General features: G+C 68.2%; 187 protein-coding genes, 5 tRNA genes and 5 pseudogenes (2 of these 197 cut by a window edge). 109 read left to right on the top strand and 88 right to left on the bottom strand.

The genetic code is table 11. From position 1 onward, the window contains the following. The 3 genes from O9271_RS09520 to O9271_RS09510 form a co-directional block, all read right to left on the bottom strand. Positions 1–1,085 carry the 5' portion of a GGDEF domain-containing protein gene (locus O9271_RS09520; RefSeq protein WP_298268717.1) on the bottom strand. It extends 220 nt beyond the left edge of the window, so the window shows 1,085 of its 1,305 coding nt (coding positions 1–1,085); its start codon is at positions 1,083–1,085; the stop codon falls past the left edge of the window. 344 nt (positions 1,086–1,429) lie between these two features. Then, positions 1,430–2,992: a sodium/solute symporter gene (locus tag O9271_RS09515; protein WP_298269314.1), complete on the bottom strand. Its 1,563-nt coding sequence runs from the start codon at positions 2,990–2,992 to the stop codon at positions 1,430–1,432. After that, entirely contained in the window at positions 2,992–3,351 is a 360-nt protein-coding gene (locus tag O9271_RS09510; protein WP_298268715.1) for a DUF485 domain-containing protein, read from the bottom strand. Before O9271_RS09510 ends, O9271_RS09515 begins: the two co-directional genes overlap by 1 nt. Positions 3,352–3,459: 108 nt before the next feature. Here O9271_RS09510 and O9271_RS09505 point away from each other — a divergent pair, with 108 nt between their 5' ends. Next, positions 3,460–3,903, top strand: coding sequence for a vitamin K epoxide reductase family protein (locus tag O9271_RS09505; protein ID WP_298268713.1), 444 nt, complete (start codon positions 3,460–3,462; stop codon positions 3,901–3,903). Here O9271_RS09505 and O9271_RS09500 read toward each other — a convergent pair. Further along, a complete protein-coding gene (locus O9271_RS09500) occupies positions 3,875–4,402 on the bottom strand; it encodes a hypothetical protein (protein ID WP_298268711.1) in 528 nt (175 codons plus the stop codon). The two genes, O9271_RS09505 and O9271_RS09500, sit on opposite strands and share 29 nt — an antisense overlap. 35 nt (positions 4,403–4,437) lie before the next feature. Here O9271_RS09500 and O9271_RS09495 point away from each other — a divergent pair, with 35 nt between their 5' ends. Next, positions 4,438–5,229: a ubiquinone/menaquinone biosynthesis methyltransferase gene (locus tag O9271_RS09495; RefSeq protein WP_298268709.1), complete on the top strand. Its 792-nt coding sequence runs from the start codon at positions 4,438–4,440 to the stop codon at positions 5,227–5,229. A 37-nt stretch (positions 5,230–5,266) separates the two neighbouring features. Here O9271_RS09495 and O9271_RS09490 read toward each other — a convergent pair whose 3' ends face one another. After that, a complete protein-coding gene (locus tag O9271_RS09490) occupies positions 5,267–5,986 on the bottom strand; it encodes a 4'-phosphopantetheinyl transferase superfamily protein (protein WP_298268707.1) in 720 nt (239 codons plus the stop codon). A 56-nt stretch (positions 5,987–6,042) separates the two neighbouring features. Between O9271_RS09490 and O9271_RS09485 the strand changes: the two genes are divergently transcribed. After that, positions 6,043–7,452: an MFS transporter gene (locus tag O9271_RS09485; protein WP_298268704.1), complete on the top strand. Its 1,410-nt coding sequence runs from the start codon at positions 6,043–6,045 to the stop codon at positions 7,450–7,452. A gap of 108 nt (positions 7,453–7,560) precedes the next feature. Here O9271_RS09485 and O9271_RS09480 read toward each other — a convergent pair whose 3' ends face one another. Continuing rightward, on the bottom strand, positions 7,561–8,829 hold the full coding sequence (locus O9271_RS09480; RefSeq protein WP_298268703.1) for a threonine/serine exporter family protein: 1,269 nt from the start codon (positions 8,827–8,829) through the stop codon (positions 7,561–7,563). Positions 8,830–9,036: 207 nt separating this feature from the next. On the opposite strand from O9271_RS09480, the gene O9271_RS09475 reads away from it, so the two are divergent. From O9271_RS09475 to O9271_RS09380, 20 genes are all read left to right on the top strand, one after another. Beyond that, complete coding sequence (locus O9271_RS09475; RefSeq protein ID WP_291262605.1) at positions 9,037–9,528, top strand: FKBP-type peptidyl-prolyl cis-trans isomerase; 492 nt, start codon at positions 9,037–9,039, stop codon at positions 9,526–9,528. Further along, positions 9,525–11,123: a D-aminoacylase gene (locus O9271_RS09470; RefSeq protein ID WP_298268700.1), complete on the top strand. Its 1,599-nt coding sequence runs from the start codon at positions 9,525–9,527 to the stop codon at positions 11,121–11,123. Before O9271_RS09475 ends, O9271_RS09470 begins: the two co-directional genes overlap by 4 nt. A gap of 29 nt (positions 11,124–11,152) precedes the next feature. Beyond that, positions 11,153–13,213 carry a S9 family peptidase gene (locus O9271_RS09465; RefSeq protein ID WP_298268697.1) on the top strand — a complete coding sequence of 687 codons (2,061 nt, stop codon included), beginning with the start codon at positions 11,153–11,155 and terminating at the stop codon, positions 13,211–13,213. Positions 13,214–13,410: 197 nt separating this feature from the next. Next, on the top strand, positions 13,411–15,051 hold the full coding sequence (locus O9271_RS09460) for a YifB family Mg chelatase-like AAA ATPase (RefSeq protein ID WP_298268694.1): 1,641 nt from the start codon (positions 13,411–13,413) through the stop codon (positions 15,049–15,051). Between the two features lie 424 nt (positions 15,052–15,475). Continuing rightward, complete coding sequence (locus tag O9271_RS09455) at positions 15,476–16,102, top strand: hypothetical protein (protein ID WP_298268692.1); 627 nt, start codon at positions 15,476–15,478, stop codon at positions 16,100–16,102. A 228-nt stretch (positions 16,103–16,330) separates the two neighbouring features. Continuing rightward, positions 16,331–17,152, top strand: a complete 822-nt coding sequence (locus O9271_RS09450; protein ID WP_298268690.1) for a hypothetical protein — start codon at positions 16,331–16,333, stop codon at positions 17,150–17,152. Between the two features lie 7 nt (positions 17,153–17,159). After that, positions 17,160–18,530 carry a sigma-54 dependent transcriptional regulator gene (locus O9271_RS09445; protein WP_298268688.1) on the top strand — a complete coding sequence of 457 codons (1,371 nt, stop codon included), beginning with the start codon at positions 17,160–17,162 and terminating at the stop codon, positions 18,528–18,530. Positions 18,531–18,551: 21 nt separating this feature from the next. Continuing rightward, on the top strand, positions 18,552–19,172 hold the full coding sequence (locus tag O9271_RS09440; RefSeq protein ID WP_298268686.1) for a hypothetical protein: 621 nt from the start codon (positions 18,552–18,554) through the stop codon (positions 19,170–19,172). Positions 19,173–19,199: 27 nt separating this feature from the next. Further along, positions 19,200–20,687 carry an aldehyde dehydrogenase family protein gene (locus tag O9271_RS09435; protein WP_298268684.1) on the top strand — a complete coding sequence of 496 codons (1,488 nt, stop codon included), beginning with the start codon at positions 19,200–19,202 and terminating at the stop codon, positions 20,685–20,687. Positions 20,688–20,760: 73 nt separating this feature from the next. Next, positions 20,761–21,561 (top strand): signal peptidase I, encoded by an 801-nt coding sequence (lepB, locus tag O9271_RS09430; protein WP_298268682.1) that lies wholly within the window; start codon positions 20,761–20,763, stop codon positions 21,559–21,561. A gap of 180 nt (positions 21,562–21,741) precedes the next feature. Beyond that, positions 21,742–22,602 (top strand): RNA polymerase sigma factor RpoD/SigA, encoded by an 861-nt coding sequence (locus O9271_RS09425; protein ID WP_298268681.1) that lies wholly within the window; start codon positions 21,742–21,744, stop codon positions 22,600–22,602. A gap of 7 nt (positions 22,603–22,609) precedes the next feature. Further along, the gene (locus O9271_RS09420) at positions 22,610–23,110 is read left to right on the top strand and encodes a YajQ family cyclic di-GMP-binding protein (protein ID WP_298268679.1); all 501 of its coding nucleotides are present in this window, start codon (positions 22,610–22,612) and stop codon (positions 23,108–23,110) included. Positions 23,111–23,450: 340 nt separating this feature from the next. Next, entirely contained in the window at positions 23,451–24,878 is a 1,428-nt protein-coding gene (gene rimO, locus O9271_RS09415; protein WP_298268678.1) for a 30S ribosomal protein S12 methylthiotransferase RimO, read from the top strand. Next, on the top strand, positions 24,875–26,188 hold the full coding sequence (hemL, locus tag O9271_RS09410) for a glutamate-1-semialdehyde 2,1-aminomutase (RefSeq protein WP_298268676.1): 1,314 nt from the start codon (positions 24,875–24,877) through the stop codon (positions 26,186–26,188). Before rimO ends, hemL begins: the two co-directional genes overlap by 4 nt. Before the next feature lie 18 nt (positions 26,189–26,206). Then, the gene (locus tag O9271_RS09405) at positions 26,207–27,550 is read left to right on the top strand and encodes a SpoIID/LytB domain-containing protein (RefSeq protein ID WP_298268674.1); all 1,344 of its coding nucleotides are present in this window, start codon (positions 26,207–26,209) and stop codon (positions 27,548–27,550) included. 23 nt (positions 27,551–27,573) lie between these two features. After that, positions 27,574–28,578: a Gfo/Idh/MocA family oxidoreductase gene (locus O9271_RS09400; protein WP_298268671.1), complete on the top strand. Its 1,005-nt coding sequence runs from the start codon at positions 27,574–27,576 to the stop codon at positions 28,576–28,578. A gap of 11 nt (positions 28,579–28,589) precedes the next feature. Continuing rightward, complete coding sequence (locus O9271_RS09395; protein ID WP_298269312.1) at positions 28,590–29,903, top strand: DUF4105 domain-containing protein; 1,314 nt, start codon at positions 28,590–28,592, stop codon at positions 29,901–29,903. Then, on the top strand, positions 29,900–31,861 hold the full coding sequence (locus tag O9271_RS09390) for a hydantoinase/oxoprolinase family protein (protein ID WP_298268668.1): 1,962 nt from the start codon (positions 29,900–29,902) through the stop codon (positions 31,859–31,861). Before O9271_RS09395 ends, O9271_RS09390 begins: the two co-directional genes overlap by 4 nt. 31 nt (positions 31,862–31,892) lie before the next feature. After that, the gene (locus tag O9271_RS09385) at positions 31,893–32,555 is read left to right on the top strand and encodes a uracil-DNA glycosylase family protein (RefSeq protein ID WP_298268665.1); all 663 of its coding nucleotides are present in this window, start codon (positions 31,893–31,895) and stop codon (positions 32,553–32,555) included. Continuing rightward, complete coding sequence (locus O9271_RS09380) at positions 32,552–34,141, top strand: hydantoinase B/oxoprolinase family protein (RefSeq protein ID WP_298268662.1); 1,590 nt, start codon at positions 32,552–32,554, stop codon at positions 34,139–34,141. Before O9271_RS09385 ends, O9271_RS09380 begins: the two co-directional genes overlap by 4 nt. Here the strand turns inward: O9271_RS09380 and O9271_RS09375 are convergent. Continuing rightward, a complete protein-coding gene (locus tag O9271_RS09375) occupies positions 34,130–35,008 on the bottom strand; it encodes an MBL fold metallo-hydrolase (RefSeq protein WP_298268659.1) in 879 nt (292 codons plus the stop codon). The two genes, O9271_RS09380 and O9271_RS09375, sit on opposite strands and share 12 nt — an antisense overlap. Before the next feature lie 21 nt (positions 35,009–35,029). Continuing rightward, positions 35,030–35,764, bottom strand: coding sequence for a Crp/Fnr family transcriptional regulator (locus O9271_RS09370; protein WP_298268656.1), 735 nt, complete (start codon positions 35,762–35,764; stop codon positions 35,030–35,032). Between the two features lie 112 nt (positions 35,765–35,876). Here O9271_RS09370 and prfA point away from each other — a divergent pair, with 112 nt between their 5' ends. The 5 genes from prfA (at position 35,877) to O9271_RS09345 (ending at position 40,616) form a co-directional block, all read left to right on the top strand. Next, the gene (gene prfA / locus O9271_RS09365) at positions 35,877–36,947 is read left to right on the top strand and encodes a peptide chain release factor 1 (RefSeq protein WP_298268653.1); all 1,071 of its coding nucleotides are present in this window, start codon (positions 35,877–35,879) and stop codon (positions 36,945–36,947) included. Continuing rightward, positions 36,944–37,825: a peptide chain release factor N(5)-glutamine methyltransferase gene (gene prmC, locus O9271_RS09360; protein WP_298268651.1), complete on the top strand. Its 882-nt coding sequence runs from the start codon at positions 36,944–36,946 to the stop codon at positions 37,823–37,825. Before prfA ends, prmC begins: the two co-directional genes overlap by 4 nt. A gap of 63 nt (positions 37,826–37,888) precedes the next feature. Continuing rightward, a complete protein-coding gene (locus tag O9271_RS09355) occupies positions 37,889–38,239 on the top strand; it encodes a YlbF family regulator (protein WP_298268649.1) in 351 nt (116 codons plus the stop codon). A gap of 7 nt (positions 38,240–38,246) precedes the next feature. Continuing rightward, complete coding sequence (gene tmk / locus O9271_RS09350; protein WP_298268646.1) at positions 38,247–38,957, top strand: dTMP kinase; 711 nt, start codon at positions 38,247–38,249, stop codon at positions 38,955–38,957. Between the two features lie 15 nt (positions 38,958–38,972). Beyond that, a complete protein-coding gene (locus O9271_RS09345; RefSeq protein WP_298268644.1) occupies positions 38,973–40,616 on the top strand; it encodes a S41 family peptidase in 1,644 nt (547 codons plus the stop codon). 8 nt (positions 40,617–40,624) lie between these two features. Here the strand turns inward: O9271_RS09345 and O9271_RS09340 are convergent, their stop codons facing one another. The 16 genes from O9271_RS09340 to ychF form a co-directional block, all read right to left on the bottom strand. After that, a complete protein-coding gene (locus tag O9271_RS09340; RefSeq protein WP_298268642.1) occupies positions 40,625–41,299 on the bottom strand; it encodes an outer membrane lipoprotein carrier protein LolA in 675 nt (224 codons plus the stop codon). Between the two features lie 149 nt (positions 41,300–41,448). Continuing rightward, positions 41,449–42,477 carry a 3-deoxy-7-phosphoheptulonate synthase gene (gene aroF, locus O9271_RS09335; RefSeq protein ID WP_298268638.1) on the bottom strand — a complete coding sequence of 343 codons (1,029 nt, stop codon included), beginning with the start codon at positions 42,475–42,477 and terminating at the stop codon, positions 41,449–41,451. A 21-nt stretch (positions 42,478–42,498) separates the two neighbouring features. Further along, entirely contained in the window at positions 42,499–43,257 is a 759-nt protein-coding gene (locus tag O9271_RS09330; RefSeq protein WP_298268636.1) for a ribonuclease Z, read from the bottom strand. An 11-nt stretch (positions 43,258–43,268) separates the two neighbouring features. Next, positions 43,269–44,315, bottom strand: coding sequence for a hypothetical protein (locus tag O9271_RS09325; protein ID WP_298268634.1), 1,047 nt, complete (start codon positions 44,313–44,315; stop codon positions 43,269–43,271). Continuing rightward, positions 44,312–47,872: a chromosome segregation protein SMC gene (gene smc, locus O9271_RS09320; RefSeq protein ID WP_298268632.1), complete on the bottom strand. Its 3,561-nt coding sequence runs from the start codon at positions 47,870–47,872 to the stop codon at positions 44,312–44,314. Before smc ends, O9271_RS09325 begins: the two co-directional genes overlap by 4 nt. After that, positions 47,872–49,269 (bottom strand): SPOR domain-containing protein, encoded by a 1,398-nt coding sequence (locus O9271_RS09315; protein ID WP_298268630.1) that lies wholly within the window; start codon positions 49,267–49,269, stop codon positions 47,872–47,874. The genes smc and O9271_RS09315 overlap by 1 nt, the downstream gene beginning before the upstream one ends. Further along, positions 49,266–50,756, bottom strand: a complete 1,491-nt coding sequence (locus tag O9271_RS09310; protein WP_298268628.1) for an SPOR domain-containing protein — start codon at positions 50,754–50,756, stop codon at positions 49,266–49,268. Before O9271_RS09310 ends, O9271_RS09315 begins: the two co-directional genes overlap by 4 nt. Before the next feature lie 68 nt (positions 50,757–50,824). Continuing rightward, complete coding sequence (locus O9271_RS09305) at positions 50,825–54,094, bottom strand: hypothetical protein (RefSeq protein WP_298268626.1); 3,270 nt, start codon at positions 54,092–54,094, stop codon at positions 50,825–50,827. Positions 54,095–54,099: 5 nt separating this feature from the next. Beyond that, positions 54,100–54,480 (bottom strand): ribosome silencing factor, encoded by a 381-nt coding sequence (rsfS, locus tag O9271_RS09300; protein WP_298268623.1) that lies wholly within the window; start codon positions 54,478–54,480, stop codon positions 54,100–54,102. 212 nt (positions 54,481–54,692) lie between these two features. Beyond that, positions 54,693–55,136: a 50S ribosomal protein L9 gene (gene rplI, locus O9271_RS09295; RefSeq protein WP_291261889.1), complete on the bottom strand. Its 444-nt coding sequence runs from the start codon at positions 55,134–55,136 to the stop codon at positions 54,693–54,695. Positions 55,137–55,194: 58 nt separating this feature from the next. Then, entirely contained in the window at positions 55,195–56,358 is a 1,164-nt protein-coding gene (locus O9271_RS09290) for a DUF2232 domain-containing protein (protein ID WP_298268620.1), read from the bottom strand. 2 nt (positions 56,359–56,360) lie between these two features. Then, positions 56,361–56,582 carry a 30S ribosomal protein S18 gene (gene rpsR, locus O9271_RS09285; protein ID WP_026850389.1) on the bottom strand — a complete coding sequence of 74 codons (222 nt, stop codon included), beginning with the start codon at positions 56,580–56,582 and terminating at the stop codon, positions 56,361–56,363. Positions 56,583–56,585: 3 nt separating this feature from the next. Next, the gene (gene rpsF / locus O9271_RS09280) at positions 56,586–56,978 is read right to left on the bottom strand and encodes a 30S ribosomal protein S6 (RefSeq protein ID WP_298268618.1); all 393 of its coding nucleotides are present in this window, start codon (positions 56,976–56,978) and stop codon (positions 56,586–56,588) included. Positions 56,979–57,090: 112 nt separating this feature from the next. Beyond that, positions 57,091–57,762 carry an SOS response-associated peptidase gene (locus O9271_RS09275; RefSeq protein ID WP_298268616.1) on the bottom strand — a complete coding sequence of 224 codons (672 nt, stop codon included), beginning with the start codon at positions 57,760–57,762 and terminating at the stop codon, positions 57,091–57,093. Between the two features lie 143 nt (positions 57,763–57,905). After that, positions 57,906–58,691 carry a DUF3108 domain-containing protein gene (locus O9271_RS09270; protein ID WP_298268613.1) on the bottom strand — a complete coding sequence of 262 codons (786 nt, stop codon included), beginning with the start codon at positions 58,689–58,691 and terminating at the stop codon, positions 57,906–57,908. 55 nt (positions 58,692–58,746) lie between these two features. Next, on the bottom strand, positions 58,747–59,847 hold the full coding sequence (gene ychF / locus O9271_RS09265) for a redox-regulated ATPase YchF (protein ID WP_343213882.1): 1,101 nt from the start codon (positions 59,845–59,847) through the stop codon (positions 58,747–58,749). Between the two features lie 120 nt (positions 59,848–59,967). On the opposite strand from ychF, the gene O9271_RS09260 reads away from it, so the two are divergent. Further along, on the top strand, positions 59,968–60,330 hold the full coding sequence (locus O9271_RS09260; RefSeq protein ID WP_298268610.1) for a four helix bundle protein: 363 nt from the start codon (positions 59,968–59,970) through the stop codon (positions 60,328–60,330). A 146-nt stretch (positions 60,331–60,476) separates the two neighbouring features. Here the strand turns inward: O9271_RS09260 and O9271_RS09255 are convergent, their stop codons facing one another. Together O9271_RS09255 and O9271_RS09250 are read right to left on the bottom strand one after the other, a co-directional pair. Continuing rightward, a complete protein-coding gene (locus O9271_RS09255; RefSeq protein ID WP_298268607.1) occupies positions 60,477–62,219 on the bottom strand; it encodes a M28 family peptidase in 1,743 nt (580 codons plus the stop codon). Then, on the bottom strand, positions 62,216–63,493 hold the full coding sequence (locus O9271_RS09250) for a sialidase family protein (protein ID WP_298268604.1): 1,278 nt from the start codon (positions 63,491–63,493) through the stop codon (positions 62,216–62,218). Before O9271_RS09250 ends, O9271_RS09255 begins: the two co-directional genes overlap by 4 nt. 44 nt (positions 63,494–63,537) lie before the next feature. On the opposite strand from O9271_RS09250, the gene O9271_RS09245 reads away from it, so the two are divergent. After that, positions 63,538–65,169 (top strand): M20/M25/M40 family metallo-hydrolase, encoded by a 1,632-nt coding sequence (locus O9271_RS09245; protein WP_298268601.1) that lies wholly within the window; start codon positions 63,538–63,540, stop codon positions 65,167–65,169. A 17-nt stretch (positions 65,170–65,186) separates the two neighbouring features. On the opposite strand, the gene pth is transcribed toward O9271_RS09245, so the two are convergent. The 3 genes from pth to O9271_RS09230 form a co-directional block, all read right to left on the bottom strand. Further along, entirely contained in the window at positions 65,187–65,759 is a 573-nt protein-coding gene (gene pth / locus O9271_RS09240) for an aminoacyl-tRNA hydrolase (RefSeq protein WP_298268598.1), read from the bottom strand. A 93-nt stretch (positions 65,760–65,852) separates the two neighbouring features. Further along, on the bottom strand, positions 65,853–66,482 hold the full coding sequence (locus O9271_RS09235) for a 50S ribosomal protein L25/general stress protein Ctc (protein WP_298268595.1): 630 nt from the start codon (positions 66,480–66,482) through the stop codon (positions 65,853–65,855). Between the two features lie 233 nt (positions 66,483–66,715). Further along, the gene (locus O9271_RS09230) at positions 66,716–67,684 is read right to left on the bottom strand and encodes a ribose-phosphate pyrophosphokinase (RefSeq protein ID WP_298268594.1); all 969 of its coding nucleotides are present in this window, start codon (positions 67,682–67,684) and stop codon (positions 66,716–66,718) included. A 320-nt stretch (positions 67,685–68,004) separates the two neighbouring features. Here O9271_RS09230 and O9271_RS09225 point away from each other — a divergent pair, with 320 nt between their 5' ends. Together O9271_RS09225 and O9271_RS09220 are read left to right on the top strand one after the other, a co-directional pair. Beyond that, the gene (locus O9271_RS09225) at positions 68,005–71,208 is read left to right on the top strand and encodes a carboxypeptidase regulatory-like domain-containing protein (RefSeq protein WP_298268592.1); all 3,204 of its coding nucleotides are present in this window, start codon (positions 68,005–68,007) and stop codon (positions 71,206–71,208) included. Between the two features lie 133 nt (positions 71,209–71,341). Then, positions 71,342–71,412, top strand: a tRNA-Gln gene (locus tag O9271_RS09220). Between the two features lie 185 nt (positions 71,413–71,597). Here the strand turns inward: O9271_RS09220 and O9271_RS09215 are convergent. Then, positions 71,598–72,545 (bottom strand): ROK family protein, encoded by a 948-nt coding sequence (locus tag O9271_RS09215; RefSeq protein ID WP_298268589.1) that lies wholly within the window; start codon positions 72,543–72,545, stop codon positions 71,598–71,600. A 126-nt stretch (positions 72,546–72,671) separates the two neighbouring features. On the opposite strand from O9271_RS09215, the gene O9271_RS09210 reads away from it, so the two are divergent. Both O9271_RS09210 and O9271_RS09205 read left to right on the top strand, forming a co-directional pair. Then, positions 72,672–74,114, top strand: a complete 1,443-nt coding sequence (locus O9271_RS09210) for an NADP-dependent isocitrate dehydrogenase (RefSeq protein ID WP_298268586.1) — start codon at positions 72,672–72,674, stop codon at positions 74,112–74,114. After that, on the top strand, positions 74,111–75,646 hold the full coding sequence (locus tag O9271_RS09205) for a family 10 glycosylhydrolase (protein ID WP_298268584.1): 1,536 nt from the start codon (positions 74,111–74,113) through the stop codon (positions 75,644–75,646). The genes O9271_RS09210 and O9271_RS09205 overlap by 4 nt, the downstream gene beginning before the upstream one ends. Before the next feature lie 203 nt (positions 75,647–75,849). Here O9271_RS09205 and O9271_RS09200 read toward each other — a convergent pair whose 3' ends face one another. Then, the gene (locus O9271_RS09200) at positions 75,850–77,142 is read right to left on the bottom strand and encodes an MFS transporter (RefSeq protein WP_298268581.1); all 1,293 of its coding nucleotides are present in this window, start codon (positions 77,140–77,142) and stop codon (positions 75,850–75,852) included. After that, on the bottom strand, positions 77,139–78,035 hold the full coding sequence (locus O9271_RS09195) for an ATPase (RefSeq protein WP_298268578.1): 897 nt from the start codon (positions 78,033–78,035) through the stop codon (positions 77,139–77,141). The genes O9271_RS09200 and O9271_RS09195 overlap by 4 nt, the downstream gene beginning before the upstream one ends. A 66-nt stretch (positions 78,036–78,101) precedes the next feature. On the opposite strand from O9271_RS09195, the gene O9271_RS09190 reads away from it, so the two are divergent. Then, entirely contained in the window at positions 78,102–78,530 is a 429-nt protein-coding gene (locus O9271_RS09190) for a thioesterase family protein (RefSeq protein ID WP_298268575.1), read from the top strand. A gap of 96 nt (positions 78,531–78,626) precedes the next feature. Here O9271_RS09190 and O9271_RS09185 read toward each other — a convergent pair whose 3' ends face one another. The 8 genes from O9271_RS09185 to O9271_RS09150 all read right to left on the bottom strand — a co-directional run bounded on the left by O9271_RS09185 (position 78,627) and on the right by O9271_RS09150 (position 91,323). Beyond that, positions 78,627–79,979, bottom strand: coding sequence for an ankyrin repeat domain-containing protein (locus tag O9271_RS09185; protein ID WP_298268572.1), 1,353 nt, complete (start codon positions 79,977–79,979; stop codon positions 78,627–78,629). Positions 79,980–80,007: 28 nt separating this feature from the next. Beyond that, positions 80,008–81,420, bottom strand: a complete 1,413-nt coding sequence (locus tag O9271_RS09180) for a serine hydrolase domain-containing protein (protein ID WP_298268568.1) — start codon at positions 81,418–81,420, stop codon at positions 80,008–80,010. A 38-nt stretch (positions 81,421–81,458) separates the two neighbouring features. Continuing rightward, positions 81,459–83,444 (bottom strand): TonB-dependent receptor, encoded by a 1,986-nt coding sequence (locus O9271_RS09175; RefSeq protein ID WP_298268565.1) that lies wholly within the window; start codon positions 83,442–83,444, stop codon positions 81,459–81,461. A gap of 234 nt (positions 83,445–83,678) precedes the next feature. Further along, on the bottom strand, positions 83,679–84,950 hold the full coding sequence (locus O9271_RS09170; protein WP_298268562.1) for a pyridoxal phosphate-dependent aminotransferase: 1,272 nt from the start codon (positions 84,948–84,950) through the stop codon (positions 83,679–83,681). A 158-nt stretch (positions 84,951–85,108) separates the two neighbouring features. Beyond that, positions 85,109–85,708 carry a YdeI/OmpD-associated family protein gene (locus tag O9271_RS09165; protein ID WP_298268560.1) on the bottom strand — a complete coding sequence of 200 codons (600 nt, stop codon included), beginning with the start codon at positions 85,706–85,708 and terminating at the stop codon, positions 85,109–85,111. A gap of 142 nt (positions 85,709–85,850) precedes the next feature. Next, positions 85,851–88,511, bottom strand: a complete 2,661-nt coding sequence (locus tag O9271_RS09160; RefSeq protein WP_298268558.1) for a prolyl oligopeptidase family serine peptidase — start codon at positions 88,509–88,511, stop codon at positions 85,851–85,853. Between the two features lie 358 nt (positions 88,512–88,869). Then, on the bottom strand, positions 88,870–89,901 hold the full coding sequence (locus tag O9271_RS09155) for a hypothetical protein (protein ID WP_298268556.1): 1,032 nt from the start codon (positions 89,899–89,901) through the stop codon (positions 88,870–88,872). A gap of 909 nt (positions 89,902–90,810) precedes the next feature. After that, the gene (locus tag O9271_RS09150) at positions 90,811–91,323 is read right to left on the bottom strand and encodes a hypothetical protein (protein ID WP_298268553.1); all 513 of its coding nucleotides are present in this window, start codon (positions 91,321–91,323) and stop codon (positions 90,811–90,813) included. 184 nt (positions 91,324–91,507) lie between these two features. Between O9271_RS09150 and O9271_RS09145 the strand changes: the two are divergent. The 3 genes and pseudogenes from O9271_RS09145 to O9271_RS09135 all read left to right on the top strand — a co-directional run. After that, positions 91,508–92,101, top strand: a pseudogene (locus tag O9271_RS09145) (transposase); the annotation flags it as partial. 253 nt (positions 92,102–92,354) lie between these two features. Then, positions 92,355–92,699: a hypothetical protein gene (locus tag O9271_RS09140; RefSeq protein WP_298268550.1), complete on the top strand. Its 345-nt coding sequence runs from the start codon at positions 92,355–92,357 to the stop codon at positions 92,697–92,699. A gap of 47 nt (positions 92,700–92,746) precedes the next feature. Then, a complete protein-coding gene (locus tag O9271_RS09135) occupies positions 92,747–93,589 on the top strand; it encodes a sugar phosphate isomerase/epimerase (RefSeq protein ID WP_298268548.1) in 843 nt (280 codons plus the stop codon). 550 nt (positions 93,590–94,139) lie between these two features. Here O9271_RS09135 and O9271_RS09130 read toward each other — a convergent pair. Then, on the bottom strand, positions 94,140–95,204 hold the full coding sequence (locus O9271_RS09130) for a hypothetical protein (protein WP_298268546.1): 1,065 nt from the start codon (positions 95,202–95,204) through the stop codon (positions 94,140–94,142). A 122-nt stretch (positions 95,205–95,326) separates the two neighbouring features. Then, positions 95,327–95,950 (bottom strand): annotated as a pseudogene (locus O9271_RS09125) (integrase core domain-containing protein). 631 nt (positions 95,951–96,581) lie between these two features. Here O9271_RS09125 and O9271_RS09120 point away from each other — a divergent pair. The 8 genes and pseudogenes from O9271_RS09120 (at position 96,582) to O9271_RS09085 (ending at position 108,567) form a co-directional block, all read left to right on the top strand. Next, complete coding sequence (locus tag O9271_RS09120) at positions 96,582–96,797, top strand: hypothetical protein (protein WP_298268544.1); 216 nt, start codon at positions 96,582–96,584, stop codon at positions 96,795–96,797. 54 nt (positions 96,798–96,851) lie between these two features. Next, on the top strand, positions 96,852–97,949 hold the full coding sequence (locus O9271_RS09115) for a hypothetical protein (RefSeq protein ID WP_298268542.1): 1,098 nt from the start codon (positions 96,852–96,854) through the stop codon (positions 97,947–97,949). Between the two features lie 1,070 nt (positions 97,950–99,019). Beyond that, positions 99,020–99,256: pseudogene (locus tag O9271_RS09110) on the top strand (transposase); the annotation flags it as partial. After that, positions 99,257–99,451, top strand: a pseudogene (locus O9271_RS09105) (transposase); the annotation flags it as partial. A gap of 739 nt (positions 99,452–100,190) precedes the next feature. After that, entirely contained in the window at positions 100,191–101,033 is an 843-nt protein-coding gene (locus tag O9271_RS09100; RefSeq protein ID WP_298268541.1) for a hypothetical protein, read from the top strand. A 306-nt stretch (positions 101,034–101,339) separates the two neighbouring features. After that, on the top strand, positions 101,340–102,374 hold the full coding sequence (locus O9271_RS09095; RefSeq protein WP_298268539.1) for an efflux RND transporter periplasmic adaptor subunit: 1,035 nt from the start codon (positions 101,340–101,342) through the stop codon (positions 102,372–102,374). Continuing rightward, positions 102,371–105,511 carry an efflux RND transporter permease subunit gene (locus tag O9271_RS09090; protein WP_298268537.1) on the top strand — a complete coding sequence of 1,047 codons (3,141 nt, stop codon included), beginning with the start codon at positions 102,371–102,373 and terminating at the stop codon, positions 105,509–105,511. The genes O9271_RS09095 and O9271_RS09090 overlap by 4 nt, the downstream gene beginning before the upstream one ends. Next, positions 105,508–108,567, top strand: a complete 3,060-nt coding sequence (locus O9271_RS09085; protein WP_298268535.1) for an efflux RND transporter permease subunit — start codon at positions 105,508–105,510, stop codon at positions 108,565–108,567. Before O9271_RS09090 ends, O9271_RS09085 begins: the two co-directional genes overlap by 4 nt. Here O9271_RS09085 and O9271_RS09080 read toward each other — a convergent pair. Together O9271_RS09080 and O9271_RS09075 are read right to left on the bottom strand one after the other, a co-directional pair. Beyond that, entirely contained in the window at positions 108,539–108,934 is a 396-nt protein-coding gene (locus tag O9271_RS09080) for a hypothetical protein (protein WP_298268533.1), read from the bottom strand. The two genes, O9271_RS09085 and O9271_RS09080, sit on opposite strands and share 29 nt — an antisense overlap. Positions 108,935–109,108: 174 nt before the next feature. After that, on the bottom strand, positions 109,109–110,716 hold the full coding sequence (locus tag O9271_RS09075; protein WP_298268531.1) for an SDR family NAD(P)-dependent oxidoreductase: 1,608 nt from the start codon (positions 110,714–110,716) through the stop codon (positions 109,109–109,111). Positions 110,717–110,824: 108 nt separating this feature from the next. Between O9271_RS09075 and O9271_RS09070 the strand changes: the two genes are divergently transcribed. The 5 genes and pseudogenes from O9271_RS09070 (at position 110,825) to O9271_RS09055 (ending at position 113,377) form a co-directional block, all read left to right on the top strand. Continuing rightward, positions 110,825–111,016 carry a hypothetical protein gene (locus tag O9271_RS09070; RefSeq protein ID WP_298268529.1) on the top strand — a complete coding sequence of 64 codons (192 nt, stop codon included), beginning with the start codon at positions 110,825–110,827 and terminating at the stop codon, positions 111,014–111,016. Positions 111,017–111,311: 295 nt separating this feature from the next. After that, on the top strand, positions 111,312–111,464 hold the full coding sequence (locus tag O9271_RS09065; protein WP_298268525.1) for a hypothetical protein: 153 nt from the start codon (positions 111,312–111,314) through the stop codon (positions 111,462–111,464). Positions 111,465–111,642: 178 nt separating this feature from the next. Continuing rightward, a pseudogene (locus O9271_RS18455) lies at positions 111,643–111,944 on the top strand (type II toxin-antitoxin system RelE/ParE family toxin). Further along, entirely contained in the window at positions 111,941–112,234 is a 294-nt protein-coding gene (locus tag O9271_RS09060) for an addiction module antidote protein (protein ID WP_298268523.1), read from the top strand. Before O9271_RS18455 ends, O9271_RS09060 begins: the two are co-directional and overlap by 4 nt. 24 nt (positions 112,235–112,258) lie before the next feature. After that, positions 112,259–113,377, top strand: coding sequence for a hypothetical protein (locus O9271_RS09055; protein ID WP_298268521.1), 1,119 nt, complete (start codon positions 112,259–112,261; stop codon positions 113,375–113,377). A 3-nt stretch (positions 113,378–113,380) separates the two neighbouring features. Here the strand turns inward: O9271_RS09055 and O9271_RS09050 are convergent, their stop codons facing one another. Together O9271_RS09050 and O9271_RS09045 are read right to left on the bottom strand one after the other, a co-directional pair. After that, the gene (locus O9271_RS09050) at positions 113,381–113,695 is read right to left on the bottom strand and encodes a hypothetical protein (RefSeq protein ID WP_298268520.1); all 315 of its coding nucleotides are present in this window, start codon (positions 113,693–113,695) and stop codon (positions 113,381–113,383) included. Positions 113,696–113,736: 41 nt separating this feature from the next. After that, positions 113,737–114,204 carry a hypothetical protein gene (locus tag O9271_RS09045; RefSeq protein WP_298268517.1) on the bottom strand — a complete coding sequence of 156 codons (468 nt, stop codon included), beginning with the start codon at positions 114,202–114,204 and terminating at the stop codon, positions 113,737–113,739. 16 nt (positions 114,205–114,220) lie between these two features. Here O9271_RS09045 and O9271_RS09040 point away from each other — a divergent pair, with 16 nt between their 5' ends. Further along, positions 114,221–115,078, top strand: a complete 858-nt coding sequence (locus tag O9271_RS09040) for an acyl-CoA thioesterase II (RefSeq protein ID WP_298268514.1) — start codon at positions 114,221–114,223, stop codon at positions 115,076–115,078. Positions 115,079–115,099: 21 nt separating this feature from the next. Here the strand turns inward: O9271_RS09040 and O9271_RS09035 are convergent, their stop codons facing one another. The 7 genes from O9271_RS09035 to O9271_RS09005 all read right to left on the bottom strand — a co-directional run bounded on the left by O9271_RS09035 (position 115,100) and on the right by O9271_RS09005 (position 125,485). After that, positions 115,100–116,098, bottom strand: a complete 999-nt coding sequence (locus tag O9271_RS09035) for an alpha/beta fold hydrolase (protein ID WP_298268510.1) — start codon at positions 116,096–116,098, stop codon at positions 115,100–115,102. A 9-nt stretch (positions 116,099–116,107) separates the two neighbouring features. Further along, positions 116,108–118,192 carry a redoxin domain-containing protein gene (locus O9271_RS09030; RefSeq protein ID WP_298268507.1) on the bottom strand — a complete coding sequence of 695 codons (2,085 nt, stop codon included), beginning with the start codon at positions 118,190–118,192 and terminating at the stop codon, positions 116,108–116,110. Between the two features lies 1 nt (position 118,193). Further along, complete coding sequence (locus O9271_RS09025) at positions 118,194–120,512, bottom strand: TonB-dependent receptor (RefSeq protein ID WP_298268504.1); 2,319 nt, start codon at positions 120,510–120,512, stop codon at positions 118,194–118,196. A 128-nt stretch (positions 120,513–120,640) separates the two neighbouring features. Then, positions 120,641–121,105 (bottom strand): hypothetical protein, encoded by a 465-nt coding sequence (locus O9271_RS09020; RefSeq protein ID WP_298268502.1) that lies wholly within the window; start codon positions 121,103–121,105, stop codon positions 120,641–120,643. A gap of 17 nt (positions 121,106–121,122) precedes the next feature. Further along, positions 121,123–122,523 (bottom strand): TldD/PmbA family protein, encoded by a 1,401-nt coding sequence (locus O9271_RS09015; protein ID WP_298268499.1) that lies wholly within the window; start codon positions 122,521–122,523, stop codon positions 121,123–121,125. After that, positions 122,520–124,151 (bottom strand): TldD/PmbA family protein, encoded by a 1,632-nt coding sequence (locus O9271_RS09010; protein ID WP_298268495.1) that lies wholly within the window; start codon positions 124,149–124,151, stop codon positions 122,520–122,522. Before O9271_RS09010 ends, O9271_RS09015 begins: the two co-directional genes overlap by 4 nt. A gap of 347 nt (positions 124,152–124,498) precedes the next feature. Then, positions 124,499–125,485: a threonine/serine dehydratase gene (locus O9271_RS09005; RefSeq protein ID WP_298268492.1), complete on the bottom strand. Its 987-nt coding sequence runs from the start codon at positions 125,483–125,485 to the stop codon at positions 124,499–124,501. A 96-nt stretch (positions 125,486–125,581) separates the two neighbouring features. Here O9271_RS09005 and O9271_RS09000 point away from each other — a divergent pair, with 96 nt between their 5' ends. The 3 genes from O9271_RS09000 (at position 125,582) to O9271_RS08990 (ending at position 129,515) form a co-directional block, all read left to right on the top strand. Next, on the top strand, positions 125,582–127,780 hold the full coding sequence (locus O9271_RS09000) for a DUF5916 domain-containing protein (protein ID WP_298268489.1): 2,199 nt from the start codon (positions 125,582–125,584) through the stop codon (positions 127,778–127,780). A gap of 304 nt (positions 127,781–128,084) precedes the next feature. Continuing rightward, positions 128,085–128,528: an Hsp20/alpha crystallin family protein gene (locus O9271_RS08995; RefSeq protein WP_298268486.1), complete on the top strand. Its 444-nt coding sequence runs from the start codon at positions 128,085–128,087 to the stop codon at positions 128,526–128,528. 54 nt (positions 128,529–128,582) lie between these two features. Beyond that, positions 128,583–129,515, top strand: coding sequence for a cyanophycinase (locus tag O9271_RS08990; RefSeq protein ID WP_298268484.1), 933 nt, complete (start codon positions 128,583–128,585; stop codon positions 129,513–129,515). Between the two features lie 72 nt (positions 129,516–129,587). Here O9271_RS08990 and O9271_RS08985 read toward each other — a convergent pair whose 3' ends face one another. The 6 genes from O9271_RS08985 to O9271_RS08960 form a co-directional block, all read right to left on the bottom strand. Then, positions 129,588–131,990: a molybdopterin cofactor-binding domain-containing protein gene (locus tag O9271_RS08985; protein ID WP_298268482.1), complete on the bottom strand. Its 2,403-nt coding sequence runs from the start codon at positions 131,988–131,990 to the stop codon at positions 129,588–129,590. Continuing rightward, the gene (locus O9271_RS08980) at positions 131,987–132,454 is read right to left on the bottom strand and encodes a (2Fe-2S)-binding protein (RefSeq protein ID WP_298268479.1); all 468 of its coding nucleotides are present in this window, start codon (positions 132,452–132,454) and stop codon (positions 131,987–131,989) included. Before O9271_RS08980 ends, O9271_RS08985 begins: the two co-directional genes overlap by 4 nt. Before the next feature lie 174 nt (positions 132,455–132,628). Then, on the bottom strand, positions 132,629–133,558 hold the full coding sequence (ispE, locus tag O9271_RS08975) for a 4-(cytidine 5'-diphospho)-2-C-methyl-D-erythritol kinase (protein ID WP_298268477.1): 930 nt from the start codon (positions 133,556–133,558) through the stop codon (positions 132,629–132,631). A gap of 10 nt (positions 133,559–133,568) precedes the next feature. Next, positions 133,569–134,573, bottom strand: coding sequence for a lysylphosphatidylglycerol synthase transmembrane domain-containing protein (locus O9271_RS08970; protein ID WP_298268475.1), 1,005 nt, complete (start codon positions 134,571–134,573; stop codon positions 133,569–133,571). A 13-nt stretch (positions 134,574–134,586) separates the two neighbouring features. Next, positions 134,587–135,594 carry an Hpt domain-containing protein gene (locus O9271_RS08965; RefSeq protein ID WP_298268473.1) on the bottom strand — a complete coding sequence of 336 codons (1,008 nt, stop codon included), beginning with the start codon at positions 135,592–135,594 and terminating at the stop codon, positions 134,587–134,589. A gap of 64 nt (positions 135,595–135,658) precedes the next feature. Continuing rightward, a complete protein-coding gene (locus O9271_RS08960; protein ID WP_298268470.1) occupies positions 135,659–136,399 on the bottom strand; it encodes a pyridoxine 5'-phosphate synthase in 741 nt (246 codons plus the stop codon). A gap of 49 nt (positions 136,400–136,448) precedes the next feature. Between O9271_RS08960 and O9271_RS08955 the strand changes: the two genes are divergently transcribed. After that, complete coding sequence (locus O9271_RS08955; protein ID WP_298268467.1) at positions 136,449–136,976, top strand: hypothetical protein; 528 nt, start codon at positions 136,449–136,451, stop codon at positions 136,974–136,976. 36 nt (positions 136,977–137,012) lie between these two features. Here O9271_RS08955 and mce read toward each other — a convergent pair whose 3' ends face one another. Next, the gene (gene mce / locus O9271_RS08950) at positions 137,013–137,423 is read right to left on the bottom strand and encodes a methylmalonyl-CoA epimerase (RefSeq protein ID WP_298268464.1); all 411 of its coding nucleotides are present in this window, start codon (positions 137,421–137,423) and stop codon (positions 137,013–137,015) included. Positions 137,424–137,521: 98 nt separating this feature from the next. Here mce and trxA point away from each other — a divergent pair, with 98 nt between their 5' ends. The 9 genes from trxA to O9271_RS08905 all read left to right on the top strand — a co-directional run bounded on the left by trxA (position 137,522) and on the right by O9271_RS08905 (position 150,647). Beyond that, positions 137,522–137,845, top strand: a complete 324-nt coding sequence (gene trxA / locus O9271_RS08945; protein WP_298268461.1) for a thioredoxin — start codon at positions 137,522–137,524, stop codon at positions 137,843–137,845. A gap of 5 nt (positions 137,846–137,850) precedes the next feature. Beyond that, entirely contained in the window at positions 137,851–138,780 is a 930-nt protein-coding gene (gene rsmI / locus O9271_RS08940; protein WP_298268459.1) for a 16S rRNA (cytidine(1402)-2'-O)-methyltransferase, read from the top strand. 10 nt (positions 138,781–138,790) lie between these two features. Then, complete coding sequence (locus O9271_RS08935; protein ID WP_298268457.1) at positions 138,791–139,519, top strand: DUF4159 domain-containing protein; 729 nt, start codon at positions 138,791–138,793, stop codon at positions 139,517–139,519. A gap of 7 nt (positions 139,520–139,526) precedes the next feature. Continuing rightward, a complete protein-coding gene (locus tag O9271_RS08930; protein ID WP_298268455.1) occupies positions 139,527–143,117 on the top strand; it encodes a DUF4175 family protein in 3,591 nt (1,196 codons plus the stop codon). A 43-nt stretch (positions 143,118–143,160) separates the two neighbouring features. Continuing rightward, a complete protein-coding gene (locus tag O9271_RS08925; protein ID WP_298268453.1) occupies positions 143,161–144,885 on the top strand; it encodes a hypothetical protein in 1,725 nt (574 codons plus the stop codon). Between the two features lie 51 nt (positions 144,886–144,936). Continuing rightward, positions 144,937–146,226 (top strand): hypothetical protein, encoded by a 1,290-nt coding sequence (locus O9271_RS08920; RefSeq protein ID WP_298268451.1) that lies wholly within the window; start codon positions 144,937–144,939, stop codon positions 146,224–146,226. A 10-nt stretch (positions 146,227–146,236) separates the two neighbouring features. Next, the gene (locus O9271_RS08915) at positions 146,237–148,786 is read left to right on the top strand and encodes a helicase C-terminal domain-containing protein (protein ID WP_298268449.1); all 2,550 of its coding nucleotides are present in this window, start codon (positions 146,237–146,239) and stop codon (positions 148,784–148,786) included. A 136-nt stretch (positions 148,787–148,922) separates the two neighbouring features. Then, positions 148,923–149,540 carry a fumarylacetoacetate hydrolase family protein gene (locus O9271_RS08910; protein ID WP_298268447.1) on the top strand — a complete coding sequence of 206 codons (618 nt, stop codon included), beginning with the start codon at positions 148,923–148,925 and terminating at the stop codon, positions 149,538–149,540. A 45-nt stretch (positions 149,541–149,585) separates the two neighbouring features. Then, the gene (locus O9271_RS08905) at positions 149,586–150,647 is read left to right on the top strand and encodes a hypothetical protein (protein WP_298268444.1); all 1,062 of its coding nucleotides are present in this window, start codon (positions 149,586–149,588) and stop codon (positions 150,645–150,647) included. A 7-nt stretch (positions 150,648–150,654) separates the two neighbouring features. Here the strand turns inward: O9271_RS08905 and gltX are convergent, their stop codons facing one another. The 5 genes from gltX to O9271_RS08880 form a co-directional block, all read right to left on the bottom strand. Further along, positions 150,655–152,112 (bottom strand): glutamate--tRNA ligase, encoded by a 1,458-nt coding sequence (gene gltX / locus O9271_RS08900; protein ID WP_298268441.1) that lies wholly within the window; start codon positions 152,110–152,112, stop codon positions 150,655–150,657. Positions 152,113–152,202: 90 nt separating this feature from the next. After that, positions 152,203–152,292, bottom strand: a tRNA-Ser gene (locus O9271_RS08895). A 192-nt stretch (positions 152,293–152,484) separates the two neighbouring features. Next, complete coding sequence (locus O9271_RS08890) at positions 152,485–153,531, bottom strand: hypothetical protein (RefSeq protein ID WP_298268438.1); 1,047 nt, start codon at positions 153,529–153,531, stop codon at positions 152,485–152,487. A gap of 2 nt (positions 153,532–153,533) precedes the next feature. Beyond that, positions 153,534–153,620: transfer RNA gene (locus tag O9271_RS08885), tRNA-Ser, on the bottom strand. Positions 153,621–153,671: 51 nt separating this feature from the next. Continuing rightward, positions 153,672–154,640, bottom strand: coding sequence for an aldo/keto reductase (locus O9271_RS08880; protein ID WP_298268435.1), 969 nt, complete (start codon positions 154,638–154,640; stop codon positions 153,672–153,674). Between the two features lie 63 nt (positions 154,641–154,703). Between O9271_RS08880 and O9271_RS08875 the strand changes: the two genes are divergently transcribed. The 3 genes from O9271_RS08875 to O9271_RS08865 all read left to right on the top strand — a co-directional run bounded on the left by O9271_RS08875 (position 154,704) and on the right by O9271_RS08865 (position 156,549). Further along, positions 154,704–155,711, top strand: a complete 1,008-nt coding sequence (locus O9271_RS08875) for a DUF1611 domain-containing protein (RefSeq protein WP_298268431.1) — start codon at positions 154,704–154,706, stop codon at positions 155,709–155,711. 88 nt (positions 155,712–155,799) lie between these two features. Next, a complete protein-coding gene (locus O9271_RS08870; RefSeq protein WP_298268428.1) occupies positions 155,800–155,955 on the top strand; it encodes a hypothetical protein in 156 nt (51 codons plus the stop codon). A 30-nt stretch (positions 155,956–155,985) separates the two neighbouring features. Continuing rightward, positions 155,986–156,549, top strand: coding sequence for a Bax inhibitor-1/YccA family protein (locus O9271_RS08865; RefSeq protein ID WP_298268425.1), 564 nt, complete (start codon positions 155,986–155,988; stop codon positions 156,547–156,549). 45 nt (positions 156,550–156,594) lie between these two features. Here the strand turns inward: O9271_RS08865 and O9271_RS08860 are convergent, their stop codons facing one another. From O9271_RS08860 to O9271_RS08835, 6 genes are all read right to left on the bottom strand, one after another. Continuing rightward, complete coding sequence (locus O9271_RS08860; RefSeq protein WP_298268422.1) at positions 156,595–157,155, bottom strand: OmpH family outer membrane protein; 561 nt, start codon at positions 157,153–157,155, stop codon at positions 156,595–156,597. 62 nt (positions 157,156–157,217) lie between these two features. Then, the gene (locus O9271_RS08855; RefSeq protein WP_298268419.1) at positions 157,218–157,688 is read right to left on the bottom strand and encodes a hypothetical protein; all 471 of its coding nucleotides are present in this window, start codon (positions 157,686–157,688) and stop codon (positions 157,218–157,220) included. 304 nt (positions 157,689–157,992) lie between these two features. Then, on the bottom strand, positions 157,993–159,198 hold the full coding sequence (locus O9271_RS08850) for an amidohydrolase family protein (protein WP_298268417.1): 1,206 nt from the start codon (positions 159,196–159,198) through the stop codon (positions 157,993–157,995). A gap of 95 nt (positions 159,199–159,293) precedes the next feature. Continuing rightward, complete coding sequence (locus O9271_RS08845) at positions 159,294–160,481, bottom strand: DUF4249 family protein (protein WP_298268414.1); 1,188 nt, start codon at positions 160,479–160,481, stop codon at positions 159,294–159,296. Beyond that, positions 160,481–162,778, bottom strand: coding sequence for a TonB-dependent receptor (locus tag O9271_RS08840; RefSeq protein ID WP_298268412.1), 2,298 nt, complete (start codon positions 162,776–162,778; stop codon positions 160,481–160,483). Before O9271_RS08840 ends, O9271_RS08845 begins: the two co-directional genes overlap by 1 nt. Before the next feature lie 52 nt (positions 162,779–162,830). Then, positions 162,831–165,161: a DUF2723 domain-containing protein gene (locus O9271_RS08835; RefSeq protein ID WP_298268410.1), complete on the bottom strand. Its 2,331-nt coding sequence runs from the start codon at positions 165,159–165,161 to the stop codon at positions 162,831–162,833. Positions 165,162–165,389: 228 nt separating this feature from the next. Here O9271_RS08835 and O9271_RS08830 point away from each other — a divergent pair, with 228 nt between their 5' ends. Both O9271_RS08830 and O9271_RS08825 read left to right on the top strand, forming a co-directional pair. Then, positions 165,390–166,637: an aminotransferase class V-fold PLP-dependent enzyme gene (locus tag O9271_RS08830; RefSeq protein ID WP_298268409.1), complete on the top strand. Its 1,248-nt coding sequence runs from the start codon at positions 165,390–165,392 to the stop codon at positions 166,635–166,637. 14 nt (positions 166,638–166,651) lie between these two features. Beyond that, positions 166,652–166,900 (top strand): hypothetical protein, encoded by a 249-nt coding sequence (locus O9271_RS08825; protein WP_298268407.1) that lies wholly within the window; start codon positions 166,652–166,654, stop codon positions 166,898–166,900. Positions 166,901–167,000: 100 nt separating this feature from the next. On the opposite strand, the gene purH is transcribed toward O9271_RS08825, so the two are convergent. The 6 genes from purH to O9271_RS08795 form a co-directional block, all read right to left on the bottom strand. Further along, positions 167,001–168,530, bottom strand: a complete 1,530-nt coding sequence (gene purH, locus O9271_RS08820; RefSeq protein ID WP_298268405.1) for a bifunctional phosphoribosylaminoimidazolecarboxamide formyltransferase/IMP cyclohydrolase — start codon at positions 168,528–168,530, stop codon at positions 167,001–167,003. A gap of 50 nt (positions 168,531–168,580) precedes the next feature. After that, positions 168,581–169,336 carry a phosphoribosylglycinamide formyltransferase gene (purN, locus tag O9271_RS08815; RefSeq protein WP_298268402.1) on the bottom strand — a complete coding sequence of 252 codons (756 nt, stop codon included), beginning with the start codon at positions 169,334–169,336 and terminating at the stop codon, positions 168,581–168,583. A 31-nt stretch (positions 169,337–169,367) separates the two neighbouring features. Beyond that, positions 169,368–169,955 (bottom strand): HAD-IIIA family hydrolase, encoded by a 588-nt coding sequence (locus O9271_RS08810; RefSeq protein ID WP_298268400.1) that lies wholly within the window; start codon positions 169,953–169,955, stop codon positions 169,368–169,370. 4 nt (positions 169,956–169,959) lie between these two features. After that, entirely contained in the window at positions 169,960–171,345 is a 1,386-nt protein-coding gene (locus tag O9271_RS08805) for an Ig-like domain-containing protein (protein WP_298268398.1), read from the bottom strand. Then, positions 171,342–174,089: a valine--tRNA ligase gene (locus O9271_RS08800; protein ID WP_298268396.1), complete on the bottom strand. Its 2,748-nt coding sequence runs from the start codon at positions 174,087–174,089 to the stop codon at positions 171,342–171,344. Before O9271_RS08800 ends, O9271_RS08805 begins: the two co-directional genes overlap by 4 nt. 79 nt (positions 174,090–174,168) lie before the next feature. Then, positions 174,169–174,687, bottom strand: coding sequence for a BON domain-containing protein (locus tag O9271_RS08795; protein WP_298268394.1), 519 nt, complete (start codon positions 174,685–174,687; stop codon positions 174,169–174,171). 232 nt (positions 174,688–174,919) lie between these two features. Between O9271_RS08795 and thrS the strand changes: the two genes are divergently transcribed. Continuing rightward, positions 174,920–176,881 carry a threonine--tRNA ligase gene (gene thrS / locus O9271_RS08790; protein WP_298268392.1) on the top strand — a complete coding sequence of 654 codons (1,962 nt, stop codon included), beginning with the start codon at positions 174,920–174,922 and terminating at the stop codon, positions 176,879–176,881. Beyond that, positions 176,878–178,125, top strand: coding sequence for a diguanylate cyclase (locus tag O9271_RS08785; protein WP_298268390.1), 1,248 nt, complete (start codon positions 176,878–176,880; stop codon positions 178,123–178,125). The genes thrS and O9271_RS08785 overlap by 4 nt, the downstream gene beginning before the upstream one ends. 109 nt (positions 178,126–178,234) lie before the next feature. On the opposite strand, the gene O9271_RS08780 is transcribed toward O9271_RS08785, so the two are convergent. The 3 genes from O9271_RS08780 to O9271_RS08770 form a co-directional block, all read right to left on the bottom strand. Continuing rightward, positions 178,235–178,399, bottom strand: a complete 165-nt coding sequence (locus tag O9271_RS08780; RefSeq protein ID WP_298268388.1) for a hypothetical protein — start codon at positions 178,397–178,399, stop codon at positions 178,235–178,237. 101 nt (positions 178,400–178,500) lie between these two features. Then, positions 178,501–180,009, bottom strand: a complete 1,509-nt coding sequence (locus O9271_RS08775; RefSeq protein WP_298268386.1) for a carboxypeptidase regulatory-like domain-containing protein — start codon at positions 180,007–180,009, stop codon at positions 178,501–178,503. A gap of 23 nt (positions 180,010–180,032) precedes the next feature. Next, positions 180,033–180,494 (bottom strand): TerB family tellurite resistance protein, encoded by a 462-nt coding sequence (locus O9271_RS08770; protein WP_298268384.1) that lies wholly within the window; start codon positions 180,492–180,494, stop codon positions 180,033–180,035. A gap of 200 nt (positions 180,495–180,694) precedes the next feature. Between O9271_RS08770 and O9271_RS08765 the strand changes: the two genes are divergently transcribed. The 24 genes from O9271_RS08765 (at position 180,695) to O9271_RS08650 (ending at position 205,147) form a co-directional block, all read left to right on the top strand. After that, entirely contained in the window at positions 180,695–181,903 is a 1,209-nt protein-coding gene (locus O9271_RS08765) for an acetyl-CoA C-acetyltransferase (protein WP_298268382.1), read from the top strand. Positions 181,904–181,944: 41 nt separating this feature from the next. Continuing rightward, positions 181,945–182,748, top strand: coding sequence for a CPBP family intramembrane glutamic endopeptidase (locus O9271_RS08760; RefSeq protein ID WP_298268379.1), 804 nt, complete (start codon positions 181,945–181,947; stop codon positions 182,746–182,748). A gap of 6 nt (positions 182,749–182,754) precedes the next feature. Further along, positions 182,755–183,618 (top strand): 3-hydroxybutyryl-CoA dehydrogenase, encoded by an 864-nt coding sequence (locus O9271_RS08755; protein WP_298268376.1) that lies wholly within the window; start codon positions 182,755–182,757, stop codon positions 183,616–183,618. A 6-nt stretch (positions 183,619–183,624) separates the two neighbouring features. Next, positions 183,625–184,809 (top strand): acyl-CoA dehydrogenase family protein, encoded by a 1,185-nt coding sequence (locus tag O9271_RS08750; RefSeq protein WP_298268373.1) that lies wholly within the window; start codon positions 183,625–183,627, stop codon positions 184,807–184,809. A 10-nt stretch (positions 184,810–184,819) separates the two neighbouring features. Continuing rightward, positions 184,820–185,896 (top strand): Glu/Leu/Phe/Val dehydrogenase dimerization domain-containing protein, encoded by a 1,077-nt coding sequence (locus tag O9271_RS08745; RefSeq protein ID WP_298268371.1) that lies wholly within the window; start codon positions 184,820–184,822, stop codon positions 185,894–185,896. Further along, complete coding sequence (rpiB, locus tag O9271_RS08740; RefSeq protein WP_298268369.1) at positions 185,896–186,375, top strand: ribose 5-phosphate isomerase B; 480 nt, start codon at positions 185,896–185,898, stop codon at positions 186,373–186,375. Before O9271_RS08745 ends, rpiB begins: the two co-directional genes overlap by 1 nt. Further along, complete coding sequence (gene glyA / locus O9271_RS08735; protein ID WP_298268367.1) at positions 186,372–187,670, top strand: serine hydroxymethyltransferase; 1,299 nt, start codon at positions 186,372–186,374, stop codon at positions 187,668–187,670. The genes rpiB and glyA overlap by 4 nt, the downstream gene beginning before the upstream one ends. A gap of 192 nt (positions 187,671–187,862) precedes the next feature. Beyond that, on the top strand, positions 187,863–188,246 hold the full coding sequence (locus O9271_RS08730) for a Minf_1886 family protein (RefSeq protein ID WP_298268365.1): 384 nt from the start codon (positions 187,863–187,865) through the stop codon (positions 188,244–188,246). Continuing rightward, positions 188,225–189,865 carry an NAD(P)H-hydrate dehydratase gene (locus tag O9271_RS08725; RefSeq protein ID WP_298268363.1) on the top strand — a complete coding sequence of 547 codons (1,641 nt, stop codon included), beginning with the start codon at positions 188,225–188,227 and terminating at the stop codon, positions 189,863–189,865. Before O9271_RS08730 ends, O9271_RS08725 begins: the two co-directional genes overlap by 22 nt. Before the next feature lie 10 nt (positions 189,866–189,875). Then, positions 189,876–191,687: a hypothetical protein gene (locus O9271_RS08720; protein WP_298268362.1), complete on the top strand. Its 1,812-nt coding sequence runs from the start codon at positions 189,876–189,878 to the stop codon at positions 191,685–191,687. 67 nt (positions 191,688–191,754) lie between these two features. Then, the gene (gene thiL / locus O9271_RS08715) at positions 191,755–192,723 is read left to right on the top strand and encodes a thiamine-phosphate kinase (protein ID WP_298268361.1); all 969 of its coding nucleotides are present in this window, start codon (positions 191,755–191,757) and stop codon (positions 192,721–192,723) included. Positions 192,724–192,777: 54 nt separating this feature from the next. After that, positions 192,778–193,563, top strand: coding sequence for a lysophospholipid acyltransferase family protein (locus tag O9271_RS08710; protein WP_298268359.1), 786 nt, complete (start codon positions 192,778–192,780; stop codon positions 193,561–193,563). A gap of 220 nt (positions 193,564–193,783) precedes the next feature. Then, positions 193,784–195,064 (top strand): phosphopyruvate hydratase, encoded by a 1,281-nt coding sequence (gene eno, locus O9271_RS08705; protein ID WP_298268357.1) that lies wholly within the window; start codon positions 193,784–193,786, stop codon positions 195,062–195,064. 10 nt (positions 195,065–195,074) lie between these two features. Then, on the top strand, positions 195,075–195,482 hold the full coding sequence (locus O9271_RS08700; protein ID WP_298268355.1) for a septum formation initiator family protein: 408 nt from the start codon (positions 195,075–195,077) through the stop codon (positions 195,480–195,482). A 22-nt stretch (positions 195,483–195,504) separates the two neighbouring features. Then, positions 195,505–195,578 (top strand) — tRNA-Met (locus tag O9271_RS08695). Positions 195,579–195,660: 82 nt separating this feature from the next. Beyond that, positions 195,661–195,734: transfer RNA gene (locus O9271_RS08690), tRNA-Met, on the top strand. Between the two features lie 204 nt (positions 195,735–195,938). Further along, positions 195,939–197,723, top strand: a complete 1,785-nt coding sequence (locus tag O9271_RS08685) for a class I SAM-dependent DNA methyltransferase (protein ID WP_343213890.1) — start codon at positions 195,939–195,941, stop codon at positions 197,721–197,723. A 20-nt stretch (positions 197,724–197,743) separates the two neighbouring features. Next, the gene (locus O9271_RS08680; RefSeq protein ID WP_298268351.1) at positions 197,744–198,784 is read left to right on the top strand and encodes a virulence RhuM family protein; all 1,041 of its coding nucleotides are present in this window, start codon (positions 197,744–197,746) and stop codon (positions 198,782–198,784) included. Further along, the gene (locus tag O9271_RS08675) at positions 198,781–200,109 is read left to right on the top strand and encodes a restriction endonuclease subunit S (RefSeq protein WP_298268349.1); all 1,329 of its coding nucleotides are present in this window, start codon (positions 198,781–198,783) and stop codon (positions 200,107–200,109) included. Before O9271_RS08680 ends, O9271_RS08675 begins: the two co-directional genes overlap by 4 nt. A gap of 84 nt (positions 200,110–200,193) precedes the next feature. Next, positions 200,194–201,033: a GIY-YIG nuclease family protein gene (locus tag O9271_RS08670; protein ID WP_298268347.1), complete on the top strand. Its 840-nt coding sequence runs from the start codon at positions 200,194–200,196 to the stop codon at positions 201,031–201,033. Continuing rightward, positions 201,009–201,353 (top strand): DUF6883 domain-containing protein, encoded by a 345-nt coding sequence (locus O9271_RS08665; RefSeq protein WP_298268345.1) that lies wholly within the window; start codon positions 201,009–201,011, stop codon positions 201,351–201,353. The genes O9271_RS08670 and O9271_RS08665 overlap by 25 nt, the downstream gene beginning before the upstream one ends. Next, the gene (locus O9271_RS08660) at positions 201,350–201,607 is read left to right on the top strand and encodes a DUF4926 domain-containing protein (protein ID WP_298268344.1); all 258 of its coding nucleotides are present in this window, start codon (positions 201,350–201,352) and stop codon (positions 201,605–201,607) included. Before O9271_RS08665 ends, O9271_RS08660 begins: the two co-directional genes overlap by 4 nt. Positions 201,608–201,691: 84 nt before the next feature. Continuing rightward, positions 201,692–204,799, top strand: a complete 3,108-nt coding sequence (locus O9271_RS08655; protein ID WP_298268342.1) for a type I restriction endonuclease — start codon at positions 201,692–201,694, stop codon at positions 204,797–204,799. Positions 204,800–204,880: 81 nt separating this feature from the next. Continuing rightward, positions 204,881–205,147 (top strand): hypothetical protein, encoded by a 267-nt coding sequence (locus tag O9271_RS08650; protein ID WP_298268340.1) that lies wholly within the window; start codon positions 204,881–204,883, stop codon positions 205,145–205,147. A gap of 106 nt (positions 205,148–205,253) precedes the next feature. Here the strand turns inward: O9271_RS08650 and O9271_RS08645 are convergent, their stop codons facing one another. The 3 genes from O9271_RS08645 to O9271_RS08635 form a co-directional block, all read right to left on the bottom strand. Continuing rightward, on the bottom strand, positions 205,254–206,651 hold the full coding sequence (locus O9271_RS08645; protein WP_298268338.1) for an NYN domain-containing protein: 1,398 nt from the start codon (positions 206,649–206,651) through the stop codon (positions 205,254–205,256). A gap of 211 nt (positions 206,652–206,862) precedes the next feature. After that, entirely contained in the window at positions 206,863–207,456 is a 594-nt protein-coding gene (locus O9271_RS08640) for a DUF2911 domain-containing protein (protein WP_298268336.1), read from the bottom strand. Between the two features lie 99 nt (positions 207,457–207,555). Beyond that, positions 207,556–209,220, bottom strand: coding sequence for a S8 family serine peptidase (locus O9271_RS08635; protein WP_298268333.1), 1,665 nt, complete (start codon positions 209,218–209,220; stop codon positions 207,556–207,558). Between the two features lie 216 nt (positions 209,221–209,436). Between O9271_RS08635 and O9271_RS08630 the strand changes: the two genes are divergently transcribed. From O9271_RS08630 to ilvD, 4 genes are all read left to right on the top strand, one after another. Then, complete coding sequence (locus O9271_RS08630; protein WP_298268331.1) at positions 209,437–210,312, top strand: energy transducer TonB; 876 nt, start codon at positions 209,437–209,439, stop codon at positions 210,310–210,312. Beyond that, a complete protein-coding gene (locus O9271_RS08625; protein WP_298268329.1) occupies positions 210,264–212,111 on the top strand; it encodes an amidase in 1,848 nt (615 codons plus the stop codon). The genes O9271_RS08630 and O9271_RS08625 overlap by 49 nt, the downstream gene beginning before the upstream one ends. Positions 212,112–212,202: 91 nt before the next feature. Continuing rightward, entirely contained in the window at positions 212,203–212,850 is a 648-nt protein-coding gene (locus tag O9271_RS08620; protein ID WP_298268327.1) for a DUF1707 domain-containing protein, read from the top strand. Between the two features lie 35 nt (positions 212,851–212,885). Continuing rightward, positions 212,886–214,595, top strand: coding sequence for a dihydroxy-acid dehydratase (gene ilvD, locus O9271_RS08615; RefSeq protein ID WP_298268325.1), 1,710 nt, complete (start codon positions 212,886–212,888; stop codon positions 214,593–214,595). 124 nt (positions 214,596–214,719) lie between these two features. On the opposite strand, the gene O9271_RS08610 is transcribed toward ilvD, so the two are convergent. Then, positions 214,720–214,905, bottom strand: coding sequence for a hypothetical protein (locus O9271_RS08610; protein WP_298268323.1), 186 nt, complete (start codon positions 214,903–214,905; stop codon positions 214,720–214,722). Between the two features lie 106 nt (positions 214,906–215,011). On the opposite strand from O9271_RS08610, the gene ilvB reads away from it, so the two are divergent. The 3 genes from ilvB to ilvC are packed head-to-tail and all read left to right on the top strand — an operon-like array spanning position 215,012 to position 218,554. After that, complete coding sequence (gene ilvB, locus O9271_RS08605) at positions 215,012–216,892, top strand: biosynthetic-type acetolactate synthase large subunit (RefSeq protein ID WP_298268321.1); 1,881 nt, start codon at positions 215,012–215,014, stop codon at positions 216,890–216,892. Further along, positions 216,889–217,440, top strand: a complete 552-nt coding sequence (gene ilvN / locus O9271_RS08600; RefSeq protein ID WP_298268319.1) for an acetolactate synthase small subunit — start codon at positions 216,889–216,891, stop codon at positions 217,438–217,440. Before ilvB ends, ilvN begins: the two co-directional genes overlap by 4 nt. Positions 217,441–217,474: 34 nt before the next feature. Beyond that, positions 217,475–218,554, top strand: coding sequence for a ketol-acid reductoisomerase (gene ilvC, locus O9271_RS08595; RefSeq protein WP_343213889.1), 1,080 nt, complete (start codon positions 217,475–217,477; stop codon positions 218,552–218,554). On the opposite strand, the gene O9271_RS08590 is transcribed toward ilvC, so the two are convergent. Continuing rightward, positions 218,514–218,723: a hypothetical protein gene (locus tag O9271_RS08590; protein ID WP_298268315.1), complete on the bottom strand. Its 210-nt coding sequence runs from the start codon at positions 218,721–218,723 to the stop codon at positions 218,514–218,516. The genes ilvC and O9271_RS08590 overlap by 41 nt on opposite strands. 22 nt (positions 218,724–218,745) lie before the next feature. Continuing rightward, positions 218,746–222,057 (bottom strand): glycosyl hydrolase, encoded by a 3,312-nt coding sequence (locus tag O9271_RS08585; RefSeq protein WP_298268314.1) that lies wholly within the window; start codon positions 222,055–222,057, stop codon positions 218,746–218,748. Between the two features lie 77 nt (positions 222,058–222,134). Between O9271_RS08585 and O9271_RS08580 the strand changes: the two genes are divergently transcribed. Next, positions 222,135–224,447 carry a S9 family peptidase gene (locus tag O9271_RS08580; RefSeq protein WP_298268312.1) on the top strand — a complete coding sequence of 771 codons (2,313 nt, stop codon included), beginning with the start codon at positions 222,135–222,137 and terminating at the stop codon, positions 224,445–224,447. A 225-nt stretch (positions 224,448–224,672) separates the two neighbouring features. Here the strand turns inward: O9271_RS08580 and O9271_RS08575 are convergent, their stop codons facing one another. Further along, a complete protein-coding gene (locus O9271_RS08575; RefSeq protein WP_298268310.1) occupies positions 224,673–225,077 on the bottom strand; it encodes a hypothetical protein in 405 nt (134 codons plus the stop codon). A gap of 298 nt (positions 225,078–225,375) precedes the next feature. Here O9271_RS08575 and O9271_RS08570 point away from each other — a divergent pair, with 298 nt between their 5' ends. Beyond that, positions 225,376–226,317 carry a hypothetical protein gene (locus O9271_RS08570; RefSeq protein WP_298268308.1) on the top strand — a complete coding sequence of 314 codons (942 nt, stop codon included), beginning with the start codon at positions 225,376–225,378 and terminating at the stop codon, positions 226,315–226,317. Here the strand turns inward: O9271_RS08570 and O9271_RS08565 are convergent. Next, positions 226,268–226,543 carry a hypothetical protein gene (locus O9271_RS08565; RefSeq protein ID WP_298268306.1) on the bottom strand — a complete coding sequence of 92 codons (276 nt, stop codon included), beginning with the start codon at positions 226,541–226,543 and terminating at the stop codon, positions 226,268–226,270. The two genes, O9271_RS08570 and O9271_RS08565, sit on opposite strands and share 50 nt — an antisense overlap. Before the next feature lie 618 nt (positions 226,544–227,161). Between O9271_RS08565 and O9271_RS08560 the strand changes: the two genes are divergently transcribed. The 4 genes in view from O9271_RS08560 to O9271_RS08545 are tightly spaced (at most 2 nt apart) and all read left to right on the top strand, a layout consistent with a single transcriptional unit that may run on beyond the window. Then, entirely contained in the window at positions 227,162–228,211 is a 1,050-nt protein-coding gene (locus O9271_RS08560; RefSeq protein ID WP_298268304.1) for a hypothetical protein, read from the top strand. A 2-nt stretch (positions 228,212–228,213) separates the two neighbouring features. Further along, positions 228,214–229,587, top strand: coding sequence for a hypothetical protein (locus tag O9271_RS08555; protein WP_298268302.1), 1,374 nt, complete (start codon positions 228,214–228,216; stop codon positions 229,585–229,587). Beyond that, positions 229,587–230,408, top strand: coding sequence for a gamma-glutamyl-gamma-aminobutyrate hydrolase family protein (locus tag O9271_RS08550; protein WP_298268300.1), 822 nt, complete (start codon positions 229,587–229,589; stop codon positions 230,406–230,408). The genes O9271_RS08555 and O9271_RS08550 overlap by 1 nt, the downstream gene beginning before the upstream one ends. Beyond that, positions 230,405–230,686 carry the 5' portion of a carboxylate-amine ligase gene (locus O9271_RS08545; protein ID WP_298268298.1) on the top strand. The gene runs 936 nt beyond the window's last position, so 282 of the gene's 1,218 nt are visible here — the first part of the coding sequence; the start codon lies at positions 230,405–230,407; the stop codon falls past the right edge of the window. The genes O9271_RS08550 and O9271_RS08545 overlap by 4 nt, the downstream gene beginning before the upstream one ends.

The following is a 230,686-nucleotide window of genomic DNA, read 5'->3' as shown; positions in this document are numbered from 1 at the left end:
GCGGCAGCGAGCGCGCGACGACGCTTGCGGGCGTACAGCAACTGGTCGGCACGCGCGAGCAGCTCGCCAATGTTCGCCGGGTCGGTTGAGCGCACGCGCGTGCAGCCGATGGTCAGGGCGAGCGGGGTGGGAAGCAGGCGGCGCGCATTGAGCGACGCCAGCTGGTCCTCGATGCGCTTCTGCATGACACGCGCGCCGTGGCCGTCGGCATCGAGCGCGAGGACGGTGAACTCATCGCCACCAAGGCGTGCGACCACATCGCAGTCGCGTACGGTGCGGCGCAGCAGGCGCGCCACTTCCACCAGGGCGCGATCGCCCACCGCGTGACCGAACGTGTCGTTGAGATCCTTGAAGCCGTTCATATCCACGTACAGCACCACCGAGTCCTTGGCATGACGGCGCGCGAGCCGCAGCTGCTGCTCGGCCAGCGCCATGAAGCCGCGGCGATTGTGCAGGCCCGTGAGGTCGTCGGTGAGCGACGCCTTGCGCAGGCGCAGCTCCTCCCGCTTCTGCCGCGAGATGTCCTGCAGGGTGACAGCGAGGCCATCGCTGGTGGGGGAGGCCTGATGCCGCACCCAGCTGGCGTTCAGGTGGCGCCTGTGCACCCGCGACTCTTCGGCCACCGCCGTGCGGAAGGTGACGGCCTCGAGATACTGTTGGAACAGCGCGCGTCCCAGCCCATCCAGGTCCCGGCGCAACCGCACGCCTGTCACCTGGGTGGGCAGCCGATAGAGCATCGCCGCACCGCGCGCGTTGGCGTCGGTGATCTCGAAATCGCGAATCTCCCCGCTGCTGTCGCGCACCGTGCGCAGCAGGAACATGCCATCCACGCTGGCCTGCATGGCGTCCTGCAGCCGGCGCATGCGCGGTTCCAGCACGGCATCCTGCTGCATGCGACGCAGCAGCTCGCGGTGCAGCAGGCGCCACCCCGTCACGGCGACGAGTAGCGACAGCGCCGACAGGTATGGCGCGACAGCGACGAAACTGGGTCGTGTGAGCCACCCGGCCGACGCGAGGACGGTGAGGGCCGACGAGAGGGCGAGCAGCGCCCAGAAGAGGCTGCGCAGAGCGATTCGGTCGAACATGGAGGGGTCCACGGGGTCCGGCGGGAGTCGCAGCCATCGTTGGCCTGGACCCCGCGCCTCACCAGCCTCAGCCGGCGCGGCGCGTCCGTGTGAAGCATAGACCGTGCCAGATCCGGAACCGGCAGGGCGCGCGCGCCAGTTCTGACCCGTCAAGCTCAGTGTAAGACATTTTTCAATAAAGACTTGCCGGATTGCTCCGGCGGTCCGTACGGACCCGAACTTCAGACAAGAAATGTGAGGCGGTCATTTCTGCCGAGGGGGTGGCGCGGGTGCGTTTTGCCGCGTGCGTCTCGGATCATGCTCGGACGAATCTGCCGCGTGAGGTCGTCGCCGAGGGGTGGCGGTCAGTCTTCACCCAACAGGAGCCGCTGTTCGAGGGCGGTATAGCGGGTATCGCCGTTGGCATCCGGAGCCAGCAGCGACACGAGTATGCCCGTGAGGAAGGACAGCGGAATGGTGACCAGCGCCGGGTTCTTGAGCGGGAACATGGCGCTGCTCTTGTGCAGCAGATCCATCTGGACGGCGGGCGACAGCGCAATGAGCGTCAGCGTGGCGGTGGTACCCACCACCATGCTGGCGGCGGCGCCGGCCGTGCTGGTGCGGCGCCAGAACACGCTCAGCACGAGCGCCGGGAAGTTGGCGCTCGCGGCGATGGCGAACGCCAGCCCCACCATGAAGGCCACGTTCTGCCCCTTGAAGGCCACGCCGAGCGCCATGGCCACGAGCGCAAGGCCGATGGTGGCCAGGCGGGCCACCTTGAGCTCCTCGCCAGGCTTCGGGTGTCCCTTACGCACCACGCTCGACCAGAGGTCATGGGAAATGGCGGCGGCACCCGACAGCGCCAGTCCGGCCACCACGGCGAGAATGGTGGCAAAGGCCACGGCGGCGATGAAGCCCAAGAACGGGCGTCCGCCGAGCAGCTCGGCCAGCATCGGTGCCGCCATGTTGCCGCCGGCGTCGATGCTCTTGATGGCAGTGGGACCCACCAACACCATGGCGCCGAAGCCGAGGATGAACGTCATGAGGTAGAACAGCCCAATGAGCCCCGTGGCGATGAACACCGACCTGCGGGCGGCGACGGCATCGGGCACGGTGTAGAAGCGCATGAGGATGTGCGGCAGCCCCGCCGTGCCGAACATGAGCGCGAGCCCGAGGGAGATGGCATCGAGCGGGTTGGAGACCAGCTTGCCGGGAGCCAGCACGCCCGCGCCCTGTTGCGCGGCGGCGGCCGCGAAGAGGGCCCGCGGGTCGAAGCCGAAGCGCGACAGCACCAGCAGGGCGAGCAGGGCGGCACCGCCCAGCAGCAGCACCGCCTTCACGATCTGCACCCACGTGGTGGCGAGCATGCCGCCGAAGAGCACGTACCCCATCATCGCCACGCCCACGATGAGCACCGCCGACTCGTACGGGATGCCGAAGAGCAGGCGGATGAGGCTCCCCGCCCCCACCATCTGCGCAATGAGATAGAACGCGATGGTAGCCAGCGTGCCATACGCCGCGCTGATGCGCACCGGCACCGGATTCAGCCGTGCTGCCACCACATCGGCGAAGGTGTAGCGCCCCAGGTTGCGCAGCGGTTCGGCGATGAGAAAGAGCACCACCGGCCACCCCACGAGCCATCCCGTGGAATAGATGAGGCCATCGAAGCCGCTGGTGGAGACGAGCCCCGCGATCCCCAGGAACGAGGCGGCGCTCATGTAGTCGCCGGCGAGGGCAAAGCCGTTCTGCCCGGCGGTCACCGAGCGACCAGCCGCATAGAAATGCTCGGCCGTTTGCGTACGTCGCGCCGCCCACCACGTGATGCCCAGGGTGACGCAGATGAAGACGGCGAAAAAGCCGATGGCCACCGGGTCGGGGGTGCCGAACGTGGTGGCGGGGGCGGCCGCGGCGGCTGCGGTGGTCTGCATCACGACGTGGGCTCCGTGGCGGCCGAATCGGCGCGGCCATGGTTGGCCTTGAGCGCCGCCAGCGCCGGGTCGTACACGCGATTCGCCCACGTGACGTACAGCCACGTGAGCAGCCACGCCGACACGATGACGCAGGCGCCCAGCACGATGCCCACCGACAACCCGTCGCTCACGAGCGCGCCGAGCCGGGCGGGCTGAAAGGCCACGAGGGCGATGAACCCGAAGTACACGAGGACCATGCCCGCGGTGAGGAGCGCCGCGACACGCCAGCGCTGGGCCGCCACGGCCCGGGTGGCAATCAGTGCCGCCTGGCGCGGCGACGACGAGGCAACGGGCGGTGGGGCGGGGGCGGGCGTCATGGCGCGCGAAGCTACAGCGCGGTGCTCTTATCCGAAAGCGTACGGGTATCTAGGATTCACGGGAGCCGGGTCGCATCCGGCCGCCATTTCCTCCGCACCGAGTCCACCGTGAGTCTTCGCAAGTTCATCGCCATCGTGGCGCTGATCAACGCCCTCGTGGCCACCTATCTGCACCTGTGGAAAATCGGACTCGCCGGGTCGCTGGCCTGCGGGGGGACCGGGGGGTGCGAGTACATCCAGGGGAGTCGGTATGGCTGGTTCCTGGGTGTCGATGTCGCGCTCATTGGTGCGGTGGGCTACACGCTCATCTTCGTGGTGGCCACCGTGGGCTCGCTCACGCAGTTCGAAGACGAGGCGTGGCCGGCGCGCGCGCTGCAGCTGCTGGTGTTTCCCGCGTTTCTCTTCACGCTGCGGCTCAAGTACGCCGAGTTCATCATTCTCAAGGGCTTCTGCCCGTGGTGCGCCGTGTCCGCCGTGTCCATCACGGTGCTCACGGCGCTGATGTTCGTGGAGTGGAAGCGGGTTACGGCAGCTCCGTCTCCCGCACCATGACCGCGAACAGGCGGGCCAGCTCCGGCCGAATGGGATAGCCGGGAATCGTGTGCACCACACGGCCGTTGCGGTCGAACGCGATGAAGGTGGGGGTGCCGGGATAGCGGAACAGCCGCTCGGCCTCTTCGCGCGAGCCGGCGGGCCCCACGAGCCGCGCCCCGCGCAGCCCTTCCTTCTCCAGCATGGGGCCGCCGTCGGCCGCCCCCTCCAGCGTGAACAGCGTGAGCCCCGGCACGGGCTGGCCCTCGGCCATCTGCCCGAAGTCCGCCAGCGCTTTTTTGCACCAGGAGCACGTGCGCGAACTCACCATGACCACGGTGGGTTGGCTTTTGGGCACCAGCGCCACGCGCTGGCCCGTGGCGTCGCGCACGATGGCGGTGGCGAGCTTGTCCTGCGCCGTGCGCGCGTACACGCGCTGGCCCACGAGCGCGGCACAGGCGAAGGCCACGACGAGCAGCACCACGGTACTGACACGGACGGTTCCGGAGCGGTGACGCATCGCATGCGGGTGATCAGGGTGTACACTTCCTGACGATGACGGAATATACCCCGCCCCCGGAGGCCGTGCTCCGGTCACTCGACGTCGAGGAGCACTTGAGCGACCCGACGCTCAAGCAGGCGTTCGTGACCCCCATGTTCGACATCATCGCGCCGCGCTACGACCAGTTCACGCGCTGGTTCTCCTTCGGCATGGACGGCGGGTGGAAGCGCGAAGCGCTCGACGCCGCGCGCGAGTCGGCGCGTCGTATTCGGCCGGTGCGGGAGGCGCTCGACCTTGCCACCGGCACAGGTGACCTCGCCGTGGCGCTGGCGCGGCTCTGGCCTGGCGTACAGGTGGACGCGCTCGACGCCTCGCCCCGCATGATCGACGAGGCGCAGCGACGCCTCGCGCAGCGCGACCCCGATGTGCTGGCTGCCGTGACCCCCATGGTAGGGGACATGATGGCACTACCGCAGGCCGATGCGTCCGTGGACGTGGTCACCGCGAGCTACGCCGTGCGCAATGTGCCCGATGCCCGCGGGGCGGTGCGCGAAATGGCCCGCGTGCTGCGCCCCGGTGGCGTGCTCGTGACGCTCGATTTCTACCGCCCCGACTTTGCGCCGTGGCGCGCGCTTTTCTTGGGGTACCTGCAGGTGGCCGGCGACCTGGTGGGCTACCTGTGGCATCGTGACCCGGTGGTGTACGGTTACATCGCGCGCAGCATTGCGCATTTCATGAGCGATCGCGCGTTCAGCGCGCTGCTGCACGACGAGGGCTTCGACGTGGTGAGCGTGCGGCGGTACCTGTTTGGCGGGGTGGCGCGGCACGTGGCGCGGCGGAGGTAGGACGAGGTAGGCGGGGGGACAGGGGGAGCAGCGGCCGTTACACGCGCCGTTCCCGATGACTCTCCGCCCACGCCACAATCCACTCGCCGTCCAGCTGCCAGCCCGCCTCGACCCGCACGTCGGCCACCGAGCCCTCCGGGAGCAGCAGGGTCACCTCCGGCCGACCATCGCCGGCCATCTCGAGCTCCACTTCGGTGAAACGCACGTAGCGCTCGACGAACGGGTCGATGGCCTTGTAGACGGCTTCCTTGAGCGCGAAGTGCACCAGCACGTGCTCGCGCCCCACCAGCGTGTCGTCGCCCCACTGCTGCACGTATTCGAATTCACGCCCGGTGAGGATCTTGCGGGCGATGGACGGGCGCCGCAGGTCGTCCGCCTGCGGGCGCCGCTCGAGGTCGAGCCCGATGTGCTGCAGGGTGCCGCCGCGCGGGGCCACCGCCGCCATGGCGAGCGTGCGCTTGTGCGACACCGAGCCTGTCACAACCGACGGGAGGGCGGGAGCCCCGCGATGCGTGCGCAGAATGGGCGCGTCGAGTGTCGCGCCGACCACGGGCGCCACGGTGCTCAGCGCATCGCGCAGGGCCTGCCGGCCGGCCACGAAGGTGGCACGTCGTGGGGCAGGCAAGCCGCGCGCGAACGACGCCTCCAGGGGATGCAGCGAGCCTGAGCCAACGGCGCGGTCGAGCAGATCGTCCCACCCCTCGTCCGGCACGTCGGGCACGACGGCGCGGGTCACCACGGTGTTCTCACGGATCATGCGGAAAGGTACGATCCCCGGGTGCAATTGTGTGAGCCGCCCATCAGCTTTGACAGGTGACCGCGCCGCCGCCTCCCGCATCGTCTACCACCGCCCCCGCCACCGCCCCGGCGGCGCCCAGCCTCGCGCGTGCCTGGTATGCGGTGGCCGTGCTCACGCTGGCCAACGTCTCGGGGTTCGTGGACCGGCAGATCCTGTCGCTGCTGGTGGAGCCGATCAAGCGTGATCTGCACATCACCGATACGCAGGTCAGCCTACTCGCCGGGCTCGGCTTCGTGCTCTTCTACTCGGTGCTCGGACTCCCCATTGGCCGCTGGGTCGATCGCGGCATGCGGCCGCGCATCGTGGCGCTGGGCGTGGCAGTGTGGAGTCTCATGACGGCGGCCACCGGCATGGCGCGCACCTTCGGGCAACTCTTCGTGGCGCGCGTGGGCGTGGGGGTAGGGGAAGCCACGCTCGGGCCGGCGGCGGTCTCCATCATTGCCGACCAGTTTCCGCGCAAGCTGCTGGGCACCGCCATGAGCACGTACATGGTGGGCACCTTTGCCGGATCAGGGGTGGCGTACGCGCTGGGCGCGTATGTGGTGGGGCGCGTGGACGCCCCGGGGTTCATGACCCTGCCGCTCGTGGGGGCCATTCATCCGTGGCAGACGGTGTTCTTCTGGGTGGGGCTGCCGGGGCTGCTCATTGCGCTGCTGGCGCTCACCATTCGCGAACCGCGCGCCGAAGCGGCCGCCCAGGCAGTTGCTGACCGCTCCGCCTCGGCTGTGGACGCGCGCGCGGCCGCGGAGCCGGTGGCCTCCTTCGGAGAGGTCATGCGCTACGTGCGGGCCAACGCCCGCACCGTTGGCGCCCTCTCGTTTGGTTTTGCGGCGTCGGCGAGCGTGAACTACGCCATCGGGTTCTGGCTGGCCACTTTCCTCATTCGCACGCACGGCTGGACGGTGCAGCAGGCGGGGACGCTGCAGGGCGTTCTCACCTTCACGATCGGCCCCATCGGTGTCATGCTGGGCGGCCGGCTCAACGATGCGTGGGCGCGGCAGGGGCACCTCGACGCGCCATTGCGCGTGGGGCTCCTGGGGGCGTTGGCCATGCTGCTGTGTGCCGGACTCTACCCCGTGGTGCCCAGTGCCACGCTGGTGGCCGTGCTCCTGGTGCCGGTCAACGTGTTCGCCGCCATGCCGTGGGGCGCGGCCAATGCTGCCATCGCCGAAGCCATGCCGCCGCGCATGCGCGGGCAGGGGAGCGCGATCTATCAGCTGGTGGTGAATCTCGTGAGCGGCGCGCTCGGCCCCACCGCCGTGGCGCTGCTCACCGATCGGGTCTTCGGCGACCCGCAAGCCCTGCGCTGGAGCCTCGCCATTACCACCGTCGCCGGCATGAGCATCGCCCTGGCGCTGCTGGCGTGGGCGCGGCCGGCGTTCGTGACTACGGTTGGCGCGCTGCGGGCCACGGTCACCGACTAAGCACTGTCGACCACAACTACGAACTTCAGACTCCCCGCCACAACGAGATCTCGTTCAGGCAGGGAGTTGCTGGTTCCTGGTGACAGTTCTCGGTTCTCAGTCCGAACCCTACGGCCGAATCCGATTCGCCGCCCGCGTCACCACATTGCCGGCCAGAATGCCGGCCGCCAGCGAAATGCCCACGATGGCCACGCGGAAGGCGGTCTGTATGCCCGTCTCCACCTCCTGGCCCAGCAGCGAGGTCATGCTGCGAAAGCCGATGCTGCCCGGCACGAGGATGAGCAGCCCCGGCACCTGCGTGACCATGGCCACGCGACGCCGCACGCGCGCCAGAATGTTGCTGCCGGCACTTACCACGAAGGCCCCCAGAAACGCGCCCAGCTCTTCACCCACCGCCGCGCCAGCCAGCTTGCTCGTCACATAGGCGGCGGCGCAGGCCACCACGATGAGCGGCGCATCCTGCCGTCGCGCGCTCAGGAGCACGGTAAATGCGAGTGGGGCCACCAGCAGCCCGGCCCACTCCGTCCACCAGGGAAGCGGCGCCCGCGGCAGCGCCCCCCCCATGACCGGGAGCAGGTCGCGCAGCAGCGCCCCGGCCGCCCCCCCTGCCTTGGCCCCCAGCGCCAGCCCGAACCCGAGCCCCAAGAAGGTGACGATGGCGCCGCTCAGGCGTGCCGTGCCCGATGCCAGGTGCCGGGTGGACAGCTCGGTGAGGGCCACGGTGAAGGTGAGGCCGGGCAGCAGGATCGCGAGGCCGGCCAGACTGGTGGCGTACCCCGTGCGCGTGCCCAGCAGGCCATCTACGGTGAATGCCAGCGTGGTCACGATGAACGCCGTGAGCGGTTCGGTCACGTGACGCGTGCTCTCCCACCGGCTGGCGGTGATTACCGTGACCGCTGTGACGAGCCCCAGGGCCGCCGCCACCGCCACATCGCCCACCCGCAGCTTGAGGAAACAGGCGATGGCCGTGGACGCCAGCACGAACGCGACCATCACCAGCCACGTGGGATACGCCGGCGGCTCGGCATCCATGACCTCGATGCGCCGCAGCCCCTCGGCGGGGGTGATCTCGCCGTCCATGACCTGACGCACGATCTCGCCCAGCCGCGACAGATGCCCCAGGTTGGGCTCCCCGGGATTCACGCGCAGCAGATGCACGCGCTGCTGTTCGAGGGTGCCGATGCCCACCATGATGCTGGTGGGGGTGGAGAAGAACTCCGCCTGCACCCCCAGTCGGCGCGCCAGCACCGACAGCGTCACCTCGAGCCGATGCGCCGGGGTGCCGTGCTGGTGCAGCTGCCGCGCGAGCTGCAGGATGAAGCGCCGGGCCGCGGCAAACTCCGGGGCGTCGACCGATGCGGCGGCCGCTGCGGGCACGTCGAGGGCACCTCCGGGAGCGGGAGGCGTATCGAGGGAGACGAGGTCGTCACCTCCCGCCGCGGGCGTCCGGCGCAGCGCACACATCGTGGTGTGAGCGTAAGCGGGCCCGGATGTCCCGCGCAACCGCATGTCTCCATATCTTTACGGGGTTCGTGGCGCGTGTCGCGCCCCGCCCGCTTCTCCAGCCGCAGGATGCATCCGCTCATGTCGCTTTCCTCGTCGCTCCGCTCGTTTGCCCGACTCACGCTGGCCGCCGGCGCCGCCGGCCTTTTCGCTGCCTGCGGCGGCACGGAGAGCACGTCGCCCGATATCCCGTCCAATCCGGCCGTCGAGACGTACGCCACCTCCACCGGCGTCGTCATTGCCCAGATGACCCGACTCAACGACAACCTGTTCGTTCGCGACAACCCGGTCGGCACCGGGGCCACGGCGGTCACTGGCGACTCCATCTTCGTGACCTACCGCGGCATGCTCACCAACGGGCAGGTGTTCGATCAGGGCGCCTTCTCCTACCGGCTGGGGCGCAACGGCGTCATTCCCGGGTGGGAGCAGGGGCTCCCCGGCATGCGGGTGGGGGGGCAGCGCAAGCTCGTGATTGGCTCGCTGCTCGCTTACCGCAACGAGCGAGCGGGATCGATTCCGCCCAACTCCACGCTCGTGTTCGATGTGACGCTCGACCGCATCGTCGGCAAATGATCGCCCGGTGGCGCGTCCTCATTCCCGTCGGCCTTCTGGCCGGCGGGTTTTTCTTTGCCCGGAGCAGCGCGGCCGCCCGCTCGCAGGGCGTGGACCTGCTCATCGTGAACGGCCTGGTGGTGGACGGCACCAACAGTGCGCCGCGCCGGGCCGATGTGGCCATTCGCGGTGATCGCATCGTGGCCGTGGGCACCACCCTCTCGCGCGCCGGCGCCGCCCGCGTCATCGATGCCACGGGGCGCATGGTGTCGCCCGGGTTCATCGACCTGCACGCGCATCTCGAACCCCTGCTCGAGCTGCCGCTCATGGAGAGCGCACTGCGGCAGGGCGTCACGTTCGCGCTGGGCGGCCCCGATGGCGGCTCCCCGCTGCCGCTGGGCCCCTATCTCGACAGCGTGCGCACCGCGAAGCCCGGCATCAACGTGGGCTACCTCGTGGGGCACAACGATGTGCGCCGTGCGGTCCTGGGCATGGCGGCGCGCGCCCCGAACGCGGCCGAGCTGGCGCGCATGCAGCAGCTGGTGGCCGTGGCCATGGGGCAGGGGGCGTTCGGGCTCAGCACCGGGTTGCTGTACCTGCCGGGTACCTACAGCAATGTGGAGGAGGTCATCGCGCTGTCACAGACGGCCGCCGACAGCGGGGGCATCTACACCAGCCACCTGCGCAAGGAAGGGATTGGTCTGCTGGAAGGCGTGGCGGAAGCGCTGGAGATTGGCCGTCGCGCGAAGATTCCCGTGGTGCTCACGCACCACAAGGCGGTGGGGCAGCAGATGTGGGGCAAGAGCACGCTCACCCTGGCCATGGTGGACAGCGCGCGCCGGGCGGGTACCGATGTGATGGTGGACCAGTACCCCTACACCGCCACCCACACGGGCATTGGGGTACTGGTGCCCAGCTGGGCCATGGCCGGAGGCGACGCCGAGTTCCGGCGACGTCTCGCGAACGCCGCGCTCAAGGACAGCATCGTGCGCGGCATCGTCTTCAACATCCTCAACGATCGCGGCGGCGGCGATCTCGCGCGCGTGCAGTTCTCGCGCGTGAACTGGGACAAGTCCCTCGAGGGGAAGACGCTCAAGGACTGGGCGGCGCGCCGCAACCTGGCCCCCACACCGGAGAACGGCGCGGCGCTGGTGCTCGAGGCCATGCTGAATGGCGGCGCCAACGCCATCTACCACGTGCTCGACGAAGGCGACGTGCGTCGCATCATGACGGCGCCCTTCACCATGATCGCCAGCGACGGGCGGCTGTCGCGCCCGGGTGACGGGCATCCGCACCCTCGCGCGTACGGCACCTTTCCACGGGTGCTGGGCGAGTACGTGCGCCAGCAGCGGCTGCTGCCGCTCGAAACCGCCATTCACAAGATGACGCAGATGCCCGCCCGCCGGCTGGGGCTTGCCGACCGCGGCGTCCTGCGTGAAGGCGCCGTGGCCGATGTGGTGATCTTCGACGCCACCGCGGTGAAGGACCAGGCCACCTTCACCGAGCCCCATCAGTACCCGCTGGGCATCGAAACCGTGGTGGTGAACGGCACCGTGGCGGTGGACGGCGGCAAGGCCACCGGCGTGCGTGCTGGACGTGTGATCACCCGCCGGTAACTTCGACTCGAACCCCAACCCTCCCCATCATGCGAACCCGGTTCCTGCTCGGCGTGCTTCTGCTGCCGTTCACCCTGTCGGCCCAACCCCGCGGCCTCGACGAGGCCGATGTGATGCGTCTCAAGGCCGTGGCGGGCGTGGCCATGTCCCCCGACGGCAGTCGCGTGCTCTACACCGTGAGTGCGTGGGAACATCCGCAGGCCAAGGGTGATACGGCACTCGGCGAGGTGCACGAGCGCCGCTCGCACGTGTTCATCGTGCCGGCGGCCGGCGGCGCCTCGCGTCAGCTCACCTTTGGCGAGCGCGGCGAAAGCCAGCCCACCTGGAGCCCCGACGGCAAGACCATCGCCTTCGTGGCCGCGCGTGGCACGGGCACCGGCGAGAACGCCCCACGCCCGCAGCTCTGGCTGCTGCCCGCCGACGGCGGGGAAGCGCGGCAGCTCACCACCATCAAGGACGGGGTGAACGGCTACGTGTGGAGCCCCGATGGCAGCAGGATCGCGCTGCTCACCACCGACACGCTCACGCGCGAACAGGAGGCGCGGCTGCGTCGTCGTGACGACCCCAAGGTGTACGAGGGCGACTTCCGCTTCGTGCACATCTGGGTGGTGGACGCCACGAGCGGGGCCGCCACGAAGGTGACGAGCGGCAACTACACGGTGAGCGCGCTCCCCAGCTGGTCGCCCGATGGCCGCACGCTGGCGTTCTACGCGAGCCCCACCACCATGATCCGCGACGAGCGGCACGATGCGTATCTGGTGGACATTGCCAGCAAGCAGCTCACGCCGCTCACCACCGATCATCAGGTGGAGAGCGCGCCCGCCTTCTCGCCCGACGGCAAGACGCTGGCGTGGACGAGCGTGCCGCACGAGTTCGCGCCGCACAAGGACGGCATCATGCCGCGTACGCTGCGCAACGCGCGCCTCATCACCATGGACGTGGCCACGCGCACGCTCACCAACCATGCGCAGCCGTCGTTCGACGTGAGCCCGGGCGCCGTGCGCTGGTCGCCCAACGGCAAGGAGCTGTGGTTCACTGCCAGCGACCGGGTGTACCAGTCGCTCTACGCCTACGACGTGGCCAGCAAGACGTACAGCCAGCGCACGCAGAAGCTGCTGGTGGGGGGCGTGTCGCCCAGTGCCAACGGGTCGGTGCTGGCGCTGGCGCTCAACAGCGCCGAGTGGCCCACGGAGGTGTACGTGACCGATGCCTCGCTGGCGTCGCCGCGGCGCATCACCACCACCAACCCGTGGCTGTCGGAGCGCACGCTGGGTGCGTCACAGGTGATCACCTGGAAGAGCTTCGACGGCAAGACCGCCGAAGGGGTGCTGCTGCTGCCCGTGGGCTATCGGGAGGGCACCAAAGTGCCGCTGGTGGTGTCGGCGCACGGCGGCCCCACGGGTGTGCACACGGCGGGATTCAAGGCGGGCACCGACCCGGGGCAGACCTGGGCGGCGCGCGGGTGGGCGGTGTTCTACCCCAATCCGCGCGGCTCTACCGGTTATGGCGAGTGGTGGATGCACGCCAACACCGGCGACTGGGGTGGCGGCGACTACAAGGACATCATGACCGGGGTGGATGCGCTCATCAAGCGCGGCGTGGCGGACTCGTCGAAGATGGCGTTCGAGGGGTGGAGCTACGGCGGCTACATGACGAGCTGGGTGGTGAGCCAGACGGGGCGCTTCAAGGCGGCCATGATGGGCGCCGGGCTGCCGTCGCTGCTGAGCATGGCGGGCACCACCGACATTCCGGGGTACATCAACACCTTCTTCGGGCAGCCGCAGTACGACGGGTCCATCGTGAACGCGAACGTGCGCAAGTACCTGGAGCGCTCGGGCATTTCGTACAGCGACAAGGTCACCACGCCACTGCTCATTCTGCACGGCAGCAACGACGAGCGGGTGCCCATTGGGCAGCCCATGGAGTTCTACCGGTCGCTCAAGGACAGGGGCAAGACGGTGGAGCTGGTGTTCTACCCGCGTGAGGGGCACGGGCTAGGCGAGTACTATCACCAGCTGGACCGCATGAAGCGCGAGTACGAGTGGATGGCCAAGCACACGCTGGGCGCGGCGGCGCGCACGGCGATGTAGCGGGCGGGCGCGGTATCGTCGGCTGACCGATCAAGTTCCGGGTTCTGAGTAAGAGTTCTGAGTCGTGAGTGTAACTCGCCACTCGTCACTCGAACTCAGAACCCGGAACTGCTTTGTTTCTGCCGCCCGCGTCCGAATGACCCAACGCCCAATTTTCCGGTGACACACGAACCGCATGGCGCGCCTACTGTTGCCCCATGCTTGCCGCCGCGCCTTCCGCCGCCGTACTGGGAATCGACGCCCTCGATGTGCTTGTCGAGGTGCATGTAGCCAACGGGCTGCCGCAGTGGACGCTCGTCGGGTTGGCGGCGACGGCAGTGAAGGAGAGCCGCGACCGCGTGCATGCGGCGCTGGCCAACAGCGGGTTCACCGTGCCGCCGCGTCGGGTCACGGTGAATCTGCAGCCCGGTGACCTGCCCAAAACAGGCACCGCGTTCGACCTGCCCATTGCGCTGGCGCTGCTGGCGGCGAGTGGTCAGCTCCCTGCGGAGTGCTTGCTCCAGACATGCGCTGTGGGGGAGTTGGGGCTCGACGGGCAGCTGCGGGCGGTGCGTGGGGTGCTTGCCGTGGCGCGGCATGTGGCGGCGACCGGCAACGCCCTGCTCATCGTGCCGCCGGATAATCTGGCTGAAGCGCTGCGCGTGCCCAACGCGCGTGCCATGGCGCCGCGCACCTTGGCGGAGCTGGTGGCGGCATTGCGTAGTGGCTCGGCGGCGGCCAGTCGGCGTCCCGCGTGTGGTGGTGGGAGCGCGGACGACGTCCCCGATCTGGCCGATGTGGTGGGGCAGGAGTTTGCCGTGCGGGCGCTGGAGATTGCGGCGGCGGGGGCGCACAACCTGTTGCTGGTTGGTCCTCCGGGTGCAGGGAAGACCATGCTGGCGCGGCGACTGCCCGGCATTCTGCCACCACTCGATGAGCAGGAAGCGCTGGAGGTGCTGGCCATTCACTCGGTGGCGGGGTTGCTGGGGGCGGCCGATCAGCAGCTGCTCAGTCGCGCGCGGCCATTTCGCGCCCCGCATCACTCCATCTCCACGGCGGGGCTCATTGGTGGCGGCGGCTGGCCGCGCCCCGGCGAGGTGAGTCTTGCGCATCACGGCGTGCTCTTTCTCGACGAGCTGTCGCTCTTCCCGCGCCACACGCTCGAGGCGCTGCGGCAGCCGTTGGAGGATGGCAGTGTGATCGTCGCGCGCGCGGCGCGGTCGCTGCGCTTCCCCTCGCGTTTCACCTTCGTGGCGGCCAGCAACCCGTGTCCCTGCGGCTACGCCGGCTGCGACGACCGTCCCTGTCGCTGTTCGGTGGCCGATCTCGAACGGCACCGGCAGCGCCTGTCGGGGCCGCTGGCCGATCGCATCGACCTGCACGTGCATGTGCAGCGGGTGCCGCCGCGGGCGCTGGCACAGCATGGCGCCGATGTGGAGGTGGAGCGCAGTGGCTCGGTCCGCGAGCGCGTGCTGCGCGCCCGGGCGCGGCAGCGCGAGCGGTACGCGCACACGGCCCACGCGACCGTGCTGTTGGCGCCGACGGGCGCTGTGGCAGCCGGCGCCGGGCCGGTTGCCGGGGCACCGGTGCTCACCAATGCCGCCGCGCCCGTGCGCCTCGTCGCGCCGGCGGCGCGGCTTGATCCCGCCGCGCGCGCGCTGCTCGTACGCGCGGCCGACCGGCTCATGCTCTCCGCCCGCTCGTATCACCGCGTGCTGCGCGTGGCGCGCACCATCGCCGATCTCGACGATATGGATGCCGTCATGCCGGCGCACATCGGCGAAGCGCTGCGCTTCCGGCCCGTGGATGATGCGGGTGGGGAACACGAATCAGGGATTCAGCGCGCGGCAATCACCTGAGGACCGCTTCGGCGTCGCAGGTGCAGCCCGTACCATGGTCGTCATGCCTTGCGGATGTACACCAAATGTTGTACAATAGGGAGCGACGATGAGTTTCTCGCTTGTCCGAAGGTCGCTCTGTCGGGCGCTTCGAACGGGAGCGTACGGTCATGTTCCTAGAGGCGAAATCGAAGCGAAGAACTGGCTTTCAACCGGTAGAGTGAGCCGTCAGGAGGTCGTGGAGTTGTTGCTGGCCTGCACTCCCGCGAATTACCGGCTTTCCGACCATCACGGAATTCCACGAATCAAGGTTCATGAGTTTACCGTGAACGCGACTGTGGCCGACCATACTCGGTGGTATCTCAAGTTCTTTTTTCAACCGAGCAGCCCCGTGCAGGGATGGAAGGTGTACAGCATTCACCCCAGCACGTGAGTGAGTGACCACATGAAATCGGTGGCGCATGACGACCTTGCAAGCCTCTTCTTCGTGGAGGGTGACACGACGCTGGACCTTTGCCTGTCCTGCGAGAAGGAAGTGATGGCGAGGTTCGCTTTGCGGACACTGCGACTCGAACAGAGCGGCGTGAGCGTGGACGGAGTGCTCGTGGCTGTCTGCCCCGAGTGCCAGCGGATCACGTCCATACCAGCGCAGTCTGAGCCTCGTCTGCGTGATGCACGTGAACGGGCGGCGGAAGATCGACTGGAGTCGCGCGTGACACAGGCTGCCGAAGATGCCTTTCGCACCATCGCACACGCGCTCTGCGCCGAGGAATCCGCCCTGCGGTCGAAGCTGGTCACGTACTATCTGCGGCAGCTGCAGCGCGAACCGGCATTGCTGGACCGCGTGCGGCGCTATGCAGAGGGAACCTTGGCGCGTGGCCCCCGCATGTTGCGCTTCGCCGCGCGCATTCAGCACGCCGACATTGACCCGGTGGCACGGCTGCTCCAGAGCCGAGGTGTCAGCCGGAGTGACTTGGCCATCGGCATCATCGGACTCGCCGCAAGCGACGTGCTGGTCGATGGATGCAACAGCCGTGCGGATGATCTTCGCGTGATTGCAGGCGCCCTGTGAGCGCTGGCGGTGATTGGCGCGGAGCGGCGATCCGGCCTGCGCGGCGCCGAGTGCCCTTGACGACCGTTCGCCGATAGCCACCGCGCACCCGCCAGACTGCCGTTGCGGTCACGGCTCACGTAGCTTCTGCACACGCTGTGGCCGCGCACGCTGCCGTGGTGCACGCTGGCCGTCGTCTCCCCCTCCTGCACAACGCCTGTGGGCTGTCTGACGCGAATCGGATGTGCCGTGGTCCTCGTGGTCGGTGGCGCGGTTGGCTACTGGCTGTACGGCGATCGCCTGCCGTCGGTCCTGTCCCGCGCCGCCTCCGGTGCCGCCGACAAGGTCACCGATGCCGCCGTGCGCACCAGCGAGCGGCTCGACAGCGAGGAGGGCGCCCGCATTGCCGCCGAACAGGAGGCGCGGCGCCGCGCGGCGCGCGAACGCCGCGACCGCGAGCTGGGGTGGGTGACCGTGAACGTCGATGCGCCGGTGGCGCCCAAGACCAACCCGCTCGCGCCGCTGCGCCGACGCAACGGCCCGGCCTATGTGTCGCTGGGCGCCAACGAGGTGGCGGGGTTGCTCGCGCCGCTCTTCGCGCAGCTGCCGGCATCGGCCATCACCGCCCAGGTGGCGCTCGACGGCGACCTGCTGCTGGTGCGCACCGCCGTGTCGCTGAGCGACTTCACCGGCCAGTCGGCCATTGGCGCCGTGCTGGGGAAGGCATTGGTCGGTGAGGACACGCTCTTTCTGGCCGGGCCGCTCGAACCGGTGCGCCCCGGGCTGGCGCAGTTCCGCGTGCAGGAGCTGCGCCTCAAGGGGATCGATGTGCCCACCCGCCTCATCCCCGGGCTCGTGAGCAGCCTGCGCGGGGCGGCACCGCGCCCCGGCGCGGAACGCCCCGGCGCGGAACGCCCCGGCGCGGCGGCGGTAGATAGCGCATCGGGTGCCGGTACGCTCGCTGCCGATGCGCTGCCGGTGCCGCTCCCCACGTCGGTCAGCGATGTCCGCGTGGTGAACGGCACGCTCACGCTGTACCGCGCCTCCACCTCCACTGCCCGCACCCCGTGATTCACTCATGAACCGTCGCGTCCTCGTCATCGACGACGAACCGGGAATTCGCCAGGCCCTGGGCCAGCTGCTGGAATACGAAGGGTTCGAGGTGAAAACGGCGAGTGGTGGCGCCGAGGGGATCACGCTGTACGATGCCTTCCGTCCGCAGCTCGTCTTTCTCGATGTGAAGATGGCGGGGCTCGACGGCCTCGAGGTGCTCAAGCGGCTGCGGCAGGCCGACCCCACCGCCACGGTGGTGATGATCAGCGGCCACGCCACCATCCAGACGGCGGTGGAAGCCACGCAGCTGGGCGCGTACGACATCCTCGAGAAGCCGCTCGATACCGATCGCGTGCTGGTGCTGCTGCGCAACGCGTTCGAGAACCGCACGCTCAGTGAAGAAAACGCGCGGCTGCGCGAAACGATCGAAAGCCGCTACGAGATCGTGGGGCGGTCGTTCGGCATTCGCGCGCTGCTCGATCGCATCGAGAAGGTGGCGGCCACGCCGGCGCGCGTGCTCATCACCGGGGAGAACGGGACCGGCAAGGAGCTGGTGGCGCGCGCCATCCACCGGGGGTCGCCGCGCGCCAAGAAGCCGTTCGTCGAGGTGAACTGCGCCGCGATTCCCAGCGAGCTCATCGAAAGCGAGCTGTTCGGGCACATGAAGGGCTCCTTCACCGGCGCGGTGAGCGATCGTGCCGGCAAGTTCGAACAGGCCGACGGCGGCACGCTGTTTCTCGATGAAATCGGCGACATGAGCGCCAACGCGCAGGCCAAGGTGCTGCGCGTATTGCAGGATGGCGTGGTCACGCGCATTGGTGGCAACAAGCCGGTGCAGGTGGATGTGCGGGTACTGGCGGCCACCAACAAGCAGCTCGAGGAGGAGATCGCCGCGGGGCGCTTTCGCGAGGATCTCTTCTATCGGCTCAACGTGGTGCCCATCACGGTGCCGGCGCTGCGTGAGCGGCGGGAGGACATTCCGCTGCTCGTCGTGCACTTCCTGCAGCAGCTGGCGGCCCGTGACGGCCTGCCGGCGCGCGGCATTACCGACGACGCGCTGCGCCGCCTGCAGGAGCTCGAGTGGCAGGGCAACGTGCGTGAGCTGCGCAATACGGTGGAGCGGCTGGTCATTCTGGCCAGTCACGCCACCATCGGCGCTCCCGACGTGGAGCGTCTGGTGGGGCGTCGGGCCACCGAATCGCCGGGGCTGGGGGGGCTGCTCGACATTGCCACCTTCGAGGAGTTCAAGCAGGCAGCCGAGCGGGCGTATCTGCTGGCCAAGCTGCGCCAGTTCGACTGGAACGTCTCGGAAACGGCACGCGCGCTGGACATGCCGCGCTCCAACCTGTACAAGAAGATCGAGCGCTACGCCCTGCAGCGCGAAACCGCCGAGTAGGGCGCCCACGTACGCTTCGTCATGACCGACTGGGACAAGGAACTCGCCAAGATCGACAAGCAGCTCGCGTCCATCTCCGACGACGAGCTGCTCAAGAGCGCCCAGCCGGTGGCGCCGGTCAAGGGCGCTCCCGCGCGCGCGCTGCCGGCGGGGGCGCCCAAGTCGGCGGCGCCCCAGGCGGGTGCGTTCCCCGCGGCCACGGTGCCCGGGGCGGGGAAGCCGTGGGTGTCGTGGGCCAAGGTGCTGGTGGCGGTGGCGGCGGCGGCGGGGCTCATGTTCTGGCCGTGGCCGGCGCGCTGCGGGGCGCCGCTCGTGGGCTTCACGGCGGCCACCGGGGGCGTGGCGCTGCTGGGGCTGTGGAGCGCCTTGGGCACATGGCGGCATCGTCTGGGGCTGGCGCATGTGGCCTCGCTGCTCGTGACCGTGTGGGGGCTGGCGCTGGGCGCGCGCGAAGTGCTGCCGCGCGTGGGCTACGCCGTGCCGACCGCCGTGCGCCCGGGGCAGTGGAGCTGCGACGGCCTGCCGGCGCTGCCCGGCAACCCCGGTGTGACCCCGGGCACCGACGGTACGCCGTCGACGCTCCCTGTGTCACCGGCCCCGGCCGGATTGCTCCCACCGGGGCGGAGTGGCACCACGCTCTAGTCCGGTCGGTCGGCTACATTTGCAGGTATGACCACCACCTACCGGAACTTCATTGGCGGCCAGTGGATTGCCCCCTCCACCGGCGCGTACTTCGAAAATCGCAATCCTGCCGATCAGCAGGATCTGATCGGGCTCTTCCCCGCCTCCGGCGCCTCGGACATCGAGGCCGCCGTGGCCAGCGCCCGTCGTGGCTTCGAGCAGTGGAAGCGGACGCCGGCCCCGGCGCGCGGCGACGTGCTGCGACGCGTGGGCGACCTGCTGGCCGCGCGCAAGGAAGAACTCGCCGACCTCATGACGCGCGAGATGGGCAAGCCGCTGGCGGAAACGCGCGGGGATGTACAGGAAGGCATCGATACCGCCTACTACGCCGCCACCGAGGGGCGCCGCCTGTTCGGGCACACGGTGCCCAGCGAGCTCGCCAACAAGTGGGCCATGAGCATGCGCCGCCCCATTGGCGTGTGCGGGCTCATCACCCCGTTCAACTTCCCGCTGGCCATTCCCACCTGGAAGGCCTTCCCGGCGCTGCTCTGCGGCAACGCGGTCATCCTCAAGCCCGCCGAAGATGTACCGCACACGAGCACGGTGCTGGTGGAGGTGCTGCTGGAGGCGGGGCTGCCCCCCGAGGTCATCCAGCTGGTGCACGGTATGGGTGAGGTGGTGGGCAAGGCGCTGGTGGAGCACCCGCAGGTGCCGGTCATTTCGTTCACCGGCAGCACCGAGACGGGGCGGTTCGTGGGTGAGACCTGCGGCCGCATGCACAAGCGGCTGAGCCTCGAAATGGGCGGCAAGAACGCGCAGATCGTGCTCGACGACGCCGACCTCGATCTGGCGCTCGACGGCGTGCTCTGGGGCGCCTTTGGCACCACCGGGCAGCGGTGCACCGCCACCAGCCGTCTCGTGCTGCAGGAGAGCATTCACGACGCCTTCGTGGCGCGCCTCGCCGAACGGGCGCAGGCGCTGCGTCTGGGCGACGGGCGCCGTGCAGGGACCGACGTGGGACCGCTGGTGAACGAAGCGGCGCGCGAGAAGGTGGAGCGGTACATCACGATCGGTCGCGAGCAGGGGGCCACCCTCGTGTGCGGCGGCGCCCGCGCCACCGGCGGCGATCTCGATCGCGGGTTCTTCTTCCAGCCCACCATCTTCACCGGGGTCACCGCAGGGTCGCGCCTCGACCAGGAGGAGATCTTCGGCCCGGTGCTGAGCGTGATCAAGGTGAAGGATGCCGCTGAAGCCTTCGACGTGAACAACGGGGTGCGCTACGGGCTCTCCAGCTCGGTGTATACGCGCAACGTGAACGTGGCCTTCCGGGCGCTGCAGGAGCTCGACAACGGCATCACGTACGTGAACGCGCCCACCATTGGTGCCGAAGCGCACCTCCCCTTTGGCGGCGTCAAGGAAACCGGCAACGGGCACCGCGAGGGGGGCTGGGAAGTGTACGAGTTTTATTCGGAAACCAAGGTGGGATACGTGGACTACTCGGGCGCGTTGCAGCGTGCGCAGATCGACAATTACTGAGGTACGCGCATGACGCACCGGACCGGGTGGTGACCACGGGGCAGGGGCGCCATGCCCGTGGTGTGTGCGCCCGGTGAACCGGGACCGGCGCAACGAGGCGCTGCGCGCGGCCAACCGGCCGCGTCGCGGCGTGCGGCTCCCGTCGTGGGGGGCGCGCGGTGCCACCAGCAGTCGGGCGGCCGGCGGCCGCAGCGGAGCGGGGCGCGCCGCCGGCTGGCTCGGCATCCTGCCGCTGGCGCTGCTGCTCTTCCTGTTCCTCCGCACCTTCGTGGTGGCAGCCTTCCGCATCCCGTCGTCGAGCATGGAGCGCACGCTCCTGGTCGGCGATTTCCTGCTCGTGAACAAGTGGGTGTACGGCGCGGAGATTCCGCTGCTGCGCCGTCGTCTGCCGGCGTTCCGTGAGCCCCGGCATGCCGATGTGATCGTGTTCGACTGGCCCGTCGATCCCGACAAGGCCTTCGTGAAGCGTCTGGTGGGGCTGCCCGGTGACACGCTGCAGATGGCGCAGGGTGTGCTGCAGCGCAACGGCGTGGCGGTGGCCGAACCCTATCTCACGCGCGCCACCGCCGCGCGCGGGCCCGGGGCGGCCGGAACCAACGGCGCCATCGGCACCGCCAATGCGGGGGAGCCCGACGTGCAGGTGGGGGCACCACGCGACAGCTGGGGGCCGCTGGTGGTGCCGCCGCGCCACTTCTTCGTGCTCGGTGACAATCGCGCCAATTCGCTCGACAGCCGCTACTGGGGATTCGTGCCCGAGTCGCAGCTGCGCGGCGCGCCGTGGTTCGTGTACTTCAGTTTCACCCCCGACTCCACACAGGTGGCCCCGTGGCTCACGCGCATTCGCTGGGCGCGACTCGGAACGACGGTCCGATGATTTCCGGCCTGTTCCGGTCACCGATTTCACGCGCGGAGTCGTTGACGAACGCCCTCATCCCGGTCAGCCTTATATCAGCTGGCGGGTGGTAACGCGTCGGCGACGGCACCACGACGGACACCGCGTTTCCCTCCTGCGCGGTGGATACCATGAGCCACTCAGCACCCGAGCCGGTCGAACATGGCGGTTACTCCCCCGAAAAAGAAGGCGTCGTACGAGGAAGGCTCCCTCGATCAGTACCTGCGCGACATCAGTGCATATCCGCTCATTTCCCGAGAGGAAGAAGCCGAGCTGGCACGACGCATTCGCGTAGGGGATCAGGATGCGCTCGACAAGCTGGTCCGCTCCAACCTGCGCTTCGTTGTCAGCGTCTCCAAGAAGTACCAGAATCAGGGCGTGTCGCTCTCCGACCTGATCAACGAGGGCAACCTTGGCCTCATTCGGGCGGCTCACAAGTTCGACGAGACCAAGGGGATCAAGTTCATCTCCTACGCGGTGTGGTGGATTCGTCAGGCCATCCTGCAGGCACTCGCCGAGCAGTCGCGCATCGTACGGGTCCCGCTCAACCGCGCCGGCACATTGCACCGTATCGGCAAGCGCGCCAACGCCCTGCTGCAGGAGCTGGGGCGTGAGGCCACGCACGCGGAAATCGCCGACGGCATGGACATCACCGAGGAGGAGGTGGCCAAAACCATGTCCATCTCGCAGGTGCACCTGTCGCTGGATGCGCCGCTCACGCCGGGAGAGGACAACCGGCTGCTGGATTACCTGCCCGACACCCAGAACGCCAACCCCGAAGACCAGACCTTCGAGAAGGCGCTCGTGGAGGCGATCGAGGAATCACTCGGCAGCCTCAAGGAGCGCGAAGCGAAGATCCTGCGCCTGTACTTCGGCATCGATGAGACCGAGCCCATGACGCTCGAGGAAATCGGCTCGCAGCTGGGGATCACGCGCGAGCGGGTGCGGCAGATCAAGGAGAAGGCGCTGTCCCGTCTGCGGCACGTGAGTCGCGCCAAGTCGCTCGAAAGCTTCCTCGGCTGACCCCATCATGGCTTCCACATACTCGTTCGACGTCACCACCGGCTGCGACCTGCAGGAGGTGGACAATGCGGTCAATCAGGCGCAGAAAGAGGTTGCGCAGCGCTTCGACTTCAAGGGCTCGCAGGTGCTCATCGAGTTCAAGCGCACCGACAACCTCATCAAGCTCGAAGCCGAAGGCGAGATGCGGCACACCGCCCTCGTGGACGTGCTGCGCGGCAAGCTGGTGAAGCGCGGTGTGAGCGTGAAGAATCTCGAGTTCACCGACCCCAAGCCGGGCAGTCACGAGATCCTGCGCAGTGAAGTGAAGCTCAAGATGGCGCTCGACGCCGAAACCGCGAAGAAGGTGACGGCGGCCATCAAGGAGGCGAAGCTGAAGAAGATCACGGCGAGCATCCAGGGCGAGCAGGTACGCGTCTCGAGCCCCGACAAGGACATGCTGCAGGAGTGCATCGCCCTGCTGCGTCAGGGCGAGTTCGGCGTGGAGCTGCAGTACGGCAACTTTCGCTGAGCGACGCGCCCCGACGACTCCGCTCACCCCGTTCGCTGCTCTCTTCGGGGGTGGCCGTGCGCTCCGCTTCGTCGCTCCGCTCCTTCGCTTCGCGCCGGCGTCACCCCCTCAGGGATCCGCTCACGGGGCGGCGGAGCCGCCGGGGCTGCATCACTCGTGTGGCGGCATCACGCGAGGCCAGCACGCGCACAGCTCGCGACGCTCCTCTCCGCGCCCCGCACGGCCACCCCCGAAGCAAGCCGCGAGTGGGGTGAGCGGGACTCCCGTGGCGTCTCGCACGCGAAACAACCGGAGCCACCCGGGGCGTGTCCATCACCCCCGAACCCGCTATGATTCCCGGATGCTCAAGTTCGGCCTGGTCACCCTCGGGTGCGACAAGAATACGGTAGACTCCGAGCGGTATCTCGCCGACCTCGTCGCGAATGGCGCCGAGCCAGTGCAGAACCTCGGCGACGCCGATGTGATCGTGGTGAACACCTGCGGCTTCATCGATGCGGCCAAGGCCGAAAGCATCGAGGCCATCGTGGACGCCGCCCGCCTCAAGGACGACGGGCAGGTGAAGGCCGTCTTCGCCATTGGCTGCATGGTAGAGCGCCACAAGAGCGAGCTGCTCGAAGCGCTCCCCGAGGTCGACGTCTTTCTTGGCAACTCCGAGACCGACCGTCTGGTACCGGAACTGGTGGAGCGCGGGCTGCTGGGCGGCTCACTGGTGGAGCACCCCGGCGTGCGCCTCTTTGGCGGCGACCTGCCGCACGTGCGCTACCTCAAGATCTCCGAAGGGTGCGATCACGGCTGCGCCTTCTGCGCCATTCCGCTCATGCGCGGCAAGCACCGCAGCTTCGCCTTGCCCGACCTGGTGCGCGAGGCGCAGCTGCTGGAGGCGCAGGGGGCGCGAGAGATCAACCTCGTGGCGCAGGATCTCGCCCACTACGGGCGCGACCGCCGCGACGGTACGGCGCTCCCCGAGCTGCTCGAAGCGCTCGTGCGGGAGACCAGCATTCCGTGGCTGCGCAACATGTATCTCTACAGCACCGGCATCACGCCGCGGCTGCTCGAGGTCATCGCGGCCAACGACCGCATCGTGCGCTGGCTCGATACCCCCATGCAGCACGGCAGCGATGCGGTGCTGGCGCGCATGCGGCGCCCCGAGCGGCAGAAGACTATTCGTGAGCGCCTGGCGAGCTATCGGGCCATCGTGCCCGATCTGGCCGTGCGTACCAGCGTCATCGTGGGCTTCCCGGGCGAAACGGAGAGCGACTTTCTCACGCTCTGCGACTTCCTCGAGGAGATGCAGTTCGACCGGGTGGGGGTGTTCACCTACTCCCCTCAGGAGGGCACGCGCGCGTTCGCCATGGACGACGACGTGGCTGAGAGCATCAAGCAGGAGCGCAAGGAACGCATCGAGGAGCTGCAGCGCGGCATCACCGCGTCGCGCTACGAGCGGTTCCTGGGGCGCGAGGCCCGCGTCCTGGTGGAACGCGCCGGCGATGCCCCCGATCTGTGGGTGTGCCGTGCGCCGTGGCAGGCCGACGACATTGACGGTCTGATGCACGTGACCGTGCCGTCCACCCTGCTGGCGGACGGGGTACGCCCGGTCCCCGGCGCCTTCGTTGACGTGCAGGTCGAGCAGGTCGTCGACGATTACGATTTCACCGCCTCGCTGCTGCGCGTTGCCGACGCGCCGGCGGTGGCCCCTTCGGTCCGCTCCACCCGCGCCCTGCCGCTGGTGGGCATCGACACCTCTTCCGCCGGGAGTTTTGGCCGATGACGATCCCCTCGCCGCTGCTCACCACCAACGCGCGTTCCGCCGACATCATGGCGCGGGCGCGCGGTCGTTTTCCCGGCGGGGTCAACTCGCCCGTGCGCGCCTTCCGCGGCGTGGGCGGCGAACCGTTCGTGGCCGCGCGCGGCAAGGGGGCGCGCGTGTGGGATGCCGACGGCAACGAGTACATCGACTACGTGCTCAGCTGGGGGCCGCTCGTCCTCGGCCATGCCCCCGACGTTGTCCTCGACGAAGTGGCGCGCGTGATGCAGCTGGGCACGAGCTTCGGCATGCCCACGGAGCGCGAGGTCGAGCTGGCCGACATGATCGCCGCGCGCATGCCGCACCTGGAAATGGTGCGCTTCACCAGCAGCGGCACCGAAGCGGCCATGAGCATTGCGCGGCTGGCGCGCGCCATCACGAAGCGGGAGTACATCCTCAAGTTCGAAGGGTGCTACCACGGCCATGCCGACGCCTTTCTGGTGAAGGCGGGGAGCGGGGTGGCCACGCTGGGGCTCCCCGACAGCCCGGGGGTGCCGGAGGCACTGGCCAAGCTCACGCTGACCTGTGCGTACAACGACCTCGAAGCGGTGGAGCGCATCGCGCGCGAGGTCCCGCTGGCGGCGATCATGCTGGAGCCCGTCGTGGGCAATGGGGGCTACATCGAGCCCACGGAACAGTTCATTCCCGGGCTGCGACGGATCGCTGACGAAACGGGGGCCCTGCTCGTCTTCGATGAGGTTATGACCGGCTTCCGCATTGCCTATGGTGGCGCCGCCGAGCGCTTTGGTGTGACCCCCGATCTCACGGCCCTTGGCAAGGTGATCGGGGGCGGCCTGCCTGTGGCCGCCTACGGTGGCGCCCGGAAGTTCATGGAGCACATCGCCCCCACGGGCCCGGTGTATCAGGCCGGTACCCTCTCGGGCAATCCGCTGGCCATGGCCGGCGGCCTGGCCACGCTGCGCGCGCTCACGCGCGAGGTGCACGACGGCATCACCGCGCAGACGGCGGCGCTGGTGCAGGGGATGCGCGAGATCGCCGCGCGGCACGGGGTGCCGTTCACGGCGAGCCACAGCGGCTCCATGTGGGGCTTCTTCTTCCATGCGGGGCCGGTGCGCACCTTCGAGGAGGCCAAGCAAAGCGACGTGGCCCTCTTCCGCCGCTTCTTCCATGCGGCACGCCGTCGCGGCGTGAGCCTCGCTCCCAGCGCCTTCGAAGCGGCTTTCATGTCGGCGGCGCACGGCCCGGCGGAAATCGTCGAGACGCTCACGCGGCTCGACGATGCGCTTGGCGCCGCGCTGGCCGAGCGGGACTGACGTCGTGCCGCCGCGGTCATGACCCTCGACGTGCGCAGCGGGCTGCGCCTGCTCGTCCCCGCGGTCTTTGGCGGGGTGGTCATGACGTCGGCGGCCATGGTGGCGTGCGCGCCCACCGGGAGGGCCCCGGGTGCGCCCACGCCCGCCGCCGAGCCCCCGGTCGCGCGGGCCGAAGCGCCCGGGCGGTTGGCGAACGACCGCGTGGCGCTCGTCTCGCTCAGCGCGCGCACGCGGGAGGCGCCGGTGAGTGCCACCGGGCGCTGGCGCATCGACGAGCAGGGCGGGCGTGTGCAGCTGGTGCGCGGACGCGGCGACGAACCGTGGCGCATTGAACAGAAGAATGGCCTGCTGCGTGTTGCCGGTGATGGCGGTGACGCCACCCCCTGGCGCGAGGGCCCGTTCGTGGCGCGTCCGCTCGACAATGCGCTGCTGCGCTACGGGACGCGCCGCTATCGCGGCGAACTCGTGTTCACGGCCACCGACAGCGGGGTGATGGTGGTGAACCGCCTGCCGGTGGAGGACTACCTGCGCGGGGTGGTGCCGCTCGAACTGCCGGTGCGCAATCCGGCCGAGCGGGCGGCGCTGGAGGCGCAGGCCATCGCGGCGCGCAGCTATGCGTACGTGCGGGTGCCCGGGGGCATGGTGGAGGCGCCGGTGAGCGGCTTCAACCTCGTGTCCACCGTACAGAACCAGGTGTACGGCGGCGCCGATGCGGAGCATCCGGTGGTGAACGAGGCCATCGACCGCACGGCCGGGCTGGTGCTTCGTTACAACGGCCTCATCGTCGATGCACCCTATTCGTCGAGCTGCGGGGGGCGGAGTGCCACCCCCAGCGAGGCGTGGAAGGGGGCGCGCGATGAGCCGTATCTGCAGAACGTCGACGATCTCGACCCGCGCACCGGCAAACCGTACTGCGACATTTCGCCGCGCAACCACTGGCACGCCGAGTTCGACGAGGGGCAGCTGCGGGAGATCGTGCGCCGGGCCCTGCAGGCGGGCGGGGCTGCCGAGCCGCGGCCGGCGGCGGTGCACTCCTTCACGGTGCCGGGCCGCAGCCGCTCCGGGCGGGCGGCGAGCGTGGTGCTGCGCACCGAGCGGGGCGACGTCACCATCGCGGCGCGCGACATCCGGGCCGTGATGCGCGATGCGCGTGGCGCGATCCTGTCCAGCACGTATTTTTCGGTCGAGCGCGGGTCGCGCGGCGGTGGGCGCCTGCGGGGGCTTTCGCTGCGTGGCGCCGGCCACGGCCACGGAGTGGGGATGTGTCAGTGGGGGGCAATCGGCCGGGCACGGGCCGGGGCCGATGCCCGCGAGATCCTGCGTCATTACTATCCGGGGACCGTCGTCGGCTTCGCCGACTGATCTGTTTCTCCCCGGAGGCGTGAATGAAGGACGGCGTACGCATCGCCGTCGTCGGCACGGGTGCCATTGCCCAGCTGACGCACATCCCTGTTCTCTCCAAGCTGCGCGGTGCCCAGCTCGTTGCCCTGTGTGACAACGACGCCGCCAAGGCGCGCGCGCTGGCCGACCGGTTCGGGGTGCCCGACGTCTTCACCGACTTCGAGGAGCTGCTCGACAGCGACGCGCTCGACGCGGTCGTCATTGCCACCCCCAATCACCTGCACGAGCCGCACGTGCTGAGTGCGCTGCGCAAGAAGCTGCACGTGCTCTGTGAGCGGCCGCTGGCGCTGACGTCGCGCGGCATCGAGCGATGCCTGGCGGCGGCGCAGAAGGCCGACGTACGGCTGGTGGTGGGGCACAATCACCGCTTCCGCAGCGACACGCAGGCCCTCGACCAGTTCATCCGCAACGGTGAACTGGGGCAGGTGACCAGCATTCGCTGCGGCTCGCTGCAGGTGAAGAAGAACGCCGACGGCTGGCGCAATCGTCGCGCCGAGTCGGGCGGTGGGGTGTTTCTCGAGCACGGCTTCCCGCTGCTCGACCTCGCCCTGTGGTTGGCCGACGGGCCGGCGCCGGTGCGCCTGTCGTCGAGCATGCGGCGCGGCCGCGGCGCTGGCGCGGTGGAAGACGCCATGCAGCTGTTCCTCGAGTGCGCCAATGGCATGGTGCTCAACATTGACGTGTCCTGGTCGTACGTGGGTGACGAAGACCGCTGGTGGTTCGAAGTGCACGCCACACGTGGCTCGGCACGGCTCGCCCCGTTGCGGGTGACCAAGGAGCTCAACGGCCGCGCGGTGGATGTGTCGCCCAGCGGTGCCGGTGTGCGCGAGAGTCCGTTCCTGCAGAGCTATCGCGCCGAAATTGCGCACTTCCTGGCCGTCATCCGCGGGGAAACGCCGTACGAGCCGCCCACCGATCAGGTGGCCGTGCAGAAGATCGTCGAAGCCATATACAAGGCCGCCGACGACGGCAAGGAAGTCCGGTTCTGAACGCCGTGACGATGCGTGTGAATGCGTGGACGCGCCGTGTTGCCTTCGCCGTGAGCGTGGCAGCCGGCGCGCTCTGCGTTGCCGTGGGCGCGCCCTCGCCGCTGCAGGCGCAGGGCAACGGCGCGCCGCTCCCCGACAACGTGGCGCAGACGCCGCCGCCGCCGCCGTTGGGGGCTGACGCCGCACTCGACAGCGCGCGGGCGCAGCGCGGGGCGACGCTGCAGTTCACCCTCTACACCTACGGCCCGGGCGACGAAGTCTTCGAGCGTTTCGGACACATCGCGCTGGCGGTGACCGACGCGAACACGGGTGAGGACACCGCGTTCAACTGGGGCATGTTCGACTTCGAATCGCCTGACTTTTACACGCGCTTCCTCACCGGTGACACGCGCTACTGGATGGCCGGCTACCGCACCTTCGAGTTCAATGCAGCGTACCAGGCACAAAACCGCACCATCCGCAAGCAGGTGCTGAATCTGTCGCCCGTGCAACGCGGCGCGCTGTACGACTTCGTGGCGTGGAACGCGGCCGAAGCCAACAAGTACTACCGCTACGACTACTACAACGACAACTGCAGCACCCGCGTGCGTGATGCGCTCGATTGGGTGTGGCGCGGCGCGCTCCGGACGGCGCTCGACAGCACCAGCGGGCATCACACGTGGCGTGGCGAAACGGCGCGCATTACGGCCGACAACCTGCCCGTGTACGCCGGCATCCAGATCGCGCTGGGGCGCAACGCCGACCGGCACCTCACGCGCTGGCAGCTGGCGTTTCTCCCCGAGTATTTCGCCGACGACCTCGCGCGTATTCGGGTGAACGGCGCCTCGGTCATCACGCAGGACACCGTGTTGTTCACGGCCGATCGGATACCCATGCCTGAAGACGCGCCCGATCGTGTCATGCCGTACCTCGCTGTGGGGCTCGCCCTCGGTGTCCTCGTGTTCCTGCTCGGACGCGTGTCCCCGGCGGCACTCGGCGTGTTCGGCGTGGTGTGGTACGGTATGGGAGGCCTTCTGGGCACCGCGCTGCTGCTCGCGGGCACGGTGACCAAGCATGTGCCGTACATGGGGAGCAATCTCAATCTCACCATCCTGTCGCCGCTGCTGCTGGCCGCCGCCGCCACGTGGTATTGGCGCGGCCGCGCCTCGCGCGCGGGTCGCGCCGGGCGTGCCCTCGCCGTGGTGGTGGCGGTCATCGCGCTGGTGGGGCTCGTGCTCATGCACTTCCCCCGCTTCACGCAGGGAAGCATGCTGCTCTTCATGACCATGGTCCCGGTGCATACAGCGCTCGCCATCGCGGCCTCGGGGAGGCGGAGCGCCGCGTGAGTCACGAATCGCGCGTGGCCGTGGGCATCGACGTGGGCGGCACCTTCACCGATCTCGCCGCCCTGCACGACGACGGCACCGTGCATACAACCAAGGTGCTGAGTGTCCCCGCCGATCGCGCACAGGGGGTGCTCGACGCGCTGTCGGCAGCGCGGTTGCCCCCCGACCGCCTGGCGCACATCGCCCACGGTACCACGGTGGTGACCAACCTGCTGCTCGAACGCCGAGGGGCGCCTGTCGTGGCCTGCGCCACGCAGGGCTTCACCGATGTGCTCGAACTGCGGCGGCAGGAGCGCGCCGCGCTGTACGATCTGGCGCAGCAGCATGTGGCCCCGCTGGTGTCGCGTGAGCAGGTGGTGGGGGTGCCGGAGCGCATCGTGCCCGAGGGGGTCGTGACCCCGCTCACCGATGCCGCGCTCGAGCGGGTGGTGCATGAGGCGCTGGAGAAGGCCAACGCATCGCACGCCGAAACCATCGCGATCACGCTGCTGCATGCCTACGGCGAGCCAAAGCACGAGCAGCGATTGGCCGAGGCGCTGCGCCTCGAAATTGCCCACCGCGGGCTCGCGCTCGACGTGGTCACGAGCCATGAGGTGCTGCCGGAGATCCGCGAGTACGAGCGCATGGCCACTACCGTAGCTGAGGCGTACGCGCGTCCGGCGGTGCGCCGATATCTCGCCGGCCTTTCGGGCCGTCTCGCGGCGCACGGCTATCCCGCGCCGCGGGTGATGACGTCGGCGGGAGGGACGCTCGAGGCACACGAGGCGGCGCAGCATGCGGCGGCGTTGGCGCTGAGCGGCCCCGCGGGGGGCGTGACCGGTGCGGCGGCCATCGCGGCGGCGCTCGGCGTGTCGCGCGCGCTCACCATCGACATTGGCGGCACCAGCGCCGATGTGGGGCTCATCGTCGACGGCGAGCCGCTGGTGGAGCGCGGTGGAGGGGTGGCCGGCATTCCCATTGCGCTGCCACGCGTGCTCGTGGAAGCGGTGGCCGCTGGTGGTGGCAGCATCGCGTGGCTCGACGATGGCGGTGCTCTGCGCGCCGGTCCCGAGAGCGCGGGCGCTGCACCAGGGCCGGCGGCCTACAACCGCGGTGGCGAGCGTGCCACCGTGACCGATGCACACGTGGTGCTCGGTACCATCGCCGCCGGTGATTGGAGCGGTGGCGTGCACATCAGCCGTGAGCGCGCGGTGGCCGCCGTGGCGCGCATCGCCGAGCCGCTTAACGTGTCGGTGGAGCGCGCCGCCGAGGCCATCATCGCCACCGCCGATGCCACGATGGCGCGCGCGTTGCGCCGCGTGAGTGTGGAGCGCGGGGTGGACCCCCGCACCATTCCGCTCGTGGCCTTTGGCGGCGGCGGGCCACTGCACGCGTGCGGCCTCGCCGAACGCCTCGGCATGCGGCAGGTCATCGTGCCACCGCATGCGGGTGTCCTCAGCGCCGTAGGACTCGCGCTTGCCCCGGAACGCCGCGAGCAGCTCACCAGCTGCGTCGTGCACGCTGATGCGCTGAGCGACGACGCCCTGGCCGCGCTGCTCACCGACAGCGCCACGCGCCTCGGCGGCGACTCGGCCCCGCTGGCAACGCGCTGGTGGCTGCGCAGTCGCTACGTGGGTCAGGGGTACGAGCTGGACATTCCGGTGCAGCCAGGCGACCGCGTGCCCGAGGTGGCCGCGCGCTTCGCGGCGCGACACGATGCGCGCGTGGGCTTCACGCTCGACCGAACGGTGGAGTTCATCAGCGTGCGAACCACACGCAGCAGTGCTCCCTGGCCGGTGCAGTTCGCGCGCCGGTCGGGGCACGGCACCCTGCCGCACGACATGGATGACGGACGCGCCATGGAGCGAACATTGCGCGGGGCCGCCGTGGTGCGACTCCCCGACGCCACCATGCGCGTGGCGCCAGGATGGACGGCGCGCGCGCTCGACGTTGGTGGCTGGCTGCTGGAGCTTACATGATCGGGACACACGCCATGGGTGAAGGGCGAGCATGAGCGCGCAGCGGGTCAACATCGGCCGCATTCTGGGGACGCCCGTGCCCATGCTGCTTCCGCCGGAGGGTGCGGTGCATGTACTGATCGTGGGGGAAGCGCCGGGGCCGCGTGGCGCCGACAAGAGCGGTGTGCCCTTCTTCGGTGACGCCGCCGGCAAGCATCTCTACGGCGCGCTGCAGCGACTGGGGGCTGTGGTGCTGCCCCCTGAGGTCGACACGCTGCCGTGGGATGGCGCCGCATTCACATCGGCAGGCCTCGCACCAATCGCACACGGTGTGGCGCTCGGCAACGCCTTCGACCGGTGCCCGAGCGACGATGGTGCGTCGTTTCGGGCGCCCCTTCGCAGCGAACTCGAGAGCCCCCGCAACCTGTCCCGGCTCAACCGCGACCTTGACCAGCTGATGACGCACGGGCTCAAGGGCATCGTCACGCTGGGGCGCGTGGCCACGCGCACCGTCGACGTGCTGCTCACGCAGAACCCGCGGCCCGCGCTGGCGCGGCGGGCGTTGCCGCACCCATCGGCGCAGGGGCTGCTCTCCATGGCGCCCGACCGCGGCAAGGGCGCGAAGATGGCGGCGTTGCAGGAGGTATGGATGGTGCGCTGCCAGTTTGCCATCATGCAGGCCGGCTATCCCGCTCCCCCGGAGGCGTTGTCGTGACCCCCTCCACCACGGCATCGGGCACCTTCGATGCGCTCGAGCTCACCGTCTTCTCGCAGGGCGTGGCCATGCTGGCCGAGGAGATGGGCGGGCTGCTCGAGCGCAGCAGCATTTCGCCCAACATCCGCGAGCGGCGCGATGCTTCCTGCGCGCTCTTCGACGCGGCGGGGCGCATGGTGGCGCAGGCGGCGCACATTCCCGTGCATCTGGGCGCCATGCCCGAGTCGGTGGCAGCGGTACGCGCCGCCGGGGCGCGCGCCGGTGACCTGTTTCTGCTCAATGACCCGTCGCACGGTGGGTCGCATCTCCCCGATCTCACCATGGTCGAGGTCATCGCGCATCCGCAGGATGCCGAGCGCATCATCGGCTATGCGGCCGTGCGTGCGCACCACGCCGACGTGGGGGGGATGAGTCCCGGCAGCATGCCGTTCGGTGCCACCGAGCTGTACCAGGAAGGTCTCATCGTGCCGCCGGTGCGCCTCGAAGTGCAGGGCGTACTGCAGCGCGATCTGCTGGCGCTGCTGCTGGCCAATGTGCGCACCCCTGCCGAGCGTGAGGGCGACCTGCGCGCGCAGCGGGCGGCGTGTGCCGCGGGGCGTGTTGGGTGGCAGGCGCTGTTCCTGCGGCTTGGCGAGCAGTCGCTGACCGCTGCCGTGGACGCGCTGCTCGATTACACCGAGCGACGGGTGCGTGCACGACTCGCGCTCCTCGATGGCGCGGAGGGGCATGCCGCCGACGCGCTCGAAGGCGATGGCGTAAGCGACGAGGCGATTCCCGTGGTGGTACACGCGCGCGTGGAGCATGGCACGTTGCACCTCGACCTCACGGGCACGTCGCCCGCTGTGCGCGGCAACGTGAACGCGCCCCCCGCTGTGGCGCGGGCGGCCGCGGTGTTCGTGTTGCGGGTGCTCTGCGACGACGATGTGCCGGTGAACGACGGCGTGGCGCGCGCGCTGGCGCTCACCATTCCCGATGACTGCGTGGCGAATGCGAAGCGGCCGAGCGCCGTGGCAGCGGGCAACGTGGAGCTGTCGCAGCGTCTGACCGATGTCTGCTTTGCGGCGCTCGCGCAGGCGGCGGCGCGCATCGGCGTGCACGATCTCGTGATCCCCGCCTGCGGTCAGGGCACCATGAACAACGTCACCTTGGGCGCGCCTGGTTGGAGCTTTTACGAAACGCTGGGGGGCGGGCAGGGGGCCACGTGGCGGGGCCCGGGCCCCGATGCTGTGCACGTGGGCATGAGCAACACCCGCAACACCCCCGTGGAGAGCCTCGAACGCGCTTACCCGCTGCGCGTGGTGGAGTATGCGGTGCGCCGCGGCAGCGGTGGAGCCGGCACGCACGGTGGCGGTGATGGGGTGGTGCGCCGTTATCAGGCGCTCGTGCCGTGCACGGCCACGCTGCTCACCGAGCGGCGGCGTGTGGCGCCGCCGGGGGCCAACGGTGGCGCCGCCGGTGCCACAGGGCGCAACCGGCTCAACGACCAGCCGCTCCCCGCCAAGACGCGGGTGGCCATGCAGCCTGGCGACGTGCTGACCATCGAAACCCCGGGCGGTGGTGGCTGGGGCCCGGGGCTACACCGCTAGCGCCAACCCTTCCCAGGCGGCCAGCACGCGCAATGGCGCGCCTTCACGGCTCACAAACGTGCGGCACTCGTCGAGCATACGCTCCACGCCGTCGTCGTCGCGGTCGGGATGATGATGAAACAGCACCAGCGTGCGGGCGCCGCATTCGAGAGCCAGCCGGGCTGCTTCGAGATGTGACGAGTGCCCCCATCCGATGTAGCGCGCCAACTCCTCGTCGCGATAGGTCGCGTCGTGCACCAGAATGGGCACGTCAGCCAGAAAGTCGCACAGTGCCCGTCGCCACGCACGCACGGCCTCGGCCCCGTCGTGATACGACAGCTCATTATCGGGGGCGTAGGCCACGAGCGGGCCGGCGTCGTCATCGAGACGAAAGATGGCCGCCTCCCCCGGATGCCGCGCCGTGAAGCGACGGACGGTCAGCGATCCCGCGAGCGGATCGCGGCAGACGTCCCATTCCATGATGTCGAGCCGCGTGCTCATGCCGTCGACATACGGAAACAGGGGGGGCGTGAGCATGCTCCGGGTGAACGCGGCCAACGATTCCGCCTCGCCGTCGCCGCCGCAGACGCGAATGCGCGGCGTGCGATTGAAGAGCGGGGCGAAGTGCGCCAGCCCCAGCACGTGATCGCTGTGGCGATGGGTGAGGAACAGGTGAATGGGCGCCGTATGCCCGCTCTCCACGAGCTGCGCCCCGAGGGCGCGAATGCCCGACCCCGCGTCGAGGATGATGAGCGCCCCGTCGGCGCCCCGCACTTCGACGCACGGCGTGTTGCCCCCGTACCGTACGGTACGCGGGCCCGGCGAGGGGCAGGTGCCGCGCGTGCCCCAGAATCGGATGCGGGCGCGTGGAGGGACGCTGGCCGCCATGTTGGAACGACGCGCTCGCGCTCAGAGGCGCGGGCGCGCCCTGGCTTCCAATGCCGTCCGGTCGGTGACCGTGACGAGGCGCCGTTGCACCGAAATGATCCCCTTCTCCTGGAACTCGGCCATGGCCCGCGAGACCGTCTCCCGGCTCGCGCCGATCATCTGTGCGATGACCTGATGGGTGAGCTGCTTGACCAGCGTGGCCGGTTCACCGGGCGTGGCGTGTTCGAGCAGCACCTTGGCCACACGGCCGGGCACGTCGAGCAGCACGAGGCTGCCAATGGTGCCGTCTGCCTGCCGCAGTCGCCGCGACAGCTCCACCATGAGCCCCCACGCCACCTGCGGGCTCTGCTCCACCTGCCGGCGGAAATCGGCCCGGCTCAGCATGAGCAGGCTGCTCGCCTGCGTGGCGATCACATGGGCGGAACGTGGCCGCCCGTCAATGAGCGCCAGCTCGCCGAAATGGTCGCCCACATTGAGCACGTTCAGGATGACGTCGCGTCCGTCCTCCCCAGCCAGGACGACCTTGACCTCTCCCGAGCGCACCACGAAGAGGGAATCGCCCGGGTCGCCTTCGGCCACGATCATGGCCCCCTTGCTGAACTTGCGTTCGCGGGTGTACTCGGCGAATCCGCGAACGGCAGCGCGGTCGAGCTCCCGGAACAGGGGCACGGTGCTCAGGAAGTCGGTGATCCGGTCGAGCGAAACGCTCATGGTAGACGGCGTGTAGCGCATCGGCGGCGTTCTGAAAGTGACCATGATTCCTGCACCTCGCCTGTTGTATCTTTGGGGCTTCCGTACAGTAGCGTAACCACGCACGGCAACCAGCCGCTGTGACTGATATCACGCAACTCGTCCCATCTCAATTCGCATGCTGAGCCACCTCCGCGACCGTATGGTCGATGCGCTTCGTCGCGCCACCGAAGTGGAGCAGCTGCTTGCCGATCCCGAGACCACCAGGGACGCGCCGCGGCTGGCCGAGCTGGGGCGCGAGCACCATCGTCTCGCCGAGGTGGTGGTAAAGGCGACCCGCCTGACCAAGGCCGAGCAGGAACTGGCCGAGGCGCGCGAGCTGGCCAATGGCGACGACCCCGAGTTCGCTGCCGAGGCCCGCGCGGAGGTGGCGCGACTCGATGCCGAGGTGGACGAGCTGCAGAAGGCGCTGTTGCCGTTGCTCATCCCCCGCGACCCGCTCGACGACCGCCCCGCCATCGTGGAAATCCGCGCCGGTACCGGCGGCGACGAAGCCGCCCTCTTTGCCGGCGACCTGCTGCGTCTCTACACGCGGTTCATCGAGCGGCGCGGCTGGCGCATCGAACACATTTCGTACTCCGACGGGGCCATGGGCGGCGTCAAGGAGGCGGTGTTCAAGGTCATCGGGGACGGGGCCTTCGGCATGCTGCGCTGGGAAAGCGGCGTGCACCGGGTGCAGCGGGTTCCGGCCACCGAATCGCAGGGGCGCATTCACACGTCGGCGGCTACGGTGGCGGTGCTCCCCGAGGCGGAGGAGGTCGACGTGCGCATCGAGGACAAGGACCTGCGCATCGATGTCTTCCGGTCATCGGGGCCCGGTGGACAGAGCGTGAACACCACCGATTCGGCGGTGCGCATCACGCACATTCCCACCGGGATCGTGGTGTCGCAGCAGGACCAGAAGTCGCAGCTGCAGAACAAGGCCAAGGGCATGGAAGTCCTGCGGGCGCGCCTGCTCGACCTGCGGCTCTCCGAGCAGGAAGCCGAACGCTCACGGCTGCGCAAGTCGCAGGTGAGCACCGGTGACCGATCGGCCAAGATCCGCACCTACAACTTCCCGCAGGGGCGCGTGACCGATCATCGGGTGGGGGTCACGCTGTACGACATCGACGGGGTGATGAACGGTGACATTGGCGGGTTCATCGACGCCATCCAGTTGGCCAACGCCGAGGAGAGCCTCGCCGGGTGACGCTGCGTGAGGTGGTCCACCGCGTGGTCGCCCTCATCGGCGAGTGCGCGGCGCTCGAGCCGGAGGTGCGGGCCGACGCGGCGCGCGAAGGGCGGGTACTCGTGGCCGGTGTGCTGCAGCTGTCCACCGGCGGCCTCGCCCACCGGATGCTCGTGGAGCCCGCCCTGCGTGCGGGAGAGGCCGATGCCATCGAGCAGGCGCTGCACCGGCGACTGCGCGGCGAACCGCTCGCGTATGCGGTGGGGCACGCCGCCTTCCGCGACCTCGTGCTGCAGGTCGATCAACGCGTGCTCATTCCGCGACCGGAGACGGAGCTGGTGGTGGAGGCGGCGCTGCGCGTCACGGCTGGCCGGCCCGGTGGGGTGGCCGTGGATATCGGTACCGGCTCCGGTGCCATCGCGCTGGCCCTGGCCACTGAGGGGCGTTTCGACCAGGTCCTGGCCACCGACCTGTCGGCCGACGCGCTGGCCGTGGCCCGGGCCAACGCCGAACGGCTCCTGCGGCCGTCTCACCCCCCGGTGGAGCTCCGCCACGGGGCGGATCTGGCGCCACTCGGCGGCGTCCAGGCCCGTGTGATTGTCTCCAATCCCCCGTACATTGCGTACGACGAGGCGGCGGCCCTGCCGGCCTCCGTGCGCGACTGGGAGCCCCCCGTGGCCCTCTTCGCGGCGCAGGGCGGGTTGGCGCGGTACGAGGTGCTCGTGCACGGGGCACGTGCGCATCTCGAAGGTGGCGGGTGGCTGGTGCTCGAACTCGACGCCAACCGCGCCGCCCCGGTGGCGGCCATGGCCGCTGCCGCGGGGTACGAGCAGGTGCAGGTGGCACAGGATCTCGCAGGACGTGACCGGGTGCTGCTGGCGCAATCGCCGGCAGCGTAGTGGCAGCATCGCGGGTTCCGGGGGCGCATTCACGCAGCTCTACACGGCCGGGAGGCCGGCACCATGCTTGAAGACAAGGCGAAGGACCTCGGCCGATCGATCGGCCAGAGCAACGAATACAAGGCCGTCAAGCGTTCGAGCGAAGCGCTCAACAACGACCGCGAGGCCACGACGATCCTGCGGCAGATGGAAAAGATCCGCACCGACGCGCAGTCCATGATCGACCGTGGCGAGGAGCCCACCGGCGAGATGGAGCAGCAGCTCGACGCGCTCCTCCAGCAGGTACAGGGGAATCCGGCGTACCAGGCGGCCATCTCGGCGCAGGACAACTTTGACAAGCTCATGCTGCGCGTGAACCAATGGATCGCCGACGGCATTCGCACCGGTGCCACCAGCCAGATCATCCTTGGCTGAGCCGGTGATGGTGCCGGACAACGGGGCCGGCGAGCACGCGCGCGGCCTTTTTCTGGTGCTCGAGGGGGGTGAGGGGGTGGGCAAGACCACGCAGTGGACGCGTCTTGCCGACACCCTGCGCGCCGTGGGCCACGATGTGGTGGCGGTGCGGGAGCCCGGCGGCACGGCGGCCGGCGATGCCATTCGCGCCCTGTTGCTCGACCCCGCCAGTGAACTGGCACCGGAAAGCGAGGCGCTGCTCTTCGCCGCGTCGCGCGCGCAGCTGGTGCGCGATGTGGTGATTCCCGCCCTCGGGCGCGGGGCCGTCGTGCTGGTCGATCGCTTCCTGCTCAGCACCTACGCGTATCAGGGGGCCGGGCGGGGCCTCGCCGAATCGTCGCTGCGCGCGGTGAACGCCCTGGCCACGCAGGGGGTGGCTCCCGACCTCACGCTGCTGCTCTCGGTGCCTGTCGAGGTGGCGCAGGCGCGCCTCGAGGTGCGTGGGCCGGCCGATCGCATGGAGCAGGAGGATGCCAGCTTTCACCAGCGGGTGCGGGAGGCCTTCGACGCCGCGCTTGCCGCCGACTGGCAGGCGGCCCATCCGGAAATCGGGCCGGTCATGGCCATCGACGCCGACCGCCCGGTGGATGTGGTGACGGTGCGGTGCCTCGAGGCGCTGGTGGCCCAGTGGCCGGTCCGCTTTGCCTCGGCCGCCACGGCGGCACTTGGCGCGCTCTGAGTCCGTAGAGAGATCATGCCTGACATGCTTCCCGACGCTCCTCCCGCTCCGCGCCGTCCCGTGCGCGCTCTTGTCGCCGCGCTGGGCTTTGGCGGCCTGCTGGCGGTCGGCGGCTGGTGGGCCGGCCGTGACCTCACCGCGGCGGCGCAACCGGTGCGCGCCCCCCTGGGCGGGGCCCGGCTGTTCGATCAGGTTGTCTCCGCCGTGGCGCAGAAGTACGTCGACTCCATTCCCGCCGACACGATCTTCGCGAAGTCGGTGGCGGGGATGCTGAACGAGCTCGATGACCCGTTCACTTCGTTCCTCCCCGAGGAGCGCCTGCGCCGGCTCAACGAGCAGATGAACGGGACCTTCTCGGGCGTCGGCATTCAGGTGGACATCCGCGACGGTTGGCCGGTGGTCATCGAGCCGCTGGTGGGCGGACCGTCGGAGCGGGCTGGCGTGCTGGCCGGCGATCGCATCGTGCTCATTGGCAAGGAAAGCACCAAGGACCTCGATCGCGATGAAGTGTTCAAGCGGTTGCGCGGGCCCTCGGGCACCTCGGTCACCTTCACCGTGGAGCGTGAGAGCCAGCGGCAGTCGTTCACCCTCATGCGCGACAAGGTGCACCTGCGCGCAGTGCAGCGCGTGGCGCTGCTGCCGAACGGCGTGGGGTACGTGGATGTGAACGTCTTCAATGCCTTCACGGCCACCGAGCTGTCGGCCGCGGTGGACTCGCTGGTGAAGATGGGGGCGCGGTCGATGGTGCTCGACCTGCGCGGCAACCCCGGGGGCCTGCTGGAGCAGGGCGTGGCCGTGGCGGAGCTGTTTCTCGACCGCGGGCAGAGCATCGTGCAGCTGCGCGGGCGAGCCGGAACACCACCGCAAACGTTCACCGATTCGCAACCGCAGCGGTGGCCTACGCTGCCACTGGCCGTGCTGCTCGATCGCGCCAGCGCGAGTGCCTCGGAGATCGTGGCCGGGGCGCTCCAGGATCACGATCGCGCCGTGGTGCTGGGCGTGACCAGCTTCGGCAAGGGGAGCGCGCAGAATGTGTATCCCCTCTCCAACGGCGGGGCGCTGCGCCTCACGATTGCCCGCTGGTACACACCGGTAGGGCGCAGCATCAATCAGCCCCCCGAACGCCGTGCCGACGAACTCGACGCCAGTGACACCGGCGACGTCACCCTCCCCGATACCATCAAGCCGCGCTTCCGCACCGATGCGGGGCGTACCGTGTTCGGCGGGGGCGGCATCACGCCGGATGTCGTCGTGGGCGACACTCTCACGCCGCAGCCGGTGCAGGCGCTGGCGCGCACGATGGGCAAGAACCTCGGCGCCTACCGCGACGCCCTCAGCAAGCTGGCCCAGCAGCGCAAGCGCACCATGCTGTCGGCCGGCGACATGGTCACCCGCGCCGAACTCGACGAATTGTACGACGACCTTGTGCGCCGCCACGTGGCCCCGCCACGTGCCGTCTTCGACGCGGCAGGACCCTGGATTGCCCGCTCGCTGGGCTACGAAATGGCACGTGTGGCCTTTGGCAGTGAGGCGGAGTTCCTGCGTCGCACGCAGGACGACGCCACGCTGCAACGGGCGTCCCAGCTGCTCCAGAGCGCGCGTTCACCGCGCGACGTGTTTAGCAACCTCGAGCGTCCGCGCGCCGCTACCGTGCCCTGAGCGCGCGGTTACATGGGCAGCTTCGTGGCCACCTTCACCCCTTTCGGTACGGCAAAGCGGAACGCGTCGCGCGGCAGCGTGGCGCCCGGGGTCCACGACGTGAGCGTGATGGTACGATCGACGCCCTGGCTGTCGATGACCTGCACACGCACCGGACGCGGGTACTGTTCGTCGAGCCACAGCGTGGCCTTCTGAAACGGCGCGGCGTCGGGGCTGCGCGGCAGCAGTAGCACGCGGCGCGTGGCGCGGCCGTCAATCGTGACCGCGTCGCCACCGGAAATGATGAACGCGCGTTTCGGTGTCTCGAGGAGCTGCCCCAGCAGATCGGCCACAATCGCGCCGTCGGCGTCGCCCGGCAGCTTGAGCACCTGCCCGGGCGCGCTGCTGGGCAGATACACCCACAACGTCTTGCCGTCGCCGACAATGCGATCGCCGGCGGGTTGCGTGAAGGTAATGGACACCTTGCCCGGGCGCTCCTGCAGGAACACGCCCTTGGAGGTCACGGAGCGGCCGAGCAGCGGGTTGGTGATCTTCTGATCGAAGGTCGCCTCGAGCGTCCTCAAGCTGCTCCATGCGCGGGCCATGCGGTCGTACGCCGTCTCGGCACCGTTCTGAGCGGCGAGTGGAACACTCATCGCGAACGTGAGCGCGATCACCGCGGCGCTGGTTGTCAGTGTCGTCATGTGCTGTGGTACCCGGTGCAATGCGGCAGGTGCCGCGGGGGAAGAGCTCGTCGGAGTGAACGGAGCCACGGAGGCACGGAGAACTGCCAAGGCATTACTCTCTCCGTGTCTCCGTGTCTCCGTGGCTCCGACGAGCGGTTTCTCAGCCCTTACGCGGTCTCGGTAACGGAGCGCCCAATCGCCGTCGCAATCGTACGCAGCTGCTTTACGAGTTCGGTGAACTGATCCGGGTACAGCGACTGGGCCCCGTCGCTCAGCGCCTTGTCCGGGGTAGGGTGCATCTCCACGAGAATGCCGTCGGCGCCGGCTGCCACGGCGGCACGCGCCATGGGGGTGACCTTGTCGCGCAGGCCGGTGCCATGGCTGGGGTCGGCCACGATGGGCAGGTGCGACAGCTTCTGCACCACCGGCACCGCCGTGAGATCGAACAGATTGCGCGTCGCGCTGTCGAAGGTGCGTACGCCGCGCTCGCAGAGAATCACGTGGGGATTCCCCTCGGCCAGGATGTACTCGGCGCTGAGTAGCAGATCGTTGATGGTGGCCGCCATGCCACGCTTGAGCAGCACCGGCTTCTTGAGCGTGCCCACATGCCGCAGCAGCGAGTAGTTCTGCATGTTGCGCGCGCCAATCTGGATGCAGTCGGCGTACTCGGCGACCATGTCGGCGCCACGTTCGTCCATGGCTTCCGTCACGATGGCCAGCCCCGTCTCGGCGCGCGCGAGCGCGAGCAGTTCCAGCCCCTGTTTGCCGAGCCCCTGAAAGGCATACGGCGACGAGCGCGGCTTGAAGGCGCCTCCGCGCAGCGCCGACCCGCCGGCCGCCTTCACCTGACGCGCCGCCGCGAGAATCTGCTGCTCGCTCTCCACCGAGCAGGGGCCGGCCACCACGGGCACGTCGGGACCGCCGAAACGCACGCCCGGCGCGATCTCCACGATGGTGGTCTCCGGCTTCCACTCGCGCGACGCCTGACGGAACGGCTTCTGCACGATGAGGACGCTCGACACACCCGGCAGCCCCTCGATGTACGACCAATCCACCTTGGCGTCGTCACCAAGGAGACCGATCGCCGTGCGCACTTCGCCCGGCAAGGGAAGGGGCTTGAAGCCCTGACGCGTGATCTCTTCGCAGACCCGATCGATATCGGCGGAAGAAGCGTTGGGCTGCATCACGACCAGCATGTCACGTCCTCGGGAAAGACTCTAGAAGTCGACGGACCAACCGTCGGTGGCACACACCACCGGGCCCGCGTACTGCTCCGCGACCTCGGCCAGAATGTCGATGGCTTCGACCGGCGGATAGAAATGCGTGAGCACCAATTGACGGGCTCTGGCCTGTGCTGCCAGCGCACCGGCCTGCCGCGGCGTGAGATGTTCGCGGATGGCCATGGTGTCGGGCAGGGAGCACTCGGCCAGCAGCAGGTCGCAGTCCTGCGCCCACAGCCCCAACGCCTCGCTCACCCCGGTGTCGCCGGTATACACGAGTCGCCGTGCTCCATCACTCACGGAATATGCCATGCTCTCCGCAGAGTGTGGTACCGCACAGGGCTGCAGCGTCACGTGGCCGGGGAGCCGCACGATGTCGTCCGGACCGATGTCTCGGACCGTGAGCGGAAAGCCGGGAGCCAGCAGCCAGGCTCCGTACACGGCCGCCATGCGCTCCAGCAGCGCGCCCGTGCCGACGGGGCCATAGATCGTGACCGGGGCCGTGCGCGCGGGCAGCTGGCCCCAGCGCCACCCCATGATGAGCAGTGGCAGATCGGCGATATGATCGGCGTGGAAATGCGTGAGCGCCACGTGGGTGATGTGGCGCCACTCGACACCCAGGTTGGCCATGCGATGCACGGCGCCGCTGCCGCAGTCGAGCAGCAGCCGTACGTCGCCGGCCTCCACGAGATGCGCCGCGGCGACACGCGACGCATGCGGTGCCGCCGTCCCGGTCCCAATGGTGGTGAGTTTCATGAGGTCATGACTCAGCGCCCGCGGAACACGATGCGCCGGAACGTGGGCGCCCCTCCGTCCGCGCGAAAACGCGCGAGGTACACGCCGGGCGCCACGGTGCGGCCGTCGGCGCCCGTGCCGTCCCAGACGAATCGGTTGTCGCAGTTGCTGGCCGAGCCGGCTGCACCGCGTCCGTAGCGCCCTGCGTCGAACCGGCTCACGCCATCGCTGCCGGGCACGATGTTCTTCACCAGGTTGCCGCGCAGGTCGAGCACATCGAGCGCCACGCGCGCACCGGGTTGTCCCACGTCGAACCAGAAGCAGGTGACGAAGGCCGCCGGGCTGGGAAACGGGTTGGGGAAGTTCTGGTAGAGCAGCGTCGTGGTGGGGAGCGGCGGGTCGGTGATCACGAACGACCCTACGCTGGTTACGCGCACACTCTCCCCGTTACCCAGCGAGGCGCGCACGTTCCAGCGATACGACGTATTGGCCTGCAGGTCGGTGGCGGGCCGGTACGTGGTATCGCGCAGATTGATGACTCCGAGCTCGGGTCGGCCGGCCCCCAGCACTTCCAGGTCGTAGCGCCACGTTCCCGCCGCGGGCGTGACGCGGGCACTGCGCCACACGAACAGCGGCCGCCGGATGTCGAAGGCGTTGCCGGCCGGCGAATTGGGAGAAACGAGCGTGAGCCATGGTGGCACCACGCGGGCCCCGGAACTCACCGACACGCCCTGCGCGCCCTGCGCGCCACGGGCGAGCACGCGCCAGTACACCGTGGCTTCACTGGGGAGCGGCCGCGTGACCTGCACGGTGAGCGCCGTGTCGGCGGCGGTGAACGTGCTGTCGAGTACGAGTGCCGAAAAGTCGGCCGCCGTGGCGATCTGCAGGGTGTACTGCACGGGACCCGGCCCCATCCCCACGGCACGCACCTGCAGGGCGGGCGTAATGGAAGGGAGCGGCTGCGTGGTGGGCCCATCCACGAACACCGCCTGCGCCTCCAACGCGGAGGGGGCGAGCCCCGCCAGCAGCCATCGCAGCAGGATCGCCCCCCGTCGTTGCATGCACGCCAGTCCGGTCACGCCGGCGAGGGTTCCGCTTCGGGTACCACGTCGGCCTCACCGTCTCCGTCGGCAGCCGCGTCGGGTGCGCCGGTGCCGTCCTCGTCAATGGACGGCCCGTTGCGCAGCCGCACACTCACGATGCTCGATACGCCGGGCTCCTGCATCGTCACGCCGTACACGGCGTCGGCCGCTTCCGACGTGGTGCGCGGATTGTGCGTGATGACGATGAACTGCGTCCGCGTCTTGAAGTCGTTCAGCATCTTCACGAAGCGCCCGATGTTCTGGTCGTCGAGCGGCGCGTCCACTTCGTCCATGAGGCAGAAGGGGCTGGGCTTGGTGAGGAAGATGCCGAACAACAGCGACAGCGCCACGAGCGCACGCTCCCCGCTGGAGAGCAGATGAATGCGCTGCGTCTTCTTGCCGCGCGGCGACGCATGCACCTCGATGTCGCAGTCGAGCGGCGCGTCGGGGTTCTCGAGTCGCAGGTCGCACTCGCCACCGCCGAACATGCGCAGGAAGATCTGCCGGAAATTCTCGCGCACCTGCGAGAAGGTGGCCAGGAAGAGCTCGCGCGCCGTGCTGTCGATTTCGCGAATGGCCTGGTGCAGCGACTGCTTGGCCGCGACCAGGTCGTTGCGCTGGCTCGTGAGGAACTCGAGGCGCCGCTGCTCCTCTTCGTGTTCCTCGATGGCCAGCGGATTCACGGGGCCCAGCTCGTCGAGTGCGTTGCGCAACGTGGCCGCCTCGGTGCGCAGTTCGTCGGTGGCCAGCTCCAGCTCCTCGAAGCCGGTGAGCAGGTCGTCGAGCGAGCGGCGCCACTCGGTTTCGAGGCGTGACTTGATGTTTTCCCGGCGACCGGCCAGCTCCGTGTGGCGCAACTGCGCACCATGCAGCTGCTCGCCAAGGGCGGTGGCCCGACGTCGCGCCTCGTCCAGCAGGCTCTCGCAGGCATCGCTGGCGTGCGTGGCCGCCGCCACCGCACGCTCCGCCTCTCCCAGGCGCCCGTCGGCGTCGGCCAGGTTCCTCTGCTCCGTCTCGAGCTCCGTGCGCCAGCCGTCGAGCTGCTGCGCCAGGTGCTGGTCGGCCTCGCTCAGTGTGGACAGCTCGTTGGCCAGCGCCGCAATGCGCGCGGCCGCCGTGCTGTCTTCTTCCAGCAAGCGCTTCTCGCGATCGACCGCCACGCTGAGCCGCGCCTGGGCCTGCGCCTGTGCCACCTGCCAGGTGGCACGCCCTTCACGCGCCTGCTCCTGCTCGCGTTCGGCCACGCTCAATTCTTCGCGGGCGGTGGTGATGTCGGTGTCGGCTTCGCCGGCGCGCGCGTGCAGCGCCTCGGCCTGCTGCGCCAGCTGCCGCGTACGCAACTCGAGCTCCTCCAGACGCGCCACCAGCCGCTCGGCCAGCGCGCTGGACTGCGCGAGTTCGCGCTCGGCACGTTCGCGCCGCCGCTCCACTTCGTTCTGCACTTCCACCGCGCGCCGCGACTCCTGCTGCGCCCGGTTGTTGTTCTCCATGGCCAGCTGTTGCGTACGCTCGGCTTCGGTGAGGGCGAGACGCGCCGCTTCGGCCGCGAGCGCCGCTTCCTCGCGGCGCGCGTCGGCGGCAGCGAGGTCGCTTTCCAGGCGCGTAAGCTCCGCGCGACGTTGCAGCGGTCCCGGACCGCCGGCCGTTCCCGGCAGGTACACGGCGCCGCGCTCGTCCACGAAGGCATCGCCGCCGTCGAGGGCGCGCACCTTGCCCAGCAGCGCCTGCACCCAGCGCGCGGCCGGCCCCTGCGACTGGACGCTCCCCGCCAGCGCGCCCTCGAGCGCCCCCATCTCCGCCACCACATCGAGCGGCAGCAGCAGGATGGGACCGGGCTGTGCCTGCGCATGCCACTGGCGCACGGCGGCGGCCGCAAGGGCATCCCGCACGACAATGGCGTGCATGGTGGCGCCAAGGTACCGCTCCACCAGCCTCGCGGTGTCGCCGTCGGCGGTGAGGAAGTCGGTGAGCGGCCCCAGCACGGCACCGTCGCCGAAACGCTCGCGCTCCTTGAGCAGCTTGGCGGCCGATGGCGCCAACCCCACGCGCTCCCGCTCGAGGGCGGCCAGCGCGTTCCTCTTGCCTTCGAGGTTGGTGCGCAGCTCCACGGCGTTGGCCAGCATGGCGCGCGATTCCGCGTCGGCGGTGCGCGCGGTGGCGGCGGTCAGACGCGCCCCCTCCAGCTCGTGCATGGCGTCCTGCGCCGCCTCTTGCGTCAGCTGCACCTGCTCGCGTGCGTTGATCAGCTCCCGTTCAATGGCATCGAGCGCGTCGGCGAGATTCTGCCGTTCCAGGTCGAGCGCGTCGCGGCGCTGCTGCGTCTCCCCCTGCTCACGCGCCGCGCCGTCCCGATCGAGTTCGATGCGCCGAGCCTGATCACGGTGCTCGCGTACCTGCCGTTCGAGCTGGTCGAGCGCCGCACGGGCGCGCTGCACCGACTCGCGCGCCTGCTGCTCGGCCGCGAGACGCAGCTGCAGGGCCTCGCCGGCATCGCGCAACTCCTGCTCCAGGGTGGTGCGGTCCGTCGCCGCCTTCTCGCGATCCTCGCGCAGCCGGCGGCCGAAGGCCTCGTTCTCCTCGCGCTCCTGCTCGGCCCGCTGCTTGCGCATGGTCGTGCTGCGCTGGCGTTCTTCCGCCACGGCCAGATCCCGCTCGAGGCGCTGCGTCTTGTCCCGCTGCTCCGCGGCCAGCCGCGCAAGCTCCACGCGGCTCGCTTCAGCAGCCCCGCGCGCGGCGTGGGCTTCCTCGCGCTGCAGTTCGGCGGCGGCAATGGCCTCGTCGGCTCCCGGCAGTTCGCCACGCAGCGCCTCAAGGCGCCCGTCGAGCGCTTCCAGCTCGTCCTTCCACGCGGCCATCTCCCGCACGGCCAGCGAGATCTCCACAGCAAAGCGGCGCGACGTGAGCTCGGCGTGGCGTTCGGCGCGGCGGCGCTGCCGCGCGAGCGAACGCACCTGGCTCTGCACTTCGTTGATCAGGTCGTCGAGGCGCGCGAGGTCGGTGGTGGTCTCCTCCAGCCGGCGCTCCGCGCTGCGGCGGCGGTCGCGATAGAGCCCCACCCCCGCCGCTTCCTCGAACAGCTCACGCCGTTCATCGGGGCGGTCGGAGAGCAGCGCGTCGATCATCTTGCTCTCGATCACCACCCCGGAATCGGCACCCAGGCCGGTCCCGCGCACGAGATCCTGAATGTCGCGCAAACGGCACGGCGCGCGGTTGAGCAGGTACTCGCTCTCCCCACTGCGCAGCAGACGCCGCGTGATCACCACTTCCTTGAACGGAATGGGGAGCTCGCCTTCGGTGTTGTCAAAGTGCAGCGATACTTCCGCCATGTTCACCGGCTTGCGCGCCGAGGAGCCGTGGAAGATGACGTCTTCCATCTTGGCGCCACGCATCGCGCGCGCCCGTTGCTCGCCCAGCACCCACCGCACCGCGTCGGAGACATTCGACTTGCCGGAGCCGTTGGGGCCGACGATCGCCGTCACCCCTTTCTCGAACACGAACTCCAGGTGATCGGCAAAGGCCTTGAAGCCATGGACCTCGAGCTTCGTCAGACGCACTAGAACCCTCTCCCCGTTCGGTAGACCAGCACAGGCGCGACACCGGCGACGCGCAAGGAATCCGCAAGCGCGGTCGCCTGCGTGGGCGACTCGAACGCGCCGGTGTAGATGGTGGCACTCCCGTCGGCCTGACGGAGCGCGTAGGCAATAATGCCCCGGGTGGCCAGCACGGCGAGGCGCGTGGGCACCAGCGATTCGGTGACTTTCGATTCGATGCGAAAGGCGAAGGGCACCGAGACAATGCTCCCCGAGCCAATCACCTGGTCGGCGCGCAGCCGCGCCAGGAGCCGTTCTGCGTCGGCGCGCGCCGACGCGGCGCCCACCGTGACGCGATACCACTGCTCATTGCCTTCCATGACGGGCGACAAGGCCACGGCCTCGAGGGCACGCACCGTGGGGTCGGGCATGGCGCCGGCCCGCGTGTTCGCGGTGGCAAAGTACACCGCAAAGCGCGACGCGTTGGCCGAGTCCACGGGGTTGACCACACGCGGCGCCGCCGCGGCGGCCCCCTCGCCGGCGGTGCTGTCGCGGCGGACGGAATCGCTCCCCACCGCCGCGGAATCCCTGGTGCGGCGGTCGGCCGGCGGCACCGTGTCCATGGGCGTGGGCGGTACCACGACCGCGGTGCTGTCGGCTGGTGGCACCACCGTGGCAAAGAACTCCGTAAGGGGAGCCGGCAGCCGCTCGACAATTTGCGGCCACAGGGCCCCCACCGCCACCGCGACGGCCGCCAGCACGATGAGCAGCACCCAGCGCAGCCGCGAGCGGCTTGCCACCGTCTGCTGCGCCTGTTCGCGGGCGCGGGCCTTGCTTTCGCGCTTGGGGGGCGTGGCCACGCCCTCCAGCGGCGGCGGTGAAGGCGCCGGCGGCGTAATGAGCGGAATGCCAGGCGGAACCGGAAACACGGCCTCACCCACCGGCATGAGCGTCCCGATGTGCCCGCACAACTCGGCGAATCCGTCGACCTGCGGACGGGCCACCACCACCAGCAGCGCGCCGACCTGATGGAAGCCGGCGGCGAGTCGACGCCACCGTTCGTGCGCGTACACCTCGTGGTGATCCACCGCTTCGGTGCCACTGGGCATGAGGAACACATTGTCGGTCCCCTGCATGGGGCGCGCGATCTTGTTGAGCGACACCCCGTACAGAAAGCTGTCGGCAATGCCGTGCGGGTCGTCGCCGGCGAGTTGCGATTCGATGGCCGGCGCCTCGCCGATCAGATCGGCGATGGCCACGCGACGGCGCTGCCCCTGCGAGCGGGCGATCCCCACGGCCATGCTCACGGCAATGGACGGATCGGTGGCCGCGATGACCACCGCGCACACCCCATCGAGCAGCGGCGCCTGACGACGCCCCTCCACTTCCCAGGGGGCAATCAACGAACCGGGTGCGGTCATGGCACGCCCTCGAAGACCCAATAACTCTGACCTGATGCCTTGCCCACGCGGTCGGCATCGGCGCGCGTGGAGAACGGACCGAGCACGACGCGATACAGCGTCTTGCCTTCACGTTCCGACGTGGTGATGCGCGGCGTCTGCCCGTCCACGCGGATGCGCGCGGCGAGCGCCCGTGCCTGCGCCTCATCGAGAATGGCCGCAAACGACACGGTGAACGGCGCGGCGGCCGCTACCGGCGGCGCACTGTCGGCCGGCGCGGCCGTACTGTCCGCCGGCGGGCGCAGGCTGTCGGGGAGCAGGTCGGCCGAATCGCGGGGCGCACTCGTACGGAACTGCACCGGCTGATCGAGCCCGGCGGCTCGCGGACGGAATCCGTTCCAGCGCAACGTATGCCAGAAGCTCTGCGCGCCACCGGCAACCACCTGCATGTCCTTGAGCGAGCGCGGATGGGCGAACACCACATCGGCGCCGCGCGTGATGGCGATGGCCGCGTCGGGGAGCACCAGCGGCAGGTCACCGCGCCACTCGGTGCGCACCACGCCGATCACTTCGTCGCTGGCCAAGCTCACCACGAACACCGAGTCACCGTTCCCGCGGGCCAGCAGCACCCGCCCGAGCGGATCCATGCGCAAGGCCCGCACGGTGCCGGGGAGCGCGATGGTTCCGGTCACGCCCTCCTCGAAGCGATCGACCACGCGTAGCTCCGCCTCGTCGGCCAGCGCCACGAACAGGCGGTCACCACTGGGGGTGGCCGCAATGGCCTGCACCGGATCGCCCATGTCCACATCGAGCGCCTGCCCCAGATCACGCGCCCGCACGGCCAGTACCCGATCGCCGGCACCGGCAAAGATCCGATCGCCCACCCCACCGGCGGTGCGCTGCAGCGCCTGCGCGATGGCGGCTTCGGTGCTTCCCACGGCAAAGGAGATGCTGTCGGAGACGGTTTGCTGCGGGGGGCGCACGCGCCACACCACCACCCGGTCGTTGCGCGCGCCGGCAACAATGAGCGACCCGTCGGCCTGGGCATGGAGCGCCTGCGCCGGGAGTGGCGGGGTCATGCGCCAGTCGCTCCCGCTGGGGGTGAAGCGGGCGATCTCGCCGTTCGCCGTCAGGCCGAAGATGGAACCGCCGTCGGCCGACGAGACGGCGCGGACGGTGTCGCTGCGCACCGTGCTGACCGTACCGAGCCGCAGGTCAACCCGGACTGGGGCCCCGCTGGTGTCGACGGCCGCCAGATAGCCGTCGTCCCCCCCGAACCCGACGATGGACCCGAGCGCCGGCAAGCGGGCGGCAGAGCGCCAGAGGGTACGGTCGAGCACCGGATAGCGCGCAGCCGTGAGTACGCCCCCGGTGCGCGCCACGCGCAGCACAATGGGATCGGGACCACCGGGGATGCTGGGAGTGGCGTCGGCTCCAGAGGGGCGGGACGAGCCGTCACCGCAGCCGCACGCGAGGAGCACGAGCGCCGACGCGATGAGCGTGCGCACGGGCGAAAAGTACCCGTCTCGGGGGAGGGAAGGGAGGGGTTGCGCCCGGCGCCTCGGGTGGTGCGAAATCAGTACGAGGCGCCGAAGAACCAGGTCCCGAAGCCGCGCGCCCCCGGCCGGCTTACCGGAACCGCCCAATCCCAGCGGATGATGGCGATGCCGAACAGGTTCATGCGCAGGCCGAAGCCATAGCTCTGCAGCAGGGCACGCTGGGTGTCCACGTTGTAGCTGTCACCGCGCGTGAATGTCACGCTCTGCCCCTGCGACCACGCCACGCCGGCGTCGTAGAAGAACAGGCCATCGACCGGGGGGAGACCGCCCAGCAGGTTGGTGCGGTTGCCGTAGCGGCGCAGGATGGGGAAGCGCAGCTCCGCGTTGCCGAAGGCCACGCGGCTGCCGATCAGCTCCGCGCTGCTGCAGCTGCTGCCGTTGTCGCTGGGGAGCCCGGTGCACCCCACCGTGCCGATATCCTCGCGGTTGTAGCCGCGCACAAAATCGGGGCGCCCAATCCACTTGGGGAAACGCGCCTCGTCACGGCCCACCGACATGCTGGTGGTGAAGCGCGTGGCGAAGGTCACGTAATTGAAGAGGATGGGCACGTACGAACGGGCGTCGGCCATGTACTCCGTCCATCGCCACGTGCCCACACTCGGTTCCACTTCAATTCGCGCCCGTCGTCCGGAAATGGGCCCCGTGAAACCGAACATGGTGTTGTCGGTGACCCACGCCAAATACGGGGACACGGTGTTGGCCGATGCCACGTTGCGCGTGGGCCCGCGTTCGAAGCCGGTGGCAAACCCGAAGTTGTAGTCCACCAATCGGTTGAACGAGAACACCTGCTGGTCCACGTTCTGGAAACGCGCGCCCAGTTCGAAGCGGGTGAACCGATTGAGCGGATACAGCCCGGCCGCGAACATCTGCCGGACCACCAGGCGCGTAATCTCCTGCGTCTGCACGAACTGCGTCTGGCTGCCCTGCTGCGGCGTTTCGAAGAACCCCGACACGAGATACAGCGGCTGCTGGATGACACCGGTGGTGTACTGCAGACGGCGCCCCAGGCTCGTGTACCCCACGAACACCTGCGCATCACTCAGCTGTCCGTTGATGGACCCCGACAGCGCCAGCCGCCGGTTTCCCAGCAGGTCGCTGAGCACGATGGTGGTGCCGCCAAAGGTGCCCTGTCCAAAGCCGCCCTGCTGGAAGCCAATGCTGGGCTGCGCCACGTACTCGGGGGTGAGCTTCCCCTTGTAGCGCGAGTCCGACAGGCGTGTGGTATCAGGCAGATTGAAGTCGAAGCTGTCGAGCATCGCCTTCACGCTGATCGTCTCGGCCTGCCGGGCCAGCAGCGTGGCGGGGAGCTCCGACGACTGGCGCGCCGTGGCGCCCGTGATGGGGCGATAAAACGACTGGCGCGCGGCCGACGTGTCCTGCACCGTGGCGCGACGCAGGTGCGCCGTGGGGTCCAGCGGCACGGTCGGCCGGGCGCCCAGTTGCGCCGCCCGCTGCGCCTGTGCCACCACCACCGGGTCTCGATACGGCTGCTTCCTGAGCTTGCGCGGGTTTTCGATCTTCCAGATCGAGTGGTCGGTCTTTTCGTAATACACGAACGCCATGAGATCGGCACCGCGCGCCCAGGTGAGCGCCGGTGACTGCTCGGCCGTGGCGGTCACGGCCCCCAGGACATTCGTCAGCTGGTAATGCTCGCGATCGGCGAGGTCGTACAGGAAGATGTTGGCGATCCCCGTGCGATCGGAGATGAACGCCAGTGACTTGCCGTCGGGCGCCCACTGCGGGTTGATGTTGCGCCCGCCCTGGTTGGGAAGCAGCGTGGTCTTCTGCGTGTCGAAGTCGTACAGCGCCACGCGCCATGGCCCGACCTTGAGGATCTCCATGTCGGTGTCGGGGCCGCGCTCGGTGATGAACGCGATCTGCTTGCCGTCGGGTGACCAGGACGGTGACAGGTCCCCGTAGGTGTCCTTCATGAGCTGGACAAAGCCCGGGGTGTCCATGGAGGCGATGTACAGATCGCTGGTGCCCCGCCGCATGCCGCTGAACACGATGCGACGCCCGTCGGGAGAAAAGCTGGGGCTCAGCACCTGGTCCATGCCGAAGTCGAAATCCTTGACCACCTTGCGACGTGCCACATCGAGCACGTACAGCACATCACGCCCGCCGCGCTGGCCGGTGAAGGCCAGCAGCTTGCCGTCGGGGGAAAAGCTCGGCTGCGAATAGATGAAGCGCAGCTGCTCGTAGTCGGGGTTGGTGGTGGTCTTGACCAGCCGCTTGAGGCGCTTGCCGGTGGCCACGTCGGCCAGGTAGAGCTCCGGGAACACCTCGCCGCGCAGGAAACTGCCGTAGCCCACGTACGTGATGTACTTGCCGTCGGGAGAGAGCGCCGGCGCCACGTACGTGTTGGCGAAGCCGCCCGTGCGTGACTGCGTGAGCAGCGGTTCGGCGAAGCTGCGCGGACGGTCGAGGTTGGCGACCGCCGTGAGGTACTTGGCCTGCATCGCCGCCTTCCAGTCGGCGCTGAGTTCATCCAGCGACAGGCCGATCTCCCGACGGAACGCCCGGTCGATACCGAGACTGGGCGTGGCGTTCATGATCTCGCCAATGACCTCGTCGCCCCAGCGGGCGCCCACGTACTGCCAGAGCGCGAGGCCGTAGCGGTAGGGGAAGTACTTGTCGGGGCGCTCCGTCATCTGGGCGATGGTGGGGAGCGTGTTGTTCACGATCGCGTCGCGCACCCACGCATCGGTCCACGGATGGTTGGGGCCGATCGAGAGATACTCCGCGAGCCCTTCCATGTACCAGAGTGGCGGGTTCACCATGGCGAGGTTCTGCAGCCCCGCCCCCGCGCGCCCGCGCGAAAAGATGTCGAAGGTGAACACGTGCACCATTTCGTGAATGAGCACGTGTTCGAAGCTGGCCCAGTCGCCGCTGAAGAACTGCGCCATGCGCTGGCGCAGCGGGTCGGTCACACCGCCGGTGCCTTCGCCGAGGTCGCCAAAGACGTTGCTCTGTGCGAAGTCGCCCGACGAGCCGAAGATGAGGATGGGCTTCTTTTCGCGGAACTGGTGCGCCGTGAGCCGCGACAGCCGGGCGTAGGCGCGCTCCGACATGCGCGCGGCGTCGGGGGCCACGTCGGCGATCTGCGGGTAGTAGTGCACCAGGAAGTGCTCAGTCTCGATGACCCGCCAATCCATGCGGTCATATTGGACCTGGTTCTGCCCGAAGAACTGGGCGTCCGCCGGCGTGAGCGACGCCGAGGCAGCGAGCGCGGCGGCCGCGAACGAGAGTGCCCTGCCGAGTCGAGTCCACCGCGTCGCCTGCGCCATGCGTGTTATGCTCCCTGCGTGATTTCGGCGTTCAGCTTGAGGGGGGTGGCATCACCCCACAACCGCTCGAGCTGGTAGAACTGCCGCAAGGTGGGATGGAAGACATGGATCACGCAGTCGGCATAATCGAGCAATGCCCACCGTCCCTGCGTGAGTCCTTCGGTCATGGTGGTAGACACGCCACCTTCCTTCAACCCTGCCTGGATGTGCTCCGCGACCGCCCGCACATGGGTGTCGGAGGTCCCGGAGGCGATAACAAAGAAGTCCGTCATGTCCGTCACCCCGCGGAGATCGAGGACCACGATATCGGTGGCCTTGAGGTCGCTGGCCAGCGCAGCAGCGCGGCGGGCGATGGGTTCTCCGGGGCTCGGGCGTCGTTCAGCCATATGTTGATACGGGTAAGGGCATCGTGGCGGGCCGTGAGTTCCAGACGCAACTCCGGTACCCCGCCATTCTGACGAAGGTTGGCTCAGAAACAACGAACCGGACAGGGGGGTGGATGCCCAGTCTGCCGGAAGGATCACAAAACCAAGGGGGAGTCCGGACGCCGGACTCCCCCTGTTCGCGCGACCTGCCCCGGGGGGCGGAAGCGGACGCCTTACTGCTTGATGACCCACACCTTGATCTCGGGGTGCACGTCGGCGTGCAGCTTGATCGGCACCTTGTACATGCCGAGCGCCTTGATGGGCTCGTTGAGCTCGATCTGGCGCTTCTCGATCTTGAAGCCCTGGGCCTCGAGCTGGTGCGCGATGTCCGACGTGGTCACCGAGCCGAACAGCTTGCCCTCTTCGCCCACGCGGGCGGCGAAGGTCACCGACACTTCGGCCAGCTTGTCGGCCACGGCCTGCGCCGCCGCCTTGCGCTCGTTCTCGAGCGCCTCGAGACGGCTCTTTTCGGCCGCGATGCGCTTGCGGTTGCCCGCCGTGGCCTCGTAGGCCAGGCCGCGCGGCAGGAGGAAGTTGCGGGCGTAGCCCGGCGACACGGAGACGATGTCACCAGGATGTCCGAGCTTGTCGACGGCGTTGCGGAGAATGACTTCCATGGGAACTCCGGGTCGAACCGGTAAAGGAAAACTGAAAGAAGGAAGGGCGGGGACGCCCCTAGGATGACCAGGGCCGGCGCGCTTCCGCGCCCGCCCGAAAATCACGCCAGGTGTCACCCAGACCGAGCGCGAAGGTGACCGTCAGCAGCGCGACGAGCACCCACACCGGTCCGAGGACCGGCACCAGCACCAGCAGCCCGAGCGGCGCCCACACTGCAGCCCGATCGGGGATGTACCACGTGAGGACCCCGGCGCCCCGCAGGGCGTACAGCGTCCCGAAAAACGCCACGAGATTGATGCCCGCCGTGCGCCACTCCGCCATGGTTGGCAGCAGCAGCGCGGTGAAGCCGACAATCAACCCCCACACCCACTGGTCGTTGAAGCGCAGGTGGCGCAAGGCCGCCAGCGGCGGGCCAATGCGCGCCCGGGCCAACCGGTGGTATGCCGCCCACCCCAACGCCAACGCCAACAGGGTTTCCAGTCCCAGCAGCGCCGGGGCCAGACGCACCAGCGGAGCCAGCTTCACCCCGCCCACCGCCGCCGACGCCGGCTGCGGGTCTGCCAGCCGATGCAACAGCGACTCCATGCGATCGGCCCGCGCCGCCGCTTCCGGCAACCGTGCCGCGAAGGCCTGCCACGAGGGCGAACTGGTGCGCGACCGCCAGAGATCGAGCGACGCCGTCAGGCGTTGCTGGTACTCCTGCGACAGCATGATGGCCGCCCCGTCGAAGGCGCCGCGACCAGCCGCCCGGGTGGAAAGCCCACCGATGGTGACCACCCCCGCCAGCGCCGTGGCCGCGAGGGCCCGCGACAGGAACGGCTTGGAGGCGGTGACCAGGCAGACGAGCCCGAACGCGGCGCCGGCCGTGACGGCCCAACCGCGCAGGAACGCGCCGTATCCGGTGAGCGGCAATGGCACGCGCCACACCACCCACGCCGCCGCCGCCGCCCACACCAATCCCAGCGTGAGGCGACCGCCGGCCCACCAGCCCACGACCGCACAGGCGGCAATGGCCACCAGCACCAGCAGGGCAAACTGCTCTACCGGCAACAGCAACCGCACGGCTCCGGCCAGCAGGGCGAGGGCCGGTGGCCACGCCGGCGCGGCAGTCACGGCGACCATGAGCACCATGCCCAGCACGAACCACCGCCACCCGCGCTCCTGCGGAGCCGCTCCTGCGGGAGCAGTCGCGGCGGGGTCCGGCGCGACCGCTCCGTTCATGCTCAGGCCGTCTGGCCCTTCACGTACGGCAACAGCGCGAGGAAACGCGCCTTCTTCACGGCCTTCGAGAGCTGACGCTGATGGCGCGCGTCCACTCCGCTCAGGCGGCTCGGCAGGATCTTGCCGTAGTCGGTGATGAACCGGGCAAGGAGACGGTCGTCCTTGTAGTCCACATAGCGGATGCCCGCTTCAGTGATCGGGCAGGGCTTCTTCTGGCGGCGCATGGGTTAATCCTCGTCGTCGTCGTCGTCATCACCCGCGCGACGGCGCGAGGCGAGCTCTTCGTCGGAGAGCTTGGGCGCACCAAGCTCGTGCTCATACAGCGTCACCAGGTAGCGCACCACGCTCTCGTCGAGCTTGAGCGCACGCTCGAACTCGGGGAGCACGGCCGGCACGGCGGTGAAGTTGCTGATCACGTAGTAGCCGTTCTCGTGACGGCCGATCTTGTACGCGAGCTGACGGCGGCCCCAGTGCTCGATCGTCGCCGGTTCGGCGAGATGGAGCAGCCCCTGCAGCTTCTCGAGCTTTTCTGCAATGGTCGTGTCTTCGAGCGCACTGTCGAAGATGTACACGGCCTCGTACCGCCGCGTTGGGTTACGGCGGATCTTGAGCTTTGCCACTCGGCAATCCTCCCTGTGGTCATGAGTGCCACCCGCAGTGCCGAGCCGCGGGCGGAGGGTCGAAGGAACCACCCCCTGACGGGGACGATTCCGGATGAGCCTTGAAGCCTAGTCAGGCAAGGGGGGCGGAGCAAGCGGCCCCCTCGTTCCTGGGGGCGTTCACGTAGGTGCTCACCGGGTAGGCGCGCATGGCCCCCTCGTAGGGGCGGATCAGCGCCTGCGCCGCCGCCGCCGAGGTGCCCGGGTCGAGCCACTGGTCGTAGGCGGGCGGGGGCACGATGACGGGCATGCGGTCGTGGATGGGCGCCATGACCGCGTTGGGCTCGGTGGTGATGAGACAGCAGCTCAGCAGCGGGTCGGCGTCCGGCTCCCCCTTGGGTACCCACCGCTCCCAGAGGCCGGCGAAGCAGAAGGGGGCCTCGTGGTCCAGCTGGATGCACCAGGGCTGCTTGACCTTCTGGCCGGGGAGCGCCTGCCACTCGTAGAACCGGTCGGCAGGCAGCAGCGCGCGCCGGGCCTTGAAGGCGCCCCGGAAGCTGGGCTTGCTCGCCACGGTGTCGCCGCGAGCATTGGCCAGCCGGTTGCCGATCGACGGGTCATCGGCCCAGAACGGGACCAGCCCCCACCGCGCCATGGTCGCGTGTCGCCCCGCCGCATCGTGGAACACGATGGGCACCGCCTGTGACGGCGCGACATTGAAGCGCGCCTGGAGGGCGGGGAGCTCGACGCCGAGCGGGAGCGACGAGAGGCGGGCGGGGTTGCCGAAGCCGTAGCGGCCGCACATGGGGGGAAGGGGGAGCAGGCGTCGGGGGTAGGACGCAGCGGAACCTGTCCACTGAGAACTCTCACTGGAAACTACAAACTCGCCGCGGTTGGCGAGGAGTTTGTAGTCCGTAGTAAAAGTCGACAGTGACGAGTCTTCCTGTCCTACTTCGCGCCCCGCACCTGCTCGAGGTACAGGTTGAGACTGCCGAAGCTGAGCTTCGACTTCATCTGCACCATCAGGCGCCGGTCGTCGTCGGTGATCCACACCTCGGCCCGGCCGTTCTGGCTGAAGATGCCTTTGGTCTGGAAGGTGGGCTGCAGCACCACCGTCTTGAAGGTGCCGGCGGGCACGGTGACGGTCTCCGCACGCAGCACGCGAATGCGCACCGGGTTCCCCTGCGCCTTGAAGTAGCGCTGGAATTCGTAGCTCTTGCCCACCTCCAGCGGCAGGGTGCGCACGAAGTACAGGAATGACCCTTCATCGAGGGGATTGGCCACCGTGGGCTCCTCCTCGCGGTCGCCTTCGCGCATCATCCCGCGCTCCGGATAGATCTCGTACCGACGCTTCCGCTCGTAGCTCCCCTCGTCCACGTCCTGGTGATAGCGCAGCGTGTTGAGCGTCTGCACGTCGAACCAGGACTCGTACACATCGTTCACGCGATACAGGGGAATGCCCCCCTTGATCGTGAACGTGGTGTGCCACACCGGACGGCCACGGACTTCGGTGATCTCCTTCACCTCCATGCTGCCGTTCCCCACCTTGAGCGACCCGAACTTTACCTGGTAATCGAGGCGCTCACCCACGGCGAACGGAACGGGGACGCCCTTGGCCGACGGCGACGCCGGGGCGCCGGCCCCCGCAACCAGGGGCTGCGCCGGCATGGCGGTGGGGCCGACGACCAGAGCTGCCGCCAGCAGTGCCAACTGTTGGTAACGCGCACGCATCATGGCGCGCTGCTACCCCGCAGCGGCAAAAAAGGTGCGGCGGGGCACGCGTGGCGACTCAGACGTTGAAGCGGAACAGCAGGACGTCACCGTCCTGCACCACATACTCCTTGCCTTCGGAGCGGGCCACCCCCTTCTCCTTGGCGCCCTTCCACCCGCCGTGCGTCACGAAGTCGTCGTACGCCACGGTTTCGGCGCGAATGAACCCCTTCTCGAAGTCGGTATGAATGACGCCGGCCGCCTTGGGGGCCGTATCGCCCTTGTGGATCGTCCAGGCGCGCACTTCCTGCTCGCCGGCGGTGAAGTACGTGTCGAGCCCCAGCAGCGCATAGCCGGCCTGAATGAGGCGGTCGAGCCCCGCGCTTTCGATGCCAAGCGAGGCGAGGAATTCCGCGCGCTCCTCGGCGCCCAGCTCGGCCAGCTCGCTTTCGATCTTGGCCGAGAAGGGCACGATCTGCGCGTTCTCCCCGCCGGCGGCCACCGCCGCCCGCAGCGCCATGAGGTACGCCCCCTCGTCGCCCGACAGCTCGGCGTCGGTCACGTTGGCGGCGTACAGCACCGGCTTGGCGGTGAGCAGCTGCAAGCCGGCCAGCTTCTCCAGGTCGTCGGCCGACAGCCCGGCGCGCCAGAGCGGCTTGCCCTCCGCCAACGCGGCGTTGGCGGCCTCCAGCGCCGGCAACTCGGCGAGCGCCTCCTTGTCGTTGGCCTTGGCCGCCCGACGCGCCTTGTCGAGCCGCTTCTCCACCTGCGCCAGGTCGGAGAGGGCGAGCTCGAGCTCGATGATTTCCTTGTCGCGTGCCGGATCGGGCTGCCCCATCACGTGCGTCACGTCGTCGTCGGCAAAACAGCGGATGACATGCACGATGGCGTCGGTCTCGCGGATGTTCTGCAGGAACTTGTTCCCCAAGCCTTCACCCTGCGACGCGCCCTTCACCAACCCCGCGATGTCCACGAACTGCACGACCGCCGGGACCGTGCGCTTGGGCTGCACGATCTTCGCCAGCGTGTCGAGCCGCGGGTCGGGGACCTCCACCATGCCCACATTGGGCTCCACGGTGCAGAACGGATAGTTCGCGGCTTCCGCCTTCGCCGCCGTGAGGGCATTGAAGAGCGTGGACTTGCCGACGTTGGGGAGACCGACGATTCCGAGACGGAGCATGATTCGAGGCTTGAGTTTGGGGGCAGCCTTGAAAGGTAATGGGGAGCGGGGGGCGTACGAATGGTCCACCGCGGTTGGAAATGGTACGGGGGGGCAGGCGGGGACGGTTTATGGTGGAGGATGCAGGACCACCGAAAACTTCACATCTGGCACCGCGCGCAGGATTTCGCCGTCCGGGTACACCAACTCACGGAAGCTGGGACCGGCAGTGCGTACGGCGCTTGGCGGAGTCAGCTCCGGCGGTCGGCGCAATCAATCGGGGCGAACATCGCAGAAGGAGCCGCCAGGGGAACGCCGAAGCAGTTCGGCCACTTCCTCGAAATCGCCCAAGGTTCGGCTTCAGAAACGGAAAGCCACCTCGATTTCGCGATGCGAATCGGCGCGCTGAACACCGCGGACGCGCTCTCGCTAATCGATGAGATCGGACAACTCCAGCGAATGATTGCAGTGCTTCGACGGAAAGTGCTCGAAGGAAGTCGGTGACGAACACGCGTCAAGCGCTGGCACTTACGACTGGCAACCAAGACCAAAAACTACAAACTCCCCGCGGTCGGCGAGGAGTTTGTAGTTCGTAGTTTCAGTTCTCGGTTCTCAGTTCTTCAACTGAACTCTCGAGTCTCACCCCCGGCTTACTGCTTGCAGCTCCCCCGCGGGTCCATCTTCTTCCCGTCCACCAGCGGTCGGCTCGCCCGATTCCCCACCTCGGCGGCAATATCCGCCACCAGCCGCGTCACGCGCTGCATGTGCGGGTAATCGATGTACTGCGGCTCGTCGGTGAGCTGGTGGTACGCCGAGTGTCCGCCGGTGGTGAAGAAGGTCACCGGGATGTTCCACTTGGCGTACTCGTAGTGGTCGCTGCGGCAGTAGATGTTCATGGGGTGCCCGTTGGCGTCCATGGCGTAGTCGAACGAGAAGTTGTGCTTCTTGCTCGTGTTCACGCGCTCCACCAGATCGCCCAGCTCCGTGCTCAGGCGACGCGACCCCACCAGCTGCAGGTAATCCGGACCGCCGCGCAGCTCCTTGCCGTCGGCGCTCATGCCGGTCTGGTCGGTGGCACTGCCGCGCCCCACCATGTCCATGTTGAGCTGCGCCACGATGCTGTCGCGCGGTACGGTGGGGTGTTCGGTATAGTGCGCCGACCCCCACAGCCCCTTTTCCTCGCCGGCGTGCCACACGAAGAGCAGGCTGCGCTTGGGCTTCACCTTCTGCGTCGCGAAGTATTCCGCCATCTCCAGCACGGCCATCGACCCCGAGCCGTCGTCGTCGGCGCCATTGAAGATGGAATCGCTGCGCGCCGGGCTGTTCTTGCGTCGCTCCGCCAGTTCGGCGTTGATCTGCGCGAACTGTTCGGCGTTCCCCATCTTGTCGTCGTTCTCGGCGCCGGCGGGGCGCACGATGCGGTTGAACACGTACACCGAATCGTGATCGAGGCCGCGCCGCGCGGTACCCACGTGGTCGCTGTGGGCGCCAATGGCCACGTACTGCGACGCGAGCTTGGGGTCGCTGCCGGGGAGCATCGCCACCACGTTGCGGGCCGGGAAGGGCGGGGATTGCATCTCCACCAGCGCCTTCACATTCACCTTGGCCCCCAGTGCGCCCGGCACGAGCAGCTGCATGCCGCTACCGAAAATGCGCATGGTGGCCGAGTCGGTCACGAAGAGCCGCGCGTCGGCGGGCTGCGTGGGGTCGACCGGCGACAGGCCGCCTTGCAGCACGTAGTTCAGCACACCGCGCGCCTGCTGTGGCATGAGAAACAGCACGCCGGCCGCACCGGCCGGCGCCTCGATGCGCCCCACCACGGCCCGCTGCAGCGCGCCGTTGCTGGTGATGCTGTAGGCCACCACGCGTCCTTTCGCCTGCTCGGGGGTCACCGCCGGCATCCCCTCTTCCGCCAGCGGACCCGCAAAGAACACTTCGGCGTCGTCGATGCTGATGTTGGCGGGACCACTGAAGCCCCACGCCTGACCGAGCGTGAGGTTGGTGCCGCCGGCCACGAAGCTGGACATGCGATCCACCTTGCGTGACTTGAGCGGCAGCGTCTGGAAGTAGCTGCCGCTGTCGCCGGCCGGGCGCAGCCCGAGGCGCTTCAGCTCACGCGCCAGATACTCGGTGGCCTTGTAGTGCCCCTCGGTCCCCACGTCGCGGCCGCCGAGCGAATCATCGGCGAAGATGTACAGCCGCGTCATCAGGTCCTGCGACGTGATGGCTCCCGTGGTGGGGCGCGGCGTGTGCTTGAGCGGCAGCGGCGAGCTGTTCACGCCGGCGTCCACCGGCTGCTTTTTGGGGGCGTCCTGAGCGCCGGCCGTGGCGGCGGCGAAACACAGTGGCGTCAGCGCCACGGCCAGGCGATGGCGCGAAGTCAGCGAGATCATCGAGTCGATGTGTGAGAGAGCGGAAAACGAGCGACGTGGACCTGCAGTGGATTCACGCTGGTCCACGCCGCCACTACGTGGGCACCGTGCCGGATGATTCGCGGGAAACCGCTCTGGCGCGCGCCCGAGGTACGGGATATGACCCGCACGGGTCCGGGGGCGTTGCCATGCACCGTGCGCGCGAGCACGTCGGCCACGTCGGGGCCACGCTGCTCGAGCCACACCACGACCGGGTTGGCGGCATCGTCGAGCACCACATCCACGCGGCCCATGGGGTCGCCGTCGTCCACGCGAACCGGGGGGGCAAAGGTGGCGCCCCCGTCCACGGAGCGGGCGATGTGCACGCGCGCCGTGTCGTGCGCCGCCGTGTACCACGCCACCACCACAGTGTCGCCCATGGCCGCGACCTGTGGGCCGTTCACGGGGCACCCCGGATAGTGCCATTCATCGGCGTGCACACGTACCGGAGCCGTCCAGCCGGTGGCCGTCTGGCGCACGATGGCAATGTCGCGAATCTCGGCCTCGCTGCGGTCACGGTACACCAGCACGCGACCGGTGCGGGTGGCCGCAGTACCCGTCTGACAGCAGTCGCAGCTGCGCGCATCGATGAGCGCCTCGCGCGCAATGGCCCCCGTGATCGACACCGAGGCTGTGCGAATGGTCATCTCGCGCGCGCTGTCGGCCATGGCGCTCTTGCGGCCGTCGAGCCACACCAGCCCCACGTCGCTCGCCCCCTCGCTCCACAACGAGACGAACCCGTGCTCGGCGGCGAGACCGTCGGTGTGCGGGGTAACGGGGGCGCTCCAACTGCGCCCCTCGTCACTCGAGCGTACCAGGCGCACCCCGTAGGTGTATTTGCCCCCCGCCTCGCGCTCCAGCCAGTGCGCCGCCAGGTCCCCGTTGCCCAGCGCCGTGATGGCGGGAAAGTCGGCCCAGTTCACGAAGTAGTCACGCGCCTGGGATATGGTGCGCGTGCTGTCCCACGCGGTGCCGTTCCACGTGGCCATCTGAATGGCGACCGACGAATCGGGGAGCCGCTGCGTCCATGAGAGCAGCACGCGGCCGCTCGCGTCGAGCGCCAGATGCGGGGTGTTGCTGCCGGGGGGAGCGGGCGACGGCATCGCGAGGAGGGGATCGGCCGCGGGCAGGGCGCCATCGCGTGAGGCCTTCCCGCCATCGCAGCCGCCAAGCACAGCAAGTGACAGCAGGGCCGCCACACGACGCCGGGAGGCGCCGCGACCGCGGCCAGTCAGCAGATTAGGGGGACGGCGCATGCACTAAAGTGCGGGGCCGTTCCGCCCCTTCACAACCCACGCTGATGAATTCCTCCCTCGTGACACGTCCCGCTGCTCCCTGGCTCCGAAGCGGGGCCGCCCTCCTGCTGGCCGCGGCACCGCTACCCCTCTCGGCGCAGACGCCGGCCAGCTTCCCCACGCCGGAGCCTACGCTCGAGCGTCTCTGGCGCCTGGGGATGGACAGCTCGCAGGTGCAGCGACTGGGGCAGGTGCTGCTCGATTCCCTTGGTCCGCGGCTCACGGGCACGGCCCGGCAGAAGGCCGCCAACGACTGGCTCGTGTCGCTCTACCAGCAGTGGGGGGCAACGGGGCGCAACGAGCGCATCGGCACCTGGCGCGGGTGGCGCCGCGGCCACTCGCACATCGATCTCGTGTCACCGCGGGTGCGCACACTGGAAGGCACGATGCTGGCGTGGAGCCCCGGCACGAAGTCGAAGGACGTGACCGCCTCCACGGTCATCCTGCCGCGCTTTGCCGACAGCACGGAATTCGCGCGCTGGCTGCCGCAGGCCAAGGGCAAGTTCGTGCTCGTGTCGGCACCACAGCCCACCTGCCGCCCCACCGACAGCTGGGTCGCCAACGCCACTCCGGCCAGCAAGGCGCGCATGGACAGTTTGCGGGCCGACGTGCAGCGTGAATGGGGCGGCACGAACGTGCGCGGTACCGGCTACAGCAACGCCCTCGGGACCGGCAGTCTGGGTGTACGCCTCGAGCAGGGCGGTGTGGCCGGCGTGATCACGTCGCGCCCCAAGAATGCCTGGGGCACGATTGACGTGTTCGAGAGCTACAATACCGTCGCGCCCGCGGTGGCGCTGTCGTGCGAAGACTACGGGCTCGTCTTCCGGCTCACCGAAAACAGCCAGTCGCCGCGCCTCCGCCTCAACCTCGACGCGGAGTTGCTGGGTGAGCAGCCCATCTTCAACACCATCGGCACCATCAAGGGCACCGAGAAGCCCGAAGAGTATGTGTTGCTCTCGGCCCACTTCGACTCCTTCGATGGCGGGAGCGGGGCCACCGACAACGGCACCGGGTCACTCACCATGCTGGAAGCGTTCCGCCTGCTGACCGTCGTGTACCCCAAGCCCAAGCGCACCATTCTCGTGGGGCATTGGACCGCCGAAGAACATGGTCTCGTGGGCTCGCGCGCCTTCACCGAGGATCACCCCGAGGTGGTGGAGGGGCTGCAGGCACTCTTCAATCAGGATGCCGGCACGGGGCGCATTCTCAGCATCGGTGCCGGTGGGCTTCCCAATGCCGGCGTGCATCTGCAGCAGTGGATGGCGAGGCTGCCGAGTGAATTCACGAGCGTGGTGACACCGCGCATCCCGGGTTCACCGTCTGGCGGCGGCAGCGACGACGCCAGTTTTGCCTGTCACGGGGCGCCGGCCTTCGGCATGGGCGGCACCAGTTGGGAATACGGGAGCTACACCTGGCACACCAACCGCGACACGTACGACAAGGTGGTGTGGGACGATCTCAAGCACAACGCGACCCTGGTGGCCATGCTGGCCTATCTCGCCAGCGAAGACGACGCGAAGATCACGCGCGAGCGCGCCACGGCCGAACAGATCGCGCCGGGGCGCAGCGGTGCCGGCGCCTTCGCGTGGCCCACCTGCCAGAAGGCGCCGCGGGTCACCAATCCGCGGCTTCGCTAGCCACCGCGGAACGGCCGTCAGCGCCCCATGGTGCTGACGGCCTTCTCCGTGCCGTCGGCGATCCAGAGTTCGACGGCCGTGCACATGCGCTCGTACTGAGCCTCCACCAGCGCGCGCTCGTCGCGCGGCATGGGGTGCAGCACAAAGTCGGCGAGATCGCCGATCTGGCGCCGCTCGTCGATGGGCTTGATGCCGATGCGCAGGCGCGGGTAGGTGGCGCTCTTGAGATGCGCTTCCACGCTCTTGAGTCCATTGTGCCCGCCCGGACTGCCGGCCGCGCGTAGGCGATATTCGCCCACGGGTACCGCGACTTCGTCGACGAGCACCAGCAGGTCCTGCGCGGCGCTCCATCCTTCGCGCTTGAGATAGCTGCGCAGCACTTCGCCGCTTTTGTTCATGTACGTCTGCGGCTTGACCAGCTTGACCTTCTTGCCGCCCACCAGCCCGGTGGTGCTCACGGCATCGCCGTCCTTGCGGAACGGTTCAAAATGCCAGCGCTGCGCGAGATGATCGAGCAGCCACCACCCCACGTTGTGGCGCGTGGCGTCGTATTCGCGCCCGGGATTGCCCAGGCCCACGATGACTTTCATGCGAAGGGGAAGACGCGCGGGGCGCGGAATGCGCCAGCGTGGAGTGACCATGCTGAGCGAACGCCGCGCCCCGTTTGTTGTACCCGGACGACTTTACTTGTCGTCGGGCTTCGGCTTGCGGATGAGCTCCGGCTCGGCCGCGCCGTCGGCCGGCGCGGCGGCCGCCTGCTTCGGCTGCTGCACGATGCACACCGTGCTCGTCCCGTCGTCGACGATCTTGATGCCCGCGGGCACCGTGAGGTCGGAGACGTGCAGCGACTTGCCCACCTTGAGCGCCGAGATGTCGACGTCGATGTGGTTGGGGATGTTCGACGGATCCACCTGGATCTGCAGTTCGTGCATGATCTGGTCGAGGATGCCGCCCTCGAGGCGCACGCCTTCGGGGGTGCCGATGTACACGATCGGGCACTTCACCGTCACCGTCTCGCCCGCCACCAGCTCCTGGAAGTCGATGTGGAGGATGGTGCGCTTGAACGGGTGGCGCTGGATCTCGCGAATGAGCGTGCGGGCCGTCGTGCCGTTCACGGAGAGCTCGATCACCGTGCTGCTCACGGGGATGCTTTTCACGAGCTTCTCGGTTTCACGCGCGTTGAGCACGAGCGACTGCGGCTCACGGTTGTGACCGTAGATCACAGCGGGAATGTCCCCCGCCTGGCGAATCTTGCGCGCGGCGCCCTTGCCGGTCTCGGCGCGGACGTTCGCGGTGAGTGTAGCGTTGGCCATGCGTCTTGCCTCTGAAAAAGTGGTTCGGGAGTAACCGGAAGTGGTCGTCCCGGCCGGTCCTGCGGTCCTGCACCTGCACTTGCACCTGCCACCTGCCACCTGCCACCTGCCACTTCGGGCGAGTTTCGAGTGGTGAGTGGAAGTTTCCAGTGGTCAGTTGCACCGATGACTGGAAACGTTCACTCGGAGCTCACCACTCGCGTTGGTGGCCCCCGACCAGACTCGCCCTTCTCCTACTCGAACAGCACACTCACCGACTGGTCCGCATGCGTGAAGCGGATGGCCTTGGCGAGCAGATCCCCCACGGACAGCGTGCGCAGCGTGTCGAAGCGGCGCTCGGGGGGGAGATTGATGGAGTCGGTCACCACGACTTCCTTGATGGGCGCATTCGACAGGCGCTCCACGGCGGGGCCGCTGAAGAGCGCGTGCGTGGCGCACACGTAGATGTCGTTGGCGCCGAGATTCTTGAGCGCCCGCGCCGCCTCGGAGACGGTGCCGGCCGTGTCGATCATGTCGTCGGGAATGAGGCAATCGCGCCCCTCGACTTCACCGACCACGTTCATCACCTCGGCCACATTGGCCTTGGGACGGCGCTTGTCGATGATGGCGAAGGTCGCGTCGAGCCGCTTCGCGAAGCCGCGCGCCATCTTGGCCGAGCCCACGTCAGGGGCCACCACCACGAGGTCCTTGAGCTCCTTCCGGCGGAAGTAGCTGGTGAAGACCGGGGCCGCGTAGAGGTGATCGACCGGCACGTCGAAGAAGCCCTGCAGCTGGTGCGCGTGGAAGTCGAGCCCCAGCACGCGGTCGGCACCGGCCGTCTCGATGAGGTTGGCCATGAGCTTGGCGCCGATGGCCACGCGCGGCTGGTCCTTGCGATCCTGTCGCGCATAGCCGGTGTACGGGAGCACGCAGGTCACGCGCGCCGCCGATGCCCGTCGCGCAGCGTCGATGAGCAGGAGCAGCTCCAGCATGTTCTCACCCGGCGGATTCGTGGGCTGCACCACGAAGACGTCGGCGCCGCGGATGTTCTCGTCGATGCGCACGAACACCTCGCCGTCGGCAAACCGCGTGCAGGTGACCTTGCACAGCTCCGCGCCCAGCGAGCGCGCCACCTCTTCCGCCAGCGGCCGGTTGGCCGTGCCGGAGAGGATCTTGAATCCGCGGGGATTGGACGTGGAGGGGACGTCCGATGCGGCGCTCATGCGATGCTCGCGCGAGTGAAGGTGGCAGAACGGAATCGACGGGCGGAACGGGGGGACGTTGCACGTTCCCACGTACTGGAACGCGCCGAACCCACAGCCTCGAAAGATAGGCGAATTGGGCAGAGAGCGGAACCCGAACGGTCCTGTCCGGCAGCCGTCGGACGACCGTCCGGCGGTCATTCCACCAAGTGACAAGCGGGACTGTGACACGTCCGTCGCCAATACGGAGGGGCAGGGTAACCGGCTTGTGACGGAGCACGGTGACGGTAAGGGGCCGTGCGGGAACCCCGGCGGCTCGTCTACCCTCCACACCTCTCAGGATGATCCCCGATCGTCTTCGCAAAGTCGCGGCAGCCGTGCTGCTGGCCTCCGCGCCCCTCCCGCTCGCCTGCTTCCCCGCGCGCCTCCCTGCCCAGGCCACGGAAGGGTTCGTGTCCGGCCAGGTGCGCACCGCCGCCGGGGCCCCGGTGGTAGGGGCAACGGTGACTGCCCGCAACGAGGCCACCGGCAACACCCAGTCGCGTACCACCGACGCCCGCGGGCGCTATGTGTTCCCCCAGCTGCCGATCGGCGGTCCCTATACCATTTCCATCCGCCAGCTCGGCTACCGCCCGGTGCGGCGCACGGGGCTCATGCTCAATCTCGGCGATCGCGTGCCGCTCGACATCACACTCGATCAGTCGGCACAGGAGCTGAGCGCCATCGACGTGCGCGCCGACCGCGAAAACAAGCGCACCGAGCGCGTGGGGGGCAGCATCGTGGTGGGCGAGAAGGAGATCAAGCAGCTTCCCATCCAGGATCGTTCGTTCGCCGACCTCGCCATCATTGCACCCACGACGAGCCGTGCGGGTACCGGCGGCATCATCACGTCGAGTTCGTCGATTGCCGGCGGCCGCGTGACGAGCACCGACATTCGCGTGGACGGCGTGCAGGCCAAGAACACGCTCTGGGGAGCCGGGTTCGGGCGCGGCCCGTACTCCATTTCGGTGGAGGCGGTGCGGGAGTTCGAAGTCGTCACCAACGTGTACGACGTGACGCAGGGCCGGCAGGGCGCGGGCGCGGTGAACGTGGCCACGCGCGCCGGCACCAACGAGACCAAGGGGTCGCTCTTCGCGTACAACCGCAACCAGGCCTTCACCACGAACACCAACTTCCTCGGACAGCGCAACACCAACTTCGAGAACTGGCAGTTCGGCGGGGCCATGGGCGGCGCCATCAGGAAGGACAAGCTGCACTACTTCGTGGCATACGACCGCCAGCAGGTGGCCGAGCCGTTCAGCACGCTGCAGGTGGACAACGCGGCCGACTGGGCCCGACTGCAGGTGGCCCCCGACTCGGTGGCGCGCTTCCTCAACATCCTCTCGGCGCAGTACGGCCTTCCCGCCGGCCGGCAGGTGGGGCTGTTCGACCGCAGCAACACGCTCAACACCATCTTCGGGCGTCTCGACTGGCAGCTGAACGACGCGCACCGCGCCACGCTCCGCACGACGTACTCGAACTGGTTCTACAGCAACTCCATCCCCGACCGCGAGCTGTCGGTACTGGAAAGCCGCGGCAACCAGAAGTCGAACGAACTGCAGGTCATGGGCAGCGTGAAGAGCAACTTCGGCACGGCGCTCACCAACGACTTCCGACTGGCGTACACCAACCGATTGCTGGAGAACGAACCGAACACCCGTCTGCCGCGCGCGTGGGTGAACGTGTCGTCGGCGCTGCCGAGCGGCGGCACGGGCACCAACCAGATCCTCCAGTTCGGGGGCCAGCGCACCAGCCCTGAGCTGCAGACCGAGGAGTCGTACCAGCTCGTGAATGTGCTGCGCTGGGACGGTGAGAAGTCGGCGTTCACGGTGGGTACGGACCACTCGATCAACAACCTGTCCATGTTCGTCTCCATCGAGACGGACGGACTCTTCCAGTTCCCCAATCTCGCGGCGCTCGAGGCGCGGCGGCCGTCGAGCTTTGCACGTCTGGTCCCGTTGCAGAACCTCGAACCGCGCATGCGGCAGTGGGTGTACGACGGCGGTGCCTACGTGCAGGGCGAATACCGCGTGCGTCCCAACCTCAATCTCACCGGCGGCCTGCGCGCCGACCTGTCGGCGTTCCTCACCGGCGCCAATGCCAACCCCACCGTGGAGCAGGCGTTCGGTCGCCGCACCGACGTGACGCCGGCTGATTTTGCCATCCAGCCACGCGCACAGCTCACGTGGACCCCCGGCGAGGCAGGCACCAATCTGTTCCGTATCGGCAGCGGGTACTTCACCGCCCAGCCGCACTACATGGTGCAGATCAACCACATGCTGAACGACGGCACACAGCTCGCCGATGTGCTGCTCACCGGTGCCGCGGTGCCCACCCCCGACTTCCTGTCGTACCGGCAATCGTTCGCCAACGTGCCGGGCATCCCCCAGGGGAGCGCGCAGCGCCCGGCGTACATCAACATGTTTGCCGACAACTTCAAGGTGCCGCGCACCTGGAAGAGCGACGTGGCCTATCAGCGTCGCCTCTTCAACGGCAACCTCACACTCGGCGCGTCCGCCCAGTATTCGCACACGAGCGAGCTGTACCGCTACTTCGACCTCAACCTGCGGGCCAATCCGGAGTTCACCCTCGCCAACGAGGCCGGCCGCAGCGTCTTCGTACCGGCGAGCAGCATTACCGCCACCGGCGGCCGCAACCCGGTTCTGGCGCGCCCTTTCTCGCAGTTCCAGCGTGTGCTCGAGCTGCGCAGCGACGCCGCGCAGCACCAGAAGGCCTTTGTGATCGACGGAGCGCTGCGTCTGCCGCGCAACGGCTCCCTCAGCGGCTCGTTCACGTGGAACGAAACGCGCGACAACAGCTCGTTCAACTGCTGCATCGCCATCACGTCGGTGTTCACGCCGGTGCCGAGCGATCCGCGCGTGCCCAGCTGGGGCGCCAGCAACACCGACTTCCGCCACAAGCTGGTGTTGTACGGAGCCACGCCGGAGATCGCGGGTTTCCAGTTCAGCGCGCGCATCATCGGGCAGTCGGGCTCGCCGTGGAGCGCCACGGTGGCGCAGGACATCAACGGCGACGACGTGGGCGCCGGCAGCTCGTTCGGCAACCAGAACGATCTGGCGTTCATCTTCAACCCCGCTACGCCGGGGCTGCGTCAGGGCTTTGCCGACTCGCTGCGCCTAGTGTACAACAACCCGGCCAATCTCGGCGGGGCGTACCTGCGCGACAACATCGGACGCATCGCCGACCGCAACACCATCCGCAATCCGTTCGTGACGCAGGTGGATGTACGCCTCACGCAGAAGCTGCCCAGCATTCGCGGGCAGAACGCCCTGCTTACCCTGGACGTGTTCAACGCCGCCGCGCTCATCAATCACAACTGGGGCGCGGTACGGGTGGTGCCGGGCGCCAACCAGACGCTGCTCAACGTGATCGGCTTCGATCAGGCGTCGCGTGAGTACCGCTACCGGGTGAACCCGAACTTCGGGCGCGCCGTGCGCTCGGGGAACCGGTACCAGATGCAGCTGGGCATGCGCTACGAGTTCTGAGGCCCGCCAGGCGGCGCCCGGAGCGATGGCGTCACCACGACGGCGTCAGGGGCAGCACGTTGCCCCTGGCGCCGTTTCGCATCCTCACTTCCCCGGTTTCGCCATGTCGCATTACTTTCCGGCGTTGTCCGGTGGCCCATCGTATAACGGCTATTACCTCGGCCTTTGGAGCCGAAGATCTTGGTTCGATTCCAAGTGGGCCTATCAGCGGGAATCTCGCCGCGGCCGGCGGGTTAGAAGCAGTTACTAGTCACTAGTCACTAGTCACTAGTCACTAGTATCCGCCCACTCCCCGCCTGGCGCACGATCGTGAGTTCGTGCCTGGTCGCCACGTGGTGATGGTTCCTGGTGGGCACTACCTTGCCCGCCGCTGTCTGGTGAACCCGAGCTCACCCCCACAGCCACGCCGCGCCACGCACGCCGCTGGCATCGCCGTGGCGGTTCACGACCACCTGGGTGGTCACGCGGTCGGAGAAGACCCACGGGGCCACGGCACGCTCGAGGTCGGTGGCCAACCCCTCGGTGTTCGAGAGGCCACCGCCCAGCACGATGACATCGGGGTCGAGCACGTTGATGACGGTGGCAAGGCTGCGCGCCGCCCGGTGCACGAGGCGCGCGCGTGTGGCCACGGCGCCGGGCTCCCCGCGCGATGCGGCCGCCATGATCTCCGGTGCCGTCAGCGTCTCGCCGGTCGCACGCGTGTGGTCGGCCGCGACCGCCGGGCCGGAGATCCACGTCTCGATGCACCCCCGCTTGCCGCAGTAGCAGGGTGGCCCGGGGATCTCGTCCAGCTGCGGCCATGGCAGCGGGTTGTGCCCCCATTCGCCAGCAATGAGGTTGCGCCCCGTGAGCAGCTGGCCGTTGACCACGATGCCGCCGCCGCAGCCGGTGCCCATGATCACCCCGAACACCACGCGGGCCCCGGCAGCCGCGCCGTCGCTGGCTTCCGAGAGGGCGAAGCAGTTGGCGTCGTTCTCCATGCGGACCGCGCGGGCGAGGGCCGTTTCGAGGTCGCGCTGCAGCGGCTGGCCAATGAGCCAGGTGGAGTTGGCGTTCTTCACGAGCCCCGTCTCGGGGACCACGACGCCGGGAATGCCTATGCCCACCGTGGCCTGCACACCAAGCGGGCGCTCGAGTGCCCCCACGAGGTCAGTCAGCGCCTGGACCGTTTCCGGGTAGCTGCGGGGCGTCGGCACGCGCTCCCGCGCCACGATGTGGCCGGCGGGGTCGAGGGCCACCGCCTCGATCTTGGTACCACCCAGATCGATGCCGATGCGAATGGCGCGCGGGGGCGGGACGCGGGGGGCAGGGACGGTCGGATGCGGAGAGTCGGGCATGGCGGCGACGTTGCGGACCGCGCGCCCATTGGGCAAGAGGGGGCCACCTCACGCGGGGACTGGCACGACGGCGCGCCGCTTGGCATCCTCCGGGACTTCCCACTCCTCCCACCGACCTCCCCACCCATGCAGAACGTCCCCATTACCGTGGCCTACGGCGACGGGATCGGCCCCGAGATCATGCGCGCCACCCTCCGTGTGCTGGAGGCGGCCGGTGCCCGCATTGCCCCCGAGACCATCGAGATCGGCGAGGCCGTGTACAAGCGCGGCCAGTCCAGCGGCATCGAGACCGCCAGCTGGGACAGCCTTCGGCGCACCAAGGTGTTCCTCAAGTCGCCCATCACCACGCCGCAAGGGGGAGGATTCAAGAGCCTCAACGTGACGGTGCGCAAGACGCTTGGCCTGTACGCCAACGTGCGACCCAGCGTGAGCTACGATCCCTACGTGGCCACCAAGCACCCCGGCGTGGACGTGGTCATCGTGCGCGAGAACGAGGAAGACCTGTACGCGGGCATCGAACACCGGCAGAGCGACGAGGTGTACCAGTGCCTCAAGCTCGTGTCGCGCCCCGGCTGCGAGAAGATCGTGCGCTACGCCTTCGAGTATGCGCGCGTGAACGGCCGCAAGCGCGTCACGTGCATGACGAAGGACAACATCATGAAGCTCACCGACGGGCTCTTTCATCAGGTCTTCAACGAGATCGCGAAGGAGTACCCGGACATCGCCAGCGATCACATGATCATCGACATCGGGGCGGCGCGGCTGGCCACGCGCCCCGAGACGTTCGATGTCATCGTCACGCTCAATCTCTACGGGGACATCATCTCCGACATCGTGGCCGAGGTGACCGGCTCGGTGGGGCTCGGCGGGTCGGCCAACATCGGCGATCATTGCGCCATGTTCGAGGCGGTGCACGGCAGTGCGCCCGACATCTCGGGACAGGGGATCGCCAACCCCAGCGGGTTGCTGCTCGCTGCCGTGATGATGCTGGTGCACATCGGCCAGGGGGAGGTGGCCGAGAAGATCCACAACGCGTGGCTGGCCACGCTGGAAGACGGCGTGCACACCGGCGACATCTACCACGAGAAGGTGTCGGAGCTGAAGGTGGGGACCGACGCCTTTGCGCAGGCGGTGATCGATCGGCTGGGCCGGGTGCCGCAGCGCTTCACGCCGGTGGCGTACGCCGGCGGCTCGCCCATTGCCGTGGCGGGGCGGGTGTCCACGCTGCATCCGGCGCACAAGGAGCTCACCGGCATCGACGTGTTCCTGCACTGGCGGGGGCGCCCCGATGTGCTGGGGCCGCAGCTGGCCGCCCTCGATGGTGATGGGCTGGCGCTCACCATGGTCACCAATCGCGGCGTCAAGGTGTACCCCGACGGCTTGCCGGAGACGTTCTGCACCGATCACTGGCGGTGCCGCTTCATGGCGCCGGCCGGCAAGACGGCCACGCGGTCGCAGGTGCTCTCGCTGCTCATGCGGGTGGGGAATGCCGGGCTCGACTTCGTGAAGACCGAGCATCTGTACACCTTCGACGGGCAGACCGGCTTCTCGCTGGGGCAGGGGCAGTGAGGTGGCGCGCGTGCCGCGCCGGCGTGGCGCTGGCCATGCTTGGTGCGGCCGCGTGCGGTGGGACCACCACCGACCCCGCCGGGGGCAGCGCACCGCCGCCCCCACCCCCGCCGCCGCCGCCGCCGCCGGTCGCGTTCACGGTGCCGCCCATTGCGCGGGAATTCCGGGGCATGTGGATCGCCACGGTGGCCAACATCGATTGGCCGTCGCGCAGCGGGCTCACCGCCGCCCAGCAGCAGGCGGAGCTGGGGCTGCTGCTCGATGTGGCGCAGCAGACGGGGCTCAACGCCGTCATTCTGCAGGTACGCGCCGCGGGCGACGCGCTGTACCCCTCCACGCTCGAGCCCTGGTCACGCGTGCTCACGGGCACGCAGGGCGGCGACCCGGGCTATGACCCGCTTGCCTTTGCGGTGCAGCAGGCGCGGCTGCGCGGGCTCGAACTGCACGCGTGGTTCAATCCGTTCCGGGCCGGCAACCTCAGCGACACGGCGCGGCTGGCGCCCACGCACTTCGCGGTGCGCCGTCCTGATGTGGTGCGGCGGTGCGGGCAGCTCTGGTTCGATCCGGGAGAGCAGGCCGTGCACGACCAGGCCATCGCGGTCGTGCGCGATGTGGTGCGCCGCTACGACGTGGACGCGGTGCATATCGACGACTTCTTCTACCCGTACCCCGACGTCTGCACGAGCTTCCCCGACAGCGCCACCTATCGGCGCTACACGCAGGGCGGGGGCACGCTGTCGCTGGGCGACTGGCGCCGCGACAACGTGAACCGCTTCGTGGAGCGGCTCTACCGCGAGACACACGCCGTCTCGCCGCTGGCGCGCGTGGGCGTGAGCCCGTTCGGTATCTGGCGGCCCGGCAATCCCGCCGGCATCGTGGGGCTCGACGCGTTCGCGACCATCTATGCCGACTCGCGCCGGTGGCTGCAGAGCGGATGGGTGGACTACTTCGCGCCGCAGCTGTACTGGAGCATCGCGAGCAGCGGGCAGAGCTTCCCTGCGCTGCTGGATTGGTGGGCGCAGCAGAACAGCATGCGCCGCCATCTCTGGCCGGGGCTCGCCTCGTATCGCATTGGCACCGGCGTGTCGCCGTTCAACGCGGCGGAAATCCCCTCGCAGGTGGCGCTCACGCGTGCCGCAACCCCCGCCAGCGGCGGCGCGAGCGGCAGCATTCTCTACAACGCCAGCAGCGTGCGCAACAATCTGGGCGGCTTTGCCACCACCCTGGCGGGCGGGCTGTACGCGAACGGCGCCATTCCGCCCGCGAGCAGCTGGCTCGATGCCACGCCCCCTGCGGCGCCAACCGTTCGCGTCAACGCCGGCACCACGTCGCACACCCTGTCGATTGCCTCGGGGAGCGCCGACAGCTGGTGGTACCTGGTGCGCTGGCGCGCCAGCGGCGCATGGCGTCAGCGACTCGTGGCCATTTCCCAGTCAACCGTCGAGGTGCCCGCCGCTGGCGTGGACGGCATCGTCGTGAACGCGGTGGACCGGGCCGGGAATGCGTCGAGCGACGCGGTGTGGAGGCCGTAGCGGCGGCGGGTGACGGCGGGAGAAAGCGTCATGGGAAACGGCGTCATGGGTCATGGAAGACGGCCGGACCGGTAACTGCGGCAGCGGAGACTGCGACCGGGGGGGCCCGCTGTTACCGGTTCGGTCGTCATCATGACGCGGTCAGACGTGACGCTTTCAGGCATGACGCCGTTTCCCCCAGCGCCCGCGCGACGCTCCGAAGTTCACTCGCTCATGTGGCCCAGCTTCGACGATTCCCGCATCGTCGCGTACACCAGCAGTGAGCACACGATGCAGCCGGTCACGTAGTAGTAGAACCAGCTCTCGCGCCCGATGTTCTTGAAGTAGAGCGCGATGTACTCGGCCGTACCGCCAAAGAGCGCCACGGTGACGGCATACGGAAAGCCCACGCCGAGGGCGCGGATGCTGGTGGGGAAGAGCTCGGCCTTCACCACGGCGTTGATGGCCGTGTACCCGCTCACCGCAGTCAGCGCGGCCAGCAGCAGCCAGATGGCACCGCTCACGCTCTGCGTGCTCTCGAGAGCGCGGAAGAGCGGGATGGTGCCCAGTGAGCCCGCGATGCCGAAGGCGGTGAGCACGGGACGCCGGCCCACCACATCGGAAATGGCACCCACGATGGGCTGGAGGCAGAGATACACGAGCAGCGTCACCGCGTTGATGAAGGTGGCCTGCTGCGCCGTAAAGCCCACCGTATTCACCAGGAACTTCTGGGCGTAGGTCGTGAAGGTATAGAACGCCACCGTGCCACCGGCCGTGAGCCCCACGACCGTGAGCACCGCGCGCGGGTGCTCCATGAGCCCGCGAATCGTGGCGGCGGCGCTGGCCTGCGGGCGCGACGCGCGGTCCTTCTCGAAGTCGGAGGTTTCCTCCATGCTGCGGCGCAGCCAGATGGCCACCACGGCGCACAGCGCGCCGATCACGAACGGAATGCGCCAGCCCCACGCTTCGATGGCCGGCTTGTCGAGGTAGCGCTGGATGATCAACAGCACCGCCAGCGCAATGAGCTGGCCCCCAATGAGCGTCACGTACTGGAAGCTCGACCAGAAACCGCGGTGCCGCTGGCCGGCCATTTCGCTCAGGTAGGTGGCGCTGGCGCCGTACTCGCCGCCCACGCTCAGCCCCTGCAGCAGCCGCGCGAGGAGCAGCAGTGCCGGGGCTGCCAGACCAATGCTGGCATAGCTGGGCGTGACAGCAATGAGCAGCGACCCCGCGCACATGAGGATGACGCTGAACGTCAGCGCCGCGCGCCGGCCATGCCGGTCGGCGTAGCGCCCCATGAGCCACCCGCCAATGGGGCGCATGAAGAAGCCCACGGCAAACACCGCCGCCGTGTTGAGCAGTTGCGCCGTCTGACTGGCCGGTGGGAAGAAGCTCTTCGCGAAATAGAGGGAGAACGCCGAGTAGGCGTACCAGTCGTACCACTCCACCAGGTTGCCGATGCTGCCGCCGATGATCGATCGCAGCCGCGACGGACTGCTCGTGACGGCGCCGCTCATGCGCGCTCCTCGCGACGGCCGGCCGTGCCACCCACGCTGGTGTCGATGGTGCGCGCCAGCAACGCCAGCAGGTCGTCCTCGGTCTTCACGCCCGGCACCGCCTCCATGTCGATCACGTACCCATACCGCTCCGCGATGGCCTCATAGAGCGGAATGCGGTGGGCGAGCAGCTGCTCGAATCCCCACACGGCGAAGTCGTCGGGGTCCACCTGATCATCGGCGTCGATGCCACGCACCACCTTGTACTCCGCCCACTTGGCATCGAGGAACGACGGATTGTAGTACATGGGCTTGGGGTGCTTTTGGAACCGATCCACCAGCATGCGCGTGTGGCTGGCCGTGCCGCGAATGTAGACCAGCATGGTGTGCGCGCTCAGGCACTGCAGCACCGCATCATGCTCGTCAAAGGGATCCACCACTTCGCAGAGACTCCCTCCGGAATCGCACACGAAGTGCGCATAGCCGTAAATGTCGGTGGCGCGCTCGATGAACTCCGGTACGTCGAGCAGCGCCCGGATCTCCGCCTGCCGGTGCTGCGCCTGTCGGCGCTTGTACTCGGCAAAGGGAATTCCCCCCTGCGCTTCGTTGCCGGGCTTGCCCAGGTACGTGGACAGCGGGCTCAGATTCTCGAAGGAAATGTTCGAACGGATGTAGATGGAGTCGGAGCGCAGCAGCTGGCGCAGGAACGGCACCTTCATCGCCTCGCGCTTGAAGTTGTCCACGATGTGCTCGCCCATGTACCGCGTCCCGATGCGGTAGTCGACCGAGTACTGGAACCAGTCGTGCTTCTGCAGCAGCCCGGCCAGCGTGGTTTTGCCGACGCCCGACATGCCGAAGAAGGTCACGGCATGGGCCGGCTGATCGCGCAGGGCGCGTCCCGAGGAGAATCGCATGCGCTAAATTCCGTCATGGACACGGGTTGCTCAAGGCCCGCGTCGCGTCTCCCTCCGCTTTTCTTCATGTCATTCGCCAAGCACGGCCTGCAGGTCTTCGAGATCCCCATCGACGTCCGCCCGCAGGATATCGACGACAACGACCACGTGAACAACGTGGTCTACCTGCAGTGGATCTTCGATGTCGCGCTCGAACACTGGAACGTGAGCGCCCCCCAGGCGATGAAGGACGCCTACGGGTGGGTGGCCACACGGCACGAGATCGACTACCGGCGGGAGGCGCTCCTTGGCGACTCCATCGTGGCACGCACCTGGATTGGTACCGTCGATTCCCGACGCTTCGAGCGTCTCACCGAGATCGTGCGTACCTCCGACGACCACGTGCTCTGCCGCGGACGCTCCATCTGGACGCTGCTCTCGCGCGAAACCGGGCGCATTATCCGTATTCCCCCCGATATGGTGCAGCTGTTCTCGGCGTACATGCATCCGGGGTGAGGGTGTGTGAGGCACGGAGGGGCGGAGGCACGGAGACGGAGAGACACGGAGGCGGAGAGACACGGAGAACAGCCGTGATGCTCCTCCGCGCCTCCCTTACCCCATGCCTCCCCGCTCGAAGAGCGCATCGATCGCGTCGTAGCCAGTCGGAAGCGCAATACCCTCGGCACTTGCCCCCGCCTCCAGCAGCGCCCGCACCGACGTGGGCTGCCGACGGTTCATCCAGAATGAGGCCACGCAGGCCGCCACGGCCCGCTGCAATGGGGTGCGCCCCCGGCCGTCGCACGCGTGCACATCGGCGCCCGCTTCGATGAGCTGCTGCACCACCGCGTGCTGCGCGCGCCACGCCGCCACGTGCAGCGGCGTACTGTGGGGCGCAATGTCCCAGTAGCCGTCGCCCTCTCCCCAACGTACGTCCACCGTGGGGAGCAGCTGCAGCAGCACGCCCAGCGGCGCGAGCATGCCGTTGCCGGCGGCACGGCAGGCGAAGGCTGCGGCGCGCGCCAGAAAGGCCTCGCGCACCATGGCGTCACGGGACAGCCGGGCCCGCACCGCGTGGAGGTCACCCAGAGTGGCATCCACCGCCACGGCCGCGAGCCCGTCGTCGGGGAGCGGCACGCCCCGCTCGGCGAACCGCTGCAGGAGGTCGGTGCGCCCATGCCACGCTGCCGTCTCCAGTGCGTTCGCGTCTCCGAAGCGGCGGAGTGGGTCGGCGCCCGCATCCAGCATCCGCTCCACAATGCGCGCCTCGTTGTCGCGCCGCACCGCCTGCAGAAACGGCGAGTGGGGCCAGCGGCCAGGATGATCGGGGTGCACGCCGTGCTGCAGCAGAAGCCTCACGCCGGTGTCATCGTGCCAGTCCGCGGCGCGCAGCAGCATGGTGGCCAGGCTGTCGCGCGTGAGCGGCACCGGCGCCGCCAGCAGCGCGGCCACGACCTCGTGCGCGTACTCCTCGGCCGCATGATACGGCACCTCCTCGTCGTTCGGGTCGGCGCCGTGCGCCAGCAGCAGCGCCGTCAGTGGAGCACAGAAGGCCACACCGGCCGCCCCATACAGCGCACTCTCCCGCTGCGGCGTTTCGCCGTGTGTGTGGTCGACGAATCCGGTGTTCGCCGGCGCCCCGGCCTCGAGCAGCACCCGGGCCACCTCCACGAACTCGGCATGCCGCGACGGGTCGTCACGCAGCCAGCGCGAGAAGCAGCACCACGTGAGGGGATCCCAGTGGTGTGGGCCGCCGCTGGTGGTGGCGAGTGTGGCATTTTGTTGCAGCCACTGCCGTACGGCGGCAGCGTTGCCCGTAACGGCAGCGGCGTACACACTGTGTTCCGCAAGCGCGGGCTGCGACGCCAGCAGGGCCCGTGCGGCGTCGAGCGTGCCCGAACGATGCGCGGCGTCGACGGGAACGGCCGACGCCACGAGGAACGGCGTGGAGAGCGACGGGTCGATCATGCCTGGGCCACCGCGCAGCCGTACCGACTCACGGTTGCCGCGCCAGTGCCCGCGAACCGCTGTACAGGTACGTCACCCTCCCGTTCTCCACGCGGGTGTGCATGCGCACCGTTGCCGGGGCGCGTCCTACGATTTCGTTGTCACCACCGCGCAACAGGGGCACGGACATCCCGTCCTGCACGAGAACCAGCCCACCCTCGGCCTCCCTCACCTCCACCACCCTGCGTCCCATGGCGTAGCGCCCCACGAGTTGTGCGCGTTCGGCGGCGGTGAGTTCACGCGTGGCGGTGACCGGGCGCCCCTGCGGTGCAGTGCCCAGCGCCAACTCGAGCGCCTTGAGGCGAATGCCGGCAATCCCACTGCCCGGGCCGTTCACCAGCGTCACGACGGCGGTCTTGCGATCGGGGAGCATGTACACATCGGCGTTGTAGCCGTTGATCGATCCGCCGTGCGTCCACACCCGCTCCGGGCGGCCAAAGAGCGCCGTGCGGCCAACGACCAGACCATACGCGTACATGGCCGAATCGAGCCCGCTGCCTCCGGGGTGTGGCACGTAGCCGGTGGTGAGGCGCCGGATCACCCCCTGAGGAAACACGCGCGCGCCGTCGAGTTCCCCGTCATTCATGACGGCCATGGCAAAGCGCGCCAGCTCGGGCGCACTCGAGAGGAGAAAGCCGGAGGCCCACTGCGCCGTATTCTCCGTGAACGGCCGCACGATGGTGGGCGGGTTGTTGGCGCCGGCCACCAGATGCCCCATGGCAATGGGCCAGGTGAGGGCCTCGAGCGGCTTGAAGGTGCTGCGGCTCATGCCGGTGGGGCGCATCACGAGCGACTCCACGAGCGAGGCGTATCGCTGCTTGCCCGCCACCTCGGCCACATATCCGGCCATGCTGATGCTCGGATTGGAGTAGCTGAAGGTGCGTCCCGCGTCGGTGAAGAAGAGGGTGTCCCCCACCTCCCGCATCACCTCGCCCAGGGCGCCCTCACCCATGCGCCCGTACGCCACGGCGTTGTCGATCCAGCCGGCGCTGTGCGTCATGAGCTGGTGCGTGGTCACGGTGCCCACGCGCTTGCCGGCGAGCGACGTCACATACGTGCCGATGGGCTGCTGCATGTCGAGTTGCCCCTTCTCGGCGAGCGAGGCGAGCAGGGCGCCGGTGAACATCTTGGTCACCGACCCCACGCGGAGGAGCATGCCGGCCTCCATGGGGAGGCGGGTTTCGACATTGGCGAGGCCGTAGCCCTTGGTGTACACCAGCCGCCCGTTGTGCACCACGGCGACCGTAGCCCCCGGCGCCCGTGAGGTGGCCAGTGCCGCGGTCACGACGGAGTCGAGGGTGGGCGCCCAGGCCGGGATGGACTGGGCGCGTCCCGCGACCGGCAGCAGCAGGAGGGCCGCGGTCATGCCACACGCGACGCCCCGAAAGAATGGATGGCTCATGCCTCCATTCTACGTGCCGGACGGAAAACTGGGTTTCGCTACAGGTCCGTGCTCACCCGCAGCACCAGCGCCCGCCCAGCGGCGTTGGCGAACTCCTTGTAGCGCGACATGAAGTCGCGGTAGCGCGCATTGGTGGCATTGCGCAACGCCACGTCCACATGCACGAGACCACGGCTGGTGAGGCGGCTGAAGCCGGCGCTCAGGTGCAGCGCTCCCCACGCGGGCGGTGCGAAGTCATCGCGAAACACGCGCGTCTGGCGGGCGTTCCACTCACCCGTGATCGCCAGCGACCGGCCCGGGCCACCGCCCTCCTCCCACCGCAGCGTGCCGGTGGTGCGCAGAGGGGGCACGAAGGGCAACGCGGTCCGGTCGGCGGTGTTGGTGGCATGCACCATGTCGCCGGTCACGTTGGCGCTGAGGCCGCCCACGAGCGGCGCCGTGAAGGCGGCCTCCAACCCCACGAGACGGGCGTTGCCCTGACGCACTTCCAGTGAGTCGAGTGCGCGCCCCGGTACCCCCACCGGTGCGAGGAAGATGTAATTGCGGATCTGGTTCACGTAGCCGGTCACTTCGCCGAACACGCGCGCGGTGCGCAGCCGCACCCCGAGGTCGGTGTTGAGACTCGTCTCCACGCGCAGGTCGGCGCGGCCGATCTCGAACGCGCGGGTGCCCTCGTGAAACCCGTTCGCGAAGAGATCACTGGCGCTCGGCGCCCGGAACCCGCGCGCCACGTTGAACGCCACCGACACCGGCGCGGCGGCCTTGTACACCACGCCGGCCGTGCCCGTGAGCGCATCGAACCGGCGCGAGGTGGCCCCCAGCTGCAGCACGTCGTTGCCGGGGGTGTCGAGCGTGCGCCAGTCGTAGCGGGCTCCGCCCGAGAGCGACCAGTCGCCCACCGTCTTCTGCTGCAACGCATACACGCCAACGGCCCGCGCCGTATTGTCGGGGATGAGCGTTTCCTCGCCGAAGGTCCGGAAATCCGTGTGCTGCACCTGCGTGCCCACCACCCCCGTGATCCCTCGCCACGGGGCGTGATGCCAGTTGGCGAACGCGATCGCCGTGCGTGAGTGGAGCCCCAGCGTCACGTCACGTGTGGTGGCATCCTCGAACTCGCTCCGGCGATTGCTCTCGTAGCCGGCCTGCAGGTGCAGGCGGTGCTCACCGCGGCGCGCGTTGCTCTCGAGGGTGAACCGCTCGGTGCGAATGCGCTGGCGCCCGGTGTAGTCGGGTGAACTCACCGGGTCGTCGGCAATGCGGATGGTTTCGTCGCGGCTGGAGACCGTGAGCTCCACGTCGCGGGTCGTTCCGTGGTAGCCGCCGGCTGCCTCGAGGTAGCCGGTGCGGTTGCCGCTGTTGAAGAGCGGGCCGGTGGGGGTACGCAGATCTTCTGCGCGTCGACCCGTACCGGATACCCGCCAGCCGAACGCCCCGCGGGCGCCCTCGCCGGTGAGGGTGGCGGTTGGCGCCAGGTTGGCGGTGTTGTAGGCCAGCGCCATCCGCCCGCGCGTGACGTTCTGTGGCCCCTCGGCGCTGGGCAGCCTGCGCCGCACCACGTTCACCACGCCTCCCAGCGCATCGCTGCCATAGAGCACGCTGGCGGGGCCCTTCACCACTTCGAGGCGTTCGGCGTCGGCGCTTTCCACGTTGGGGGAGTGATCGTGCCCCCACTGCTGGGTCTCGGTGCGCTGGCCGTTGCTGAGTGTCACCACGCGGTTGTTGGTGAGCCCGCGAATGACCGGCTTGCCGATGCCGGTGCTCATGGAGAGCGACCGCACGCCGGGGATGAGTTCCATGGTTTCGCCGAGCGAGGCGCCCTGCGTGCGGCGGAGCGCCGCGCCCTCGAGCACCGCCGTGGGCTGAGCCACCCGTCGCGCATCCGTGGCCACGGCCGACGCGGTGACCTGCATGGTCGGCAGGGCGCGCGCGCTGTCGGAGCGCGGGCGAGCGGCCGTGTCGGGGCGGGCTTGGGCGGCGGTCGTGGCGGGTAAGAGCAGGCAAAAGTTCATGAATCGTCTAATCATATTCCAAAATTAGGTTCTACTAAATTACGAGGCAAGTTCCATGTCTCGTTTTCCTCTGATTCTCCGGTTCTCCCAAGGTCAGTTCGTTTCGCGCGACACGGATGCCGTGGGCGGCACGCTCAGCGAACTGATGTTGAGAGAACCCGGGAAAGGGAGAAAAGGGGGAACGGCGTGGTGCGCTGCGCCATGTCCCCCCTTGCTCAAGTTGTCCGATGCTGCCGTGATGAGTTCAGATCATCGGGTTTGCGCACCGACCATGCGCTTGAGCCGCGCCACGGCCTCGGTCACGGCGGCTTCGTCGGGGCCGAAACTGAAGCGCATGTACTGCGTGAAGCGCGAGGTGTGGTTCGCGCGGCGCTTGCCTGGGTTGATGTCGAAGAAGAGCCCGGGTACGGTGATCACGCGCTCCCGCAGGGCGGCCTCAAAGAACGCCTCGCCATCGTTGAGCGGGGCGGGGAGCGACGCCACGCTGGCCCACACGTAGAAGCCACCGTCCGGCTCGTGGTCCACCGTGAGCCCGGCGGCGCGCAGGCCATCCACGAGAATGCGCCGCTTGCGCGCAAAGGCGGAGTGAATGGCCACCACTTCCTGGCGCGCACGGGCGGGTTCCAGCAGATCGCACGCGGCCTCCTGCAACGGACGATTGCCGCCGCCGTCGAGGAAGCTGCCGGCGCTCGTGACCGCTTCGATGACACTCTCCGGCCCCACGATCCAGCTGAGGCGCCATCCGGGGCAGCGCCATCCCTTGGTGAGCCCGTCGAGAATGACCACCGGGTCGCTGTTCACATCGTCCACGAACTCGGCAGCGCTCACCGTCGCTCCTTCCACGAGCCCCTCATCCCAGAGGTAATGGGAGTAGAACTCGTCGAGCACCAGGGTGCACTTGAGCTCACGCGCCTCGTGCACCCAGGCATTGAGGGCGCTGCCGCGCAGCACGCGCCCCGTGGGGTTGGCGGGGTTGGACAGCAGCAGCGCGCCCAGTCCGCGACCGGTGATTTCGCGCCGCAGGTTCTTGGTGCTCAACGCGTACCCCGCTTCCGGCTCGAGCAGCAGCGGAATGGCGCTGAAGGTGCCGAAGATTTCCAGCAGCTCCTCGTAGGCGGTGTAGTCGGGGAGGACGTGCCCCAGGTTCACGTTGCCCAGCGATGCCACGACGCGCGTGAGCGACGAACGCCCCCCGCCGCAGATACACACGTTCTCGGGGCCGTACTGACTCGCCTTCCCCTGCCGATAGCGGGCGTTGTACAAGTTGGCCACGGCCTTGCGCAGTGCATCGATGCCCCCCACCGGCGCATACTCGTAATCGTCGGCGCTGATGGTCACGTCGCTCGGTCGCGCCGGCGCCCCGGGGAGCGCGCCCGTTTCCGGCTGCCCTTGTCCCAGGTTGCACCACCCCTCGGCACCGGCGCGGAAGCCCAGTTCACGCGCGCGGTCCATGACGTAAATGACCCCGGTGCGGGGCACGGGGCGGAAGCCGGGGATGGGGGCAGTGAGGGACTCGGTCATTGGTGCAATATAGGATCGAGTCGATAAAGGGTGGGACTGACAACTGAGGACTGCAACTACGCACTACGAACTCCCCGAGGCCGGCGAGACCTCTTCTTTTGGACGCAGAACTCGCGGGGGGCGAGGAGTACTCGGTTCGTAGTGATAGTCTTCCGTTTTCAGTGTCGACTGCCCTGACCCCGCCGCGGACTCGGCCTCAGATGTGGCAACCGCACCCCCAGCTCCGAGCATTCGATGAGCATTTGCAACCGCCGCTCCCGCGTTGCCTCTCGCTTGGCGCTCATCAGCCACCCCGTCGCCGCCTTGCGATAGCTGGGGGCACTCGCCTCGAACCAGCGCCACGCCTGCTTCTGCTTCCGGAAGATCGCGATGAACTCCGCCGGAAGTTCAACGGCGTCCTTCTCGAACGAGTACACCCCGGTCTTTGCGTCCTTGCGCGCCTCGAACGCCTTAAGCCCCGCCGGCTGCATGAGCCCCGCGGCGATCAGCTCCTTCACGTGCTGCACATTCACCGCGCTCCAGATACTCCTGGGCTTTCGCGGCGTGAAGCGAATGGTGTAGCGCGCCTCGTCCACGCGCTGGCGGATGCCGTCAATCCACCCGAAGCAGAGCGCTTCGCGCACACTCTCGGTCCACGTCATGCTTGGCACACCGGTGCCGACCTTGTGGTAGCCGACGAGGAGCTCGGTGGCGCTGGCGTGATGGGTGTGCAACCAGGCGCGGAAGGCGGCGGGGGTGGGGAAGTAAATGGGGGGCATACCGTTCAACTAACGACTGAAGACTTTCACTCACAACTGCAAACTCCCCGCGGCCACCGCGATCCCAGTCACTTGGGAGATCGCGTGAACGGCGGGGAGTTTGTAGTTCGTAGTGAGAGTCTTCAGTTGCTAGTTCAACCCCTCACGGCTGCACCGCCCTCGGCTGCTCCACCTTGCCGCCGTTCTTCACGTGCACATCCATCCACGCCACCCAGCGCGCCCATAGGTCAAGATCGCTCGCGTAGGTGGCCACGCTGTGGTCCTCGTACGGGTACATATAGAGCGCCGCCGGCTTGCCCAGCCCCTGCAGGGCGGCAAACAGACGGGTGGAGCTGAGCGGCGCCGTGCCGGTGTTCTGGTCTTCCCACGCGTGGTACAGCAGCAGCGCACCGGCAAGCTTGTCGGCCCGCAGGAACGGCGACATGTCCATGTACGTCGGCTGGGCCTGGAAGAAGCTGCGGCGCTCACTCTGGAAGCCGAAGGGGGTGAGCGTGCGATTGTACATGCCGTCGCCGGCAATGCCCGCCTTGAAGTTGGGCATGAGCGTCATGGCGTTCACCGTGCTGAACGCGCCGTAGCTGTGACCGCCGATGCCCATCTTGTCGCGGTCCACGAAGCCGCTATCCACGGCCGCGTCCAGCACGGCGTCGAGATTTTCCTCGAGGTCGCGCGTGTAGTTGTCGTTCATGCGGCCGGCATCCCCGTAGATGGGAATGTCGGGCTGGATGAACGCGTAGCCTTGGCTCACCCACAGCTGCATGCTGCTGGCCGGTCGCGCTGACGGTACGAGGGGGAAGGCGTTGATGTTCACGCTCTGCCGCGACTGCTCGTACTGTGTGAGCGTGCTGTACTCGCGCGGATAGAACCAGATGATGCCGGGCAGGCGCTGCCCCGGCGTCCAGTCGCGCGGCAGCGTGACCTCCACCCAGTACTTCGTGCCGTCGCGCGGGCGCGTGACCTGGAAGCGCTTGAACTGCGCGCCGCTCACCTCGGGGCCCACATCCACGTTCTTCGTGAGCTGCTTCGCCTCGCTGCTGCCCGCGGTACGCAGCCACGCGTCGGGAATCGTGGTGCGATTCTCCCGCGTCACGAGGAACTGTTGGAGGTCGCGGTCGAGCGGCGCCACGAACTCCTCGTACACGTCGGCCGGCGAGTCCATGAGCCGAGTGCGGGTCTTCGTCGTAATGTCCATGCGGTCGAGCCACGGCCGCGGCGCCTGCTTGAACCAGTTGGCGCCCGGCGCCCGCGTGCCGGTGAGCGCCACCTGCTTGCCGTCGGTACCCAGCATCACGTATGTGGCGTTGCCTACCTTGCGGCTCACCAGCGTGCCCGCTGTGCTGTCACTGCTGCTGCGGCCACCACCAAAGCCGGCACCACCAAAGCCGGTAATGATGGCAGGCAGCGACACGTTGCGCCCCAGATTCCATCGTTCCGCCGGATTGTTCACACGCACGGCAATCACGGCGCCGCTGTCGCTCACGAACATGGTGCTGCTGTCGAGGCTGAACAGCACCGTGCCCAGCTGCGGACCGCCGCGATAGAGCACCGTGGTGTCGTTGGGACCGTACGGGGCCTTCCACACCATCACCTGTCCACGCGGAGCCCGCACCTGCACCGGCGCGGCGCCGGCGCGCGCACTGGGACCGCCTTCATTGCCACTGCGTCCGTTGGCCGGCGGGGTGGCAGCGGCAGCGGGCGCCGGCACGTTCTGCACGTACAGCAGTCCTGCGCCAATAGGGTTCCACTGTAGGTTGCGCTTGCCCGTATCGCTGGCCACGGCCATGGCCGGCGCCGCGTCGCCGCCGTCACGCCCACTCTCGCGCAGCGGCGTACGTGCCAGCGTGGCCACCACCTTGCCGGACGCGTCCCACAGCTCCTGCACGCCGCCGAAGCTGCTCACCGGCACCAGGTACGAGAACGGTTCCGTCATGCGGGTCACCCGCAGGTACTGCCCGTCGGGCGACGCGTCCACGTTGCGCACCATGGCCGGCGCGCCCACGGTCTTGAGCGCCCGCGTACGCACGTCGATGAGCGCCACCTGCCCGGTGGTGTGGTACTGCAGCAGTCGCTTTTCGTGCGGGTTGGCGAGCAGCGAAAAGTGCACCGGCTGCGGCACCGCGCGGGATTCCGTGAGCCGCACATCGGGGCCGTCGGCAATCCCATCGCCCCCCAGCACCGGCTCGGCGCCGCGGTTGGCAGGCACCACCACTGTCACCACGTGGCGGCCATCGGCGGTGAAGTCGATGTCGGTAACGAGCGTGGCCAGCAGCGGGCGTTCACTTAGCCGCGTGCTGCGGCCGCTCGCCACATCGAGCACGTAGGCGTAGCTGGCGGTGGGAAAGTTCACCAGATACGCCACGTGCGTGCCGCGCGGCGACCACACCGGCGACGAAATGGTGGTGCCGGGAGGGGCCGCAAACGTGCGCTCGGCGCCGGTGCGCGGGTCCACGAGCACCAGCCCCGTGCGCGTGCTGGTGGTGACGCTGCGCGCGCGGTTGGCGCGCGTGTCGATCTGCAATCCGCCCAGCCAGATGTGCGGCGCGCCGTACGCCTTGATGTCACCGCGGTCGGCGCCCGAGGTGCGCAAGAACCAGCGCGCATCCGGGCTGGGGCTCGTGAACGAGATGTCCACGCGAGGCGCCATGATCATGCGCTCGATATTGGCCGGCGGTTTCACGAACGCTTCGGTGCGCAGAATCTGCTGCGGGTCCCAGCCGTTGGCGGCGGGGGCCTGCTGGGCGGAGAGTGGCGCGGTGGCCAGGAACGCCAGCGCAGTGAAGGGCAGGGGGAGACGACGGGGCATGCGGGCTCCGGGGGGTACAGAAAGGAGGGATTCCGGAGAAATACGCGCTGGCGAGGGGAGGCGTTAGGAGACGCCTCGGGGCGGACGGTCGGCAGCAGGCCGGTGCCCGCGGACGGTACCTGACGCAGCGATCAGGATCGATCTGACGCGCTCCCCGCCGTGGTGCTTCTGGATTGTCATGTATACAGTGCTAGCAATATGAAGACGATCATCGATATTGCCGACGCTCTGCTTGGGCAGGCGAGAGAGACCGCCGCCCGGGAGGGTACCACCGTGCGCGCGCGTTGGCGGTGCGGAATCCGTTGGTGCAACGATGAGCCACGGCAGGACATGTGAGAGTCGGGTGCCTGCGCGGTCGCTATCGCTGGCGCTGAGTGAGGTCGAACACGACGATGTCCACGTCCCCATCGTCGTTCTCGCGTGTGGCGATGATGCGGTTCGTATCGGCGGCGAGAATGTGTACACCCGGCGGCAGGCGCAGTGTGTTCCGCACTCGGCCGTCCGCCGCGATCACGAGATGATCGGCTTGTCCATCAGGGGCTGGCCATGGCCGCAGCAGCACGCTGCCGTCGTTGCGCACCACGAGCTGCGACACGGCCGGCACACGCGGAGGCACCGCGAGCGCGCGCCGATACTCGGCGGTCGTCGTGGGCGGAAGACGCGGGTTCCGATTCAAGGTCGCCACGGCGGAATCGACGAGCCGCGCCACTTCTGCCGGGGGGAGCGTCCGGGCGGCGATGGGGAGCGGCACGTCGTACACAATGCGCCCGCGTGCGTCGCGCAGCGAAATATGTGGCTGGGTACCGCCGAGTGGCCCTTCGGATTGGCTGGCGCGATCGGCGCGCACGAGCCAGGTCCCGTTGCCGGACCATCCCACCAGCGTCCGCAACGAATATGGCTGCCGCAGCACCATGGTCCCGTTCCCGCGCTTCACGGTGAGCGCCCCGGCAGGATCGACCATGTCGAAGAGCGAGTCACGCACCTGCGCACCGTCGGGCGACGCGAGAAACAGTGACCAGCGCCGCGGCTTGTACAGCGTGGCGGCCTGTCCATCCCCCATGCTCGGCGCGACTGCGCCAAGCGGGGTGAGCGCCATGGGCAGGTCGAGGAGCTGGCCGCTGCGTCGGCCGCCGACGAACGACACGGTGTGATGCAGCCGGCCCGCGTGGAACCACGTGATTCGCCGCAACCGCGAGTCGATGACCCAGAGCGTATCGCCCACCCATCCGAGCGCGCTGGTCTGCTGGATTTCGCCCGGCCCGCTGCCGGCGCGTCCCACTCGCTGCACGCGTCCGCTTGCATCGGCAACGCCGACGAACGTGGCGCCATCGGTAATCGCGATTTGCCCGTTATCGCCGATCGCGACGATCGGCTGGCGACGCAGGTCCATGTCGGTCGATGCACCGGAGATGAGCACACGGCGCGCGCCGACCGAAATCGCGGACGGTGCGTCCTGGGCATGCAACCGATTCGTCAAAACCACCGCGCCGTATATCAGCACCCCCGCACGAACCGAGAATAACATACCGGTTCAGGCCCCGGGAGAGAGCCAAGCGGAGGAGTGATTGCTTTTTCCCGTACAGTCGACCGGAATGAGGAAGCTGGCAAGTGTTCTGGAGGAGACGATCTCTTTCGCGAAAGATTGAGCTGGCGGGCCAGCAAGAAGCTGCCAGTGTTGACGAAGCTCGGGTGCCGCAAGCTTCGCGAAGCTTCCTCCGCAGGCACCCCAAACGAAGCAGTAACTGTTCCCGTCTGACTCACATCCTTCGGCAGCATCACGGTAAGGGCCCCACGCGCAGTTCGGAACCTCTGATACGGAGAGGGTGCAGATTGCACACTGCGCTGACACACTCTTGCCGATCAGAAAGAATGACGCGGCGAATGCGACGAGTCGACTGCGATTCATCTGTTTCTCCTCAAAGAACGTTGGTGCACTTCGCTCGCGCTACATTACAAACCTGACTCTGGACGTTGGCATGCCATTTCTTGCTTTGTCAATAGCACAAGCGCTCATTGGCCGTTGAATCGCGTGGTCGAAGCGCCGGCGACGAGTGTCCGAGGCAGGCCGACGGAGAGCCTTGGAAGCGCGCCCCTTGAGCACCGGCGGCGCGGCCGCGAAGGCCCAGCAACCTACCCGGTGGATGGGTGCCAAGCACTCATGGTCCCTGTCCACGGTCTACCGAATGATCGACATGGGGCGAAACAGGTGGATCGACATCTGCCGAGAGACGCAGTATCGAACGGTGGTTCGAGGCACCGCGTAACCGGCACCAACGTTCAGCATGCGCGAGGCCTCAGCTCACGCCAGCACAACCAGCCGTCGCTCGGGCGCTTCCGCCTCGCTCGACAGCGCGCGCGCGAAGCGCGCCGCGACCGTCCGCGCCGCCTCTCCGCGCGGCCACTGGCGTATCGAGGCCTGCACGGTGCGCGATGCGACCTTGCGGAGAGCGTCGATGGACGCGAAACCGAGGTGACTGCAGACGGCGTCCGGTGCAATGCCATCGTCGAGCAACATGGCGGCGCGCAGCAATCGCGCGTGCGCAATGAGGCGCTGCGGCTCCGGCAATGCGTGGCGGGTGCAGTACCTCCGCAGCGAGCATTCGTGCAGTCGGCAGACCCCGGCCAGCTGCGAGAGGGAGACGGGGGAGTGAGAGAGTGCCCGAGTACGGCGAAGCAGTGTTTCCGTTTCGTCTGATATTGGTCGAGATATCGCACTGCCAAGGATGTCCCACATTCGCGAAGCCAACAGCGCCTCACCAGCCTCCTGTAGCGCACCCACAAGGACGTACAGGTCGAAACGCGGCGAGGCCATGATCAACGCGGCTACTCCGGCACGCGCACCATCGAATGCCGCTGTGTAGGACGAGTGGCCGGCGACGGCCACGGCCGGCAGGGCCACCCGCGTACCCTTCGCAGGATGCCGAAAAAGCTGGCGTCGCCTCTGGTGTGACGCCAGCGATCTTGTGTACTGGCGCGACTTCTGCCGGAGGCGAGCGATGCGGGGAGACGAGCGCGTGCAGGGGATGATGTTCGCGACGGTGGTGCTCGAAGATCGGATTTCGGCCGACCACCCGCTGTGGGCGATCCGTCGCCTTGTCGATCCGATCCTGCGTGACCTCTCGCCCCAGGTCGAGGCGCTGTACAGCCAGACGGGGCGCCCGTCGATCCCGCCCGAGCAGTTGCTGCGCGCGTTGCTCCTGCAGCTCCTCTATTCGATTCGGAGCGAGCGTCAGCTCGTCGAGCAGCTTGAATACAATCTCCTCTATCGCTGGTTCGTGGGCCTCGACCTCGAGGCGACGGCGTGGCACGCCACGACCTTCACGAAGAATCGGCAGCGCCGGCTCGACGGCGATATCGCGGCTCAGTTTCTCGCCCGCACCGTGGCCACGGCGGAGCAGGCGCGCCTGCTCTCGCGCGAGCACTTCTCCGTTGATGGGACGTTGCTGGAGGCCTGGGCAAGCCAGAAGAGCGCGCGGCCGAAGGACGACGACCCGGATCGCCCGGTGGATCCGGACAATCGCGGCGTGAGCTTCCATGGCGAGCAGCGGAGCAACGCGACGCATCAGTCGGTGACGGATCCCGAGGCGCGCATGGGGTGCCTGGTGTCCCCACTAACCGGAAGGCCGCCGCCTGACGCGCGTTTACACACTTCTTGACAAGACCTCCACGGTACATGGCGTTCACGCTCGAGCGGTTGAACCTGTCGCACGACGTACGCGAGTTCACGTGTGGTAGCCGGCCCAGTGCCAAGACATCGATCGCTATCTGCACGAACACGCCGTCGCGGAGCAGAATGCCGGACTGGCGACTGTGTGGTTGGCCCTCGAAGGCGCCGCGCCGACCGTGCCATACATCCTGGGATACTTCTCGCTCTCACCCACATCGGTGCGCCTCTCGCCCGCGCTGCAGGATCTGCTCCCGTTGCGCGTGAGTTACTTGCAGGTCGGCGGGTACTTACTCGGTCGGCTCGGTGTTGCCGTGTCGTATCGGGAAAGCGATTGGGGAGCCACGCTGGTCGCTTTGGCTATTGCCAAGGCCAATCAGCTGCGTGAGGACGGCGGTGGAGCGTTCCTCGCTGGGGACCCGAAGAACGACAGGTTAGCGCAGTGGTACGACAGCCTCGGGTTCGGATTCGTCGCCCTCGACACGACCGGCAAGACGCGGCGGCGGGTGCTGAAGCTTGGATGAGGCCCCCGCCTTCCTCGTTTGGTGTTCCGGGCCGTATGCTTTACCGAATGCACCGTCGCTCCTTCCTCGCCTCCGCGGCCGCCGCCCTGGCCAGCCGCCACCTGCCTCTTGCCGGTGCGCTCCGCGTACCGGGCCAGCTCGACCGCATCGGCATCGAGCTCTATGCCGTGCGCAACGCCATGAAGGCCAGCCCCGAGCGCACGCTCGAGGCACTGGCGAAGATCGGCTACACCGACGTGGAGCTGCTCTGGAGCTTCAAGAACTTCGGACAGAGCATCAAGGAGGTGAAGGCGAGTCTCAAGGCCACCGGGCTCAAGGCCCCGTCGGCGCACATGGCGCCAGAGACGATCCTCACCGAGTGGGAGCAGCGCTGCGCCGAAGCCAGGGAGCTCGGCATGACGTATCTCACCGCGCCCAGCCTGCCCAGTGAGGCCAACCGCAGCATCGAGGCGGTCAAGTTGTGGGCCACGCGCTTCAACAATGCGGGCGAGGTGGCGCGGCGGTTCGGGTTGTGGATTGCCCTGCACAATGAGCCCAATCACGAGAAGCCCATCATGGGGCAGAAGCCCATGGACGTGTTCCTCGCCGAAACCGACCCCAAACTGGTGCGCTTCCAGCTGGACGTGGGAAACATGCTCATGGGCGGCGGCGACCCGCTCGCCTTCCTGCAGCGGCATCGCGCGCGCTGCTGGAGCTTTCACCTCAAGAACGTCGTTGCCGATCGTACGAAGGATACCGAGCTCGCGAAGGGCGTGTTCGACCTCAAGACGTTCCTTGCCGCCGTACCGGAGCTCGACAAGAAGCCGTGCTTCGTGGAGCAGGAAGGGAGCGGTGACGAGCTGGTGAGCGCGACGGAGAACTACGAGTTCCTTCGTTCACTGAGCTGGTGATCCAGAGGCGAAGTGCGAGCCGCAAAGCGCAGTTCAAATCTCGGATGTCCCTAGTTCATCTTCGCCACGGCAACCACGGATTCTCCCCGTCCGTCCCACTCCTGAACGCCGAGTCTCTTTAGTCGCTCGATTGTGGTGGTTGGGAGATGACTCAGCTCAGTGGGGGTCGTCCCGTCGCAACCTCCCAAGACCAGTAGCGCATTACGAGAGGCCATCGTTCGAATCTTCTTTCCATGAAGTGCGACCAGTCCCTCTATCGCACTAGTTGAGGATCGTCGAAAGCGGATCGATAGTTTCTCCTTGCTCTCAATGGAGCTCTCACGTGAAGTGAAGTTGCATGCTACGCAACTATAGCTTGGCGTACAAAAAGCAAGGTGGTTCGTGCCGTTTAGGCCGCCATACTTCCAAGCGCTGGAAGGGGCACCAGCACACGGCAGACAAGCACCACCGCATCCGCCTTGAGCGGAAAGCTGTGCAGGGGCGAGGGCCCAGAGAAACATCGACAGGCGAAGTACAAGTCGTCTCAGATCATTCATGGTTAGTGCTCCGGCTAGGGTTTCGGTGCAAAGTTGACACTGTAAACCACGAGTTGCGGCTCGCTCTGTGTCCCATAGGTGTACCCATACAGGCGCGTTGCGCCAAGAAAACCCCATAGCTGGTCGTCAAAGACCCTTGATGCCAGGACAGTGCCAGTCCGGAGGTCCAGCACCTCCAAGCGGCTCCGGAACCACGGGGGCGAATCGGGAATAGGCATCAGCACCGACATCCCATTGGGTAATGCAGCATTCTTCGCAAAGCGCTCCCAATCACTACGAGGGTCCATGGAGAGCACCCACACGCTCCCGAGTGAGTCCACCTCGATGTCTTGCAAGTATCCATTGAGCTTTGCGCCGCGCTTTATCGGGTCGGGCTCGCCCGATGTTTGGGGCCACACCCCCCCACGCCGTGCGAGCAATCGACGTTCGCCGGTCGGCGAGAAGATCTCAATCACGTACTCGAAACGGCGCCCAGACACCAGGTTGCCGGATGGGTGCATCGCGAGCTGCCGCTGAAGCGCAACCGAGGCGGGTGCAAACGTCGAATCGTCCGGCTCGCCAAAGGATACGGTGACGGAGTCATCGTCAACGCGGTGGATGGTATTGCCGATCTTGACGGGTTCCATCGACAGCGCGTTGACAAATCGCGTATGGCCGTCGCCCACAGCGATCGCGTCATACACCACTCCAAGGCGCAACGAGCGTTCGCGAATGAGATCGTAGTGGCGATCAATGACGGACTCGCGATTGAGCGCCGGGTCGAAAAAATGGATGTTCCCCTTAGCGTCCACGGTGACAGGCCCAGGCAACGTGAACTCCAGTGGTCCACTCCCCTGACGACCAATCGTCCGGGAGTACAGCCCGTTCGCCTCGTACACCTGATGTCCCGAAGCTCTGCTGACGATCAATCGTCCCATGCTGTCGATGGAGACGTAGTGGCTTTCGTCTACCATGCCCGGCCCGCTGTCCGGGGCGATACGCACGATCTCCCGCAGAGACAGGCACTTACCACATGTCGTTGCTGTCTCGGCGATTGAAACGGAGAGTGTCGGCGCGCCGGCGTTTTCCCAATCAGGCACGGGCGAGTCAGAACGACACGCTGCGGTCAAAAGGACCAATACAACCAACGCTCCACGCAATCGCATCGAAGCAACCTCGAAGTGATGTACCACTGTCAACCTGCCACTCATTCGCTGAAACCTTACCGTAGACTCCCCGTCAAGCTCACAGTCTGAGAATTAGACGAGGTGGTGTTGGTTGGTCTCGGGAGAAAGGTCAGGGGGGCACGTTCCCGCGGCTTTCGTGGGACCGTTCGGTGCTGTAGCCGTGTCGCCACTCGTCGCTGACCGCACGCACTTCGGCCAGCGTAGTGAAGACCCATGCATCGAGCACTTCCTCCCGGAAGCTACGGTTGAAGCGCTCGAGGTAGGCATTCTGGTTGGGATCTCCTGCTTCATAGAAGGCGGTCCGCGAGCATCGGGCGATCTGACAGGCGCGCTGCACCGGCAGCCCATGGTCCTCTGTCAAGATAGTCACAACGGCTTGCCTCGCAGACCGCGTTACAGTTTTCGAGTGAGCACATCCTTGATGGCGGTGAGCTCCAACGCTTGGTCCTCATGCATGCGCCTCAGGCGAGCGTTCTCCCGCTCGAGTTCCTTCCAGCGCTGGATCTCCGCTACCCCTACGCCGCCGTACTTCTTCTTTCACAAGAAAAACGTCGGCCGGCTGATCTTGTGCATCCGCGACAGGTCGGCCACGGCCGCGCCAGCCTCGGCTTCGCGTAGGATCCGACAGTTTGGGTCTCGGTGAACTTCGACTCCCGCATCAGCTGCTCAGGTGAGGGTCAACGAAGTCTAACTTTCAACTGTTCGGTTCGAGGGGGAGTCTACGGAACCACCGCAAACCTTCGTCTAGTTATGTTTGAACGCCAGTACCCGATTCCGGGGGGGGCGATGGATCAAGAACAGTTTCGAGTATCTGACTTGCCAGCAGAACGACTACGGCGCGATCTCCGATTCCCACGATCCGATAGATCGCCTTGAGATGTGCGTCAATGGTATGAGGCGACTTGTTCATTCGCGAAGCAATTTCTTTTCTGGAGCATCCTTGCATCAGGTGCACCACTACCTGCCGGCGGACCGGACTTCGATTCAACAAGTCGCGCAAGGCAATGACTTGAGCGGAGGACCCGGGCAGACTCGCCATATCGTTTCTCTCGGGGTAGCGACTGTCATTGAGAACAAAGGAACACGTTGAAGCTTACAGATCCATCACGCGTTCGCAACACAGGTCGCCGATCCCCGCTACGGTTGCCATCAGTCAGCGAATTGCAGCCGCCAGTATGCTTCACCATTGCTTGAATCGGTGGGTCGCTGCGTTACGATCAGGCGAGGTTGGCGCTAGCCTTCTTTCGCAACCATTGACTGGAGTCATCTTCAACCTTACGGTTTGCGGATATGCGCGCAGAGCCCACATCGCTTTCCGAGCTCGGACTACTCCCCGACGCCGCTGGGCAGTGGCCTTTGGCCAGTCTTCTCGATCACACCCATGCGCGGCCAGCATGCGACGCGCTCAAGCGCCTCATCGCCGCGCCACTCAGCACGATTGCCGATATCATCGCGCGGCAGCAGTTGCTGCGCGCACTCGCGGCGTTGTCACCACAGTTTCGATAGTCCGAGCTGCACGGACTCGCGGTGCAGGTCGGCCGCTATCTGGCGAGTAACTGCGTGCTGCTCCCTACGTCTCCGGTGGAGCGCGCGGTATTCGCGATCCGGCATCGGGACATCGTAGCTGAACTCACGGCACAGCTGCGCCACGTAGTAGAACTGCTGCGACAGTGCGAACTGCTGCAGCCTCGGCTGGCGGCACTGCCGAGTGACGCCGCATTCGAGCGCATTGTCGGCGCGTTTACCAACGCCGTGCACGACCCGCGCGTAGCGACGCTTTGTGCGGCAGTCGCCCGGGACAACACCAACGCACTCGCCGGGCTCGATGCCATGGTTCGCGGTACGTCAACTGGCGTGACGGCGTCGGTGCATGCCGATACACTGGGAACGCCACTTCGCGACCTATTGCTTGCGCTCATCGATGCCATCTGGCAGCTCGACGCGTTCTGCTCGCTGGGCACCGCATCGGAGGCCCTTGGTGGGATCACGCCGCAGCTCGCGCCGCTCGGTGCCGCCCAGGTGTCTTTCGAGAGACTTCGCCATCCGCTGCTGCCGCACGGTGTGGGCAACGATATCGCGCTTTCCCGTGAGGAACGCGTGCTCTTCCTGACCGGTCCGAACATGGCCGGCAAGAGCACGCTGCTCCGTGCGTTAGGGATCGCCATCTACTGCGCACACTTGGGCATGAACGTGACCGCGGACTTGGCCATGGTACCGCTGTTTGACAGGCTAATGGTGTCGATCACCGTGCGCGACAACCTGCAGCGCGGCGAGAGCCTCTACCTCGCGGAGATACGCCGTGTGCGCACTATCGGCGACGCCGTTGCGCGCGGCGAGGCCGTGGCGGCGATTTTTGATGAGGTGTTTCGCGGCACCAACATCGCCGACGCAACGCAGGCCACCGCCTTGCTGGTGCAGGGACTCGCGCATGCGCCGCACGGTACGTTCGTCATTGCGTCCCACCTCGCCAGTGTTGCGCATAGCGTCACGCACGATGGCGGTATTGCGTGCTGGTGCATGCAGGTAGACATCGCCGGACCGACTCCGCTGTTCACGCATCGCGTACTGCGCGGGGTGTCCGACGTGCACCTTGGCATGATGCTGCTCGACGCGGAAGGCGTTGTGCCGACGCTTCGACGAATGGCCGGACTACCGTAGCGCGTCTTGGATCGGCCCGTGGTGGTGTTGGTCGGGGCCGTGGCGATGGTCTGACTACAGCCACCATAGTCGGGGCACTGCTACACCAGTCGGGTCACTTTCACCACAGTCGAGGTCTACCTGCGGTCGGGGTCTCACTGACGTGACCTCCAATGCTGATCGATTGCTGCTGCTAGTCGTTCGTTCATCAGATATGCACCGCGTTCGCTGGTCCTGCAGGTCGGTCATGTATTCCATCGGTGTGCTTCCTCCAAAGTGTCCAGGTAGACGAGGCGCGTCATCGTCGGGTCGCCATTTGGTACTTCTGTTCCGGAGTGATGAGTTTGCACAGACGTGCCCACGCGATCTTCGGCATGCGTTTGCCAGGCGCGACATGCGCTTGCTCTCCAAGCAGCGACACACCGACGCCGGAATCGCCTGGCGCCGCCATCGCAGTCTGGGAGCTCTCCGAGGCACCGCTCGAGATTGTCGGGGTCGATCCGGCGCGGCCTGGTCAGGACCCATTCAGCGTTGTCGACGTCGCGATTGGACGAGCCGGATCTGTACACCTCGGCGACGCCGCTGTTCGGGAAGTGCGGCGCTTCGGCCCAGGTGGAGAGTTGTGTGAGCGAACAGGTCGTCCGGGAGAGGGGCCTGGTGACCTCGCGTTCCTCGCGGGGGTACACGAGTGCGACGACGGCGCGGAGCACGTGGCGGTGTAAACGCTCCAGCGCCGCTGAGCGACACGTTTCTGCTGGCGCTGTCGGTACGCTGAGAGACTGGGCAGACAGTAGGCCACGAGATGAGGCTTGCGGCTCGTCCCGCAAGTTCGTGTAGCTGATTATGTGAAGTTCGGGATGGTGGCCGCCTGCGTTGGACGCGGAAACGGCCACCGACCTTCTTCTGGGTGCCCTTGTTCACCAGTGGGATTGCCGACTCACGAAGCCCGGAAACTGACCGATGACCGTTGCCGTTATGCAGGGTAGCCCGAAGCGGCTCCTCCAGTAATCCAGCGGCCTGACCCTGGCGCCGCCCGTCGATCACTTGGGCGCCCTGCGGCAGACGATCGTCCTGCAAGCCGTTGAGGCCCAATGCGCGCATTTCCTTGGGGCCGCGCCGTACAATCGCAGCGAGACCCGGCGGGGGCTGCACCATGGGTCCCGCACGCGCTGCTCAGCACGCTGGCCGAGTGCTATCTGCAGGGCGTGTCGACACGCAAAGTGCGCCAGATCGTCGAGCAGCGCCGCGGCGAAACGGTGAACTCGAGTACCGTGAGCCGGGCAACCAAGCAGCTCGATGGCCAGCTCGCGGCGTGGCGCGCCCGGAAGCTCGAACGCGAACACGAAGAGATCCGCCGGCGCACCCGCGTCGTTCGCAGTTTCCCCAGTGAGGCGAGCGACCTGCGTCTCGCCACGGCGCTCGCCGCCGACCGACGCGATCAGTGGGCGAAGCGGCGCTGTATCATGCCCGCCTCGCCCACGATCAACGTGAAGCGTGCCCTGAAGACCCCATGCGCGTCGTAGCCGCCTCCCCTACTGGAAGCGAACTACACACTTCTCGTTACTTGACCACGAGCCTGGGTATTGACAGGAGATTAACTCGGCGCAATCGTTGCCGCGAAGAGTGAAGTCGGCCGTAGACGTTTCGCAGACAATGACGCAGGGCAACCTCGGAGTAACGGGCGGCCCTCAGAGTGAGGTTTGTGGGCGCTGACGAGGCGCTATCGATTCAATCAGTTTCTCGCAGGAGAGCATGAAGCGCATTCTTGTGGCCTTGGGAGTCGCTGCTGCGACGGTGGCTGTGCCAGCGGCGTTGGCGAAGCCGTTGACGGCGGAGTGTACGCCTTCAGCTTGCCGACTTCGACGCACCCACATTTGACGATATGCTTCGGGAATCCAAACAGTGATCTCACGAGTGGTTGTCTGCGAGGCGCTCGCGCGTGCGGTATCGCGCCGGTGGAAGATCATCGTGGGTCTTCCCCTCATCGCCTTGGTAGCCTGTCGTGATGCCGAGCCTGAGCAGCGTGCGAACGCAGCGGGTGCGATAACGGAGGCGGCGTATGCATCGCAGGCTGCCGAGCCTGCCGTGCTTGACACCATACTGTGTGTGGCTGTGCCCGCAACTGCATGTGTGTTTGATCCAGTGCAGGACGTCGCGATAGCGAAGCGTGAGACGTGGGTTCTCGCTCGCGGCGCCCTGTCTCGTATCGATTCGGTTGGTACAGTCCGCATCGGCGCGCGGTCCGGCGGGGGGCCCGGGGAGGTGCGCGCACCCATCGCGCTTGGTGAAAGCGGACTCGAGGGCGACGGGGTCACCGTCTTCGATGTCGCCAATGCGCGCCTCTCCACGTTCATCGCTGGCGATTCCGCAGTCGGGACGAGCGTGATGCCGCCGCCGTACTTCCGGAACATGCGCATCCGCCGCGGTGCGCTGCACGCGTACACGCTCCCGCCGGCACGAGCCATTGGCGATACGATTTCGGCAACCATCCTGCGTTTCAGCATGGCGCGAGACGGATGGACCGATACCGTCGCGCGGTTCGTGGATCGTGCGGTGGCGGTGCACGGCATTGGAGGGCAGGCTCTCGCACGACTCCCGTGGGAGCGCGCGCTCCTTTGGGATGTGTGCGGCAACGGTGATCTGATCACCGCGTTCAGTGACGGGTGGACCGTGCGACGCTTTCGTGCGGGGACCTCGAGTGCGAGCGACTCGATCCATCGCCCGGCGTATCAGGCCGAACCCATGTCCGATGAGGAATACACGGCGCTCTCGACGCAGGCGCTCGAAACTGCGCCCCCTTTGCCCGCCTTCCGGGAGGTCCTGGCGAAGCGGCTCGCCGTCAAGCCGGCAGCGCGCCTGGCGCTCGAGCAGCTGTTCTGCACCACGTCGGGGAACGCCGTCGTCGTGAACACCTCGTCAGCTGGCGCGACAGATCGCGTGGTGGATGTGATCGGTGCCGATGGCACCCTACAGCGGCGCGTGCGGGTACCCAATGTCGTGCGATTGGTGGGGGCCTATGGCGAGCGACTGGTCGGGGTGCAGGAGGCGGACGAGGGAACCTCCCGCATCGTCCGGATCGATGTCGCCTCGGCTTCCAAACGCTGACGGCACAGGACGGACGGGTCGCACTGCACGCTGCATTGTTCCGCTCCGGACGCTACTAATCGGATGGCGCGCATGCAATGACGGGCGCAGCCGCTCGCTGGATCATTCGCAGCACGAGGGATCATGACACACGGGATGGTTCGGGGAGCAGTCATCGAACGATGTATACCAGCGAAAGGGTGGTCGCTCGCAGTTGCTCTGGGCAGCCTGATCATCGCCGGGTGCAACAGTGCTAAAGGAGATGCGGCCAACGGCGACCCACTCGCGGCGGCATCCACTACGGGATCATCCACAACGGCAGCTACGGTGAACGCACCCGCCGACTCCGCCCCCGCTGTCGCCCTCCCTGTTGTCACCGAAGGCGCCACCGACGGCGATCTCATTCTGCGCGTGAGCACCACGGGCCAGGTGCGCTCCGAGGCTGTGGTGCCGCTCAAGGCCGAGGTCGCCGGCACGGTGCTGCAGCTGATCGTGCGCCCGGGCCAGAGCGTGGCCGTGGGCCAAACGCTCGTGAAGTTCGATCCGTACCCCTTCGATCTCGCCGCCCGCGAAGCACAAGCCAAGGCCGACGAAGCCGAGCAGAGATTCCTCGAGAGTTATGTACCGGAATCGCTCGTCACCGGACGCGGCCCCACCACCGAACAGCGCCGCGCCCTCATGAACAAGGCGGGGCTCACCGGGGCGCGGCTGCAACTCGAACGTGCACGCTACGAACAGACCCGCGCGCTCATCACGAGCCCGGTGGCCGGGGTGGTGCAGGTGATCAACGTGGCCACGGGGGAAAAGGTCGCCGCCGGCCAGGCGATCGCCACGGTGGTGGACACCCGCCGGCTGGTCATCGACGCGCAGGTGCTGGAGCACGATCTGCCGCTCATTCGCGAGGGGGGCGAAGCGCTGATCACCAGCGCCGGTGCTCCGGAACAGCTGGTGCGCGGACGCATCGAAGCGGTACTGCCGCTGGTCGACACCGTCTCCCGGGCCGGTCACGCTGTGGTACGAGTGGCGAGCACCGCGCTGCTGCGCCCAGGCATGTACGCCGATGTACAGCTCGAGGCCGCTCGCCTGCGCAACCGGCGACTTGTCCCAGCCCGCGCGGTCATCGAGCGCGATGGGCGACCCCTGGTGTTCGTGGTGAAGGACGGTCGCGCGCAGTGGACGTACATCGTGCCGGGGCGCAGCAATGGCACCTTCACCGAGGTGCTCCCCGACAGCAGCAGCGGCGAGATTCCCGTGCGCGCGGGTGACGCGGTGATTGTCGATGGGCACCTTACGCTCACACACGATGCGCCGGTGCGCGTGGTGCGCGACCGGGAGCGCAACGGCCAGACGAACAGCCGGTGAGTGTCGCCGCCGCCGCCGTACGCCGCCCGGTCGCCACCGTGGCGGTGGTGCTGGCCGTGCTGCTGCTGGGCAGTGTATCGCTGTCGCGGCTGCCGGTGTCGCTCCTTCCTGACGTGTCGCTGCCGGTGCTCACGGTGCGCACCACGTACACCGGCGCTGCCGCCACTGAGGTGTCGCGCTTCGTGGCCGAGCCGGTGGAGCAGGCCATCGGCGCCACGCCGGGGCTGGTGGAGCTGCGCAGCGTGAGCCGCAACGGCGAGGCCACCACCACCGCGCGCTTCGCCTGGGGCACCGACATGCGTGCCACCGTGCTGGCGGTACGCGAACGGCTCGATGCCTCGCGCAGCACGCTGCCCGAGAAGGCCGATCGCCCCACGCTGCTCACCAGCGACCCGGGTGAACGGCCCATCGCCGTGCTCGCGCTCACGTCACGCGCTACCGGGAAAGTGGGTGAGGGAGGCGTGGACCTGCGCACCCTCGCCCGCACCGCCGCTGATGTGCACGCGCGTCGCCTCGAACAGATCGAAGGGGTGGCGAGTGTCGCCGTAGCCGGTGCTCCGCGCGATGAAGTCCGCGTGTCGCTTGACCCCGACCGCCTGCGCGCACTCGGGCTCACCACCACCGATGTGGCCGATGCCATATCGCAGCAGAACGTGACCGGCGCCGGCGGCACCATTCGCCGCGGCCAGTTCCGTTTCGCGGTGCGCGCGCTCACGGAGTTCCAGTCATCGAGCGAACTGCTCGATACGCCCATCGGCCCGCCCGAACGGCGGTTGCTGTTGCGCGATGTGGGTGCGGTGCAGCTCGCGCTGGCCGAGCCCGACACGCGTACTCGGCTCGACGGTGCCGATGCCGTCGGCCTGGTGGTGTACAAGGACGCGGGCTCCAACACGGTGGCGGTCACGAAGCGGCTCACCGAACAGATTGCGCAGCTGGAACAGGAATACCCGGGGCTCGCGCTCACGGTGGTGGCGGCGCAGGCCGACTTCGTGGTGGATGCGCTCTCCAACCTGGGTCAGGAAATCGTGGCCGGCGGCATCATGTCGCTGCTGATCATTCTGCTCTTCCTGCGCGACTGGCGCCTGTCGCTGGCCATCGGGCTCACCGTGCCACTGTCCGTGCTCATGGCGCTGGTGGCGCTGCAGGCACTGGGCGTGAGCATCAACGTGCTGTCGCTGGGCGGGCTCGCGCTGGGCACGGGGCTGCTGGTGGACACGGCGATCGTGGTGGCCGAAGCAGTGGGGCGACGCCGTGATGAAGGGATGCCGTTGCGCGAGGCGGCGATCATGGGCACCAACGATGTGAGTGCACCGCTCTTTGCCGGCACGCTTACCACGATGCTGGTGTTTGGGCCCATCGTGTTCGTGCAGGGGCTGGCGGCGGCGTTGTTCAGAGACTTGAGCTTGAGTGTGGTGACGACGACGGCGGCGAGCCTGCTGCTGGCGCTGACGCTGATGCCGGTGATGATCGTGGGAAGGAGGCGGGGGAACAGCGGACCGCCGGAAGCACGGCGGGTGGAAACTCGGATTGCGGTAACTGATGGAACGGCGCTGACGGCGCTGGGGCATCGGCTGACGCAGCTGTATGAGCGGGGGATGGTCTGGTCGTTGTCCCACGCGCGGGCGGTGTTTGCGATGGCGCTCGTTGCTGTGGTGGTTACCACGGTACTGGTGTGGCATCTCCCCAAGGAGATTCTGCCGCGGGTGGACGACGGGGTGCTGGTGGCGCAGCTGTCGTTGCCGCAGGGCACGAGTCTCGATGCCACTGCCACGCAGGTGGCGCGGGTGGAGCAGGTGGCACGCACACTTGGCGCGCGCGATGTGTATGCGCGCGTGGGCAAGGCCACTGATGAAGAGATTCTCGCGGGTGCCGACCCGGGGTCGAGCGCCACGGCGCAGGTCATCGTACAGGTGCCGTCGGGCACGAAGGCATCGGACATTGCGGCGGCGCTGCGCACGCGGCTGCCTGATCTCGCGAACGGGGCGCTGTCGGTAGATCTCGCCGGGCAGTCTGAGTTCGGCGCACTCATCGGCCGCGAGGGGCGGTTGGTGCGCGTGGAGCTGTCGGCGCCGTCGGCAGCGGTTTCGCAGGCGTGGAGCGATTCGGTGCGGCGCGTGATGGCCCCACTCGAAGGATTGGCCGATGTGCGCGAGGCGTATGCGAGTACGCAGCCGGTGGTGGAGGTGGCGCTGCAGCGCGATCGGCTGGCCGAGCGTGGCATTGCGCCGCAGCTGGTGGTGAGTGCGTTGCAGGGCGCGCTGGGTGGGGTGACCGCGAGCACGCTGCGCGAGACCGATCGCCGCACCCCCATTGCGGTACGCTACGCCGGACTCGCGAACGAGAACCTCGATGCCGCGCTGCGCACACCGCTGCGCGGTGCGCCACTCGCACAGCTGGTCACGGTGAAGGAAGTGCGCGCGCCACTCGAGGTGGTGCGCGTGAATCAGCGGCCGGTCGCCATCGTCGAAGCGCTGGTGGAAGAAGGCGGTACCGCGCGCGCCACGCAGGCGGTTCAGCGTGCGCTGGAAGGCGTGACCTTCCCGGCTGGTGTGATCTGGCAGGTGGGCGGCGCCGATACCGAACGCGCGCGCACGAGCAATGAACTCGTGTTGGTCGCGGTGCTCGCGGCGGCGCTGGTGTTTCTCGTGCTCGCCGCCGAGTTCGCGAGCTTCACCATTCCGCTGGTGGTGATGCTCACCGTGCCGCTCGCCGGTGCGGGCGCGGTGATGTTCCTGTGGCTCACGGGGCAGTCGCTCAACGCGGTAAGCCTTATCGGCATCGTGGTGATGATCGGCATGGCCGACAACGAAGCGGTGGTGAAGCTCGATGCCATCCGCACACTGCGCGAACAGGGCGTGCCGCTGCACGACGCCATTCTGCAGGGCGGCGCCAAACGGCTGCGCGCCATCGCGATGACGAGCATCACCACCATTACCGGCGTGTTGCCGCTGGTGTTCGGCTGGGGTAGTGGCGGCGCGCTCTATCAGCCGCTTGCGGCCGGCATCATCGGCGGCAGCATCTCGGCGTTGCTGGTCACCTTCTTCCTGCTCCCCACGGCGTATGCCGTGCTCGAAGGACGCCACGGCGCCACCGTGCGCGCGTTGCCGGAGCCACCTTCCACCGGGCGCACAGCGTGATTCGCGCCGCCGTGAACCGGCCGGCGGTCATGTGGGCGCTGGCGGTGGCACTGCTGCTGGCGGGAAGCATGGCCTTCACGCGATTGCCCTTGGCCACGCGCACGGCCGTGGAGCTGCCGCGTCTCAACGTGAATGCCACCTGGTCCGGCGCGTCGCCCGAGGTGATGGAGGCGTACGTGACCGCGCCGCTCGAAGGGGCGGTGCAGGGCGTGCGCGGCGTGAAACGCGTGAACAGCACCAGTCGTGATGGCACGTCATCGCTCACGGTGGAACTCGAGCCGCAGGCCGATGTGCAGATGGCGCGGCTCGGCATTCTCGAACGGCTCGAACTGCTGCGCAAGGAGTTGCCGCCGGGCGTCACGCAGCCGAGTGTGTCGAACTTCGTGCCCGAGGGGCTCGAGGAAGCGCCGCTGCTGTCGCTCATCATCACGGGCCCGTACACGCCGGGCGCGCTGCAGCGCACGCTCAACGAACGGGTGAAGCCGCGCCTCGCGAACGTTCCCGGCGTGGCCGGCGTCACGTCACGTGGTGGAACGACGTTCGGCGTTGCGGTGAGCTACGATGCCGCACGATTGCGCCAGCTCGGCATCGCTCCCGAACGCTTGAATGAAGCCGTTGCCTCGGCCCGTGTAGTGGCCTCGCTGGGTACACTCACGCGCGGTACCCAAGTGAAGGCCGTGGTGCTGCGCGATCAGCCGGCGGCACTCGACTCGCTCGCCTCGCTGCCGGTGGTGGCGCCGGGTGGCCGGCGCTTCCGGTTGGGTGAGCTCGCGGTGGTGCGAGCCGAAGAAGACGCACGCGGCCAGTTCTTTCGCATCAACGGGCGCCCCGCAGTGGCACTCGATGTGACACGCCAGCCGGGCGCCGATGCCATCGCCACGGCGGCGATGTTGCGGCGCGAGATTGCGGCGCTGGGACCGCAGCTGCCACCGGGCATGCGGCTGAACGTCGCGAGCGATGATAGCATTGCCCTGGCGGAGGAGCTGCAGGATCTCGCGCGGCGCGGCGGGCTGGCGATGTTCGCGGTGACAGTGGTGCTGCTGCTGATGCTACGGCCGCGGCGCGCGGTCTGGGCGGTGATGGGTACCACGGCGGTGGCGGTCGCGGGAACGGCACTCACGCTGTACCTCTTCGGTATTCCCGCCAACCTGCTCACGCTCGCGGGGCTCGGGATGGGCGTGGGCATTCTGGTGCAGAACGCAGTCGTGGTGGTGGAGCGGCTCGCGCTCGCGCCGGATACGCCGTCGCTGCGCGCCGAGGTGGCGGGGCGAATGGCGCCAGCGGTGCTGGGGAGCACGCTCACCACGGCGGTGGTGCTGCTGCCGTTTCTTTACCTGCAGGGCAATACGCGCGCGGCATTCACACCGTTTGCGCTGGCGTTCGTGATCGCGCTGGCGTGGAGTGTGTTTACGGCGTTGGTCATGGTGCCGGCGGTGGGGAAGGGGATTGGGAGGAAGGCAAACGCGCTAGGGGCAGGACATGGAGAGCGGCGTGGGGCGGGCTGGGCGCGTCGGGAGTACATGCGAGTGCTGGTGCTGTCGCTGCGGCATCGCTGGGTCACACGGGTGGTGAGTGTCGCACTCGTCGCGGGCATGACGTGGGTGTTCGTCGAGAAGGTCCCGCGCAGCAGTTGGGGCAACTGGGGTGACCGACGTACCACCGTGAATGTGTACCTCTCGTTCCCGCGCGGCTCCGACCCGGCCACGCTCGATGCGGGCATGCGCGACTTCGAGCAGCTTGCCGTGGCCACGCCGGGCGTGGAGCAGGTGCGGGCACAGGGCGGTGGCACAGGCGCATCACTCACCGTGCGCTTCACCCGCGAAGGTGGTTTCACCTCCTCGCCACTCATGCTGTACGAGCAACTCACACAGCGCGGTGTGCTGCTCGGGGGAGCGAGTGTGTCCGTGTCGGGCGAGGGCCAGTCGTTTTCCAACGGTGGAGAGGGCGGCAGCTTCGCGAGCTTCCGCATTCAGGTGAAGGGCTTTTCGTACGCGGGGGTGGAAGCGCTGGCGCTCGACGTGAAGCAACGGCTCGAGCGCATCACACGAGTGCGCGATGTGCGTATCACCAGCGGTGGCTGGCGCGGGAGTCAGCGCAGCGCCCTCATCACGCTCGAACCCGACCGCGTAAAGCTGTCGCGGGTGGGGCTCACCACCGCCAACTTCACCGCGGCACTGGCGCGCGAAGTGCGCGGGCAGGTGGGCGCGCAGCGCCTCGAGATCGGCGGCGAAGAGCTGCCCGTCACCGTGAAGGACGCCGGCGCCGCCAATCGCGATCTCGCGGCGCTCGAACAGGCGATCATGATGTCGCCCGCCGGCACGCCGGTGCGCCTCGCCGACGTGGCCGCCATCCGCGAAGGTGAAGCCCTCGGCAGTGTGGAGCGCGAGGACCAGCAGTACATCCGGCAGGTGAGCTACGACTTCCGCGGCCCCAACAAGCTGGCGCAGCGCACGCACAAGTCGTTCATGCGGTCACTCTCCGCGCCGGCCGGATACACGTTCGTCGATCTCACCGAGCAGTTCTTCGGGCAGGACGACGAAAGCGCGAAGGGGTTGTGGCTCGTCTTCGCGCTCGGTACTGCGCTGGTGGTCCTTGCCGTGGCGCTGGTGTTCGACAGCGTGTGGGGGGCCATCATGGTGCTGCTCTCGCTCCCCATCGCCCTCACCGGCGTGGTGTCGGCGTTCTGGGCCACCGACACCGCGTTCACGCGCGAAGCCGCGGTGGGCGTGATCCTCGCTGTGGGATTGTCGGTGAATCAGGCCATTCTGCTCGTGGATGCCGCGCTCGAAGCCCGTCGCCGCACGGGCACCATGCGCGCCGCTGCCGTGATGCGCGCAGCACTCGACCGCGCCGGCATGATCGTGCTCGTTACTCTTGCTGCGCTGGCGTCACTTGCGCCGCTCAGTCTTGGCACTGACGCCGACTCCCTGTTCGGCGGCATTGCCCTGGCCACGGCGGGCGGAACGGTCGCGGGCACCCTGGGTGTGCTGCTCCTGCTGCCTGCCATCCTGAACGACGGTCGGCGCGTTACGGCACCACCAGCGACACCGTCGTGACCGGGCGCGCATTGCGGTTGCTGCCCACCACCACCGTGATCGAGCGCTCCGCCAGCGGCAACCCTATCACGGGCGTGAGCACGCGGCACACGAAACTCGGGCCCTCCAGCGGGGAGAAGATGGACGGCATGTTGAGCGCCACCTCGAAGGCCCCCGACGCGTTCGCGTCGGTGGTGAAGCCCACGGGGTCGTTGCTGGCCCCCACGCACGACACCCCCACTTCCACGTTGGGCACCGCCGTGCCGTTGGCCCGGGTTACCGTGCCGCGCAGGGTGGCGTAGAGAAAGCCCGAGTTGTCGGTGGTGGCGGTGAGCGACGTGCAGGAGGCCAGCAGAAGTACGGGAGCAAGGCGAAGCGTGCGGCGCATGGCGGTTCTGGCGTTGCGGGGACTTGAACGGTCAACTGACAACTTGTCACTATCACTACGAACTATAAGCTCGCCCGGAGTTCACCTGTTTCCTGCCGTGGCGGGGGGATCGCATCCGCCTTGAGGAGTTTGTAGTTCGTAGTGAGAGTCTTCAGTTGTTGGTTCGATCGCCCATTACCAATCCGTGGGCGTGTAATCCTTGAGGAACTTGCCCCACACGTGAGTTCCCGTGTTGATCCCGTCGATGATGGGGTCCACGATGCGCGCGGCGCCGTCCACGATGTCCAGCGGGGGATGGAAACGATGCTCCTCCACCTTGCGCGCGGCAATGTGCACCGGGTCCTCGTCGGTCACCCAGCCGGTATCCACGGCGTTCATGTGAATGCCGTCGGTCTCGTAGTCGGCGGCGCTGGTGCGGGTCATCATGTTGAGCGCGGCCTTCGCCATGTTCGTATGCGGGTGGCGCGTCGTCTTGAACTTGCGGTAGAACTGCCCCTCTACCGCGCTCACGTTCACGATGTGCTTGTCTCGGTTCAGTGTGCGCAGCATGAGGGGCTTGAGGCGCGCGTTGATCAAAAACGGCGCAATGGCGTTCACCAGCTGTACTTCCAGCAGTTCCACGCTGGGTACTTCGTGCATGAGCAGGCGCCACGAGTTGCGCTCGCGCAGGTCCACCTGCTGCAGGTCCTGATCCAGGCGCCCCTCGGGGAAGAGCTGCGACTGGTCCTGGTACTCCTCGGCCAGCAGCGCCACCTGCGACAGCTCGGCCGCATGCGTGATGCCCGCCACCTCGGCCAGCGCGCGCGGCAGCGTGGCCGGCGTGATCATCTCCTCCTCACGCGACACGCCCGCCTCGGGGAGCAGGTGATAGCCGCGCACGCCCTCGTACGCGCCCAGCAGCTTGCGGGCCTGCTCGGGCATATCGCCGAGCGACGCGCGTTCGAGATCCATCATGTGCTTGTAGAAGTCGGGCGGACGCCGCACCGTCTGACAGGCGTTGTTCACGATGAAGTCGAGCCGGTCGTGCGTCTCCATCAGATGATGGCAGAACGCCTCCACGCTCGGCGTGTGGCGCAGGTCGAGCCCATAGATCTCGAGCCGGTGCTTCCACTGCTCGAAATCAGGCTCACTGGCGTAGCGCTGCGCCGAGTCACGTGGGAAGCGCGTAGTGACAATGAGATGCGCACCGGCGCGCAGCAGCTTGATCCCGGCCTGATAGCCGATCTTCACGCGACCGCCGGTGAGCAGCGCCGTGCGGCCGCTCAGATCGGCCAGCTCGGTGCGCTTGCGGTAGTTGAACTCCGCGCAGGTGGGGCAGAGCTGATCGTAGAAGTGATGGATGACCGTGTACTGCTGCTTGCACACGTAGCAGTGCTGCGGCTCCAGCGCCTCGGTGAAATCCGGCTCGTCCACCGTGATCTGCTCGTCGCTGCCGGGGAGCAGATAGTTGGGTGTGGTGAACACTGTTTGCCGGCGCAGCTTGCGGATGCCCGTTTCCTGCAGCTGGTTCTCCGCCTCCTGCAGCTTGGCCGTGCGCTCGACCTTCTTGAGGCGCTTGGTGGCCTTCACCATCTGGCGGCGCAGAATGGCATCCGGGCGCGACACCTCGCCGGCGGCCTTGAGCAGGCGGGTGCGCTGCTCGTCGGGGATGTCGAGCAGGTTGGCGCGATCGGCCGCGAGCTTCTCGAGCAGCGCGGTGGCGGCGGCGATCTGTTCGGCCGAAATGCGGTCAGCCGAGGACGACTCGGCCGGGGCAGTCTGAGGCAGCAGGGTTTCCGACATAGCCTCGGAAGATAACGACCCCGGTTCCGGAATCACATTTGTGATGTACTGTCTCTCACCACGGATGTGCCAACCGGCCACCGACATTCGATGCCTCTCTTGAGCAAGATGAGCACGGCATTCCGGCTGCCGATAGCGCTGACCGGCCCGGACGACTTCAATTGCGAGGGCCACACCATAAAGGCGCACTTGGCCCTACCAGCCGTGCGCGTCGGCCGTCATTTGCTGCGACGACGTGCCGGATCGATCGCCGACGCCCTGTATAAGTGGGGCGAAGCGCGTGGCATCACCCTCGCCTGAAACGAACCGGCGAAGCAAACCAGAACGCTTACATCGGGCGCTTCAACCGCAGCTTCCGTGAGGAGGTCCTCGATGCATGGGTGTTCACTACGCTCGCCGAAGTGCGCGCCGTGAGCAAAGAGTGGCGGCACGGCTACAACACGGAACGGTCGCACGAGAGCCTCGGGAGCGTGCCGCCACTGACCATTCTCCCGAGATCAACCAACGTCCACGAGTCTACTTTCAAACTGTGCGCTAGACGGGGGAGTCTACGGCCGCTGTACAACCCCGACGCCGAGCCGCCCGCTGGTGAGATGTGGCAGGTCTTCGAGTGCGGGGGCCGCTGGTTGGTGCCGTTCGCTTGCTGGTTCGGCTGACGGTTCGCGCGGTCGAGCGGAACCGCGTGTACGGCGTGTGGCGTGACGACGACGGGGCGGAGCATGTGCGCGTGCACGCCATCAGTCGCTGACCCGATTAATCGCAGGTCGGTTCCAGCCTTGCGATCCACGACAGATTCCGCACGGTGGTGCGAACATTCGGGAGTTTATTGGAGCGCGGCGATCTACCGGAAAGTGTAGATGGATCAGCGGTGCTCTCGCGACCATCTGCCATCCTTGCCCAGTGTATGCGATCGGATATACTTTGGTATGCATGTGTTCCCGCGCACCGACGCATTCGACGAGTGGCTGCGCACGCTCCGAGATCCGATCGGCAAGGCGCGTATCCTTGCGCGAGTCTGCGCAGCGGAACTCGGCCATTTCGGTGATCTTGCTTCCGTGGGCGGTGGAGTATTCGAGGTGCGCGTTCACGTCGGATCCGCTATCGGGTGCACTACTGGCGGCGGGGAACGGTCACCTATTGGCTGCTCTGCGGCGGCGACAAATCGACGCAGTCGCGTGACATTCGCCGAGCCAAAGCACTACGGGATTCTCTGGAGAGCGAGCCATGAACAAGCCTGTACCGTTCGACGCGGCAGACTACATGGACAGCGAAGAAGTCATCTCGGAGTATCTCAATGTCGCGCTGGCCGGCGAGCACCCGGAGCTCTTGATGCAGGCGCTCGCGGATGTGGCTAAGGCGCGCGGGATGGCACAGCTGGCACGCGATACGGGGCTGGGGCGAGAAAGTCTATACAAGGCATTGGCGCCAGGGGCGAAGCCATGCTTCGACACGGTGTTGAAGCTGATTCGCGCGCTGGGAGTGGAGTTGCACACCAGCCCGATCACGCGCGAGGCATGAGGATCGCTGAGGCACTTCCTGAAGATGATGCGAACGTTCGTGACTCTGTCAGCGCTGCTGATCACCGCATGTGAGCCCGGTGCGGAATCAAGACCGGAGTCCGTTTCCGTTGCTGTGACGGCCCTGAAGGAGTTCCCGGCATTGTCCGAAGGCGACGTGACTATTGCAGAGAGTTACGAGGGCGGGTGGATCATCGGGGAGGAGCAGACGGGTACGCTGCTGCGGCTCGATGCGGGCGGTGCAATCGTCTGGAAGAGCGCAGGGCGCGGACGCGGGCCGGGAGAACTCCTCTCGCTGCGTCAGGTCAGATCGGCTCCCAACGTGATTTCGGTACTGGATGCCAGGCAGCGGAAGGTTGTGCGCTTTGGCTCTGGCGACGGTCGGCTGCTTGGCGACATCCCGGTCGGGCTGGCGGCGCAGGCCCCCGGCGCTTCCGTTGTCGGCATCCTCCCTGATGCGCGTTGGCTTCTGCGTAACACGGGAAGCGACTATCGCTCGCGAACCGGGGCCGTTCGTCCGCTCGTTGCCCTTTCGATCATGGACACGACAGGTACCAGCGTCGCGGTCGGGAGCTATCGCGAGTCGGAACTCCTGAGGGACGTGCAGGATACTCGCTCCGTCGAGTTGTTTCGTCCGCTGGGAAGGCGATCCGGCGTGGCAATCACCGGGCATGCCGTGTACGCCTTCGACGGTGACACGCTTTTCGCCTTCACGCAAAATGGAGCCGCGGTGAGCCGCATGATCGTTGCGCTCCCGCCCGAAGTCGGTGTCATGCGGATGGACGCCAATACGCTACGCTGGGGCGAGCAGCAACTCCTCGCGTCAGGCCCGATGTCTGACGCGTTCGCCGAGTTGTATCGGCGCTATCCACCTCCCGATACACCGCCAACCTGGGGCGCAGGTGGGCCGAGCGCTGCGCCGCCCATTCTTGCGTCCCCCGGTGGCTCCATCTTTCTGCGGCGCTTCACCGCCGACGGGCCAGAGGAGTGGTGGAGGCGTTCCCGAGCAGGAGAGTGGACACGTCTGCGGTTCCCCGCGGCGAAAGAAGTCCTGGCATTCTCCGACAGCACCGCACTGGTTCGCAGCACTCGTGATGACGGCATCGCGGTCGAGGAACTCCTCTTCCGTGCGACGGTCCGCTGAACGCTAGTACTCCGCCTCGAACGCCAGCCCCTGCTTCTTGGGGAGCCGCCAGTAGTACCAGTGCTGCGCCTCGGTCCACCCCTCCTCCTCGGCGTTCTCCACGCCCCACACGCAGCGGCCACTCGGAAAGGTGGCGTGGCGGAAGCGGGTGTCGAGCTCCAGCAGGTCGGCCCACTGGTCGTCGTGCTCGCCGATCACGCGCAGCTTGTGGCGCAGGTCGAGGTCGTTGAGGTAATCGTCGAAACTGAGTTCGTAGCCACGCTCCACTTCGGTCACCGTGCGGGACCACTGGGCGAGCCATTCATCGCGTTCGTGCATTGGAAGCGGTGGGAGTAGCGGCGGGCGAACGCACGGCAAGCTCAGGAGCGCGGGCGCCGACGCGCCTGGCGCTCGAAGTACGCTTCGCCGTCGTTGGGTTTGAAGAACGTGCGAATGATGCTGTCGGCGTCGAAGGCGAGAAACGCGCCGGTGGAACGGTCGAACTTGGCGATCACGCCGTCGGTGGGGCGCCGCAGCTCCCGCACCGTGGCCGAGGGCGGGGCGGCCCGCAGCGCCTGTGCCAGCGAGAGATACGCAGCGGCGTTCGGGGCGTTGAACTCGGCGCCATGCTTGTCGAAGTGCTCGTCCAGCCGCTGGCGATTGCGGAACCCCACGGCGCTCGGGGCGCGGGGAGGCACGGGGGGAGCAGTCGGCACGGAGACGGCACCCCCGGCGGGTGCGGCCGACACGGGGCCGGGGCCCGGTGATTTGCGCGGGCCGCAGAGCAGCCACGTGCCCGCCACCAGGCACACGAGGGCGAAAAAGAAGGAGCGGAATGCGCGGCTCATGCCACATATTGCCCTCATGAGCATCGTGACGGAACTGCTGTCCCTGCTCGAGCTGGAGAAGCTCGAGGTCAACATCTACCGCGGCCAGAACCGGGACCTCGGCACCGGTCGGGTCTTCGGCGGCCAGGTCTTTGCCCAGGCGTTGGTGGCGGCCCGCCGCACCGTGGACGAGCCCCGCGAGGCGCACTCGGTACACGGCTACTTCCTGCGCCCGGGCGACCTCAAGGCGCCCATCGTGTACTTCGTGGATCGTCCGCGCGATGGCGGTACCTTCACCAGCCGGCGCGTCACGGCCATCCAGCACGGCGAGGCCATCTTCCAGCTGTCGGCGTCGTTTCACATCGAGGAGCCCGGGCTCGATCACCAGGTCACCATGCCCCAGGTGCGCGACCCCGACAGCATCAAGCCGGAACTCGAGCAGGTGCGCGAGCATGCCGCGGTGCTGCCCCCGGAGCTGCGCACGGTGCTCACCCAGGACCGGCCCATCGACTTCCGGTCGCCGCAGAGCCACCTGCCCGGCGGCCCCAGTGCCGGGGAACCGGAGCGCTATGTGTGGTTTCGCGTCATCGATGCGCTCCCCGACGACCCCATCGTGCACCAGGCCATTCTGGCGTACGCCTCGGACTACGGCTTCCTCCCCACGGCGCTCTTTCCGCACGGCATTCGCTACGGTGACCCGCGCATGTTCCTCGCCTCGCTCGACCACACGCTGTGGATGCACCGGCCGTTCCGCGCCGACGAGTGGCTGCTGTACGTGATGGACAGCCCCAACGCCTTCGGCTCGCGCGGCTTCGTGCGCGGGCAGGTGTTCACGCGCAGCGGACTCCTCGTGGCCAGCGTGGCGCAGGAAGGGCTGCTGCGGCTCAAGAAGTAGGGAGGCGCTGCGCGGACGCCCTCAGCGCGGCCGCACGAACTCCACGACGCGGTCGCGCACCATGGGGGTCTGGCTGGGCGAGACGATGCGGCCGGCCAGCACGTGCCCGTCCTCACCGTCGGCGGGGGTGACGAGCACCTGCTCGATGGGCGCGAGCGTTTCGCGCGAGAGGTCGGCAAGCCATTGCCGCGTGCGTGCGGCGTCGACCACCTGATCGTCGTCGTTGAGAAACACCAGCGTGGGTACACTGTACCCCGCCAGGTCCCGGGCGCGCACCCGCTCCACCAGCGCCTGCATGGGGAAGAGCGCGGTGCTGGGGTACTTCATGGTCCAGAAGCGCCGCTGTTCGTCGTTGCGCGCTTCCCACTCCCGCTGGGGAATGAGCCGGGGGAGCAGCACGTTGGCCCACGGCAGCGTGAGCAGGCGCGCCTTCTCGTCCTTGGGGCCGAAGTTGGGAGAGATGAGCACGAGCGCGCGCAGCCCGGCGCGGTCGCCGGGCGGCAGCGTGGCCAGCCACACGCCCAACGTGCCGCCGGTACTCGTGCCGATGACCAGCACCGAATCGCCCAGTCGCCGGCCAATCTCCAAGGCTTCCACGGCGTCTTCGAGCCACGACTGTGCCGTGACCGTGCCCAGCGAATCCCCGGGCAGTCCGTGACCACGCAACCGGGTCTCGAAGAGATTGGCTCCCAGTGCCTTCGCCACCTGATCCGAGACCGGCGCCGTCTCCTGCCGTGTGGCGGAGAATCCGTGCAGGTACACTACGCTCCACGCCGTGCGCGTTGGCGCCGCGGGGTGCACGAATTGCACACGCTTGGCGACGGCCGTATCGAACACGCCCGCCCGTTCCTCGCGCTGCTGCAGCCACGCCGGGAGCGCCGCCAGTTCACGCGGCACCTCGGCACGCACCGCCGCCATCTCCGGTTCCCGCACACAGGTGCGCGGACCGGCGAGGGCAATGACGCACACCAGCACGGCGGTGACCAGAGGCCACCGCCGCGGGGAACGGGCAGACGACATGTGGGAAATCTATGGCCGCTGCGGCGAAACGGAGGGGCGCATGGCCAGCGTCGGTTGCAGCGCGGCATCGATGGCGGCGCGCGCGGCAGGGAGCGCCCCGTGAATGTTCCCCGCCGTCTTCCAACGGACCACGCCGGCCCGGTCGATGAGCAGCGTCTCGGGGACCCCCACCACACCGTAGGATGCCTGAATGGTACCGGCAGGGTCGTGGACCACCGAGAAGCCGAGGCGCTCGGCCTGGGCAAAGCGTTGCACCTTGGCAGGGCTTCCCTGATCCACACTCACGGCCACCACCCGCAGCCCAGACTGGCGGTAGCGCTCGAACAGCGCCTGGAGATCGGCCATCTCCTCCTTGCACGACGTGCACCAGGTGGCCCAGATGTTCACCAGCGTCACCTGCCCGCTCGCGGCGAGCTGCACCGTGTCGCCAACCCCCGCGCCCACGAGCACTTCACCCGAGAAGGCCGGCGCCGCATCGCCCACGGCCAACGGGCGGAAGCGATCGCTGCTGGTACGCTCCGCCACGGCGGTGCCGCCAATTACGCCACGGCGCACCAGCACCTGTGAGTTGCCCACGCGCGGCAGCGGCATCACCGCCTTGGGATCGCGCATGTTGGGGCGTGCCTTGGCGGCGGCCTGCGCCGCATCGGGCGCCTGCTCGCTCCACGCCACGGTTACGGCATTTCCGGTGGGCGACACCATGAGCACCGGGAAGGCCGCGGCGCGGCCGCTCTCGCTGACCGGTACGGCCTCGGCAAAGCTGCCGCCACCATTGCTCGATACCCGCATCACCACCTGCGGCACCCGGCGCGTACCGTCGTCCCAGGTTGCCACCACCGACCGGCCACGCACCGCCAGCTGCACGTGGGCCGGCTGCGACGCGTCGGCCACGCCCAGGGGCTGGGCGGGCGCGAATGTTTGCGCACCATCGCGCGACTGCGAGTAGAACACGCCCGCTGCGCCCGGCTTGCCCGTCCACCAGGCCGCGTGCAGCGCCCCGGCACTATCGACGGCCAGCGAGGGGCCGGCATGCGGACAGCCGTCGAACACCCAATCGTCGTGATGCACCCGCACGGGCGTACCCCAGCTGCGCCCGTTGTCATCGCTGCGGGCCACCACGATATCGCGAATGGTACGGCGAGCGGCGGCGCCGCCATGTGCGGCGTGCGGGTCGCGGCCCGCACCCGCACCCTGTGTGGCGCCGGTCGTACCAGCCGATCCGCCGCCAGGCGCTGCGCTGTCGGTCATGACCGCGCGCCACGCGAGATACACGCGTCCGTTGTTGTCGGCGGCGATGGCGGTACGACAGCAGGGGCAGGCTTCCGTGAGCGACGCACCCGCCGGTACCACACGCACGTTGGGCGCCCACGTCACGCCGCCATCGGTGCTGTGCGTGGTGTACACCGCCGACTTGCCATGCCGGCCGTCGAGCCATGCCACGTGAAACGTGCCGTCTGGTGCGCCGTGCAGCGCGTGAAAGTTGTGTGAGCCGAAGTCCGTCTCGAGCCCCTCGACGAGCGCCTTGGTGGTATCGTCGGTCACGGTGACCGGTGCACTCCAGCTGTTGCCGCCGTCATCACTGCGCACGAAGCGCAGGGCGCTGGCCGGGAACCGGCGCCCCGGGACCAGCTTGCCCACCACGTACAGGGCGCCCAGCGTCAGTCCACCGTCCTTGCGATTCACCCAAGCCAACTTGGGCGGCGCTTCACCGTGGGGCTCGATGGGCCCCAGCACATCGGTGAGCTCGCGCATGATGCCGTCACCCGATGGTGCGCCGTCGCGCGTGACGAGCACGTGCAGGCGACCGTCGGTGCCCCCGTTGGGTGCCGACACCCACGCGGTGGCGTGCCGTCCGTCGGGGGCGAGGGCGAGAATGGGCGCCGCGCCCACATTCGACACCGCCGACAGTTCGTGCGTGCTGTCGAAGCGCACGACCGCCGACGCGGTCGATGCCGAGGCCGCGGCGCTGTCACTCGCAGCACTGCGGCCGGCATCACCCGCGCACGCCGTCGCCACGAGCAGCGCCCCGGTGGCAAGGGTGAGCGTGAGTGGCACGGCAACGCGGGGCGTGTGGCGAGATGGCGTACGTGGCATATCACCGTCCTCCGGTGGAGAGCGTCATGCCGGCGTTGACCACGCGTCCGGCACCTGGGAAGTAGAAGCGGCCGTTGCCGGCGTTGGTGGCCAACGCTGCGACGTAGCGCCGGTCGAACACGTTCTCGACGTTCACGAACAGCGACGCACGCGAGGCCCCGGTACGTGCGCCGCGCGTCTCGGGCAGCGCATACGTCACGGTGGCGTGGGCCAGCGCATAGGCCGGCACGGCGCCGAAGGCCACCGGAACGATCAACGGTGCCTGCCCCGGGCGGGTGACCTGCGTGAACACCGTGCCGTTCACCGTGTTGGCATTGTCCACGTAGGTGCGTCCCTGTGCCTCACCCCACAGTGTCACATCGAGCCCGCGCGCCGGCCGCAGGCGGAACTCCGCTGCGGCACGCTGCTGCGGCACACCGGGAATGAGCTTGCCGGCATAGTCGGCGGCCACCGACTGGCCGCGCGCGTTGATCTCGGTGCCGGTGAACTGCGTCATGACGTAGCGCGCGTAGGTGTACGACGTCACGACATCCAGCCAGGGGGCCACGAGCGTGGTGGCGCTGAGTTCGAAGCCGGTACGTCGCGTGCGCCCCACGTTCTCGAAGATGGTGCGCGGAAACTGCACGCCGGGAATGACCACGGTGCGTGACAGGAACTCCCCTGTCACGTTCGTGCGATACACCGCCACGTCCAGCAGCACACGGCTGGCCACGAGGGCCTTGGCGCCCACCTCGTAGTTGATGAGCGACGACGGCCGCAGGTCGGTGTTGAGTCCGCGGATGGTGTCGGGGCTGGCGGTAAGCTCGCTGTTGGTGGGCACTTCAAAGCCTCGGGCCACGCTCGTGTACACACTCACCCCCGGCTTCACGTCGTACCGCAGCGCCACCCGCGGGGAGACCTGATCGAACGACTGCGTGACCGACTGTAAGGGACGAATGCGATCCTCGATGTCGTACGTCACCCGATCGTAGCGCGCCCCGGCCGTGAGCGTGGCGCGGCCGCGGGTGATGTCGGCGCTGGTGTAGGTGCCCAATCCCGGCAGCACGATGTACTGGTTGGTGCAGGGTACCGATACGATGTTGCGCACGCGGTCGTTCACGCACGGCGTCGCGCGTCCCTGCGTGCCGCCCACGTTGGTCCACTGCCGCGACTCGCCGTACCACCGGTCCACATCGAGTCCGGTGTTGAGGCGCACCGCCACATCGCCGGGGGCGGTGAAGCTAACCGCATGGCGCAGCCCGCCCTGCACGCGGTGCGTGTTCTGGTCCACCACGCGGAAGATGGGGTGATCGATGGTGCGTGCGGTCCCGAAGGCGAACGCCTCCACCGTGCCGAAGCGGCTGCCGAGTCCTTGCGACGCGCGCAGGCCGAAGCGCCAGCGCTGTTCGCGTCGCCCGTAGGCGCCGGTCACGTTGAGCGGGTCGGCGGCCCAGGGCTCGTTGCGCCAGCTGCCGTTGGTCAGCGCACCGGGGATCTGCATGTCGAGATCGCTGTACGACACATCGAGCCCCACGCGGGTGGCATGCGGTGCGGCCGCCGGGGCGCCGTCCACCTGCCGCGTGTAGTTGAGGCGCAGGTTGGCGCGGTTCATGTCGTTGCGCCCCTGTACACGGATGCCGTCGAGGCGCGTGCCACTGGCCTGCAGATACGCGTCGAACGCGCCGCGGGCGCCACCGGCCGAGAGGTCGACCTTGCGCAGATTCACGCTGTCGAAGCCGAAGCCGCCGCCGGTCATGCGTACGGAGACCCCCTGCAGTTCGCGACCGCTGCGGGTGATCACGTTCACCACGCCGCCCGACGCGGTCCCGCCGTACATGGCGCTGCCGGGGCCGCGCACGATTTCAATGGAGCGCGCGGCGCCCAGGTCGAGCTGGTCGAGCCGGGTCTGTCCGTCGGGCTCCGTAATGGGGACGCCGTCGAGCAGGATGCCCACACCGCGCACGCCGAAACCGCCGCGCGCGCCACTGCCGCGAATGGACAGGCGCACGTCGTCGCCGCCGAAGAGATTGCCGGCAATGACGCCGGGCACAGTGCGCAGCGCTTCGGTCAGGGACACCTGGCTGGTGCGCGCGAGTGTGGTCGTGTCCACTACCGACACCGACACCGGCAGTTTGCGCAGCTCGCGCGAATCACGGGTGGCGGTGGTGACCACGGGGTTGAGTGCGCGAGCGCGGGCCGCGGAATCGGCAACGGCGCGTTCGGCGCGCGTGGCCTGCGCGCGCACGATAGCGGGAAGGAGCGACACGAGCGCCGCCGTGCCCACACACGAAAATGTGCGGACACCACGAACGCCCCGTGCCGTGAAGGACGGGAGCAGCATGGATTGTGGGATGTACGGGATGATCGGAGGCCCGGCGCGGCGAGCAGCGGCTCGCGCGCACGGCGCAGGTCACGAACTGGCGTGTGCCGAGTGTCCGCCCCGGAATGCACACGGGGCGGCGGGAGCACTCAAGCGCCGATCACCGGCGGGGGAGCGGTCGCGAAGGGGAGGACATAGTCGGCCCACTCGGCCACCACGGCGTGGGCGGTCCGGCCAGGCTGCACGGTGGTGGTGCGTACCAGCGCCACCAGCGCAAACGTGTCTGGAGCACGCAGCGCTGGGGGCGTGGCGACGCAACAGTGCCCAATGCAGTGGCACTCACCGTCACCCGACGGCTGGTGGTGGGAGGAATCCGGCGCGTCGTCGGCGGTGACCGCGACAGCCCCGACATGCACGTCATGCCCGGTACCATGCCCGGTTGCATGATGGGTATGATCGTCCCCAGGGGCGGACGACACCTCTGCCTGCTCGAACGCGGCTACCGCACCGTTGCCGGTGGCGCAGGCATGGAACAGCCCGGCGTCGCTCTGTACGAGCGACAGCCACACGCCCATGAAGAGGGCGAGAAACCGGGCTGTTCGGGACTTCCGCATGAACAAAAGCTAATGAGTCAGACCGCGTCCGACAGGCTGGTGAAATTGAAGTCGCGCACCTTGATGGGCGGCATGGCCACACCCGGGCCGCCTTCACCACCGGCGGTGCGCACCGCCTTGCCCACGCCTTCGAGGTTGTTGAGCATGAACAGCGGGGAGTCGTTGAAGCGGAAGTTCTTGATGCTGCGCGCGATCTTGCCGTTCTCGATGAGGAAGGTGCCGTCGCGCGTGAGCCCGGTATACATGAGCGTGCGCGGGTCGAGCGGGCGCAGGTACCAGAGGCGTGTCACGAGAATACCGCGGGTGGTGCCGGCAATGAGCGACTCCAACGAATCGGGGCCATCGGCCATGCGCAGCCCCGCACTGCCGCCAGTGGGCGTCTTCCCCTGCCGGTTGGCCCAGAAGCGGTTGTAGGCGAGCTGGTTGAGCACACCGTTCTGTACCCACGTCTGGCGTGACAACGGGAGCCCCTCGCCGTCGAACGGTGAGGCCAGGATGAGTGGGTCAGATGGATCGGAGTAGAGCGTGACGCGCTCGTCGAGAATCTTTTCGCCCAGTTTCGTACCGCCGGGCTTGGCGAAGGCCGAACGGCCCTCGTCGGCGGCGCGCGCCTGGAAGGCGTTGCCCATGAGTCCCACCAGGTTGGCGGTGGCCTCGGGCTCGAAGATCACCGTGTAGCGGCCGGGCTCCACGCCCACCGGATTGCGCGAACGGCGTGCCTTGTCGATGGCACGATCGGCCACGCTCTGGAAGTCGAGCTTCGCCCAGTCGGTGTCTTCGGCCCCCACCCAACCGCTCCCCGTGCCGTCGTTGGTGCGCGCGGTGAGCGTGTAGTTGGCGGTGGTGCCGCGGTGATAGGCAAAGAGCCCCGCGTTGGTGCCGATGGCGCTCGCGCTGGCGTTGCAGATGATGAACCCCGCCACGGTGAGCTCGTTGCCTGCGCGTGCCGGCGCCAGCGCGCTGAGCGCGGCACGCGCCCGCCCTTCCGCGGTCAATTCGGCGGTGGCATCGCTCCACGCGCTCACCGGCGTGTACTGCTGGCCGCCGAGCTCCCCCAGATACTCCGGGTCTTCCGGCGCGAGGCGCGCGATGGCCTCCGACTGCTGCACCGCGCGGCGCAGCCCCTCGTCGCTGCGGTCGTTGGTCACCACACTCGCGCGTCGCTTGCCGAAGACACTCTGCACGCGAATGGTGGTGTTGGTGGTCACGCCGCTCGTCGACATCTGGTTATCGGCGAAGCGCAGGTTGGTTTCGCGGCTGCTGTTCACGCTCACGCGCACGGCATCGGCCTTGCTCATCTTCACGGTGCGCTCCACCAGTGCCTGCGCTTCGTCGCGCGACAGCACACCGGTGGGCGCCGCGGCGCGACCGATGTTGAACAGCGACTTCGGTGCGTCGTCGTGGATGAAGGTGCTCACAGCGCGCGCCCCGTGTTGATGATGTTCGCGTTCTTGAAGCGGGCCGGCGGACAGCCGTGGCTCACCGCGTTGCTCTGGCCGGGTTGCCCCTTGCCGTCGTTGAAGGTGCCGCCGAACATGTAGCTCTTCTTGCCACCCAGCATGTCGAGGGTGTTCCAGAAGTCCGGCGTGCGCATTTGGTAGGCCGCGTCCTTCACCTGACCCACGATCTTGCCCTTGCGGATTTCGTAGCACAGCTGGGCACCGAACTGCGCGTTGTAGCGCTGCTGGTCGATGGAGTAGCTCGCGCGCCCGATCATCGCGATCCCCTTGTCGGTGGCGGCGATGAGATCGTCCCAGCCAAGGTCCTTGTCCCCCGGCTGCAGCGACACGTTGGGCATGCGCAGGAAGGCCACGTCGGCCCAGCTCTGGGCATACGAGCAGCCGTGCGAGCGCACCGGCTTGCCGGTCTTCGCGTAGTACTCGCGCAACCACGGCGCCTGCTCGCGGTTGGTCTGGTAATCCACGAAGATGCCGTCCTTGATGATCGGGAAGTCCTCCGGCACCACGCCGTCGTCGTCGTAGCCGATGGTGGCCAGTGCGCCCACTTCGCTGCGGTTACCGATGACCTGCATGATCGGCGAACCGAACTTGAGCGTGCCCAGCACCTTCTCCGGCGGCGCCACGAACGACGTGCCGGCGTAGTTGGCCTCGTAGCCCATGGCGCGGTCGAGCTCCGTGGCATGCGCCACGGACTCGTGGATGGTGAGGAACAGCTGCGACGGGTGCAGAATGAGATCGTAGCGCCCCGGCTCCACCGGCTTGGCGGTGAGCTTCTCGGCGGCTTCACCGGCCCACACCTTGGCGTTGTTCACGATGTCGGCTTCCAGCACGTACTCCCAGCCGCGACCGGCGGGCTGCACCACCTCGGGGCCACGCACGGCGGTGCCACTGCGATCGGGGGCCACGGCGGTGCAGCTCATGGTCACCCAGCTGCGCACGTAGTCCTGCGTGGTGACGGTGCCGTCGGTGTTGGCGTAGTTGCGCTCCTCCTTCACGAACGACAGGCCGCTGTTCACGAAGCGCACTGTGGGCACGGTGAGCGCCGCGGCGTTGGCGCGCAGCAGCAGGTCGGCCTTTTCCTCAATGGCAATGGTGAACGGGTCGATGGTGTAGGCCGATCGCCAGGTCTTGTCCACCTGCGCCGGGGCAGGGGCCAGCTCCACCCGCCGGTCACGCGCGAGGCGGTTGGCCTTGGCAATGGCCACGGCCTCCTGCGCGGCGACTCCCACGCCCGCCTTGCTCAGCTCCTGCGTGGCCGCAAAGCCCCAGCAGCCGTCCACCAGCACGCGCACGCCGCAACCCATGGTGTCGGCGTCCACGACGTCGGTGACCTGCTTCTCGCGCGTCTGCACGCTGTTGTTGCGGTTGCGCGAGATGCGCACGTCGGCCCAACTCGCCCCGGCGCGCTTCGCCGCATCGAGCGCTTCCATCATGAGCTCGCGCGTGGCGGCGTCGGTGTACAGCGCCGGCAGGCGCGGCGGGGCAGGGTAGCCCGTTACGGGCGAGGCCTCGAGGAGGCGGGGACCGACGGCGAGCGCGCCAAGCGCCGCGCCGCCGGTGGCGAGGAAATCACGGCGGGAGGTCATGATGAATACTATGGCCGGGAGGGCAGGAGCGTTGAGGCGGTGAACCTACGACCAACAACTATCACCAAAAACCAAGAACTCCCCCGGACATCGTGTGACCTCCGGGGGAGTTCGCAGTGCGGAGTGAACGAACCCATCACCCTTTGCCCCTGACGTCCGACCCTGAACGGTCATGCCGTCAGTCGCACACGCGGTCACCGCGGTCCACTCGCGACCCACGACTCGAACTCACGACTCACCACTCGAGCTGTGAGTCGTGAGTTCGAGTTCTGGGTGGTGAGTTCGAGTGCCGGGTGGTGAGTCGATGCGCGAGCGCCCCCACCGTCCGGTCACGGTGCTGCCTTCGCTCACACCCCAATCGCCCGCGCCAAAATCGCCGGATCGATATTCCCACCCGTTACCACCACCAGCGTCGTGCACCCGCGCGTGTCCAGCTTGCCATGCAGCAGCGCCGCCAGCGCCGCCGCGCCGCCGGGCTCCACCACCAGCTTGAGCTCGCGCACCGCGAACGCGATGGCCGCGAGCACTTCGTCGTCGGTCACCCGCAACCCCTTGCCCACGCGCGGTTGGTTGATGCTGAAGGTGAACTCGCCGGGTATATCGGTCACGATGGCGTCGCAGATGGAGCGCTTGCCCGGGGCATTGGCCACGCGGTGCCCCAGCTCCAGCGAGCGCGCCATGTCGTCGAACTCCGCCGGCTCACACGGATGCACCACCGTGCCGGGCGACACGGCCTCGGCCGCCAGCGCGCACCCCGCTGTGAGCCCGCCGCCACCGCAGCACACGAGGAACGCATCGGGCGCAAAACCGAGCGCCTGCGCCTGCTCGAGCGCCTCGAGCCCCAGCGTGCCCTGTCCGGCCACGATGTGCGTATCCTCGAAGGGCGGCACCACCGTGGAACCGCGCTCCGCGGCGATGGCACCACCAATGGCCACCCGGTCTTCGGTGTACCGGTCGTACAGCACCACCTCGGCGCCGAAGGCCCGCGTGCGCTCGATCTTGAGCGCCGGCGCGTCCTTGGGCATCACGATCACCGATCGCATGCCCAGCAGCGTGGCGCTGTACGCGACGGCCTGCGCGTGGTTGCCCGAACTGTACGCCACCACCCCGCGTTCACGCTCTTCGGCCGACAGTTGCAGCAGGCGATTGAGCGCGCCGCGCAACTTGAACGACCCGGTGTGCTGCAGCACCTCGGCCTTGAGAAGCACGGTTCCACCGGCAACCGCGTCGAGCGCAGGAGAGCGCAGGAGCGGCGTGATGGCGGCGTGCGGGGCAATGCGGGTCTGGGCCGCGCGGATATCGGCGATGGTCGGGGCGACGAGCGTGGTGGTCATGCGCGCAAAATACCGCGGGGGAGGCGGCGCCGCCTTCGGCGGCCCCCTCGCGGCCCCCCCGCCCAGCAGTTCGCTGTCGGCCGCCGTATACCTCCGATGCTCCCACTTCGCTTCGCTTTCGCCGCAGCTGTCGGTCTGCTCACCAGCACCACCGTGGCCCGTGCCCAGCGCTCGGTTCAGGTCAATGGCGTGGACCACCGCGTGTACCGTACGTCGCGCAACATCACCCTCGATGGCCGCTTCACCGAGCCGGATTGGGCGCAGGCCGACTCCATTACCGATTTCCGGCAGAAGGATCCGGCGGAGGGCGCGCCGAGCACCGAGCGCACCGTGGTGCGGTTGCTGGCCACGCCGCAGGGGCTGGCGGTGGGGTGGTCGCTCTACGACTCCGACGCCGCGAACATCGTGCGCTCGCAGGTGCGCCGTGATGCCGAACTGCGCAGCGACGACTACGTCTCCATGGGCATCGACGGGCTGCACGACCGGCGGAGCGCGTTCTACTTCCGCACCAATGCCAACGGCGCGCTGTGGGACGGCGAGCACGTCGACGTAGAGACGGGAAACGAAAGCTGGGATGGCGTGTGGGACGTGCGCACCTCGATTTCCAGCGAAGGCTGGTTTGCGGAAATGCTCATTCCGTGGGCCACCCTGCGCTACGCCGAGGGGGACAGCGTCATGGGGATGAACTTCCGACGCTTCATGCCGCGCAAGAATGAGGAAACCCTGTGGCGTGCCTGGCGGCGTACGGAGGGGCTGCGATTCCTCGAGAAGGAGGGGATGATCGGCAATCTGGATGGGTTGCCGCGGCGCCCGCGTATCGAAGCGCGGCCGTACGTCTCCGGTGAGTCGCGGCTGGCCGAACGGCGGTACTTCACCGTGCGGGGCGACACGCTGCTCTCCCCGTCGCTCCTCGACGGCGGCATCGGGCTCGACCTCAAAGCCCCCATTACCAACACCATCACGGCCGACATCACCATCAACCCCGACTTTGCGCAGGCTGAGGTGGACCGGCAGATCGTGAATCTCACGCGCTTTCCGCTCTTCTTTCCGGAGCAGCGGCCGTTCTTCACCGAAGGGTCGGCCATCTTCGACTTCGGTCGACCGCGCGAGACGCAAATGTTCTACTCGCGCCGTGTGGGGCTGGGGGCCAACGGCAATCCGGTCACCATTCCGTTCGGGGTGCGCATGCAGGGCCGGGCCGGCAGCCGTCAGGTGGGCTTTCTGGCCGCGCGCACGGCGGGCGACGAAAAGAGTACGAACGCCGTGCTGCGCGTACGTCAGGACCTGCTGGGGCGTGGCTTCATCGGCGCCATGGGCACCTTTGCCGGCGAAACGGGGCGGCCGGCAAGCACAACCGCCGGCGTCGACTTTTCACTGCCGTACATCGTACAGGGCGGGCAGAATCTCGTGTTCCTTGGCAATGCCGCGTGGAGCCGAGACAGCGCGGGCGGGCAGGTTGGCGGTCACTACCGCTTTGTGATCGACTATCCCAATGACAACGCCGATCTGGTCGTGCGCTTCGACCGCATCGAGGCGGGATATGACCCGGCGCTTGGGTTCGTCGCCCAGCGTGGCATTCATCGCCTCGGCGGCAACATGCAGATCACTCCCCGTCCCAAGAAGCGCAGCCGGTACATTCGACGCTATGAGTTCAACCTCGCCAGCTACGATGTGGTGTGGGGAATTGCCGGCGGCCTCGACAACGCGTCGTTCGGCATCAAGCCGTTCGGCATTCAGTTCCAGAACGGCGACCGGGTGGAGGCCTTCGTGCGCCGGCGCTTCGACGCGCCCGACCGCGCCTTCTCGCTCTTCACCGACGCCACGGTCACCCCCGGGCAGTACTGGTGGACCCGCAGTGAGGTGCAGTACCAGGGGGCGGAGGCGCGGGCGGTGCGCATGACCTTTTCGGCCAGCACCGGCGACTTCTACAATGGGCGGTCTAACGATCTGTCGGCCAGTCTGCGGGTGCGCAATGCCCCGCACGTACTGCTCTCGATCGATGGGCAGATTTCCGATGTGTCGCTGCCGAATGCGCGGTTCACCGCCAATACGGTGCGGTTGCGCGCCGACTATGCGTTCAATCCGCAGCTCAACACGACGGTGTTCGCGCAGTGGGACAACCAGTCGGAGCGGGCGAGTACGAACGCGCGTCTGCGCTGGACCTTGAAGCCCGGCAGCGACCTCTACGTGGTGTGGAACAGCGGTTGGCAGACCGGGCTCGAGCGCCCCATCGTGTGGACGCGTCCCAGTCGCGGCGGACTGGTGGCCAAGTACGTGTACTTCTTCCGAGCGTAGGGAGGGGGCGCCGCCGTTGGCGGCGGGAGAAGCGTTGAGTAGGACGGCGTACAGGATTGCCCCCTAACCATACGGCGGAGGGTGTATCCGCTAACGCGGTGCCGTTGGGCGGCAACCCTTTACGCCCGTTCCTCAACGCTGTTTCGCGCAGCCCTCGCGCAGCCCGCCCGCCGAGTTCGTGTCTGGCGTCCCCTCACGTGCGGTCGGAGAAACCACCGATTCGCCGCGCGCCGCACTGTCGCATACTGCCGTCGTCCACGAAGGGTTCCTGCAGCTATCCACCGACAGCAGTACAGGAGGCGGTATGTCCTCGTTGATCAGGAAGGTCCCCAGCCAGCGTGTTGCCGACGACGTGTTTTCCAGCTATCTGCGGCGCATGTTCGACGATCCGTTCACCACCACCGCGAGCGGCAGCTGGATGCCGGCGGTGGAGGTGTCGGAGACGAACGAGGTGATGGTGCTCACGGCCGAGCTGCCGGGCATCGAGGAAAAGGCGCTCAGGATCACGATCGACAACAACGTGCTCACGATCGCCGGGGAGAAGGAGCAGGAGCTTACCGACGCGCCCCCGGCGAAGAACTACTACCTGTCGGAGCGCTTCTACGGCGCGTTCCAGCGGTCGTTTGCCCTACCGCGCACGGTCGACATGGAGCACATCAAGGCCAGCTTCGACAAGGGCATTCTCACGGTCACGCTGCCCAAGCTCCCGCAAGCCAAGGGCAAGGTCATCGAGGTGACGGGCCGGTAGGTGGCGAAGTGGCGGGGTGAGGCGTAGTGTGAGCGATCCCCTTTCCCCGAATTCATGAATCGATCACGCCGGCAAGGCCTGAACTGGCGGTTGGCGGGAGTCCTGCTCCTGTCGGCCGCCTGTGTGCGTACCCCGTCGACCACGTCCGCGACGGCACAAGCTCCGGTATCCCCTTCCGGTTCGTCCACCGGGCGTGGCACCCTGTTCATCGTGGGTGGCGGCACGCAGCCCCTGTCGCTGGTGCAGGAGTTCGTGACCCGCGCCGGTGGGGCCAAGGCCCGTATCGTGGTGTTTGCCATGGCGAGCGCCTCGGGAGAGCGCAGTGGGGAGTCGTCGGCGGCGCGTTTCCGCACCATGGGCGCCGAGGCGCGCAACGTGTGGGTTACGCGCGAGCAGGCCAATACCGACAGTGTGGCGCGGCTGCTCGATGGGGCCACCGCCGTGTGGTTTGGCGGTGGCGACCAGAACCGGCTCACGGCCGTGCTGCGCGGCACGCGCACCGAGCGGGCCATTCGCGCCCGCTACGATGCCGGCGCGGTTGTTGGCGGCACATCGGCCGGCGCGGCGGTGCTGTCCACGCCCATGATCACCGGTGATGAACTGGGGACACGGCGCGACACCAGTGAAGCGTGGACGCGCGTGGAGCGCGGCAGCGTGGCGGTGGACAGTGGCTTCGGCTATCTCACGACCGCCATCGTGGACCAGCACTTCCTGCGCCGCAAGCGGCACAATCGCCTCCTCAGTCTCGTGCTGGCCACGCCACCGCATCTGGGCGTGGGCATTGACGAGGGCACAGCACTGATCGTGGAGCCCAACGGGCAATGGCGCGTGGAAGGCGCGAGCGCGGTGCTCGTGGTTGACGCGCGCGAGGCACAGCGTACTGCTGCCGCGGCGCCCGTGCTGGGCGCTGGTGGTGCCCGCCTGCACCTGCTTCCAGCCGGCAGCACGTTCAATCCTGCCACCGGTCGCGCGCAGTTGCCCCGCTGATCACCAGCTCGCGCGTCGGGAGAACGGTACGGCCGAACTCCCGGCCAATTCGGCCGCCCCCACGCCGGTCACTCAATCGCCCGGGGCGTCCCCGACTTCGCGACGCGTTGACCACCCCGCCAGTTTGCGTGCCACCGGGAGTTCGCGCACGCGAATGCCCGTCGCGGCGAAGATCGCGTTGGCGATCGCGCCACACGCGGGGGGGACGCCCGGTTCGCCAATCCCGCCCGGCAGGGCTTCGCTGTCGACAAGGTGCACGTCCACCATGCGCGGGGCGGCCCGCATACGCGCCACCCCGTAGTCGCGGAAGTTCGACTGCACCACCCGTCCGTTGGCGAAAGTCACCTCGCTGGCCAGCACGTTGCTCATCGCCATGATCACCGCTCCCTCCATCTGCGCGCGCGCGCGGTCGGGGTTGGCGACGAACCCGGCATCGACCGCCACGGTGGCCCTGGGCACCAGCACGGTCCCGTCGGGAAGCACCTCCACCTCCACCACCATCGCCACGTACGAAAGGAAGCTGCGATGCACGGCGATGCCGCGCCCCTTTCCGCGCGGCAGCGCCGGGCCACGCCAGCCGCTCCGCTCGATCGCCAACTCCACCACGCGCCGGGCGCGTGCCGAGTCGAGCGGGTGGTCGGTCCAGTTCGCCCCGTAGTTGCTGGCGGGCTTCACGAGGCCCGCCGCGGAGAGGTCGACGCGACGATCCGGCCCAATGAGCGACAGCAGGAACTGGGCCGGATCCTTCCCCGCCGCCCGCGCGAGTTCGTCGACGAACGAGCCGATCGCGAATCCATGGTGGATGGCATTCACGCTGCGAAACCACCCGATGCGCGTGTGCGCCACCGCCGGGCAAATCTCCACCTGCAGATCCGGAATGTCGAACGGGAGGTCGCTCGCGCCGTTGGTGAGCTCGTCGGGCTCGGCGCCCGCGACGTTGGGGGCGAAGGTGGCGCCGATGGCGGGATAGGCCGACCGGTGGCGCCATGCGACCACCGTGCCGTTGGCGTCGAGTCCGGCCTCGAGGCGATGCGCCGCCGGCGAATGCAGGTAGGAGTGGCGGAGATCGTCTTCGCGGGTCCATTGCACCCGGACCGGCGCCCCGACTTCTCGCGACAGATACGCCGCTTCACACACGAAGTCGGGCTTGGATTTCCGGCCGAACCCGCCACCGAGCAGCGTCACGTGCACCGTGACGTTCGCCACGTCGAGCTGGAGATACTGCGCAATCGTCTTGCGCGCATCCATCGGCGATTGGGTGGGCGCCCACACTTCGGCCTTGCCGTTCGCCACGCGCGCCACGGCCGCCAACGGCTCCATCTGCGCGTGCGAGAGGTGCGGCATGTAGTACTCCGCCGACACCCGCCTGGCGGCTGACGCGAGCCCGCGTGCCACGTCGCCGCTGGTGCGTCCGGCCGCGCCGGGCCGGCGCACCGCCTGCTGCAGCGTCGCCTTGTAGGCCGTGCTGTCGTACGAGGCGTTCGGGCCGTCGTTCCACGTGATGCGCAGCGCGTCGCGCCCCTTCATGGCGGCCCAGGTGTTGGCCGCGATGACGGCCACCCCGCCCAGCGGCAGATAGCCACCGGGCATCGGCGAGGCCGGAATGCGGACAATGCGTTCGACGCCCGGTACGGTGCGGGCGAGCGCATCATCGACCGTCGCCACGGTCCCGCCCCACACCGGCGGCCGCGCGATGACGGCGACCTTCATGCCGGGCAGCGACACGTCGGCGCCGTACACGGCCGTCCCGGTCGTCATCGGGACGAGGTCGATCGACGGCATGCGCTTTCCCTGCCACCGGCGCTCGGCAGGCGACTTGATCCGCACGCGTGACGCCGACGGCATGGCCACCGTACGGGCCGTCGCCACCAGCGCCCCGAACGCCTTCGTGCGGCCGCTGGTGACGTGCACGACGTCGCCGTTCCTCGCGCGGACCTCGGCCGCGGGCACGCCCCACTCGGCGGCGGCGGCATCCTCGAGCAGGGCGCGTACGGTCGCCCCCGCCTCTCGATACTTGGCCAGGAAGTCGCGGATGCTGGTGGACCCATCGGTGTTCTGGCTGCCGTACTTCGGCTCGTCGCCGTCGGCCTGTACGACACGGCACCGGCTCCAATCGGCTTCCATCTCGTCGGCGATGATCATGGGCATGGTCGTGCGAATGCCCTGGCCCATCTCCGACCGGTGACAGACGATCGTGACCGTCCCGTCTTCATCGAGGCGCACGTAGGCGTGCGGCTCCCACGGTTCCGCGCGGTCGTCGGCATGGTCAACGGCAAAGCCCCCCGTGGCCGCCTCGAGCCGCCGCACACCCACCGCGCTTGCCGCCACCAGCAGGCCACCCGTGCCCAGCAGCTTGAGGAAATCGCGTCGCTGCGGATGGCGCGTGCCATCGCCGCGCCCATCGGGTAGGGGCCCGGCGTCGCCATGATCCGCCGGGGGCAACGCCAACCACGGGAGACTCCGGCGCGCGCTCATCGCGACTGCTCCGCCGCGGCCTTGATGGCCGCCCGGATTCGCGGGTAGGTCCCGCAGCGGCAGAGGTGCCCGGTCATGGCCGCGTCGATCTCGGCATCGCTTGGCGTGCGGGTGCGCGCGAGCAGCGTGGCGGCCTGCATGATCTGCCCGGCCTGGCAAAAGCCGCACTGCGGGACATCGACGGTGCGCCACGCCTGCTGCAGCGGATGCGCGCCGTCGGGGTGCAATCCTTCGATGGTAGTGACCGCGGCTCCCTCGAGCGTCTGCATGCGCCGCTGGCAGGCCCGCACGGGAGCCCCGTTCACGTGCACCGTGCAGGCACCACACTGTGCGATGCCGCATCCATACTTGGTGCCCGTGAGCGCGAGTTCGTCGCGCAGGTACCAGAGCAGGGGCATGGACGGATCACCCGCAAAGCGGTGACGCGTGCCGTTCACGATGAGGGAGATGGGGGCGGCGGACATGCGCACTCCGAAGGCTGGGAGACGGGTTGCACCAACCCCTTGAGTCTGCGGTGAAATCCTCGCGAGCGTGAGGGGGATGCTCGTGGCCACCCTGTGAAGCGACGCTTCGCGACGCGCCTGGAGCGTCAGCCCGCCACGATCGACGCAGGCGTCGTCAATGGCAGGGGCCGGACATCATACGGTGCCCGTGCGCACCACCGTCCCGCCCGCGGGCGCCTCGGGGGCCACGCGCAGCTCTGGCGGGTGCAGCACAAAGCAGGTCGCGCCGCTCCCGCTCATGAGCGCCATGGCCACGTGGCCGTCGGCCCGCAGTCGCGCCGCCTCGTCGCGCAGCACCGGCAGCACCGCCGCTACGCCGGCATGGAGCGCCGGCACCACCTGCTCGAAGTCGTTGGCCGCCAGCGACGCCACGCGATGCCACGACGTAAACGCGTCAGGCGGGTAGGCGTAGGCGCGCACCGACTCCCCGCTCGCCTCGCGCGCCCGGGCGAACGCCCCGTACGCCGCCCCCGTGTTCACTCCCTCGTTGAAGGTCACCAGCGTGACCGCCATGGGAGGAAGCGGGGGGAGCGGCACCAGCCGGTCGCCGCGCCCCCAGCCCCAAGCCAGCGGGATGTCGCACACCATGAACGGCACGTCGGCGCCCAGTGTGCCGGCAATCTCCAGCAGGCGCGCCGGACCCAGCGGGGTGGGGCACAGCGCCTCGAGGCCGCGCAGGACCGCGGCGGCATCGGCGCTGCCGCCGCCGAGTCCTCCGCCCACGGGAATGTGCTTGTCGATGGCGATCTGCCAGCCGGTCTCCCAGCGGGCGGCGTCGCAGTACGCACTCGCCGCGCGCCACGCGAGGTTCTGCTCCGGGGGGCCCAGCCCCTGCGGCGGCATGCTCGGGCCGTCACACTGCAGCACACATGGATTGTCGTTCACCGTCACGGACACCCGGTCGTACAGGTCGAGCCGCTGAAAGAGCGTTTCGAGCCCGTGGTAGCCGCCCGCTTCGCGCGCCAGGATGCGTAACAGGAGGTTGACCTTGGCATGGGCGCGTTCGACGCGCAGGGGACCGGAGGAGAAGGCGCTCACGCTGTCGGGGAAAGAGTTGAGGTGCATGCGGCGACGTTCAGCGAGGCTGCGCCTGTGTCACATCGCGCACACTGAGCCCCACGCGCGCAAAGTACAGCGCGCCCAGGATGGTAATGGGCACGAAGGTGAGCAGGTGGTAGCCCAGCGCCCAGCTTACCGCGAGCTCCTTGGGCACGCCGTACACGGTGAGCCCCACACTGGCCGCCGCCTCGAACACCCCGAAGAAGCCAGGCGAACTGGGCACGGCCACGCCAATGGCCAGCACGCCCTGCAGGAAGAGCGCGGCGCTGAGCGGCGCCTCAATGCCCACCGCTTCGAACCCCAGCCAGAGCGCCAGGGCGTGCGTGAGCCAGTGCAGCAGCGTCCAGCCGAAGACGGCGGCGAAGCGTCGCGTGTCGCGCAGCACGCCGAGACTGCCCACGCCCAACTCCACGAAGCCGACAATGAGGTCGCGACGCGCCGGCAGCAGCCGGCCGGCCACACGGCTGGCGAGCCCCACCACGAACTGCGGACGCAGCACGATCACATAGCACACCGCGAGCGCCGCACCCACGAGCGCCACCCCACCTACCGCCACATCGCTCATGGAACGGCCGGCGATGGTGGCCCCGGGAGGGAACTGCGGGTCGAGCATGGCGGCGAACATGAGCAGGAACACCACCAGGGCGTCGAAGATGCGATCGACGGCGAGCGAGCCGAGGGCGCTCGTCATGGCCACGGCGGGTACTTCGCGTGAGAGGGCGAAGGCGCGCGCAAACTCGCCGGCGCGCAGCGGAAACACATTGTTCATCATCATGCCGATGGCCGTGCTGCGCCACAGCGGCCCAAAGGGCAGGCGCCCCGCCACCGGCTCGAGAATGGGGCGCCACTTGCGCGCCCGCATGGGGAAGATGGCGGTGCCAACGATCGTGCAGAGGGCGAAGAGCCAGACATTCGCCTGACGCAACACGTTCCAGACGGCATCGAGGGGCACATCACGCAACGTCCACCAGAGCAGCAGTGCGCTGAGGAGAAACCCCACCACCGTCCGGCCTGGATTCACGCGTGCGGCCTGTTCACGTGGTGACAGCCAGGTCGAGCAGGTCGCTCAGCTCCTCGAACAGCGCGTGCGCTTCGGGTTGCGCGAGGGTGCCGCGCTGCCAGTGCACCTTGAGCTGATCGCGGACCTCGCGTGCACGAGTGACCGCCGAATGTCCACGATAGAGCATGCTTTCGATGGACACGATGGCGGCCTCGGGGGCAGGGGCACCGTTCCAGGTGAGGTTGGCCTGTTTCACCTGCGCCGCCAGTTGCGCGTCGGTGAGCTCGCGATTCATGAGCAGCTGCGCCACCGCCTGCACGCCGACGCGCTCCACGCCGCTGTCGAGGGGGGCGCGGGCCATGCGGGTGGCCAGCCCGGCAATGCTGGTGGCGCCATAGCTGTCAGCCACATCGGCCAGCCCCAGCAGCGCCCGGCGCACGCCGTCGGTGAGCGCCAGCTGCGAGGGGCCCGCCTGGCTGGTGGCGAGGGCGGCGGACTCACGCGCCACGCCGTCGGCAGCCGCGGCGATATCGCTCCGGAAACGCTGCCCGATGGTGACCGCGGGGGTGGGGTTGCGCTGCACGATGGCCGGCAGCCCGTCGTCGGGGAAGAAGCGCGCAATGGGCTGCACCTGCAGCACGGGCGATTCGGCCGGCGACGTGGTGGCCAGATACCCGGCGGCCACCGAGGCCAGCGCCGCCGACTGCGTGCGCGCTCGGCGCTGGTCGGCGTCGGCCCAGACGGGCGCCCGGTCCACCAGCTGCCGCAGTTCGGCAATGGCGCCGCGCACGGCGAACTGCAGGCGCTGATCCCAGCGCAGCTCCCCGTCGCGCAATCCGGCCGCGAGGCGTTCGAGCGTGGAGGCGAAGTCGGGGAGCCCCTCGAGCCGCGTCATGGTGGCGCTGCCGCGCAGCGCCCGCGCACTGGTCAGAAACGAGGACGGATCGGGCGCCTGCGTGTCCGCGAGGAGCTGTTCGAGCCGGTCGAGGTACTCCGTGGCTTCCTTCTGGAAGAACTCGAGCAGGGCCTGGGGTGCACTCATGCGCGCTGGAAATGAGGGGTGAGCAGACCGCGATCGTGGCACGGCGCGAGCAGCAGTGGGGCGATCAGAACCGGTCCGCTTCCCGGGCCTCATCCATGGCCTCCCGCACCTCCCGCACCGCCGCGTCAAGTCCGATAAAGATGGCGCGTCCAACGATCGCGTGCCCGATATTGAGCTCCTCGATCTCCGGAATGGCCGCCACCGGCCCCACGTTGTCCACGGACAGCCCATGCCCGGCGTGCACCGCGAGCCCCAGGGCGGCCCCCAGGGCGGCGGCACTCCGCAAGGCCTGCAGCGGCGCCGCGGACCCGGGATGGTGCGCGTACGTGCCGGTGTGCAATTCGATGGCGTCGGCCCCCACGGCCTGCGACAGCCGAACGGCCGCCTCGTCAGGGTCGATGAACAGACTGGTGCGGATCCCCACCTGCTGCAGGCGCGTCACGGCCGCCCGCACCGCCGTTTCGTGGCGCACCACATCCAGCCCGCCCTCGGTGGTAATCTCTTCCCGGCGCTCCGGCACCAGCGTTACCTGGGCGGGCCGAAGTGTTTCGGCCAGACGGAGCATGTCGTCGGTTATGGCACACTCCAGGTTGAGCAACGTCGTGACCGTGGCCGCGAGGCGCGTGATGTCGTCGTCCTGGATGTGCCGCCGGTCTTCGCGCAGGTGGGCCGTGATGCCATCGGCGCCGGCCCCTTCGCAGACGGTGGCGGCGGCAACGGGGTCGGGCGTGCTGCCACGCCGCGCTTGCCGCAGCGTCGCGACGTGATCGATGTTGACGTACAGTCGCTGGTATGGAAGAGCCATGTGCGGGGAGACGTAGGTGGCCTGCAGGCAATGATGGTAGCTTACACCCATGCACGATCACACCGAAGGCAAGGAGGCCCTGGTGCGCAGCACGCGAAATCTGAACTGGCTGGTGTTGGCGGGGGTGCTCCTCACGAGCGCCTGTGCCCGGCAGGCGGTTTCCACGGATCTGTCCATCCCCGGCGCATCCGCCCCCTCGGTGGGCGCCGCTCCCAACACTGTGGGCGCGGCCTCGGGGCGCGCCGCCGTTGAAACGTTCCTCGCCGCGGTCAAGGCGCAGGACCTGCAGGGCATGTCGGGGCTCTGGGGCAACAGCAAGGGGCTCGCCCGCGACCAGCTCAAGCGGGAAGAGCTGGAGAAGCGGCTCATCATCATGCAGTGCCTCATGCAGCACGACCAGGCCACCTTCCTCGAGGAGCGGGCGCGCCTGCAGACCAGCGGCCGGCAGGAGCACCTGATCACCCTCACCAAAGGGAAGAACTCCGCCAACACCACCATCACCACCATCGTCGGACCCGGGGGGCGCACCCTGGTGGAAGACGTGGACCTGAGCAAGCTGCGCGACTTCTGCCGGTAGCGCCGCGGGGCGCCCTGTCCGGGCTGGACAGGCGGACTAGTATTCGGACAGTTCCACGAGCACCCCGCCTGTCGCGCTCGGATGGAGAAACGCGATGCGTTTCCCTTCCGCGCCGATGCGTGGGGTGTCGTCGATAAGCCGGAGACCGGCGTCGCGGCACTTCTGCAGCATGCCGTCGAGGTCGTCCACGGCGAAGCACACGTGATGGATACCGGGGCCGCGCTTGGCGACGTACTTGCCAATGGGTGTGTCCTCGGCCTGTGCCTCGAGGAGCTCCACCAGCGATTCCCCCGAGGCCAGGCCAACGATGGTGGCCCCGTCGGAGTTGCCCAGCGGCACCTCCGGCATGTCCAGCACGTCACGCATGAAGGGGAGCAACTCGTCGATGGCGCGAACCGCAATTCCGATGTGGGCAATGCGGGTGCCGCGGCGAACGGATTCGGTCATGTCGGTCTTCACTTGGGATCGGGGTGGCGGAAGTACAATTCTAATCCTGCAGCGGGGTACGGACGCCGGAGACGGCGGCTCGTCCCACGGAGCACACGATGGCCAACGCAGTCGAAGTGAAGGACGACACGTTTGCAACCGAGATCGAGCAGCAGCCCGGGCTGTCGGTGGTCGATTTCTGGGCAACGTGGTGCGCGCCGTGCCGCATGATCGCTCCCCTCGTGGAGCAGCTCGCCGTTGACTACGCGGGCAAGGTGAAGGTGGCCAAGCTCGACGTCGACAACAATCAGCGGACCGCCGCGAAGTTCAACGTGCGGTCGATTCCCACCATCCTGTTCTTCAAGGACGGGAAGCTGGTGGATCAGGTGGTGGGGGCGGTGCCGCGCCCCGCGCTCGAGGCGAAGTTCAAGGAACACGCCTGAGTCACGTGCCCCCCCACGCGGGTCCCGAGCCCGGCGACGAGGCATCCACCTCCGCGCACGCGGCGTCGGTGGCGCTGGCCGACCGGGCGTCGGCCCTCTGGCCCCAGGCGGCAACGCCTGGGGCCTTGCACGTGGTGAGCACCCCCATTGGCCATCTCGCCGACATCACGCTGCGCGCTCTCGCCGTGCTGCGTCAGGCAGCAGTGATCTGCTGCGAGGACACGCGCCACGCGCGGCCGCTCCTCGACCGCTACGGCATCGGCACCCCCACGTTCGCCCTGCACGAGCACAACGAGGCGAGCGCCGTGCCGCGCCTGCTCGAGCGGCTGCGTGGCGGCGACGCCGTAGCCGTCATCAGCGACGCCGGTACGCCGCTGGTGTCCGACCCTGGCGGGCGACTGGTGGCCGCCGCGAGCGACGCCGGCCTGCGCGTCGTTCCCATTCCCGGCGCGTCGGCCACCCTTGCCGCCCTGGTGGCAAGCGGGCTGGCGGCGCACCCCTTCACGGTGCTCGGCTTTCCCGACCGCAAGGGGCGGGGGCGCGAGGATACCCTCGCCCTGGCCGCACGACTGCCCCATGCGGTGGTACTCTTCGAGTCTCCCAATCGGTTGGTGGACACGCTGCGTGACCTGGCCGCCATTGCCGGGCGCGAGCGGCGGGTGGCGGTGGCGCGCGAGCTCACCAAGCACTTCGAGGAAATCCGCCGCGGAACGCTCGAGGAGGTCGCCGCGTATTACGAAGCGGTGCCCCCACGCGGGGAAATCGTGTTCGTGCTCGACGGCGCAACGGCTGCGGAACCCACGGAAGACGGCCTGCGTGCCACTGCGGCGGCAATGCGGGAGCAGGGCTTCCGCCCGCGGGACATCGTTCGCATGCTCATGGACGAACACGGCGCCAGCCGCAACCTTGCCTATCGTCTCGCCCACGACACCTAGCCGGTCCCGCATGCGCGTCACGCAGCGCTCGTCCCGTCTTCTCCTGCTCGCTGCGTGCATCGCCCTGCCCATGGGGCTGCTCGCCGCGCGTCCGCCGCGGGTGTTGCCGTTAGCCGTTGCGTCTGCGGGGCCGGGACGGCTGGCCATTGCCCGGCTGCAGTACGAGGGCGGGGGCGACTGGTACGCCAACCCGTCCAGCCTGCCCAATCTCATTCGTGCCATCGCCGAGCGCACGGCGCTGCCCATCGAGCGCGCCGAAGCCAAGGTCACCCTCACCGACTCGGCGCTCTTCGACTTCCCGTTTCTGCACGCCACCGGGCATGGCGAAATGAAGCTGAGCGAGGTGGAGGTGCGCCGGCTGCGCGAGTACCTCACCCGCGGCGGCTTCCTGCACGTCGATGACAACTACGGCCTCGACGAAAGCTTCCGCCGCGAGATCGCGCGCGTCTTCCCCGACCGGCCGTTGGTGGAGGTGCCCTTTTCGCACCCCATCTACCGCATCGTCTACGACTTCCCGACCGGGCCGGTCAAGGTGCACGAACACGACGGCAAGCCGGCCAAGGGCTACGGGATCTTCATCGGCAACCGGCTGGCGCTGTACTACACGTTTTCCGCCGATCTGGGCAACGGGTGGGAAGACGTGGGTACCTACCCCGATCCGCCGGCGCTGCACGAGCAGGCGCTGCGCCTCGGTGTCAATCTTTTCACGTATGCGGTGACCAGCCGCGTGCAACCGTGAGCCGCGCATGACCGCACCTGCTCTTGGCGGCCTTCCCGGCCTGTCGTCGGCGCCCACCGCGCCAGCCGGGCGCGCCCTCGCCACGCGCCTCGACGAGCAGCGCCAAACCCTGGCGGTGCGCGGCACCGCGGCGTCGGTCCTGCTGGCCGTGGCGCTGCTCGGTACCGTGGTGGCGCTGTCGGCGCTCCTGCTGGCCAACGGCCGCTGGATCGATCTCCCCGCGGCGCTGCCGCTGCTGCTGGCGGTTGTGGCGGTGAGTGCGGCGGCGGCCACCTTCCTGTGGCGTCACCGGCAACTGCAGCAACGCCTCACCCGTGATGCCCTGGCGGCCGCGGTGGAACGCGAGCAGCGGCTGCGCGAAGGGTCACTGCGCGGGGCGCTCGAGGTCGCGGCCACCGGCGTCCTTGGGGCCCGCGCTGCCGACGATGTGGCGGGTCGCCTGGTGCCGGGCACGCTTACTCCCGAACTGGTCGCGGGCGCCTCACGGGCGCTGCTGCTGGCGGGCGGTGCGGCCCTCGTTGGCGCGGCGGCGTTGTTCACGGCGGCGCGCGTGGCCCCCGATGGGCTGGCCGCCGTGCTGCAGCCCGTGAGCGCGTGGCGCGGGACCCTGCTGCCGGCACTCGCCTTCGATGGGTTGAGCCCGCGCGTCCCGCGTGGCATGCCGGTCACTCTGGCCGTGGTGGCCAGCGGCCGCCACAGCATTACCGTGTCGTGGCGCGCCGAGGGTGAGCCATGGCGCGACAGTGTGCTGGCGGTCCCGAACGAGGGCCGGGTGACGCTCGCGCTGGGCGCCGTGCGCGCGGCGACCGCCATTCGCGTGAATGACGGCCGCTCCCCTGAACTCTCGGCCGCGCTGGTGGTGGAAGAGCGGGGCTGGATTGGCGATGTTGCGCTGCGCGCCATGTACCCCGCGTATCTGGGGCGCGCCGACGAAACGCTGGAGCCGGTGCCGCCACTGCGCGTGCCGCGCGGCACCCGCATTCGCGTGCGGGTCATGTTGCGGGGCGGCGCGCGCGATGCGCAGGTGAGTGATGGGCAGACCAGCGTGCCGCTCGTGGCGGCCGCGACCGCCGGTGATGGGGTGCCTGCCGAAGCGGTGTTTACCGTGGACCGGGACGGCACCTGGGGGTGGCGTGCCAGCGCGACCCCGCGCGCCGACGGGGCGGTGCTCCCCCCCGAGTTGCCCGACTCGCTCCCCTTTACCGTGATCCCCGATCAGGCGCCCGAGGTGCAGATCGTAGCGCCAGCTACCGACACCGCCATCGGGCCCACCGGGGAAGTCCCGGTGCTGGTGGACGCGGGTGACGATCACGGCGTGGCGCGCGTGCATCTGGTGGTGTGGAAGGAAGCGGCGAGCGGCGCCGGCGCCATGCGCCGGGAGCGCGTGGAGGTGGCCACCCCCCAGTCGCCAGTGTTTCAGGGCGGGGCAACCGTGTCGCTCGACGGTCGGGGGCTCGAGCCGGGCGACCGCCTGCATGTGACGGCGGTCGCCACGGATGATTCGCCGTGGGCGCAGCAGGCCCAGAGCGCCGAGATCATCCTGCGCATGCCCACCCTCAGCGAACAGCGCGCCATGGCGCGCTCGCTGGCCGACTCGCTGGCCGCCAAGGCGCAGCAGCTGGCGCAGCAGGAACGCCGACTGCAGCAGAACACCGCCGATGCCTCGCGGAGTCGCGACCTCAAGGCGACCACTGGTGATCAGGCCACCAAGGGACAGCAGAACGACGCCAGCAAGGCCATGAGCTTCTCGCAGGCCGAGAAGGCCAAGCAGCTGGCGCGCGAACAGCAGCAGCTGTCGGCCAAGGTCGACTCGCTGCGCATGAACGCCAAGGAGCTCGAGTCGCGGCTCAAGAACGCGAACGCGCTGGACACCACGCTGGCGTCGCGCATGCGTGACATCCAGAAGATGCTGCGCGATGCCATGACCCCCGAGATGCAGAAGCAGCTGGAGGAGCTCAACAAGAACTCCGACCGGTTGAGCGGCACGCAGGCGCAGCAGAGTATGCAGCAGCTGGCTGAAGCGCAGAAGCAGATGCGCGAGCAGCTCGAGCGCAGTGCCGAGATGCTCAAGCGCGCCGCGCTCGAGGGCGCCATGCAGACCTTGCGCGACGACGCCCGTGAGCTGGCCAAGGCCCAGCAGCAGGCCGCCGATCGCATGGACGGCAAGGCACCCAAGGGCGAGGCGCGACCGGGGGAGAAGGGCACGCCACAGGGGCAGCGACCGCAAGACGACCCGCGAGCGTTGGCCGATCGGTCGCGCGATCTTGAGCGGGAAGTGCAGGCGCTGGCCAAGCGACTGGAGGAGGCAGGAGCCAAGCCCGGTGCCTCCAAGACGCGCGAGGCACAGCCTGCCGCCAAGGAAGCGGCCGATGCCATGAGCCGCGCGGCGCAGATGGAGAAGGCGCAACAGCAGGCACAGGCCCAGCCGCAGAAGCCGCAAGGCCAGCAAGGCCAGCAAGGCCAGCAAGGCCAGCAAGGCCAGCAAGGCCAGCAAGGCCAGCAAGGCCAACAAGGCCAGCAAGGCCAGCAAGGCCAGCAGGGCCAGCAGGGCCAGCAGGGCCAGCAGGCGCGTCAGGCGGCCGATGCCATGGAACGTGCCGCGCAGCAGCTTTCGCAGGCCCGGGACGCCCAGGTGAACGCGTGGAAGGGCGAGCTTTCCGACCAGCTCGACCAGTCCATCAACGAAACCATGCAGCTCGCCCGACAGCAGGCCGAGCTGGAAAAGAAGATGCGCCAGCAGGGACAGCAGGGACAGCAGGGCGCGCAGGGGATGCAGGGCGAACAGAGCGCCCTGCAGCAGGGGGTGCAGCAGGCGGCGGAACGGCTTGAGCAGGCCGGCCGACAGTCGTCGCTGCTGTCGCAGCGGTCGCAGAAGCAAATGGCCGAGGCGCAGCGGCGTGTGCAGCAGGCCACGCAGGCCATGCAGCAGGCCGGGCAGGGGCAGCCTGGCGGAACGGAGCAGGCGCAGAGCGCCATGAAGGACGCCAGCGAAGCGCTCAACCAGGCGCTCAGTTCCCTGGTGCGCGACCGGGAGCGCGTGAACAACGCCCAGTCGGCCTCGGGGTTCACCGAGATGATGGAGCAGCTCAAGCAGCTGGCGCAGCAGCAGGGGCAGCTCAACTCGCAGATGCAGGGGCTCAACATGATGCCGGGCGGCGCCAAGGGCGATCAGGCGCAGCAGCAGGCGCGTGTGCTGGCGCGCCAGCAACGCGAGGTCGCGCGCAGCTTGACCGACGTGTCTGACGTGGACCAGACGGGTCGTACCGATGCGTTGGCCAGGGAAGCGCAGCAGCTGGCGCAGCAGCTCGAACGTAATGGTCTCGACCCGGCCGTGGCGGCGCGGCAGCAGCAGCTGTACCGTCGCCTGCTCGACGCCGGCCGCTTCCTCGAACAGGAGGAACGCGACGATCAGGGACCGCGGGAGGCCAAGGCCGGCAACGGCAACGGTGCCGCCGGCCGCGTGGACGGGCCGCAGTCGGGCAAGGCGGGGAGCAAGTACGCGCCGCCCACCTGGAACGACCTGCGCGGGCTCGGGCCCGAGGAACGCCGGCTCGTGATCGAGTACTTCCGCCGGCTCAATGGCACCACGCCGCCGTAACACCACCACGCGCCCGCTGTGCGTGGCGGGCCTACGGTGCGCCGTGGCCATCTTGGCCATCGCGGTGGCCGTCACGCCCGCCAGGAGTGCCGCGCAGCTCGCCACGGTGCAACCGGTACCGGCCAGCGCCGATGCGCTGGCGCGGGCGCTCGCCGCCGAGGATCGACGCGATGTGGCGGCCGCCAGCGCGGCGTATCGGGAGGCGCTGCAGGGGGCCCTCACCCTCGGATCCGCCGACGGCGATCGCGTGGCGCTCGCGCTGCTCGGGCTGGAGCGGGTGTGGGCCGATGCCGGCATGCTCGACTCCATCGTGCCGGTCGCGGCGCGGGTGCTGCAACTGCGCCCCACCGACCCGACGGCGCGCTCCGTGCAGCTGCGCACGCTGGTGACCATGGGGCGCGATGCCGAAGCACGCGAGGCGTTCACCGCCTGGCGGCGGGTCACCGGCAGCGAATCCACGCCGTACCGCGAGTACGCCCGCCTGCTGCTGCAGCAAGGCCGCGCGCTGGCCGCCGACAGCGTGCTTGCCGACGCGACGCGACTCATGGGAGCCGCCGGGGCGCTCTCGGGGGAAACGGCACAGTTGCACATCGCGCTGCAGCGCTGGGTGCCGGCCGCGCAGGCCTTTCGCGATGCGCTCGCCGAGCAGCCATGGCTGGAAACGGCGGCGCTGTTCGGGTTGCAGCGGGTCCCCGCGGTCACGCGTGACTCGGTGCGCACCGTGCTGCTGGCGCCGCCGGTGACGCTGCCGCCACGCCGGTTGCTCTCGTCGCTGGAGTTTGCGTGGGGTGAGCCGCGCAAGGCGTGGAGTGCCATTGCCACGCTGCCGGCCACCGACTCCACCACGGCGTCGTGGCGCAATTTTGCGGAGCGGGCCGAGCTCAACGAGTCGTGGCTCGTGGCGCGCGATGCCTGGCTCGCCGTGTTCGACCGCATGGGCGACCTGGAATCGCAGCAGCGCGCCGCCGACGCGGCGTTGCGTGCCGGCGATGCCACGGGTGCCCTGGCGCTCGTGCGCCGCCGGTCGGTGGCGAGTGGCAAGGCGGCCGACTCCGCACGCGTACGCGCCCTGCTGGGCCTCGAGATTGCCGCCCTGGGAGAGTTGGGGCGCGGCGCCGAAGCCCAGCAGAAGCTTGCCGATGCCGCGAAGTCACTCGACCCCGATACACGCGCGGCCCTCACACGCCCTCTCGTGGCCGCGTGGTTGCGCTCAGGCGATGTGGCGCGGGCACGCACCGCCATGCAGGGCAGTGACCTGGCGGACGATGACGAGATGGCCGGCTGGCTCGCCCTCTACGACGGCGACGTAGTGAATGCCCGCAAGCGGCTCCTGCGCGCGGCGTCGAACCGACCGGAGCTGGTGGATGCTCTCGGCATTCTCGCGCGTACGCGGGTCGAGCAGCTCCCCGGCCTGGGCGAGGCCTTCGTGTTGCTCGCCCGGCGCGACTCGGCCGCCGCGGCCGCGCGGTTCGTGCGCCTGGCCGATTCCGTGGGCGCCGCGGCGCCGGCGTTTCTGGCGCAGGGTGCGCGACTGAGCGCGCGCGCCGCCGCGTTCACGTTGCACGAGCGCATCGTGCGCGAGTTTCCCCGCAGCCCCGAAGCCCCCGAATCGCTGCTCGCCTGGGCGCGCGCCTTGCGAGACGGCGGAGATCTTCCGGCTGCCGTGGCCCGGCTCGAACAGCTGCTGGTGGAGTATCCCACCAGTGCCCTGGCCCCGCAGGGGCGCCGGGAGCTGGAGCGCCTGCGAGGCACCATACCCCCGGCCTAGTCGGCGCCGCGCTCCCTGCCGCCTGCTCCCCGCCTCCTGCTACCTTCCGGCATGCCCGTCTGCCCCTTGGTCACCCGCGCCGTGCGCTCCACGCTGCTTCTCGTTGGGGCCGTGATCTCACTCGCGCGTCCCGCGGCCGCGCAGCATCTGCTGCTGCCCATGGACGACGCGCAGCGCAATCACCTCAAGGCGTACGGTGTCACGTACCAGGCGCTCAAGGCCGGGCAGAAGGCCGAGTGGTTGCTCAACTATCGCGGCGGTGCCTTCCTGCTTCCCGACGTGCCCGATCTGCGCAAGCGGGCCGCGCTGGAAGGGGTCAGTGTGGAGCCCATGACCGATGGGGCCGTCGCCGCGGTGCGGGCGGAGATCGCCGGCGGCAACATGGACGCCGTCGTGCTCGAACGGTCGCCCAAGATCGCCATCTACCGTCCCGTCGATCAGCCACCCTGGGACGATGCGGTCACCCTCGCCCTCACCTACGCCGGCATCGACTTCGCCTCGGTGTGGGACAACGAGGTGCTCAAGGGCGATCTGTCCAAGTACGACTGGGTGCATCTGCACCACGAGGACTTCACCGGGCAGTACAACAAGCTGTATCTCGCGTATCGTGATGCGCCCTGGTTCGTGGCGCAGCGCGAGCGTGACCTCAGCACGGGGCGGCTCTTCGGCAAGGACAACGTGCCGGCGCTCAAGAAGGCCGTGGCCGACAACATCCGTGGCTTCGTCGACCGCGGCGGCTTCCTCTTCGCCATGTGCGGGGCCACCGAATCGCTCGACCTCTCCATTGCGTCGCTGGTCGTGGACATCGCGGGGCCCTTCTCCGATGGCACACCCCCCGATCCCAACGCCGACACCAAGCTCGATTGGACACGTGCTCTCGCCTTTCAGGGAGCACACGTGGAACCGTCGCCGTATGTGAACGCGCTCAGCGATATCGACGGCCATCAGGTCAACGTTCCGTCGCGGCGGCAGCCGCTCGGCACCTTTTCGCTCTTCGGCTTCAGCGCCAAGCTCGATCCCGTGGCCACCATGCTGGTCCAGAATCACCGCACGGTGGTGGCCGATTTCTACGGGGTAACCACGAGCTTCAACAAGGCGGTGGTGAAGCGCAACGTGACCGTGCTGGCGCAGGAAGAGGGCGCGCCGTGGTCCAAGTACCTGCACGGCGATTACGGCAAGGGCTCGTGGACCTTCCTCGGCGGGCACGATCCCGAGGATCCGCAGCATGCGATCGGCAGTGCGCCAACGGATCTCTCGCTGCATCCGAACTCCCCGGGGTACCGCCTCATCCTCAACAACGTGCTGTTCCCGGCCGCCAAGAAGAAGCCGCGGAAGACGTGACGGGGCGCTGATGGCGCAGGTGGCAGGAGAAGCGCGGCTGCTGCCCAAGGCGGCGGCCGCCATGCGTACGCAGATCCGGTTGCATGGCGGCAACGAAGTGTGCTTCGTGTGCACCGTGGACGATCAGGGCCACGTGGCCACCGCGCGCAAGGTCGCCGCCGGTGACGTGCAGAGCGTGCTCGCCCTCCCCGGCGTGGCCGATCGCGGCGAATTGCTGGTGCACAACCACCCCTCGGGCGAACTCACGCCCAGTGATGCCGACATGGAGGTGGCGTACCGCCTCCACATGAACGGCGTGGGCTTCGCCATCGTGGACAACGAGGCCACGCGCATCTACTTCGTCACGGAGATTCCCGAGGGGCGCACGCTGGTGCCCGTCGATCCGGACGACGTGGATGTGCAGCTTGGCCCCCACGGGCTCATCGCGCAGGCCATGCGCCGCGTGCACGGGGCGCGCGACTACGAAGACCGTCCGAGTCAGCGCGCCATGGCGGCCGAGGTGGTGACGGCCTTCAACGGAGGCGGCGTGGCGCTGCTCGAGGCTGGCACGGGCGTGGGCAAGTCGCTCGGGTATCTCGTGCCGGCGTTGCGCTGGGCGGCCGCCAACGGTGAGCGCACGGTCGTGAGCACCAACACGATTACGCTGCAGGAACAGCTGGTGGCCAAGGATCTGCCGTTCCTGCAGCGGGCGCTCACCGACCAGCCGGTGCGCTTCGCGCTGCTCAAGGGGTGGCGCAACTACCTGTGTCTGTACCGGCTGCAGCAGGCGCAGGGGGCGGGGGCGGCGCTCTTCGAGGACAATGCGTCCGGCGAAGTGGCGAAGATTGCCGAGTGGGCGCAGCGCACGAAGGATGGCTCGCTGAGTGACCTGGGCACCGCGCCGCGCGCCGACATCTGGGACGAGGTCTCCGCCGAGCCCGATCTCTGCGGGCGTCTCAAGTGCGAGTTCTACAACGACTGCTTCCTGTTCAAGGCGCGCAAGGACGCGGCGAACGCCGACATCGTGGTCGTGAACCATCACCTGCTGCTCTCCGACGTGGCGGTGCGACGGCAGGCGCAGAACTGGGACGAGGCCGCGGTGCTCCCGGCGTACAAGCGCCTGGTGATCGACGAAGGGCATCATCTCGAGGATGCGGCAGCCTCGCACCTGGGCAGCTCCATCACGCGTCGCGCGCTGGCGCGCATGTTCAACCGGCTCGAACGGCGCGGCAAGGGGTTGCTGCCGGCCCTCATCGCGCGCCTGGCCGGTGGCAAGGATCTGCTGAGTACGGCCAGCCTCGATCTCGTGCAGGAGCGGCTCATCTCGAGCACGCTCACGGCGCGCGATCGCGTGCAGTTGCTCTTCGAGTTGCTCGCCGCCGTGCTCGAAATGCAGGGCACCGCGGTGATGCGCCTCACCGGCGAGTTCCAGCAGCACGACCTGTGGCGCAACGGCATCGAGGGCACGCTCAAGGAACTGCTCACGGAGATCGATGCGCTCGCGACCGGCCTCAAGGTGGTGCGCGACCGCTTCGAGAGTGACAAGAAGCGCGCGGAGGAGCTCGCGCCGCTGCTCAACGAGCTGCGGGCGGTACTGCGACGGTTGCAGAGTGCCGGCGATGCCCTGGCCAAGGGACTCATGCCCCCTGCTGACGGTCCGCCGGTCGTGCGGTGGATGGAGTTTCAGGGCAAGCCGACACCCAATGAGCGCAACGTGGCCGTGCACTGCGTGCCGCTCGATCTCGCGCCGGTGCTGCGCGAGGATCTCTTCGAGCGTGTGGAGACGGCAGTGATCACCAGTGCCACGCTGGCCACGCACGGTGGGTTTGCGTTTCTCGAGGAACGGCTGGGGATTGCCGACGCGCGCCGCTCGAAGCAGGCGGCGATGTTTCCATCGCCCTTCGATTATCCGCGCCAGGCGGTGCTGGTGGTGCCCACCGATCTGCCGGCGCCCAATGAACAGCCGCGCGAGCATTTCGCGGCGGTGTGCCGTCATCTGCGCGACCTCATGACGGCCAGCGACGGCGGGCTGTTCGCCCTGTTCACGAGCCACCGCGATGTCCGTGAGGCGGCAGAATGGCTGCGTGGACCGGGGCAGGGGGGCAACTGGCCGCTGCTGGTGCACGGCGAGGAACCGCGCGACGTGCTGCTGCAACGCTTCCGTGACAGCGGGCGCGCGGTGCTGCTGGGGACCGCCACCTTCTGGGAAGGGGTGGACGTGCCGGGCGACGCCCTGCGTGGGCTGCTCATTGCCAAGCTGCCGTTTCGGGTGCCCACCGAACCCATGGTGGCGGCGCAATGCGAGGCCATCGAGGCGCGCGGCGGCAACAGCTTTGGCGAGTTCATGCTGCCGCACGCGTCGCTGCGCCTCAAGCAGGGGTTCGGTCGACTCATTCGCACTGCCACCGACGCCGGCGTGGTGGTCCTCAGCGACCCGCGCGTGATCAGCAAGCGCTATGGCCGCGAACTCCTCGATGCCCTGCCGCCCGCCCGCCGCCTCGTGGGCGCGTGGGAGGAGGTGCGCGGTGAAGTCGCGAGGTTCTACCGGCAGCGGGGGGCGGGGGGGACAGCAAAAGCGTAACGTGTCAGGAGTTGCCTCCCAACCGCACCGCGTCAACGGGAGACGGCTTCTGGCGCCGTACTGTCAGGTGGCAACACTTTACCCTTTACGCTGTAGCCGTTCTTCCCCCGCCGCCGCCACCCACCAGCCATCCCCCATGCCACGTCCCTCCAAGATCGTCTGCGTTGGCCGCAATTATCTCCTGCACGCGAAGGAAATGGGCAACGACCTGCCGGCGGAACCGTTGCTGTTCCTCAAGCCGCCCTCGTCCATCATTCGCGAAGGCGAGGCCATCGTGCTGCACCCCGTGTCCACGCACATCGAGTACGAGGGGGAGATCGCCATCGTGATGGGCGCGCGGCTCAGCCGGGCGGCCAGTGAAGCCGAGGCGGTGGCGGCCATCGGCGGGGTGGTCGCGCTCAACGATGTGACCGCGCGCGATCTCCAGAAGAACGACGGGCAGTGGGCGCGGGCAAAGGGGCTCGACACCTTCTGCCCCATTGGCGAACCGGTGCCGGCGCCGGCCGACCTCGACGCCATCGAGCTGGTCACGCGCCTCAACGGGGTGGAAGTGCAGCGGGCCCGGGGTGGGGACATGGCGTTCCGCATTCCGTTCCTGCTGCACTACATCTCGCAGTACCTCACCCTCGAACCCGGCGATGTGGTGGCCACGGGCACCCCGCACGGGGTGGGGCGGTTGTCTCCGGGTGACGTCGTCGAGGTGGAACTGGTCGGCTTGAGCCGGGTGTCAAATCCGGTAGTAGCCGCCAGCTGACCGCCGGGCCCCCCTCCCACCGAAAAATCCGAGTATCTTTCTCGTATGCCCCGTCCTCCCGCCAAGACGCCGCCGCCAGACGGCCGTCCGTCCGGCCCTGCCGAGCGGGGGGATGGTGCCGGTGCGGGCAGACACCGCGTGGCGAAGGGCTCACTGGGGGCGCGTCTCTCCGGGTTCCCCCGTGGCGAGAAGCGGTCACCGCGGGCCGTGGCCGTGGCCGTGGCACTGCACGTGCTCGTGGGCGGCGTGCTCATTCAGGCGCTGACGCTGGGGTACGGCGTGCCGCAGTGGCTGCAATTCAACGACGGTCAGGCGACCCGCGAGGAACGGGTCACGTACATCACGCCCGTGCCGCCCAAGACGGAGCCGCCTACCGAAGTGCGTCGCCCGGTGGCCGAACAGCCTGCGGTGCCGCGTCCGTCGGCACTCCCGTTCAACCAGCAGGCCGACAGCCGGCCTGCCGTCCCGCCGCCCGCAGCCCCAACGCCGCGCGATACCGGTAGTGGCGGCACCGTGGGCAACGGCATTGGCGCGCTCGACCCCAATGTGCGAGGCGTCCGCCCCGGCTACACCGATGAACGCGTTTGGCGTGGTCCCGTGGGACAGGGCGGGGCTGGGGGCACCGGCATCGCGTCGGGTGACCGGGCCGACAAGCTGGACAGCATCATGGCCGGCATGCTCACCGCGGCACGCGACTCGCTCGACTCGCTCAACCGGGCGCAGGGGCGCGGACAGTACGGGCGCGCCCCCGGCGACTGGACCAAGACCGACAAGAGCGGCAACAAGTGGGGATGGGACCAGCAGGGCATTCGCCTGGGGAAGGTCATGATTCCCAATGCGCTGCTGGCGTTGCTCCCCCTCAATGCCGCCACCGCCGCCGGCATGTCAGCCAATCCTGCGGGGATGGCCAATGCTGCGCGCATCAACGCGGGACGTGCGGACATTCAGCGCATGTCCGAACGCGGCATGGGCGAGGCCGAGTTCAAGCGCATCGTCAAGGAAATGGACAAGCGTCGCGACGCCGAACGACGCGAGCGGCTGCGCGCACCCAGCGCGAGTCTTGCGGCGCCCCTCAAGGCTGAACCGAAGAGCGTCGACAAGCAGTAGCGCCGCGCTACTGCCTCAGGTAGGCCACCGCTTCGGCGATGCGTGCCAGTGAGCGTTCGCGCCCCACGTACAGCAGCACGTCGAAGATGCCCGGGCTCACCGTAAGGCCGGTCAGCGCCACGCGCAGCGGCTGGAAGATCTTGCCACCCGAAATGCTGCGCTCTTCGGCGAGCTTGCGCAGCCCTTCCTCCATGGCCGCCGGCTCCCACGTCTCGAGCGAGGCGAGCCGTTCCCGCGTGGCATCGAGAATGTCGGCGGTGGCGGCGGCATCGCGCCACTGCTTGCTCACCGCCTCAGGGTCGTACTCTACCGACTCCACGAAGAAGGGGCGCGCCTGCGCCACGATCTCGTCGGTGAGGCGTGCGCGAATGCGCAGCAGCTCCAGCACGCCGCAGAACCACTGGTGACGCGCCTGCAGGTCGGCCACGGTGGCCAAGCCTGCGCGCTCCACCATGGGCGCGACGATGGTGGCCAGCTGATCGATGGGGATCTGTGCGAGATGCTGGCCGTTCATCCACTCCAGCTTCTTCGTGTCGAACACCGCCGCCTTGGCGTGCAGGCCGTGCACGCTGAAGCGCTCGATGAGCTCCGGCATGGTCATCACTTCCGTGTCGTCTCCGGGTGACCAGCCGAGCAGCGCCAGGAAGTTGAGCATGGCCTGCGGCAACAGCCCCTGGTGCTGGTAATCGCCCACCGCCGTGGCGCCGTGACGCTTCGACAGCTTCTTGCCGTCGGTGCCGTGAATCATGGGTACGTGGCCGAACTGCGGCACCTCGGCCCCGAGCGCCCGATAGAGCAGGATCTGCTTGGGGGTGTTGGAGATGTGGTCGTCGCCGCGCATGACGAGCGTGATGCCCATCGCGATGTCGTCGGACACGACCGCCATGTTGTACACCGGCGTGCCGTCGGACCGGAGGATGATGAAGTCCTCGATGTCCTTGTTGGGAAAGGCGATGCGCCCGTGTACGAGATCGGGCCATTCGGTCGTGCCCTCCGGCACGCGGAAGCGGATGGCATACGGCTCGTTGCTGGCGAGCTTCTCGGCCAATTCGTGTTCGCTCAGCTCGGCATGGGTGCGATCGAACTTGAACGCATCACCCCGTGCCTCCGCCTCGGCGCGCAGTCGCTCGAGCTCGCTGGCCGGCGTGAAGTCGCGGTACGCCGCCCCCGCGTCCAGCAGACGGTGCGCGTCGGCATAGTGCCGGGCCACGTTGGCCCCCTGGTACACGACCTCTTCGTCCCACGTGAGGCCGAGCCACTCCATGCCTTCGAAGATGGCGCGCGTGCTTTCGTCGGTGCTGCGCTGGCGGTCGGTGTCCTCGATGCGCAGCAGGAAATCGCCATCGTACTTCTTGGCGTACAGCCAGTTGAAGAGCGCCGTGCGCGCGCCGCCCACGTGCAGGAAGCCCGTGGGCGAGGGGGCGAAGCGCACGCGAGGGCGCTTGCCGGAAGACGCAGCCGTCATGAAGGACACAGACCGGAGAGGGTCGGAATGCGACGAAAAGCCGGAACAAAAAAAGCGCGGGTCCGCCGGAGACCCGGCGGACCCGCGGCACGGAGAGAGCGGGATTCGAACCCGCGATAGGGGTTGACCCCCTATGCCGGTTTAGCAAACCGGTGCCTTCAGCCTCTCGGCCATCTCTCCTCACCCCTCGAGGACGCCGCGAATCTGTTGCCGGGCAACAGGTTGGACGCCTTCGCCGCCTTGGCTCCGAAGAATCACGACGGAGCGGAAATGTAGTCGGGGGCGCAGCGCGGAGGCAATGGCAATGGCGCGGGTCCTGTGGATCCCATGATGGCCTGTGCGCGCCATGTGCCGCCACGCCGGTCGTGTGAGCTAGAAGTCCACGCGCCACAGCTTGCCGTTGGCACCACCTATCCACACCTGGCGCCCCACGGCAGATACGCCGGTGGTGACGTCGGTGGTGATTGTGATCCAACTGCGCCCTTCATCGCGCGTGTAGAACGCCCCGCCGAATCCCACGGCCACGGCGGTGCCGGGATCAGCACCGGGCACCCAGGTCACACCGGCGAGCGCGCCGGGGCGGGGTGGGCGAGCGCGCATGGACCAGGTGCGACCGCCGTCGGTGGTGACTCCCACGACACTGTGCGCCGAATCGGTGCGCAGGCGGTTCATGTCGCCGGCCACGGCAATGCCACGTTGCGGCGAGGCGAACGACAGCCCCGACAGCCCGGCGGCCCCCCCCCGCGTGAACGGCGTGTTCTCCACGCTCCAGCTCCGTCCGGCATCGCGACTGCGGAACAGCCGAGACCCGGGCGACCCCGTGGCGATGTACACCGTGTTGGCGTTTCCGTGCACCACGCAGAGGCCACTGGCGGCGAACGCCCCTTCACCGGGGAGCGGCGCCGGGACGGCCGTGGGGGCAAGCAGTTGCCACGTGTGTCCGGCGTCCTCGGTGCGCAGGATGTTCGTGCGCTGCTGCGACGCGTCGCCGTACGCCACTCCCGTACTGGACGAGCCGAACGAGAGGCAGTCGTAGAACGCCGCCGAGTCGGCGTTGCGGAATTGCAGGCGCCAGGTGGCACCACCGTTGGTCGTGCGATAGATGCGCGACCTGGACCCGCTGCCGGCGGAGAGGATCCAGGCGGTGTCGGCATGCACGGCGTGAATGTCGCGGAACTCGAGCGAGTCGCCGGCTGGCGTCTCGAGCCGTTCCCAGCTGTTTCCGCCGTCGCGCGAGCGCACGACTGTGCCCTTGTGGCCCGACGCCCACACCACCTGCGCGTTCACGGCGTGCACGGCCTGCAGGAGCGCCGAGGCGGCACTGGGCAACTCGGTGACCCGCGGAACCGGTGGCTGCGCCCTGCCCACGGTGGTAACCGCGCACAGCAACAGCCACGAAACACGCAAGGGAGTGCTCATAACGGGGGGAGTGGGATTCGAACCCACGGTACCGTTGCCGGTACGCCGGTTTTCAAGACCGGAGCCATAAACCACTCGACCATCCCCCCTGTCCGGCCGGCGCGCGAACGCCACCGCCGTCTCGGCAAAATGATCGGTCGTCAGCGCCCGGGCAACGCCGGCAAGGCATCCACGAACGTGATCATCTGCTCGCGATGGGCCGGGGTGGGCAGGCGCCCGATGCCGCCACCGATGTTGTCGATCATGTTCTTCGCCTGGCTCGTGGCCGGCGTCACCGCTGTAATGGCGGGGTGCGAGAGGCAGAACTTGAGGAAGAACTGCGCGTACGTGGTGGCGTCGAACTCCCGCGCCCACTCCGGCAGCGGGGTGTTGGCCGCCCGGCGAAAGAGGCTCGTGCGACCGAACGGGGCGTAGGCAAGCACGGCGATCTTCCGCTGCTGGGCAAGCGGCAGAATGACGTCTTCCACGTCACGATTGTCGGCCGCGTAGTCCACGCCGATGAAGTCGAGCGGCTCGTTGCGCATCACATCGATGAGCGAGGCGTACTGGTTGGGGAAGGTGGTGGTGATGCCTACGTACCGCACCTTGCCGGCCTGCTTGAACTCGCGCGCCACCTTCAGCTGCGTTGGCGGGTCGCCCATGTTGTGCACCTGCAGGAGATCGATCTTCGGCTGCGCGAACCGCGTGAGACTGGTCTCGACTTGCGCGCGCGCGGCGACCGGATCGGCGGCGGCGCCACCGCGCCCGGCCACGTTCACCTTGGTCGCCCAGAACAGCTTGCCGGCAATGCCCATCTCGTTCACGAGCGTGGCCGCGACGGCCTCCGATGCGCCATACGACGGCGCCGTGTCGAAGACGCGTGCTCCGCGATCGACCATGGCCTGAAAGACCGCCCGCAACGCCGTGACGTCCTCCGAGCGGGCCACGCTCGCAAACGTCGCCGAACTTCCCAGCCCGATGACGGGAATCGTCTCGCCGGTGGCGGGAATGGCGCGCTGCAGCAGCGGGCCCTGAGGCAGCGCCGCCAGCGCCCGAAGCAGCTGGGGCGTGAGCCCGAGTGAGGCACCGACGCCGGCGGTGCCAACGAGGAAATCGCGACGGGAGATCATGCGGGAAATATGTGGCGGCCCCCTGCCTTCCCGCATCGTGCGGGACGTGCCAGACTCTACCCCATGCTCACGCTTCGCGCTCCCTATCTGCTCTTCCTCGGTGGTGCCCAGCACATCACCGACGCCAAGACCGCCTCCGGGCTTCGCGACTGGTGTCCGGACAAGGTGTGCGGCGAGTGGAGCCTTCCCGAGTGCTCGGTCTCGCTCGGTTTGCCGCGCCGTTCTCCGGCCGACGCTGCCGCGGCGGGGGCCGGCAGTCTGGTCATTGGGGTGGCGTCGGTCGGCGGCACGCTGCCCCAGGCCTGGCAGGCCGATCTGCTCGCCGCCATTGCCGCCGGACTCGATGTGGTGAGCGGCATGCACACACGGCTCACCGACTTCCCCGACCTGGTGGATGCCGCCGCGCGGCACGGGGGGCGGCTCGTGGACGTGCGCCACACCACACAGCGGTTCGCCGCCGGCACCGGGCGCAAGCGCACCGGCATGCGCATCGCCACGGTGGGTACCGACTGCGCACTGGGGAAGAAATACACCGCGCTGGCGCTCACGCAGGCGCTCACGGCGCGTGGGGCCCGCGCGACCTTTCGGGCGACCGGGCAGACCGGCATCATGATCGCCGGGAGCGGCATTGCCATTGACGCCGTGGTGGCGGATTTCGTGGCGGGAGCGGCTGAGACGCTGTCTCCCGACAACGACCCGGCGCATTACGATGTCATCGAGGGGCAGGGATCGCTGTTTCACCCGGCCTACGCGGGCGTCACCCTGGGACTGCTGCACGGCTCCCAGCCCGACTGGATCGTGCTCTGTCACGACGCCTCGCGCCTGCACATCGAGCACCGGCCCCAGTTCCGCATTCCACCACTCGCCAACGCCGCGGCCCAGTATCTCGAAGCGGCGCGGGTGACCAATCCGGCGGTGCAGCTTGCCGGGGTATCGGTCAATTCGTCGTCCCTGTCTCCCGAGGCTTGGCTGGCATACCGGGACCGGGTGGCCGAGGAGGTGGGAGTTCCCGTGTGCGATCCCCTGCGGGGTGGGCTCGAGCCGATCGTTTCCCGCGTTCTTGGTGTATAGTCCGGGAGTGCCCCGTCCCGCGCTGCCCGTGCCGGGCAGGCGGAGCGGTGGCGGCCACACGGCAACCTGTCCCTCAGCTCCCCGCTTCATGCGTACCAACAATCCAGTCCTTTCGCGCTTCGCGGACACGGCGCGCCAGACCTTCGGCCTCGTTTCTCCCGGCGCCATGACCGTGGCCGGGACGGCTGGGAAAGCCATGCTGCTGTTGGCCGTCGTGGTCTTTTCGGCCACGATGACCTGGTAACAGGTGGCTGGCGGCCGCCCGGAGCTGGTCATGCCCGCCATGCTCGTGGGTGGCCTGGGCGGGTTCGTGTTCGCCCTCGTGACCAGCTTCCGCCCCCAGTGGGCGCCGTGGACCGCGCCCATCTATGCGTCGCTGGAAGGGATCTTGCTGGGCGCCATTTCGGCGCTCTACAACACGCGCTTCGCCGGGCTGCCGCAGCAGGCGGTGCTGCTCACCTTCGGGGTCGCAGCGGGAGTGCTGGTGCTCTATCGCCTGCGCATTCTGCGCGCGACGGCCGGCTTCAAGCGCATGATGCTGGGCGCCGTCATCGGCATCGGCCTCTTCTACCTCGGCTCCTTCCTGCTGTCGCTCTTCGGGGTGCAGGTCGGCTACTTCACCAGCACGAGCTGGCTCGCCATTGGCGTGAATGTGGCCATTGCCGGCGTTGCGGCACTCAATCTGGTGCTCGACTTCGACCGCATCGAGGAAGGGGCGCGTATGGGGGCGCCGAAGGCGATGGAGTGGTTCGCCGCCTTCGGCCTCATGGTTACGCTGATCTGGCTGTATCTCGAGCTGCTGCGACTGCTGTCGCGCTTGCAGGGGCGCCGCGACTGACATCGCAGTCCGCGCCGCATCGCCCCGCACGTCGCAATCGCCCGCTCACCGTCCGTTCGGTGAGCGGGCGATCTGCATTTGCTCCCGCAGTTCACGCAGCACGGCCGCCGTGATATCGGCCTTGTCGTCGGCGTCGAAGATGACCTGATCGTTCGAGCGATCGAGCACGAGGTCATAGCCGGCACGCAGTCGCACGGCGCGTACGGCGGCACGTACTCGCTCGCGCAACGGCTGCTGCAGTTCGGCCTGCCGCGTGAGGATCACATGGTCGAGATTGGCGGCCATTTCCTCCACCAGCAGCTCGCGCGCGCGCAGATGCATGGCCGTCGCCTCGCGCTGCCGCGGTGTCAGGCGCGCTTCGTGGCGTACGAACTCGTCGAGTGCCGCGCGCAGTGAATCGGTGGCGGCGCTGAGCAGTGTGCGCGCCTTCGCCTGCTCGAGAGCGAACTCCGACTCGGCCGCCGAGCGCTCGGGCATGGAGTCGAACACCACCCGCGCATTGAACACGGCCACGCGAAGCGGAGGCGCGGCGCCCTTGGCGCGCGGCGAGGACGACGTGCCCTGGGCTCGCGCCTCGCCCACCAGCGCGAGGGAGGCGAGAGCCACGGCGGCCACTCCATGACGCAACAGGTCCCGCGCGTGGCTGCGCCGATTTGGTGAGGGGCGCATCAGCGCAGCTCCGTGGTCCGGGCAACACCACGGCGCGGTGGCTCGCTGGCGGCCATGGCCGCCTTGGCCAGCGCCACAAAGCGCACGGCACTGTCCACGTCCACACCGTGCAGTACGAACCGGCGCGAGATGGTCACAACGCGTACCATCGGCAACTCGGCGTCGGTGACCATGTCCACCCGCCGCAGGTGCTCGGCCGGCACCCAATGTGCACGCGCCCGCACGCGGTCGAATCCTTCATCGGTGAGGGTGGCAATGAGCACCCCCTGCGTGGTGACCACCCAGACCGGGCGCCCCTCGCGCGTCGGTCGGCCACGCGTGTACGTGATGATGTTCGAGCCGTTGGTGAGCCACGCCTCGATGGCGTCACGCTCCTGTTCGGTGAGCGGCTCATTGCGACGCGGCAGGTGACGATCGGCAGACAACAACCGCATACGCCCGCGCCACGGTGTTTCCAGCGCTTCGTTCATCGGCATCCCCTCCAGGGGGCGGTGCCGTGCGGTGGACTCGCCAGGGGCAGCGCGACACCGCACGACACAGAGTGTGCGGTGGTCTCGCGCAATGCGGATGCTTCCGCACGCGGCCGACCGGAGACTCGCGTCTCGTGATGACGGTCGACCGCTCCCGTGTCCGGCACGGGCGGCTACTCCCCAACCAGGATGCGATCGCGAGAGCGATCACCCCATCACGTTAGGGCGCCGCCATGAGGGCAACAATAGGTACACGATTCGAATTTTCGGACCCGATGCATTCAACCGGCGAATGCATGGACGCTTACTTCGGCCAGCCCGTGGTGGGGATGCCCGTGATGCGGAGCGCGTTCTGGTAGTACACCTTCTTCAGCACCACATCGGGCAGGTCGATGCCGTACAGCTTCCAGAACGCGTGGTAGTCGCGGTAGTAGTCGAAGTAGTCGTCGCGTGTTTCGAGCACGCGCCAGTAGTACGGATACTCCTCCGGCTGGTAACTGTCCTTGCCGAAGAGAATGCGGTCCTGATACTTCACGAAGAAATCGTGGGCGGCGCGCGGCTGCCGGCCAATGTCGTAGAGCACTGCCCCCATCTCCCCCAGCACGTTCGGCATCTCGTCGAACATGCGCCCCAGTCGGCCCAGATCGTTGGCGTGCCATCCCAGATGCGCCGCCACGAATGTGGTTTGCGGATTGGCCTTGAAGAGACTGTCCCGTTCGGCCATGAGCTGCTCGAAGCTCGGATACCGATCCTGCGGGTACCGCCGCTCCGGGAAGAGGGACTGTTCGAGCCACCGTTCGTTGGTGTAGTCGACGGGGCGGAAGAACTCCTGCGGGTCGGCCGTATGGATGAACACCGGGAGCTTGAGGCGGGCTGCCGCGGCCCACACCGGCTTGAGCTCGGGATCGTTCAGCTTGAGGCGCGAGCCATCGGCCTTGCGCGTGGACAGGCCGAAGCCCTTGCCCACCTCGCCAATGCCCACGGCCCCCGCCTTTTTGTCGGCTTCCATCTGGGCCACCGTCTTCTCCGCCCAGCCAGGGGTCCCCACACCGGCGAAGCTGATACCGGTGAGGAAGCGCACGCGATCTTTCATGGTGGGCGTGCTGTTCACGATGGCGATGCCGCGGGTGAGCGCCTCGCCGCTCACGTTGTTGGCCACAAGCATGAGGCGCACGCCGATCGAGTCGAGCTGCTTGCCCATGCGCTCGATGGCGTCCACGCTCCCCAGCTGTCCGGACGGATGCCCGTGGAAATCCACGACGGGAAACTTGGCCTTCATGCGCATCGTTGCTGGCACCTTGAGCGTGCTCTTGGGCCGATAGTCCACGATGCTCGGCACGGCTCCCTCAGGGGCCAGGCAGCTACGCGGGCGGATCTCGGTGGTGCCCGGGGGGCACTCCTCGCCCGGCTTGATCTGTGTGCCGCCGCGGAACCCCTGCGCCATGGCCACGCCGGGCAGGGTAAGGAGAGCGAGGGCAGCCATCGGGCGGGCAACGCGGGACACGAACATGCCGGAAACTCCGTCGGTAGGAAAAACGACCGGGACACGGGAATGTACCTCCCGGTCGTTGGAACGGACCATGGCGCCGGACGTCGCCCTTCTCGCTATGGTCGGCGTGAGCGTCGGAACAGGCGGGGGCCGCTGCTGTCGAACCGCGTCGACCAGCTGCCCGTGATCGAGTCGCCCTGCAGGCGTCCGGTGAACAGCCCCGCCGTGTCCGCCCCCGACGTGCTGCGCAGCGTGGCCAGGCGCAGCGTCCCGTCGCCGCCGAGCGTGCCCACGGCGAACTGCTCCGGCGCCCGCACGCGCCCGCTGACCGCAGAGAATCGCGGCCCGGGATCTTCGGCCCACAGGTCGACGACCACCGTGGCGCCCGTGGTACTCGTGCCGGTCCATGCCGCGTCGAGCGGGGCGCGATCGCGCTGCGTGACGGTCACCTCCTGCCGCCGCAGTTCGACGAGACTGCCGAAGAGGCCAAGGCCACCCTGCACGCTGCTGATGAGCCCCGTACCGCCGAACGGGTCGTTCCCGGAGCGATTGTAGTCGTAGAAGTTGCGATCGACCGCCACGACGGTGGCAATCTGGCGAAAGCCGGGGAACCAGACGTTGGGGAGCCCGTCCGCGAGGAAGTTCCGCAGGGTACCGGTCAGAGAAAAGCGCGTGCTGTCGGAAAAGAGCGCCCACGGACCATACGGCGTTTCGACGCGAACGGCATAGGTGCGCGCACCGGTCACCGCGGGCCAGGTGAGCCGCAGGGTGTCGGTGTCGCGCACGAACGACGCACGTTGCACCGGCAGCGCGCCGGCCACCCACCCCGGAGGCGCACCCGGTACGAGTGTTTCTCCCGTCACGACACGGCCGTCGCTGGTGCGCACGCGCAGTCGGTATCGCTGCCCGGGCGTAACCGCGAGGGCACTGCGGGGAATCGCGTAGCGGCCGGTGCCGCGCGTGCCTATGCGGCTCTCGGTGGCGCGCACGCCCACGGTGTCGGCGCCGGCGAGCAGCCGCACATCGGCGCCGGCAATGGGTTCGCCGCCCGCGGTGCGAATGGGATCGAGCGGGTTGAAATCGCGGCTGTCGTTGATTCCCACGCGCCCGGTAAGCGATGCCTCCACGAGGATCACCTGTTCCGCGGCGTCGGCGTTGAGCACCGCGTGCACCACCACCAGCGGGGCGGGCGGAGCCACACTCACCTTGTCGAACTCGCAGGCTGCCAGCGCCAGCGCCAGCCCCATCGTCCGCGCGGCCACCAGCGCGCGGCGGCCGCTGTGCATGTCGGGAAACGGACGCATCACCAGGTCACCGTGACGCCCACGGTGGGCAGCAGCGGGAACTGGGTGAACGCCGTGCGCGTGGGCGGATTGGCGGTATAGTCGAAGATGTAGGTGAACACGTTGCGCGCATTGTAGGCGTTCACGAGCGACAGGTAGGGGGCCCACGTGCGCTTTCCCGGGCGGGTGAGCGTCACGCTCAGGTCCAGGCGCTGCACCAGTGGAAAGCGGGCGCCGTTGCGACGGCCGCCAATGGGCTCGCGCGACACCGGGGTATTCTGCGTGGCGAAGCTGTTGGACAGCGGGTCGTAGCGACGCCGCACCAGCTGTCCCACGACATCGGTGAAGGGGGTGCCGGTGCCCAGCCCCAGTCGTGCTCCGTACCCGAAGCGCCCCCCCGGACGGTACGAGGTCACCACGTTCAGGTTGTGCCGACGATCCTGCACGGGGGCGAAGCGCCCCTCCGGACCATCGCGCCAGCTCACGCCGTACGAGTAGGCCAGCCACCCCGACAGCTTCTGTGATTCGAGCTGTCGCACCAGCAGGTCGACGCCGTAGGAGCGCCCCTCGGTTTCGACGAACTCGTCACCCTGCACGTCCGGATCGTTGAAGAGGTTGGAAACGGGCAGGCGGTCGTAATCCTTGAGCCACGTCTCGAGCCGCACGAAGCGCGACGCGCCGAACCAGCGCTCACCACCCACGATGCCCTGCCACGCGGACGCCACCGGGGTGGAGCGGTTGGCCACGAGCCAGAAGTCGAACACCCGCACTGGCGCCTGCTCGTTGCGCAGCGCCGGCGTCCACTGCGTGGTGCGCCCGCCGCTCACGGTGAACGCGAGGTCGCGGGAGGCAAACCACTTGACCGAGGCCCGCGGCGACACCCCTTGCCACCCGGTGCCGGTCACGGTCTCGCCGCGCAGCCCCACCCGCGCCAGCACACGGCTGCCGCGCACGGTGTGATCCACATACACGCTCGCCGCCGTCGGACCGTTGTTCACGTCGAGAATGGCGTCGGAGCCGGCGGCGCTCGCCGTGGCGGCGAAGCCCAGCTGATAGCTCGACCACTCGTAGCCGGCGAGGGTCTCGTGCCGTCCGCGCCACCGGGCCACCTCACCCCACGCGCGCCGGTCGGCAAGGGAGTTGTCGAAGCGCAGGGAGCCGTTGCCCAGATCGAGCGTCGTGCCGAAGCCGGTGCTCGACAGACGCTGCATGACACGCGCCGAGTCGGCGCCAAGCCAGCGGGTACCGCGTGCCCCCAGCGGTTGCTCGTACGCCACGCCGAGCAGCGAATTGCCCCAGTCGAAGGCGAGCCGCCCACCGCCGGCCGAGGTTGAATCACCGAAGATCGCGAGCGACGCATCGATCACATCGCTTCCCCAATACGCCGTGGCCGACAGCGTGCCACCATTGCTGAAGCGATGCCGGATGTGGCTCTGCACATCCGTGAACCAGTACGGCAACTGGTTGTCGGTGAACAGCGACACGAAGCGGTCGGCGTAGGTACGCCGGGCGGCCACGTTCCAGCTGGTGGTGCCCCGCACGGTGCCACCCAGCGAGAGGGTGGTGGCCAGCAGCGAGACCCCCACCGCGCCGTGCACGCCGCTGCGCGCCTCGGCCTTGGGCACCACGTTGAGCACACTGGAGAGCCGCGTGCCGTAGCGCGCCGGAAACCCGCCGGGCATGAGCTCGAACTCGCCCACCGTTTCGTCGATGAACGTGCCGAATAGGCCACCCAGGTGAAACGGGTTGTAGATGGGGAAGCCGTCGAGCAGCACCAGATTCTGGTCGCTTTCACCGCCGCGCACGTTGTAGCCCGCGGTGAAGTCGTTGGTGGCCACGACCCCGGGGAGCAGTTGCACGACGCGCAGCACGTCGGGCTCACCAATGACCGGGACCCGCTTGAGCGTTTCCCCGCGCACGGTCATCACCCCCGGCGCGGCCGACAGGCGGAACTGCTCCCGTTCGGTGGCCTCGGCCGCGACGCGCACCGTGGTCAGCTGCGTACCGCCGGGGGTGAGCACCACGTCCAGCGTGGTACGTTCGCCGATGGCCACGGTGACCTCACGCGTGGCCGGCGTGTATCCTACGCGGGAGACGACCAGCGTGGGCCGTCCGGCCGGAACGCCCGGCAGCACATAGCGCCCATCATCGCCGGTGAGCGTCCCGATCCGGGTGCCGCGCACGACCACGGTGGCGGCCGCCACCGGGGCGCGGCTCTCGGCGTCAATGACCCGGCCGCGCACCTCGCCGATGGAATCGGGGCGCGCGGCCGGTGGCTGACCCATGGCCAGCAGGAACAGCAGGGCAGACCAGCTCATGCCCTCATGAACGCTTCAGCCGTTTCTGTGTTTCGAGGCGATGGCCTTCTGGCTACTTGCTGTCGGCCGGCGGCAACAACAGCGGTTGCGCCGCGGTGTCGGCTCCCGGGGCAATGGGGAGGGTGGGCTGCCGGTCGAAGCCGAAGATCTGCGCCCGTCGCATGGCCGTGGCGATCTGCTTCGATTGGTCGTAGACCGTGCGCGACTCTTCCGTGCGGCCGGTTTGCGCCAACGCCTCAGCCAGCGTGATGCCGCTGATCACGTACAGGTCGGGGATGCCGACCGACGCGTCGTCCACCCAGCCGTTGCGGGCGGCAAGCGACTTGGTGGCGGTGAAGACATCCTTCCAGAGCGCCATCGATCGTGTCACATCCATGGCGCCTTCGCCGGGAATAAGCACGATGTCGTCGCTGGGGGTGACGGGCTTCGGCATCAGCTTCTTGACCATGCCCTGGGTCACGACATACCGCTCGAGCCCCAGCTCGTACGGGTAGCCGCCGGCCGTGCGGCTGAAGAACATGCCACGATCGGGGAAGGCGTCGCGCAGCATGAAGTACACCATCTGGTCGGCCTTCATGATCTGCGGCAGGCGCGGCTGGGCAATGATGTCGTCCTTCTGGAAGGCGGCGTTCTCCGGGGTCGCGATCGCCAGCGGCAGCGCGTCGGCCTCGTCGAAGGTCATCTTCACCGGCGGCCCCGAGGGCTTCTTCCAGTTGCCGCCCTTGTAGAGGGCCGGTCCCTTGGCCTCGTCGTAGTCAAAGGCGGGACGGCGCAGCAGCTGGCGCACGTACCAGTCGGTGTTGAGCAGCGACGTGTTCGCCACGATCACGTCGCGACGGATCCCTTCCACCTCCTGCGCATACCAGAGCGGGAAGGTGTCGTTGTCGCCCACCGTGATGAGAATGCCGTACGGCTCGACGGAGTTGAGCAGGTCGCGGGCGAAGTCGGTGGTGTCGGTCTGCCCGGCGCGCGAGGCCTGCGTCCAGTTGCCGACGAGCGGGATGAACGCCACGGCCAAAAGCGGCGACGCGAGCAGGAAACTGCGGGTGCGCGGTTCGGTAACCGTCTGCTTGCCCAACCGCACCTCGTCGGCGCCAAAGAGCGAGGCCACCGTTTCCCACAGGTAGAACAGCCCCAGCGCCGCCCACACGCTGAGCGCCGAGAAGCTCCAGAGGTAGAAGTAGTCACGGTCGCGCACTTCGCGGGGCACGCTGTCCCCCAGCTCGGGCGCCTGCGAATGCCCGTACTTGAAGTTCAGGTAGAAGATGAGCCCCAGCGTCATCGTGAAGACGAGCGGACCGAAGAACCAGAAGCTGCGTCGGTCCTTCTGCCAGTGCATCCATCCGCCGAGGATGACGAGGATGAAGTAGAACACGGCGAGCCCGTTCTGCAGCCCCGGGTTCTCGTTGTACGCGTCGCGCAGCCACTGCCACTTGAAGTACAGCCAGTACATCCCCAGCTGCGCGGCGAAGGGGGCCTGGCGTTCGCCGAGCTCCGGCTTGCCGTACTGGCCGCGGTTGAAGTTGTACATGAAGCGCTCGTAGGTGAGCGCACTGAAGGTGCAATCGAGCTTGATCTCGGTCACACACCCCGTGGGTTCCCCTTCGTTGATTGCGGGGAAATGCGCAGCGCGAATGGGCTGCGTGGCAAAGGGGGTGAGCCCGAAGACGAGGGCGGCGGCGCAGGCCACCAGCAGCTTCCAGCGCAGCACCGTCTGCGGCCGGCGAATGAGCACGGCCACGCCCACGGCGGGCGCCGCCAGCATGCCGGCCATGTGGTTGGTGTAGCCGAGCCCCAGCAGATAGGCGATGAGGACGAGTACGCGGTCGGCGGTGGGGCCTTCCGGATCATCGCACCAGCGCACGGTGAGCCAGCAGATGATGGCCAGCCCCACGAGCGAGACGGTGTAGACCTTTTCGTTCACCACCGACTGGTTCCACACGGTGAACGCGGTGGCCCCGATGAGGACGGCCAGGGACCCGCCCACAATGCGCTGCCAGCGACGCGGCATCCACTGCACGAGCACCCGTTCGGTCACGAGGAACCAGAACATCGCGCTCACGGCGCTGGAGAGCGCCGCCAGCACATTGATGCGCATGGCCACGGTGGGCGCGATGGGAAGGATGCTGGCCACCCGACCAATGAGCACGAAAAACGGATTGCCCGGCGGATGCGGGAGCCCGAGCACGTAGGCGGCCGCGATGTACTCGCTGGTGTCCCACATCGACGTGGTGGGGGCCAGCGTGACGATATACAGCAGAAAGGTCACGAGCCCCGCGAGCGCGGCGGCGAGGTAGGACGGTCGGTAATCGAGTTCGGCCGCTTCGGCACGGCTGGTGCCGAAGCTGGTCGAGGTCGCGGAAGCGGTCGCTGCGACGGTCATGGACTGATCGGAGGGTGTGCGGCCGGCGGCCGGAGGGACGCCGGTGTACGGCCGAGGTGCTGCGGATTTTCTGGAATCACCAAAGTTCGCCCCGCAGCGGAGGGGGCACAACCCGTCGGCGGCCCCCGTCACGCCAGCGGTCCTGATCGCTTACTTTCCCGGGGCGGCGCTCCGGGGCACCTCCCAACCCGCGCTGGGACGTTGCCGTCACATCTGACCCGTTGGGGCATGCACAAGCGCGACTTTCTTCGTACCCTGGGCGGGGCGGCCGCCGCACTGGCCCTGTCCCCGTCACAGCAGCGGCTCCTGGCCCTGCCACCCGCCGACCTGGCGCGCCGCGACGACTTCTGGAGCGGCCTGCGGGCGAAGTATGCCGTGCCCACCGCGTTCGTGCATCTCGAGCATGGCTACTACTCCATGCAGTCGCAGCCGGTGCTCGAACGCTATCTGCAGCACATCCGCGACGTGAATGCGGTGAGCAGCCGCTACATGCGCACGGTGCAGGCTGCCGACAAGTCCCGTGTGCGCGCGCGGCTGGCGGCACTGGCGGGGTGCCCCCCAGACGACCTCATCATCACGCGCAATACCACCGAATCGCTCGACACGGTCGTCAGCGGCTTCGACTGGCGCGCCGGCGACGAGGCGGTCATGGCCGTGCACGACTACGGGGCCATGCTCGACCACTTCGCCCTCATGGCGCGGCGATGGGGAAGCGTGAACACCCGCGTCACCGTGCCGCTCGATCCGCTGAGCGACGATGACGTGGTGCAGGTGTATGCCAACGCCATCACCCCGCGCACGAAGCTGCTCATGGTCTGTCACATGATCAACATCACCGGCCACATCCTGCCGGTGCGCAAGATCTGCGACATGGCCCACGCGCGCGGCGTCCCGGTCATGGTCGACGGCGCCCACACCTTTGCGCAGCTGGACTTCCGCATCCCCGATCTCCACTGCGATTTCTACGGCGCCTCCCTGCACAAGTGGCTCGGCGCCCCCCTCGGCGCCGGCATCCTGTACGTGAAGTCAGACGCGGTCGAGCGGCTGTGGCCGCTCTACGGCGACGAGGGCTTTGCCGCGACCGACATCCGCAAGCTCAATCACACCGGGACGCACCCGGTGGCGACCGACCTCGCGATCGAGGATGCGATCGTCTTCCACGAGGCGATCGGTATCCAGCGCAAGCAGGAGCGGCTGCGCTGGTTGCAGCAGTATTGGACAAGCCGGGTGCGCACGATCCCGCGCATTCGCCTGTTCACCCCGAGCGACCCGGCGCGGACCGGGGCCATTGCGAACGTGGGCATCACCGGCATGACGCCCGGCGATCTCGCCACCGCCCTGCAGGATCGCTACCGCATCTTCACCGTGGCCATCGACAGCGCCGGCGTGACCGGCGTGCGCGTCACGCCGCAGCTGTTCACCACCACGCAGGAGCTCGACCTGCTGGTACGGGCACTCACCGAACTCGCGGCCTGAGGGGATCGCCGCCCATGCTGGTGGGGTTCAGAATCGTGCTGGCCATGATGGCGGGGCTCGCCGTTGGCCTGTTTGCATGGAGCTTGCAGCAGGCCTACCGGCGCGCGGGGCGCACGGAAGCCATGGTGTACCTCATTGCCGGCACCGTCTTGCTGCTGCCCGTGAGCAAGGTGCAGTACCTCATGCTGGAGCAGCCGCTGCTGGTGATGATCTCGGCGCTGGGGGCATACCACGCGACCAGGGATCGCGAGCTCGAGGGCTGAGTCCGCAGCACGGCGGCGGACACATGAGAGGTGAGCCCGGATCGCGATGAGAGCTGAGCCAGATACAAGGGCTCAGCTCTCACCACGCACCGCGCAGCGCTCAGTGGCGGAAGAGCCGTTCGCCCGTGAAGATCATCGTCATGCCGTGCTCGTTCGCGGCCGCGATCACTTCCTCGTCGCGCACGCTGCCCCCTGGCTGCACGATGGCCGTAACCCCCGCCGCGGCGGCCTGATCGATCCCGTCGCGGAAGGGGAAGAAGGCGTCCGACCCCAACGCGGCGCCCTGCGTGGTGTGCCCGAGGGACGTGGCCTTGTGCACCGCCACGAAGCTGGCGTCCACGCGGCTCATCTGCCCCGCCCCAATGCCGATCGTCGCCCCGCCGCGGGCCAGCACGATCGCATTGCTCTTCACGCTTGCCACCGCCTTCCAGGCGAAGAGCAGGTCCCGCTGTTCATCGCCGGTCGGCTGGCGGGTGGTCACGACGTTCCACTGCTGCGGATCGGTGGGAGCCGGCGCGCGGTCCTGCACGAGGAGGCCGCCGCGCACACGCTTGAGATCCATGGTGTTGGCCGGCCAGGTGGCGCGTCCCTCGAGCACCCGCAGGTTCTTCTTGCGGCCAAGAATCTCCACCGCCTCGTCCTCGAAGCGCGGCGCGACGATGCACTCCACGAACAGGCTCGAGATGACCTCGGCCGCCGCCACATCCACCGGCACGGAGAAGGCAATCACACTGCCGAACGCGCTCACCGGATCACAGGCCAGCGCCTTGCGGTAGGCATCAAGCGCATCGCTGCCGGTGGCCAGACCGCACGGCGTGGTGTGCTTGATGATCGCACACGCCGGCTGCTCGGCGAAGGGTTCGATGGCCAGCAGCGCCCCCTCGAGGTCGAGCAGGTTGTTGAACGACAGCTCCTTGCCCCCCTTCTGCACGAGCGCGCCCAGTCCGGCACCCGGCTTCTCCACGTAGAAGGCCGCGCGCTGCTGCGGATTCTCGCCGTAGCGCAGGCTCTGCTGCTTCTCGAACGCCAGCGGATACCGGTCGGGGAACGGCTCGCCGCGCTGCTGCGCAAACCACTGCGCGATGGCCGCGTCATACGCGCTCGTATGGGCGTACACCTTCTCCGCGAGCAGGCGGCGGAGTGCGGCGTCGTCGGTACCTGCCGTCACGTGCGTCAGCACCCGTGCGTAATCGCTCGGGTCGGCGATCACCCATACGCTCTCGAAGTTCTTGGCCGCCGAGCGCAGCATGCTCGGCCCGCCGATATCGATGTTCTCGATCACGTCGTCCGGATGCACCCCAGGCTTCGCGGCCGTTTCGCGGAACGGATACAGATTCACGACCACCAGATCGATCGTGCCGATGCCATGCGCCTTGATGGCCTCCATGTGCTCCGGCAGGTCACGGCGCGCCAGCAGACCACCGTGCACGACCGGGTGCAGCGTCTTCACGCGCCCGTCGAGCATCTCGGGAAAGCCAGTCAACTCGCTGATGTCCCGCACCGCGAGCCCGGCCTCGCGCAATGTGCGCGCCGTGCCGCCGGTGGAGACGAGTTCCGCACCCGCGGCAGCCAACCCTTGGGCGAAGGGCACGAGGCCCGATTTGTCGGAGACGGAAAGCAGGGCGCGCATGAAGGGGAATCCGGAGAGGCAGGACGTGGAGTGAAGAGGCCGCGCGAGCTTCAGCGCGGAAAGAGTCGGGCCACGTCCTGTGCGAACGCGGCGCCGTCATGCGAGGGGGCGGCCGGTGGATCGGCCACGAGACCGAAGCGCCAAGCCGGTGCTGCGGGGCTCACCGGTCCGTCGAGATGGCCATGGACCTGGCCATCGTCGCCGAGCACGATGGCGCCGGTGGCCACCGCGCCTACGCACAGCGGCAGCAGCCGGTGCTCCACACGCAGCACGCGCGCGGCCAGGCGTTCCGCCGTGTCGCCCGGGAGCACCGGCACCGGCCACTGCGCGATGATGGGGCCGCGGTCGTACTGGGCGTCCACGAAGTGCACCGTGACGCCGGTGACCGTAGCGCCGTGCGCAAGGACTGCCGCGTGAATGTGTCGGCCATACATCCCGGGTCCTCCGAAGGCCGGCAGCAGCGCCGGGTGCACATTCACGAGCCGTCCGTAAAAGGCGTGCACCACCGCCTCGGGGATGAGCTTGAGATATCCCGCCAGCACCAGCAGGTCGACGCGCGCGGCATCGAGCATGGCGATGAGCGCGCCGCCGTCGCGCGGATCGGTCACCACGTCCGTGGCAATCCCGGCCCCGGCTGCCCGCTGCAAGGCACCGGCGGATGCCTTGTCCGAACCGACCCACACGATTTCACCCTGCGCGGCGCCGGCGCCGCTGAAGTGATCGAGCAGCGCCTGCAGATTGGAGCCGCCCCCGGACGCCAGCACGGCGATGCGGGACGGGGTGGACACCGCGGCGGATGCGGTCATGCGTGGGGCCCGTGGGCAACCGGAGGGATGATCACGGGGCCACGCCCATGCCGAGCCGGGTGATGGCCAGCGTCACCGCCTCGGTGAGCGTGCGGGCCACGGCAATGGGGGCCTGCTGCCTGACCGCCTCTTCGGCGCGCGTCTGATCGGCCACCGGGGTTTCGCGTCCGGGCACGAGAATGCCCAGCCCTCCGGTGGCCAGCGCCGGCTGCACGTCACGCCAGCGGTCGCCAATGTAGGCGCTGCGCGCGAGATCGAGCGGGTAGTCGCGCGCCGCCTGCTGGTACATGCCAAGTCCGGGCTTGCGGCACTCGCAGGGCCCTGTGAAGTCGACGTAATGCGGACAGTGATACGTGGTCAGCACCACACCACCCGCCGCATGAATGAGCGCTTCGGTGCGCGCACGGGTCGCCTCGTACTGGGCCGCGGTGATGAGGCCGCGCGCAATGCCCGACTGGTTGGTGACGATCACGAGCGGTACGCCCACTGTCCGGGCCAGTTGTACCGCCGTGCCCGTGTCGGGGAGCAGCCGCACACCGGCCGGGTCAGACAGGTAATGGGCATCGGCGATGAGCGTACCATCGCGATCGACGAACAGGGCAGGGCGGAGCGGCTCCATGCGCTCACCCACGACCGCGCGGCCGCCCGGCGCCGGCCGTGCTGGTATCGCGGCGCACGGCGCTGTCAGGTCTTGCCTCCAGCTTGCTGCTGTCCACCTTCGCCTTGGGGATGGTGAAATTGCGCGCGGGCGACTTCACGATCTCGTTGAGACTGCGCACCCCGTTCAGCTGCAGGCGGTAGCTCTTGCCGTCGGGAAGCGGCGCGTCGAGCGTGATATACATCTCCTTGTACACCTTCGGGCGCTTGAGCTGCGGCGGGGGCACCGTATCGGCCGGGTTGTAGCGCCGCCCGGCCGCGCGCGCCGCCTCACGGGCCGCGCGCTCGCGCTGGCGAGTGACCGCGAGCACGCTGTCGGCGCGCCGCACGGCCGCCACCGAGTCGCGGCGAGCCCGCTGCTCGGGGGTGAGTGAATCCTTCGCTGCCGCCGCGGCGGCCAGGGAATCGGCCTTGCGGCGCACGAGCAGCGAGTCCAGTTGCAGCTTCTGCTGCGCCGTCTGCACCAGCTTCACGCTCATGAGGGTGGAATCGGGCAGCTGCACCAATCGCGCCCCCTCGCGCACGAAGAACTGGTCCACCGCGTACGGCTTGTCGAACGTGACCTTCAGCACGCGGTTGCTGTCGGTCGGTTCGATCGTGGCAATGCGCAACCCCACCGTATCGCGCCCCACCGCATAGAACTCGGCGCTTGCCTCCTGCGTGAGCGTCACCCGCACGGAGTCCCAGATCTCGAGCGGGTCGAGATCCTTGTTGTTGTTGCGGTCACCGTACGCGCGCAGGAAGTACGGCCCAACGGGAATGTTGCGCAGTGCGAACCGCCCCACCGAGTCGGCCACTGCCTGGTACACGATGGTGGTATCCTGACTCACGGCTTCCACCACGCCGCCGCTCAACCCACGTCCTTCGGGCCAGTCGAACACCACGCCGGAAAGGCGTGTGTCGGGGATGGGCAGACCGGTGGAAAAGACCACGCGGATAGACGAGTCGATCTTGTTCTGATACAGGTCCTGCAGCCCCGCCTTCACCTGCACGGTGTACACCGTGTTGGGCTTCCAGCCACGAGAGGGGCGGATGCCAATGGAGGTCCGATCCCAGTCCACGCGCGGGGCACCGCTCTTGGGACTGATGAAAATGAGCTCTTCAAGATCGCGACCGCTGGCGGGTGTTTCGCTGATGACTTCGTCGAACTTGAGGACCACCTGACCGGGACGCGCGGAGACGGCGTTGTTTTCGGGGGTGATGCGTACGATCTTCGGCGCGGCGACGTCTTCGGGGCCGCCGCGCGGAAGCGCCTGGTTGGCACAGGCCACCCCGCCGGCAAGCGCCGCCACCACGACCACCAACCGGCGCAGCGCCCGCGCGTGCCCCGCCACCATGCGTCCCAGACTCACGCGCCGAGGGTGGCGAGCTTGTCGCGCAGCTGCGTCAGCCGGGCCCCCCACTCCGCTGCCTTGGTGCGCTCAGCCTCCACCACCGCCGGTGGCGCCTTCGCCACGAACCCCGCATTGGCGAGACGCCCCTCCAGCGCCGTGAGCTGCTTGTCGAGCTGCGCGATTTCCGTCTCCAAGCGCTGCTTCTCCTTGTCGAGATCCACCATCCCGGCCAGTGGCACCACCAACTCCACACCGCCTGCCAGCAACAGCTGCGCGGCGGCTCCCCCCGGGTTGGTGTGTTCCACGCGGACCTTGGCCCGCGCGAGGGATCCCACGGTGTCGGCCTGCAGCGTCATCACCGCCTGCGCCTCCCCGGTGGCCACCAGCACGGCGTCCACCCACGCACCCGGATTCACGTTGTACTCCGAACGGACCTGTCGGATCGCGGCCACCGCGGCGCGCACCAGTTCGAAGGCATCGCCGGCGCCGGGCGCCTCACCCGACGGCACCGGCCAGGCGGCCTGCGCGAGGAAGGTGCCGGGTGTGGTCTGCGGCAGCTTCTGCCACAGCTCTTCGGTGATGAACGGCACCACGGGGTGCAGCAGCCGCAAGGCGCCATCGAAGGCGTGCGCCAGCACGGCCCGCGCCACTTCCCGGTCGGCGGTGCCCTCCGCCGCGAGGCGCGGCTTGATGCTCTCGAGGTACCAGTCGGCCAGCTCGTTCCAGACAAAGCGGCGCGCCGCCTCGGCGTACTCGCTGAGGCGCAGCCCGCGTCCCCGCTCGGTGTCGCTCCATGTGGCGCCGTTGCCCGGACGCGCCGGCCCCAGTGCGGCATCGCAGTCGGCGATGGCCACGTCGAGGCGCTCGAGAATCCAGCGATCGGCGGGGGCAAGCTGCGCGCGGTCGAGTTGCGCGACCGGGGCCACCGGTTCGCTGCCCACACGGGAGAGCAGGAAGCGACCGATGTTCCACAGCTTGGTGCAGAAGTTGCGCCCCGGCGAGAACGACTTGTCGAGGTCGCTCGGGTCGAGCATCACGTCCACCCCGAGGCCGAGTCCCGACACCATGGTCCAGCGCAGTGCATCGGCGCCGTAGAGCTGCACCACGTCGAGCGGGTCAATGCCGTTGCCCAGCGACTTGGACATCTTGCGATGCTGCATGTCGCGCACGGTGCCGTGCAGGTACACCGTATGGAACGGCGCCTTGCCCATGAACCAGCAGCCGCTCATGACCATGCGCGCCACCCAGAAGAACAGGATTTCGGGGGCGGTCACGAGCACATCACCGGGATAGAACGCCTTGAGGTCGGGCGTGTCGTCGGGCCAGCCGAGCGTGCTGAAGGGCCAGAGCCAGCTGGAGAACCAGGTGTCGAGCACGTCGTCGTCCTGGCGCACGGTGCCGCCGCAGCCGGGGCACGACGTGACATCCGTGCGCGACACGATGGGCGCGTGGCCGCACGACGCGGTGCAGTACCACACGGGCACGCGGTGCCCCCACCAGATCTGGCGGGAGATGTTCCAGTCGCGAATGCCCTCGAGCCAGTTCACGTACACCGCTTCCCACCGTTCGGGCAGGATGCGCAGCTCGCCGGTGCGCAGGGCGGCCAGCGCCTTGTCGGCGAGCGGCTGCATGCGCACGAACCACTGATCGGAGAGACGGGGCTCCACCACCGTGTCGCACCGGTAACAGTGGCGCACACTGTGGGCGTGAGGCTCGATCTTCTGCAGCGCACCCGCTTCCTCGAGCAGCATCACGATGGCCTTGCGGGCAGCGAAGCGATCGAGGCCGCGCAGCGCGTCGGGCACGCGTCCTGCCGCGCCCTCCACCTCGCGCACGATGCCCTCGGCGTCGATGATGACGGGCATCGCGAGGGCGTGGCGCTTGGCCACCTCGAAGTCGTTCGCATCGTGCGCCGGCGTGATCTTCACGGCGCCCGACCCGAAGGCCGGGTCGGTGTAGCTGTCGCCCACGATGGGAATGCGCACCCCGTTGAGCGGCAGCACGACGTGCTTGCCGATCAGCGCCTGATAGCGCTCGTCGTCGGGGTTCACCGCCACCGCCACGTCACCCAGCATCGTCTCCGGGCGCGTCGTCGCCACCGTGATCCCCCGGGTGGGATCATCCGCCAGCGGGTAGCGCAGGTGATACAGCTTGCCGTTGGTGTCGGTGAACTCCGCCTCCTCGTCCGACAGGCTGGTGCCGCAGCGCGGGCACCAGTGAATGACGCGGTGTCCCTTGTACACGAGGCCATCCTCGTGCAGGCGCACAAACGTCTCCCGCACGGCGCGCGACAGTTCGGGGGAGAAGGTGTAGGCGGTGCGCGTCCAGTCGGCGCTCGAGCCGATGGACTTGAGCTGATTGAGGATTTCGCCGCCCGTCTTGTCCACGAACTCGGCCACCCGTTGCACGAACGGCTCACGACCCAGGTCGAAGCGGGTCTGGCCGTGTGCGGCAAGCTGCTTCTCCACCACGTTCTGCGTCGCGATGCCGGCGTGGTCGGTGCCGGGCACCCAGAGCGCCTCGTCGCCCGCCATGCGTCGCCAGCGGATGAGCACGTCCTGCACGGTGTTGTTGAGCCCGTGCCCCATGTGCAATACCGCCGTCACATTGGGCGGCGGGATGACGATGACGAACGGCTCGCGCGTGGCACCGCGCACCGGATCGGCGGTGAAGACCCCATGCTCGGTCCACCGGGCATACCAGGAAGGCTCGGTGGCGGCGGCGTTGTACGTCGTGGGCAGAGCGGTATCGGGCGCAGTCATAGCCCGGAAAGATAACCGCCCGGCCCCCCCGAGTGGGCCGGGCGGCGCCTGCCGAATGCGCCGCCCCCGCCGCCGCTGGTCAGCCGGCGGCGCGCCGCCGGATCATGAGGTTGCTCACCACGCCGGTCACCTCGGGCACGCCCCGCACCAGCGTGAGGGCGTACTCCACCTCGCGGCGCTCCTCCACCCATCCGGTGAGTTCCACGCGGCCATGATGGTCGGCGCCGATGTCCACGTTGCGGGTCGCCAGCAGAGGGTCGTTGCGGAATACCTCGAGCACCCGCTGTTCCAGCTCCTCGGCCGACGGCCGGGTCGGGGCCGCGGTTGGCGCCGCCGCCTCGTGAGGGGTGTCGTCGGCTTCGAGCGGATCGTCGTCGGGGGGCGCGTCGAGGCCGTCCCATCCCGCTTCCCATTCGGCGTCCCGCGCCCTCTCGGCATCGCGATCACGCCGCCGGTTGGTGCGACGCAGCAGGCCGCTCACGCCGCCTGCTCGGTCAGCTAGGGCCATGCCAATGGCCAGCCCGGCCACGGCGCCCAGCGCCACCAGCAGCAACGTCCCGGTCCGTGAGTTGCTTGGTCCTCGTCGTGCGCGTCCCATCTCCCATCCCTCGCAAAGTACCGGCCACGTCGCCGGCGAAAGCCGCCTCGTGGCGTAAGTTCTCATGGAAGGATAACTTGACCACTCTTGCCGAGCGAGGTCGACTGCCACGGACCGTAGCCGTGCGTCCTCGTGCCAGGTGCCTGGTCGGCACGTGGCAGATGTCGCTCGCGTCCTTTCGCTGTCCCGTCCGATGATTGCCGGAACGTCCGCTGCTGGTGAAGGTCCGATCGTGCTCACGCTCCCCGATGGCAACACGCGCGAAGTCGCGCCGGGGACCCTCGCCCGCGATGTGGTCGGCTCCATTGGCGCACGCCTGCTGCAGGCGGCGCTGGCCGTGGCCGTCGACGGCGACGTCCAGGATCTCATGACCCCGCTGCGCCGCTCGGGCCGATTCGTGGTCATTACCGACAAGGATCCGCGGGCACTGGGCGTGCTGCGGCACTCGGGCGCGCACATCCTGGCCACCGCCGTGCGCCGCCTGCGCCCCGACGCGAAGATCGGCTTCGGCCCCGCCATCGACGACGGCTTCTACTACGACTTCGAGGTGGAGTCACCGTTCACCCCCGAGGATCTGGCCGCCTTCGAAGCCGAGATGCGCAAGGTGGTGGCCGAGAAGTACCCGTTCGTGCGCGCCGAAGTCTCGGTGGACGAAGCGAAGCAGCTCTTTGCCGACGACCCGCTCAAGCTCGAGCGACTGGCCGACTTCGACGGCACCGACGAGATCATCAGCACGTACACCGACGGGCCGTTCATCGACCTGTGCCGCGGCCCCCACGTGCCCGACACGTCGCACCTCAAGCACTTCAAGCTGCTGCACACCGCCGGTGCCTATTGGCGCGGCGACGTGAAGCGGCAAATGCTGCAGCGCATCTACGCCACCGCCTTCTTCAAGAAGGACGAACTCGAGACGCACCTGCACAATCTCGAGGAGGCGAAGAAGCGCGATCACCGCGTGCTGGGCAAGGCGCTCGGTCTGTTCCAGCTGTTCCCGCAGGCCCCAGGTGCCGCGTTCTGGACCCCCAAGGGCACCACGCTCTACAACACGCTCGAAGGGTTCGTGCGCGAGCGGCAGCAGGAGGCGTTCCAGGAAATCAAGACGCCGCTGCTGTACAACAAGAAGCTGTGGGAGCAGTCGGGACACTGGGGCAAGTACAAGGAGAACATGTTCCTCGTGCTCGACAACGAGACGGGGGAGCACGACATGTCGCTCAAGCCCATGAACTGCCCGTCGCATCACGTGCTGTTCGCGTCGCACAAGCACAGCTACCGCGAGTTGCCGGTGCGCTACGTGACCTTCGACGTGCTGCACCGCAACGAGCTGTCGGGGGCGCTCTCCGGCCTCACGCGGGTGCGGCAGTTCTCGCAGGACGACTGCCACGTGTACCTGCGCGAAGATCAGATCGAGAGCGAGGTGAAGTTCCTCATGGACTTCATCCTGTCGTACTACGATACCTTCGGACTCAAGGCCACGCTCAAGTTCGCGACGCGTCCCGAGCAGCGCATCGGCAGCGACGAGCTGTGGGATCGCGCTGAAGCGGCGCTGCGGGCGGCGCTCGATGGCACGGGGCGGCCGTACGAGATGAAAGAGGGCGACGGCGCCTTCTATGGCCCCAAGATCGACTTCGACGTGACCGACAGCATCGGGCGCGCGTGGCAGCTGGGCACCATCCAGCTCGACTACAACGCCCCGGAGCGGTTCGACCTCAGCTACACCGGCGAGGACAATGCACCGCACCGCCCGGTCGTCATCCACCGCGCGGTGAGCGGGTCGTTCGAACGGTTCATTGCCATCCTCATCGAGCACTTCGGCGGCGCGTTCCCGCTCTGGCTCGCGCCCGAGCAGGTGCGCGTGATTCCCATCGCGATCGACTACAACGACCACGCGCAGCAGCTGGTGGCACGCATGAAGGCGCTCGGCATTCGCGCCACGCTCGACGCCCGCAACGAAACGCTCAACTACCGCGTGCGCGAGGGCGAGGTGGAGAAGGTGCCGTACATGTGCGTCATCGGGCGCCGTGAGGCGGAGGAGCACACGGTGGCGCTGCGGGCCCGCGGCGCCGGCAAGAAACAGGAGATCCTGTCGCAGGAGGCCTTCGTCGAACGGGTGCTCGAGGAGATCCGCACCCGCGCCCTCGCGACAGCCGCCGCTCCGGCCACCGATGCCGGCGCGAGTGGGGAGGCCCTGGCGTGACCCCGGAGGCGCTGCTCGATCTCTTCCTGCTGTCGCCGGTCGGTCTCGTCGATGTCGATGAACACGGCCGGGTCGAAGTCGCCAATCTCGCGGCGCGGCGCCTCCTCACGCCTTTCACCAGTTCCGGGTCGCTCGACGACCTGTTCAACACCCTCGCCGACGTCGCGCCCGACCTGCCGGCACGGGTGCGCGGCTTCGACGGGCCGCGCGGCATCATCGTGGAGAACCTTGAACTGCTGGCGCCCGGCCAGCACAGCGGCGTGTTCCTCACGCTCGTCAAGGTGTCCACGGGACGCATCGTGGCCGTGACCACCGACGCGTCGTCGCTGGCCTCGGCGCGCGGCCTGGTGTCGCGTCTTGAACAGCGACTCAATGCGGTGCAGGGCGCCGTGCGGGAGTACGCCATCTACACGCTCGACGCCGAGGGCAAGGTGGACAGCTGGAGCAGTGCCGCCGAGCGCGTGCACCTGTTCGGCAGCGGGGCCATCATCGGGCAAAGCATGTCGGCGCTGTTGCCGCCCGACCGCGGCGGGGCTGGCTATGTGGCCGAGACCCTCGCCCTCGCTGCCCGCAACGGCTGGTGTGAGGAAGAGGGCCACCGGCAGCGTGAGGACGGCACGACCTTCTGGGCGACCACGGTGGTGACCGCACTGCGCGACACGTCGGGCGCGGCGGTGGGGTACTCGGTGGTGTCCCACGATGTATCGGAGCGCCGCCGGCTCGAGGAACGGCTGCGTGACGATACCTCCAGCACCACCGATTACCTCACCGGGGTCTCGGCCCGGCGCGCGTTCTTCGATGTGGCGCAGAGCGAAGTGGCCCGTGCCCGTCGGTACGGCCAGCCGCTCACGCTGCTGCTCGTCGACCCCGACCGCTTCCGCGACCTGGCCGATCAGCACGGGGAGGCCTTCGGCAATGAATGGCTGCGCGCCATCGCGTGGGTGTGCCGCCAGGAGTCGCGCACGACCGACGTGGTGGGACGTATTGGCGGCGAAGCCTTCGGCGTGTTGCTCCCCAGTACCGAACTCTCAGGCGGCCTCGTGCTGGCCGAGCGCATTCGCGAGCGCATGGCGCGCCACGTGTTCTCCGGTGAATTCACTGCCGTGCGTACCACTCTCTCAGTGGGCGTGGCCGAAGTCACCGAAGGGATCACCGGCGTGGATGCGCTGCTGGCCACGGCCGGCACGGCGGTCGGGCGTGCCCGGCAGGCGGGGATGAACCTGGTGGTCGGGTACGACGACTGACGACGGGCGCCGCGAGACGGCGTCATGTCTGGCGGCACCTTGAGGTAGGGCGTCATGTTTGACGGCGTCATGTTTGACGGCGTCATGGGAACGGCGTCATGGGAAGAACTTATGGCAACGGCGCACACCGCCGTTCCCATACCGCATTCAGCATCACGCTTTCTTCCCTGACGCCGTCTTCCATGACGCCGTCTTCCATGACGCCGTCTTCCATGACGCCGTCTTCCATGACGCCGTCTCCCGTGACGCCGTCTCCCGTGACGCCGTCTTCCATGACGCCGTCTCCCGTGACGCCGTCTCCCGTGGCGCCGTCTCCCGTGACGCCGTCTCCCGTGACGCTGTCACGTGCGGCATCGACCGTGCTCCGCCGCTTCCTTACCGGTCGTTCGGTCGGCGCCGCTGCCCGGTCCAGATGACGATGCTGCCGCAGCCGTTGCGGCTCATGAACTCGGGAGGAGTCGAGCCCGTGCGGCTGTACACTTCCACGGCGCGAATGTCGTTGGTCGACACCACGTTCTCGATCACACCGTCGGGAATGGGCGTATTCATGCCGTTCACGAACACCGCCGGGATGCAGGTGCCCGCCCCGGCGTTGCCACGCATCGTGACGCGGTCGCGACCGGCGCTCGCCCCGGGTTGGATCGTGACGCCGGGGGTGCCGCGCAGGATGTCGGCCGCGAAGAGCGCGTTGCGTCGTTCGAGCTGCTGATCGTCGAGGAAGTAGCCGCCCCCCATCTTCTTGCGCTCCTCGAACGCGGCCATCTCCCGGCTCCAGCGATCGGCGGTGACCTTCACCGTATCCATGCGCGGCGCGAGCCCCGCGAGGCTGATTTCGGTCACGGCCTCGGCATTCTCGATGAAATCCACGGCCACGCGCCTCGGCTCGAAGCCCACCGCGCGGGCTTCCACCATCCACGAGCCCCCGGGGAGCGCTTCGAAGGTGAAGGCGCCGCCGCCCGTTGAGACGCCTTCGGCGCCCGTGCCCGGGACCGACACCCGCGCGCCCACCAGCGGCTTGCCAACGCTGTCACGCACCACGCCCCGCACGCGGCTGGTGCCCTTGAGCAGGGTACGTGGCCGCTCGGCCGCGGACGTGGGAGCCACAGCCACGCGCTGCGGACTGGCAATGATGAGATCGCGGACCAGCAAGCCATTGCGCGGCACCACCAGCTCCACCACCCCGCTCGAGTCGGGACCGGCATAAGCGCGCGTGGTCACGCTGGCCTCGGGGGGCACCCCGCAGAGCACGAACGCCCCCGTGGGCTGCGCGTCGGCAAACCGCGACGGGAAGCGGCGCGACATGCCGCTCGGCCCGATCACCGTTTCGAGGTACTGCACCCGGACCCGCGCGTTGCCTTCGAGCGGCGTGCCGCGGGCGGTACGGACCATCCCCATGAACGCGCCGCGGTCGTTCCCCTCGCCGGCCGCGGCACACTTGGTCTTCATCAGGCTGGCCGCCGACGGAAGCCCCAGCGACAGCGACACATCGCCGCTGCCGGCGATGTTCACCTGCACAATGCGGTTCTCAAGCCCGAGCCGGTCGACCTGCTCGTGGATGATCCCCACGAGATACGACCCCACGCGCATCGAGTCGAGAAAGAATTGCCCCACCGAGTCGGTGCGGATGCTGCGGACATTCTGCGGATTGTCCGCCGCCACGAACTGCACGGTGGCGTTGGCGAGCGGCGCCACCGCCACACTGTCGAACACCTCGCCGGTGATCTTCGCCAGAGGGATCTGCAGCGTCGGGCCCGCGGTGGCGGGCTTGGGTGCCGGAGCCGTGGCGGGCTTGGGTGCCGGAGCGGGTCGCCGTACAGGCTGACGGACCTGAGCTCCGGCCACCGCCGGAAAGAGAAGGGCAGGGAGCAGTCGGATCGCACGCATCCTGCAACTTCGAAGCACGCCCCTCACGCGTCCAGTGGGGGGGCGGGGGGGCGGTCGCCCTCCACGCGGCGCGCCGGCACACCCAGCAGCGCCGACAGCTGCGTCGTGAGCAGCGTCTCGTGGTCTCCCAGCCAGCCATCGGCCCCCGCGACGTCCCAGAGCAGGTCGGAGAGCACATGACGCTGATCCTGATCGTACTCGGCCAGCAGCTGGTTCGTGAACGCCGAGCGATCGACGCGCTCGCTCCACTGCCGCTCCGCTTCGGCAATCAGCTCCAGGGCGCCGCGATCGTCCACGCCAAAGTAGGTGGTGAGCGAACGCAGGATCACGGCGCGTTCGTCCCGTGACAGGCGCTGGTCGGCGTGCGCGATTTCGAGCAGCAGGGCACAGGCGGCGACGCGGATGTCCGCCTCGTGTATCGGCGGGTCCAACTCGGTGACAGTCGGCAGGCTGTCGGCGATGAGCATGCGCAGGGTATCAAGCATGCTCCGTGATACTGCAGGGGTTGGGCCATCGTTCCGGAAACCCCCGCGCACCCGCCTGCGGCCCCAGCCCCCTGCGCCCCATCCTGTCCCCGAGTCACAGACAGTTTTCAGTAACAAGCCCCCGCTCCTGCCCGCCCATTAACTTGACGTGGCATCCCCAAAGCGCTCCCCAGCGTCGTCTTCCGCCCGTTTCCCATCCCATGTCCGACATGACTCGCCAGCCGGTGATCGTGGGTGCCGCGCGCACACCGATCGGCCGGTATCTCGGAGGCTTGGCCTCCCTTTCCGCGCCGGAACTCGGCGCCATTGCCATCCGTGCCGCCCTGCAGCGCAGTGGCGTGGACCCTGCCGCGGTGCAGGAAGTCATCATGGGGCACGTGCTGCAGGGGGGCACCGGACAGGCCCCGGCACGGCAGGCCATGCTCAAGGCTGGCGTGCCCAGCACGGCGTCGGCACTCACCGTGAACAAGGTGTGCGGTTCCGGGCTCAAGGCGGTGATGCTGGCGGCGCAGGCCATCAAGGCCGGTGATGCGCAGGTCATCGTGGCCGGTGGTCAGGAAAGCATGAGCAACGCGCCGCACTACGTGTACGGCATGCGTGGTGGCGTGAAGATCGGCGACCAGACCATGGTCGACGGCATGATCAGGGACGGGCTCTGGTGCGGGACCTGCAACGTACACATGGGTTCGCATGCGGAATACACGGCCACCAAGGCGGGCGTGTCGCGCGAGGCGCAGGATGCCTTTGCCGCCGCGTCGCACGCCAAGGCCGTGGCGGCGCAGCAGGCCGGCAAGTTCACCGCCGAGATCGTCCCGGTGGAGATTCCCGGCCGCAAGGGCCCCACCGTGGTGAACGCCGACGAAGGGCCGCGCGCCGATACCACGGCCGAGTCTCTCGCAAAGCTGCGCCCCGCCTTCCCGGGGAAGGGCGACCCCAACACCCTGTCGGTGACGGCCGGCAACGCCTCGTCGCTCAACGACGGCGCGGCCGCGGTGGTGGTGACCAGTGAGGCATATGCGCGTGCGCACGGCCTCACCATCCTGGCGCGCATCACGGGCTACGCCACGGGCGCCGGGGACCCGCAGGAGCTGTTCTTCGCGCCCATTACGGCCGTGAAGAACCTCATGGCCAAGGCGGGCACCACCATTGGCGATTACGACCTCATCGAGGCCAACGAAGCCTTCGCCAGCCAGGCGCTGGCAGACGGGGCCGGGCTGGGGTGGGACGGGGATCGCGTGAACGTGCACGGCGGTGCCATTGCGTTGGGGCACCCCATTGGCGCGAGCGGCACGCGCGTACTGGTCACGCTGCTGCACGCGCTCATCGATCGCAACCTGCGCACCGGCGTGGCCACGCTGTGCCTCGGTGGCGGTGATGCGGTGGCCCTTTCGGTGGAACGCGTTTCCTGACGGTCTTCGCGCGCGTTCTCTGGCGGCTCGTCGCCTTCGGGGTGGCGTGGATCCTCGCCCAGGGAGTCTTCGAGTCGCTGGCGGCACCGCTCTTCGGCCTGCTCTCGCGGGCGATGGGCGAGCCGGTCCCCATGTACCCCGTCAGCATGCTGGTGGGGGTGCTGGCCGGGTGCTGGACCGGCTTCCGCTTCCTGGACGAGGTGCCCTGGGCGGTGCTGGGCGTGCCGGAAGGCAGTTGGCGCGCCCGGCCGCTGCTGGTGGGGGCCGCTGTGGGCACCGGTGCCATCCTGCTCACGACGCTGGTGCTGTGGGGCTTCGGTCAGCTCCGCTTCGACGCCGTACCGGCGCAGGCGTTTGCCGGGGAAAGCTGGGGCGGAACGGCGCTGCGACTTCTGGTGGTGCTTGCCCCGGCGGCCCTGTGGGAGGAGTACGCCTTCCGCGGCTATCTCTACGCCACGGCCGCCGAGGCCACACCAGCCGGGCAGGGGCCGCTGTTGGCACGAGCCGCCAGCAGCGTGGCGTTCGGCATGGTGCATCTGCTCAACCCGGGGGCCGGTGCGCGCACCACCGGCATCGTGATGCTGGCCGGGTGGTGCCTGTGCGTCATTCGTGAACGTGCGGGACTGCCGGCGGCGTTCACGGCGCATCTGGCGTGGAACTGGGTCATGGCGGCCGTGCTGCACGTGCCGGTAAGCGGGTTGCCGTTCGCCACACCGGGCTACAAGGCGGTTGTATTGGGACCGGCGTGGCTCACCGGCGGCTCCTGGGGGCCGGAAGGTGGCGCGGTGGCAGCGTTGGTGTTGAGTGGTGGACTCCTCACTTTTTCCAAGTACACGAGGCATTGAAGCGATATGTCCGATACGGTGGGTGGCATGCAGCGCGCGGCGGTCATCGGCGCGGGGCAGATGGGCAACGGGATTGCGCACGTGTTCGCGGTGAGCGGCCACGAGGTCACCATGATCGACGTGAGTGCCGACGCCCTTGCCCGCGGGCGTGACACGATCGCCAGGAATCTCGAGCGCCAGGTGAAGAAGGGCGCGCTCGACGCCGAGGTCGCGGGCGCGGCGCTTGCGCGCATTCAGACGGCCACCGCGCTCGATGCCGTGGGCACGGCGCAGATCGTCGTGGAAGCCGCCACCGAACGCACGGACCTCAAGTTCCGCATCTTCGAGGAGCTGGATCGGCTGGCGCCCGAGGGCGCCATCCTCGCCAGCAACACGAGCTCCATTTCCATCACCGAGATTGCGGCGCGCACCAAGCGCCCCGAGCTCGTCATCGGCATGCACTTCATGAACCCGGTGCCGGTCATGCAGTTGGTGGAGGTCATTCGCGGCCTCGCGACCAGCGATGCCACGACCGCGCAGGTCATGGCGCTCTCCCGGGCGCTCGGCAAGACGCCGGTGGAAGTGAACGATTTCCCCGGCTTCGTGGCCAACCGCATCCTCATGCCCATGATCAACGAGGCCATCTACTGCGTGATGGAGGGGGTGGGCACGCCGGAGGCCATCGACACGGTCATGAAGCTCGGCATGAATCACCCCATGGGGCCGCTCACGCTTGCCGACTTCATCGGGCTCGATACCTGCCTCGCCATTCTCGAGGTGCTGCACGACGGCCTCGGCGATCCGAAGTACCGTCCCTGCCCGCTGCTGCGGAAGTACGTCGCGGCGGGGTGGCTTGGCCGCAAGAGCGGTCGCGGCTTCTACCAGTACTGACCCCACATGTCGCTCCTGCCCCTCACTGATACCCAGCGCGAAATCCAGCGACTGGCACGCGAGTACACCGCGCGCGAACTCACGCCGCTCGCCGGCGAGCGCGACCGCGCGCAGCGCTTCGATCGCCTCATGGTCGAGCAGATGGCCGAGCTGGGGTTCCTCGGCATGCTCATCCCCGAGCAGTACGATGGCCTCGGCCTCGATGCGCAGAGCTACCTGCTGGCGCTCGAGGAGATCGCCGTGGGTGACGCCACCGCGGCGGTCACGCTGAGTGTGCACAATTCGCTGCCCACCCAGATGATCCTGAGCTTCGGCAACGAGGCGCAGCGCACCCACTACCTGCCGCCCATGGCGCGCGGGGAGTGGCTCGGGGCCTTCGCGCTCTCCGAGCCCGAGGCCGGCTCCGATGCCGCGAGCCTGCGCACCCAGGCGGTGCGTGACGGTGACGACTGGCTGTTGAGCGGCACCAAGGCGTGGGTGAGCCACGGGAACGAAGCGCAGGTCATCCTCTGCATGGCCCGCACCGACACGCCCGACGCCCGCCGGGGGAGCAAGGGGATCAGCACCTTCATCCTCACCCCCGACCTGCCGGGCTTCCACGTCACGAAGAAGGAGAACAAGCTGGGCATGCGTGCCTCGCCCACCCTCCAGATCGTGCTCGACAACTGCCGCGTGCCCGGCGACCGGCTGCTGGGCGACGAGGGCAAGGGGCTCATCTATGCGCTCGGGTCGCTCGACCATGGGCGGCTTGGCATTGCGGCGCAGGCCATCGGCATTGCGCGCGCCGCGCTCGAGGCCAGCGTGCGCTACGTGGGTGAGCGCAAGCAGTTCGGCAAGCCCATCGCCGAGTTCCAGGCCATCCAGTTCAAGATCGCCGACATGGCCACCCGCATCACGGCGGCCCGTACCCTGCTGCACGCGGCGGCCGCGGCCAAGGAGCGCGGGGAGAAGGTCACGCGCTACAGCAGCATGGCGAAGCTCTTTGCCTCCGAGACCGCCATGTGGGTCACGAACGAAGCGGTGCAGATCCATGGCGGCTACGGCTACGTGACCGACTACCCCGTCGAGCGCCATCTGCGCGACGCCAAGGTCACCGAGATCTACGAAGGCACCTCGGAGATCCAGCGCATCGTGATTGCGCGCGAAACGCTGGCCGCCGCCGCGGCCGCCGACGGTATCCTCCCCGACTGACGGATCCTGCATGCACTACTTCGACACCATCGCCGAGATGGGCCACGAGCAGGTCGTGTTCTGTCACGACAAGGCGAGTGGCTACCGCGGCATCATCGCCATTCACGACACCACCCTCGGGCCGGCGCTCGGCGGCTGCCGCTTCTGGAGCTACGCAAGCGACGAGGAGGCGGTGGTGGACGCGCTGCGCCTCTCCCGCGGCATGACATACAAGAACGCCGTGGCCGGCCTCAATCTGGGCGGCGGCAAGTCGGTGATCATCGGCAACAACAAGACCCCGCACCGCGAAATGCTGTTTCGGGCGCACGGGCGGTTCGTGGACTCGTTGGGCGGCCGCTACGTGACGGCCGAGGATGTGGGCACGACCGTCGAGGACATGGACTTCGTGCACATGGAAACCACGCACGTGGCCGGCATCGGCTCCAAGTCGGGGGATCCGTCGAGTGTCACGGCACGCGGGGTGTTCCGCGCCATCCAGGCGTCGGCGTTTCAGCGCTGGGGGAGCAAGGAGCTCACGGGCCGCACGGTGGCCATTCAGGGGCTCGGCTCGGTGGGCAGTCACCTGGCGCGGGAGCTGCACCGGGCCGGCGCCGATCTCGTCGTGACCGACATCGACGCCACGCGTGTCGATCGTGTGGTGAAGGAGTTCGGCGCCACGGCGGTGCCGCTCGACGACATCTACGCGGCCAGGGCCGACATCTTCGCGCCCTGCGCGCTGGGGGGGATCCTCAACGACGACACCATCCCGCGACTGCAGGTGGAGATCGTGTCGGGCGCCGCCAACAACCAGCTGCTCGAAGACCGGCATGGTGACGAGCTCGAGGCGCGCGGGGTGCTTTATGCGCCCGACTACGTGGCCAATGCCGGCGGTGTGATCAACGTGTACAGTGAGCTCACCGGCTGGAGCCGCGACCGCTCGCTGCGCAAGGCCGACGAGATCTACGAGACCGTGCTGAGCGTCTTCGCCCTGGCCAAGAGTACCGGCATTCCCACGTACATGGCGGCCGATCGGGTGGCCGAGCAGCGTATCGCCGCCGTTCGCGGTATGATGAGGACGTGGCCGCAGTACCCCAACAAGGAATCCTGATGACCAAAGAGCGCATTCCCATCGCGTCCGATCACGCCGGTTTCGAACTCAAGGAACGGCTGCGTCTCGTGCTCGACTCGCTCGGGTACGAGGTGGACGACATCGGCACGCACAGCACCGCCAGCACCGACTACCCCGATTACGCCCACCCGCTCTCGCAGCAGGTCAGCGACGGCGCTGCCGACCGTGGCATCCTGCTGTGCGGCACGGGGCTGGGCATGAGCTATGTGGCCAATCGGTATCCCGGGGTCCGCGCCGCCGTGGTGTGGAACCCCGAAATCGCCGGACTGGCCCGCAAGCACAACGACGCAAACGTGCTGGTGCTCCCCGCGCGGTTCGTCTCCGACGAAGACGCGGTGGCCATCCTCAAGACGTGGCTCGATACGCCCTTCGAGGGCGGGCGCCACGAAACGCGCGTGCACAAGATCGAGCAGACGAACGAACAGAACGGAGCGGACGCTCCGGGGAGCGGGGCATGAGTGCTGGAGCGAGTGCCGATTGGTCGCAGTGGGATCGTTTGCCTCCGGGCGGCGCGCTGAGCGCCACCGACCCGGAGATCGCGCACCTGCTGACCGAGGAAGTCGAACGACAGAGCGACGGCCTCGAACTCATTGCGAGTGAGAACTTCGTGTCGCCCGCCGTGATGGAGGCCATGGGGTCGCCGCTCACGAACAAGTACGCCGAGGGGTTGCCGGGGAAGCGCTACTACGGCGGCTGTGAGGTGGTGGACAAGATCGAACAACTGGCCATCGATCGCGCGAAGCAGCTTTTTCAGGCTGATCACGCCAACGTGCAGCCGCACAGCGGTGCGAGCGCCAACGCGGCGGTGTTTCTCGCCTTCATGAAGCCGGGCGAGACCTTCCTCGGTATGGACCTGTCGCAGGGCGGGCACCTCACGCACGGCTCGCCGGTCAACTTCTCCGGTCTGCTGTACAAGGCGGTGTCGTACGGCGTTACCGGCGACGGCATCATCGACTACGACCACATGCGCGCCCAGGCGCGCGAGCATCGCCCCAAGATCATCATTGCCGGCTACAGCGCGTACTCGCGCGTCATCGACTGGCAGGCGTTCGCCGACATCGCGCGCGAAGTGGGCGCGCTGTTCTGGGTCGACATGGCGCACTTCGCGGGGCTGGCCGCCACCGGCGCGTATCCGTCGCCGGTACCCTTTGCCGACGTGGTCACCAGCACCACTCACAAGACGCTGCGTGGTCCGCGCGGCGGCATCATTCTGTGCAAGGCGGAGCACGCGAAGGCCATCGACAAGGCCATGTTCCCCGGCATGCAGGGCGGACCGCTGGAGCATGTCATTGCCGCCAAGGCCGTGGCGTTCCACGAGGCGCTGCAGCCGTCGTTTACGGCGTACTGCCGCCAGGTGGTGGAGAACGCGCAGGTGCTCGCCGCGGCGCTCGTGTCGCGCGGCTATCACATCGTCAGTGGCGGCACCGACAACCACCTCATGCTGGTGGACCTCCGCAACAAGGGGCTCACCGGCAAGGTGGCCGAGAAGGTGCTCGACCAGGCCGGGATCACGGTGAACAAGAACACCGTGCCCAACGAAACGCAGTCGCCGTTCATCACCAGTGGCATTCGCATCGGCACGCCGGCGGTGACCACGCGCGGCATGGATGGTGACGCCATGCAGCAGATCGCCGCCCTCATCGACCGCGTGCTCACGCATCACGACGATGCGGACACGGTGGCCGCGGTCAAGGCCGATGTGAAGGCGCTCGCCGATCGCTTCCCGCTGTACCGCGCCGTCGCGCGGGTGTAACTCCCGCACACCACGGCATTTCCGTGGTGTGCGCATCACAAAGCTGTGCAGAGGTAAAGGATCGGGCGTCCACGGGAGTTGTGGCCGCCCGATCTCGTCTTCAGTATTCACCATGTCTGCGGCGCCGTCGCCGCGGCGTGCAGTTCGCGGGCTGTCGTCATTCGCGTCGAATTCGTCGAGGAGCAGGGAAGCGTGTCTGAGCTGGCGTTCCGTGAAGGCATCATGGATCAGATCCGTCTGCGTGAGCAGCGGTTCGACGAACGTGCATACCTTTTCGTCCTGGCCGCGCTCGAGCACAGCCAGACTCGGCTCGTGGAGCGGCGGCACATCACCGGTCCCGAGCTGGCCCAGGCGTGCCGTGATCTCGCCTTGCATCGCTACGGCGTCATGGCCCGCGTGGTGCTCGAGCACTGGGGGGTACGCTGCACCATGGACATCGGCGATATCGTGTTCACGCTCGTCGACCTGGGGCTGCTCATCAGCCAGCCACAGGACAGTCGCGACGACTTCCATGGCGTCTTCGATTTCGAGGATGCCTTCGGGCGCGAGTATCCATGGAGCACGGCGCACGTCTGAGCGCCCTCCGCATCACGACGGCGGTTGAAGCGGCGGCACGAGACCGCGCCGTCATCAACGGCGGTGTGCCGTCGTTCGATCTCATGGTGCAGGCCGGTTCCACCGCCGCGGCGTTTCTGCTGCGGGAGTTCGACGACCGCCTGGCGCATGGGGTATGCCTGCTGGCTGGGAGCGGCAACAACGGCGGCGATGCGTATGTGATGGCCGCGCAGCTGGCGCGCCAGGGGGTTACGGTGCGGGTGCACGCGCGCATGCCCCCGCGCACACCCGACGCGCAGCGGGCCGCGCAGATCGCGGCGCCGTATCTGGTGCATGGCATGCCCACCGGCAACGAGCAGATCGTGGTGGACGGGCTGTTGGGAACCGGGCATCGCGGCGCGCTGCGCGACGGCCTGTCGGCCGACTGTGCGCGACTCACGCTCGCGCGCGATCGCGGCGCCACGATCGTGGCGCTCGACGTGCCCAGCGGTCTCGATGCCACGACCGGCGAGATCGCCGATGGCAGCGCCGCCGCGCACGTCACACTCTCGTTCGGCACGATCAAGCGCGGAGCGCTGCTGCAGCGGGCACACGTGGGGCGCGTGGTGCTGCTCGACATCGGCCTCGGGGTCGGTGCCGACCGTCCCGGGGACACTGATGACGGCGCGTGGCGCTGGGCCGACCTGCATGGCGCGGGCGCGCTCCTGCAGCAGGTGGCCGCGGCAGATGCGTGGTGTGCGCACAAGGGCACGCGCGGACGCGTAGCGCTCGCCGGTGGCGACGAGGGGATGGCCGGGGCGGTGGTGCTGGCCGCACGGGCGGCGCTGCACTCCGGCGCCGGGCTGGTGCACGCGGTCGTGGCCAGCGAGAGCGTGGCCGCCGTGCAGGCGTTGGTGCCGCAGGCCCTCGCGCACCGCTGGCCCGAAGCGGCGGGGAGTCGGCACGCCGATGCTACCGGTGCTGCCGCGCCCTCGGCGCTGCGGGTGGATGCCCTCGCCGTGGGACCGGGGCTTGGTCGCAGCCCGCGGTCGGCCACCGCGCTGCAGCGACTGCTCGACCAGCATCGCGGCGTGCCGCTGCTGCTCGATGCCGACGCCTTGTGGCACGCGGCTGAAGCGGCGGCGGCACTGGGTACCGATACGGCGTCGCTGCTGCAGCACTGGACGCGCGACGCGCGCGCGGTGGTGTGCACGCCGCACGCCGGTGAGTTTGCGCGGTTGCTGGGCGCACCACTCGCCGCAGCCTGGAGCGAGCGCGCACACCAGCTGCAGCGTTTCGCGGCCCGCGCCCACTGCACCGTGCTGCTCAAGGGGACGCCCACGCTGGTCGCGTCAGCCGACGGCGCCCCCGTGTGGGTCGTGCCACACGGGACACCTCTCCTGGCGACCGGGGGGAGCGGTGACAGCCTTGCCGGCATCGTGGCCGCGCTGCTGGCACAAGGCGCGTTGGGCGACGCGGCGGCGGTGTTGGGCGCCACCGTGCATGGTCGGGCTGCCGAGTGCGTGCACGGCGCGGCGCGCACCACGGCACGCGGCACCACGCTGGACGAGGTGCTGGCGGCCACTCGCAGCGTGTGGAGCGCGCTGGCCACGCCACCGCCGTTCCCCCCGGCCGTTCTCGCCGAACTCCCCTCGGTCTAGCGGCGCCGCCATGCCGCACGCCGCGCATCGCCAACGCCCCATGACGAGCTATGCGGCACGCACCCGGGCGTTCGCCATTGTGCTCGCCAAGGCGCTCGCCGCCGTTGGCAGTGCGGCCTGTGCCCCGTTGCCACCGGGAGCCGCGGCTCCCGCGGGGTTCGTGAGCCCGGGCGAGGAGCGGGTGCTGGTGGGCAGCTTCGCCACCGTGAACGCCGTGGCGGCATCACGGCGCTTCGTCTACGCCGCAGGGCCCGGCGGCGTGGCCATCTTCGATCGCTTCACCGAGCGCTGGACGCAGCCCCCAACCGATGACCTGCAACGGGAACTCGGCCTGTCGACGGCGTTCGACGCGCGCACGGTGGGCCCGGGCATTTCGCTGCTCGTTGGCGACCCGGTGGAGGATGCCCTGTGGATCGGGGTGCCGGGGGCCGTGATCGTGTACCGCCCGCTCACGGGGCAGGCGCAGCGTGTGCTCGTGACCGGTGTGCCGCAGCGCATCGTCTTCGAGCGGGCTGCCACTGCCAGCGGCGATGCGCTGGTGCAGAGCGGCGGGCAATGGCTGCGCGTCTCGCGGGTTGGTATCGCCACGCCGCTCGCTGGTGCACCGGCACTGGCGGCGGTGGTCGTGCCGCCGTCGCTTGCCGATCTCGAGGGCCGCTACCCGGCGCTGCGGGCGCAGGTGCAGCAGGCGCTTCTGCAGCTTCGGCACAATGCCGCCGGGAACCGGCCGCTGCGTTCGGTGATCATGCGCGCGGCCGCTGCCTCCCCCGATCGCGCTGGCGAGCTGTGGGTGGGTACCGATGGCGACGGGCTGTTGCGCGTGGACCCGTTGGTGGGCACGGCCGCGGCGTTTCCCTATGGGCTGCGCGATGGCGGCGCGGGGGCGCTCGCGCCCGCCGCCGACGGCGTGTGGATTGCCGGACTCGGTCTCGCGAATCGCGATGGCGGCCTCACCTTCGCCACCACCGATCTGCAGCGCTGGCGCTGGATCGAGGGCACCATCACCATGCCGCTGGCCGGGGTGCGTGCCTTTGCCATGGTCACCCGCGGCGCGCAGGCGTGGGTGGGTACGGCCAGCGGGCTGCTGCGGGTGCAACTGGACGGTGCCGAGGCGATGCAACGGTACGGCCGACTCACCGGACTCCCCGATGACCGGGTCTTCGCCGTGGCCGCTCGCGACAACGGTGCCTGGGCGGGCACGGCGCAGGGGTTGGTGTTCGTGCGCGACACGTTGCGCGACATGGAGCGTGAAACGTTGCGCGAAACCGCTGCGGCGTCGGGCGCCGTACCCGAGGGCAACGTCGCTCTCCCTGGAGTGGCCGTGTACGCGCTGCAGACGGCCGGCGAGGTGCTCTGGGCCGGTACCGAAGCCGGGCTCGTGCTTCGACCTGCCGACCCCGCGGCACCCGCCGCCATGCGCCGTCCCGGCGGCAGTGCCTCCGCGCTTCGGCGTCCGGTCCGTGCGCTGGCGCTGCACGACAGCGTGGCGCTGGTGGCCACCGACGACGCCGTGTACCTGCTGAACGCCTGGGCTGCGTGGGGGGCGGACAACGGTACCCCTGCCGAGCCCCTGCCGTTGATGGAGCCCCAGCGTTTGGGTGCGGTCACCCGCGTGGCGCTGGATGCGCGCACGATGGCGCTTGCCGGTCGTGACGGCCTCGTGCTGCGCGACCGTGCGCACGGTGCCGTACGCGTCCTGCGTACTGGGGCGGAGCTGCCGGGGCCGGTGCTCGATCTGCTGTTCACGCGCGACTGGCTCTTTCTCGCCACGCCGCAGGGGCTCGTGCGGTTGCGGCGCGGCGCCGACGGGCTCGTGCCGTAAGCCGGCGTGTGTGGTGCCGGCCACCACAACGCTGACGCCGCGACGTTGCAGCCTCTAGCTTCCGCGCATGGCGACCACGCACGGCTCGGCGCAGCAGGCGGCCTTTCGCGACCATCAGGCCATGGGGCCGGGGGTGGAGTTCGACACCATCCGCATGCTCATGGCGCGGTGGGGACCGCTGGCCGTGGATATTGGTGATGATGCCGCGGTGTTGCCGCCGCTCGCCACCGGAGTGCGTGTGGTGAGCACCGATGCCTGCGTCGAGCATGTGCACTTTCGCCGGGAATGGCTCACGCCAACGGAGATCGGGCACCGCGCCGCGGCCGCGGCACTCTCCGACCTCGCGGCCATGGGGGCTCGTGCCGAGCGTGTGCTGGTGGCGCTGGTGGTGCCGCCTGACTGGCAGGGCGCACTGGCCGAGGTGGCCGATGGGATAGGCCGCGTCGTGGGGGCGGCGGGCGCGCGCATTGTGGGGGGGAACCTGAGTCGCGGGGCCACCTTCGCCATCACCCTCACCGTGATCGGCGTTGCGCACCCTCCCGTGTCGCGCGCCGGTGCGCAGGTGGGCGACCTGGTGATGGTCACCGGCACGCTGGGCGGCCCCGGGGCGGCACTCGCGGCGTGGCAGCAGGGAGACACACCCACCGCGTGGGCGCGCGACCGTTTCGCCGCGCCCACTCCCCGTCTGGCCGAGGGCGAGTGGCTGGCCCGCATGGGGGCCAGTGCCATGCTGGATATCTCCGACGGTCTGGCCGCCGACGCTCGGCATCTGGGCGCCGCCAGCGGGGTGGTGGTCTCCCTCGACCATGCGCGCCTGCCGGTGGGCACCGGCCTCACCCCCGCGCAGGCCCTCAGGAGCGGCGAGGAGTACGAGTTGCTGGTCACAGTACCCCCCGGGCGTCTGGCGGCCGTGACGGGTGGCTGGAGTGCCTTCAGCGAGGTGCCGCTCACCGTCATTGGCGAGGTGCGACCGGCCGGAACGGAACCAGCGGCGCATTCCGCGCCCGACTCCGGCCACGATCACTTCGCGAGGTAGCCGGTTCGGTGCGGCGCAGTTGTATGCGGCGCCAGCCGCGCTAAACTTGGAAGGATGTTCCGAACCGCCCTCACCTTCGTCGCCCTGCTGATCGGGACACTCGTCTTCGGGTCGACCGTGCTCATCGCGCAGCTCTTCGGGGTGCAGGAGGGCCCGGGAAGCATCTACGAAAAGTGTCCGCGCTGGTGGGCGTGGTGGTTGCTGCGCGCGGCGGGCGTGAAGGTGGTGCTGCACGGCAACGATGGGCTCGTGGCGGGAGCACCGCGGGTGTACATCGCCAATCATGTCAGCTGGTTCGACATTCCCAGCATGATCGAGGTGCTGCCGCATTACGGCTTCGTGGCCAAGCGGGAGCTCGAGAAGATCCCCATTTTCGGCGCCGCGGCGCGCGGGGTGGGGGTCATCTACATCGATCGCGAGAATCGCAAAGCCGCGTTCGGTGCTTACGAAGATGCGGCGAAGAAGATCCAGCAGGGCAATCCGGTGCTCGTGTATCCGGAGGGGACGCGCGGCAGCAGCTATGCGCTGCGCCCCTTCAAGAAGGGGCCGTTCGTGCTGGCCATTGCCTCGCAGGCCCCGGTGGTGCCGGTGGTCATTCACGGCACCATCGAGGTGAATCCGCGCGACGAGTTCCGCGCCAGCCCGGGGACCGTGCACGTGCACCTGCTGGAGCCCATTGCCACGACCGGGCTCACCTACAACGATCGCAATGTGCTGGCCGATCGCGTGCGGGAGCGCATGGCCGTGTGTCTGCGCGAGGTGTACGGCGTGGAGCCGGCGCTCGTGAGTGGCGAGCGCGAACGGCGCGCCGAGCCCCTGCCGGCGCCGACATCGTCGTAGATTTAGGGCACGTTAGGAAGCAGGTCGCAGGTCGCAGGTCGCAGGAAGCAGGTTGCAGGTTGCAGGTTGCAGGTTGCAGGGGGCAGGGGGCAGGGGGAAGGAGGCTCGGTGCGTGGCGCAGGGCCCTTCGTTGTTCCTGCCTACTGCCGTCTGTGGTTCCTGCCGTCTGCCGTCTGTCGTTGCCGTTTACCAATCTCGCCTCACACACATCCCCAGTATCATGGCTCCCATCGTCTCCGTGTCCGCGCGCGAAATTCTCGACTCTCGCGGCAATCCCACCGTTGAAGTCGACGTCATTCTCGAGACCGGGGCGGCGGGACGCGCGGCGGTGCCGAGCGGCGCCAGCACGGGTGAGCGCGAAGCCGTGGAGCTGCGCGATGGGGACCCGGGGCGCTACGGCGGCAAGGGGGTGCAGCAGGCGGTGAACAACGTGAACACCGAGATCGCCGAGGCGCTCGAGGGGATGGACGCTACGGACCAGATCGCGGTGGATCGGGCGCTGATGGATCTCGACGGCACCGAGAACAAGGGGCGGTTGGGGGCGAACGCCATGCTGGGCGTCTCCATGGCCGTGGCGCGCGCGGCGGCGCTGGAAGTGGGGCTGCCGCTGTATCGCTATCTGGGTGGCCCCATGGCGCGCACCCTGCCGGTGCCCATGATGAACATCCTCAACGGTGGCGCGCATGCCACCAACACGGTGGACTTCCAGGAGTTCATGGTCATCCCCGTGGGGGCCGATTCCTTCGCCGAAGGGCTGCGCATGGGCACGCAGGTGTTCCATCAGCTCAAGAAGGTGCTGGTGGCGCGCAAGCTCTCCACGGGCGTGGGCGACGAAGGCGGTTTTGCGCCGAACCTCGCGAGCGACGAGGACGCGCTCAAGGTGATCATCGAAGCCATCGAGGCGGCCGGGTTCCGTCCGGGGCAGGACATCGCGCTCGCACTGGACGTGGCGGCCAGCGAGCTGTTCCGCGACGGGCAGTATCAGTTCAAGAAGAGCGGCGCCGCGGCGCGCAGCCCGCAGGCGATGGCCGAGCTGTACGCCGGCTGGCTCGAGCAGTATCCCATCGTGTCCATCGAAGACGGCATGGCGGAGAACGACTGGGACGGCTGGAAGTATCTCACCGAACTCGTGGGTGATCGCTGCCAGCTGGTGGGCGACGATCTGTTCTGCACGAACAGCGAGATCCTGGCCAAGGGCATCGAGGCCGAAGTGGCCAACGCGATCCTCATCAAGGTGAACCAGATCGGCACGCTCACCGAGACGCTCGAGGCCATCGAGCTGGCGAAGAGCGCCGGCTACAACAGCATCATTTCGCACCGCTCGGGTGAAACCGAGGACACCTTCATTGCCGACCTCGCGGTGGCGACGCAGGCGGGGCAGATCAAGACGGGGGCACCGTCGCGCAGCGATCGCGTGGCCAAGTACAACCAGCTGCTGCGTATCGAGGAGCAGCTGGAGGGGTACGCCGAGTATCCCGGCGGCGCGCTCTTCGGCATCTGAGGGCGGCGGCGTGGCGGGGCGCAGCAAGCGCGTGATGCCGGGCGGCGCCCTCATCCGCCGGTTGGCGTGGGTGGGCGGGGCGGTGGCGGTGCTGTCCTTTGCCGTGGAAGGTGGCGAGTACGGCACCACCGATCTGCTCGCGCTGCGCGACCGTGTCGCGGACATCGAATCGGAACTGACGTTGTTGCGTGACACGGTGGCGGCGCTCGATTCCACGCTCAAGCTGGTGAGCAGCGACGACTTCACGCTCGAGCGCATTGCGCGCGAGGAGCACGGGTTGGTGAAGGGGCCGAAGGAGCTGCTCTACTGGGTGGACGACGCCTCGGCGCGCGATTCGGTGGCGCGTGATGCGGCCGCGCGTGATTCGGTGAAAAAGAGTGCGACCGACGACACGACCGGGGTTGACTCCGGCGATTGACCGGCTAATATCCCAAGACTGCCGCGGGGTGGAGCAGCCTGGTAGCTCGTCGGGCTCATAACCCGAAGGTCGCGGGTTCAAATCCCGCCCCCGCCATAGCATTCGGCCGGTCCGAAAGGGCCGGCCGTTTGCGTCCCGGAAGTGCCGCGCCCGCTCCATGCGCGGACCACGCTTTTGGGGCTGGGTAGCTCAGCCGGTTAGAGCGCACGACTCATAATCGTGAGGTCGGGAGTTCGAGTCTCCCCCCAGCTACTTGTGTTGTAACTGTCTGCGGGTGCCAAAGGTCGCGAACTCCAATCGGGTTCGCGACCTTTGCGTTTGCGAGGTGCTGTCGGCGATTGAGCGAGCCCGTACCGTGACCCCCGCGTCTCGCCTCTGTCAGGGTGAGCTTCCACATTACAGACTGGTAAGCGACCGCCCTCCCCAATCCGTAGCCCCGTCGTGATGGCCAATGTGATGACCGCCGGCACCGGCCCCGCCCCTGAGCGTGCCGCAGCCACGGCGACCCCCAATCTGTCCGCCTTCATCTGGTCCGTCGCCGACCTGCTGCGCGGCGATTTCAAGCAGTCCGAGTACGGTCGCGTCATCCTGCCCTTCACGGTGCTCCGCCGGTTGGACTGCGTGCTGGAGCCCACCAAGGCCGCCGTGCTGGCCGAGCTGGAGAAGCGCTCGAAGGCGGGGCTCAACCCCGAGCCATTTCTCCTCAAGGCGGCCGACCAGTCGTTCTACAACACCTCCAGGCTGGACGTGCGCACCCTGCTGGGCGATCAGGACCACATCGCCGAGAATCTCCGCAGCTACCTGCAGGCGTTCTCGCCCGCGGTGCGCGACATCTTCGAGCGCTTCGACTTCCACACCCAGATCGAGCGGCTCGACAAGGCCAACCTGCTGTATCTGGTCACGGAGAAGTTCGCCACGGTCGACCTGCACCCCGATACGGTCTCGAACGCGCAGATGGGCAGCGTGTTCGAGGAGCTGATCAGAAAGTTCGCCGAACTGAGCAACGAAACGGCCGGTGAGCACTTCACGCCACGTGAGGTCATCCGCCTCATGGTGAACCTGCTGTTCATCGAGGACGACGAAGCCCTCACCAAGCCGGGCGTGGTACGCTCCATCTACGATCCCACCGCCGGCACCGGGGGCATGCTGAGCGTGGCGGGCGAGCACCTGGCCGAGATCAACCCCGAAGCGCGGCTGGTGATGTTCGGGCAGGAGCTCAACGACGAGTCGTACGCCATCTGCAAGGCGGACATGCTCATCAAGGGACAGGAGGTGTCCAACATCTTTCCCGGCAACACGCTCTCCAACGACGGGCTGCCGACAAAGAAGTTCGACTACATGCTCTCCAACCCACCCTTTGGCGTGGAGTGGAAGAAGATCGAGAAGGAGGTGCGGCGCGAGCACGAGCAGAAGGGGTTCGACGGGCGGTTCGGGCCCGGGCTGCCGCGGGTATCCGACGGCTCGCTGCTGTTTCTCATGCACCTGCTCAGCAAGATGCGCCCCGCCGTGGACGGCGGCAGCCGCTTCGGCATCGTGCTCAACGGCAGCCCGCTCTTCACGGGTGGCGCCGGCAGTGGCGAGAGCGAAATTCGCCGCTACGTGCTGGAGAACGACCTGCTGGAGGCGATCATCGCGCTCCCCACGGATCTGTTCTACAACACCGGCATCGCCACCTACGTGTGGATCGTGAGCAACCGCAAGCCGGTGCACCGCAAGGGCAAGGTGCAGCTCATCGACGCCAGCGCCATGTGGCAGAAGATGCGCAAGAGCCTTGGCAGCAAGCGCAAGGAGATCGGCTCGGCGCATATCGAGGAGATCACGCGACTCTTCGGCGGCTTCGAGGAGGCCACGCGCGATGGCAAGCCCATCTCGAAGATCTTCCGTAACGACGCGTTCGGGTATCGCACCATCACCGTGGAGCGCCCCGAGCGCGACGCGGCGGGAAACGTGGTGCTGGCTGCCAAGGGCAAGGGGAAGGGCAAGCCCGTGCCCGATTCATCGCTTCGCGACACGGAGAACGTGCCGCTGAGCGAAAGCGTGGAGGCGTACTTCGATCGCGAGGTGAAGCCGCACGCGCCCGACGCGTGGATCGACCACGAGAAGACCAAGGTGGGCTACGAGATTCCGTTCAACCGGCACTTTTACGTGTTCACTCCGCCGCGGCCGTTGGCGGAGATCGACGCGGAGCTCAAGGTGGTGACCGACCGGATTGTGAAGATGATTGGGGAGCTGAGCCAGTGAGCGGGGAGGAGCAGGGCTCGGTGTCGGAGATCGTCCTGTACCAGGCGCCCGATGGCCGCACGCGCGTCGAGTGCCGGCTGGACGAGGGCACGGTGTGGCTGTCACAGGCGCTCATGGCCGAGCTGTACCAGCGAGATGTGCGAACGATCAACGAACACCTCGTCAACATCTTCGACGAGGGAGAGCTCGACCGTGAGGCAACTATCCGGAAATTCCGGATAGTTCGCCAGGAAGGTGACCGGCAGGTCGCACGCGAGGTGGAACACTACCGGCTGGAGGCCATTCTGGCGGTCGGGTACCGGGTGCGTGGGCCTCGGGGCACGCAGTTCCGGCAGTGGGCCACGGGCCAGCTGGAGGAACTGCTCCGCAAGGGCTTCGTCATGGACGACGAGCGCCTGCGTAACCCGCCGGGCGCCGGCGTGCCCGACTACTTCGATGAACTGCTCGAACGCATCCGGGACATCCGGGCGAGCGAGCGGCGCATGTATCTGCGCGTGCGGGATATTCTGGCGCTGGCCGCCGACTACGCCCCCAATGCCGACGACACGGCATGGGTGTTTCAGACCGTGCAGAACAAGCTGCACTTCGCCGTCACTGGGCTCACGGCGCCGGAGATCATTGCGCGCCGTGTGGATGCAAACGCCCCCACCATGGGGCTCACGGCGTGGAAGGGCGCGCAGATCCGTCGTGGTGACGTGACCGTGGCGAAGAACTACCTGTTGGAGCCGGAGATCACGGAGCTCAATCGCATCGTGACCATGTTTCTCGATTTCGCCGAGGATCAGGCATCGCGTCGCAAGCAGGTGTTTCTTCGGGATTGGGAGCAGAAGCTCGATGATTTCCTGCGCTTCAACGAGCGCGCCGTGCTGACCGACGGCGGGAGCGTGTCACGCGCGGATGCCAATCAGCGTGCCGTGGTCGCGTACGATGCGTTCGACGCGCGTCGCCGGCCGGAGTTGGAGGCCGCCGCAGAGCAGGACACCCTCGCAGATTTGGAGCGCGCGGCGAAGGCACTGCCGAAGCGCGCGAAGAAGCGGGATACGCGCGGGGGGGAGTCGTGAGCTTCCCGCGGTATCCTGAATACAAGGACAGCGGGGTGGAGTGGCTGAGGAAGGTGCCAGCGCATTGGGACCTTGCTCGCTTCAAGCACATTCTACGCGAGCGAGACGAGCGTTCAATCGGTGGTGAGGAAGAATTGCTGTCAGTCTCTGCGTATACTGGTGTAACGCCTCGCTCGGCGATCATCGAGGCCGGTGCGCAGCTGACTCGTGCGGAAACACTTGAAGGGTACAAGGTCTGCAAGCGCAACGATCTTGTCGTGAACATCATGCTAGCTTGGAATCGCGGTTTGGGTGTAACGGTGCACGATGGCATCGTCAGCCCGTCTTATTGCGTTTTCGAGCCGAATTCACGCGTGTATCCGCGGTTTCTCGATTATCTCGTGCGATGCGACCAGTATCTGCCTTACTTCAAGGCGCACTCCGCGGGCGTGATTGATTCGCGCTTGAGGCTCTATCCGGACGTACTTGCAGGGTTGATTGCCATTATGCCACCACTGAATGAGCAGCGCGCGATCGTCGATGTACTCGACCACGAGACCGCCAAGATCGACGCCCTCGTGGCCGAGCAGGAGCGGCTGATCGCGCTGCTGAAGGAGAAGCGACAGGCGGTGATCTCGCACGCGGTCACCAAGGGGCTGGATACTGACGCGCCAGTGCTCGCCTCCGCCGTAGAGGAACTGGATGCCATCCCTGCGCACTGGGCCATCCATCGGATGACAACCATTAGTACGAAGATTACAAACGGATATGTCGGACCGACGCGAGACATCCTGATTGAGGATGGGGTTCGCTACCTGCAGTCCCTGCACGTAAAGTCAAACCGAATTCTCTTTGACGTCCCTTACTTCGTTTCGCGCGATTGGAGCGACGAGCACGCGAAATCGATCTTGCAGGCTGGCGATGTGCTTATCGTGCAGACGGGGGATATCGGGCAGACTGCTGTCGTGACGCCTGAGTTTGAAGGCTGTAATTGTCATGCTCTCATTATTGTGTCCCCCAAGAAGGAGGTGGTCGAGGGCGCATGGATTTCTTGGGTACTGAATTCGAGCTACGGCAAGGACTCACTCGCAGCCATTCAAACAGGCGCGTTGCACCCCCACCTCAATTGTGGTGACGTGAAGGATGTAGTCATTCCGTTGCCGCCCCTCGAAGAGCAGAGGAAGGTCATGGCATACCTTGAGCAGGCGCTTGATCGAATTGATCTGCTCGTCGCGGAGGCACAGAAGTTGGTCGAAGTCCTCTCTCAGAGACGAAGTGCGCTGATAGCTGCCGCTGTCACCGGCCAAATCGACGTACGCGGCCTCGCACCAGCGGAGGCCGCGTGACCGCCACGCGCCAAGACCATTCAGATCTTCCTCCCCGCCGGCGACCCGCGGGGGATCCGCATCGCCGAGATCACCACGCGCATCGTGCAGGTCATCGAGGTGCCGCGCAGCCTGCTGGCCGACTTCCTGGCCATGCCGGAGAGCACGCAGGTGGCGCTCTATTTCCTGGTGGGCGAGACCGAGGACGGCAGCGAGGATACGGTGTACGTAGGGCAGACCGGTGACCTCCGTGCCCGCCTTACCGCGCACAACAAGGAAAAGGACTTCTGGGAGCGGGCGCTGGTGCTGATCTCCCGCACGAACTCGCTCACCCAGACCCACGCCCTTTTTCTGGAGTGGCACTGCTTGCAGGCCATCCGCACTGCCGGGCGCTTCCGGGACGAGAACGGCAACAAGGGCAACCGGCCCTTCACACCGCCGCCGCTCGAGGCGGATTGCCTGGAGATCTTCGAGACCGGGCAGGCGCTGGTCTCCACACTCGGCTATCCCATGTTCGATGCCCTCGTGCAGGCGGTCGAGAAGGCGGTGGCCCCCGTCATGTTCCACTGCCAGCGCCGCGGGGCGGATGGGCGGGGCTACTACACGGCCGATGGCTTCGTGGTGCTGCGGGATTCGTCTGGCCCGCTCGAGAACACCGCGTCACAGGGGGGCACCCAGGCGGAGCGGCTCCGCGCCCCGCTCATCGCGTCGGGGGTGCTGGTCGCCGATGGCAAGCGCCTCCGCTTCACGCGTGATCACCTGTTCCGGACGCCCAGCGGTGCGGCCAGCGTGTTGCTGGGCCGGAGTGCCAATGGGTGGATCGAGTGGATGACCGAGAGTCGCCAGACGCTCGATGCCATCGAGCGCCAGAAGGTCTCGGCGCAGTCCGCACCGTCTTCAGCGACCACCGACCCTCCTGCATGCGACTCCCCAACGCCGCGATAGCGGTCATCGATGCGGCGAAGGTGCGCGACTATCTCCTTTCGCACGATCATCGCGATGGGCGGTCCAAGGCGCGGTTCTTCGGCCGGCTCGGCTTCAGCCAGGCCGGCTGGCTGTCGTTGCGCGATCAGCTACTGGCTGTCGCGCGGGACGGGGAGGCCGAGCTGGTAGAGCCTGGAGCGTATGGGCAGAAGTACGTGGTGCGTGGTATGATTCAGGGTCCGACCGGCCGCGCGGCTGTGGTCGTCACGGTCTGGATCGTCCTCCGCGGCGAGGAGGCGCCTCGCTTCGTCACAGCGTACCCAGGGGAGGCCTTTCGATGACCCCGAGCACACCCGCCTTTCGCGAACTGGATTCGGTTGTCCTGCGCCGGGACCTGCCCGACGCCGGACTGCGCGCTGGTGACGTGGGCACGGTCGTGCTGGTCTATGGCGTCGATGCCGTCGAGGTGGAGTTCGTGACGCACGCCGGGCGGACCCAGGCGCTTCGTACCCTTGCCGTGAGTGAGGTACGTCCCCTCGCGGACGACGACCTCCCCGCCGTGAGGCCGGTCCGCTCCGTGTCCGACGCCGCCTGAACTGGGCCAGGACGCACCCGTCGGCCAACATCCTGGCCCCAGTGTGACAGGAATCGCTGTCCCGGTTGAACCCATGAACGCCCAATGACGCTTCACCGCGAAATCGCCTTCGAAGAGGAGCTCTGCGAGCACCTCGCCGCCCACGGCTGGCGGTATGCCGAGGGCGACGCCGCCCAGTACGATCGCGCCCGGGCGCTGTATCCCGCCGACGTGATCGCGTGGGTGCAGGCCACCCAGCCGCAGGCGTGGGAAGCCCTCGTCAAGAATCACGGTGACAGGGCCGCCGACACGCTGTTCGATCGCCTCCGCGCCCAGATGGACCAGCGCGGGACGCTCGACGTGCTGCGCAACGGCATTGAGCTGGTGGGGCTCAAGGCCAAGCTGACACTCGCGCAGTTCAAGCCGGCCTTCGGCCTCAACGCCGACATCCTCGAGCGCTACGAAACCAACCGGCTGCGCGTGGTGCGGCAGGTGCGCTACTCGCGGCACAACGAGAACGCCATCGACCTGGTGCTGTTCTTGAATGGCATCCCGGTGGCCACGGTGGAACTCAAGACCGACTTCACGCAACGGGTGGAGGACGCCATCGACCAGTACCGGTTCGACCGCGTGCCCAATCCCAAGGGGCAGGCGCCCGAACCGCTGTTGAGCTTCCCCAGCGGCGCACTGGTGCACTTCGCGGTGAGCAACAGCGAGGCGTTCATGACCACGCGCCTCGCGGGGCCGGCCACCACCTTCCTGCCGTTCAACAAGGGTGACGGGGGCGGCAAGGGGAACCCGCTCAACCCGCACGGGCATCGTACCGCGTATCTGTGGGAGGAAGTGTGGGCGCGCGAGAGCTGGCTCGAGATCATCGGCCGCTATCTCGTCACCGTGCGCGACGAGAAGAAGCAGCCGGTGGGCATGCTGTTTCCGCGGTACCACCAGCTGGATGTCACACGCAACCTGCAGGCCGCGGTGGTCACCGACGGCCCCGGGACCAAGTACCTCGTGCAGCACAGTGCGGGCTCGGGGAAGACCAACTCCATCGCGTGGACGGCGCACTTTCTCGCCGAGCTGCACGACGCCGAGCACAGGAAGCTCTTTCACACCGTGGTGGTGGTGTCCGACCGCAAGGTCATCGACGGGCAGCTGCAGGACGCCATCTTCGACATGCAGCGCAAGACCGGCGTGGTGGCCGTCATCAAGGGGGAAGGGAAGCCCAAGAGCGAGCAGCTCGCCGAGGCGCTGCAGGGCGACAAGAAGATCGTGGTGTGTACCATCCAGACCTTTCCCTTTGCGCTGGCTGCCGTGCGGGAACTCGCCGCCACCGAGGGGAAGCGCTTCGCCGTGCTCGCCGACGAGGCGCACTCGTCACAGACGGGTGAGGCGGCGGCGAAGCTGAAGGAGTTGTTGAGCGCCGAAGAGTTGGCCGCCCTGCAGGATGGCGGGGAGGTGAGTACGGAAGACCTGCTCGCCGCCCAGATGGCCGCGCGCGCCGACGAGCAGAACATCACCTTCGTGGCCTTCACCGCGACACCCAAGAACAAGACGTTGGAGCTGTTCGGCACGAGGCCGGACTCCACACGCAAACCGGCGCCCGACAATGTGCCGGTGCCGTTCCATGTGTACAGCATGCGGCAGGCCATCGAGGAAGGGTTCATCCTCGATGTCCTGCAGAACTACATGAGCTACAAGGCCGCCTTCAACTTGGCCCATGGCGGCGCCGCGTTCGATGAGAAGGAGGTCGAACGCAGCGCGGCGATGCGCGGCATCATGGGGTGGGTTCGCCTGCACCCGTACAACATCGCGCAGAAGGTGCAGGTGATCGTCGAGCACTTCCGCACCACGGTGTCGCTGCTGCTGGGGGGCAAGGCCAAGGCCATGGTGGTAGTGGCCAGTCGCAAGGAGGCGGTGCGGTGGCAGCTGGCGCTGCAGAAGTACATCGCCGAGAAGGGCTACGCCTTGCAGTCGTTGGTGGCGTTCTCCGGGGAGGTGGTTGATGGCGAAAGCGGCCCCGACCCGTTCACCGAAGCCACCGCGTCGCTCAACCCCGGCCTCAAGGGGCGTGACATTCGCGAGGCGTTCAAGGGGCCGGAGTATCAGATCCTGCTGGCTGCCAACAAATTCCAGACGGGGTTCGATCAGCCGCTGCTGTGCGCCATGTACGTGGACAAGCGGCTCGACGGGATCCAGGCGGTGCAGACGCTGTCGCGGCTCAATCGGGCGTACCCTGGCAAGGACACCACCTACGTGGTGGACTTCATGAACGAGCCGGAGGAGGTGCTGGCGGCATTCAAGGTGTACTACGAGACCGCCACGCTGGAAACGACTACCGACCCCAATCTCGTCTACAACCTGCGCGCGAAGCTCGACGCGACGGGGTACTACGACGATTTCGAGGTGGACCGGGTGGCGGCGGTGGATCTCAACCCGTCATCGAAGCAGCGCGACCTTGCGCGCGCGGTGGATCCCGTCGCCGACCGGCTCATAAAGAAGTACAGTGCGGCGCTGGCAACGTGGCGCGCGGCCACAGAGAACGACGATGAAGCCGCCGCCGAGGCGGCCAAGCACACCATGGACGCCCTGGTGCTGTTCAAGGGCGATCTGGGCGCGTTCGGCCGGCTCTACACGTTCCTGTCGCAGCTGTTCGACTACGGCAACACGGAGATCGAGAAGCGGGCGATCTTCTACCGCCACTTGCTGCGGCTGCTCGACTTCGGGCGAGAGCGGGAGGGGGTGGACCTCTCGAAGCTCGAGCTCACGCACTACGCCCTGCGCTACAAGGGAATGCAGAAGCCGACGCTGGTGAAGGACAGCCCCGTACCGCTGCCCCCCATCACCGAGGCGGGCGCCGGGGCGGTGCAGGACCGCGAGAAGGCGCGGTTGGCGGAGATCATCGAGAAGGTGAATGACCTGTTCACCGGTGAGCTCACGGAGACCGACCGCCTGACGTACGTCACGGGCGTGATCAAGGGGAAGCTCCTGGAGTCGCCCGTCTTGAGGAAGCAGGCCATGTCGAACACCAAGGAGCAGTTTGCGGCGTCGCCCGACCTGCCGAAGGCCAACCAGGACGCGATCATGGCCGCCCTCGACGCCCACACCGCCATGTCTTCGCAGGCGCTCAACTCCCCGGCGATTCAGAAGGCGATGTTGGATATTCTGCTGACGTACGGCCGGCTGTACGAAGATCTGCGCGCCCGCGCGCCGTAAGCTGGGTCTGCTATCACCCGCGACGGACCGGCCGGCTCAACGTACGCGGAGACCGCTCGGGCTCGAGCGGGCTATCTGCCCATGGCGGCCGGGTTCCAGTATCGCGGGGCGTTCAGCCACCTGCGGACCTTCCGCGTGGTGATCCGCCCGACGTCGGCATGCCGGGGATTGATGAGCACGTTGCTTTCCTCGGGCACCACCACCGAAGGCACCTCGGCGAGCGAGGAGGTGCGGCGCCCGCTTGCGCAGGCGCCCGAGCAGCGCCGGTTGCTGGCCCATCCCCGACGAGCCGCGAACGATGGCCGTCTTTTTCGGCGCACCGGCGCGCTTGCCGGCGGCTTTGCGTGACGCGGGCGGTAGCGTCAACAGGACTCCGTTCAAATGAGCAGGTAAGTTCGCTCATTTGAGCGCCTCTCGTCAGCCGCCCCCTCGTCGCAAAGGCGCTCCGTACCCCCTACGCCGGCAGCGCCTTGCGCGAAACGCGCTTCTTCCGCGGCGCCACCGCGGCGGCTGCCTCGTCTGCACCGATCTCGGCCATCCCCTCGGTCGCCGCCGGCGCCACATCGCCGGCTACCGGTGCGGCCAGCGTGACCTCGCGTTCCACCGGTGATGTGGCCGCTTCCGCCGCCTCTCCCGTGACTCCCCCAGTCACCATCGTGGACTCGACGGCCTCGACGGCCTCGACGGCCTCGGCACTGGCCACCGAGGCCGCCTCCCGCCGCACCGGCGCCGCAAACGGGTCGAGCGCCCAGAGGTCGTCGGTCAGTCCCGGCGATGGCGCCGCTGAGAACGCCGGCCGCGGCGACACCGGTACCGAGGCTTCCTGCACACCGCTCACCACCAGCGAGGCGGCGCGCCCTGCCTGCCCCGGTCGCGCCAGCTCGCTCACCCGGAACGTGAGCCGCGTGCGGAAGCGCTCGAGGCGCAGAAAGTCGGTGACATCGGCAAGATCGGAGCGGCGGAAGTAGTAGTCGGCCCCGTCGTCGCCGCGTACGAAGCCGTAGCCGTTGGCGTGCACCTTGGTCACCACGCCGCTGAGTGCACTGCTGTCGCGCTCGTCACTGTAAGGCGAATCGGCCAGTGCCCCCGCCGTGCCACGCGCGGCCATGGGATGGCCCTCCTCCCCACTCCCGGGCACCTCACCCTCGTCCGCGAACTCACCCGCCAAATCGGGGCCTTGACCGGACGCCAACTCCCCGGCCGAGCGGAGCGAGCGCGCGCCGGGCGCCACGACCTGGCTCCACAACAGATCCAGCCACAGCGGGTCGAAGTCGCGCACCCGCATGGGGTCGTTGGGATCGCTGAACTCGCGCGAGCAGCTGCCACGTGCACTCACGATGGCCACGCGCTTGCCCAACCGGCGCACCGCCTGCAGCGCCGGCACGAAGTCACGATCACCGCACACCACGATGGCAATGTCGTACGCCGACACCGCCGCCATCTCGAGCAGCGCGGTGGCCAGCCCCACATCGACCGCTTTTTCCTGCGGCACGAAGCCCTCCTCGCCGGGGGTGCGCCGTACGCGATGCCCCCGGTAGTCGGTCTCGTAGCGATACACCTCGTAGCGATGGTGACGCCGCAGGCTATCGAAGAACTCACTGCGCCGCTGCACCGCGTCCTGATCGACCGCGTCGAAATTGGTGGCGATGGAGCCGAAGTAATGCGTCCGCACGACATCGAGGCCGGCGGTGGTGGCCATTTGGGCGGCAATCGCCTGCGCACACACGCGCGGCAACGCGCCAAAGTCGAGCGGCCCCCCGGTGCGCCCCTGCAGGCCATGCTGGTCGGCCAGGCGGTTGGCGGTCACGGCCAGCCACGTCCCATCGATGAACACCATTGCGCGCGTCGCCATCTCTGCAGCTCCAATGCATGAGTTCCAACCCGTCGGCAGGCTGATTGGCCGTCGGTGGTGCTATTGCCACCGCACCCGTGCACCAACCGTGCCGTCCCGGGCGAGGCAACGCTCTCCCCGACTGCCAACGAACTGGGCGCAATGTACCGCGCGCCCAGTCCGTCTGCCGCATCATTCCATCAACAGTACGAGCATTTCGCGGCAGGCGCGACTACTTGACCGACCACTCCGTGCGCAGCATCACCGTGCCCCACGCGATGGTGAGATCGCCCTTCTGCATGCCGGGCGCGGTGGAAGGCACGAAGGCCATGGATAGGCTCTCCACCGACTGTGACGCCGTCGTGGCCGTGAGCGGAATGCGCGCGTAATCCTTGGCCTTGTCGTAGGCCGCCACGTTCACCTGCGCCGCTCCGGTGGTCTCCTGCTGCAGAATGAGCGTCCAGCCGCTCGGTTCGGGGAGCAGCTGGGCCACGTACCGTCCGGGCGCCACACTCTTGCCGCCCATGGTGAGTTCGACGTCGGTCGTGAGCAGCGTGGCGGCGTTGGCACCCAGCCGCCATACGCGCCCCATGGGCACCAGGCTGTCGGTGAGCAGCTTGCGGCCACGCAGGTGCGGCTGCCCGTAGTCGAGACGCACGAGCGCCGCCTTGCCCGCGGCGCGCTGCGCGGCGGTATCGGCCAGCGTCAGTGACAGCTCGGCCGTGGCCCGCGTGCTGGGCGCCGCGCGACGCGTCTGGGCCAGGGCAGGAGCGGCAGCGAGCACGGACAACAGCGAAACGGCGCCAAGAACACGCAGGGTGCGCATGCAGGAAATCCGGAAAGGGAAGTGAGCGGGGACGCCGTGGCGGTCAGGCCCTGGCGTCCACGCGATGAATGCCGATGCGGGAAGCTATCACGCCCCGGGCTACGGGCGCAGGGCCTCGCGCTGCAGCGCCAGCTTCACCGCGGCGTACGCATCGACGAGCCCACCGGTGCGCGACAGGGACGCAAAGGGCACCTGCTGCCCGCTCCCCCCCGGAAGCGCCACCGTGGCCCCCGGGAAGGTGCGTACCGACTGCACGATGATGTCGCGCACGTCGGCCGGTGTGAGCGTCGGGAAGTACGCGAGCAGCAGGGCGGCCACCCCCGACACCACCGGCGCTGCCATGCTGGTGCCGTCCTCCCGCTTCACACCACCGCCCGGCACCGTGCTGAGCATGTCCTCGCCCGGCGCGAAGAGATCCACCTGCTGCTGGCCGTAGTTGCTGAAGCTCGTGGCCAGCCGCGACGTGCCCTTCCACGAACTCGCGCCCACCTCGAGCCACAGCGTGGCGCGGCCGCCGCTGCCCAGCGCCGGCGTGGGGAAGGAGGGCACCACATCGTTGTTTTCGCCATCGTTGCCGGCGGCGTGCACCAGCAGCACGCCCTTCGACTGCGCGTAGCGTACCGCGCTATCCACCGCCGCCTTGTTGGGCGAGAATGCCTTGCCGAAGCTCATGTTCACGATCTGCGCGCCCTGGTCCACCGCGTAGCGGATGGCGCGTGCCACGTCCTCGTCGCGCTCGTCACCATCGGGCACCGCACGCAGCGCCATGAGGCGCACGTTGGGGGCAATTCCCATCATGGCGTTGGCCGGGTTGCGCTCCGCCCCGATGATCCCCGCCACGTGGGTCCCGTGTCCCGCGTCGGGGCCGGTCACATCGGCGGAGCCGGGGGCATTCACGGCACGCGGGAAGTAGCTGCTGTCGAGTCCGTGGGTGGCCTGACTTTCGTACGCCTTTCTGGCGTCGGCGATGGACGCCGGACCCAGCCCATTGGCGTCGAGCTGCAGCCAGGTGCGCTTGGCCTGCTCCTGCTGGGCATTGGTGGGCACGAAGGCCTGCACCGTGCTGCGCGTCAGCGGCGCCCCCACCGGTCCTTCGAGTGCCGCCGTCACCTGGGTGAGCACGCGCTCGATGCCGCGAATCTGGCCGAGGGTACCGGTTACCTCGTCCACCTTGTCGCGATACGCCGTGGCGATCGTGTCGCAGCGGGCAGCCGAAGGACGCGCCACGCCACGACCGGCGCCGGTGCCACGGCATGCCGCGTACAGGCGCGTCAGCTCGAACGTTTCGGCGCCCACGGCCTGACCGGTGGGCGTCACCATGTAGTTCCACCCCCAGACGTCGTCCGTGTACCCGTTGGCATCATCGTCGCGGCCATTCCCCGCCACCTCCCTGGCGTTGCGCCACAGGCGCCCGCGCAGATAGGTGTGGGCAGTGTCGATGCCCCCATCGATGACCGCCACGAGCACCTCACGCTGCGGCTGGCGCCCGGCGAGCAGCTCGCGCAGGGCACGCTCGGAGCCCACGCCCAGCACGCCATCACTGTCGTAGTCGAGGCGATGCCAGTCGGCACGCGCCGTGTCGGCGGCGGCTGGCGCCGGGGGGGGGGCGGGTGCCGGTGACACGGTGATGGGTGGCTGCACCACCGGGGGCTGCGCGGCGGGCGCCGGGACCGGCGTGGGTGTGGCGCGGGCGCACGCCGAGAGCAGCGCCGCGAACAGAATGGTGGCCGGGCGGCCGGCAATCAGTCGCACAGGAATCGGCATGGGGGTGAGGAATACGTGAAAGGCGTCACCGCACGGTTCGCCGGTGTCAGGCGGCGAGTGGAGGATGAATGGAGTCTGGCACGATCGTTCTCGTGGCGGTACTGACGGCCACCACGGTCGCGCTCGTCTCGCGTCCACCTTGCGGGGCGCCGACCACTCGGCGAATAGTGAAGCGAGGGCCGGATCGCTCCCGGCCGACCAGACACGGAGGTGCCCATGCCGACCTCATCCGATCAGCGGCTGACCCTGCGCGCGTTCGAGTCCACTCGACGCGCGTCGTGGCGTGCCCTGGGGCAGCAATCGATTGGACTGGGGGCCGAGGTGGTCGTGCTGGCGTGCTTCGCCTTCGTGGGGTGGCTGGAGCAGCGGGCGCGGGCGTCGTCCTCGGCCGTCGATGAATCGGTGCGTTTTCTGGCGCCGTTTCGGCGCGCTACCCCGCCGCCGTCGCAGGAACGCCTGTCGTTTGTGGGGCTCGGTGGGGCGGCGCTCGCGAATACGGCGCCCGAAACCGTGCCCAGTGATCATGGCCGGCAGCCGGTGGCGCTCGCCCCCGCCGGCGCGCAGCTGCTCGAGGAGAATTCGCAGCTGCAGCCTGCGAGCGATTCGCCGCGGGCCATGACCGAGATCGAGGTGGATTCCACGGCCGCCCTCGACCCCAGCGCCGAAGGGCCCGTGTACCCACACACGCTCATGCAGGCCGGCGTGCAGGGCGTGGTGTACGCACAGTTCGTGGTGGACAGCACCGGCTACGCCGACACGCTCACCATGCAGGTGCTCGACAAGGTGGACCCGCTCTTCGTGCAGGCCGTGCGTGATGCGCTGCCGCGCATGCGCTACAAGGCGGCGGTGTTTGCCGGCAAGCGGGTGAACCAGCTCGTGCAGCAGGCCTTCGTGTTCCGCATTCAGCCGGCCGGCGCGGCGCGCCCCGACACCGCGACCAGCACGTCCTCTCGCCTTGAGGCGATCCCGGGGAGATATTCGGCCGGTTCGCAGCCGCGGGACATGCGGCTGCCCCCGGACTCTCTCCCCACTGGAGCGCACGCGTGGACAGCACCCCGTTCGAATTCCTGGAGCACGCTGAAGCCGAGCTGATGGCGATGGAGCACGACGCCGCCGCTACCGGCGTCGAGCGTCGCGAATTCGTCTTCCGCTCGTTGGTGGCGGCGGCGGCCAGTACCCTCGGCGTGCGGTCGCTCGGCGCGCAGTCACCGCAAGCCTACTTCGATGCCACGGCCGGGCTGATCGCCCGCCCGGCGCGGCGGCAGCCACCAGCGCAGGAACCGGTGGCGCTCGGCAACGGCGAAGCACCAGCGCTGCAGTTCATGCCGTATCCCGAGGGCACCGGTGCTCTCATGGAGCGCATGGTGGCGCGGCACGGGGTGAAGGCGTTCGCGCGCAGCACGTTCACGGTGGAGCCGTGGGTGGGGGCAGCACCCACGGCGCCCGAGGCTCTCGCCTTCCTGCCGGCGCATCGCCTGTCGGCGCTCATCAAGGCGCGCAAGATCACGTCGCGGCAGATCACCGACATCTACCTCGATCGGCTCGAGAAGCTCAATCCCACGCTCAACTGCGTGGTGACGCTCATGAAGGAGTCGGCGCGCGCGGAGGCCGACGCCATGGACCGCGAGCTCGCGGCGGGCAAGTCGCGCGGACCACTGCACGGGGTGCCGTATGGCCTCAAGGATCTCTTTGCCACGAAGAACGCCCCCACGTCGTGGGGGACCGGTGACCTCAAGGATCAGCAGTTCGACTACGACGCCGACATCGTCGTCCGCCTGCGCAACGCCGGCGCGGTACTGCTGGCGAAGCTCTCCACCGGCCTGTTCGCGCAGAACGACTGGTGGTACGGCGGTCGCACCAACAATCCGTGGAACCCCACCATTGGGTCGAGTGGCTCCTCGGCCGGCCCCGGGTCGGCCACGGCTGCCGGACTGGTGGCGTTTGCTATTGGCACGGAAACGCAGGGGTCCATTGTGTCGCCCAGCATTCGCAACGGCATTAGCGCGCTGCGCCCCACGTACGGTCGCGTGAGTCGGCACGGCGGCATGGTGCTGTCGTGGTCGCAGGACCGCGTGGGGCCCATGTGCCGCACCGCCGAGGACTGCGCGATGGTGTTCAACGTGCTGCACGGCATGGATCCCAAGGACGCCAGCACCGTGACCACGCCGTTCACCTTCGAGCGCAACATTGCCCTCGCCAAGTTGCGCATTGGCGTGGATCCGAATGCGCCAACGGAACTGGTGGAGAAGCTCAAAAGTCTGGGGATGGTCCCCAGGCCCATTGGGGCACGTCCCACGGTGGCGGGCATGGGTGGGGGCGGGCTCAATGCCGAATACGCGGCGGCGTTCGACAGTTACGTGCAGCGCAAGGCGAAGGAGTTCAACCTCGACCTCAACGCGCTCCCGGCGCGCCCCGCCACGGGCCCCGGTGCCAACGGGCCATTCGGCAACACGCCGCCGCAGCGTCCCCGAGGCATCGGCGAGGGGGAGCCCAACCCCATGGCGGCGGCCGATTGGAATCCGCGCTTCCTGGGGGGGCGCACCCTACGCGCCTTCGACTTCGTGAACAACCAGCGTCGCCGCCTGCTGCTGGTGCAGAAGTGGGGCGCGTTCATGAAGGAGCTGGATGGCTTCATTGGCGCCCCCAACGCCGACGTGGGCCCCAACGCGCAAACCGGTCATCCGTGTGCGGTGCTGCCGTACAAGTTCGACGTGCCGCAGTTCGGTGGCGGCGGGCCACGTGGCAACGACAGCACGCCGGCGCCGGTGTACAAGGCGCAGCCCATTTGCGGCGTGATCACGGGCAACCTGTACGCCGACGACATCATCCTCTCGGTGGCGCACCAGTTCCAGAAAGCCACCGACTTTCACACCCGGCGCCCGGCGCTGTAAGGGGCTTCGGTTCGTGCCCGGCATGGTCGACGTGGCAGGGGAGCATCGCCAGCGCCTGAAACAGCGGCTGGCGTGAACGCGTAGCGTCCCCATGCACTCTCCTTACGCTCCCCTCCCCGTCACGGAGGCGCACCGTGACCGGGTCGTCCGGTTGCTCGCCGCGGCCTTTGCGAACGACCTGCTTTCGGTGGAGCAGCTCGATGGGCGACTGGCGGCCGCCTATCGGGTGCGTACGCCGGCCGAGTTGCAGCAGCTGCTGGTCGACCCGGCCGATCCCTCGCGATCGCTGGAGGATTGGCAGCGCTGCTTCACCGCCGAAGGGGTCGTGCCCGAGCGCGGTGCCGCGGTGGCCGTGGCCGGCGGATTCGGCGTCAAGGGCGGGTGGCTGGTGCCACGCCAGCTCAAGGTGTGGGCGGTGGCCGGCGGCGGAGAGCTCGACCTGCGGGAGGCGCGTTTTGCGCCAGGCATGACGGAGATCGAGGTGGTGGCGTTCATGGGGGGCGTCGAGCTCGTGCTCCCCGAAGGCGTGCGCCTCGAGGTGGTGGGCGCCGCCTTCCTTGGCGGCTTCGAGTACAAGGCCGGCGCCGCCGTGGAGGACCCGGCCGCGCCGTTGGTGCGCGTGAGCGGCGCGGCGATCATGGGCGGCGTTGACATCACGCGCGGCCGCCGTGAGTACAAAAATGAGCGGCAGTATCTGGCCGCCCTCGCGCGCGCCACCGAGATTCAGCGGGGCGGCTGACGTTTCACGGCCGCGTTCACCTTAGCGCGCCCATCATGTCCGAATCGAAGCGTCCCAGTCGTCATGCCATGCAAGGTCCCGAGCGCGCACCGCATCGGGCGTTCTACTATGCCATGGGGCTCAACGAGGAGCAGGTGGCGCGCCCCCTCGTGGGCGTCGTGTCCAGCTGGAACGAGGCCGCGCCATGCAACATTGCGCTCAAGCGACAGGCTGAAGTGGCCAAGCGTGGGGTCATCGCGGGAGGCGGGACGCCGCGCGAGTTCTGCACCATCACGGTGACCGATGGCATCGCCATGGGGCATGCCGGCATGAAGGCGTCGCTGGTGAGCCGCGACGTGATTGCCGACAGCATTGAACTCACCGTGCGCGGACATTGCTACGATGCGCTCGTCGGCATTGCGGGGTGCGACAAGACGCTCCCGGGCATGATGATGGCCATGGTACGACTCGACGTGCCCAGTGTGTTCCTCTATGGCGGCTCCATTCTGCCGGGGCGGCATCGGGATCGCGACGTCACGGTGCTTGACGTGTTCGAGGCGGTGGGGGCCTACGCGGCGGGCACGATGTCGCTCGAGGAGTTGACGGCACTCGAGAAGGTGGCCTGCCCGGGGGCCGGGTCCTGCGGCGGCCAGTACACCGCCAACAGCATGGCGTACGTCAGCGAAGCCATTGGCCTGGCGCTCCCCGGCTCGGCGAGTCCGCCGGCAGCATACGAGACGCGCGATCGCTACGCGGAGGCGGCCGGCGAGACCGTCATGCGGTTGCTGCGGGACGGGCTGCGCCCACGGCAGATCGTGACGCGACGCTCACTCGAGAACGCCGCCGCGGTGGTGGCGGCCACGGGCGGCTCCACCAATGCCACGCTGCATCTGCCCGCCATGGCCCACGAATGCGGCATCGACTTCGACCTGTTCGATGTGGCCGAGGTGTTCAAGCGCACGCCGCTCATTGCCGACCTCAAGCCGGGCGGGCGCTATCTCGCGAAGGATGTGCACGATATCGGCGGCGCGGGGGTCGTGCTCAAGGCGCTGCTCGACGGGGGCTTCCTGCACGGTGACTGCATCACGGTCACCGGCAAGACCCTCGCAGAAAACCTGGCCGATGTGGTGGTGCCCGGTAACCAGCGCGTGGTCATGCCGGTGTCGCAGGCCCTTTCTCCCACGGGGGGGCTCGTGGGGCTGCGCGGCAACCTCGCCCCCGATGGCGCCATCGTGAAGGTGGCCGGGCTTGCTCATCTGGTGCACAGCGGGCCGGCGCGCGTGTTCGACAGCGAGGAGGCGTGCTTTGCCGCCGTCATGGAGCGCCAGTACGAGAAGAACGACGTACTGGTGATTCGCTACGAGGGGCCGCGCGGCGGACCGGGGATGCGCGAGATGCTGAGCACGACCAGCGCGATTTACGGGCAGGGCATGGGCGAGCACGTGGCGCTCATCACCGACGGACGCTTCAGCGGCGCGACCCGCGGCCTCTGTGTCGGGCACGTGGGGCCCGAAGCCGCGGTGGGTGGCCCGTTGGCGCTGCTGCGCGACGGCGACATCATCGACATCGACGCCTCGGTGGGCACCCTCACGGTGCGCCTGTCGGACGATGAATTGGCTGCCCGTCGCGCCACCTGGGAGCCGCGACAGACCGACTACCAGAGCGGTGCGATCTGGCGCTACGCCCAGACCGTGGGACCGGCGCGCTACGGGGCGGTGACACATCCGGGGGCGCGCGCCGAGACGCATGTGTACGCGGATGCGTGACCCGCGACGAGCGGGTTCGGGGCAGGGGAACGAGGGAGGGAAGGCGGTGTGCCACTTGCGCCTCTGGCCCGGTATTGCCTAAGCTTTGGCCGCCATCCCTGTTGCGCACGCTTCATCCCGCTCGTCACTCGCGCGGCACCTTCTTCGCCCCCCCCAGCGCTTTTTCGGTCACGCCACTCTGATGTTCCCCACGTTCTCGCGTCTTGTCAGCCTTGTTCCGGCCATCGGTACGGTAGTACGCGTATCGGTAGTCCTCGTGCTTATCGGCACGCGGGAAGGCCGCCGGGTCGCGATAGCGTAACGCGAACACCGCCGCCTCTCCCGCATGCGGGAGGGGCCGGCCTGGTCTGAAACGGACTCGAGGGCCCCCTCCGCACACGGTCGGAGGGGGCCCTTGTCCTTTCAGCCAGGCTCCCATGATCGACGGTCCGCCCAACACCCCATTCGATGGTGCTCCCGGTGCTTCGCCCGCGCGCGAGGTCACGGGCGCGCAGATCCTGTGCGAGGCACTCATTCGCGAGGGCGTTGCCGTCCTGTTCGGCATTCCCGGTGGCTGCATCATGCCGTTCTACCACGCCCTGTGGGAGTACCGCAGCCAGCTGCGGCACGTCCTGGTGCGGCACGAACAGGGGGGCGGTCACGCCGCCGAGGGGTACGCCCGCGCCACCGGTCGCGTGGGCGTGTGCATCGGCACCAGCGGCCCCGGCGCCACCAATCTCGTGACACCCATCGCCGACGCGTGGATGGATGGGACGCCCCTGGTGGCCATCACCGGGCAGGTACCCAGCCACCTGCTGGGGACCGACGCGTTTCAGGAGACCGACATCACGGGCATCACCGTGCCCATTACCAAGCACAATTACCTCGTCACGCGCGCGGCCGACATTCCGCGTGTGGTGCGCGAGGCCTTTCACATAGCCCAGACCGGCCGACCGGGGCCGGTGCTCATCGACATCACCAAGGATGCGCAGCAGGAGCGATGCGTGCCCGACTGGGATGTGCGCATGGACCTGCCCGGCTATCGCCCCGCAAGTCGACGTGCGGATTTCGCCGCGGTGCAGGCCATCGAGGCCGCCGTGGGCGCGCTACTGAACGCACGCCGTCCGCTGGTGCTGGCCGGCAACGGGGTGATGCAGGCGAACGCCAGTCACGCCCTGCGTCGCTTCGCGGAGCGTACCGGCATGCCGGTGGTCACCACCCTGCACGGCCTCGGTGCCATGCCGCACGACCACCCGCTCATGCTCGGCATGCCAGGCATGCACGGTTGGGTGCACGTGAACCGGGCTATTCAGCAGTGCGACGTGCTCTTCAACATCGGCAGTCGCTTCGACGATCGCGTGACCGGGAAGGTGTCGGCATTCGCACCTCACGCACGAGTGATTCATGTGGACATCGATGCCGCGGAGATCGGCAAGCTGGTCACCGCCCACATCGGAATACTCGGCGATGCCCGCGATGTCCTGGAAACCATCACCCCGCGCATCCCCGTGCAGCCCGAGCGGTTCGCTCCGTGGCGTGAGGAGATTGCCGCCCTCAAGGCGGAGTTCGCGCCGCGGCAGCATTACCGCCGTAGCGAGCGTACCGCGCCGCTCATGCCGCAGGACGTCTTCGCCGCGTTCAACGCCGTGGCCGATACGCGCCGAGACTGGCGCGTCGTGACCGATGTGGGCCAGCACCAGATGTGGGCGGCCCAACTCATCGATTGGCAGCGGGCCCGCTCGCACATCACCAGCGGCGGTGCGGGCACCATGGGGTTCGCCGTACCGGCGGCGCTGGGGGCGGCCATCGCCGATCCCGCGCACACCGTGTGGGCGTTCTGCGGCGACGGCGGCTTCCAGATGACCGCCTGCGAGCTGGCCACCATTCGGCAGGAAGGGCTTGGCAACGTGAAGGTGGCCGTGGTGAACAACGGCTATCTGGGCATGGTGCGGCAGTGGCAGCAGCTGTTCGAGGGGCGCCGCTACAGCGAAACGCCGCTGTCCGGTCCCGACTTCGCGCTGCTCGCGCAGGCGCACGGGTGGCACGCAATCACCGTGGACGATGTGGCCGATGCCGAAGCGGCGATACGCGAGGCATGGGCACACCACGGCCCGGTGCTCATCGACTTCCGCGTGGAACGTGAAGCCAACGTCTTCCCCATGGTGCCGGCCGGCCGCGCCATTCACGACATGGTGCACGACGAAGCGCACCACGACCAGCAGCTGCGTGAACGGCAGCGGCGTGAGTCGCCGATGGGTGATTCGCGCGTCACGCCGCGGACCGCGTGGCGCACCCCCCACACCACGGAGCAGGCATGACCGCACCGGTGCATACCCTCATCGCCCTCGTGCACGACCGCCCCGGCGTGCTGCACCGCATCGTGACGCTGCTGCGGCGGCGCGGCTACAACATCGTGTCGCTCTCCGTGGGGCGCAGCGAAACGCCAGGCATTTCCCGGCTTACCCTCGCGGTGAGCGTGGATGAGGCCACACAGGTGGTGAAGCAGCTCGACCGCCTCGTGGAGGTGATCGGTGTGGCTGATGCCACCGACGCCCCCACCGTGGTGCGGGAGACGGCGTTGCTCAAGGTGCGGGCAACGAGTGCCGCACTCACGCACATCGCCGAGGAAACGCTGGCTGCCGGCGGCCGCGTGCTGGATCTCGGGCCGGACGAAGTGATCGTGGAGATCACCGATGCCCCCGAGCGCGTGGAGCAGTTCGTGAGTGCGATGCGTCGCTTCGGCATCGCGGAACTCATGCGGACCGGCCGACTGGCCATGATGCGCGGCCCTACGCCGCGTGTGCTTGAAGCACCCAACGACTACCGCGCGCAAGCCGACGGCGCGCCCACCGAGGAGGCTGCCTGAGATGACCCCGACCAACACGCCCAATACGACCCCCATGTTCGCCGCACCGGTGCTGTACGACGGTGACGCTGAGCCGCAGCGACTCGAGGGCCGCCGGATTGCCATCATCGGATATGGCAGCCAGGGGCATGCGCATGCACGCAATCTGGCCGACCGCGGCATGGACGTACGCGTGGGGCTGCGTGAGGGGAGCAGGAGCTGGGCGGCGGCCGAAGCGGCGGGACTGCGCGTGATGCCGGTTGCCGCCGCCGCCGCGGAGGCCGATGCCATCATGATGCTGGCGCCCGACACCGAACAGCAGCGCATCTACGATCGCGATATCGCGCCCAGCATGCGCCCCGGCACGACCCTCTGGTTTGCGCACGGTTTCAACGTGCACTTCAACCTGATCGCCCCGCCCGACGGGGTGGACGTGGCCCTCATTGCGCCCAAGAGCCCGGGACATCGGGTGCGTGAAGTGTTCACCCAGGGGGGCGGTGTGCCGGGACTCATTGCCGTGGCGCAGGATGCCAGTGGCGCAGCGCGTGAGGATGCGCTCGCCTACGCCTGGGCCATTGGCTGCACCCGCGCTGGCGTGATCGAAACCAGCTTCGCCGAGGAGACGGAAACGGATCTGTTCGGGGAGCAGGCGGTGCTGTGCGGCGGGGTCAGTGCGCTGGTGAAGGCCGGCTTCGAAACGCTCGTGGAAGCCGGTTACCGCCCGGAAATGGCCTACTTCGAGTGCCTGCACGAACTCAAGCTCATCGTGGACCTGATGTACCAGGGTGGGCTCAACTACATGCGCTACTCCGTGAGTGATACCGCCGAATACGGCGACTACATTGCCGGCCCGCGCATCGTGACCGCGCAGACCAAGGAGGCCATGCGCCAGCTGCTGGCCAACATTCGCAGCGGCGAGTTCGCGAAGACCTGGGTGGCCGAGAACGACGCTGGCCGTCCGCACTTCACCGCGGCGCGCCTGACCGATGCGGATCACCCCATCGAGCAGGTGGGGGAGCGACTTCGGGCGCTCATGCCATTTCTCGACGCCAGGGTCGTGCGCCCCGACACGGGCGTGGCGAGCCAGGCGGGCGTCAGTCTCGCCGATCGGAGCGTTGCTGCCAGAGCGACGTGAGGAACAGCGCGATGGCGAGCACGCTGAGCGCCATGGACAGCCACACGTCGCGGTCCTTCGCGGCGATCGAACCCATCACGGCACTCAGACCAAGGGGGAAAAGCGCCTTTGCGCGTTGTGCGGGGCGCGTGCGCCAGATCGCCACCGCGACCACGACGCACGCAGCCATGAGCCACACCATGATCGCGCGCCTACCCGATCGGCTTCTTCGGCACGAACACGTTCGGCACCCCAAGCCGAGAGAGCAGCGCGTTGAAGTCGCTCAACTCCTTCTCCTCGAGCCCCTGCAGTGTGCGCAACTGTACGTCCAGCTTGCCACCCAGGTCGCTCGTGATCTCGCTGTGCTGCTTCGTGGGCGGGTTGGTGCCTTCCAGCACCTGCGAGTTCAGCGAGATGAACATCTGATAGAGCTTGATCGGGTAGTTCAGCGTCGCCTGATCGGCCTTGGTGTACACCTCGTAGATCTCGGCGCGCACCGCCTCCAGCTTGCGTCGGAGCGCCGCCGACGCGTCACGCACCTCCGCCGCATATGCCTGCGATGCGGCCTGCCGAGCGCGCTCGTCGAGCTGCCGCTGCAGGTCCTGAATGCGCGCGACGGTTTCGGTGATGCTCGTGATACGCGCCCCGACCGCATTGGCCGCATCGAACTGCGCCCTGTACTCGGCGGCCGTGAGCGACACGCGCGGGTCGGCGAGTACCGTGAACGGCTGCGACAGCGTGTCCTTGCCCACGATCAGGCGCACGGCGTACTCCCCCGGCACAGCCGTCGGGCCGTCGGTCGTGCCGTCGTCAATGATGGCGCCCGGGATGGTCTTGGGGCCGGGGTAGGAAAGGTCCCAGGTGAAGCGATTGGCACCGGCGCGGGCGTGCACCACCGAGTCGGCAGGCTCATAGGAGAGCGCTTCGGCGCGCTGCTTCGTGCGCACCAGCGCGGCGGCGGAATCGGCGGCGGGATTGCCGGTGCTGTCCTTCTTCGGTGCCGCGGCGCTGCTGAAGGTGTGCACCACCGTGCCGCCCGCTTCCACGATCTGCAGCGAGATGGGGGCGGTAGGAGCCGTCTTGAGCCAGTAGTCGATGTTCACGCCATAGCGAGGATTGCCCCCCGCCGTGAGTGAGGCGCGCCCGCTGCCGCCCCCGCTGACCCAGCGAACGGCCGGTGCGGGTGCGAACAGGTGCACGGGCTTGGCCGTCACCGTTTCGCTCAGCGTACGCAGCGGCGAGATGTCGTCGAGTGACCAGAAGGAGCGACCATGCGTGGCCACAAGGAGATCGTTGCCGTGCACGCGCAGGTCACGAATGACCACCCGCGGCAGGTTGAGCTGCAGCGGTTCCCAATTGGCGCCGTCGTTGAGCGAGACGTACACACCGGTTTCCGTACCGGCGAAGAGCAGCCCCTTGCGCTTCGTGTCGCTGCGGATGGCGCGCGTGAAGGCCCCCTGCGGAATGCCGGCGTCGATGCGCGTCCAGGTGGCGCCGTAATCGGTGGTCTTGAACAGGTACGGGGTGAAATCGTCCTGCTGGTAGCGGTTGGCCGCGACGTACGCGGTGCCCGCCTCGAAGGGCGACGCCTCGATGATGGACACGCGCGTGAACGCCCCGAACGCCTTCGGGGTCACGTTCGTCCAGGTGGCACCGTTGTCGCGTGACACATGCACGAGACCGTCATCGCTCCCCGTCCACAGCACGCCCTTGGTGACCGGCGACTCGGCAACGGCAAAGATCGTGGCGTACCACTCCGTGCCGGTCATGTCGCCGCTCACGGGACCGCCGCTGCGCCCCATGGTGGCCGGGTCGTGGCGCGTGAGGTCGCCCGAGATCTTCTCCCAGCTGCTCCCCTGGTTGCGCGAGCGCCAGAGATACTGCGACGCCGTATAGAGCACGTCCGGGTCGTGCAGCGAGAAATGAATGGGGAAGGTCCACTGGAAGCGCTGCGGTACGTCGGCTACCGCGTAGCCGTCGTAGTTGCCAAGCCACACCGACACGTCGCGGCGCATGTTGGTGCGCGCATCGTGGCGCGAGAGCTGCCCCATGTAGCAGCCGCCGAAGGTCACGTTGGGGTCGCGCGGGTCGATGGCGATGTACGCGTTCTCACAGCCGGCCACGGGGTACCAGTCACGCTCGGTGAGGCTGCCGCGGTCGCTGCGGTGGGCGATGTTGACCGTGGTGTTGTCCTGCTGCGCACCCAGGATGCGGTACGGCTGCGACTGGTCGGTGGTGACGTGGTAGAACTGCGACGTGGGCTGGTTGTTCTGCGCACTCCAGGTGCGGCCGCCGTCGAGTGAAACGGTGGCGCCACCGTCGTTGCCGTTGATGAGGCGCTGCGGATTCTTCGGGTCCACCCACATGATGTGCGTGTCACCGTGTGGTACGCGCACGGTGGTGAACGTGCGGCCGCCGTCGATGCTGCGGCTGACCTGCAGGTTCATCACGTACACGGTGTTCTCATTCACCGGGTCGGCGGTGATGCTCATGTAGTAGAACGGGCGCACCACGAACTTCTGGTCGCTGTTGGTGCGCGTCCACGAGGCGCCGCCGTCGTCGCTGCGGAAGACGCCACCCAGTGAGTCCTGCGCTTCGATGTTGGCGTACACGCGCTGCCCGTTGGCGGGGGAGACGGCCACGCCGATCTTGCCGATCAGCCCCTTGGGCATGCCGGGGTTGAAGGTGAGCTCCGTCCACGTGTCACCGCCGTCGGTGCTCTTCCACAGGCCGCTGCGCCCGGCGCCCGCGTTCATCCCCCACGGCGTGCGCTGGAACTTCCACAGGCTGGCGTACAGGATGCGCGGGTTGGTCACGTCCATGGAGAGATCGGCGGCGCCGGTGCTGTCGTCCACGAACAGGATCTTCTTCCAGGTGGCCCCGCCGTCGGTGGTGCGAAACACGCCGCGATCGGGGTTGGGGCCGAAGGCGTGGCCGAGTGCCGTCACGTAGGCCACATCGGGGTTGGTCGGGTGCACCCGGAGGCTGGTGATCTGGTGCGTATTGGCCAGCCCGCGCGGTACCCAGCTCTCGCCGCCGTCGGTGCTGCGGTACACGCCCGTGCCGTAGGTAATGTCCTCACGCGGCTTCCCTTCGCCGCTGCCCACCCAGATCACGTTCGGGTCACTGGGCGCCACGGTAATGGCCCCCACGCTCGACAGGTCGGTCTTGCCGTCGGTGATGTTCTCCCACGTCTGGCCGGCGTTGGTGGTCTTCCACACGCCGCCGTTCACGGCGCCGAAATAGAAGACGAGCGGGCGGGTGGGATCGGCGGTGACCGCCGTGGAGCGGCCGCCGCGGAAGGGACCCACCAGCCGCCAGCGCAGCGACTTGAAGGCGCGTGCCGTGCGGCTGCCATCGCTGTAGAGGGTCGGGTCGTAGGCGGGGCGTGTGCCGCCGGCGGCGGGGGCACCAGGGCGGGCGGAGGACTGGGCCTCAACGCCGGCGGGGACCAGCGCGGCGAGGGCGACGATCGTCACACAGATGGCGCGCAGGCCACCACGGAAAGAACGGTTCGAGAGCATCGGGAGACGTTGCTCGTCGGTCACCCCGGGTGCAAGATGGTGGCGCCCCCCATTCCCTCTTGCTGGAGTCCCACACCATGCCGGTTCGGTTGACCTTCGCGGGCCGCCCTTCGCGGACCCTCCCGCCGCTGCTGCTGTCCCTGCTCTCGGCTGCCGCGCTGCAGGCGCAGGGCGGTGCGGCCAAGCGGCCCATGAGCTTCCTCGACGCCCAGTACCTGCGCAGCGCCGGGGCCCCCGCCGTCTCCCCCGACGGCAAGCAGCTGCTGTACACGGTAAGCACGCCCGACTGGAAGGAGGCCACCAGCCAGTCCGACATTCACGTGGTGGCCACCGACCGCGGCGTGGCGAGCTCGAAGCAGCTCACCTTCACCACCACCAAGAACGAAGGGAGCCCGCGCTGGGCCCCTGCCGGCGGGTGGTTTGTGTTCACCTCCAATCGGGAAGCCCCGGCGGCCAGCGGCAGCCAGCAGCAGCTGTTCCTGATGCGCGCCGACGGCGGCGAGGCGCGTCGCATCACGAACGCGACGCAGGGGGTGTCCACCTTCGCCTTCACCAAGGACGGCCAGTGGCTGGTCTACCGCAGCGGCAAGGCCACCGAGGAGCAGCTGTATGCGCTGCCCGTGGCCAAGCTCGCGGCCGGTACCCCGCTCGATTCGCTGGTGCCGGCACAGCTCACGAAGCACCGGACCGGCGTGGGGGAGTGGCGTGTGGCCCCCGACTCCAAGCGGATCTACTTCCTGTCGGCCGACACCGTGGACACCGATGAGCGCCTGCGCCGCGAGAAGCGCTTCACGGTGAACATCCGCAATCAGGAAGAACCCACGGTCTCGCTGTGGGCGCTCGATCTCACCAGCTCCTCCTACACCACGTCGCGGCTCACGCGCGACACCGGCATGGCGGTGACCGGCTTTACCGTGTCACCCGATGGCCGCTGGATCGGCTTCAACGCCGTGCCCAACAACCGGTACAAGCGCAACATCACCGAAGAGGGGATCTACGCCGACGTCTTCCTGCTGGACACGCAGGGGAACGGCATCGAACGGCTCACGACCAATGACGAGAACGGGGAAAGCCCGCTGAGCTTCTCTCCCGATTCCCGCACCATCGCCTTCTCGGGGTCGGACGACCTCACGAAGTACAACATGAAGAACCGTCGCGTGTATGTCCGCGACGTGGCGGCCAAGGGGGCGCCGTTCCGGAAGATCGGGGATCTCGATGGCGACGTCTCGGCCGAGTTCTGGTCGGCGGACGGCCGCACGATCTACTTCAACGAGGGGCTCAAGGCCACCCAACAGCTGTTCGCCATGGACGTGGCCACGGGCAAGGTGAAGCCGGTCACGGCGGTGCAGGGGGTGGTGAGCGTAGCGCAGGACGCCGACACCAAGCGCCTGCTCATCAACTATCAGGACCCCGTCACCGCGCCAGCGCTCTACACGGTCGCCTCGCTGCTGGAGCTGCCGAAGAAGGCGGCGTGGGTGCAGCTCACCGATGTGAACCCGTGGGTGCGGGAGCAGATCGCCCTTGGCGAGGAAACCGAGGTCACCTGGACCAGCACCGACGGCAAGCCGGTGGGGGGCGTGCTGGTGAAGCCGGTGGGCTACGAGCCCGGAAAGAGATACCCGCTGCTGGTGGCCATTCACGGCGGCCCCGCCGCGGCCGACCAGCTCACCTTCAACGGCGGCTACGGTGCCCAGGTGTACGCGGGGCAGGGGTGGGCGGTGCTCATGCCCAACTATCGTGGCAGCACCAACTACGGTGAAGCGCACAAGAACGGCATCGTGGGCAACTACTTCGACCCCGGCTACCAGGACATCATGACGGGGGTCGACCATCTCATTGGCACGGGGCTGGTGGACAGCACGAAGATGGGGGTGCTGGGGTGGAGCGCCGGTGGCCACTGGAGCAACTGGATCCTCACGCACACCACGCGCTTCAAGGCCATCTCGAGCGGCGCCGGGACGTCCAACTGGATCTCCATGTACGCGCAGTCGGATGTGCAGCGAAACCGCCAGCACTACCTGGGCGACAAGCTGCCGTACGACGACTTCGACGCCTACTGGCGGCAGTCACCCATCCAGTTCATCCGCAATGCCAAGACCCCCACAATGATTCACGTGGTGGAGGGGGACCCGCGCGTCCCGAGCCCCCAGAGCGTGGAGTTGCACATGGGGCTCAAGCGGGTGGGGGTGCCCACGGAGCTGTTCATGTATCCGGGCGCTTCGCACGGTATTCCCGACGCCCGCAACCGGTTGGTGAAGTCCATGTCGGAGATGGCGTGGATGGACTACTACGTCCTCGGCAAGGGGAGCAAGTTCTCGTGGCGTCAGGTGCTGGAGACGCTGGAAGACCCGAAAGCCGAAAAGAAGGTCGATGTGAAGGGGGACAACTGAGCGCTGAGTTCTGAGCCCTCAGCGGCAGCCGCTGAGAGTCGCGAGCTCAGGCGAACGAGTTGAGCCCGGATAGCTGTGAGGCGGAGGGTTCCCGAAGTGAGAGTTGAGGAGGTGACCTCAACTCTCGCCGCTGGAACCCTCCGCCTCACAGCTATCCGGGCTCACGTCTCCCCCTCAGCCTCTCGACTCTCCCACTCGATTCCCCGGATCGCAGTTCTGAACGAGTCAGCCCGCCATGGGCCGGGGGAACGGGCTCGGCGCCGCCAGCGCTTCCTGCACGGCCGCAATCACCGACGCCGGCATGGGCCCCGTGCCCGCCCGACGGGCCGCCTCCACCACCATCGAAAGCGCCCGGGCCTGCGCCGCATACGCCGCGATGAGGGCGCCGCCAGCGCCGGGGGTGGTCATGATGTCGTGCGCCAGATGATCGAGGTGCTGGACCAGCGCCGCGCTCGAGGCTGGCACGCTCGTCGCATCAGGACGATCGGCACGCGGGCCAAGGGGGCTCCCCTTGGCGGACGCGCTCAACCCCGGGAACTGGGAGGGCGCGAGCGCCTCCTGAATACGGCCATTGGTTGCGGCCAGGGCGGCCAACCGACGACGTGCCACCTGCGACGACTCGAATCCCACGCGACTTCCTCGGAGAGGGCGGCTGGCTGGGCTGCTGCGGACAGAATCGCGACAGTACCCTTGACAGACGCCGAGCTGTTACATAAATGCGACAGTGATGGCGATGCACAGCGTGCGGCTGAGCCGCATGCTGCTGCTGGTGCGTTGGTTGGTGCTGGTGTTTCGGTGGTGCCGGCCGCGTTCCCGATTCTGGTCGCGCGGCCGTCGTACGCAGTCCGCAGCGACCGGCTGGTCGCTACGGTGTTCGTGCTCGCTTCCCCGCAGGACCCCGTTCGAGCTCTCCCCTTACGGAGGCTGGATGCCCGTCCTCACCCCGGCCGCAGATCGTGACCTCGCCGCGCGGGCCCTGGCCGAACTGGCCCGGACCACGCTCGATGAGCATTGGGCCGTCGCCGCCATTCCCGCCGAACGCCGCGCGCTGCTGCTGGAGCGCGCCGACGCGGCGGCATTGCGCGACGGCGACGGACTCGGCGAGCCGATTGCCGACGGGCTGGCCCTGCTGGGCACCGCCTACGAACTCGCCGCCCTCGGCCAACTCGACGCCGCTCTGCAGCCCACCCCCAGTGCGGCCAGGGATCTGGCACAGGCCGTACTGGCGCTGGGAGCGGCTCGCGCCTTTCGGTGCGCCGCCGCCCTGCGCCCGCCGCTCGACGACGGCGAATCCGCCGTCAAGTGGGCGCTCAAGCTGGGCGCCCTGGCGCTGGTCAGCCGCCAGACCGATGCCTACGTGCGCTGGTGGGAAGCCCGGGCGCACATTGCCGATACGGTGAAGCGTCTGGCGCACCGGCTCGAGCACGAGCCGTGGGAGCCGTACGCCCGTGGCACCCTCTGGATGGCCTGGCTGGGCCTCATGGGGGCGCCCGTCGCCGTGCTCCCCGATAACGCCGGCGATGAGCTGCCCATGCTCTCCGCCACCCGTTCCAGGCTGGCCGCATTCCGCGAGCGCCGGGCCGACCACGAGGTGCCCGGCGACGGACCGGTGCACAATGCGGCGGCGCTGCGCGCGCGCATGACGGAGTTCGCCATCCGGCATCTGGCCGACGCCACCGAGCTGCTCACGGTGGCGGTGCTGAGACGGACGCTTCCCGATGTGAGTGCCGAGTTCAAGCTGCATCTCAGTGCAGCCCGCTCGGCGATGGCAGGCGATCATGGGCAGGACGTACTGCTGGCGTGGTTGCAGGCTGCCGGCGTTACGCTGGCAGGCGGCGTGACCGCGCAGCTCGAACTCCCAGGATTCTAGTCCGCGCGGTGCCGCCCTTGGCGGCACGCCAGACCCGATACACGCGACGACCGGTGCTGCCCACCGGAAACGCCACGCGCCCCCCACCCAGGGGGATGATGTCGGCCATGAGGGCGCCAAGGGCGCGCCGGGCCTCGAGGGAGGCCGCCATGGCAGCCTCCACGTCCGTCTCCTGTTCGGCGTCGATGCGATACCAGGCGACGCCATGGTCGCCCTCCGATCGCACTACGTAGCGGTCATCATCCGTCCAGAACGCACTGATTCGGTCCGCACGCACTTCCGTGTGGATTGGCAGGCTTGTGATGGGCGCGAGCTCCATCGGACCGATTGGCGCGTCAATGGCGACGACGTGCATAGCTCTATTCCGTGAGGGGGCAGGAACGTGACCACCGATTTCCCGAAGTGAATCGCGTCGTCGATGGGCGGGGATGTTATGACGATCCAGGCGCCCACGCAATACGCTGGTTGCCTCCTAAGTTGTTGACAGCACTGTAGATATGTGTGGGAAAGCGTGTGGAAAACCACGTAAGTGGCGTTTGGGACCGCACCTGCGCCCAGCCCCCCTGTGGATAAACGGCTTCGTGATGCCCTGCCGTTTTCGGGCGGCAGGGGGTGATTTGTCCACACGGCAGTTGCTCACAAAACTGCTCTTTCCTTGTTTGCCAACACAGGCTTTCCGAGGCAGCGGACTGCACCAGTCCTGGCCAGTGGCGTAACGGTCGAGTTCGCTCACCTGCCGCGTTCGGACCGCCGGGAATAGCCTCGCACAGCCTTTGTCACAGCATGCGCCGGGATCAGGCTGCACCGTCCGCGCTGCTGGCGGACGGACGGGCAAGTCCCCATAGTGGCGATACTCACCCGTCTTGCCATTGGAGCCATCATCGTGTCCATCGAACCGCGCATTGGATTGCTCGTCGGCCGGGAATGGTCGTTCCCGCCGGCGTTTCTCGACGCCGTCAACCGTCGCCAGAGCGGCGTGTCGGCCGACTACATCAAGCTCGACGCGACGCGCATGGGGCAGCCCGTGCCGTACACGCTCATCATTGACCGCATCAGCCACGAAGTGGGCTTCTACCGCACCTTCCTCAAGCATGCCACGCGCATGGGGGTGACGGTGGTGAACAACCCGTTCATGTGGTCGGCCGACGACAAGTTCTACGATGCCACGCTGGCCATCCAGAACGGGGTCGCCCACCCGAAGACGATGGTCCTCCCCAACAAGGACTACATCCCCGGGATCTCCCATACCGAATCGCTGCGCAACCTGTCGTACCCCCTCGACTGGCGCGGCGTGGCCGAGCACATCGGCTTTCCCTGTGTGCTCAAGGATGCGCACGGCGGCGGGTGGCGTGACGTGTACGTGTGCCATTCCATGGAAGAACTGCTGCAGCACTACAACAGCAGCGGGCTGTTGACCATGGTGGTCCAGGAGTTCGTGAAGTGGGACGCCTACGTCCGCTGCATGGTCTTGGGGCGTGAATACGTGCTTCCCATGCCCTACGATCCTGGGCAGCGTCGTTACATCCCTGACCCGGGATATCTGGGCAAGGCGTTGGAGGATCGGTGCGTGCGCGACGCCCTCACCCTGTGCCGGGCGCTGGGTTATGACATGAACACGGTCGAGTTCGCCGTGAAGGACGGCATTCCCTACGCGATCGACTTCATGAATCCGGCGCCGGACATGGACATCAACTCGCTCACCCCGAGCTACTTCGACTGGGTGGTGGAGCATATGGCCGACCTGGCAATCCGCCTGGCCACGGCGCCGCGCCCCGTTCTCGCCACCGGCGACGGGGCCGTTCCCATCATCGGCGCACCGCCGGCGCCATCGTCCGGGCAGGCAACGTCTGCCCCCGGCGTGTCCGCGTCCACGTCGTCGCTGATCACGAAATAGCGATGTCCACGGCAACTGTCGCCCGCTACCACGACACGCTCGCTACCGGCTCGCTCGCGGCCGATTCCGCAGCCGTGTTGATACAGCAGCTTCGTGACCAGGGGCTCTTTTTTGGCGAGCGGCCCCTGTGCGGCGTGCTGCGGCCGCGTTTCCTGTCGCTCGCTGAGTATCGGTTGCTGGGGAAGGCCTGCGCGTTGGTGGGATCGGCGTTCGAGAAGGTGCGTTTGGCGGCCATGGCTGACGCGGGGCTGCGGGCGCAGTTCGGCCTGACCAGCTGGGAGGAGCAGGTGATTCATGCCGATCCGGGGTTCCGGACGGCCAGTCCCACTTCGCGCCTGGACGCGTTCTTTGTGTCCGGGGCGGGCCCAACCGGCCTCAAGTTCACCGAGTACAACGCCGAGACGCCGGCCGGCGCGGCGTACAACGATGCGCTTTCGCGCGCCTTCCTGGCACTGCCCGGGATGCAGGCGTTCACCCGCGAGCACATCGTGCTCCCCATTCCCGCTGCCGCGGGGGTGGTGGATGCGCTGCTGCAGGCCTGGGGAGAATGGCGGGGCACCAAGGAGCTCCCGCAGGTGTGCATTCTGGATTGGCGCGATGTCCCCACCTACAGCGAATTCGTGCTCTTCGAGCGGGAGTTGCAGGCGCGGGGGATTCCGGTCTTCATCGGTGATCCGCGTGAAGCGGAGTATCGAAATGGGCAGCTCACGGTTGCCGGCCGGCCGGTCACGTTCATATACAAGCGCGTCCTCATTGACGAGCTCGTTACCCGATGTGGCCTCGATTCACCAGTCGTTCAGGCGGTGAGAGCGCGTGCGGTGTGCATGGTCAACCCGTTTCGCTGCAAGCTTTTGCATAAAAAGGCCTCACTCGCTGTGTTAAGTGATGAGCGCCAGGCTCAGCTGTTCTCCGCCGACGAGCACGCCGCGGTGCAGGCCCATGTGCCGTGGACCCGTGTGGTGGAGGCGCGACACACGCAGTATCGCGACAGTGCGGGGGGGGAGCACACCGTCGATTTGCTCCCGTTCATCGCGACACGGCGGGAGTCGATGGTCCTCAAACCCAACGATGAGTACGGCGGCAAGGGCATTGTGCTGGGCTGGACCGTGGATGATGCCACCTGGCAACGGGCCATCGAGACAGCCCTTGCTGAGCCGTATATCGTGCAGGAGCGGGTGGAGGTACCCAGCGAACTGTGGCCGGCGATGGTGGAGGGAGCGCTGCACATTGGCGAGCGCATGCTCGACACGGCGCCGTTCCTCGCCAACGGCACCACGGTGAACGGGTGCCTGACCCGCATTGCCACGGATCCGCTCCTCAACGTCACGGCGGGGGGAGGTTCGAACGTCCCCACATTCCTGGTCGAGTCGCGCTGATGTCCGCTGATTTTCCCTCGTACCGCCCCACGATCGGGCTGACGACGCAGACGCTGCATTCAATAGATGGCATCCCGCCGGCGCTCCCCTCCAGCTGGGTCATGAATCAGCGGTACTTCCACGCGGCCACGGCGGCCGGCGCCGTGCCGTGGATGATCCCGCTGCTCGACGACGATCTCCCCACGCTGCGGGCCATCTACGAGCGCCTCGACGGGGTGCTCATCCCCGGCGGCGTGGATATCAACCCCGCCGAGTACGGCGAGTCGGTGCGCCCGGAGTGTGGAAATCTCGACCCCGCCCGTGACCTCGTGGAACTGCAGCTGGTGCGCTGGGCCATCGCTGAGGGCAAGCCGGTACTCGGCCTCTGCCGCGGCCTGCAGATCATCAACGTGTCGCAGGGCGGGACCATGTGGCAGGACCTGGCATCACAAAACTCCACCTTCCACAAGCACGATTTCTTCCCCACCGCCGGCTTCGAGCGCGACCATATCGCGCACGAGGTGACCGTGGTGGAGGGGAGTCGGTTGGCGCAGATGCTCAACTGCGTCCGCTGCCCGGTGAACAGCATGCACCATCAGGGAATCAAGACGCTCGGCCGCGACCTGCTGGTATCCGCCACCGCCGACGATGGGCTCATTGAGGCGATCGAAGGGCAGACCGATGGATTCTGCATGGGGGTGCAATGGCACCCGGAGGTGTTCGAAATGAGCGATCCACATACGCGGCAGCTGTTCGGCGCCTTCATCGACGCAGCGGCTACCTGGGCGGCTGCCAACAATCCCGTTTCCCATGCGCCCCGCATGGGCGTGGGGGCGCCATGAAGGGACCCACCCTCACGGTCGGCATTGAGGAAGAGTACCAGATCATCGATCCGGTCACGCGCGACCTGTCGCCCGGTTTCGATTCGCTGGTGCAGAGTGCCTTTGCGACGGAAGCCGACGTCAAGGCCGAACTGCACCAGTGCCAGGTGGAGATCGGCACCAAGCCGTGCGCGTCCATTGCCGAGCTGCGCACCGAGCTGGTGAAGTTGCGCGGACTGGTCATCCGCGCCGCGGGCGAGCACGGTCTCACCATCGCCTCGGCCGGAACGCACCCCTTC

The sequence above is a fragment of the Gemmatimonas sp. genome, assembly GCF_027531815.1.
Classification (GTDB): Bacteria; Gemmatimonadota; Gemmatimonadetes; order Gemmatimonadales; family Gemmatimonadaceae; genus Gemmatimonas.
The sequence above is the reverse complement of the archived record's forward strand: the minus strand, read 5'-3'. Positions and strand labels throughout refer to the sequence as shown.

Excerpts from the sequence above, each read along its gene's own strand:
- prfA (WP_298268653.1), top strand. The coding sequence starts at position 35,877 with ATGCTGAGCCACCTCCGCGACCGTATGGTCGATGCGCTTCGTCGCGCC.
- trxA (WP_298268461.1), top strand. The coding sequence starts at position 137,522 with ATGGCCAACGCAGTCGAAGTGAAGGACGACACGTTTGCAACCGAGATC.
- O9271_RS09305 (WP_298268626.1), bottom strand. The coding sequence starts at position 54,094 with ATGGCGCAGGCGACGCGGTGGACTCGACTCGGCAGGGCACTCTCGTTC.
- O9271_RS09055 (WP_298268521.1), top strand. The coding sequence starts at position 112,259 with ATGATGCGAACGTTCGTGACTCTGTCAGCGCTGCTGATCACCGCATGT.
- O9271_RS09020 (WP_298268502.1), bottom strand. The coding sequence starts at position 121,105 with ATGCGGAAGTCCCGAACAGCCCGGTTTCTCGCCCTCTTCATGGGCGTG.
- ilvN (WP_298268319.1), top strand. The coding sequence starts at position 216,889 with ATGACCGCACCGGTGCATACCCTCATCGCCCTCGTGCACGACCGCCCC.
- O9271_RS09135 (WP_298268548.1), top strand. The coding sequence starts at position 92,747 with ATGCACCGTCGCTCCTTCCTCGCCTCCGCGGCCGCCGCCCTGGCCAGC.
- O9271_RS08720 (WP_298268362.1), top strand. The coding sequence starts at position 189,876 with ATGCCGCACGCCGCGCATCGCCAACGCCCCATGACGAGCTATGCGGCA.
- O9271_RS08960 (WP_298268470.1), bottom strand. The coding sequence starts at position 136,399 with ATGGCTCTTCCATACCAGCGACTGTACGTCAACATCGATCACGTCGCG.
- O9271_RS08810 (WP_298268400.1), bottom strand. The coding sequence starts at position 169,955 with ATGGAGCCGCTCCGCCCTGCCCTGTTCGTCGATCGCGATGGTACGCTC.
- O9271_RS09155 (WP_298268556.1), bottom strand. The coding sequence starts at position 89,901 with ATGGACCTGCGTCGCCAGCCGATCGTCGCGATCGGCGATAACGGGCAA.
- rplI (WP_291261889.1), bottom strand. The coding sequence starts at position 55,136 with ATGGAAGTCATTCTCCGCAACGCCGTCGACAAGCTCGGACATCCTGGT.
- O9271_RS09075 (WP_298268531.1), bottom strand. The coding sequence starts at position 110,716 with ATGTCGGAAACCCTGCTGCCTCAGACTGCCCCGGCCGAGTCGTCCTCG.
- O9271_RS08870 (WP_298268428.1), top strand. The coding sequence starts at position 155,800 with ATGCGTACCAACAATCCAGTCCTTTCGCGCTTCGCGGACACGGCGCGC.
- O9271_RS09200 (WP_298268581.1), bottom strand. The coding sequence starts at position 77,142 with ATGAGCGGCGCCGTCACGAGCAGTCCGTCGCGGCTGCGATCGATCATC.
- rsfS (WP_298268623.1), bottom strand. The coding sequence starts at position 54,480 with ATGGCTGAACGACGCCCGAGCCCCGGAGAACCCATCGCCCGCCGCGCT.
- O9271_RS09395 (WP_298269312.1), top strand. The coding sequence starts at position 28,590 with ATGCGTGTGAATGCGTGGACGCGCCGTGTTGCCTTCGCCGTGAGCGTG.
- O9271_RS08550 (WP_298268300.1), top strand. The coding sequence starts at position 229,587 with ATGTCCGCTGATTTTCCCTCGTACCGCCCCACGATCGGGCTGACGACG.
- O9271_RS09445 (WP_298268688.1), top strand. The coding sequence starts at position 17,160 with ATGAACCGTCGCGTCCTCGTCATCGACGACGAACCGGGAATTCGCCAG.
- glyA (WP_298268367.1), top strand. The coding sequence starts at position 186,372 with ATGAGTGCTGGAGCGAGTGCCGATTGGTCGCAGTGGGATCGTTTGCCT.
- hemL (WP_298268676.1), top strand. The coding sequence starts at position 24,875 with ATGACGATCCCCTCGCCGCTGCTCACCACCAACGCGCGTTCCGCCGAC.
- O9271_RS09355 (WP_298268649.1), top strand. The coding sequence starts at position 37,889 with ATGCTTGAAGACAAGGCGAAGGACCTCGGCCGATCGATCGGCCAGAGC.
- O9271_RS09000 (WP_298268489.1), top strand. The coding sequence starts at position 125,582 with ATGCTCCCACTTCGCTTCGCTTTCGCCGCAGCTGTCGGTCTGCTCACC.
- ilvB (WP_298268321.1), top strand. The coding sequence starts at position 215,012 with ATGATCGACGGTCCGCCCAACACCCCATTCGATGGTGCTCCCGGTGCT.
- O9271_RS08965 (WP_298268473.1), bottom strand. The coding sequence starts at position 135,594 with ATGAGTGCACCCCAGGCCCTGCTCGAGTTCTTCCAGAAGGAAGCCACG.
- O9271_RS09070 (WP_298268529.1), top strand. The coding sequence starts at position 110,825 with ATGAGCACGGCATTCCGGCTGCCGATAGCGCTGACCGGCCCGGACGAC.
- mce (WP_298268464.1), bottom strand. The coding sequence starts at position 137,423 with ATGACCGAATCCGTTCGCCGCGGCACCCGCATTGCCCACATCGGAATT.
- O9271_RS08850 (WP_298268417.1), bottom strand. The coding sequence starts at position 159,198 with ATGTTCGTGTCCCGCGTTGCCCGCCCGATGGCTGCCCTCGCTCTCCTT.
- O9271_RS08800 (WP_298268396.1), bottom strand. The coding sequence starts at position 174,089 with ATGACTGCGCCCGATACCGCTCTGCCCACGACGTACAACGCCGCCGCC.
- O9271_RS09025 (WP_298268504.1), bottom strand. The coding sequence starts at position 120,512 with ATGCTGCTCCCGTCCTTCACGGCACGGGGCGTTCGTGGTGTCCGCACA.
- O9271_RS09420 (WP_298268679.1), top strand. The coding sequence starts at position 22,610 with ATGGCTTCCACATACTCGTTCGACGTCACCACCGGCTGCGACCTGCAG.
- O9271_RS08640 (WP_298268336.1), bottom strand. The coding sequence starts at position 207,456 with ATGCGCACCCTGCGTGTTCTTGGCGCCGTTTCGCTGTTGTCCGTGCTC.
- O9271_RS09230 (WP_298268594.1), bottom strand. The coding sequence starts at position 67,684 with ATGAGCGCCGCATCGGACGTCCCCTCCACGTCCAATCCCCGCGGATTC.
- O9271_RS09210 (WP_298268586.1), top strand. The coding sequence starts at position 72,672 with ATGCAGAACGTCCCCATTACCGTGGCCTACGGCGACGGGATCGGCCCC.
- O9271_RS08905 (WP_298268444.1), top strand. The coding sequence starts at position 149,586 with ATGCCCCGTCCTCCCGCCAAGACGCCGCCGCCAGACGGCCGTCCGTCC.
- O9271_RS09465 (WP_298268697.1), top strand. The coding sequence starts at position 11,153 with ATGCGAACCCGGTTCCTGCTCGGCGTGCTTCTGCTGCCGTTCACCCTG.
- O9271_RS08590 (WP_298268315.1), bottom strand. The coding sequence starts at position 218,723 with ATGGCTGCGTGCGTCGTGGTCGCGGTGGCGATCTGGCGCACGCGCCCC.
- O9271_RS08835 (WP_298268410.1), bottom strand. The coding sequence starts at position 165,161 with ATGACCGTCGCAGCGACCGCTTCCGCGACCTCGACCAGCTTCGGCACC.
- O9271_RS09195 (WP_298268578.1), bottom strand. The coding sequence starts at position 78,035 with ATGCGATTCTCCTCGGGACGCGCCCTGCGCGATCAGCCGGCCCATGCC.
- O9271_RS09035 (WP_298268510.1), bottom strand. The coding sequence starts at position 116,098 with ATGTCGTCTGCCCGTTCCCCGCGGCGGTGGCCTCTGGTCACCGCCGTG.
- O9271_RS08915 (WP_298268449.1), top strand. The coding sequence starts at position 146,237 with ATGGCGCAGGTGGCAGGAGAAGCGCGGCTGCTGCCCAAGGCGGCGGCC.
- O9271_RS08990 (WP_298268484.1), top strand. The coding sequence starts at position 128,583 with ATGAATCGATCACGCCGGCAAGGCCTGAACTGGCGGTTGGCGGGAGTC.
- O9271_RS08710 (WP_298268359.1), top strand. The coding sequence starts at position 192,778 with ATGTTCCGAACCGCCCTCACCTTCGTCGCCCTGCTGATCGGGACACTC.
- O9271_RS08555 (WP_298268302.1), top strand. The coding sequence starts at position 228,214 with ATGTCCACGGCAACTGTCGCCCGCTACCACGACACGCTCGCTACCGGC.
- tmk (WP_298268646.1), top strand. The coding sequence starts at position 38,247 with ATGGTGCCGGACAACGGGGCCGGCGAGCACGCGCGCGGCCTTTTTCTG.
- O9271_RS09160 (WP_298268558.1), bottom strand. The coding sequence starts at position 88,511 with ATGCCCCGTCGTCTCCCCCTGCCCTTCACTGCGCTGGCGTTCCTGGCC.
- purN (WP_298268402.1), bottom strand. The coding sequence starts at position 169,336 with ATGACCGCATCCGCCGCGGTGTCCACCCCGTCCCGCATCGCCGTGCTG.
- O9271_RS08855 (WP_298268419.1), bottom strand. The coding sequence starts at position 157,688 with ATGAACGAAGCGCTGGAAACACCGTGGCGCGGGCGTATGCGGTTGTTG.
- O9271_RS09425 (WP_298268681.1), top strand. The coding sequence starts at position 21,742 with ATGGCGGTTACTCCCCCGAAAAAGAAGGCGTCGTACGAGGAAGGCTCC.
- ychF (WP_343213882.1), bottom strand. The coding sequence starts at position 59,847 with ATGCTCCGTCTCGGAATCGTCGGTCTCCCCAACGTCGGCAAGTCCACG.
- O9271_RS08660 (WP_298268344.1), top strand. The coding sequence starts at position 201,350 with ATGACCCCGAGCACACCCGCCTTTCGCGAACTGGATTCGGTTGTCCTG.
- O9271_RS09260 (WP_298268610.1), top strand. The coding sequence starts at position 59,968 with ATGCAGGACCACCGAAAACTTCACATCTGGCACCGCGCGCAGGATTTC.
- O9271_RS08665 (WP_298268345.1), top strand. The coding sequence starts at position 201,009 with ATGCGACTCCCCAACGCCGCGATAGCGGTCATCGATGCGGCGAAGGTG.
- O9271_RS08570 (WP_298268308.1), top strand. The coding sequence starts at position 225,376 with ATGCCCGTCCTCACCCCGGCCGCAGATCGTGACCTCGCCGCGCGGGCC.
- O9271_RS09495 (WP_298268709.1), top strand. The coding sequence starts at position 4,438 with ATGACGGAATATACCCCGCCCCCGGAGGCCGTGCTCCGGTCACTCGAC.
- O9271_RS08795 (WP_298268394.1), bottom strand. The coding sequence starts at position 174,687 with ATGGGACGCGCACGACGAGGACCAAGCAACTCACGGACCGGGACGTTG.
- rimO (WP_298268678.1), top strand. The coding sequence starts at position 23,451 with ATGCTCAAGTTCGGCCTGGTCACCCTCGGGTGCGACAAGAATACGGTA.
- O9271_RS09510 (WP_298268715.1), bottom strand. The coding sequence starts at position 3,351 with ATGACGCCCGCCCCCGCCCCACCGCCCGTTGCCTCGTCGTCGCCGCGC.
- O9271_RS08930 (WP_298268455.1), top strand. The coding sequence starts at position 139,527 with ATGACCGCACCTGCTCTTGGCGGCCTTCCCGGCCTGTCGTCGGCGCCC.
- O9271_RS08635 (WP_298268333.1), bottom strand. The coding sequence starts at position 209,220 with ATGCCGATTCCTGTGCGACTGATTGCCGGCCGCCCGGCCACCATTCTG.
- O9271_RS08655 (WP_298268342.1), top strand. The coding sequence starts at position 201,692 with ATGACGCTTCACCGCGAAATCGCCTTCGAAGAGGAGCTCTGCGAGCAC.
- O9271_RS09340 (WP_298268642.1), bottom strand. The coding sequence starts at position 41,299 with ATGACGACACTGACAACCAGCGCCGCGGTGATCGCGCTCACGTTCGCG.
- O9271_RS09165 (WP_298268560.1), bottom strand. The coding sequence starts at position 85,708 with ATGCCCCCCATTTACTTCCCCACCCCCGCCGCCTTCCGCGCCTGGTTG.
- pth (WP_298268598.1), bottom strand. The coding sequence starts at position 65,759 with ATGAAAGTCATCGTGGGCCTGGGCAATCCCGGGCGCGAATACGACGCC.
- O9271_RS09120 (WP_298268544.1), top strand. The coding sequence starts at position 96,582 with ATGCGCGCAGAGCCCACATCGCTTTCCGAGCTCGGACTACTCCCCGAC.
- O9271_RS08775 (WP_298268386.1), bottom strand. The coding sequence starts at position 180,009 with ATGCGTGCGATCCGACTGCTCCCTGCCCTTCTCTTTCCGGCGGTGGCC.
- purH (WP_298268405.1), bottom strand. The coding sequence starts at position 168,530 with ATGCGCGCCCTGCTTTCCGTCTCCGACAAATCGGGCCTCGTGCCCTTC.
- O9271_RS08875 (WP_298268431.1), top strand. The coding sequence starts at position 154,704 with ATGCTCACGCTTCGCGCTCCCTATCTGCTCTTCCTCGGTGGTGCCCAG.
- O9271_RS09235 (WP_298268595.1), bottom strand. The coding sequence starts at position 66,482 with ATGGCCAACGCTACACTCACCGCGAACGTCCGCGCCGAGACCGGCAAG.
- O9271_RS08825 (WP_298268407.1), top strand. The coding sequence starts at position 166,652 with ATGCTGGTGGGGTTCAGAATCGTGCTGGCCATGATGGCGGGGCTCGCC.
- O9271_RS09215 (WP_298268589.1), bottom strand. The coding sequence starts at position 72,545 with ATGCCCGACTCTCCGCATCCGACCGTCCCTGCCCCCCGCGTCCCGCCC.
- gltX (WP_298268441.1), bottom strand. The coding sequence starts at position 152,112 with ATGACGGCTGCGTCTTCCGGCAAGCGCCCTCGCGTGCGCTTCGCCCCC.
- O9271_RS09180 (WP_298268568.1), bottom strand. The coding sequence starts at position 81,420 with ATGAGCCATCCATTCTTTCGGGGCGTCGCGTGTGGCATGACCGCGGCC.
- O9271_RS09405 (WP_298268674.1), top strand. The coding sequence starts at position 26,207 with ATGACCCTCGACGTGCGCAGCGGGCTGCGCCTGCTCGTCCCCGCGGTC.
- thiL (WP_298268361.1), top strand. The coding sequence starts at position 191,755 with ATGGCGACCACGCACGGCTCGGCGCAGCAGGCGGCCTTTCGCGACCAT.
- O9271_RS08955 (WP_298268467.1), top strand. The coding sequence starts at position 136,449 with ATGCACGATCACACCGAAGGCAAGGAGGCCCTGGTGCGCAGCACGCGA.
- O9271_RS08780 (WP_298268388.1), bottom strand. The coding sequence starts at position 178,399 with ATGGAAGACGGCGTCACGGGAGACGGCGTCACGGGAGACGGCGTCATG.
- O9271_RS09185 (WP_298268572.1), bottom strand. The coding sequence starts at position 79,979 with ATGATCGACCCGTCGCTCTCCACGCCGTTCCTCGTGGCGTCGGCCGTT.
- O9271_RS08580 (WP_298268312.1), top strand. The coding sequence starts at position 222,135 with ATGCCGGTTCGGTTGACCTTCGCGGGCCGCCCTTCGCGGACCCTCCCG.
- O9271_RS09490 (WP_298268707.1), bottom strand. The coding sequence starts at position 5,986 with ATGATCCGTGAGAACACCGTGGTGACCCGCGCCGTCGTGCCCGACGTG.
- O9271_RS09045 (WP_298268517.1), bottom strand. The coding sequence starts at position 114,204 with ATGAGCCGCGCATTCCGCTCCTTCTTTTTCGCCCTCGTGTGCCTGGTG.
- O9271_RS09460 (WP_298268694.1), top strand. The coding sequence starts at position 13,411 with ATGCTTGCCGCCGCGCCTTCCGCCGCCGTACTGGGAATCGACGCCCTC.
- ilvD (WP_298268325.1), top strand. The coding sequence starts at position 212,886 with ATGTCCGAATCGAAGCGTCCCAGTCGTCATGCCATGCAAGGTCCCGAG.
- O9271_RS09330 (WP_298268636.1), bottom strand. The coding sequence starts at position 43,257 with ATGAAACTCACCACCATTGGGACCGGGACGGCGGCACCGCATGCGTCG.
- O9271_RS09170 (WP_298268562.1), bottom strand. The coding sequence starts at position 84,950 with ATGACCGAGTCCCTCACTGCCCCCATCCCCGGCTTCCGCCCCGTGCCC.
- O9271_RS08830 (WP_298268409.1), top strand. The coding sequence starts at position 165,390 with ATGCACAAGCGCGACTTTCTTCGTACCCTGGGCGGGGCGGCCGCCGCA.
- O9271_RS08920 (WP_298268451.1), top strand. The coding sequence starts at position 144,937 with ATGCCCGTCTGCCCCTTGGTCACCCGCGCCGTGCGCTCCACGCTGCTT.
- O9271_RS09270 (WP_298268613.1), bottom strand. The coding sequence starts at position 58,691 with ATGATGCGTGCGCGTTACCAACAGTTGGCACTGCTGGCGGCAGCTCTG.
- O9271_RS09345 (WP_298268644.1), top strand. The coding sequence starts at position 38,973 with ATGCCTGACATGCTTCCCGACGCTCCTCCCGCTCCGCGCCGTCCCGTG.
- O9271_RS08765 (WP_298268382.1), top strand. The coding sequence starts at position 180,695 with ATGTCCGACATGACTCGCCAGCCGGTGATCGTGGGTGCCGCGCGCACA.
- O9271_RS08840 (WP_298268412.1), bottom strand. The coding sequence starts at position 162,778 with ATGAGCTGGTCTGCCCTGCTGTTCCTGCTGGCCATGGGTCAGCCACCG.
- O9271_RS08645 (WP_298268338.1), bottom strand. The coding sequence starts at position 206,651 with ATGGCGACGCGCGCAATGGTGTTCATCGATGGGACGTGGCTGGCCGTG.
- O9271_RS08745 (WP_298268371.1), top strand. The coding sequence starts at position 184,820 with ATGCACTACTTCGACACCATCGCCGAGATGGGCCACGAGCAGGTCGTG.
- O9271_RS08890 (WP_298268438.1), bottom strand. The coding sequence starts at position 153,531 with ATGAGCACTCCCTTGCGTGTTTCGTGGCTGTTGCTGTGCGCGGTTACC.
- O9271_RS09400 (WP_298268671.1), top strand. The coding sequence starts at position 27,574 with ATGAAGGACGGCGTACGCATCGCCGTCGTCGGCACGGGTGCCATTGCC.
- O9271_RS09175 (WP_298268565.1), bottom strand. The coding sequence starts at position 83,444 with ATGATTAGACGATTCATGAACTTTTGCCTGCTCTTACCCGCCACGACC.
- O9271_RS08985 (WP_298268482.1), bottom strand. The coding sequence starts at position 131,990 with ATGAGCGCGCGCCGGAGTCTCCCGTGGTTGGCGTTGCCCCCGGCGGAT.
- O9271_RS08585 (WP_298268314.1), bottom strand. The coding sequence starts at position 222,057 with ATGCTCTCGAACCGTTCTTTCCGTGGTGGCCTGCGCGCCATCTGTGTG.
- O9271_RS09010 (WP_298268495.1), bottom strand. The coding sequence starts at position 124,151 with ATGACCTCCCGCCGTGATTTCCTCGCCACCGGCGGCGCGGCGCTTGGC.
- O9271_RS09245 (WP_298268601.1), top strand. The coding sequence starts at position 63,538 with ATGAATTCCTCCCTCGTGACACGTCCCGCTGCTCCCTGGCTCCGAAGC.
- O9271_RS09290 (WP_298268620.1), bottom strand. The coding sequence starts at position 56,358 with ATGAACGGAGCGGTCGCGCCGGACCCCGCCGCGACTGCTCCCGCAGGA.
- O9271_RS08755 (WP_298268376.1), top strand. The coding sequence starts at position 182,755 with ATGTCCGATACGGTGGGTGGCATGCAGCGCGCGGCGGTCATCGGCGCG.
- O9271_RS09370 (WP_298268656.1), bottom strand. The coding sequence starts at position 35,764 with ATGGTCACTTTCAGAACGCCGCCGATGCGCTACACGCCGTCTACCATG.
- O9271_RS09440 (WP_298268686.1), top strand. The coding sequence starts at position 18,552 with ATGACCGACTGGGACAAGGAACTCGCCAAGATCGACAAGCAGCTCGCG.
- O9271_RS09190 (WP_298268575.1), top strand. The coding sequence starts at position 78,102 with ATGTCATTCGCCAAGCACGGCCTGCAGGTCTTCGAGATCCCCATCGAC.
- O9271_RS09455 (WP_298268692.1), top strand. The coding sequence starts at position 15,476 with ATGAAATCGGTGGCGCATGACGACCTTGCAAGCCTCTTCTTCGTGGAG.
- O9271_RS08650 (WP_298268340.1), top strand. The coding sequence starts at position 204,881 with ATGGCGGCCGGGTTCCAGTATCGCGGGGCGTTCAGCCACCTGCGGACC.
- O9271_RS09050 (WP_298268520.1), bottom strand. The coding sequence starts at position 113,695 with ATGCACGAACGCGATGAATGGCTCGCCCAGTGGTCCCGCACGGTGACC.
- O9271_RS08880 (WP_298268435.1), bottom strand. The coding sequence starts at position 154,640 with ATGATCTCCCGTCGCGATTTCCTCGTTGGCACCGCCGGCGTCGGTGCC.
- O9271_RS09500 (WP_298268711.1), bottom strand. The coding sequence starts at position 4,402 with ATGCGTCACCGCTCCGGAACCGTCCGTGTCAGTACCGTGGTGCTGCTC.
- O9271_RS08910 (WP_298268447.1), top strand. The coding sequence starts at position 148,923 with ATGCCACGTCCCTCCAAGATCGTCTGCGTTGGCCGCAATTATCTCCTG.
- O9271_RS09150 (WP_298268553.1), bottom strand. The coding sequence starts at position 91,323 with ATGGCCTCGCCGCGTTTCGACCTGTACGTCCTTGTGGGTGCGCTACAG.
- O9271_RS08725 (WP_298268363.1), top strand. The coding sequence starts at position 188,225 with ATGGAGCACGGCGCACGTCTGAGCGCCCTCCGCATCACGACGGCGGTT.
- O9271_RS09475 (WP_291262605.1), top strand. The coding sequence starts at position 9,037 with ATGTCGCTTTCCTCGTCGCTCCGCTCGTTTGCCCGACTCACGCTGGCC.
- aroF (WP_298268638.1), bottom strand. The coding sequence starts at position 42,477 with ATGCTGGTCGTGATGCAGCCCAACGCTTCTTCCGCCGATATCGATCGG.
- O9271_RS09470 (WP_298268700.1), top strand. The coding sequence starts at position 9,525 with ATGATCGCCCGGTGGCGCGTCCTCATTCCCGTCGGCCTTCTGGCCGGC.
- O9271_RS09255 (WP_298268607.1), bottom strand. The coding sequence starts at position 62,219 with ATGATCTCGCTGACTTCGCGCCATCGCCTGGCCGTGGCGCTGACGCCA.
- O9271_RS09250 (WP_298268604.1), bottom strand. The coding sequence starts at position 63,493 with ATGCGCCGTCCCCCTAATCTGCTGACTGGCCGCGGTCGCGGCGCCTCC.
- O9271_RS08865 (WP_298268425.1), top strand. The coding sequence starts at position 155,986 with ATGCCCGCCATGCTCGTGGGTGGCCTGGGCGGGTTCGTGTTCGCCCTC.
- O9271_RS08685 (WP_343213890.1), top strand. The coding sequence starts at position 195,939 with ATGACCGCCGGCACCGGCCCCGCCCCTGAGCGTGCCGCAGCCACGGCG.
- O9271_RS09040 (WP_298268514.1), top strand. The coding sequence starts at position 114,221 with ATGAGCATCGTGACGGAACTGCTGTCCCTGCTCGAGCTGGAGAAGCTC.
- rpsR (WP_026850389.1), bottom strand. The coding sequence starts at position 56,582 with ATGCGCCGCCAGAAGAAGCCCTGCCCGATCACTGAAGCGGGCATCCGC.
- O9271_RS08980 (WP_298268479.1), bottom strand. The coding sequence starts at position 132,454 with ATGTCCGCCGCCCCCATCTCCCTCATCGTGAACGGCACGCGTCACCGC.
- O9271_RS08935 (WP_298268457.1), top strand. The coding sequence starts at position 138,791 with ATGCGCGTCACGCAGCGCTCGTCCCGTCTTCTCCTGCTCGCTGCGTGC.
- O9271_RS09080 (WP_298268533.1), bottom strand. The coding sequence starts at position 108,934 with ATGCGCCGCACGCTTCGCCTTGCTCCCGTACTTCTGCTGGCCTCCTGC.
- O9271_RS09315 (WP_298268630.1), bottom strand. The coding sequence starts at position 49,269 with ATGACCGCACCCGGTTCGTTGATTGCCCCCTGGGAAGTGGAGGGGCGT.
- O9271_RS09385 (WP_298268665.1), top strand. The coding sequence starts at position 31,893 with ATGAGCGCGCAGCGGGTCAACATCGGCCGCATTCTGGGGACGCCCGTG.
- O9271_RS09005 (WP_298268492.1), bottom strand. The coding sequence starts at position 125,485 with ATGACCACCACGCTCGTCGCCCCGACCATCGCCGATATCCGCGCGGCC.
- O9271_RS09435 (WP_298268684.1), top strand. The coding sequence starts at position 19,200 with ATGACCACCACCTACCGGAACTTCATTGGCGGCCAGTGGATTGCCCCC.
- ispE (WP_298268477.1), bottom strand. The coding sequence starts at position 133,558 with ATGCACCTCAACTCTTTCCCCGACAGCGTGAGCGCCTTCTCCTCCGGT.
- O9271_RS09275 (WP_298268616.1), bottom strand. The coding sequence starts at position 57,762 with ATGTGCGGCCGCTACGGCTTCGGCAACCCCGCCCGCCTCTCGTCGCTC.
- O9271_RS09060 (WP_298268523.1), top strand. The coding sequence starts at position 111,941 with ATGAACAAGCCTGTACCGTTCGACGCGGCAGACTACATGGACAGCGAA.
- ilvC (WP_343213889.1), top strand. The coding sequence starts at position 217,475 with ATGTTCGCCGCACCGGTGCTGTACGACGGTGACGCTGAGCCGCAGCGA.
- O9271_RS08770 (WP_298268384.1), bottom strand. The coding sequence starts at position 180,494 with ATGCTTGATACCCTGCGCATGCTCATCGCCGACAGCCTGCCGACTGTC.
- O9271_RS08750 (WP_298268373.1), top strand. The coding sequence starts at position 183,625 with ATGTCGCTCCTGCCCCTCACTGATACCCAGCGCGAAATCCAGCGACTG.
- O9271_RS09375 (WP_298268659.1), bottom strand. The coding sequence starts at position 35,008 with ATGGCGGCCAGCGTCCCTCCACGCGCCCGCATCCGATTCTGGGGCACG.
- O9271_RS09515 (WP_298269314.1), bottom strand. The coding sequence starts at position 2,992 with ATGCAGACCACCGCAGCCGCCGCGGCCGCCCCCGCCACCACGTTCGGC.
- O9271_RS08845 (WP_298268414.1), bottom strand. The coding sequence starts at position 160,481 with ATGCGTCCGTTTCCCGACATGCACAGCGGCCGCCGCGCGCTGGTGGCC.
- O9271_RS08995 (WP_298268486.1), top strand. The coding sequence starts at position 128,085 with ATGTCCTCGTTGATCAGGAAGGTCCCCAGCCAGCGTGTTGCCGACGAC.
- rpiB (WP_298268369.1), top strand. The coding sequence starts at position 185,896 with ATGACCAAAGAGCGCATTCCCATCGCGTCCGATCACGCCGGTTTCGAA.
- O9271_RS08630 (WP_298268331.1), top strand. The coding sequence starts at position 209,437 with ATGCCGACCTCATCCGATCAGCGGCTGACCCTGCGCGCGTTCGAGTCC.
- O9271_RS09030 (WP_298268507.1), bottom strand. The coding sequence starts at position 118,192 with ATGCCACGTACGCCATCTCGCCACACGCCCCGCGTTGCCGTGCCACTC.
- O9271_RS09225 (WP_298268592.1), top strand. The coding sequence starts at position 68,005 with ATGATCCCCGATCGTCTTCGCAAAGTCGCGGCAGCCGTGCTGCTGGCC.
- eno (WP_298268357.1), top strand. The coding sequence starts at position 193,784 with ATGGCTCCCATCGTCTCCGTGTCCGCGCGCGAAATTCTCGACTCTCGC.
- O9271_RS08620 (WP_298268327.1), top strand. The coding sequence starts at position 212,203 with ATGCACTCTCCTTACGCTCCCCTCCCCGTCACGGAGGCGCACCGTGAC.